The 175,258-nt window shown below is 71.6% G+C and carries 158 protein-coding genes, 2 pseudogenes and 1 riboswitch (1 of these 161 running past the window's edge); of the genes and pseudogenes, 74 read left to right on the top strand and 86 right to left on the bottom strand.

What is annotated here, in order from left to right:
• Positions 1-153 precede the first annotated feature (153 nt).
• Both ABZ876_RS15265 and ABZ876_RS15260 read right to left on the bottom strand, forming a co-directional pair.
• A complete protein-coding gene (locus tag ABZ876_RS15265; protein ID WP_361779919.1) occupies positions 154-2,250 on the bottom strand; it encodes a tetratricopeptide repeat protein in 2,097 nt (698 codons plus the stop codon).
• Positions 2,247-3,467: a hypothetical protein gene (locus ABZ876_RS15260; protein ID WP_361779916.1), complete on the bottom strand. Its 1,221-nt coding sequence runs from the start codon at positions 3,465-3,467 to the stop codon at positions 2,247-2,249. Before ABZ876_RS15260 ends, ABZ876_RS15265 begins: the two co-directional genes overlap by 4 nt.
• A gap of 883 nt (positions 3,468-4,350) precedes the next feature.
• On the opposite strand from ABZ876_RS15260, the gene ABZ876_RS15255 reads away from it, so the two are divergent.
• Complete coding sequence (locus tag ABZ876_RS15255; protein ID WP_361779913.1) at positions 4,351-4,605, top strand: hypothetical protein; 255 nt, start codon at positions 4,351-4,353, stop codon at positions 4,603-4,605.
• Between the two features lie 118 nt (positions 4,606-4,723).
• Complete coding sequence (locus ABZ876_RS15250) at positions 4,724-5,575, top strand: NmrA/HSCARG family protein (protein WP_361779910.1); 852 nt, start codon at positions 4,724-4,726, stop codon at positions 5,573-5,575.
• A gap of 38 nt (positions 5,576-5,613) precedes the next feature.
• Here ABZ876_RS15250 and ABZ876_RS15245 read toward each other — a convergent pair whose 3' ends face one another.
• From ABZ876_RS15245 to ABZ876_RS15235, 3 genes are all read right to left on the bottom strand, one after another.
• Positions 5,614-6,609: a helix-turn-helix domain-containing protein gene (locus tag ABZ876_RS15245; protein WP_361779907.1), complete on the bottom strand. Its 996-nt coding sequence runs from the start codon at positions 6,607-6,609 to the stop codon at positions 5,614-5,616.
• Positions 6,610-6,913: 304 nt separating this feature from the next.
• On the bottom strand, positions 6,914-8,263 hold the full coding sequence (locus tag ABZ876_RS15240) for a hypothetical protein (RefSeq protein ID WP_361779905.1): 1,350 nt from the start codon (positions 8,261-8,263) through the stop codon (positions 6,914-6,916).
• Positions 8,260-9,510: a bifunctional glycosyltransferase family 2/GtrA family protein gene (locus ABZ876_RS15235; protein ID WP_361779902.1), complete on the bottom strand. Its 1,251-nt coding sequence runs from the start codon at positions 9,508-9,510 to the stop codon at positions 8,260-8,262. Before ABZ876_RS15235 ends, ABZ876_RS15240 begins: the two co-directional genes overlap by 4 nt.
• An 89-nt stretch (positions 9,511-9,599) precedes the next feature.
• Between ABZ876_RS15235 and ABZ876_RS15230 the strand changes: the two genes are divergently transcribed.
• A complete protein-coding gene (locus tag ABZ876_RS15230) occupies positions 9,600-10,184 on the top strand; it encodes a hypothetical protein (protein WP_361779899.1) in 585 nt (194 codons plus the stop codon).
• Here ABZ876_RS15230 and ABZ876_RS15225 read toward each other — a convergent pair.
• Positions 10,165-10,671: a SigE family RNA polymerase sigma factor gene (locus ABZ876_RS15225; RefSeq protein WP_361779896.1), complete on the bottom strand. Its 507-nt coding sequence runs from the start codon at positions 10,669-10,671 to the stop codon at positions 10,165-10,167. The two genes, ABZ876_RS15230 and ABZ876_RS15225, sit on opposite strands and share 20 nt — an antisense overlap.
• Positions 10,672-11,057: 386 nt before the next feature.
• Here ABZ876_RS15225 and ABZ876_RS15220 point away from each other — a divergent pair, with 386 nt between their 5' ends.
• Together ABZ876_RS15220 and helR are read left to right on the top strand one after the other, a co-directional pair.
• Positions 11,058-12,314: a glycosyltransferase gene (locus ABZ876_RS15220; RefSeq protein WP_361779893.1), complete on the top strand. Its 1,257-nt coding sequence runs from the start codon at positions 11,058-11,060 to the stop codon at positions 12,312-12,314.
• 4 nt (positions 12,315-12,318) lie between these two features.
• Positions 12,319-14,466, top strand: coding sequence for an RNA polymerase recycling motor ATPase HelR (helR, locus tag ABZ876_RS15215; protein ID WP_361779890.1), 2,148 nt, complete (start codon positions 12,319-12,321; stop codon positions 14,464-14,466).
• On the opposite strand, the gene ABZ876_RS15210 is transcribed toward helR, so the two are convergent.
• On the bottom strand, positions 14,453-14,743 hold the full coding sequence (locus ABZ876_RS15210; RefSeq protein WP_361779887.1) for a hypothetical protein: 291 nt from the start codon (positions 14,741-14,743) through the stop codon (positions 14,453-14,455). The two genes, helR and ABZ876_RS15210, sit on opposite strands and share 14 nt — an antisense overlap.
• 159 nt (positions 14,744-14,902) lie before the next feature.
• On the opposite strand from ABZ876_RS15210, the gene ABZ876_RS15205 reads away from it, so the two are divergent.
• Positions 14,903-15,355 (top strand): hypothetical protein, encoded by a 453-nt coding sequence (locus ABZ876_RS15205; protein ID WP_361779884.1) that lies wholly within the window; start codon positions 14,903-14,905, stop codon positions 15,353-15,355.
• Between the two features lie 52 nt (positions 15,356-15,407).
• On the opposite strand, the gene ABZ876_RS15200 is transcribed toward ABZ876_RS15205, so the two are convergent.
• Positions 15,408-15,662 carry a hypothetical protein gene (locus ABZ876_RS15200; RefSeq protein ID WP_361779882.1) on the bottom strand — a complete coding sequence of 85 codons (255 nt, stop codon included), beginning with the start codon at positions 15,660-15,662 and terminating at the stop codon, positions 15,408-15,410.
• 510 nt (positions 15,663-16,172) lie between these two features.
• On the opposite strand from ABZ876_RS15200, the gene ABZ876_RS15195 reads away from it, so the two are divergent.
• The 4 genes from ABZ876_RS15195 to ABZ876_RS15180 all read left to right on the top strand — a co-directional run bounded on the left by ABZ876_RS15195 (position 16,173) and on the right by ABZ876_RS15180 (position 18,644).
• Complete coding sequence (locus tag ABZ876_RS15195) at positions 16,173-16,544, top strand: phage holin family protein (protein WP_361779971.1); 372 nt, start codon at positions 16,173-16,175, stop codon at positions 16,542-16,544.
• On the top strand, positions 16,541-16,990 hold the full coding sequence (locus tag ABZ876_RS15190) for a DUF3618 domain-containing protein (protein ID WP_361779879.1): 450 nt from the start codon (positions 16,541-16,543) through the stop codon (positions 16,988-16,990). The genes ABZ876_RS15195 and ABZ876_RS15190 overlap by 4 nt, the downstream gene beginning before the upstream one ends.
• 113 nt (positions 16,991-17,103) lie before the next feature.
• Complete coding sequence (locus ABZ876_RS15185) at positions 17,104-18,003, top strand: aminoglycoside phosphotransferase family protein (protein ID WP_361779877.1); 900 nt, start codon at positions 17,104-17,106, stop codon at positions 18,001-18,003.
• A 272-nt stretch (positions 18,004-18,275) separates the two neighbouring features.
• Complete coding sequence (locus tag ABZ876_RS15180) at positions 18,276-18,644, top strand: hypothetical protein (RefSeq protein ID WP_361779874.1); 369 nt, start codon at positions 18,276-18,278, stop codon at positions 18,642-18,644.
• On the opposite strand, the gene ABZ876_RS15175 is transcribed toward ABZ876_RS15180, so the two are convergent.
• From ABZ876_RS15175 to ABZ876_RS15165, 3 genes are all read right to left on the bottom strand, one after another.
• Positions 18,633-19,316 (bottom strand): formylglycine-generating enzyme family protein, encoded by a 684-nt coding sequence (locus tag ABZ876_RS15175; protein WP_361779871.1) that lies wholly within the window; start codon positions 19,314-19,316, stop codon positions 18,633-18,635. The genes ABZ876_RS15180 and ABZ876_RS15175 overlap by 12 nt on opposite strands.
• A gap of 215 nt (positions 19,317-19,531) precedes the next feature.
• On the bottom strand, positions 19,532-20,770 hold the full coding sequence (locus ABZ876_RS15170) for a DUF6545 domain-containing protein (RefSeq protein ID WP_361779868.1): 1,239 nt from the start codon (positions 20,768-20,770) through the stop codon (positions 19,532-19,534).
• Positions 20,771-20,888: 118 nt separating this feature from the next.
• Positions 20,889-21,542: a hypothetical protein gene (locus ABZ876_RS15165; RefSeq protein ID WP_361779865.1), complete on the bottom strand. Its 654-nt coding sequence runs from the start codon at positions 21,540-21,542 to the stop codon at positions 20,889-20,891.
• A 437-nt stretch (positions 21,543-21,979) separates the two neighbouring features.
• Between ABZ876_RS15165 and ABZ876_RS15160 the strand changes: the two genes are divergently transcribed.
• Positions 21,980-22,405, top strand: coding sequence for a hypothetical protein (locus ABZ876_RS15160; RefSeq protein ID WP_361779862.1), 426 nt, complete (start codon positions 21,980-21,982; stop codon positions 22,403-22,405).
• A 70-nt stretch (positions 22,406-22,475) separates the two neighbouring features.
• On the opposite strand, the gene ABZ876_RS15155 is transcribed toward ABZ876_RS15160, so the two are convergent.
• The 3 genes from ABZ876_RS15155 to ABZ876_RS15145 form a co-directional block, all read right to left on the bottom strand.
• Positions 22,476-23,312, bottom strand: a complete 837-nt coding sequence (locus ABZ876_RS15155; protein WP_361779859.1) for a maleylpyruvate isomerase family mycothiol-dependent enzyme — start codon at positions 23,310-23,312, stop codon at positions 22,476-22,478.
• Between the two features lie 194 nt (positions 23,313-23,506).
• Positions 23,507-24,271 carry a DUF4328 domain-containing protein gene (locus ABZ876_RS15150; RefSeq protein WP_361779856.1) on the bottom strand — a complete coding sequence of 255 codons (765 nt, stop codon included), beginning with the start codon at positions 24,269-24,271 and terminating at the stop codon, positions 23,507-23,509.
• 176 nt (positions 24,272-24,447) lie between these two features.
• Entirely contained in the window at positions 24,448-24,615 is a 168-nt protein-coding gene (locus ABZ876_RS15145) for a zinc-binding dehydrogenase (RefSeq protein ID WP_361779853.1), read from the bottom strand.
• A gap of 201 nt (positions 24,616-24,816) precedes the next feature.
• Between ABZ876_RS15145 and ABZ876_RS15140 the strand changes: the two genes are divergently transcribed.
• Positions 24,817-25,653, top strand: coding sequence for an RNA polymerase sigma factor SigF (locus ABZ876_RS15140; RefSeq protein ID WP_361779852.1), 837 nt, complete (start codon positions 24,817-24,819; stop codon positions 25,651-25,653).
• Between the two features lie 75 nt (positions 25,654-25,728).
• Here ABZ876_RS15140 and ABZ876_RS15135 read toward each other — a convergent pair whose 3' ends face one another.
• From ABZ876_RS15135 to ABZ876_RS15115, 5 genes are all read right to left on the bottom strand, one after another.
• On the bottom strand, positions 25,729-27,645 hold the full coding sequence (locus ABZ876_RS15135) for a cellulase family glycosylhydrolase (protein ID WP_361779849.1): 1,917 nt from the start codon (positions 27,643-27,645) through the stop codon (positions 25,729-25,731).
• Positions 27,646-27,849: 204 nt separating this feature from the next.
• Entirely contained in the window at positions 27,850-29,535 is a 1,686-nt protein-coding gene (locus ABZ876_RS15130; RefSeq protein ID WP_361779846.1) for a SpoIIE family protein phosphatase, read from the bottom strand.
• Positions 29,536-29,783: 248 nt separating this feature from the next.
• Positions 29,784-29,984, bottom strand: coding sequence for a hypothetical protein (locus ABZ876_RS15125; RefSeq protein WP_361779843.1), 201 nt, complete (start codon positions 29,982-29,984; stop codon positions 29,784-29,786).
• A gap of 11 nt (positions 29,985-29,995) precedes the next feature.
• Entirely contained in the window at positions 29,996-30,358 is a 363-nt protein-coding gene (locus ABZ876_RS15120; protein WP_361779840.1) for a thioredoxin domain-containing protein, read from the bottom strand.
• A gap of 50 nt (positions 30,359-30,408) precedes the next feature.
• Positions 30,409-30,630, bottom strand: coding sequence for a hypothetical protein (locus ABZ876_RS15115; protein ID WP_361779837.1), 222 nt, complete (start codon positions 30,628-30,630; stop codon positions 30,409-30,411).
• Between the two features lie 153 nt (positions 30,631-30,783).
• Here ABZ876_RS15115 and ABZ876_RS15110 point away from each other — a divergent pair, with 153 nt between their 5' ends.
• The gene (locus tag ABZ876_RS15110; protein WP_361779834.1) at positions 30,784-31,113 is read left to right on the top strand and encodes an antibiotic biosynthesis monooxygenase; all 330 of its coding nucleotides are present in this window, start codon (positions 30,784-30,786) and stop codon (positions 31,111-31,113) included.
• Positions 31,114-31,194: 81 nt separating this feature from the next.
• Here ABZ876_RS15110 and ABZ876_RS15105 read toward each other — a convergent pair whose 3' ends face one another.
• Complete coding sequence (locus ABZ876_RS15105) at positions 31,195-32,835, bottom strand: APC family permease (RefSeq protein ID WP_361779831.1); 1,641 nt, start codon at positions 32,833-32,835, stop codon at positions 31,195-31,197.
• A gap of 270 nt (positions 32,836-33,105) precedes the next feature.
• On the opposite strand from ABZ876_RS15105, the gene ABZ876_RS15100 reads away from it, so the two are divergent.
• The gene (locus ABZ876_RS15100; RefSeq protein WP_361779829.1) at positions 33,106-33,987 is read left to right on the top strand and encodes a universal stress protein; all 882 of its coding nucleotides are present in this window, start codon (positions 33,106-33,108) and stop codon (positions 33,985-33,987) included.
• 77 nt (positions 33,988-34,064) lie between these two features.
• On the opposite strand, the gene ftsH is transcribed toward ABZ876_RS15100, so the two are convergent.
• The 4 genes from ftsH to hemC form a co-directional block, all read right to left on the bottom strand.
• Complete coding sequence (gene ftsH, locus ABZ876_RS15095; RefSeq protein WP_361779826.1) at positions 34,065-36,134, bottom strand: ATP-dependent zinc metalloprotease FtsH; 2,070 nt, start codon at positions 36,132-36,134, stop codon at positions 34,065-34,067.
• Positions 36,135-36,256: 122 nt separating this feature from the next.
• The gene (locus ABZ876_RS15090) at positions 36,257-36,949 is read right to left on the bottom strand and encodes a hypothetical protein (RefSeq protein WP_361779823.1); all 693 of its coding nucleotides are present in this window, start codon (positions 36,947-36,949) and stop codon (positions 36,257-36,259) included.
• Positions 36,950-36,956: 7 nt separating this feature from the next.
• Positions 36,957-41,063: a Pls/PosA family non-ribosomal peptide synthetase gene (locus ABZ876_RS15085; RefSeq protein ID WP_361779821.1), complete on the bottom strand. Its 4,107-nt coding sequence runs from the start codon at positions 41,061-41,063 to the stop codon at positions 36,957-36,959.
• A 349-nt stretch (positions 41,064-41,412) separates the two neighbouring features.
• A complete protein-coding gene (gene hemC / locus ABZ876_RS15080) occupies positions 41,413-42,345 on the bottom strand; it encodes a hydroxymethylbilane synthase (protein WP_361779819.1) in 933 nt (310 codons plus the stop codon).
• Positions 42,346-42,459: 114 nt separating this feature from the next.
• Between hemC and ABZ876_RS15075 the strand changes: the two genes are divergently transcribed.
• On the top strand, positions 42,460-43,269 hold the full coding sequence (locus ABZ876_RS15075) for an SDR family oxidoreductase (protein WP_361779818.1): 810 nt from the start codon (positions 42,460-42,462) through the stop codon (positions 43,267-43,269).
• Between the two features lie 288 nt (positions 43,270-43,557).
• Here the strand turns inward: ABZ876_RS15075 and ABZ876_RS15070 are convergent, their stop codons facing one another.
• Complete coding sequence (locus tag ABZ876_RS15070; RefSeq protein ID WP_361779815.1) at positions 43,558-44,526, bottom strand: pyridoxal-phosphate dependent enzyme; 969 nt, start codon at positions 44,524-44,526, stop codon at positions 43,558-43,560.
• A 165-nt stretch (positions 44,527-44,691) separates the two neighbouring features.
• Here ABZ876_RS15070 and ABZ876_RS15065 point away from each other — a divergent pair, with 165 nt between their 5' ends.
• Together ABZ876_RS15065 and ABZ876_RS15060 are read left to right on the top strand one after the other, a co-directional pair.
• Positions 44,692-45,450 (top strand): PAS domain-containing protein, encoded by a 759-nt coding sequence (locus tag ABZ876_RS15065; RefSeq protein ID WP_361779812.1) that lies wholly within the window; start codon positions 44,692-44,694, stop codon positions 45,448-45,450.
• A 141-nt stretch (positions 45,451-45,591) separates the two neighbouring features.
• A complete protein-coding gene (locus ABZ876_RS15060; RefSeq protein WP_361779809.1) occupies positions 45,592-46,020 on the top strand; it encodes an ATP-binding protein in 429 nt (142 codons plus the stop codon).
• Between the two features lie 33 nt (positions 46,021-46,053).
• Here ABZ876_RS15060 and ABZ876_RS15055 read toward each other — a convergent pair whose 3' ends face one another.
• Together ABZ876_RS15055 and ABZ876_RS15050 are read right to left on the bottom strand one after the other, a co-directional pair.
• Positions 46,054-46,986: a DJ-1/PfpI family protein gene (locus tag ABZ876_RS15055; RefSeq protein ID WP_361779806.1), complete on the bottom strand. Its 933-nt coding sequence runs from the start codon at positions 46,984-46,986 to the stop codon at positions 46,054-46,056.
• Positions 46,983-47,528, bottom strand: coding sequence for an isochorismatase family protein (locus tag ABZ876_RS15050; protein ID WP_361779803.1), 546 nt, complete (start codon positions 47,526-47,528; stop codon positions 46,983-46,985). Before ABZ876_RS15050 ends, ABZ876_RS15055 begins: the two co-directional genes overlap by 4 nt.
• Before the next feature lie 270 nt (positions 47,529-47,798).
• On the opposite strand from ABZ876_RS15050, the gene ABZ876_RS15045 reads away from it, so the two are divergent.
• Entirely contained in the window at positions 47,799-48,722 is a 924-nt protein-coding gene (locus tag ABZ876_RS15045) for a serine hydrolase (protein ID WP_361779800.1), read from the top strand.
• Positions 48,723-48,798: 76 nt separating this feature from the next.
• Here ABZ876_RS15045 and ABZ876_RS15040 read toward each other — a convergent pair whose 3' ends face one another.
• From ABZ876_RS15040 to ABZ876_RS15030, 3 genes are all read right to left on the bottom strand, one after another.
• A complete protein-coding gene (locus ABZ876_RS15040) occupies positions 48,799-48,969 on the bottom strand; it encodes a hydrophobic protein (RefSeq protein ID WP_361779797.1) in 171 nt (56 codons plus the stop codon).
• A gap of 133 nt (positions 48,970-49,102) precedes the next feature.
• Positions 49,103-49,303: a hypothetical protein gene (locus tag ABZ876_RS15035; RefSeq protein WP_361779794.1), complete on the bottom strand. Its 201-nt coding sequence runs from the start codon at positions 49,301-49,303 to the stop codon at positions 49,103-49,105.
• 202 nt (positions 49,304-49,505) lie between these two features.
• Positions 49,506-52,220: a hypothetical protein gene (locus tag ABZ876_RS15030; RefSeq protein WP_361779791.1), complete on the bottom strand. Its 2,715-nt coding sequence runs from the start codon at positions 52,218-52,220 to the stop codon at positions 49,506-49,508.
• Between the two features lie 219 nt (positions 52,221-52,439).
• Here ABZ876_RS15030 and ABZ876_RS15025 point away from each other — a divergent pair, with 219 nt between their 5' ends.
• Positions 52,440-53,576, top strand: coding sequence for an aromatic acid exporter family protein (locus tag ABZ876_RS15025; protein WP_361779788.1), 1,137 nt, complete (start codon positions 52,440-52,442; stop codon positions 53,574-53,576).
• A 193-nt stretch (positions 53,577-53,769) separates the two neighbouring features.
• Here the strand turns inward: ABZ876_RS15025 and ABZ876_RS15020 are convergent, their stop codons facing one another.
• Positions 53,770-54,618 (bottom strand): alpha/beta hydrolase, encoded by an 849-nt coding sequence (locus ABZ876_RS15020; protein WP_361779785.1) that lies wholly within the window; start codon positions 54,616-54,618, stop codon positions 53,770-53,772.
• Positions 54,619-54,794: 176 nt separating this feature from the next.
• Positions 54,795-55,997 (bottom strand): MFS transporter, encoded by a 1,203-nt coding sequence (locus ABZ876_RS15015; protein ID WP_361779968.1) that lies wholly within the window; start codon positions 55,995-55,997, stop codon positions 54,795-54,797.
• A 297-nt stretch (positions 55,998-56,294) separates the two neighbouring features.
• Here ABZ876_RS15015 and ABZ876_RS15010 point away from each other — a divergent pair, with 297 nt between their 5' ends.
• The 3 genes from ABZ876_RS15010 to ABZ876_RS15000 all read left to right on the top strand — a co-directional run bounded on the left by ABZ876_RS15010 (position 56,295) and on the right by ABZ876_RS15000 (position 58,677).
• On the top strand, positions 56,295-57,104 hold the full coding sequence (locus tag ABZ876_RS15010) for an SGNH/GDSL hydrolase family protein (protein WP_361779782.1): 810 nt from the start codon (positions 56,295-56,297) through the stop codon (positions 57,102-57,104).
• Positions 57,105-57,300: 196 nt separating this feature from the next.
• Positions 57,301-57,825 (top strand): hypothetical protein, encoded by a 525-nt coding sequence (locus ABZ876_RS15005; protein ID WP_361779779.1) that lies wholly within the window; start codon positions 57,301-57,303, stop codon positions 57,823-57,825.
• A gap of 357 nt (positions 57,826-58,182) precedes the next feature.
• The gene (locus tag ABZ876_RS15000) at positions 58,183-58,677 is read left to right on the top strand and encodes a lamin tail domain-containing protein (RefSeq protein ID WP_361779777.1); all 495 of its coding nucleotides are present in this window, start codon (positions 58,183-58,185) and stop codon (positions 58,675-58,677) included.
• A 93-nt stretch (positions 58,678-58,770) separates the two neighbouring features.
• On the opposite strand, the gene ABZ876_RS14995 is transcribed toward ABZ876_RS15000, so the two are convergent.
• On the bottom strand, positions 58,771-59,838 hold the full coding sequence (locus ABZ876_RS14995; protein ID WP_361779774.1) for an NAD(+)/NADH kinase: 1,068 nt from the start codon (positions 59,836-59,838) through the stop codon (positions 58,771-58,773).
• Positions 59,839-60,017: 179 nt separating this feature from the next.
• On the opposite strand from ABZ876_RS14995, the gene ABZ876_RS14990 reads away from it, so the two are divergent.
• The 4 genes from ABZ876_RS14990 to ABZ876_RS14975 all read left to right on the top strand — a co-directional run bounded on the left by ABZ876_RS14990 (position 60,018) and on the right by ABZ876_RS14975 (position 62,028).
• Positions 60,018-60,365: a hypothetical protein gene (locus tag ABZ876_RS14990; protein WP_361779771.1), complete on the top strand. Its 348-nt coding sequence runs from the start codon at positions 60,018-60,020 to the stop codon at positions 60,363-60,365.
• A gap of 167 nt (positions 60,366-60,532) precedes the next feature.
• Positions 60,533-60,889 carry a PRC-barrel domain-containing protein gene (locus tag ABZ876_RS14985; RefSeq protein WP_361779768.1) on the top strand — a complete coding sequence of 119 codons (357 nt, stop codon included), beginning with the start codon at positions 60,533-60,535 and terminating at the stop codon, positions 60,887-60,889.
• A 126-nt stretch (positions 60,890-61,015) separates the two neighbouring features.
• Positions 61,016-61,186, top strand: coding sequence for a hypothetical protein (locus tag ABZ876_RS14980; protein ID WP_361779765.1), 171 nt, complete (start codon positions 61,016-61,018; stop codon positions 61,184-61,186).
• 89 nt (positions 61,187-61,275) lie between these two features.
• Entirely contained in the window at positions 61,276-62,028 is a 753-nt protein-coding gene (locus ABZ876_RS14975; protein ID WP_361779762.1) for an SDR family NAD(P)-dependent oxidoreductase, read from the top strand.
• A gap of 212 nt (positions 62,029-62,240) precedes the next feature.
• On the opposite strand, the gene rpmG is transcribed toward ABZ876_RS14975, so the two are convergent.
• The gene (gene rpmG / locus ABZ876_RS14970) at positions 62,241-62,405 is read right to left on the bottom strand and encodes a 50S ribosomal protein L33 (protein ID WP_361779759.1); all 165 of its coding nucleotides are present in this window, start codon (positions 62,403-62,405) and stop codon (positions 62,241-62,243) included.
• A 175-nt stretch (positions 62,406-62,580) separates the two neighbouring features.
• On the opposite strand from rpmG, the gene ABZ876_RS14965 reads away from it, so the two are divergent.
• Positions 62,581-63,417: a DUF1206 domain-containing protein gene (locus tag ABZ876_RS14965; protein ID WP_361779756.1), complete on the top strand. Its 837-nt coding sequence runs from the start codon at positions 62,581-62,583 to the stop codon at positions 63,415-63,417.
• An 84-nt stretch (positions 63,418-63,501) separates the two neighbouring features.
• A complete protein-coding gene (locus tag ABZ876_RS14960; RefSeq protein ID WP_361779754.1) occupies positions 63,502-64,215 on the top strand; it encodes a DUF1275 family protein in 714 nt (237 codons plus the stop codon).
• Between the two features lie 96 nt (positions 64,216-64,311).
• On the opposite strand, the gene ABZ876_RS14955 is transcribed toward ABZ876_RS14960, so the two are convergent.
• The 9 genes from ABZ876_RS14955 to ABZ876_RS14915 all read right to left on the bottom strand — a co-directional run bounded on the left by ABZ876_RS14955 (position 64,312) and on the right by ABZ876_RS14915 (position 76,186).
• Positions 64,312-65,136 carry a family 1 encapsulin nanocompartment shell protein gene (locus tag ABZ876_RS14955; RefSeq protein WP_361779751.1) on the bottom strand — a complete coding sequence of 275 codons (825 nt, stop codon included), beginning with the start codon at positions 65,134-65,136 and terminating at the stop codon, positions 64,312-64,314.
• On the bottom strand, positions 65,117-66,205 hold the full coding sequence (locus tag ABZ876_RS14950; protein ID WP_361779748.1) for a Dyp-type peroxidase: 1,089 nt from the start codon (positions 66,203-66,205) through the stop codon (positions 65,117-65,119). The genes ABZ876_RS14955 and ABZ876_RS14950 overlap by 20 nt, the downstream gene beginning before the upstream one ends.
• 150 nt (positions 66,206-66,355) lie before the next feature.
• Positions 66,356-69,280, bottom strand: a complete 2,925-nt coding sequence (locus ABZ876_RS14945) for an AAA family ATPase (protein WP_361779745.1) — start codon at positions 69,278-69,280, stop codon at positions 66,356-66,358.
• 238 nt (positions 69,281-69,518) lie between these two features.
• On the bottom strand, positions 69,519-70,532 hold the full coding sequence (locus tag ABZ876_RS14940; RefSeq protein WP_361779742.1) for a (-)-alpha-amorphene synthase: 1,014 nt from the start codon (positions 70,530-70,532) through the stop codon (positions 69,519-69,521).
• Positions 70,533-70,639: 107 nt separating this feature from the next.
• Positions 70,640-72,022 (bottom strand): cytochrome P450, encoded by a 1,383-nt coding sequence (locus ABZ876_RS14935; protein WP_361779739.1) that lies wholly within the window; start codon positions 72,020-72,022, stop codon positions 70,640-70,642.
• A gap of 281 nt (positions 72,023-72,303) precedes the next feature.
• Positions 72,304-72,801 carry a hypothetical protein gene (locus ABZ876_RS14930; protein WP_361779735.1) on the bottom strand — a complete coding sequence of 166 codons (498 nt, stop codon included), beginning with the start codon at positions 72,799-72,801 and terminating at the stop codon, positions 72,304-72,306.
• Positions 72,802-72,985: 184 nt separating this feature from the next.
• Positions 72,986-74,137 (bottom strand): glutathione-independent formaldehyde dehydrogenase, encoded by a 1,152-nt coding sequence (locus ABZ876_RS14925; protein WP_361779733.1) that lies wholly within the window; start codon positions 74,135-74,137, stop codon positions 72,986-72,988.
• A gap of 260 nt (positions 74,138-74,397) precedes the next feature.
• Positions 74,398-75,327, bottom strand: a complete 930-nt coding sequence (locus ABZ876_RS14920; RefSeq protein WP_361779730.1) for a DMT family transporter — start codon at positions 75,325-75,327, stop codon at positions 74,398-74,400.
• Positions 75,328-75,334: 7 nt separating this feature from the next.
• Positions 75,335-76,186 (bottom strand): SDR family NAD(P)-dependent oxidoreductase, encoded by an 852-nt coding sequence (locus tag ABZ876_RS14915; protein ID WP_361779728.1) that lies wholly within the window; start codon positions 76,184-76,186, stop codon positions 75,335-75,337.
• 247 nt (positions 76,187-76,433) lie between these two features.
• On the opposite strand from ABZ876_RS14915, the gene ABZ876_RS14910 reads away from it, so the two are divergent.
• Complete coding sequence (locus ABZ876_RS14910) at positions 76,434-77,537, top strand: galactosyldiacylglycerol synthase (protein WP_361779725.1); 1,104 nt, start codon at positions 76,434-76,436, stop codon at positions 77,535-77,537.
• Positions 77,538-77,680: 143 nt separating this feature from the next.
• Here the strand turns inward: ABZ876_RS14910 and ABZ876_RS14905 are convergent, their stop codons facing one another.
• Positions 77,681-78,127 (bottom strand): SPW repeat protein, encoded by a 447-nt coding sequence (locus ABZ876_RS14905; protein WP_361779723.1) that lies wholly within the window; start codon positions 78,125-78,127, stop codon positions 77,681-77,683.
• A gap of 239 nt (positions 78,128-78,366) precedes the next feature.
• Positions 78,367-78,945, bottom strand: coding sequence for a hypothetical protein (locus ABZ876_RS14900; protein WP_361779720.1), 579 nt, complete (start codon positions 78,943-78,945; stop codon positions 78,367-78,369).
• Between the two features lie 425 nt (positions 78,946-79,370).
• Between ABZ876_RS14900 and ABZ876_RS14895 the strand changes: the two genes are divergently transcribed.
• The 4 genes from ABZ876_RS14895 (at position 79,371) to ABZ876_RS14880 (ending at position 83,132) form a co-directional block, all read left to right on the top strand.
• On the top strand, positions 79,371-80,048 hold the full coding sequence (locus tag ABZ876_RS14895) for a hypothetical protein (RefSeq protein ID WP_361779717.1): 678 nt from the start codon (positions 79,371-79,373) through the stop codon (positions 80,046-80,048).
• A 172-nt stretch (positions 80,049-80,220) separates the two neighbouring features.
• Positions 80,221-80,466, top strand: coding sequence for a ferredoxin (locus tag ABZ876_RS14890; RefSeq protein WP_361779714.1), 246 nt, complete (start codon positions 80,221-80,223; stop codon positions 80,464-80,466).
• Positions 80,456-81,850, top strand: a complete 1,395-nt coding sequence (locus tag ABZ876_RS14885) for an FAD/NAD(P)-binding oxidoreductase (RefSeq protein ID WP_361779711.1) — start codon at positions 80,456-80,458, stop codon at positions 81,848-81,850. The genes ABZ876_RS14890 and ABZ876_RS14885 overlap by 11 nt, the downstream gene beginning before the upstream one ends.
• A 46-nt stretch (positions 81,851-81,896) precedes the next feature.
• The gene (locus ABZ876_RS14880; protein ID WP_361779709.1) at positions 81,897-83,132 is read left to right on the top strand and encodes a cytochrome P450; all 1,236 of its coding nucleotides are present in this window, start codon (positions 81,897-81,899) and stop codon (positions 83,130-83,132) included.
• 120 nt (positions 83,133-83,252) lie between these two features.
• On the opposite strand, the gene ABZ876_RS14875 is transcribed toward ABZ876_RS14880, so the two are convergent.
• A complete protein-coding gene (locus ABZ876_RS14875) occupies positions 83,253-83,729 on the bottom strand; it encodes an SRPBCC family protein (protein ID WP_361779706.1) in 477 nt (158 codons plus the stop codon).
• A gap of 181 nt (positions 83,730-83,910) precedes the next feature.
• Between ABZ876_RS14875 and ABZ876_RS14870 the strand changes: the two genes are divergently transcribed.
• Positions 83,911-85,101 carry a PP2C family protein-serine/threonine phosphatase gene (locus ABZ876_RS14870; protein ID WP_361779703.1) on the top strand — a complete coding sequence of 397 codons (1,191 nt, stop codon included), beginning with the start codon at positions 83,911-83,913 and terminating at the stop codon, positions 85,099-85,101.
• A 67-nt stretch (positions 85,102-85,168) separates the two neighbouring features.
• Here the strand turns inward: ABZ876_RS14870 and ABZ876_RS14865 are convergent, their stop codons facing one another.
• Positions 85,169-85,696 carry a hypothetical protein gene (locus tag ABZ876_RS14865; protein WP_361779701.1) on the bottom strand — a complete coding sequence of 176 codons (528 nt, stop codon included), beginning with the start codon at positions 85,694-85,696 and terminating at the stop codon, positions 85,169-85,171.
• Positions 85,697-85,976: 280 nt separating this feature from the next.
• Positions 85,977-86,150: riboswitch (cyclic di-AMP (ydaO/yuaA leader) on the top strand.
• 7 nt (positions 86,151-86,157) lie between these two features.
• Here ABZ876_RS14865 and ABZ876_RS14860 point away from each other — a divergent pair.
• The 3 genes from ABZ876_RS14860 (at position 86,158) to ABZ876_RS14850 (ending at position 90,282) form a co-directional block, all read left to right on the top strand.
• Positions 86,158-87,525 carry an NlpC/P60 family protein gene (locus ABZ876_RS14860; protein WP_361779699.1) on the top strand — a complete coding sequence of 456 codons (1,368 nt, stop codon included), beginning with the start codon at positions 86,158-86,160 and terminating at the stop codon, positions 87,523-87,525.
• 130 nt (positions 87,526-87,655) lie between these two features.
• Positions 87,656-88,768: a PP2C family protein-serine/threonine phosphatase gene (locus ABZ876_RS14855; protein ID WP_361779697.1), complete on the top strand. Its 1,113-nt coding sequence runs from the start codon at positions 87,656-87,658 to the stop codon at positions 88,766-88,768.
• A 149-nt stretch (positions 88,769-88,917) separates the two neighbouring features.
• Positions 88,918-90,282 carry an FAD-dependent oxidoreductase gene (locus ABZ876_RS14850; RefSeq protein ID WP_361779694.1) on the top strand — a complete coding sequence of 455 codons (1,365 nt, stop codon included), beginning with the start codon at positions 88,918-88,920 and terminating at the stop codon, positions 90,280-90,282.
• Positions 90,283-90,378: 96 nt separating this feature from the next.
• Here ABZ876_RS14850 and ABZ876_RS14845 read toward each other — a convergent pair whose 3' ends face one another.
• Positions 90,379-92,511: an RICIN domain-containing protein gene (locus ABZ876_RS14845; protein ID WP_361779965.1), complete on the bottom strand. Its 2,133-nt coding sequence runs from the start codon at positions 92,509-92,511 to the stop codon at positions 90,379-90,381.
• 251 nt (positions 92,512-92,762) lie between these two features.
• Positions 92,763-93,536 carry an NPP1 family protein gene (locus ABZ876_RS14840; RefSeq protein WP_361779692.1) on the bottom strand — a complete coding sequence of 258 codons (774 nt, stop codon included), beginning with the start codon at positions 93,534-93,536 and terminating at the stop codon, positions 92,763-92,765.
• 274 nt (positions 93,537-93,810) lie between these two features.
• On the opposite strand from ABZ876_RS14840, the gene ABZ876_RS14835 reads away from it, so the two are divergent.
• From ABZ876_RS14835 to ABZ876_RS14815, 5 genes are all read left to right on the top strand, one after another.
• A complete protein-coding gene (locus tag ABZ876_RS14835; RefSeq protein ID WP_361779690.1) occupies positions 93,811-94,830 on the top strand; it encodes an LLM class flavin-dependent oxidoreductase in 1,020 nt (339 codons plus the stop codon).
• A 159-nt stretch (positions 94,831-94,989) separates the two neighbouring features.
• A complete protein-coding gene (locus ABZ876_RS14830; RefSeq protein ID WP_361779687.1) occupies positions 94,990-95,940 on the top strand; it encodes a TauD/TfdA family dioxygenase in 951 nt (316 codons plus the stop codon).
• A 207-nt stretch (positions 95,941-96,147) separates the two neighbouring features.
• A complete protein-coding gene (locus ABZ876_RS14825) occupies positions 96,148-98,022 on the top strand; it encodes an AMP-dependent synthetase/ligase (RefSeq protein WP_361779685.1) in 1,875 nt (624 codons plus the stop codon).
• A 350-nt stretch (positions 98,023-98,372) separates the two neighbouring features.
• On the top strand, positions 98,373-100,901 hold the full coding sequence (locus tag ABZ876_RS14820) for a SpoIIE family protein phosphatase (RefSeq protein WP_361779682.1): 2,529 nt from the start codon (positions 98,373-98,375) through the stop codon (positions 100,899-100,901).
• A gap of 184 nt (positions 100,902-101,085) precedes the next feature.
• Positions 101,086-101,841, top strand: coding sequence for a dienelactone hydrolase family protein (locus ABZ876_RS14815; RefSeq protein WP_361779680.1), 756 nt, complete (start codon positions 101,086-101,088; stop codon positions 101,839-101,841).
• 31 nt (positions 101,842-101,872) lie between these two features.
• On the opposite strand, the gene ABZ876_RS14810 is transcribed toward ABZ876_RS14815, so the two are convergent.
• Positions 101,873-102,745 carry a universal stress protein gene (locus ABZ876_RS14810; protein WP_361779677.1) on the bottom strand — a complete coding sequence of 291 codons (873 nt, stop codon included), beginning with the start codon at positions 102,743-102,745 and terminating at the stop codon, positions 101,873-101,875.
• 129 nt (positions 102,746-102,874) lie between these two features.
• Between ABZ876_RS14810 and ABZ876_RS14805 the strand changes: the two genes are divergently transcribed.
• From ABZ876_RS14805 to ABZ876_RS14790, 4 genes are all read left to right on the top strand, one after another.
• The gene (locus tag ABZ876_RS14805; protein WP_361779675.1) at positions 102,875-104,554 is read left to right on the top strand and encodes an FAD-dependent oxidoreductase; all 1,680 of its coding nucleotides are present in this window, start codon (positions 102,875-102,877) and stop codon (positions 104,552-104,554) included.
• A 22-nt stretch (positions 104,555-104,576) separates the two neighbouring features.
• Complete coding sequence (locus ABZ876_RS14800; RefSeq protein WP_361779672.1) at positions 104,577-106,076, top strand: ATP-binding protein; 1,500 nt, start codon at positions 104,577-104,579, stop codon at positions 106,074-106,076.
• The gene (locus ABZ876_RS14795) at positions 106,073-106,423 is read left to right on the top strand and encodes a UBP-type zinc finger domain-containing protein (protein ID WP_361779669.1); all 351 of its coding nucleotides are present in this window, start codon (positions 106,073-106,075) and stop codon (positions 106,421-106,423) included. The genes ABZ876_RS14800 and ABZ876_RS14795 overlap by 4 nt, the downstream gene beginning before the upstream one ends.
• Positions 106,424-106,508: 85 nt before the next feature.
• A complete protein-coding gene (locus tag ABZ876_RS14790; protein ID WP_361779666.1) occupies positions 106,509-107,309 on the top strand; it encodes a protein phosphatase 2C domain-containing protein in 801 nt (266 codons plus the stop codon).
• Positions 107,310-107,348: 39 nt separating this feature from the next.
• Here ABZ876_RS14790 and ABZ876_RS14785 read toward each other — a convergent pair whose 3' ends face one another.
• Positions 107,349-108,812 (bottom strand): serine hydrolase domain-containing protein, encoded by a 1,464-nt coding sequence (locus ABZ876_RS14785; RefSeq protein ID WP_361779663.1) that lies wholly within the window; start codon positions 108,810-108,812, stop codon positions 107,349-107,351.
• A 177-nt stretch (positions 108,813-108,989) separates the two neighbouring features.
• Here ABZ876_RS14785 and ABZ876_RS14780 point away from each other — a divergent pair, with 177 nt between their 5' ends.
• The 3 genes from ABZ876_RS14780 to ABZ876_RS14770 all read left to right on the top strand — a co-directional run bounded on the left by ABZ876_RS14780 (position 108,990) and on the right by ABZ876_RS14770 (position 113,029).
• The gene (locus ABZ876_RS14780; RefSeq protein ID WP_361779660.1) at positions 108,990-109,961 is read left to right on the top strand and encodes an LLM class F420-dependent oxidoreductase; all 972 of its coding nucleotides are present in this window, start codon (positions 108,990-108,992) and stop codon (positions 109,959-109,961) included.
• Between the two features lie 57 nt (positions 109,962-110,018).
• Positions 110,019-111,251: a 4-hydroxybenzoate 3-monooxygenase gene (locus tag ABZ876_RS14775; protein ID WP_361779657.1), complete on the top strand. Its 1,233-nt coding sequence runs from the start codon at positions 110,019-110,021 to the stop codon at positions 111,249-111,251.
• A gap of 176 nt (positions 111,252-111,427) precedes the next feature.
• On the top strand, positions 111,428-113,029 hold the full coding sequence (locus ABZ876_RS14770; protein ID WP_361779654.1) for a protein kinase: 1,602 nt from the start codon (positions 111,428-111,430) through the stop codon (positions 113,027-113,029).
• A 53-nt stretch (positions 113,030-113,082) separates the two neighbouring features.
• Here ABZ876_RS14770 and tgmB read toward each other — a convergent pair whose 3' ends face one another.
• Together tgmB and tgmA are read right to left on the bottom strand one after the other, a co-directional pair.
• On the bottom strand, positions 113,083-114,039 hold the full coding sequence (gene tgmB / locus ABZ876_RS14765; RefSeq protein WP_361779651.1) for an ATP-grasp ribosomal peptide maturase: 957 nt from the start codon (positions 114,037-114,039) through the stop codon (positions 113,083-113,085).
• Positions 114,040-114,054: 15 nt separating this feature from the next.
• Positions 114,055-114,246, bottom strand: a complete 192-nt coding sequence (gene tgmA, locus ABZ876_RS14760) for a putative ATP-grasp-modified RiPP (RefSeq protein ID WP_361779648.1) — start codon at positions 114,244-114,246, stop codon at positions 114,055-114,057.
• A gap of 248 nt (positions 114,247-114,494) precedes the next feature.
• On the opposite strand from tgmA, the gene ABZ876_RS14755 reads away from it, so the two are divergent.
• Positions 114,495-114,782: a hypothetical protein gene (locus ABZ876_RS14755; protein ID WP_361779645.1), complete on the top strand. Its 288-nt coding sequence runs from the start codon at positions 114,495-114,497 to the stop codon at positions 114,780-114,782.
• 86 nt (positions 114,783-114,868) lie between these two features.
• Here the strand turns inward: ABZ876_RS14755 and ABZ876_RS14750 are convergent, their stop codons facing one another.
• Entirely contained in the window at positions 114,869-115,852 is a 984-nt protein-coding gene (locus ABZ876_RS14750) for an aldo/keto reductase (RefSeq protein WP_361779642.1), read from the bottom strand.
• Positions 115,853-115,947: 95 nt separating this feature from the next.
• Here ABZ876_RS14750 and ABZ876_RS14745 point away from each other — a divergent pair, with 95 nt between their 5' ends.
• A complete protein-coding gene (locus ABZ876_RS14745) occupies positions 115,948-116,808 on the top strand; it encodes a hypothetical protein (RefSeq protein WP_361779639.1) in 861 nt (286 codons plus the stop codon).
• A gap of 20 nt (positions 116,809-116,828) precedes the next feature.
• Here ABZ876_RS14745 and ABZ876_RS14740 read toward each other — a convergent pair whose 3' ends face one another.
• Complete coding sequence (locus tag ABZ876_RS14740; protein WP_361779636.1) at positions 116,829-117,842, bottom strand: alpha/beta hydrolase; 1,014 nt, start codon at positions 117,840-117,842, stop codon at positions 116,829-116,831.
• Between the two features lie 97 nt (positions 117,843-117,939).
• On the bottom strand, positions 117,940-118,329 hold the full coding sequence (locus ABZ876_RS14735; RefSeq protein ID WP_361779633.1) for a hypothetical protein: 390 nt from the start codon (positions 118,327-118,329) through the stop codon (positions 117,940-117,942).
• 202 nt (positions 118,330-118,531) lie between these two features.
• Between ABZ876_RS14735 and ABZ876_RS14730 the strand changes: the two genes are divergently transcribed.
• The 5 genes from ABZ876_RS14730 (at position 118,532) to ABZ876_RS14710 (ending at position 123,437) form a co-directional block, all read left to right on the top strand.
• Positions 118,532-119,452: a MurR/RpiR family transcriptional regulator gene (locus ABZ876_RS14730; protein ID WP_361779630.1), complete on the top strand. Its 921-nt coding sequence runs from the start codon at positions 118,532-118,534 to the stop codon at positions 119,450-119,452.
• A gap of 348 nt (positions 119,453-119,800) precedes the next feature.
• Positions 119,801-120,184, top strand: coding sequence for a hypothetical protein (locus tag ABZ876_RS14725; RefSeq protein ID WP_361779627.1), 384 nt, complete (start codon positions 119,801-119,803; stop codon positions 120,182-120,184).
• 125 nt (positions 120,185-120,309) lie between these two features.
• A complete protein-coding gene (locus ABZ876_RS14720) occupies positions 120,310-120,615 on the top strand; it encodes a YkvA family protein (RefSeq protein WP_361779624.1) in 306 nt (101 codons plus the stop codon).
• Between the two features lie 129 nt (positions 120,616-120,744).
• Positions 120,745-122,040, top strand: a complete 1,296-nt coding sequence (locus ABZ876_RS14715; protein WP_361779622.1) for a CAP domain-containing protein — start codon at positions 120,745-120,747, stop codon at positions 122,038-122,040.
• Between the two features lie 152 nt (positions 122,041-122,192).
• Positions 122,193-123,437, top strand: coding sequence for a serine hydrolase domain-containing protein (locus tag ABZ876_RS14710; RefSeq protein ID WP_361779619.1), 1,245 nt, complete (start codon positions 122,193-122,195; stop codon positions 123,435-123,437).
• A gap of 109 nt (positions 123,438-123,546) precedes the next feature.
• On the opposite strand, the gene ABZ876_RS14705 is transcribed toward ABZ876_RS14710, so the two are convergent.
• Both ABZ876_RS14705 and ABZ876_RS14700 read right to left on the bottom strand, forming a co-directional pair.
• Positions 123,547-125,904, bottom strand: a complete 2,358-nt coding sequence (locus ABZ876_RS14705) for a glycosyl hydrolase family 65 protein (RefSeq protein ID WP_361779616.1) — start codon at positions 125,902-125,904, stop codon at positions 123,547-123,549.
• Entirely contained in the window at positions 125,901-126,641 is a 741-nt protein-coding gene (locus tag ABZ876_RS14700) for a beta-phosphoglucomutase family hydrolase (RefSeq protein WP_361779613.1), read from the bottom strand. Before ABZ876_RS14700 ends, ABZ876_RS14705 begins: the two co-directional genes overlap by 4 nt.
• A 246-nt stretch (positions 126,642-126,887) precedes the next feature.
• On the opposite strand from ABZ876_RS14700, the gene ABZ876_RS14695 reads away from it, so the two are divergent.
• Positions 126,888-127,586, top strand: a complete 699-nt coding sequence (locus ABZ876_RS14695; RefSeq protein WP_361779611.1) for a nucleoside/nucleotide kinase family protein — start codon at positions 126,888-126,890, stop codon at positions 127,584-127,586.
• A gap of 115 nt (positions 127,587-127,701) precedes the next feature.
• Here ABZ876_RS14695 and ABZ876_RS14690 read toward each other — a convergent pair whose 3' ends face one another.
• Complete coding sequence (locus tag ABZ876_RS14690) at positions 127,702-128,415, bottom strand: peptidoglycan-binding domain-containing protein (RefSeq protein ID WP_361779608.1); 714 nt, start codon at positions 128,413-128,415, stop codon at positions 127,702-127,704.
• A gap of 205 nt (positions 128,416-128,620) precedes the next feature.
• On the opposite strand from ABZ876_RS14690, the gene ABZ876_RS14685 reads away from it, so the two are divergent.
• Together ABZ876_RS14685 and ABZ876_RS14680 are read left to right on the top strand one after the other, a co-directional pair.
• Positions 128,621-129,802 (top strand): permease, encoded by a 1,182-nt coding sequence (locus ABZ876_RS14685; RefSeq protein WP_361779605.1) that lies wholly within the window; start codon positions 128,621-128,623, stop codon positions 129,800-129,802.
• Between the two features lie 143 nt (positions 129,803-129,945).
• On the top strand, positions 129,946-130,287 hold the full coding sequence (locus ABZ876_RS14680) for a DUF4231 domain-containing protein (protein WP_361779962.1): 342 nt from the start codon (positions 129,946-129,948) through the stop codon (positions 130,285-130,287).
• 72 nt (positions 130,288-130,359) lie between these two features.
• Here the strand turns inward: ABZ876_RS14680 and ABZ876_RS14675 are convergent, their stop codons facing one another.
• Both ABZ876_RS14675 and ABZ876_RS14670 read right to left on the bottom strand, forming a co-directional pair.
• Complete coding sequence (locus tag ABZ876_RS14675; protein WP_361779602.1) at positions 130,360-130,773, bottom strand: PPOX class F420-dependent oxidoreductase; 414 nt, start codon at positions 130,771-130,773, stop codon at positions 130,360-130,362.
• Positions 130,774-130,854: 81 nt separating this feature from the next.
• A complete protein-coding gene (locus ABZ876_RS14670; RefSeq protein ID WP_361779599.1) occupies positions 130,855-131,496 on the bottom strand; it encodes an HAD family acid phosphatase in 642 nt (213 codons plus the stop codon).
• 249 nt (positions 131,497-131,745) lie between these two features.
• On the opposite strand from ABZ876_RS14670, the gene ABZ876_RS14665 reads away from it, so the two are divergent.
• The 3 genes from ABZ876_RS14665 (at position 131,746) to ABZ876_RS14655 (ending at position 135,302) form a co-directional block, all read left to right on the top strand.
• Complete coding sequence (locus ABZ876_RS14665; protein ID WP_361779597.1) at positions 131,746-132,702, top strand: XRE family transcriptional regulator; 957 nt, start codon at positions 131,746-131,748, stop codon at positions 132,700-132,702.
• Positions 132,703-132,791: 89 nt separating this feature from the next.
• Positions 132,792-133,784 carry a hypothetical protein gene (locus ABZ876_RS14660; RefSeq protein ID WP_361779594.1) on the top strand — a complete coding sequence of 331 codons (993 nt, stop codon included), beginning with the start codon at positions 132,792-132,794 and terminating at the stop codon, positions 133,782-133,784.
• 117 nt (positions 133,785-133,901) lie between these two features.
• Positions 133,902-135,302 carry a S1 family peptidase gene (locus ABZ876_RS14655; protein ID WP_361779591.1) on the top strand — a complete coding sequence of 467 codons (1,401 nt, stop codon included), beginning with the start codon at positions 133,902-133,904 and terminating at the stop codon, positions 135,300-135,302.
• A gap of 24 nt (positions 135,303-135,326) precedes the next feature.
• Here the strand turns inward: ABZ876_RS14655 and ABZ876_RS14650 are convergent, their stop codons facing one another.
• The 4 genes from ABZ876_RS14650 to ABZ876_RS14635 all read right to left on the bottom strand — a co-directional run bounded on the left by ABZ876_RS14650 (position 135,327) and on the right by ABZ876_RS14635 (position 138,532).
• On the bottom strand, positions 135,327-135,515 hold the full coding sequence (locus tag ABZ876_RS14650) for a hypothetical protein (RefSeq protein ID WP_361779589.1): 189 nt from the start codon (positions 135,513-135,515) through the stop codon (positions 135,327-135,329).
• Positions 135,516-135,589: 74 nt separating this feature from the next.
• Positions 135,590-136,285, bottom strand: coding sequence for a L,D-transpeptidase (locus ABZ876_RS14645; protein WP_361779586.1), 696 nt, complete (start codon positions 136,283-136,285; stop codon positions 135,590-135,592).
• Between the two features lie 188 nt (positions 136,286-136,473).
• Positions 136,474-137,850, bottom strand: coding sequence for an ATP-binding protein (locus ABZ876_RS14640; RefSeq protein WP_361779583.1), 1,377 nt, complete (start codon positions 137,848-137,850; stop codon positions 136,474-136,476).
• A 4-nt stretch (positions 137,851-137,854) separates the two neighbouring features.
• Positions 137,855-138,532: a response regulator transcription factor gene (locus ABZ876_RS14635; RefSeq protein ID WP_361779580.1), complete on the bottom strand. Its 678-nt coding sequence runs from the start codon at positions 138,530-138,532 to the stop codon at positions 137,855-137,857.
• A gap of 205 nt (positions 138,533-138,737) precedes the next feature.
• Between ABZ876_RS14635 and ABZ876_RS14630 the strand changes: the two genes are divergently transcribed.
• Positions 138,738-138,950, top strand: coding sequence for a hypothetical protein (locus ABZ876_RS14630; protein WP_361779577.1), 213 nt, complete (start codon positions 138,738-138,740; stop codon positions 138,948-138,950).
• 114 nt (positions 138,951-139,064) lie between these two features.
• Here the strand turns inward: ABZ876_RS14630 and ABZ876_RS14625 are convergent, their stop codons facing one another.
• The 6 genes from ABZ876_RS14625 to ABZ876_RS14600 form a co-directional block, all read right to left on the bottom strand.
• Positions 139,065-140,429, bottom strand: coding sequence for a GH1 family beta-glucosidase (locus ABZ876_RS14625; protein ID WP_361779574.1), 1,365 nt, complete (start codon positions 140,427-140,429; stop codon positions 139,065-139,067).
• A 28-nt stretch (positions 140,430-140,457) separates the two neighbouring features.
• Positions 140,458-141,297, bottom strand: a complete 840-nt coding sequence (locus ABZ876_RS14620; protein ID WP_361779960.1) for a carbohydrate ABC transporter permease — start codon at positions 141,295-141,297, stop codon at positions 140,458-140,460.
• A gap of 7 nt (positions 141,298-141,304) precedes the next feature.
• Positions 141,305-142,300, bottom strand: coding sequence for a sugar ABC transporter permease (locus ABZ876_RS14615; protein WP_361779571.1), 996 nt, complete (start codon positions 142,298-142,300; stop codon positions 141,305-141,307).
• Between the two features lie 14 nt (positions 142,301-142,314).
• The gene (locus ABZ876_RS14610; RefSeq protein WP_361779569.1) at positions 142,315-143,631 is read right to left on the bottom strand and encodes a sugar ABC transporter substrate-binding protein; all 1,317 of its coding nucleotides are present in this window, start codon (positions 143,629-143,631) and stop codon (positions 142,315-142,317) included.
• A gap of 192 nt (positions 143,632-143,823) precedes the next feature.
• Entirely contained in the window at positions 143,824-144,957 is a 1,134-nt protein-coding gene (locus ABZ876_RS14605; RefSeq protein WP_361779566.1) for a glycosyltransferase family 4 protein, read from the bottom strand.
• Complete coding sequence (locus ABZ876_RS14600) at positions 144,954-147,839, bottom strand: bifunctional glycosyltransferase family 2 protein/CDP-glycerol:glycerophosphate glycerophosphotransferase (RefSeq protein ID WP_361779563.1); 2,886 nt, start codon at positions 147,837-147,839, stop codon at positions 144,954-144,956. Before ABZ876_RS14600 ends, ABZ876_RS14605 begins: the two co-directional genes overlap by 4 nt.
• A gap of 350 nt (positions 147,840-148,189) precedes the next feature.
• Here ABZ876_RS14600 and ABZ876_RS14595 point away from each other — a divergent pair, with 350 nt between their 5' ends.
• A complete protein-coding gene (locus ABZ876_RS14595; RefSeq protein ID WP_361779957.1) occupies positions 148,190-148,861 on the top strand; it encodes a 1,4-alpha-glucan branching protein in 672 nt (223 codons plus the stop codon).
• Positions 148,862-149,002: 141 nt separating this feature from the next.
• On the opposite strand, the gene ABZ876_RS14590 is transcribed toward ABZ876_RS14595, so the two are convergent.
• From ABZ876_RS14590 to ABZ876_RS14580, 3 genes are all read right to left on the bottom strand, one after another.
• A complete protein-coding gene (locus ABZ876_RS14590) occupies positions 149,003-150,247 on the bottom strand; it encodes a hypothetical protein (protein ID WP_361779560.1) in 1,245 nt (414 codons plus the stop codon).
• A gap of 189 nt (positions 150,248-150,436) precedes the next feature.
• Entirely contained in the window at positions 150,437-151,165 is a 729-nt protein-coding gene (locus ABZ876_RS14585) for a DUF4232 domain-containing protein (RefSeq protein WP_361779558.1), read from the bottom strand.
• Positions 151,166-151,315: 150 nt separating this feature from the next.
• The gene (locus ABZ876_RS14580) at positions 151,316-152,716 is read right to left on the bottom strand and encodes a serine/threonine-protein kinase (protein WP_361779555.1); all 1,401 of its coding nucleotides are present in this window, start codon (positions 152,714-152,716) and stop codon (positions 151,316-151,318) included.
• A gap of 46 nt (positions 152,717-152,762) precedes the next feature.
• On the opposite strand from ABZ876_RS14580, the gene ABZ876_RS14575 reads away from it, so the two are divergent.
• Positions 152,763-153,314, top strand: a complete 552-nt coding sequence (locus ABZ876_RS14575) for an RNA polymerase sigma factor (RefSeq protein WP_361779552.1) — start codon at positions 152,763-152,765, stop codon at positions 153,312-153,314.
• 56 nt (positions 153,315-153,370) lie between these two features.
• Here ABZ876_RS14575 and ABZ876_RS14570 read toward each other — a convergent pair whose 3' ends face one another.
• The 3 genes from ABZ876_RS14570 to ABZ876_RS14560 form a co-directional block, all read right to left on the bottom strand.
• Entirely contained in the window at positions 153,371-154,339 is a 969-nt protein-coding gene (locus ABZ876_RS14570; protein ID WP_361779549.1) for an aldo/keto reductase, read from the bottom strand.
• Positions 154,340-154,508: 169 nt separating this feature from the next.
• Positions 154,509-155,138: an MBL fold metallo-hydrolase gene (locus ABZ876_RS14565; RefSeq protein WP_361779546.1), complete on the bottom strand. Its 630-nt coding sequence runs from the start codon at positions 155,136-155,138 to the stop codon at positions 154,509-154,511.
• Entirely contained in the window at positions 155,138-156,226 is a 1,089-nt protein-coding gene (locus ABZ876_RS14560) for an S-(hydroxymethyl)mycothiol dehydrogenase (protein WP_361779543.1), read from the bottom strand. Before ABZ876_RS14560 ends, ABZ876_RS14565 begins: the two co-directional genes overlap by 1 nt.
• A gap of 216 nt (positions 156,227-156,442) precedes the next feature.
• Here ABZ876_RS14560 and ABZ876_RS14555 point away from each other — a divergent pair, with 216 nt between their 5' ends.
• Positions 156,443-158,155, top strand: coding sequence for an ABC transporter ATP-binding protein (locus tag ABZ876_RS14555; RefSeq protein ID WP_361779955.1), 1,713 nt, complete (start codon positions 156,443-156,445; stop codon positions 158,153-158,155).
• A gap of 78 nt (positions 158,156-158,233) precedes the next feature.
• Here ABZ876_RS14555 and ABZ876_RS14550 read toward each other — a convergent pair whose 3' ends face one another.
• From ABZ876_RS14550 to ABZ876_RS14540, 3 genes and pseudogenes are all read right to left on the bottom strand, one after another.
• Complete coding sequence (locus ABZ876_RS14550; RefSeq protein ID WP_361779538.1) at positions 158,234-158,977, bottom strand: polysaccharide deacetylase family protein; 744 nt, start codon at positions 158,975-158,977, stop codon at positions 158,234-158,236.
• 305 nt (positions 158,978-159,282) lie between these two features.
• Positions 159,283-160,269: a CU044_5270 family protein gene (locus ABZ876_RS14545; protein WP_361779952.1), complete on the bottom strand. Its 987-nt coding sequence runs from the start codon at positions 160,267-160,269 to the stop codon at positions 159,283-159,285.
• 292 nt (positions 160,270-160,561) lie between these two features.
• A pseudogene (locus ABZ876_RS14540) lies at positions 160,562-161,056 on the bottom strand (sigma-70 family RNA polymerase sigma factor); the annotation flags it as partial.
• 105 nt (positions 161,057-161,161) lie between these two features.
• On the opposite strand from ABZ876_RS14540, the gene ctaD reads away from it, so the two are divergent.
• On the top strand, positions 161,162-162,811 hold the full coding sequence (ctaD, locus tag ABZ876_RS14535; RefSeq protein ID WP_361779535.1) for a cytochrome c oxidase subunit I: 1,650 nt from the start codon (positions 161,162-161,164) through the stop codon (positions 162,809-162,811).
• Positions 162,808-163,149 carry a hypothetical protein gene (locus tag ABZ876_RS14530; protein WP_361779532.1) on the top strand — a complete coding sequence of 114 codons (342 nt, stop codon included), beginning with the start codon at positions 162,808-162,810 and terminating at the stop codon, positions 163,147-163,149. Before ctaD ends, ABZ876_RS14530 begins: the two co-directional genes overlap by 4 nt.
• 197 nt (positions 163,150-163,346) lie before the next feature.
• Here the strand turns inward: ABZ876_RS14530 and ABZ876_RS14525 are convergent, their stop codons facing one another.
• Complete coding sequence (locus tag ABZ876_RS14525) at positions 163,347-164,027, bottom strand: TetR/AcrR family transcriptional regulator (protein ID WP_361779530.1); 681 nt, start codon at positions 164,025-164,027, stop codon at positions 163,347-163,349.
• Between the two features lie 151 nt (positions 164,028-164,178).
• On the opposite strand from ABZ876_RS14525, the gene ABZ876_RS14520 reads away from it, so the two are divergent.
• Positions 164,179-165,432: a YncE family protein gene (locus ABZ876_RS14520; RefSeq protein ID WP_361779527.1), complete on the top strand. Its 1,254-nt coding sequence runs from the start codon at positions 164,179-164,181 to the stop codon at positions 165,430-165,432.
• On the opposite strand, the gene ABZ876_RS14515 is transcribed toward ABZ876_RS14520, so the two are convergent.
• Complete coding sequence (locus tag ABZ876_RS14515; RefSeq protein WP_361779524.1) at positions 165,425-167,293, bottom strand: cellulase family glycosylhydrolase; 1,869 nt, start codon at positions 167,291-167,293, stop codon at positions 165,425-165,427. The two genes, ABZ876_RS14520 and ABZ876_RS14515, sit on opposite strands and share 8 nt — an antisense overlap.
• Before the next feature lie 127 nt (positions 167,294-167,420).
• Here ABZ876_RS14515 and ABZ876_RS14510 point away from each other — a divergent pair, with 127 nt between their 5' ends.
• The gene (locus ABZ876_RS14510) at positions 167,421-167,732 is read left to right on the top strand and encodes a hypothetical protein (RefSeq protein WP_361779521.1); all 312 of its coding nucleotides are present in this window, start codon (positions 167,421-167,423) and stop codon (positions 167,730-167,732) included.
• Between the two features lie 80 nt (positions 167,733-167,812).
• Positions 167,813-168,154: pseudogene (locus ABZ876_RS14505) on the top strand (thioesterase domain-containing protein); the annotation flags it as partial.
• Between the two features lie 27 nt (positions 168,155-168,181).
• On the opposite strand, the gene ABZ876_RS14500 reads toward ABZ876_RS14505, so the two are convergent.
• From ABZ876_RS14500 to ABZ876_RS14485, 4 genes are all read right to left on the bottom strand, one after another.
• On the bottom strand, positions 168,182-168,394 hold the full coding sequence (locus ABZ876_RS14500) for a hypothetical protein (RefSeq protein ID WP_361779974.1): 213 nt from the start codon (positions 168,392-168,394) through the stop codon (positions 168,182-168,184).
• A 139-nt stretch (positions 168,395-168,533) separates the two neighbouring features.
• The gene (locus ABZ876_RS14495; RefSeq protein WP_361779518.1) at positions 168,534-169,055 is read right to left on the bottom strand and encodes a metallophosphoesterase; all 522 of its coding nucleotides are present in this window, start codon (positions 169,053-169,055) and stop codon (positions 168,534-168,536) included.
• A gap of 65 nt (positions 169,056-169,120) precedes the next feature.
• Positions 169,121-171,574 carry a SpoIIE family protein phosphatase gene (locus tag ABZ876_RS14490; RefSeq protein ID WP_361779515.1) on the bottom strand — a complete coding sequence of 818 codons (2,454 nt, stop codon included), beginning with the start codon at positions 171,572-171,574 and terminating at the stop codon, positions 169,121-169,123.
• Between the two features lie 281 nt (positions 171,575-171,855).
• Positions 171,856-173,280: a S1 family peptidase gene (locus ABZ876_RS14485; RefSeq protein WP_361779512.1), complete on the bottom strand. Its 1,425-nt coding sequence runs from the start codon at positions 173,278-173,280 to the stop codon at positions 171,856-171,858.
• 192 nt (positions 173,281-173,472) lie between these two features.
• Here ABZ876_RS14485 and ABZ876_RS14480 point away from each other — a divergent pair, with 192 nt between their 5' ends.
• From ABZ876_RS14480 to ABZ876_RS14470, 3 genes are all read left to right on the top strand, one after another.
• On the top strand, positions 173,473-173,913 hold the full coding sequence (locus ABZ876_RS14480; protein WP_361779509.1) for a PaaI family thioesterase: 441 nt from the start codon (positions 173,473-173,475) through the stop codon (positions 173,911-173,913).
• A gap of 493 nt (positions 173,914-174,406) precedes the next feature.
• Positions 174,407-174,622 (top strand): type A2 lantipeptide, encoded by a 216-nt coding sequence (locus ABZ876_RS14475; protein ID WP_361779506.1) that lies wholly within the window; start codon positions 174,407-174,409, stop codon positions 174,620-174,622.
• 93 nt (positions 174,623-174,715) lie between these two features.
• A protein-coding gene (locus tag ABZ876_RS14470) for an HlyD family efflux transporter periplasmic adaptor subunit (protein ID WP_361779503.1) crosses the window boundary here: on the top strand, positions 174,716-175,258 show its 5' portion. It continues 264 nt past the right edge of the window; 543 of the gene's 807 nt are visible here — the first part of the coding sequence; its start codon is at positions 174,716-174,718; its stop codon lies beyond the right edge, outside the window.

Genomic DNA, 175,258 nt, shown 5'->3' with positions numbered 1-175,258 from the left:
GCCCCAACGCCTCCGGTGTCGTGGGAGCCTGACCGGCTCTCCCCCACCGGCTGACGCACGGCCGCGGCCGCTGCCGCCGACAACGAGCGACAGCGGCCGCGGCCGTCGTGCCGGCCGCCTTGCGCGGGCGGCTACCGGGCCTTGCTCACGGTGTCATGACCCAACGCGTGAGGACGCTCCGGCCGCATCGCACAGCTCCCGGTGGCGGTGGAGTTCGTCGACGTCCGCATCGGGGAGCGTGAGTGCATGGTCGAAGTCCGCCCGTGCCAGATCCGCTCGGCCGTCGGCGAGGTGGGCGATGCCTCGGTTGAGAAGGACGTCCGGGTCGTTGCCGACGACCTCGAGTGCGGCGGTCAGGTCCGCGACGGCCCTGCCGTGCCGGGACTGGCGATAGTGCACTACGGCCCGGTTGACCAGCGCGGCGGGGTAGCGCGGGTCTCGCTCCAGGGCGGCGTCGAAAGCCCCAAGGGCCTCCTCGAAGTCCTCGCGCTGCAAGAGCACGATGCCCTTGAGGCACAGCAGTTGCACCTCCCCCGGGTGGAGGGTCAGCCCGGTGTCCGCGTCCGCCTCGGCGCCGTCGAGGTCACCCGTCTCCAGCAGCAGCTCCGCCCTGGCGACACGGGTGTCCAGGTCCGAGGGCTCCATCTCCAGCACATGGCAGAAGTCGTCCAGCGCGCCACGGAGATCGCCGGTCTGAGCCCGGGCGGTGCCCCGGTTGTAGAACAACTCGGGGAACGGGGGCGCCAGTTGCACGGCGCGGTCGTAGTCGGCCAGGGCCGCGTCGAAGTCACCGCGGTCGCGGGAGATCCGGGCGCGCTCCGAAAGATAGTCGGTGTAGTAGGGATCGAGGTCGACGAGCCGGGTGTAGTCGGCGTGCGCCTCTTCCGCCCGGCCCAGCGCGACCAGCAGGCGGGCCCGGTTGTACAGCAACTGGGAGCGGTGCAGGACCCACTGCCCGTCGTCCATCGCCTCGTCGAGCCGGGCGATGCACGATTCCACGATCTCGAGGGCGCGGGTGCGGTTGCCGCGGTGCATCTCGACGAGGGCCAGGCCGTTGTCGTGGAAGACACTGAAGGTCAGGCGTTCGGCCGGGTCGGGAAGGAGGCCCGCGATGGCGACCGCGTTGTGCTGCCACTGCAAGGCGAGTTCGTGGTCGCGTGGTCGCAGGAAGCGGGTGTGCAGCATGGCGATCGCATAGCTGGTCATCATGTGGATCTTGGGATTGGTGAAGCGGCGCAGCAGGTCCCGGTACAGCTCCATGGACTCGTCCAGCCGCCCGATCGGGATGCACGCCGCGGCCGCCTCCCGGGTGAACTCCCAGTAGTCGTGCTCGTGGACGCCAGGGTCGCTCACGCCCCGGCCGCGCAGGCCCAGGTCCACCACGGCGGCGGAGAAGCCGGTGGCGACCGCATGGCGCTGGGCCGCGAGCAGAGCGGTCCGTCCCGCTCCCGTCGGGTCGCTGCCGCGTTCGCGGTGGTAGGCGATCGCTCCCATCCGCACGCCCCAACTCGCCGTGTCCTCCAGGCTGTCGGCACGCCGATCGTGCAGTCGGGCGACCGTCTCCCGATCGGCCTCCTGGTACCCGCGCACCGCCTGGGGGTCGTCGTCGGTGCAGTCACTGTCCACGTACGCGGACGCCCACTCGAGCGGACTGCGGTGCCCGTCCGGCTCGCGGTCGGCCGAGGGCGCACGCAGGGTGGTGGTCGTGGCGGCGAGCGCGGCCTTCAGTTCGCCGGACAGTGCGTCGGCGGTCGTGGAGACCACCACCCGCAGCAGGCGGGGATCCGCCCGGCGCATCAGCAGGGCCAGCAGTTCCCGGGTGGTGGCTTCCGCGGCGTGGACCTCCTCGAAGGCCAGCTCGAGGGGGGAGTCGGTGTCGGCATGGGTCCGGCGCGCATAGTCGAGGAGGAAGGTGACGATGCCCTGACTCATACAGCGGATCATTCCGGAGCCGAAGAAGCGGGTGCGCTCCTTGAACGGGGCCTCGTCGGCCAGCGTACGCGGGGGCGGGCCGATGAGCTGCGCCAACTCCGGCATGCCGTAGAGCAGTTCCACCCGGTGGGCTTCGACGAGTTCGGGCCAGCGCCGGTGGGCCTCGGGAAGCACGGCCCGCAGCACGGTGTCGATGCCGGTGTAGGGGCCGCGCAGACGCTGGTGACAGCGGACCACCAGTGCCCTTCCGGTACGGGTTCGGATGAGGCGGAGGCGGTCTGCCCGCCTGTCGCCCACGATCCGGAGATGGCCCATCATGCGAGTTCAACCTCCGTCGAAGGGGACGTGTGGGATGGGGAGAGCCTTTTCTCCCGGCGCTTTCGCCTCGACAGCACGACGAGGGCAACCACCTGGGCGATGTTCATGCACAGGGACAGCACGGCGTCCCAGAAAGCCGCATTGACGTGACCGGAGCCGACGGCCTGACGGGCAATAGTAAAATATTGAATCGTCACCGGAATGCTGACGAAAGCGGTGATGCCGGCCAGCGTTCCGTATCCGAGCACGATGAAAGGGCCGTAGAATTTTCCTACGCGCCGGTCCCGCGGCGTCCACTTCTCCTCGTCCACCACACGGTCGGAGCGCCCCAGCAGGCGCCACATACGGTTCTTCAGGAGCGTCATGCCGGCGTCGTGGAGGTCATAGCAGTTCCATGCGGTGGCCGCCACATAGTAGAGGTCGGTGCGCAAATAGAGCTGGAACTGCCAGAGAACGCGGACCCCTACGGTGAACGCCAGGGCAAGGCAGACCCGCGCGGTGAGGGAGAAGGATCCGTCCGCGTTCCGTGTCGCGTCGGCCACGAGTCCGAGCGCGCCCAGGACCACACCGTCGCACACGACTCCCGCGAGAAACGGAAGGTAGCGTTTCGCGCGGGGCACACTCAGCAGACCGTTGATCTGCGTCTCGGCCACGATGTAGGTCAGGCGGTTGCTCAGCCGCAGCCGGGTCGGCAGACCCAGACGGCGTCCGGCGAGGATGTGGAAGCCCTCGTGGAGCAGCAGCAGGGGCACCTGACCGAAGGTGATCACCAACTGGACCACGAGGAGCGAGTGCACGAAGAAGATCTGGGACGGGTGCGGGGCCAGGTCCGTATGTCCGGCCACGGCCCAGGCCCAGCCGCCGGCCACGGCCAGGTAGCACCCCCACGCGGGCAGGGAGAAGACGGCGCGCCCCAGCCGGCGCAGGCGCACGGGCGCAGGCGGAGCGTCGTCCGGCGGCGGCTCCCCGTCCTCGCGGACGAAGCCGAGCTCCTCCAGCGTGGCCACGAAGTCGTCCAGATCGACCGGCTCGTCGAAGACCGACTCGTACCAGTCGGCCGCGGCCCTCAGGGGCATGCCCTGCGCAAGCCGCTTCAGCAACTCCGCCCCGTCGGACGGGAACACCGCGTAGGAACCGGTGTCGAGCCGACCGACCACCACGTCGTCGCCTTCGGGAACGAAACTCAACTCGTGCAAGAACAGGCCGCCATCGGCCACAGCCCCTCCCCTACGGCCGGCGCAGGCAACCCGGGTGCGCCGACAGCCGGCGCACCCGAGCGCAATTCAGGAGCGTGTGTGCTGTTACGCGTTGGCGCTGTACGGGCACTGACAGGCGGCCGACGTCAGCCGCACGTCGCCGGCACGACGCACGGCAATCTTCTTGACACCGGACTTCTTGCGCATTGCGAGAGTCGACTTCATCACGGATCCCCTCTCATCGGATGTTCGCCGACCGTTGGCCGACGGCAATCAAAAGTGTGGCCACCGGCCCGCAAACACAAGGTCGGGTTCGAGCCATTCGGTACGTGCGCCACGTTCCACGCGGAAGACAACGATGCCGGGAAACGATTCAACGGGCGCATGGGGAAAGGAATCCGCTGCCGGCAACGGATTCCGTCGCCATCTGGCCGCAGACATCGTTGCCAGAACACGGCGACAACGCTCTTCCCACATCAGAGGACCACTCGGCCGGCACGGAACCAGGGAATCCGCTCGCTGCTCCGCCATGGAACGCGTCGTCGCCGGATTCCGTTTTCCGGCGGATACGGCTCACGAAACGGCCGGCAAAGCGGTCGGCGGTTCGGAGCGTCCGAAGCGCGCGGCGGTGCAAAGGTATTCGGCGACAGCGATGAGAATGCGGCGTCCGAGTTTCGGACGCCGTTACTTCTCGTTCGCGTGAACCTGCGCCGAAGCTGTGCGGACCTTGTGCATGCGGGCGGGGGGGCGGAGGTCTTCTCAGAGGGAAACAGCGTCGTCGGGGCCGGTGTGCAGAGCGACGGCGACTGGTGGCACCGTCGCTCGGCGCCCGGGAACGCTACGCGCCGTTCACCTTGTATCCGCGACCTGCCATGCGAGGTCCCTCGGGGGGTACCGGCTGCGCATGACTTCCGAAACGGCTTCTCCCGCATCGCGCGGCGCGTATGCGGAGCAACTGCGCCGGCTGCACGACGTCTACGCGGTGGGTACGGCGACCTGGACGCTCTGTCTGTTCATGGCTCTGGTGGGCCACGACGCCGACGTTCGGCAACTCGTCCTGCTGCTCGGCCTGCAGGCGGCCTTCGCGCTGTCGTGGCTGTGGTGCACCTGGCGGCTGTGGAGCGGCGGGGAGGCCGCCGAGCCGCCCGATGAGGGCTGAGGGCCTCCGTGGCCGCAACCCGTGCGTTGCGGTCGCCGTCGGCCGGTCACGGTCGGGGTAGCGTTGCGGTCGCTGACGACCCGTCACCACGCCTCCCCGGTGAAGAGAGGAGTTCCCGGTGGCCAAGGAGCCGATGCTGGTGCTTGCGGCAACCGGCGGGCAGGGCAGCGCCGTGACCGACGCCCTGGTGGGGCGCGGGGTCCCCGTCCGGGCGCTGGTACGGGATCCCGGGCAGCCGGCCGCGCGTGCACTGGCCGACCGGGGCGTCGAGGTCGTGGCGGGGTCCCTGACCGATCCCGAATCGCTGGCCTCGGCGATGACCGGGGTGGCGGGAGTGTTCGCGTTCACCACCCCCTTCGAGTCCGGCGTGGAGGCCGAGGTGGCCCAGGGCCGGGCGATCCTGAGCGCCGCGTACGAACAGCGCGTACCGCACCTCGTGTTCAGCTCGGTGGCGGGTGCCGACCAGGACAGCGGGGTACCGCATTTCGACAGCAAGGCACGGGTTGAGGCCGAGCTGATCTCGGGCGATGTGCCGTACACGATTCTGGGGCCGACGTACTTCTTCGACAACGCCCTGGGCGGAGCGGAGCGCATCCTCGGCGGGGTGCTCGAGCTGCCGCTGCCGCCTGACCGGCCCTTGCAGCAACTTGCCCGCCCCGATCTCGGCGCCTTCGCGGCCGAGGTGCTGCTGCACCCCGGCGCGTACACCGGGCAGCGTATCGAGCTGGCCGGTGACGCGCCCACGCCCGCCCGGATGGCTGCGACGTTGAGCGAGGTCCTGGGCCGTGAAGTCCGCCATCACCAGGTACCGCTGACGGCGATCGGCAGTCCGGACATGCATGCGATGTGGACGTTTCTGAACGGCCCCGGCTACCGCGTCGACATCCCCGCTCTGCGCGAGGCCCATCCGGAGATCCACTGGACGAGCTTCACCGACTGGGCGCGGCGTGCGTTCGCGGGTGCCCGCTGACGCGGCCGGGACGGCGGCCACCGAGTCGGAAGGGGACCTCAGCCGGGCCGCCCGGCGGCGTTCCGCTGGTGCGGCTCGCCATGGCTTCGCCGGTATTCGCCCGGGGGCGTTCCGTAGTGTGCCTTGAAGACCCGGCTGAAGGTGGCGGCATCGGAGAATCCGGCGCGGATCGCGATCGCGGCGACGCTGCGGCCGGCCATCCGGGGATCGGTGAGGTCGGCCCGGCAGCGCTCCAGGCGTTGCTCGCGGATGAATTGCCCGACCGTCCTGCCGTCCTCGCGGAACAGGTACTGCAAGGCGCGCAGCGAGATGTGGTGGGCGGCGGCGACATCCGTGGGAGTGAGCCCCGGCTCACCGAGCCGGGCCCGGATGAAGGACTTGATCTGATGCAGTTGTGCCGCCTTCCGCGCCGCACCGGTCTCCGGTCCGTCGGCCCCGGACAGGCTCGTCAGAAACGCGGTGGCCAGGTCGACCACAGCGGAGGCCAGCCGGGGCGTCTGACCGGCCTCGAGGTTCGGCCCCTGCTCGACGAGCCCGCTGAGCAGCCCGCTCAGCAGAGCACCGACACCGGACCGGGAGGGCAGTGCGGTGGCCACCAGCCGGCGCAGTGCCTGCTCCGGAACGGGCAGCGTGTGCCGAGGCAGATGCAGCACGATGGACTGGGCCACGTCGTCGGTGGCGATCGATGCCCAGTACGGCTGCGAGGTGTCGTAGAGCACCAGGTCACCCGGGCACGGGTCGACATGGTTACCGCCCTGCTCCCGCTGCATGCGCCCTTTGACGACCAGGGCCAGCACCCACAGTTCGGGGTCGGAACGCCCGATGAGGCGCCGTGTGCGTATCGACTGCATGGTGGGGAACTCGACACTGGAGACACCGATGCGGTCCCCCAGCGACAACAGCGTCGCCGAGGCGGGAAAGTCCGAGACGTGCTCGGTGATGAGGTCGTGCGGTGCCATGTCGCGGGCCACCAGCTCGCAGAACCAGCCGAACCGCTCCGCTGCCGGCAGCTCCCGGCTGGAGAGAGTGATCACCTTTCGGGCCCTTCCCGTCTCGGCAGCCGCCGCGGCGCCGCTTCACCCGTCCGTGCATCGTCGGGCACCGTGAACCGCCCGGGGAAGTGGTTTACGCGTCAAGGACAGCCGGTGCGCGGAACGTCAACCGTCCTTGCGCTGTACGTCAATGACCCGCAGAGACAGGGGCGGCAAGGATGACCCCCAGTGGCCATACCAGGCGGGCCGCGGGGGCGACCGCGGCCCGCCTGCGCCTGCCAGGCGCGGCCCGAGGAGTCCGGGGGGGAGATCCGCGGGCTGCGCCTGGCTCCGACGCCCCCGGGTCTCACGGGACGCCGAGTTCGAAGAGGACGTATCCCGCGTAGGAGCCTGAGGCCACAGCGGCGAGGGCTAGCACCGTGAACCGCGAACGCGCTCCGAGGCCGCGCATGGCGAGGGCCGGCGGGATGAAGAGCGGGAAGGCGGGGAGCAGATAGCGGGAGACGTTGGCGAATATCTGCTGGCTGCCCAGGACCAGGGCGAGGGTGAGCACGGTGTGGACGACCAGTACGGCCGGGGGGCGCAGCCGGATCAGCGTCGGGATCAGCAGCAGCGCCAGCACGACGGTGCCCACGCTCACGATGTCGGCGTACGGGAACGCGAAGAGGTACGAGAAGTGGCCCACGGGCACTGACTCGAACACCTTGAGTGTGTAGGCACCGTAGTCGAACTTGTGGGCCCAGGCGCCCTCCTGCAGCTTGAAGTAGCCGCCGAGATCGCCCATTCGGTTGCCGACCCAGAGCAGATAGCCGAGCAGGCCGAGCGGGGCGATCGCGATGGCCGCCGACGGGCGCAGCACGGCGTTCCATTGCCGGGGCCGTGCCCGCAGCGGGAATTCGGCTCGCTGCCGTAGAAGGGTGAGCAGCGCGGCGACGGTGAGAGCCGCGATGAGCGCCGCGGCGGTGGGGCGGGTGAGGCCCGCCGCGCAGGTGAGGAGCCCGGCGGTGAGCCATCGGCGGCTCATGACGGCATGGCAGGCCCAGGCGGCGAGGGCGACGTAGAGGGATTCCGAGTAGACGGACCACTCCATGCCGGAACCCGGCCATACGGCCCACAGTCCGGCCGCGGCCAGCCCGGCCCGCCTTCCGCCGAGCCGGGCGGTGACGGCGTAGATCCCGAGGGCGGCCACGAACGAGGCGACGACGGAGACCAGGAGGCCGGCGCCGTACAGGCCGAGGCCGGTGCACTCGGAGACCAGCCGCATCAGGGCCGGATAGAGGGGGAAGAACGCTGCCGAGTTGCCTTCGATGGTGATGAGGCCGGTGGCTCCGGGAACCGGGACGAGCGCCGGGTGGTATCCGTGCGCGGCGACCTGCTGGTACCACCAGCCGTCCCACGTGGCGAGCACGTCCCAGGGGTGGGCGCCGCCGCCGAAGCGAGGATGCTTCCGCCGATAGTCACCGGCGGAGTGCAGCAGAAGCAGGAAGACGGCGAAGCCGATCGACTTGAGCGTGCCGTACAGCACAAGCACGGGGACGTGGTGCCGCGCCGCTCGGCGCAGCCGTCGCCACCGGTCGCGGACGGCCACCGGCGCGAAGGAGGCCGGGAAGGCCCGGGCGTCAGGTTCCGTGGGGACGAGTGCGGGGAATCCCGCGGGAGCGGTGCCGTGGCTGTCCGCGGGTGCCTGGTTGGTCATGAGGTCGTGTCTCCCGCCTGGTCGGCACGGGAGCGGGCGGGGAACACCCAGGACCGGAAGAGGAGGAAACGCAGCAGCGTCGCGGCCAGATTGGCGGCGACGAGCACCATGAGCTCGAAGGGGCGCGCGACATGGGGCGCCGCGTGGCGCAGCACGGCGAGTGAGCCGCTGGTGAGTGCCAGACCGACGGCGAAGACCGCCAGGCCCTTGGCGTGATGGCGTATCGCGCCCCGGCCGCGCATCCCGAAGGTGAGCCGCCGGTTCGCGGCCGTGTTGGCGAAGGCGCAGATCAGCAGCGCCAGGGCGTTGGCGGCCTGGGGGTCCGCCGCCGGACGCAGGGCCGTGTAGAGCAGCAGATACCCCACGGTGCTCAGCGCTCCCACGGCGGCGAACCGCGCCATCTGGGCGGCCAGTCCGCCAGGTGGCGCGCCGGCTCCGCTCCGGCGCAGCCCGGCCATCGGAAGCGTGCCGCGGGCCAGTGCCCGGCCGACCCTGGCGATGCCGCGCAGGTCGGCCAGGACCGTGGACAGGATGTCGACCCTGCTGTCGGGGTCGTCCACCCAGTCGACGGGCACCTCGTGGATGCGTAGCCCGGCCCGTTCGGCGATCACCAGCAGCTCGGTGTCGAAGAACCATCCCGTGTCCTTCACCAACGGCAGCAGCCGCTCGGCGACATCCCGCCGCACCGCTTTGAAACCGCACTGCGCGTCGGAGAAGCCCACGGCCAGGGTGGAGCGCAGGAGAACGTTGTAGCAGCGGGAGATGATCTCCCGCTTGGGACCGCGCACGACGGTGGAGCCTCGGGCCAGCCGCGTCCCGATGGCGATGTCCGAGTGCCCGGAGATCAGCGGGGCGACCAGGGGGAGCAGCGCGGTCAGTTCGGTGGACAGGTCGACGTCCACATACGCGAGCACCGGGGCCGAAGAGGACGACCACGCGGCGCGGAGCGCCCGGCCGCGCCCCTTCTCCGCCAGCCGTATCCACTCCGTCTCCGGCAGTTCGGCGGCCAGCCGGGCGGCGATGCGCGGGGTGTCGTCGGTACTCGCGTTGTCGGCGACCGTGATGCGGAACGGATAGGGGAACGTCGCCCGCAGATGCGCGTGGAGGCGCCGCACGCTCGGCTCCAGATCGGTCTCCTCGTTGAACACGGGGACGACTACGTCCAGGACGGGCTCCGGGTGGTGAGCGGGCAGTGGTGTCCGCAGCGGCAACCGATCGGTCCGGGCGGCAGGTATGGCATGTGTCATTGTCTGTCCGGTTATGCGTTCTGGCGCAGGGCATGCCGAAGGTATTCATGGCAGCCGTGCGATCACGGGTCGCTGATGAAGGGGTGGGGGTGAGGCCGGGGCCGGGGCCGGCGAAACGCGCCGGCCCCGGCTATCCGGAGCTGTGCGAGCCCACCGGTGGTGAGGACACCGAGGACCCCGCCGTCCGTGTGCTCTGGGTGACGGTGGAGGTCGCCGGTGCGCTGACCGTGGTCTCGGGCGGATTCGGGGGGAGGGACGTCGGATTCCCCGAGCCGGAGGGGAACATGGACGGGGGCGAGGAGCCGCCGGTGGTACCGGAGCCGGTCGGGGTGGCCGGTACATCGGACTGGGTCGAGGACACCGTCGGTGACGAGGTGACACTCGGCGCGGGTGAGGACGACGAGCCCGTTCCGGGCCGTGTCAGGGGACCCTGGGGCTGGTCCACGGCAGGCCCCTTCGGCAGCAGGAACAAGCCGACCGTCAGCCCGGCGACCAGGAGAACGGAGCCGCCGGCCGCCGTCGCCGCCCGAAGCCGCCGACGGGCCCGTACGCCCTCCCGGAGGCGCTCCCGCTGCTCCGATGCGAAGGGGATGTACTCCTGGGAGTCGCGCATCATCCGCGCCAACTCCTGTTCGAAGTGGTCCATGGATTCCCTCATCCCACCGGATCGATGACATCGGCCAGGATCTGACGCAGCCGCGCCACGCCCCGTGAGGCGTGGGAACGAGCGGTGCCCACCGGGACGCCCAGCACAGCGGCGACCTGCTTCTCGGACAGGTCCTGGTAGTACCGCAGCACCACCGCGGCGCGCTGACGTGGCGTCAACTGGGCCAGTGCGGCCTCCAATCGCGAGCGTTCCGCCACGGCGGCCGACATGTCCCCCGCCTGAGCCGGCTCGGGCAGCCGGTCCACAGGGCGCTCACCCCACCACCGCCGCCGGGCGGAGCGCGCGGCCGCCCGCCCCAGGATCTTCCGTACGTAGGCCTCCGGCGCCTCGTCGGCCACCTTCGGCCAGGCGAACCAGAGTTTGACCAGGGCCTCCTGCAACAGATCCTCGGCCCGATGCCGATCACCTCCGCAGAGCAGGCGCGAAAGATGGAACAACGCCGGCCAACGGGCCGTCACGAACCCGTCGAACCCGTCGGCCCCCGTCTGCACCATCCGCACCGTCCCGCCCTCACCAGTTCCTTGCACTCATAGGGAAGGCATTGGGACGCGCCTCGCTATGCACCCATTGCGCGTGATCCACGTCACGCCGATGCCGCTCCTGCCGCAGACCCGCTTGGAATCCGGTCGAGTCGTCGAGGGAGCCGGGCCCTGGGAGCGCGCGGCGGAGAACGTACGGCCACGGCCGTACGCGGCGCGCCGCCGCTTCGCGAGGGGCCGTCCGTCCGCAGCGGACGGCAAAAAGAAAAGGAAAGGAGGTCCCGCTCCTTTCCACTCTCAACGTATAGCGCACCGGGGGGCTTGCGGCAAGGCCCCCGTCCTGCCGCAGAATCGTCGGCCGAAGCCAGGACCTGCGGAAATGGGGAAGTCACGAAGTGCGTGTGCTGTTGTCTACCTATGGGTCGCGCGGGGACGTCGAACCGCTGGTGGGGCTCGCGGTGCGGCTGCGGGCACTCGGCGCGGAGGTGCGCGTGTGCGCACCTTTGGACGAGGACTTCGCGCGGCGGTTGGCCGGCGTCGGCGTGCCGCTGGTGCCGGTCGGCCCGTCGGCGCGCGAACTGACGACCGCGCCGGCGCCGCCGTCATCCCTGCCCCAGCGCGCGGCCGTGTTGACTGCCGGCCAGTTCGACGGGGTCACCGAGGCGGCCGAGGGATGCGACGCGCTGGTGGCGACCGGTGTGATGCCGGCTGCGGCCGCCGCGCGGTCGGTGGCCGAGAAACTGGGCATCCGCTCCGTGTCCGTGACCTTCCAGCAGCTCACCCTGCCGTCACCGCACCGCCCGCCGCTTGCGTATCCGGGCCGGCCGTTCCCGCCGGAGGTGACCGACAACCGGGCGCTGTGGGACCTGGACGCCCGGAGCGTCAACGCGCTGTTCGGCGAGGCGCTCAACTCGAACCGGGTGGCGCACGGCCTGCCACCCGTGGACGACGTCCGCGCCTATGTCATCGGCGACCAGCCGTGGCTGGCGACGGACCCGGTCCTGGACCCGTGGCAGGAGACGCCGGGCCTCGACGTCGTCCAGACCGGCGCATGGATCCTGCCCGACGTTCACCCGCTCCCGGCCGCGTTGATGGCGTTCCTGGACGCAGGCACACCACCGGTGTACGTGGGCTTCGGCAGCATGCCCATGCTCGCTTCGACGGACGTCGCCCAGGTGGCCATCGAGGCGGTCCGAGCGCAGGGCCGCAGGGTGGTCGTCGCCCGCGGCTGGGCCGACCTGGCCCTGATCGACGACCGGGACGACTGCTTCATCGTTGGCGAGGTCAACCAGCAGGCGCTGTTCGCCCGGGTAGCCGCCGTCGTGCACCACGGCGGCGCGGGCACCACGACGACGGCCACCCGGGCCGGCGCGTCCCAGGTGGTCGTACCTCAGGCGGCGGACCAGCCGTACTGGGCCGGCCGGGTGGCCGACCTGGGCATCGGCGCGGCACATGACGGTCCGACTCCGACCTTCGAGTCCCTGTCGGCCGCGCTCAGCACGGCCCTGGCCCCCGAGACCCGCGCACGGGCGACCGCCGTGGCCGGCATGGTCCACACCGATGGAGCGGCGGTGGCCGCGAGGCTGCTGCTCGACACGATCAGCCGGGAAAGGCCGCGAGTGCCCGCGCGGTCGCGAGCGGCCGCAGAGCGGAGCTGATGCCGTGAGCCCCCTGACCACCAGCGCTTTCGACCTTCACGACCGCCTCTCCCCCAAGGCCGACCCGAGGTTGATCGCCGACGACGAGCAGCACTTCGCGGCCATCGCCCGGTGCCTCGAACAATCGGTCGCCGATCTGTCCGACCGCCTCGCCGCCGAGCGCAGGGCGCCCGGCGGCGTGGGCCGGCAGGCGATGGACCGCGACCTTGAGATCCACCGGCTGACCGCCCGCCTGCGCGCACTGCGTCGCTTCGGTCTGGACCTGTGCCTCGGACGCATGGTCGGCACGGACGATCCCGAGCCCGTGTACGTCGGACGACTGGGCCTCAAGGACAGCTCCGGTCGCCGGCTGCTGCTCGACTGGCGCTCCCCCGCTGCCGAGCCCTTCTTCGGAGCCACCCACGCCAGCCCGATGGGTCTGGCCAGCCGCCGCAGGTATCGCTGGAGCGGCGGCCGGGTCAGCGACTACTGGGACGAGGTGTTCACCTCGGACGGCTTTGCGGGGCACGCCGCACTCGACGACCAGTCCGCCTTCATCGCCAGCCTGGGCAGCAACCGGTCGCCACGGATGCGAGACGTGCTCGGCACCATCCAGGCCGACCAGGACGCCATCATCCGCGCCGGATCCCGCGGTGCCCTGGTCGTCGACGGCGGTCCGGGTACGGGGAAGACCGTCGTCGCCCTGCACCGCGCCGCCTACCTCCTCTACTCCGACCCTCGCCTCGGTCACCGCCGCGGCGGCGTGCTGTTCGTCGGTCCTCACCAGCCGTATCTGAGCTACGTCTCCGACGTCCTCCCCAGCCTCGGAGAGGAGGGCGTGCAGACCTGCACCCTGCGGGACCTCGTCGCCGAGGGAGCGGCGGCAGGGGTCGAGGCGGACCCGGAGGTGGCCCGCCTGAAGGCGTCCGCCAACCTGGTGAAGGCCGTCGAGACGGCCGTCAGGTTCTACGAGGAGCCGCCCACCGAGGGGATGTCGGTCACCACCCACTGGTCCGACATCCGGCTGAGCGCCGAAGACTGGGCCGTTGCGTTCGAAGCGGCAGAGCCCGGTACTCCGCACAACGAAGCGCGCGACCAGATCTGGGAGGAGCTCCTCACGATCCTGGTGGACAAACACGACGGCGATGCCCCGGCCGACCTGCTCCGCACGTCGCTGACGAAGAACAGGGAGCTGCTCACGGCCTTCAACCGCGCGTGGCCGCTGCTCGAAGCGGCTGACCTCGTCGGCGACCTCTGGTCGGTACCCGCCTACCTGCGGATGTGTGCTCCCTGGCTCACCCCCGACGACGTCCGAAGGCTTCAGCGCGCGGACGCCCACGCCTGGACGGTGTCCGACCTGCCGCTCCTGGACGCGGCACGGCAGCGGCTCGGCGACCCGGAGGCGTCGCGACGCAAGCGCCGTCAGGAGGCCTCCGCAGCCGCCGAACGCGAGCGCATGGCCGTCGTCATCGACGACGTGCTGGCGGCCGACGACGACGGTGAAGGCGCGGTGACGATGCTGCGCGGACGGGACCTTCGGGAAAGCCTCGTCGACGAGACCGCACTGCCCGGCACCGAACCGGATCTGCTCGCCGGCCCCTTCGCGCACATCATCGTGGACGAGGCTCAGGAACTGACCGACGCGCAGTGGCAGATGCTGCTGCTCCGGTGCCCGTCCCGGAGCTTCACCATCGTCGGGGATCGTGCCCAGGCCAGGCACGGGTTCACCGAGTCATGGCAGGAACGGCTCGAGCGGATCGGGCTGGATCGGATCAGCCTGGCCTCCCTGAGCATCAACTACCGGACGCCGGCGGAAATCATGGCGGAAGCAGAGCCCGTCATCCGGGCCGTACTGCCGGACGCCAACGTGCCGACCTCCATCCGCAGCAACGGCGTCCCCGTCGCCCAAGGATCCGTATCGGACCTGGACTCGGTCCTCGACGCCTGGCTCGCCGCACATGCCGACTCGGTCGCCTGTGTCATCGGCGACCCCACGTTCCGGGCGACGCCCCGTGTCCTGTCGCTGACCCCGGAGTTGTCGAAGGGCCTGGAGTTCGACCTGGTCGTCCTGGTCGACCCGGAGGAGTTCGGCGACGGCATCGAAGGAGCCGTCGACCGCTATGTCGCGATGACCCGGGCGACCCGGCAACTCGTCGTCCTCACGAGCTCCTAGAGGACGTCGCGCGAAAGTCGGGCTCCCTGGGGGCCCGGCGGCGCCGAGGCGGGCGGTCACTGCTGCACGCCTCGGTGTCCTCGTCCGCGGCGGTCGGCAGCTCGTTGTGCCCCTCGCTCCAGTGGTTGACCCACCCGCACACTCCGCGGGCGTAGCGGCCGTTCACCCCGGAGACCTCGCTGCCGCACTTGCGGCACTGTGTCTGGGTGATCTCCTGAGAGGCCAGGAACTCCACCGCCGGCACCGGCGTCCCGGGCACGGTCTGCTTCCTTCTCATGAGGCGGACCCTTCCCGCGCGACGGCACACGTCACGGCGAGCGCCGGCACCCGGACGGCCATGGCCGTCCGGGTGGAAGTGCGGGCGCCGCTACGCCCATCGGGCAGGAGCCGAACCGCGGCGGGTACGGACCGCACCGCACGGGGGACAGGCAAGATCATGGATGCCCATCACGACGGCCCGGATCCGGCTCATCAGCGCCCGCCGGGCGTCAGCGACGAAACCGTGGAGGCCCTCGGCTCGCTCTCGAAGGCGCTGGAGACCACCGAGCGGGCCAGAGGTCACCTCTACAGCTTCCATCAGCTGACCGGCGGCGCGGACCTGGAGCTGGACCGGGCGGTGGAACTGCTGCGCAGAGCGGGGCACGCGGCTTGGGCCGAGAAGGTGCGGACGGAGATCCTGGGCCGCAACGTCATCCCGGGGCACTGGACCTTCCAGATCGTCGAGGCCTACGACCACACGTACTACCAGCCGTTCAAGGACCTCGAGCGACGCGCCGTGGAGGAGCTGGCGGCGGGGCGGGATCATCTCTACGAGGCGGAGATGAAGGAAGCCCGCCGGACGCACGGCCACCCGGACCACACCGCGCGGCCGCCCTGGCCTTCCGGTTGACGCACGGCGCACAGGGTCGTGGCCACCGGCCGCCCGGTCGCCCTCTTCCCCGTCAGGCCACGTCGGCGGGCCGCTCGCACCGTTCGGCGGCACGACGGCCGACGGCGGAGCGCCCCGTAGCGGGACGACCGGTGCCGGAGCTCTCGCCGGGCCGCCGCTCGACCGAGGTTCCACCGATCAGGCGCAGGTGTCGGCCACGGGCGTGGCGGGCGCCCGACGGCCTGCCGAACAGCCTGTCCTCGAGGCGGTCCATGGCGAACAACACAAGCCCCAGCACGGGCAGCAGCAGAACGGCGACCGCGATCACAAGGCACTCACCTCCCGGGCGACGACGCTTCGCCGGGTGCCCGCCGCCGCCTCGGTCATCGGCCGGAGGGTGTGAAGGTCCGGTGAGGGCGGCCGGCGGGAGCTCACCGGGACGGCGGCATCCGAGTCGCCGTGGCCCGGTGCCCCCTGCATGCTGGAAGCAGGTGGAGCGCCCCGCCCCGTCACGGTGAGCAGGGACCCACACGGCGGCCGACTCACCGCGTCCCTGGAGCCGGCCGCCGTGTGTCATGCCGGCATGGCCTCATCCGGCGCCGACGGCTCCACCACCCGCTCGCCTCGGCATCACCTCCTGCCGCGTCTCCCTCACCCGGCATCAGGTCGCTGCCTGCCCTGAACCGGGCTCTTCGGGGTACCCGCGCGTTCACGAGCGCCGACGGCATGCACGGTCGGCCGGTACGAACGAGACAGACGGGAGGTGATCGTCGTGTCGAGCCCACAGCCGCACTACGCCGGGTCCGGCCGGGATACGCACGGCTCCGGGGCCGAGCCGGTGGGCAGGCTGGTGCAGCAGGCGTCGCAGCAGCTGACGGAGCTGGTGCGCGGCGAACTGAGGCTGGCGCAGGCGGAGATGACGGAGAAGGGCAAGCGCTACGGCAAGGGGGGCGGGCTGTTCGGCGGCGCCGGGGTCGCCGGCTTCCTCGCCCTCGAAGCCCTGGTCGCCACCACCATCGCCGCTCTGGCGGTGCCGCTGCCGGTATGGGCGGCGGCGCTGATCGTCACCGCGGTGCTGGGCGTGATCGCCGCGGTGCTGGCCATGAACGGAAAGAGGCAGGTCGGCCGGGCCGCACCACCGGCGCCCAAGCAGACGATCGAGAACGTCAAGGCCGATGTGGCCGAGATCAAGGAGAGTGCACACCGATGACGCAGCCGCCCCACGACGTACCGACGGCCTCCAGCCCGCAGGAACTGCGCGAGCAGGTCGAGCAGACGCGTCACGAACTCGGGCAGACGGTCCAGGCCCTGGCGGCCAAGACCGCCGTGAAGGCCCGGGCCCAGGAGAAGGCGGCCGAGGTGAAGGAGCAGGCGGTGGCCAACGCCGTGAAGGCGAGGGCCAAGGTCGCCGCTGTCGTGCACCAGGTGCAGAACAGGCTGCCCGAGCCGGTCAAGGACGGTGCCGCCCAAGCTGCCGGACAGGCACGGGCGACGGCCGCGGAGGCCGGCCGGCTGTGGCAGGAGAAGGCGCCCGAGCCGGTACGGCAGAAGGCCGCAGAGGGAGTGCGGGCGGCGCGTGGCAACCGGGCTGTCCTGCTGCTCGCGGCCGCGGGCGGCGTCGCCCTGTGGCTGGGGAGCCGCCGCAGGAAGGGCTGAGCCGCACGGCGGGGGTGCCGGGGACACGGGCACGGGTGGCTCAGGCTGCCGGGGGCGTCGGGCTCCGAAAAGCGGTTGACGCCCACCCCCGTCCGGCGATCGGATGGCGCCCCATGAGCACAGGGCAGTGGCATCCGGGCCGGCTCCCCGTCGACGGCGACCTCGTACGGCGGCTGGTCGCCGGGCAGTTCCCGCAGTGGGCCGGGCTTCCGGTGGAGCGGTTTCCGTCGGGCGGCACCGTCAACGCCATGTACCGCCTGGGCGACGCCATGGCCGTACGGCTGCCGCTGATCGAGGGCGGCGCCGAGGACGTGACGACGGAGCAGCAATGGCTGCCCCGTCTCGCGCCCCTGCTGCCCACCGCCGTCCCCGAGGTGCTGGGCGCCGGGGAGCCCGCAGAAGGGTATCCGTGGCCGTGGTCGGTGCACCGGTGGCTGGCAGGGGGAAACCCCGAGCCGGAGGAGCTGAGCGAGCCCGTGCTGCTCGCCAAGGATCTGGCCGAATTCGTCGCGGCGATGCGGAGCATCACCCTGCGCGGGGCACCGGACGCCTACCGTGGTGGACCGGTCGCCTCGCTCGACGTGGCGACCCGGGCGGCGATCGAGGAGCTGCGCGGGATCCCCGAGGAGGGCGTCGACTGCGACGCCGCGGCCGCCGTCTGGGAGGAGGCGCTGCGGGCGCCGGGCTGGAACGGGCCGCCGGTGTGGCTGCACGGCGATCTGATGCCGGGCAATCTGCTGGTGGACGGCGGCAGGCTGACCTCGGTCATCGACTTCGGGTGCATGGGGGTGGGCGATCCGGCCTGTGATCTGTTCCCGGCATGGAATCTGCTGCCTGCCGATGCGAGGGAGGTCTTCCGCGAGGCGCTCGACGTGGACGACGCGGCCTGGGTCCGCGGCCGGGGGCGGACTCTCTCGCAGGCGCTGATCGCGCTGCCGCACTACCGCACGACGAACCCGGCGATGACGCGCAACGCCCGGCATGTGATCCGGGCGGTACTCAGCGAGAGCTGAGGGGTTCCGGTACCTCGGCTCGGGGGGCGAACTCCTGTGTCGTTCGCATGGCCGGCGGTACGGTGAGCTCACCTGGCCCCGCGATCGGGGGCGAGGCGGTCCTCGACCGTCCCGGCACCGGACCGCGCCGGACACAACGCCCGGCCGGGCCGCGGCCCTTGTCCCCATGGAGGGCGGGCGATGGCCGGCCGGTCCGAGCGGAACGCGCGGCGGCGAGCCGACCGGGGACCCCGTGGACTTCCTCCGCTTCGCCCTGGGCCTGCGTCATCCTGGTGAGTCGGCTCATCTCCGACACCGAGCCGCTGTCCGGCGTGGCGCCCAGACTCCGCGGACCGGTCCAGCCGCGCCGGGCCTGGTGGTTCCCCGGCGTGCTCGCCGACAGGCCCACGCTCGCCAACCGTGTTCTCACTACCTACGTCCGGCGCATGACAAGGATGGCCGCCGACTCCTACCGGGCGTCCCCCGCCATGTGGGACGTCACCAGGTTGCAGAAGGACGGGAGCGGTCTGCTGCGTCCCTCGCTGTTGCCCGCCACTCTGAGCGGTCCCGTCCTGCCTCCGCTGGCCGGACCGCCCCCGACACCGGCCGAGCGCGCGATCCTGCACGGCCTCGACCGCGTCGGGTCTCCGTCACGGCGCTGAAGGCGGTGTGGAGCGCGCGATGCGGAAGCCCACGTCGTCGATGCGGAGAGCCGGGTGGCTTCGGCGCCGTACCGAGGCCCGACAGCTCCAGTGCTCATCGGACCAGCCTCCGCCACGGAGCACCCGGTAGGTGCCGTACACCTCGGCGTCGTAGACGTCCCAGCACCAGTCCCACACATTGCCCAGCATGTCGTACAGACCCCACGCGTTGGGCTGCCTGCCACCCACGTCGTGGATCCTGTCCTCCGAGTTCCCCCGGTACCAGGCGATCTCGTCGAGCCGGCCGTAGCGCGGTCCCGTCGTCCCCGCACGGCAGGCGTGCTCCCACTCGGCCTCCGTCGGCAGCCGGTATCCGTCGGCGGATGGGTCCCATTCGGCCGCCTCGTCGTCCACGCGCAGGTGATAGGCGGGCGTCAGCCCCTCGCGCAGGGACAGGGCGTTGCAGAACCGGACGGCGTCCCACCACGACACGCCCTCGACGGGCAGCCGCTCTCCTCGGGCGGTACCGGGCCGCCGGCCGGCAACCCGTTCGTATTGCGCCTGAGTCACCGGGAACGCCGACAGCTGGAACGGCGCGAGCTCGACCGGCCAGCTGCGTTGTGTCCGCCGATCCGACAGCGTCACCCTCCCCGGCGGGACGGAGACCATCTCGTAGGGCAAGACCGCGTCCATGAAAGGCCACCCTACCGGCGTCCTGCGGCCCCTTCCACGATGCCCGGTGCCGGGCGATCCGCACCATGGACCGAGACGGGGAGCCGGACGCCGGTTCGCCGTGGCCGCAGCGCTGGTACCCGCGGCATCCACCGGTGCCAACGGCCGCCTCCGCCACCCATGGGAAGTCCGAGCCCCGTCCGCGGGTCAGATCGGACGTGCGGCCTGACGTCCGGTCATATGGGGGGCTGGTGGCGGAGTGTCGGCGCGCCGTGGAGGGTGCGCCGGCGCTCGTTCCGGGTGCGTATGCGGGCCTCCTTGACGATACGGGAGCGCAGAGCCCGGGCGATGTCGACCAGGTCACTGCTGGCGACCGTACGGTCGTCTCCGTTCGCCGCGCGCCGGGCGGTCAGGCCCTGGCCGTCGCCGGCGGAGTGGCACTCGACGGCCACGACGATCAGCGCGGCCTCGGCTATGGCCTCGGCTTCGTCCCCGGTGGCGTTGTCGGCCAGTGCCAGCCGGTGCGCCTCGTCCCGGATCCGCGGGTCGAAGTGGTCGCGGCAGGCCAGGATCCGGTCGGAGATATACGTCTGCCGCCGGGTCAGGCGCAGATGGACACTGGGCTTCCACCAGGGCAGGGGCGGGGGCTCGGGCCCCGGTGCGCCCTGCACGGGGCGCACCGTGCGGGCCAGCGGTGCCAGTTGCCAGTAGCGGACGGCGGTGCTCCGGCCGATCAGGGGAAGGACGAAGCCGGTCGCTCCCAGGATCGCACTCGGCGCGATCACCGTGCGCGCGATCGTGATGAGGACGTCCCATGTGTGGCCCGTCCAGCGGCCGACGACCGCTGCGGCCGTCATGGCGTCGTAGCCGACGAAGTGCATCAGGTAGGCGGCTGCCAGCACGCGCAGGCCGGTGCGCAGTGTGCCGTGCACCTCGCGTGACCACCGTCGGCACAGATGGCCGACGCTCAGGGAGGCGACGGCGTGCGCGGTGAGATAGAGAAGGATCATCTCCCTGATGAACGGTGTGGTGGCGTAGTAGAGATCGAACCGCGTCCGTTGCTCGACCGGCGCGTCGCCCAGCGCGAAGAGGACCGCGATCAGGACGACCACCGTGCCGTAGGCGGCGATGGTGATGCGGGAGAGGTGCCGGGCCTGGGCCGTGCCGGTGCCGCCGCGCCAGTTGAGGACGAGCACGATCGAGGCACCCGAGAAGGCGACCAGCAGCATGTAGTCGAGGGGAGCCGCGATATTGGGCACGCCGGTGCCACGGTTGACGAGCACGATCGTGCTCTGGGCGGTGGTGAACTGGACCCCCGCGCCGAGAAAGAGCAGGGAACAGATGGAGGAGAGCAGCCAGTCCCGCCCTCGGGCGCGGATGAGAACGGGCAACTTCAGCAGACAGGCCAGAAGCACCAGTCCGCCGGAGACGTAGAAGGGCAGGTCGCCGTCCACAAAGGACAAGTCGCCGTTCATGGGATGGGCACGGCCTCCGGGGTACTTGCTGAGCGCAGTCGCTGCGGCAGGCTATCGCGGCCCGTCGCGCGGATGCGCTCGTGACGCAAGGCCTCCACAACTGGACGAGACGGCGGTGTCAGCTTCCCTGTTCGCGTTCTTCGCGGACCTGACGCACCAGGGTGTTGATGAAACGCTCGACCAGTTCCCACTCGTCGTCCGGCAAGGTCGCGGCCGTGCGCAGCGCCATGGCGCGGTTGCCGCTGTAGGAGTCCGGCCCGCCCGCCGTGCGCAGCCCGGCGAGTACGGGCCGGAGCGCCTCGTTGAGTGCGGACTCCGGCTCGGCACTGAGCCACCCGTTGGGCTCCCCGAAGAAGAAACGCTCGACGCCTGCCTGGGTGGAGGCCAGCGGGCCACCCGAGCGGCTCTGGCGCTGGCCCGCCTCCCGGGCCGGCTGGGTGCTGCCCCGCGCTCTCCCGCGGCCGTTGACGAGGTTGGACAGGGATGCCCGGGTGGCTCCGAACGAGGAGGCGATCTCGTCGTAGGAGTGCCGTGAACCGTCGGGCCTCCGTCGTGTCTCCCGCAGGTGGGTGATGCGGCGGATGATCCGGTCGGTGATGTCCTCGTCGGGGGCCTGCCGGCCGTTCAGAAGTATCTCCACGACGTCTTGCGGGACACCGCTGGTGATGGACAACTGCCGTGCGTCGAGGACGTCGCCGCGGCTCTGTCCGTCGCCCAGGAGGGAGTCGATGTGACGGAGGGTCTCGGCGAGCGATTGGCGCGGATCTCTCACCGACGGATCTCCTCACGTCCGGTGGGGCTCGGACTACGCATTGATGACGAGACGATAACCGCTCCCCCGCCAAGCGACCAGGTCAAGCGATACTCCAGTAGCCGGGGATGGATACAACAGTTGACATCACATGCTTGGGGATTGCAGCATCACCAAGTGACCTGACTTCTAGTCAACAGCCTACGGATACGACCACGTTCGTTCCGTGGACGCGGACTCCGGTCGCGCCTGCATTCAGGTCGGCGTGTGCAGGTGCCTCGGATCCCCTGCACTGTCCCAGCCGGACATACAAGAAGCGCCGACGGCACAAGACCCCGCCTCTTGCCGGAGGATCACGTGACGGCCGTCCCTACCCTCCCTCCCCGGTGCGCGACCCGCGCGGCCCACCGCCGCGCGCCCCTGAGCAGCGCTGAGCCGTGTCGCGTTCCGAGGCTGTCGTGACCGCTTTCCAGCCCGGACCCGTGTTTCCGTACGACGCTCAACCGGGCGCCGCGTCCGGGGCCGTGGACGACCGATGGGCCCATGCGCGGGACCAGCGGTTCGCCCGGTTCTTCGGGCGGCGGCTCGCCGACGCGGAACTGTGCGGCAGCACGGCCGAGCGCAGGACGGCGGCCGATGTCACGGCCCTGTTCGAGGAGTGGCTTGCCCTGCGCGAGGCGGCGGGGGGCGGAGGCGAAGCCGACGGCGGGGGCGGACTCGGCGACCGCGAGCAGAACGCCACCACGAACGCACTGGGCTGGTTATTACGCTGGGTCGCCTTCATGGAGTGGGCCGGCCACCCCCAATGGGAGCTGGGCTTCCATCCTGCCGCGCACCGGGCGCCACTCGACCACTTCTTCGACGCAGCCGACACGGGTTGCTGATATCGGTTGCCGACACCGGATGCCGATACGGGTGCGGACGCGCTCCCGAGCACGGGACGGCACCGGGAGGTCAGGGCGCCGTGAAGAGAGTCGGAAAGCGGGGCGCAAGCCATGGCTTGCGCCCCCAGGCGAGCACCCGGCCCCGGGCGATGGCGCGCCACGGGTCGCAGCGGCCCAGCGCGATGAGCAGGAAGGTGACCGGCTCGGTGAGGATGGCGCAGTCCGGCCGGTCCGGCGGGCCCGACGTCACGCTCACGGCGCCGTCGGTGAAGGTGACGCCGAACGCCGGCCCGCCCCGCAGGCGAAGCGCGTAGCGGGCCGTGAATCCGTCACTGGCGGCGGCGTCGACGACACGCTCCATGGCCACCAGCAGGAAGGGCAGACACAGCCCGACCCGAGCACGGTCGATCATGTGCGGCCTGTCGAGCGCGCGAGCGAGGTCGTAGCCGTGGCCCAGCATGTGGGTGAGCAGGTACGAGGCGAGAGTGGACCGGTCCATGGGACCCAGCGGCGTGACGAGCGTCCGGTCCGCGGCTTGGTCCGCGGAGGCCCGGGCGATCGCGTCGAGGAAGCCGTCCGCCTGTGCCACGATCATCGCCGCCAGCGGCTCTGCCTCGCGCTCCCCGAACGCGGCCAGCGAGCGCTCGTTGGCTCCGGCCAGGCTCTGGGGTGTGCCGTCCCCGTACGGGCGTTCGCGGCCCGCCGCAAGATCGGCCATCAACTCGTTGGCCAGCGCCAGATGCGCCGCCGCCTCGCCCACGGTCCATTCCGAGTCCGGTACGGGAACCGTCGTATCGGCCACCGTGCGCAACAGCGCCGCGATGTCCGCGGCGGTCTCGCGTATCGCCTGCCCGAGTCCGTCGGGCAGGATCATCCCCGCGTCCAGCGGCCGCGTCCCTGCTTCCATGTCACCCACTCCCTCGCCGGGCCTGCCACGCCCGTCATGTACTGGCGGGACACCCAACCAGGCGGGAGCGGCCGATGACAACGGTTCGGACGCGGCCCGTTCCGGCACCGCGGCTTCCCGACCCGACCCGACCCGACCCGCTCGCCTCGCCTCGTCTCGGCTCGCCTCGTCTCGTCTCGTCTCGGCTCGGGAGGTCAGACCGCGACCAGCCCGGCCCCGTCGAGCGCCTTCTCGTGCTGCATGCGGGTAAGCCGCGGTACGACGAGGATCGCGAGCGCCGCGGCCGCGGTGTCGATGGCGTCGGAGATGAGCACCTGCCGGACCGCGTTGTGAGCCTCCGGGGCGGTGTCGGTCCTGCGGTGGGCCGGGAAGCCGGCCCGGTCGTCGAGGAACGAGATGATCCACAGCGTCCACCAGGCGTTGACGAGGCCGTGCGGCCGGGGTGCGCCCCAGGGGCTGCCGGCGTCCCAGATGTCGAGTGTGATCCGGCGCGGGAACCACAGGTTCACGATCGGCGTGAACCAGCCTCCGATCGCCCAGCCCCGCCCCTTGGTGTGCCCGGACGGGCTCATCACCTCGGCGTTGACCCGGACTCGGTAGAACCAGCACAGGAACACCACGATGCAGGCGACCAGCGCGACGGTCTGGACGGCGCCGGCTGCGGCGTAGAGCGCGTCCGCGCGGTCGGCCCGGCGGCTTACGGCGTCCCCGATGGCGCCGTCGGCCAGGTCGCCGGACACGTTGTACATGACGAAGTCCGCCCCGATCGCGGACAGGTCCGTGGCGGCGACCAGGCCGAGCAGTACGGCGGTCGCCCGGCCGAGCCCGACGGGTGAGCGCAGCAGGGCCGCGGGCGCCGCCGCGAACGGCTGGGCGGTCGTATCCGGAGCGGTGGCGCACCGGGTGCACAAGGTGCCGCCGGGTGCCGCGGCGAAATGACGGCAGCGCGAACAGATCATGGTGGAGCTTCCCCCGAGGTGTGATCGAAACGCCGGACGCCGTTCCTTCCGGACCCTCACGCGCGGCGTGCGATACATACGAGTTCATCGGAGCCGCAGTCCACTCGGGGGTGGCGCGGGCCCGGCTTTCCCGGCCCGGAGGGTGTCCGGGCCGGAGCGTGCCGGCCGGGGAAGCGTCAGTTGCCGCCTCCGGGCCCGGGCACGGCCTTGCCGCGGGTCCGCCCGCTCTTGCTGAGGCGGAACGCCTGGGCGGCCTCGGCCGGCGGCAGGGCGTGACCGATGGGGACGGTGAGCCGGCCCGTGTCGCTCGTCGACCCCCGCCGGTTCCAGGGTCTCCGGACCACTGCAGCGATTCACAGTAATTATGTATATGCCGGGTATTTCAGGCCCCGGATCGAGCTCACACCGCGACCGCTTGCCGCCTCCGCCCATCTCGTCGTAAGCCGGTGTGCATAGCCGCCGGGCATCGGGGCAGTCGGTGTTGCGTCAGCCCGTAACGGGCGAACACGCAGGTAGTCGATCTGGGAGGGAACATGACGGCGGCGATGACAGAAGCCGTTGCGGACGCGGGCACGGCTGCACTGCCTGAGGTCGCCGACCCGTCGCGGGTTGCTCCGAAGGACGCCCGCGCATTGTCGAAGCTCTTCTTCGACCAACTGGCGTCGCTGGAGGAGGGCACGCCCGAGTACCAGTACGCGCGCAACACGCTGATCGAGATGAACATGTCCCTGGTCCGTTTCGCGGCGGCCCGGTTCCGCAGTCGCGGGCCGGAGGAGATGGAGGACATCGTCCAGGTCGGCATGATCGGGTTGATCAAGGCCATCGACCGGTTCGAGCTCGCGCGCGAGGTGGAGTTCACCTCGTTCGCCGTGCCGTACATCGTCGGCGAGATCAAGCGGTTCTTCCGCGACACCTCCTGGGCGGTACATGTGCCGCGCCGGCTCCAGGAGGCGCGGGTGCAGCTGGCGAAGGCGACGGAGGAGCTGCGCAGCCGGCTGGGCCGCACCCCGACCACGAAGGAGCTGGCGGAGCTGATGTGCCTCTCGGAGGAAGAGGTCGTCGAGGCGAGGCTGGCCTCCAACGGCTACAACTCCTCCTCCCTGGATGCCGCGATCAGCACCAACGAGGAGGGCGAGACCGCGCTGGCCGACTTCATCGGCGCCGAGGACGGGGCGCTGGAGCTGGTGGAGGACTTCCACGCGCTGGCCCCGATGATCGCCGAGCTGGACGAGCGTGACCGGCAGATCATCCATATGCGGTTCGTCGAGGAACTGACCCAGGCCCAGATCGGCGAACACCTCGGCGTATCCCAGATGCATGTCTCGCGGCTGCTGTCGCGGATGCTGGCCCGGCTGCGCGAAGGCCTGCTCACCACACACTGAGCCGGGTCCTGACGGCGACAGAGCGCCCCGGGCACGGCACTTGAGGCCGGGCCCGGGGCGGCACGGTGCGCAAGGTCAGGACAGAGTGCGGCACAGCAGGGCGGCAGGACCCGCGGTGCTGCCCAGACGTGTGGTGAAGGCGATCCCGGCCGCGTACTCGTCGTCGGCGCACTGGCCTTTGTAGTCGCCGTAGGCGAAGTCGCCACCGCCGGCGTCGGCGGGGCGGTTGTCGGACCGGTCGAACCACACGGTCCGCCCGGTGACGCCCAGGCGGCCCCGGGCGGGGACGCAGAGGGCCGCCGACACACGGCCGCCGCGGTGACTGTAGCCGATGAGGAAGCCGTCGGCGGGACACTGGAGTTTGGTGTAGCCCGAGGCCCAGTCGCCGCCTTGCGGGACATGGCGTTCGTCGGTGACGACGGTCTGGGCGCTGCCTGCGGCGCGCAGATCACCCGCTCCGACGTCGGTGCACAGTCCTCGGTCGCCCCTGTGACCCAGGCCGGTCAGCCGCAGGCCGTCGGGGCACACGGCCTTGGAGGCGCCCGGGTCCCAGTCGCCGGCGGCCCGCGCCCGCAGCGACTGGACCTGGTCCCCGTGGTCGGTGGCGAGCATGTGCCAGGAAGGAACCTCCGCCACCGGCCCGGTGCGTGTCGGCGCGGTCATGAGGTGGTGCCATGCGGTACTGCGCCAGTCGGACCCGTCGAGGATGCCGTATCGGTGACCCGCGGAGTCGTAGCGCAGCAGCGACCAGTCGTCGTGCCCTTCCCAGCCGACCAGCGGCCAGTAGGCGAAGTCGCTGTCGTGGTCGGCGAAGTAGTCGGTGATGTTCCCGAACCAGGTACGGCCCGCGGTGCCCGTCTCACCGGCTCCGATGCCGAACTCGCTGATCCACACCGGTGCGGTGAAGTGCCGGCCGCCCTCCTCGGCCACGAAGAAGGCCTCGTCGGTCAGGGCTTGGTACAGCTGGTCGCGGGTCAGGTCCTGATAGCGGGGGTCGTGCGTCTCCCCCATGCCGGTGGCACCGCTGTGGTGGGGGCCGGTGTACCCGTAGAAGTGGGCGGAGTAGACCAGCTGGTGGGTGGCCACGAGGGTGTGCGAGAGCGTACGCGCGGGGGTGAGGGCGGGACGGCCGTGCGGCAGCCCGTCGACGGGCACGCCGGTCCAGTTGATGCCCTCGATGACGATGAGGAGATGGGGGTCGGCCTCGGTGAGGATGCGATCCGCGGCGAGTTGGGCGGCGGCGTACCAGTCGTGGTCGTCGCCCAGGCCCCAGTTGGGGTCGTCCATGACGTCACGGCGCACCTCGTTGTAGAGGTCGGCTCCCACCACACGGGGGTCGGAGGCGTAGCGGCGCGCCATGAAGACCCAGTCGTCAGCCCATTGCCGGGTGGACTGCCGGGTGTTCCACCGCTCGTTGCCGTCGATGCCGCAGCACCAACGGGTGGTGTTGGTGTGGTTGTTGAGGATGACCGCGAAGCCGTCACCGGTGAGCGCGGCCACCACGGCGTCGTAGACCTGGAGCGGCGTCTTGCCGCGCAGCTGCGGGTTGGCGGTGACGGCGGTGTCCGGCACGGGAGCCGTCGCATGGATCATCTCGTTGGAGAACGGCAGCCGGATGCTGTTGATGCCGAGTTCGTGGAAGTCGGCGAGCAGCTTGGGCAGCGCGACTCGGTCCAGGCCGAGGGGAATGCCGTGGGAGTCCTGGCCGGCATGGTGGCCGGCGGGATCGGTGCTGCTGCCGCTGCCGGTCCAGGACCCTTGTGCGCCGTCCCAGTTGGCCGACCTCAGCCGGAAGCGTCTGCCCGCGGCATCGACGATGTACCGGCCGCGGGTGGACAACGGCGGCTGCCAGGTGTCGGCCACCGGTGCGGTGGCGGCGGTGGTCCGGGGCGAGGGCTGCGGGGCGGCGGTGACCGCGGCGGGCGCCGAGGTCAGCAGGAGGAAGGCCGCGGCCACTCCTGTCAGGTGCTGGACAAGTCTGATGGTCGGCATACGGCTCTCTGGTGAGTGAGCGGTGGTGCGCGGACGGGGGGTGGCGCGGCCGACAGGCGCCTCGGTGCGTGGTGCCCGTCGGCGGGATCCCCGCGCGGCGGCCGGACTCGGCCGTCGGCGGGCAACGGCCGCCAGTGTACGGAGGAACCACCGCTGCCGGCTCCGCGCACGCAGGAACAGCCGCCGAGTCCTGGTCCCGAGGCATCAAGAGGGGCTCGGCACCCGCACCGCCAGCAGGGCCACGTCGTCGTCGTTGTCCGGCGGGCGCGCCCGTGCCAGCAACTGGTCCGTGAAGGACTCCAGGGGGCGGTGGGCCAATGACGCCGCATGCCGACGCAGGCGGTTCAGGCCCTCGTCCAGGGTGTGGCCCGGGGACTCGATCAGGCCGTCGGTGTACAGAAGCAGGGTCGCCCCGGGCGGCAGCTCCACCGTCGCGTCGGGACGGGCCTGGTCGGGCGTGACGCCGAGCAGGATCCCGTGGCCGTCGGTCAGATAGCGGGCCACGCCCTCGCGGGTGATCAGCAGCGGAGGTGGATGGCCCGCATTGGTCCAGCACAACTCGAACCCCCCGGCGTCGGTCGTCGTCATCCGGGCGAAGACCAGCGTGGCCATGGAGACTTCCGCGATGTGCTGGGTCGCTTGGTCGAGGCTTTCCACGATCGCGCTCGGCGGCGCCTGCTGGGACAAGGCGTAGGCACGGAGCATATTGCGCAGCTGGGCCATGCCGGCCGCCGCGTCCAGGTCGTGGCCGACGACGTCACCGATGGCCAGAGCGGTGGCGCCGTCCGTCAGCGTGAACGCGTCGTACCAGTCCCCGCCGACATGTGAGGCGTCCGGGGCGGGCAGGTAACGGACGGTCATACCGCGGCCGGGCATGTGCGGCAGCTGCGGCAGCAGATGGCGCTGCATGGTCTCGGCGACCTTGCGCTGCCGTTGGTAGAGGCGGGCGTTCTCCAAGGCGAGGCTGGCGCGCCGGGCGATGTCCTCCAGCAGGACGATGTCGGTCGCGGTGAACCGCTCGGGCTGGTCGGCGCGGCCGAGGGTGAGGGCGCCCAGTACTTCGTGCAGGCTGCGGATGGGGACCACGACGGCCGAGTGCATGCCGGTCGCCTCGAACAGGCGCCGCTGCTCGACCGCGATACCGGAGTCGGGCGACCCCTGATAGGTCTCGGGGCCGACGAGGGTGGAGGCGACGCCGCGCAGGGCTCGGGACAGAGGCATCGGCGACTCCTGCGGCACCGGCGGCATGGGCCCCTGGAGGTCCTCCCGGAACACCACGGTGCCGCCTTCGGCATGGGCGACCGCGAAGCGCCGCACCTCGTCCCCTTCGCCGATCAGGTCGATGACGGCCCAGTCGGCGAGGCGAGGCACCACGAGGGCGATCAGGCGGCGCAACGCCACGCCGATGTCCAGGGTGGAGGTGAGCAGGGTGGTCGTCTCGGCGAGCAGTGCGAGCCGTTCCAGGTCGGAGAGCCGTCCGCTGGCAGGTGGCCGCTGGGCGGGCCGCCCGGCCCGGCTTGCGGAGTGAAAGAGGACGAGCGTGGTCGCCGGCCGGACGCCGATGTCGCAGGGAGTGGCCAGCCATGCCACCGGCAGCAGCGTGCCGTCGCCGCGCTCGAGCCACACGTCGCCGCCCTGATCCGTGCGCCCGGCGAGGAAGCACTCCCGGAGCCGGCACTGAGCCCGCGGCACGGTTTCCCCGGCGCTGTTGCGGTGCAGCAGATCGTGGGCGTCCTGGCCGATCAGACCGGACGCGGGACGGGCCAGGAGTTGTTCGCCGCGCGTGTTGACGCCGACGATGCAGCCCTGCTCGTCCGCCAGGTACGCACCCGTGCCGAGGGCGTCGAGGGCCCTGACAACCGCGTCCTTCGAACCACACGGGCCGGTCATGGCCTGCCTCCCCTCACCGGAGAAACGCCTCGGCCACTCCCTTTCATTGTCCCCCGAGGGGCACGGGCGATGCTCCCGGCGCGAGGGCGCGATACAACGCCGCGCCCAAGCGGGGCGGATGCGGCGTTTCCGGGCCGACGCCGTAGCGCACCTGCCGTTCGACGCCCCGGCGATCCCCCGGCAGCTCCCCGGACGGCCCGCACTGCCGTAGCAGTCGACGGCGGTTCGCCGCGCGGCGTTTCGTCCGGTCAGACGGGATGACGCAGTGCGGCGCTCACGGCGTTCATGATCGGTCCCGGGTACGGCGGCACCAGGGCGCCCTCGACCAGCACCGTGGGTGTGCCCCGCACGCCGCGCTCGTCCGCCCGCGCGGTGACGTACGGCGGCCAGTCGAGGTGGACGCCGTCGCGCACGCACGCCGAGAAGGAGTGACTGAGGCCCACCCTCATACCCAGGGCGATCAGTTCCTCCTGGGGGAGCCCTGGGCCGCCCTCGGGGGCTGGCCGGCGAACAGCGCAGCGTGGTACGCCGCGAACCCGCCGCCGTCGGCGGCGCATCCGGAGGCCGCGGCGGCCCGGGCGGAGTAGTCATCGGTGGACATCTGGTCGAGCATCGCCACGGGATGGCCGATGACACGGATCCGGCCGTCGGCCACCAGGCCGTCCAGCACCGGACCCGAGGACTCGGCGAACATCCGGCAGTACGGGCACTGGAAGTCGATGTACGCGTCGAGTGCCACGGGTCCGTCACCGACGACGCCGTCACCGTCCTCATTGGTGTACCCCGGCAGTCGGACCGGCCGGAGGGGTGCTCGCGCATTCATGCGGTTCCTCCTCACGCAGAGCCGCCCCCGACAGGATCGGCCCGGCCGGGTCAGCCGCCGCTCCTCGGCCAGACCTCCGGACCGCCACCGTGCCACTCGATCAGCGGGGACTCGGCCACGTCAACCTCGTCCCAGCCCTCCAGACCGGCCCGCTGGAGCAGGACGGCCAGATCGTGCAAGCTGTACGCCATCCCGAGGATCTCGCCGTCGGACCGGACTCGTCGGCCGCCGGTCTCGGAGGGCGCGGACACGATCACGCGCTGCTCGCTCATACCTTCACCCTCGCCCGCGGATCGCTCCCGCGCATGTCGAGCCATGGGCGTCGTTCCGTGCCCCGCCGCGGGGCCCGACTCGGGGCGCCCGCACGGCCGCGCGCAGGACGAGCCGCTCGCCCCGGGCCGGCCGCCGTGCGGCAGGATGGGGCCATGAGCGTAGTCAAGATCAACGTATTGACCGTCCCTGCCGAGCAGCGCGAGACGCTGGAGAAGCGCTTCGCCTCCCGGGCCCATGCCGTGGAGAGCTCCGACGGGTTCGAGTGGTTCGAACTCCTCAGGCCGGTCGAGGGGACCGACACCTACCTCGTCTACACGCGCTGGCGTGACGAGCAGTCCTTCCAGGCATGGATGGAGGGTCCCATGAAGGCGGCCCACCAGGGCGGTGGCGCGGAGGGCGGCGAGCGGCCCAAGCCGGCCGCGAGCGGGTCCACTCTGTGGTCCTTCGAGGTCGTGCAGCAGGCAGCGCCGAAGACCGCGTGAGCAAGGCCGAAGCAGGACGGTGTCCCGTCCGCCGCGGCCGGGCGGCCGTGGCGGACGGGACACCTTGGGGTCCGGTCGGGGTCAGTGCGCGGGTGCGTCCGTGACCACGACCTCCTCGATGCTCCGCTCGATCTGCTGGGGACGCGACGCGGTCGCCTTCGCCCAGTAGTAGATGCCCAGGGAGAAGGCCGCGACGACCGCCATGTCCCACCACAGACCGATGTGGTCCTGGCCGCCGAAGCCGCCCTGCCAGGAGATCAGGCCCAGGCCCACCAGGTAGGCGGGCAGCCACTGGGCGGACTTCCAGTCCAGACGGGGAGCATCCGGCAGGCCCTTGCTCGTGGCGTACCAGGCGTAGCCGCCGAGGAGCACATAGCCGAGGACGATCGCGACGCCCAGGCGCCACAGCGTGTCCCAGCCGGCCCAGTAGATGATGAGGTTGGCGACCACGAAGGACAGCGGCGAGATCACCTTGCCGGCCGGCAGGCGGTAGGGGCGCTCGAGGTGCGGGAGCCGGTCCGCGAAGACGCCGTAGGCCAGCGGCGCGCCGGCGTACATCAGGACGCTCGCGGAGGTGATGAACCCGACCAGCTCCTGCCAGCTCGGGAAGGGCAGGAAGCAGATCACGCCGGTGAAGAACGAGATCGCGAGACCGAACCACGGCACCCCGCGGGCGTCGGTCTTCTCGAAGAGCTTGGGCGCGTAGCCGTTCTTGGCCAGGCCGTAGGACACGCGCGAGGTCGCGGTGGTGTAGATCAGGCCGGTGCCACCGGGGGAGATCACGGCGTCGATGTACAGCACCACGCTCAGCCAGCCGAGGCCCACCAGCGTCGCGAGGCCCGCCCAGGGACCGCTGATCCCGGGGAAGTCGAGCTTGGCCCAGCCGTGGGCGAAGGAGCTGAGCGGCAGCGCGCCGATGAAGACGATCTGGAGGAGCACATAGATCGCGGCGCCGATGGCCACCGAGCCGAGCGTGGCGCGCGGCAGGTCACGCTTGGGGTTACGGCTCTCGCCCGCCAGCTGGATCGCCTGCTCGAAGCCGAGCAGGGCGAAGATGATGCCGCTGGAGCTGATGGCGCCCAGCACGCCCTTGGCTCCGTACGGGGCGAACCCCTGGGCGGTGAAGTTGTGCGGGTGGAAGTTGCCCACCGCGATGATGAAGATGGCGCCCAGCGGAACGGCGATCTTCCACCAGGTGGCGGCGCTGTTGGTGTGGGCCAGGATGCGCACACCCAGGAAGTTCACCGCGACGAAGACGGCCATCAGGACCACGGCGACGGTGAAGCCGCTGGGCGTCAGCGTGCCGTCGGCGTGCTGGAAGCCCTTGGCGAAGTCCCAGTGAGCGGCGTAGCCGATCATGGCCTCGACCTCGATCGGGGCCACGGTGGCGGCCTGGAGCCATGCGAACCAGCCGAAGGACATGCCGGCCAGGCCGCCGAAGGCGTAGTGCGGATAGCGGGCCGTGCCGCCCGCCACCGGGAACATGCCGCCGAGCTCGGCGTGCACGAGGGCCAGCAGGACGATCGCCACCGTGCCGACCAGCCAGGAGATGACAGCCGCGGGACCGGCCATCACGACGGCCTTCTGCGCGCCGTAGAGCCAGCCGGACCCGATGATGGAACCGACCGAGGCCCACATCAGTCCGATCAGGCCGACGTCCCGTCGCAGACCGCCGGTCTGGTCACGTGTGACGTCGGGGGCTGCATGGTCGAGTTTCACCATGTCAAGGGGCCTCTCATTATGTGAACACCGAATTAACGCAATGGCGGCTCACAGTAGGAATCGAGGCGCCCTGAGCAGAAGGGTGTAGCTCAAGATTTGACCGTTTAAGAGGAGCATCCTTTGCATGCTCTTTGCACAGGTCATACGGGGTGACGGAATGTCTCTATTCAGTTGCGAAATGTGAGAAGAGAGTGAGACAAGCTAGCTTGGGCGAGAAATAGGCGCCTCAAGCAACGGAATCCGGACCGCGAAAGACCGCTGGAGATGACGATGTCCCGACCGGATGCCCGCCGGCCGATCGTGGTCGGCGTCGACCCCGATCCGACGCAGCGGAGGGCTTTGGCCTGGGCGGCCGACGAGGCCGCGCTACGGGGAGTGCCGCTGCGTCTGGTCCATGCCGAGAGCGTGCCGACCGCCGAGTTCCGTCGATGGGAGATGCCGGCCTCGTGGCAGGAGCGGGACCGCACCCTGCACGCGGCCGGGGAACGGGCGCTCAAGGAGGCGGCGGGCTTCGTGGCGGCCCGGCGACCGCAGGTCGAGGTGTGCGCCCTCCCGGTGGAGGGGCACCCCGCGCGGGTCCTGGAGGAGGAGAGTCACGGTGCCACGGCCGTGGTCCTCGGATCTCGGCATCTGAACCGGATGAAGGGGTGGCTCAGCTCAGAGTCGGTCGCCCTGCCCGTCCTCGCGCATACCCGCTGCCCCGTGGTGGTGGTGTCCCAGCCGGAAGGCGTCACCGAACAGCCCGGGTACTTCGTCCTCGGCGTGGACGGCAGCGAGCGCGGCGCCTGCGCTGTCGACTTCGCCTTCGAGGAGGCGTTCCTGCACGGGGCGGCGCTGCGGGCGCTGTACGTCTGGCGGCCGGGACTGCTCGGGGTACTGGACGAGCACACGGCGCGACAGGAGTGCCGGCGTCTGCTCTACGAGACCGTCGCCGGCCGCAGTGCCGACTACCCCGACGTCGAGCTGCACCACGAACTCGTCAGCGGACATCCGGCGGTGGCGCTGACCGAGGCATCCGCCCACGCACTCGGCCTGGTGGTGGGAACCCGGGGGCACGACGGCCTCACCGGCACCATGCTGGGCTCGGTGAGCCAGGGTGTACTGCGCCACGCCCGCTGCCCCGTGATCGCCGTACCGCAAGCCCCTGGGTGAGGCCGCCGGGACCGAGGGGAGGCGGCAGGTGACGGCCGGTGGGGACCGCAGGCCCGCGCTCCCCACCGCTCACCCCGTCATGCCGAACCGTTCGGTGACCCGTCGGCGCCGGGCGCCTCGCCACCCCCCGCCGGTCCGGCCGAGCGGTCCCCCTCACCCGGGACCCGGGCTCGTGGCGGCACGGGGCGCAGGTCGCCGGGTGCACGGTCCGAGGGACCGCCGTTCGCTTCGCGCCGGTCCCGCTCCTCCTGCCGCAGCACATCGAGCACGGCAGAGCCGTCGACGGTCTCCCGTACGACGAGCAGGTCGCTGAGCCGGTCCAGGGCCCGTCGGTGGTCCCGGAGCAGCCCCGTCGCCCGCTCCTCGGCCTCGCGGAGCAGACGCGCGGCCTCCTCGTCGATGATCCGCTGGGTCTGCTGCGAGTACGGCTGGAAGGCGGGCTCCTCGGCGGTCTCGCCCAGCTGGTTCGGATGGGCGGTCGCGTAGCCGACGGGGCCGAGGGCCGGCGACAGACCGAAGTCACGGACCATCCGCGTGGCGATCTGGGTGGCGCCCGCCAGGTCGTTGGCGGCGCCACTGGACCCTTCCCCGAAGACGACGAGTTCGGCGGCCCGGCCGCCGAGCCTGACCGCGAGCAGGTCGGTCAGATAGTCCTCGCTGTACAGATGGCGTTCGGCCTCGGGCAGTTGCTCGGTCACCCCCAGCGTCATGCCCGACGGCAGGACGGTGACCTTGGCGACGGGGTCGGCGTGCTCGCACAGCGCGGCGACCAGGGCGTGGCCCGATTCGTGCACGGCGACGGCGTGGCGTTCCTCGGGCAGCAGGGCGTTGGACGCCTCGCGGCGGCCGAGCAGGACGCGGTCGCGGGCGGCGTCGAGGTCGTTCGGCTCGATCAGCACGCGGTCGGCCCGGACGGCGTTGATGGCGCCCTCGTTGACCAGGTTGGCGAGGTCCGCGCCGGAGAATCCCGGCGTGGCCCGGGCGACGATGTCGAGATCGACGTCGGGGGCCAGGGTCTTGCCGCGTGCGTGCACCCGGAGGATGGCGGCACGTTCGGCCTGGTTGGGCAGCGGGACGGTGACCTGCCGGTCGAAGCGCCCAGGGCGCAGCAGCGCGGGATCGAGGGCTTCGGGCCGGTTGGTGGCGGCGAGGACGACGATGCCCGTCGACTGGTCGAAGCCGTCCATCTCGGCCAGCATCTGGTTGAGGGTCTGCTCGCGTTCGTCGTTGCCCCCGATCCGCCCGCTGCCCGCGCGCCGGGCACCGACGGCGTCGATCTCGTCGATGAAGATGATGGACGGTGCACGTTTGCGGGCCTCGTCGAACAGGTCACGCACACGGGACGCGCCGACCCCGACGAACATCTCGACGAAGGCCGAGCCGGTCACCGACAGGAACGGCACATCGGCCTCCCCCGCGACGGCCCGGGCGAACAGTGTCTTACCCGTGCCCGGCGGCCCCACCATGATCACTCCGCGGGGCCCCTTGGCACCGGCGGCCGCGTAGCGGGACGGGTTGCGCAGGAAGTCGACCACCTCGCTGATCTCCTGCTTGACACCGTCGTATCCCGCCACGTCGTCGAACCTGGTGGTCGGGCGTTCCGCCTCGATGATCTTGGCTCGGGAGCGGCCGATGGCGCTCAGTCCGCCCGTCATGGAACGCGCGGCGCGACGGCCGATCCACCAGAAGACGCCGATGAGGAGCAGCACCGGCAGGAGGGCTGACAGCACCGATGTGAACGGGTTGCCGCCGCTCTTGCTCTGGGACGCGGTGATCTGCACGTGCTGGGACTGGAGTTGCTGCTGGAGCGGTCCGGTGCCCAGCGCCGTCGGGAGCTGGGTGGTGAACTTGGTGCCGTTCTTCAGGGTGCCGCTGACCGCACCCTTGTCGTTGATGTCGACGGTCTTCACCTGGCCCACGCCGACCTTGGCGACGAAGTCGCTGTAGGTGAGGTGGGTGGGTGAGGGGCCCGAGGGGGCGCGGACGAGCATGAGGACGACCAGGAAGACCACCCAGACCAACGGCATGATCCACCACTGCCAGCCCGCCCGGGGCTGCTGGGTGGGCGGCCTCGGCGGTTCCCGTGGCGGTCCGGACTTGGCCGGCGGCGTGAGATGCCGGTGCGGCATCCGCACTCGCGTGATCACCGTGCACCGCCTCCTTCGAGAGGCGGGCGGGACGGCGCCGTCGGCGGACCATGGCACACGTGCCACCGGCCTCCACTTCCCATGGTCCCTCCGACGCGTCCGTCCGACGCGTCGTGCCCCGGTCAGTCCTTCAGGGTCGACTCCACGAGGTCCCGCGCCAGGTCGAGGTTGTGCTGAAGCGGCAGGCCGTAGTCGCTGAACCAGTCGTCCGTGGCCTCCGGGTGCGGTCCGGTGACGCCGACGCGGCCCGCGCCGAACCGGGACACCACCGCGGCGGGCATGCCGTTGTCGTAGGTGGCCAGGACCGTCGTGTCCGCGTCCGCGCGCTCGTCGAGCACGAAATAGGGCCCGTCCTGGAAGAACACGGTGCGGGGCCGGCCACGCCACTGCACCCCGACCAGGGTGTTTCTCTCGTCGTCGACCGAGGACCCCGCTGAGGAGATGTACTGATCGGTGTCGCCGGGCAGCAGGCCGAACCCGGGGGTGGCTCCGGCCAGATAGCCGCCCAGGCAGAAGCCCAGGTAGCGGCCGCCTCCCTGGACGAAGTCACGGATCGCTCCACGCTGCCGCCGCAGCCTCCAGTAGGCCCGGCGGAGCGTGCCGCCGCCCGGCTGGGCGTACACCTGGGCCCGGGCGAGCGACTCGGCCGACAGCGGCAGCTCCTCGCGGGGGCCGGTGAAGCGTACGTCCAGGTCCCAGGGTCCGTCGGCGAGAAGTCCGGCGACCGCCTCGGGGCAGCCGGGCAGCGAGGCCGGGCCGCGGTAGACGAGCGCCAGGGGGCGGTGCCCGCTCCCGGAACGGTTCATCTGCGTCATGTCCTGTTCACCACCCCTGGTTCACACTCCTTGTTTCCGCGCGCCCGGTGCGGACGGGCGGCTGTTCCCGCGGCCCGGAGGCGGAGCGCTCGACCAGTCCCTCGGCGGGGAGACCGAGCCAGCTCGTCCCCGGCGTCAGCCGTTCGCCCTTCATGACCAGAGACAGCGCCCCGAGCCGAACACCGTCGCCCACCACCGCGTCGTAGAGCACGATCGATCGGGTTCCGATGCCGGCACCGGAGCGGACGGTCACCTTGGACATCTTCATGACGCGGTCTTCGAACAGATGCGTTTGCAAGGAGACATTCGGACCGATCGTGGCGTCGTCACCCACCTCCACCAAGTCGAATTCCGTGAGGAAAGTGGTGCCGATCCAGGTACGCCGGCCGATGCGGGCGCCGAGGAGACGGAGCACCGGCGGCAGGAACGGTGTGCCCACCAGCGTACCCACTCCCGCCGGGACCGCGGCGGCCTCGTAGAGGCCCGTGACGAACTCCGTGCGCCGGACGAACAGGCTCCACAAAGGCTCGACGCGCGGCCGGTATCTGCCCACGACCAGGCGCTTGACCACCACGCAGAACACGATGACGGCCAGTGACCCGCCCATGGCCAGGAAGGGCGACAGCGGCACCGCCGCCGGCCCCACGGCGCGGGCGAGGACCGACAGTACCGCCAGATACAGGTAGGCCCCGCCGACCAGCACCGCGGGCGGCACGGTGGCGCGGAAGAACTCGATGCCCAGGCGGCCGAGTACCGCTGTGCGGGTCGGCCGGTATGTGAGTTCCTCGGGGTACGAGCCGCTGCTCTGGCGCACCGGCAGCCGCAGCGCGGGCGAACCCAGCCAGTTGGTTCCGGCCGGTACCCGGTCCGGCGGCGGGACGGTCGCCACACCGACCAGCGAGTTCGCCCCCAGTTCCGTTCCCGCCGGTACGAGCGCCGCGTTGCCGACGAAGGCGCGGCTGCCCACCTCGGTGGGCCCGAACGCCATCCGGTCGGCCGCGAAGGCGGCGGATCCGACGCTCGCCATGTCCGCCACGAAGCTGCACTCCCCCAGGGTGAGCAGATCCGGGTCGAGGTATGCGGTCGTGGAGACCTCGGCGCCCCGGCCGACGCGCGCCCCGAGCAGTCGCAGCCACGGCACGGTGTAGAGGGTCGCGTAGAGCGAATTGGTGAAGGCGAGGCTGTATGCCAGCAGCCTGTCCGCGACCCACTTGCGGACACCGAGCGAGGAGCGGGCCGGGTGGATGCCGAGGGGCACCGCGGGCAGGACCACTCGTTTCCCGACGGCGACCGAGCAGCACACCGTGCCCACCCAGAGCGGGCCGACCAGCGCGGTGGCGGCCACGGCCGCCCCTGTGCCCCAGCGCACCCACGCCGAATAGAGCAGTGCCAGGCACGGCAGGCCCATGGCGGGCACGGCCAGTTCCAGGAAGACGAGGCCGAGCAGCGCGGCGACCAGCTGACGGGGCCGCCACCGGTCCGTGCCGCCGCACCTGCCCAGCATGGTCTCCACGGCCGGGGCGAGCGCCTCGACCGGGCGGGAGGGGGATCCGGCACGGCGTGCCCTGGCAGGGACCACCTCGTCAGGACCCAGCACGGACTGTTCACCGAGCCCGGAGCGGGGACCCATGCGGGACCCGGGTTCGAGCACCGCGTTGGCGCCGACGAACGCCCCCTCGCCGATGGTGATCGGAGCGACCGTCACCCATCCGTCCGCGACCTGCCAGGTGCGCAGCGTGGCACCGTAGCCGATCGCGGCGTCGCTGCGGATGGTCAGCAGGGTCGGCAGGGCGATCATGCCGGTGGCGATGGTGGTGCGGGCTCCGACGCGCGCACCGAGCAGCCGCAGACAGGGGGCCATCATCGGGGAGCCGCTCAGCGTCCCCAGCGGGCTGAGGCCCAGGAGCAGGCCCAGGCTCCACAGACGCAGATAGGTCGCTCCCCAGAGCGGGTAGCGGCCCGGGCGGATACCCGCCGCCAGCGGGCGCGCCAGGACGAAGGGCACGATCCAGCGCACGACGGTGTAACCGGCCAGCACCACGCCGGCCAGTTCGACGATCGGCCAGTCCGAGATCCCCCCGTGCTGTGCGGCGTACAGGGCGACCGGCAAGGTGAACAGGAGCAGCGTCATGTACAGCACTCCCGCCTGGACCAGCCCGGCGCGCGCGATCCGGCCGCTTCGGTGGCGGAGCGGCGCTGGGCGGGGCGGGGCCACCGAGGACGCGGCGGCGGCCGGGGTGCGCAGTCGGGCCGCGAACGTCCGGACGGTCGGGTTCCCGTAGAGGTCACGCAGCGTGGGGCCGGTTTCGCCGTCCTGGCGCAGCAGCGACACGGCCCGGGCGGCGAGCAGGGAGTGGCCCCCGAGGTCGGTGAAGAAGTCCGCCTCCGCAGAGAGCTGGTCCGGGGCGATGCCGAGCACCTGGGCCCAGACGTCCCGCACCCGCGTCTCCCACTGGCCGCGGGCGGGCACCACCGGGCCGTTCGCCCTGAGCAGGCGGCCGGTCGGGGCCGGCAGCCGTCTGCGGTCGACCTTGCCGCTGGGCATGGCCGGCAGCCGGTCGAGGATGTCCACGTACGACGGCACCATGTAGTCGGGCAGGGTGCGGCGCAGGCGCTCGTGCAGCCGGGCGGCGAGGACGTCGTCACCCGAGCCGTCCGGGTCCGGGTCCTGTGGGGTGCGTACGACGTAGGCGGCCAGGGCCTTGCCGTACTCGCCGTCGTCGTGCCCGTTCCCGTCCGTGCCCGGCGTGGGGACGAGCGCCGTGACGGCCTCGGCCACGTCCGGATCCTCGAGCAGTACGTTGTCGATCTCGTCGAGCGCGACCCGGTAGCCGCGGATCTTGACCTCGGCGTCGGCCCGGCCCAGATATTCGATCTCCCCGTCGTCGGTTATCCGCCCGAGGTCCCCGGTGCGGTAGAGCCGGCCGCCGGAGGGAGTCGTGGGGTTCTCGATGAATCGGTCGGCGGTCAGGTCCGGCCGGCCCACGTAGCCACGGGCGAGACCCGGTCCGCCGAGGCAGATCTCACCGACCGAGCCGGGCGGCACGGGCCGGCGCCGTTCGTCGAGCAGGACCACCGAGTACGTCGGCAGAGGCCGTCCGATGGTCACGGGCCGTCCGGGAAGCAGTTCCTTCCAGGTGGCGGTCACGGTGGCCTCGGTCGGCCCGTATGTGTTGAGGATGCGGCGTCCCGGCCTGCTCCACCGCTCGACGAGCTGACCCGGGCATGCCTCGCCGCCCACGGCGATCGTCCGGATCTTCGGCAGTTCCCGTGGAATCGTCGCCAGCAGCGTCGGAACGCAGTACAGCACCGTGACGCCGTGCTCCTCCAGAAAGTCGGCGAGGTCGGCGCCGAGCCGCCCGGGACCCGCCGGTCCGGCGACGAGTGTGGCGCCCGCCGTCCACGTCGGCCAGATCTCCTCGATGGAGAAGTCGAACGAGATGGTCATGCCCTGGTACACCCGGTCGTGGGCTCGTACGTCGTAGACGGGAGTGACGACACGGAGGAAGTTGCAGATGCTCGACTGGGCGATCTCGACGCCCTTGGGCCTGCCGCTGGAGCCGGAGGTGTACATGATGTACGCGAGCGGGTCGTCGCCGCCCGCGTCCGCCCGGTCCGGGCGGGTGGTGGGCAGGGAGCCGAGTGCACCGGCGCACGCGTCGAGGTCGATCACCCTGCACCTCGCCGGCACCCGTTCCTGCGACGCCCCGGGGGCGAGTGCGGATACGGTCAGCAGTGCGGCCGCGCCGGCGTCACCCAGGACGAAGGCGACCCGGTCGGGTGGGGACGCGGGATCGATCGGGATGAACGCCGCGCCGGCCTTGCCGACCGCCAGCAGGGACGCGTACATGTCCTCCGAGCGCGGCAGCAGCAGCGCCACGCGCGCGCCCGGGCCGATGCCCGCGCGGCGCAGGTAGTGGGCTATCCGGTTGGCACGGGCGTCGAGGTCGGCGTAGGTCAGCCGCCGCCCGTCGCACTCGAGCGCCACGGACGACGGCGCCTTGTCGCAGGCCGATTCGTAGAAGCCGTGCAGTCTGCGGGCCGAGCCCGTCTTCCTCGGTCCGGCGTGACCTCCAGCCGGGAAGACGGGCGGGGCGGAGGTGCTGGAGGCCATGGGGCTCACTCTTTCCCGAGCGCAGGGCGTTCGCTCGCCTGTCGGTAACCCGTCCAGCCTGTCCGATGGCCGCTGAGAGAGCGCTGAGAGAGACGGGAAGGCAGAAAACGCGGCGCTCGGTGCGCCGATGGCCCCGGCCTTTTTCCTCGTACGTCCGTCCGCGTGCTTCCGGGTACGTCCTCCTGGTGCCTCGGAAGGCGGGGCCGTTCCCGGGAGGCGGACGCGCGGGGAAGCCGAGCAGCGGGCGCCGGCCGCCCGCCGTGGCCGCACCGACGGGAACGTCGAACGCCCGCCGCTCACAGGGGGGTTGAGCGAAGATCTCCCGAGGAGGCGTGCGGGACCCTCCCGTTCAGTGCGCGATGCCGTCGATCAGGTCGCGTGCGCCCTGCCGGAGGAGGGCGACGGCGACGGAGGTGCCGAGGGTGGCCGGGTCGAGGCGGCCGGCCCACTCGTGAGCGTTGAGCACGGTCTTGCCGTCCGGGGTGAACACGCAGGCCCGCAGCGAGAGTTCCCCGCCGCGCCCGGCACGGGCGAACCCGGCGATCGGGCTGTTGCAGTGGCCTTGCAGGACGTGCAGGAACATGCGCTCGGCGAGGGTTTCGCGGTGTGTGTCGGGGTCACCGAGGCCGCTTACGGTCTCGATGGTGTCGGTGTCGTCCTCACGGCACTGGAGGGCGAGAACACCCGCGCCGATCGGCGGCATCATCGTCTCCACCGGCAGGATCTCGCTGACCACGTCGGTGCGGCCGATCCGCTGCAGACCGGAGACGGCGAGGAGCAGGGCGTCGGCTTCCCCTGCGGCGAGCTTGTCCAGGCGGCGGTTCGCGTTGCCGCGCATCGGGACGCACTGGAGGTACGGGTGGGACGCGGCGAGCTGCGCGGTGCGGCGCACCGAGGAGGTGCCGATGCGTGTTCCGGCGGGCAGTTCGTCGAGAGTGCGGCCCGCGGGGTCGACGAGCGCGTCCCGGATGTCGTCGCGCTTGAGGAAGGCGGCGAACATCGTGCCGGCCGGCAGGGGACGGTCGGCGGGAATGTCCTTGACGCAGTGGACCGCCAGATCGGCCTCACCCGCCAGCAGTGCGGCGTCGACTTCCTTGGTGAAGGCGCCCTTTCCCTCCACGCGGGAGAGGTCGCCCATCCACTTGTCACCGGTCGTCTTCACCGGGATCACCTCGGTGCGCACCGTCGGGTGGAGCGCGGCCAGTTCGGCCCGGACTCTCTCCACCTGGGCGAGCGCCATCGGAGAGTCGCGGGAGACGATGCGGATGAGGTCGACGGGCATGAGGGCACGATAGTCCCTCGGCAGGGGCCGGGCGTACGATCTCCGGTTTGCCGCGTACGTCCCCGGGTACTGCGAGGCGTCGTCCGAGCGCATTCACCGACCGGGAGGTGCCTTATGTCCGCCCCCACCCCTTGCGCGTCCAAGGTGGCCCTGATCACCGGTTCCGACTCCGGCATCGGCCGCGCCACCGCCGTCCGGCTGGCCGAGGCGGGGATGGACATCGGCATCACCTGGCACAGCGACCACAAGGGCGCCGAGGAGACCGCCGAGGAGGTGCGCGGCAAGGGACGCCGGGCCGCCGTGGCACATCTGGACCTCACCCGGCTGCCCGCCGCCGCGGACACGATCGACGAGCTGGCTGAGGAACTCGGGCGTATCGACGTCCTGGTCAACAATGCCGGAACGGGGACGGCCACCCCCTTCCTGGATCTGGAGCCGGACGAGGTGCGCCGGGTTCTGGACGTCGACTTGCTCGGCCCGTTCCTGTGCGGACAGCGGGCGGCACGACGGATGATCCGGCAGGGCGACGGCGGCCGGATCGTCAATGTGACCTCCGTGCACGAACATCAGCCACGGGTGGGTGCCGCCCCGTACTGCGCGGCCAAGGGCGGCCTCGGTCTGCTCACCCAGGTCATGGCCCTGGAGCTGGCCGAGCACGGCATCACCGTCAACTCGGTGGCACCGGGCGAGATCGCCACGCCCATGACGGGCCAGGAGGACACGGACGTGCACAGCCGGCGCCGCACGGGCATTCCGCTCGGGCGCCCGGGCGACGCCCGCGAAGTCGCGGCCGTGATCGCCTTCCTCGCCGGTCCCGACGCCTCGTACGTCACCGGGGCGTCCTGGAGCGTGGACGGTGGCATGCTGCGGATGGGCCCGATGGCCGGATCGCATCTGACCGGCGACGACTGGCGGCGTCCTTGAGCGCGGGTCCCCGGCGGGCGCGGGCAGAGGACGCGTGGACGCCGTAGGCACAACGCCCCGCGGACAGCACACGAGCCCCCTCCGCATGCCGGGGAGGGGGCTCGTCACGGAGCGCCGGGCAGGCCTTGCACCTGCATCTCCCCACAGGAAGCGGGGCGTCTTTCCTTGGACCACCAACGCATAAGCAGCCACCGGGAGTTCCGGCGAGCGGCTCGTGATCGAGTTTACCGCATACGACGCCGGGCCCGTCGACCCGGTGCGAGGCACCCGCCGAGCGGTCGGGGGTGCTCAGCCGCCGGTGATCTCGTTGAACCGCTCGGCGCTGATGTTGCCGCCGGAGACGATGACGCCGATTCTGCGCGGCACGGGGGTGATCCGGTGGTCGAGCAGTGCGGCCAGGGCGCTGGCGCCGCTGGGTTCGATGACGAGCTTCATGCGTTCGAAGGCGAACCGCATGGCGTCCCGTATCCCCTCGTCGCCGACGAGGGCGATCTCGTCCACCAGCCGCCGGTTGATGGAGAAGGTCAGCTCACCCGGGATGTCCGCGGCCTGACCGTCGGCGATGGTGCGCGGCACCGGGATGGACACGCGCCGCCCGGCCTCCAGGGAGCGCTTGGTGTCGTCGCCGGCCTCCGGCTCGACGCCGATCACCCGCACGGCGGGCAGAAGCCCCTTGGCGGCCGTCGCGGTTCCGGCGATCAGCCCACCGCCGCCGACCGGCACCACGACGGCGTCCAACTCCCCGACCTCCTCCACGAGTTCGAGGGCCGCCGTGCCCTGTCCCGCGATGACGTGCGGATGTTCGTACGGGGGGATGAGGGCGAGTCCGCGTTCGGCCGCGAGCGCTTCCCCGATCGCGACGCGGTCCCCGGTGTAGCGGTCGTAGGTGACGATCTCCGCCCCGTATCCGGCGGTCGCCTCCCGCTTGGAGACCGGGGTGTCCTCCGGCATGACGATCACGGCACTGCTGCCCAACTCCCGGGCGGCCAGGGCGACGGCTTGCGCGTGGTTGCCGGAGGAGTACGCGGCGATGCCCTTCGCGAGTTGCCCGGAGGACAGCCGTGACGCGGCGTTGTACGCACCGCGGAACTTGAAGGCGCCGACACGCTGGAAGTTCTCGCACTTGACGAAGACCTCGGCGCCGACCAGCCGGTCCAGGGTGCGCGAGCGCAGCACCGGGGTGCGGTGGGCCACGCCCTTGATCCGCGCGGCGGCGTCCTGCACGTCCGCCAGGGTGACGTGCTGGGTGTCGGTCATGTTCCTGCTCCGTTCCGGGCCACCGGGTGAGCCCCCTGCGGTCGTCGACGCCATCACTCTGCTACGGGCTGGAATTTCTGTCCAGACCATGTACTCGTCGTCCAACCCCTGGGAACATCGCTCCTATACAGGAGAGACGGGCGGACTGCACATGGACGGACAGGCATGAGCGACGCGGACGGCGGGGGACCCGGCGGGCCCGGTACCGGCTCCGGGGGCGCGGCGAGCCGCGCGCGGTCCGGGACGGCGGCCGCCGAGCAGGACGCCGTCATCGCCGCGCTCACCCCCGTGATCGACGGGATCGCCGCCACCCTGGGGTCCTTCTGCGAAGTGGTGATCCATGACTTCCGGCGCCCGGAGCACTCCATCGTCGCCCTCGCCGGGTCGGTCACCGGCCGTGGTCTGGGCGGATCGATGAGCGAGATCGGCATGCACCTCCTGGCGCGCGGCGACCAGGCGCGCGACGAACTGAACTACCTCACCCGCACCCGGGACGGGAAGATGGTCAAGTCGTCGACCATGGTGCTCCGCGACTCGAGCGGCACGGTCTTCGGTGCCCTGTGCGTCAACCTCGACATCACCACCCTCAACCAGGTCCATGCGCTGGTCGGCGAGATCGCCGGTGTCGCCGCTTCCCCCGCGGCCGTACCGACCACGACGTTCGGCGACGACATCGGCGCGGTGCTGGACGCCATCGTCGACGAACACCAGCTCCGCCAGAACAAGCCGTGGGCCCAACTCGGCCGCGGGGAACGGCTTCAGCTGTTCCGCGACCTCGACCGGCGCGGCGTGTTCGCCGTACGCGGCGCGGTGCAGCAGGTCGCGGCCCGGCTCGGCGTCTCCCGGGCCTCCGCCTACAACTACCTCTCGGCGGCCCGCACCGAGGCCGGGGACGACACCGGACTGCCGGACGGCACACCGTGAGAGCCCCTGCGCCGTGAGCCCTCCGCCCCGGCTGCCAGGGGCACCGCAGCGGTATCGCGTCGGCGCTGGTGCCGACCGTGCGGCGTCGACACGCGCGGGGCGGGTACACGCACGGTACAGGGTCTCAGCAGGGAGGACACGGTGAGCGGATCAGCGGTGAGAGCGGTGGGGTGGGCGCGTTGCCTGCCGGTGAACAGCGGGGTGAAGGAGGCCCGGGACTGGGCTCGCGAGCACCTGAGGTCACTGGGCTGGACCGAGCGTGCGCCGCAGACGGTGGACGCGGTCCTGCTGACCATCTCGGAACTCGTCACCAATGCGCATGTGCACGCGCACAGCTCCGCGCAACTGGTGCTGACCTGGGACACGCGGTGTCTGCACGTGGCCGTCCACGACACCTCCAGCCACCTGCCCACGCCGCGTCCGCCGAGCGACGAAGGGCTCGGCGGACGCGGCATGCTGCTCGTCGACGCGCTGGCCGACGAGTGGCAGGCGCGGCCCTGCCCCGACGGCAAGATCGTCCACGCGTGCTTCAGACCACCCGCCCCGGGCACCGGCACCGACGGTTCGTGACCGGCGTACCGGCGGCGGATCGGTGGCCTCGCCTCAGGACACCGTCTCCCCCGCCGGGCCGGGGCGCCGGCGCAGGCGGCGCAGCATCCGGGCGCCTTCGAGGCCGACCTCCCGGGCGGCGGCCTCCATGGTGGCGCCGTGGCCCAGGAGGTGTTCGGCGCGCTCCAGGCGCAGGGTCTGCTGGTAGCGCAGGGGGCTCAGACCGTGGGTGGCCCGGCCGAAGCGGCGGGTGAGGGTGCGGGCGCTGACACCCGCGTACGAGGCCAGGGTGTCCAGCGGAAGCGGTTCGGTGAAGCGCTCGTCGATCAGGTCCTGGACGCGGTGCACGGCGTCGTCCAGATGGGCCCGGTGCCGCAGCATGGCGCTCGCCTGGGGCTCGTGGCCGTTGCGGCGGGTGTGTACGACCATGTCCCGGGCGACGCGGGCGGCGAGCGCGGGCCCGTGCCGCACGGCGACCAGGTGCAGGGCGAGGTCGATGCCGCTGGCGATACCCGCCGAGGTGACCACACGGTCGTCCGTGGTGAACAGGACGTCCCGGACCACGATCGCCCGCGGGTGACGGGCCGCCAGTTCGTCCTGCACATCGTGGTGCGTGGTACAGCGGCGCCCGTCCAGCAGTCCCGCCCGGCCGAGCGCCTCGGCCCCTGCGCACACACTGGCGACCGTGCCGCCGGCCGCGTGGTGGGCGCGCAGCCGCCGCAGGACGTCGTCGCCGATGCCCGGCCCGTCCCGCAGGGCGGGCGCGCGCCAGCCCGGCACCACGAGGAGGTCCTCGGTGGACAGGGCGGGCCACTCGGTGGTCGCGAGCAGCGGCAGTCCCTGAGCACTGACGACCTGCGACTGCTCGGCCGCATACGCCAGTTCGTACGGCCGCCCGAGGTCCGCCGCCGTGCTGAAGACCTGGGCGGGACCGGCCAGATCCAGCAGATGGACACCGGGCAGCAGAACGAAGACCACGCGGGTCACGCGCCGGACGCCTCCGCCTCGAGTTCGGCCACGGTGGCGATGCGGGCGAACCGGTCGCGCAGGACCGCCTCGGTGCGCTCGATGATCGCGGCGGGGCTCAGTTCGCCGATGGGGTGGGTGGCGGTGGCGTCGGTGACGAACACCATGCGGTAGCCGAGGTCGCTGCCGACGCGGGTGGTGGTCTCCACGCACTGCTCGGTGCGGATGCCGCACACCCGCAGCTCACGGATGCCGGCCTCGGTGAGCAGCTGCTGAAGGTTGGTCGTGGTGAAGGCGTTGTGGGACGTCTTGTGCAGCACCGGCTCACCCGGCCGCGGGCCGTCCAGCTCCGCCAGGGGCCGGATGTGCCCCGACTCCGGATCGAAGGCGCCCCCGGAACCCGGCTCGGTGTGCAGCACCCAGACGACGAGGTCGCCGGCGGCGCGGGCCAGCGCGACCAGCCGGTCCACCGGCTCGGCGATCTTCGGGTCGGAAATCCGTTCCCACAGCGGGTGGGCGCGGAACGATTCCTGGACATCGACAACGATCAGTGCGCGATTCATGACACCCATTGTGAGCGGGCACGATGCCTTGATCGAAGACCTGATCAGGGCTCGTGGCGGAACGATCCGGTCACACGGGGACGCTGCGGTCGGCGGATGACCCCACGAAGGCGACACATGTGACCTGACCCACACGTCAGCCTGTGGTTCTCCCCACACTTCGGGACAAAGGCGGCCCATAGTGACGGCCCTCACCTCACGGATCGGGCGTTTTGTCTACGTTCGACGTTCAGTGCCCCTTCCATACGACCTGCTGAGGCCTGCTTGACCATGCTCTTCCGACCGTTCTCCCCGCGACGCCCGGGGACCGCAGGCGGGCGCCGAGGCAAGCGCGCCACCGTCTGCGCCGGTGTACTCCTGGCCTCGGTGACGGGCCTGTTCTCGGCCGGCGCCCTCCACTCGGCGCCGGCGGACGCGGCCACGTCTCCGGCGAAAACCACCCCGTCCCAGGCCGTCCCCCACACCCCCGCCGAGTCGCCCATGCCGGTGCACCCCCAGGCCAGGACACGGGTGACCGCCGCGGTGCTCGACCTGGACGGCACGGGCCGGGAGCCCACGGTCCACGGGGCCGACACCCGGTACGACACCGCGAGCATCGTCAAGGTCGACATCCTCGCCGCGGTGATGCTCCAGGCACAGGACGCGCGACGGCCGCTGACCGCGCAGGAGCACGCTCACGCGGAGGCGATGATCCGGCACAGCGACAATGCGTCGGCGACTGCGCTGTGGCGGCAGATCGGCGGAGCCCACGGGCTCGAGGCGGCCAACAGGCGATTGGGGCTGACCGCCACCAAGGGCGGCCCCGGCCTGCTGTGGGGGCTGACACAGACGACGGCCCGGGACCAGATACGGCTGCTGCGGGCGGTGTTCGACACCGGCCCGGCGGCGCACCCGGCCTCACCGGCACTGCGCGCGGACTCGCGGGAATACATCCGGACGCTGATGACCCGTATCGAAAAGGACCAGGCGTGGGGGGTCTCGGCGGCCGCGGGCTCGGGGTGGGCCTTGAAGAACGGATGGCTGCAACGCACCACGACCGGGCTGTGGGACGTCAACAGCATCGGGCAGATCACCGTGAAGGGACACCGCTATCTGGTCGCGGTCCTCTCGGACGGCAGCACCTCGATGAAGGGCGGTGTCGCCCTGGTGGAGGGTTCGGCGCGGGACGCCGTGCGCTCGGCTTCCGGCCGCTGACGACCCGTCGGGGGACCCGGACATGGGTGTGGGGCCGGCGCGTGCGCCGGCCCCACACCCATGGGATGCGCCGGTGTCACCAGCGGTACCAGCGGCCCTTGCGTCCACCGGGGCCGGCCGGCCGGACGATGAAGCCCAGCAGCCAGAGCACCAGCACGACGACCGCGATCCACCACAGGGCCTTCAGCGCGAATCCGGCACCGAAGAGAATCAGTGCGAGCAGCAGAACCAGAAGCAGGGGAACCATAGTTATCAACCTCCGCCGCTCCGTCTGCCCCTGATCTCCTGGGTACACGCGCTCGAAAACCATGGTTTCTTCACTGCTGGTGCGGGCACTCGCCGTCTTTTGACGGTCCGCCGGGGCGGGGCCCGTCGCGACCTCAGTGCCTGGTCTCCCACCACAGCAGCACCAGGGTCACGGCACAGCTCCCCAGCTTGTACGCCGCGCCCTGAAGGAACCGGTCGGGGACGTAGCGCCCATGGCGGCGCAGCCACATGTACAGGCGACAGACGTCACGTCTGAGCCACGCGCCCCTGTCCGACGGATGCTTCCGCTGCCGATTCGCATGACGCTCCTTCATCACGGATCCCCTCTCGTCTGTAGGCGTGGCCATATGCCCGCGACTGCCCGAGAACGCTCCGTGTAGAAGCCGCACGACTCCGAACGCAGGATGACGATCACCCTTTCGTCGGGTCTTCCCCCGCTTCCGTCGGCGCGTCGGCGCGCAAAGCACGGGACCGCGGCCCTCACCGGCCGCGGTCCCGTCTCTCATGCGGTACCGGCTAGGAGGCGTCCAGCACCGTGCCGGTGACCACCGGCCCGGTCTGCGGTCCGTCGGTGCCGTCGGTCAGTTGCAGGTGAACCGACTCCGCGGATTCGGCCACCGCGTCCCGGATCGTGGGCACGGCTACTTCGGTGCTGAGCTGCCCGGGCGGCACCTGTGTCCACACAGACAACTGCTCGATCCGGGACAGCGGCCGCTCCGGGTCCGGCGCCTGACCGGAGTTGTCGAGAAGCCACCGCGGATCGACGTCCTTGGTGGACAGTTCGGGACTGCCGGAGACCGGCAGTACGCCGAACACCGCGGGTATGTGCGTGTCGGCCGGCGCGGACAGCGTGACCCGCCACTTCAGGCTCTGTCCCTCTGTGACCTTGTCGGCAAGGGGCGTCAAGGTGATCCTCGGCATCGGGTCGTCGTTCTCCACGGTCACTCCGCCGCGGTGCGAACCGACCACGGAACCCCTGACCGCCTTCACGAAGACGTCGTGCTCCACGCCGTAGCCGAAGCGGGTGTTGCCCGTCACCTTCACCGGTACGTCGATGCCGCCGGCTCCGGGCCGCACGGTCACCAGCCGGGTCGTGGCCCTGCCGGTGACGGGGTCGGCGACGTACAAGCGCACCTGGCCGCTGCCGTGACCGGAGACCCGGACCGGCACGTGGTAAGTGCGGGTTCCGGAGTTCCCCTCCTTGACGGTCAGCCGGCCGAGGTCGACGCGGGCCAGCGCGGCCGGCCGTGCCTCGGGAGTGCCGGGCCGCCAGCCCCATGCGTCCATCAGCCATGCCCGTCCACTGCGGCTCCGCGGTGTCAGGTCAAGGGTGCCGATCCGGCGCAGGTCCACTCCGGCCCGGGCCGCGGCCGTGAGCGGCACACGCACCTCCCGGGCCCAGTACGAGGCGGTCCGGTCCGTTCCGGGCAGACCGTCGACGCGGACACGGCCCAGCGTCGCCCGGTGCCCCGAGGCATCGGCGACCGCGACGTCCAGCTGAGTCCCGGTGCTGCCGGGCGGCACGATCACACGCAGGGAGAGTGCCTTGGCACCCTCGAGTGAGACGGGCCGCGCATTCCGTACCCGCACCGCGGCACCCGCCGCGGACCAGGTCAGCGCCACCGCCCGGCGCCCCGCCTCCTTGTCGGTCTCCCACCGCACGAAGTGCGGCGAGGCCCCGGGGGTGGAGGAGTCCAGGCAGGCGGTCGCCGGTGCCGGGTCCACCGCGGCGCACAGCCGGCCGCCGTGCACGGTGACGGAAGTGTCCGGAAGGAACGTTCCGGTGCGGCGTGCGCCCACCGCGTGCGTCAGCACGCGCGCGGGGTCCGCCGACGGCGCTCGCAGGTTCGAGCCGTCCAGCAGGGGACGCGCCCGGTCGTCGCCCGCGACGAACAGCCGGGCCGCCGCCGCGATGTACGTGGCACCCGCCTGCTGCTGCTGCGCCGCGGTCAGCCGGGTCGCGCTGCCTGGTGAGCACACCCGGTCCCGCTGGTCGCCGGTGAAGAAGTCGTCCTCGGCCGGCGCCTGGGCCTGCCCGGGAGTCCACTCGCTGTTGAAGAAGTTGTGGTCGGCGCCCACCACGTACAGGGCGCTGTGCAGGGCGGTACCGCGGCTGACCCCACGGGTGCCGTCCACGTACACCTCACCCTGCAGATCGGACACGTCGCCGTCGCAGCCCGGCAGGATCGTCGCCGACGGCACGTCCGCGACCGGGTTCTGCCCGAAGATCGTGGGACCGATGAGGACGGTGCCCCGGATGCGCCAGCGCACCGGGCCCCGGTAGCCGTCCTGCCCGGCGGGCGGCGCGTCCAGGCTGTCCATGGCGGCGCGGTTCACGCCCTCGCCGCCCCGTGAGTGCCCCACGAGCAGGACACGGGACAGATCGGCGCGTGGCGCCCGGCGTACCACCGCCGGCGCCGTGCCGGGGCGGGCCGCCCAGTCCGCCCAGCGGGCGAGGTGAAGGCGTACCAGCGAGGAACGGGCCTGTGCTCCACCGTCCTCCGCCGCGAAGTCCTGCCCGTTGATTCCGTTGGCGGAGACGGACACGGTCACATACCCCTGGGAGGCCAGGAGTTTCTGGTCCCGCAGATAGCCCCGGTAGCTCGGCACGGGGCGGGCGCCGGCCGGGCACGGCCATGCGCCGGTCGCCTCGTTCCCGGCGTAGCAGGTGGAGTGACGACCGTGGAGGAACAGCGCGAGGGGGCGGTGGCCGCTGGCTCCGGTCGGCGCCACGACCACGGCCTTCATCTCCACGGGGGCCCGGAAGCCCGGCAGCCGTACGGAGGGGAGGGTGTACTCGCCCGTGACGGTGCGGTACCGGCCCGGGGTGCCGGGGTCGACGGGGTTCGCCGGCAGCGCGGCCGGTGCCCGGCCCGCCGAATCGTCCGCCGGTATTCGGGAGATGCGGCCCCGCGTGTCGAGCCGGCGGCCCCCTGCCCGCACTTCGAGGTGTGTGAGGGAGTCGGGACGCGCATGGCCGAGCGCGAGCCGGAAGGTATGCCCGTCCTGGGCGGCTCTCGGCGCGCCGAGCAGACGGTCTCCGGCGTAGAACTCGACGCGGGCGTTCCCCATCGGCACCCGTGCGTCGGACCGCCACACCAGCTGACGGCGGGTGCCCTCGCCGGTGATCCGCCAGCGGGGAGGCAGCGTGTCGTCGGTATCGGCCGAGGCGGCTAACGGTCTTTGCCCGTGGGTCTGTTGGGCCTGCGCCGCCCCTGTCGGCGCTCCCATTATCGCGAGTATCGCGGCTGCGGTCGCCCATGTGCGCCGGGCACGGATCACAGTGCTTTCCTCCTCCGGATCGCCGGGGGTCTCCCCGGGAAGCCACGTCGCAACGGAGGACGACGAGGGGGGGCCTGTGCGTTGCCTGTGAAGGACCGGCATTCATGAGTTGTGCAACAGCGGTGCATTTCTCGGGCCAAGGGTGGCACCCAGGCTGTCATGGGACGGATGGCACGACGCATGGCGGCCATGCGGGGCGATGTGCAGGCCGCGGCGCATGCGGTACGACGGGCGGCCGCGGCACCCGGCCGGGAGCGGGACCTGGCCGTGCAGGCGGTGAAGGCGGCGCTGGCCGCATGGGTGGCGTGGGCGGTGGCGGGCTGGTGGCTGAAGGCTCCGGTGGCGTTCGTGGCGCCGTGGGTGGCGGTCGTCCTGGTGGAGTCCACGGTGTACCGGTCGATCGCCCACGGCCTGCAACAGCTGGCGGCGATCGCCACCGGCACCGTCATCGCCACCGCGGTCGCCATGGCCCTGGACGACACCATGGTGGCGATGGCGCTGGTCCTGCCCACCGCCGTGCTGCTGGGCAACTGGCAGCGTCTGGGAAGCCAGGGGATCTACGCGGCGACGGGCGCGCTGTTCGTCCTCACCCGTTCCCCGGTCACGATCGCCGCCTCGGCGGCCCGGATCGCCGAGGCGCTCTTCGGCGCCGCGGTCGGGATCGCGGTCAACGCGCTGATCCGGCCCCCGGTGTATCTGCGCGACAGCCGCGCCGCGCTCCGGGACGCCGCGGAGGAGACGCACCGGATCCTGAAGGATGTGGCTCTGGGCCTGGCCGAGAGCCGGTGGGACACCGAGGAGGCCGCGGCCTGGCACGAAAGGGCCCTGCGCCTGCAACGCCTGGTCGACCAGGCCCGCGCGGCGCTCGGGTGGAGCCGGGAGAGCCTGCGGATAAACCCGCGCCGGCGGGCCCGTGTCACCGCGCCGGGCAAGGAGTACGACGACGCCATCGTGGTGCTGGACCACGCTGCCGTGCACACCGCCGAGGTGACGCGGACCGTCCTGAAAGCCGCGGGGGAAGAACGCCGGGAGACCCGACCGCATCCGCGTCTCGCCGAGCCGTACGCGGACTTTCTGCGGCGGACCGCCGAGGCGGTCCGGCTCTACGGTCTGATGCGGTTCGGCCACCGCCGCGAGCAGGAGTTCCGCGATGCGGTGCGGGAGTTGCGGGAAACACTCGACGAACTCCGCCGCCGGCTGCACGGCTCGCCGCCGGAGGATCCCGACCGCCTGGCGACCTACGGCACCTTGCTGGCCCAGGCCCACCGCCTGTCCGACCAGCTGGCCGGCGCCGCGGCCCGGTGATCCGGAGCCGCCGGATGCCCGGACCGCGGCCGGCCGAACGTCCGCAGGGGGCCGGCGATGGACAGGCGAGGCGGCGGGCAGGGAATCAGGTGCCGTGCGAAGACCGTGCACCGGCGGCGATCGTATGACGTACCGTCAATTGACTCTGCGCGAAGCCTTGTTCGTCAGTACGGCGCTCAGACAGCCCGGAAGGTCACGGCGGCGCGGAGCCGGCCGGCTTGGCGGCCTGCAGGACGAGGTCGGTGACCGCGCCGGGGTGGGAGAGCATGGCCACGTGGGAGGAGTCGATCTGCACCGTGTGCGAACCCGCGCGCCTCGCCTCGAAACGCTCCTGAGCCGGATTGATGGCCCGGTCCTGCTTCGCGACAAGGAACCAGGACGGAAGGGTGCGCCAGGCCGCCGCTTCCGCCTTCTCGGAGAGGGCGGCCATGCTCACGGGCCGCTGCGTGGCCGCCAGCAGTCTCGCCGTGCGTTCCGGCAGGTCGGCGGCGAAGACCCGGTGGACCTTGTCCGGCTGAAGGTAGAGGTCGGTCCCGGTCACTCCCCCACCGGCCCGGAACGGAACGGACCGAGTGGCGCCGGCGAGCTCGCTCGGGAACCGGCCGGACAGCGACATCCCGCTCTCACCCTTGTCCGGCACCAGGGCCGCCACGAACACAAGCGACTTCACCCGGCTGTTCCCGGCCGCGGCGGTGCTGATCACCGCACCGCCGTACGAGTGACCCACCAGCACGATCGGCCCTTTGATGCCGTCCAGCACCGAGGCGATGTAGGTGGCGTCGTTGTGCAGCCCGCGCAGCGGATTGGCCGGGGCGACGACGGGGTAACCCTGGCGTTCCAGCCGTTCGACGACTCCGTTCCAGCTGGAGGCGTCCGCGAACGCCCCGTGCACCAGGACGATCGTGGGTTCGGCAGCGGAGGTGTCGTCGGCCGCGCCGGCGGGGGCCGCCCAGACGGCGCACACGGCCAGGGCACATCCGGCCGCGGTGACGTGCACGCCGCGTATGCGGCGCCGTATGCCATGGATCGCAGATGCTGTCATGCCCGTCTCTCTTTGCCCGGGGTCTTTGTGATCCGAGTGTTCACCCGTCCGGGACGGCCGGCCCGGCCGCATGGGCCGAACGGGTCAGAGGGGGGCCGGCACGGTGGCGGAGCCGCCACGGCGCCACGGCGCCCCGCCCCCGGCATGCCGGCGTGACAGGAGAGGGCCGGGTCCGGTCAGGACGGCGCGGGCGGCCGTCGCCGCAGGGCCATGCCCACCGCGGCGACGAGGAGGGTGGCGCAGCCCGTGAAGACCAGGCCGCCGTCGCGCACTCCGAGGGACACGGCCAGAGCGCCGACGCCGACGACGGGCAGCGAGATGCCGACGTACGCGACGACGAAGAAGGCGGAGATGGTGGCACCCCGGTGAGCGTCGGGCGCCGCGGAGCTCACCGCGGTCAGGCCTGCCCGGAACGCCAGGCCCTGTCCCACACCGCCGGTCACGGCCCCCGCGAGGAGCACTGGCAACGACGCCAGCAGCAGCGACGCTGCGACGAGGAGAAGACCGGCGACGAGCACCAGACAGCCCAACGGCAGCGCCGTGCGCGTCCCGATGCACCCCAGGAGCAGTTGCCCGCAGGTCGAGGCGCAGAACACGGAGAAGACCACGGCTCCGACCACCGCCAGATTGCGCTCGGCCAGCGTCTGACCGAGGAAGGCCGGGGCGACCGCGGTGAACAGGCCGAGCAGCGAGAATCCGGCGAAGGCCGCGAGGGAGCAGGGCGCGAACACGCCGCGCACTTCCGGCGGGACCTTCATGCCCTGCGGTCGCAGTGGGGGCCGGGGGCCGGCGCGGCGCACGGTCTCGGGCAGCAGAAGGACGACCACGGCGGCGGCCAGCAGGAGCAGCAGATGGAGGAGAAAGGGCAGCTTGAGCGGCCAGGGTGCGTACTCGGCGAGAGCACCGGAGACCAGGGGACCGAGTCCGAGACCGCCCATGTTGGCCGCGGTCGCCGCGAAACCGGCGCGTGCGCTTCGCTCGGGCGGCGCCAGTTCCAGGACGGCCGCGGTCCCGGTGCCGCTCAGCAGGCCCGCCGAGAACCCCGACAGGACCCGGCCCACGTACAGCAGCGGCAGTCCGCCCTCGAAGAGGAAGCACACGGCGCTGAGCGCGGCCAGTCCCAGCGCGCACAGCAGCACCGGGCGCCGCCCCAGCACGTCGGAGAAGTCGCCGGCCACCAGCAGGGCGGTGATGACGCCCACCGCGTAGACGGCGAAGACCACGGTGACGATCAGTTCCGAGAACCCGATCTGCTGGCGGTACAACCCGTACAGCGGAGTCGGCAGGGTGGTGCCCAGCATGCCGACGGCGAAGACGCCCGCCGCGGCCACGTACCCCGGCCGACGGGCCGGTCGACGGCGTTCGGTGTCGCGACTGATCACATTTCACCATAAGCACCCTGCCCGGCGGGGCGCGGCCCGGAACCCCGGGCTCGGACGGTGGCCGCGCGCCCTCCGGCCGGTCGGGCCGCCCGGTGGGGAGGGGCCGGACGGGTGACGCCTCTTCGGGTGACACCCGTACCGGGCCGGGTACGGCGTCGTTCCGGCCGGCCCGGTGCAAACCCCCTGTCGTGCAAGGCACTCGGGCAGCGTCATGGCCCCGGGCGCTGTCCGGCGGCTGCGAACAGCACGGCGTCGAGCACGTCCGGGGCGGCCCGGATGTGCTAAGCGAGGGCTATGAGACAGTCCCGAATCGCGGCATGTGTGTCCTCGCTCCTTCTCTGCGCCGCCTGCGCTCTCACGGGTACCGGCGCGGCGCAGGCGGCCCCGCAGACAGCGGCCACGGGCTACGTGGCCCTCGGGGACTCCTACTCCTCGGGGGTCGGAGCCGGCAACTACTTCGCAACCAGCCGCGAGTGCCTGCGCAGCCCCCGGGCGTATCCCGCCCTGTGGGCCGCATCCCATCCACGGTCGTCGTTCGACTTCACCGCGTGCAACGGCGCCCGCACGAGCGATGTCATGGACCACCAGCTCGGCCCGCTGAGCTCGCGCACCGGCCTGGTCAGCCTCACCGTCGGGGGCAGCGACTCGGGCTTCGGCCACGTCATGACGACCTGTGTGCTGCGGGGCACCAACGCCTGCGTGTCCGCCGTGGCCGAGGCGCGCACCTACATGGACGGCACCCTCCCGCACGATCTGGACCGTCTCTACTCGGTCATCAGAAGGAAGGCCCCGGCCGCCCACGTGGTGGTTCTCGGCTATCCCCACCTGTACAAGGTCCACGGCACCTGTGCGGGCGGCATCTCCGACACCTCACGGTCCGCCCTGAACAGCGCCGTCGACCACCTCAACACCGTGACCGCGAAGCGCGCCGCCGACCATGGATACACATTCGCCGACGTACGGGCCGCCTTCAGGGAACACGAGATCTGCTCGCCCAGCCCCTGGGTGCGCAGCGTCAGCCTGCTGGCGCCCGTCGAGTCGTACCATCCCACCTCGCTCGGGCAGTCCCGCGGCTACCTTCCCGTCTTCACGCGCACAGCCTGACAAAGGCCGCCGGCGGGCGCGGTCGGGACGGAGAATCCACGACGTCACCACGGGAGACGGACGTCGCGTCGGACCGTCCCGGCCCTTCCCGGCCCGCCCTCTGGCAAACGCGCGTAGAGCTCGGGCACCATCTCCGTGCACCACCTGCACAGCCGACCCCACAGGATGCACGGCCCGACCGCAGGAAGGTCTCAGCATGAAGATGCGCTCCGCCCTCACGGCTCTCGCACTCACCGTCGCACCCGGGCTCGCCGTACTCGGTGGCTCCGGCGACGCGTTCGCCGCCCAGGACGGCGCCCAGGCCGTCGCCGTCACCAAGATCTCGCATGCCACGGCCACCTCGATGTTCCGACAGGTCGGCATCACCTGGTCGTCCTCCGGCAACTGCTCCGACCGCAACAACCCGACCTGTACGTCCTTCGAGCAGCTCAACCTCGCCACGGCCCAGGGCGCGCAGACCCTCAAGCGGGCCTCCGGCTGCGCGCTGAACATCACCGGAGGCACCGAGACCGGCCACGCCGCCGGCACGTACTCGCACTGGAACGGCTACAAGCTCGACTACGGCAAGAACACCTGCATCACCAACTACGTCAAGGGCTCTTTCACCTACATCGGCCTGCGGGGCGACGGCGCACCCCAGTACCGGTCGGGTTCCGGCAACATCTACGCCGATGAGGGCAGCCACTGGGACGTCCTCTACTACAACTGCGGAGGCTGCTGAGGTCCGCCGGCGGCAGGGAAGACAGAGAACCCCGCTCCCGGTACCGGGAGCGGGGTTTTGCCGAGCGCCGGGCAGGCCTTGCACCTGCATCTCCCCGCAGGAAGCGGGGCGTCTTTCCTTGGACCACCAACGCAGTGCAAACCACCGGTCGCCGGCGGCCTGCTCAAGATCGAGCCTATCCCATAGGCGTCCGGCCGCGCACATCGAGGCCGGACGGCAGGCCCGGCCCCCGGACAGGCGACCGCCCCCAACTGCCTTCACATCTCCCCCACTTCTTCAACACCCCCCACTTACCTCACGCTTACCCATTGGGTAAGCTCCTCGCGCTCCATTGGCACCATTGAGGGGGGATTCCTCATGCGCATACGCTCTGCGCTGGCGGCTGCCGCCGGCGTCGGGACGCTCGTCGCCGTCGCCGCCGTTCCGGCACACGCCACCGAGTACTCGTCGGCCCTGAAACTCAAAGGCGTTCAGTACGACGCGCCCGGGCGGGACTCCAACAGCTGTTCCCGGGGCAACACGAGGGACGAGTACCTGACGATCAAGAACTACTCCCGCGGCACGACGGTCAACCTCAGGGGCTACGTGGTCAAGGACGCCACGGGCAACCGTTTCACCTTCCCCGCCAACCACTACCTCGAGCCGGGCGACTACGTGAAGCTGCGCGGGGGCCACGGCACGGACTCCGACTCGAAGAACGTCGTCTACCGCCAGAACTGCAACTTCATCTGGAACAACGACAAGGACACCATCTACCTGTACAAGCCCTCCGGCAGCCGTGCCGACGTCCACTCCTACACCAAGTCCGGCTCGGACCGCGACGGCAACGGCTACATCAGCTTCCATGGCTGACGCTCCGTCATAGGCGTCCCGTCGTCCGGCACTTTCGCGTCCCCGTGCCGACGACTGCGCGCAGCGGGGCCCTCCGGGGTCCCGCTCCGCGGGTCACGGAGCCGGGGGCAGGCGCAGGTTACGCAGGTCGTCCGGCAGCGGGCCCGCGGGCCTGAACACGGATGCCACTTCCCCGTCGGCAGCCGTCGCGGGCGCGTCGGTGAGCCGCATCCGCTCCCTGAGCCGCCCGAAGAAGTTCGCGGGGGCCAGCCTGACCAGGCGCAGGGGCCGCGGCGCCGGGGCCACCCCGATCCAGTCGCCGGGCTCGAGGATGCCGCGCGACTGCCCGTCCACGCTCACCGCCGCCCGCCCTGAGTGGGGCAGCACCCGCAGGGCGATCGGCTCGTCCACAGCCGCGATCACCGTCCGGTTGAAGGCCATGTGCGGGGCGACGGGGGTGAAGACCAGGGCCCGCATCCGCGGGGAGAGTACCGGTCCCCCCGCGGCGAAACTGTAGGCGGTCGAACCGGTCGGGGTGGCGAGGATGACGCCGTCGGCCGAGTACGAGGCCAGGAGCCGCCCCGAGAAGTACACCCCCACAGCGACCTGCCGGTCCCGCGCCAGCTTCTCGACCACGACGTCGTTCAGGGCGTTGACGTCCAGCGGAATGCCCCAGGAGCCGTCCTCCCCCGCGTCCGCCCGCGGCTGCGGCTGCGGCTGGGGAGGCGGGAGCGCCGGACCCCGTCCGTAGCACAGGGTCTGCTCCATCCCGACGGGCATCTCCAGCAGCCGGGAGGACCGCAGCATCAGCATCATGCGTTCCTCGCACTCGGATCTACCGGCATGGACCGCGTCCAGCGCCTGCGTCACCTCGGTGACCGGGGTCTCGGTCAGGAAACCGACCCTGCCCACGTCGACGCCCAGCACCATGGCGTCGTTCTGGGCGGCGATGCGCGCACCCCGCAGGAAGGTGCCGTCCCCGCCCAGCGTCACGATGAGGTCCGGACCACCCGCAGCCTGCATTTCCTCACGGGCGTGACGGCGGCCTCCCCCGTCCTGCCAGACGTCGATGTCGACGCACCCGATGGCGTGCCGAGCGCACCATTCCCGTACGGTTCGCGCCCCGGCCACCGCCTGTGGACGGCCCCCGTGCACGACAAGTCCCAACCGGCTGATGGTCATGACACCACCTCCCGGCCACTGCACCCGCGACAGGCCGGAGGCGATGGTCATGGCTTCCGGCGAAGCCTGCCGGGGGAGGCGGCCCGCCCCACCATCGTCCCGCAGCGCAAGCCACACCTCCTCCCGCGCGGCGGGGCGGGCGCTCCTGCCGGACGCGCCGAGGGCGGCCGTCCAGCGACATGCCCACCCAGGTGGCCGATCGCCCGGCCGACCGCACCGGCGCCGGACTGGGCGAAGGGAAGGCCAAGTCCAACCGTGAGCATGCCGCCGGCGCCGTGCTCGGATACGTCACCGGTCTGGGGGTCGGGTGCGTGTACGGGGTGTGGCGGCGCCTGGGCGGCTCGCCCTCGCCCTGGACGGCCGGGCCGCTGCTCGGCGCGGCCGCCATGGCGGGCAGCGACCTGCCGGCGTTCGCCGTGGAGGTGACCGATCCGGCTTCCTGGGACCTGACGTCCTGGGCGTCGGACGTGGTGCCGCATCTGGTCCACGGCTTCACCACCGCCTCGGTGTACGAAGCACTGCGCTGACGGCCGCCCGTCCGGGGCATACGGCCTTCCGGCGCCCCGCCGCCGTGTGGCCGTAGCTGCTGGTTGAGGCTCTGCGGACGTACAGTGAAGACAGTGCCGGCTTTCACACAGCCGCTCCCCTCGGGTTGGGGTGCCTGTGGGAGGCCGCGGGCCGCAAGGAGCGAGGCATGATCCATTCCGCCGACATCCGTGAATGGCGCAACCGCGACGTGGTGGACCCCAAAGGGCGCAGGATCGGGGCGCTTGAAGCGGTCTACGTGGACACCACCACCGACACACCGTCCATGGCCACCGTCCGTACCGGGCTGCCGACGCGGCAGCGGCTCGTCTTCGTCCCCCTCGACGAGGCGACCCTCGGGCCGGGCTACGTCAAGGTGGCGCATTCGAGGGGGCTGGTGAAGAAGGCGCCGTCCATCGGCATGGACGACGTCCTGCCGGCCGAGCGTGAAGCCGAGATCTTCCAGCACTACGACAAGGCCTACCAGCCCGGGGCGGAGCACGGACGCCGCCTGGCCCGTGGCTGACTGCCGTATCGCCGGCGCGCTCCGGCGCCGGCGCGCCCCTGCGCGGAGCCGCCCGAGGGCCGACCGGCTCGCTGCCCGCCGCGGCGACCCGACAACCGCACCACCGGCCGGAGGATGTGTTCATCCATGGCGTTCTTCCTGTTCCTGATTCTCGTGGCGATCGTCCTCGGGCTCATCGGCGCGGTGGTCAAGGGGCTCTTCTACCTCCTGATCATCGGAGTCGTGATCTTCGTATTGAACCTGCTGCTGTGGGGCGTGCGCTGGTCCCGCCGCTCGCACCGGCGCCCCGTCCGCTAGGCCGTCGCGTGCGCGGTACGGCTCAGTCACGTTCACGCTGGTAGGCGGCCACCCGGCGCATTCCACGCTGTGACACGAAGGACGACCTCATGGGCTCTTTTGATCTGTCCGGGCGCGTAGCCCTGGTGACCGGTGCGACCAGCGGCATCGGTGCCGCCACCGCCGCACTGCTCGCCGAGCGGGGTGCACACGTGCTCGTCGCGGGCCGGGACCCGGCCCGTGGTGAGTCCGTGGTGGCCGGCATCCGCGACCGGGGCGGCAAAGCCGACTTCGTCGCGGCCGATCTGGGTCAGCCGGACTCGGTACGGCAACTGGCCGGGGAGGCCGTAGGCCTGGGCGGCGGATCGGTGGACATCCTGGTCAACAACGCGGGCATCTTTCCCTTCAGCCAGACGGAGCAGACACCGCCGAGCGATATCGACGCCGTCTACGGCGTGAACGTGAAGGCCCCGTACGAGCTGGTGGCCGCCTTGGCCCCGGCGATGGCCGAACGCGGGCGTGGAGCGATCGTGAACGTCAGCACCGTGGCCGCCGAGCGGGGCGTCGCGGGAATGGCGCTGTACGGGTCGAGCAAGGCGGCGCTGGACCTGCTGACCAAGGCGTGGGCCGCCGAGTTCGGCCCCCGCGGGGTCCGGGTCAATGGGGTGGCGCCCGGCCCGACGCGTACGGAGGGCACCGCCGTCATGGGCGACTACATCGACGAACTCGCCGCCGGTACGCCCGTCGGGCGGCCGGGCGAACCCGGGGAGATCGCCGAGGCGATCGCCTACCTGGCCAGCGACGCCGCGAGTTACGTCCACGGTGCGGTACTCCCCGTGGACGGCGGCCTCACGGCCGTCTGAGGTACCGGCTCGGCCGTCGGCGCGCCCCGCGCGTGCCGCCGCTGGAGCAGGGCGGGCAGGGAACGGTGAGACAGGACCGGCCCCTGTTCCGCGCGAGGCGAAGAGGGGCCGGGTGCCTTGCCGGCGAGGCGGACGGGCGTCGGCGACGCGCGAGGGCCCGGTGCGGAACCGGTGGCTCGCGACGGCCGTCCGTGCGCCCGCTGGGACTCGGTTCAGCGCTCCTCACGGAAGAGGACGTGCCGGTCGGCCACCGGGTCGTACTTGCGCAGCACCAGCCGGTCGGGGTGGTGCTGACGGTTCTTGCGCGTCACATAGGTGACGCCGGTGCCGGCCGTCGACTTCAGCCTGACGACCGGGCGCGCGGTGCTGCGTGCCATCGGTTCTCCTTTCGCCCACATCCGCGATCTTGATTCGCACATGTCAGCCACACACTCGGCAACAGCGGGTTCCGCCCTCGCATTCCCTGCACACGCGCCGGCGCCACGACGGTGACGGGGAGCACCGTGTATGTCCGACCACCGCCGGGGCATCCGGTTCCGGGGAGGTCGAGAGATGGACACGAGTGCGATGACGCAGGTCGGCCGGGTACGGGCCCGGCGCCTGGCGAAGGGCTCGGTGACGCGGGGTGCCGCCCGGGCGGGGCTGGCCGCACGCGGAGTGATCTACCTGCTGGTCGGCATCCTGGCCCTGCGGATCGCCTTCGGCGACGGCCGGCAGCAGGCCGACCGCAGCGGTGCCGTCGCCGAGATCGCGGCCGAGCCGTTCGGTGCCGTACTCCTGTGGGGCCTGGGCACCGGGCTCGCCGGTATGGCGCTGTGGCGGCTGTCCGAGGCGCTGTTCGGGTCGGTCGGGCCGGACGGCCGCAAGGCGACGAAACGCCTGCAGGCCGTCACCCGGTCCGTGTTCTACGCGTTCGTCGCCTACTCGGTGCTGTCGTTCGCCGCGGGCTCCGGCGGTGGTGGCCGTTCCAGCGACGAGCAGTCCCGGGATGTCACGGCCGAGGCGCTCGGGATGCCGGCCGGACAGTGGATCGTCGGCGCCGCCGCGGCCGGCATCGTCGTGGCGGGCCTGTGGATCGGCGTCCGGGCCGTTCGCCGCGACTTCCGCGACCAGTTCGAGCCGGGCGGGATGTCTCCCCGGGTCCGCCGGCTGGTCGACGTCACCGGCGTCGCCGGAGGCGCGGCGCGGGGGGTGGTCTTCGCCGCGGCGGGGGGCTTCGCGGCGCGCGCGGCGGTCGACTACCGGCCCGACCGGGCCAAGGGACTGGACGACACGCTGCGCTCCTTCGCCGACACGCCGTTCGGGCCGTGGCTGCTGGTGCTGGTCGCCGCCGGGCTCGCCCTGTTCGGCCTGTTCTCCTTCGCCCTGGCCCGCTGGCGCATGGTCTGAGCGCCCGCCCTGACCTGGGCCCGGGTCCACGAGACCGGGCGCCCCAGCGGTTACCCTCGGTGACTACCGTCGGGAGGAGCCGCGATGGAGGACCACGGGGAGCCGGACGGCAGCCCAGGGCGGGCGATCCGGATCGCGGTGGTGGCGCTGGTGGCCGCGTCAGGTGCGGTGGAGACCATCTCCTTCACCGCGCTCGGCCATGTCTTCGCCGGTGTCATGACGAGCAACCTCGCCCTGCTGGGGATGGCGATCGGTCGCGCCGGGGGCACGGGCACCGTCTCCGCGCTGCTGGCCCTGGCGGGCTTCGGCGCGGGCGCCGGGCTGGTCGCCTGGGTGACCCACGGCCGCACCGGCTTCGCCACGCACTGGCCTCCACGGGTGATGTACTGCCTGATCGGGGAGGCCGCGCTGCTCGCCGTGGGAGCGGGTTTCTGGGCGGCCTCGGGCGGCGCGCCCGACGGTGTGGCCCGGCACGCCCTTCAGGCCGGGGCCGCGGTGGCCATGGGCGGTCAGGCCGCGGCGATGGTGGCCGCGGGGCGGGCCGCCGCTCCCACCACCTATCTGACCGGGACGCTGGCCACGTACATCGTGCACGGCGTCGGCAGGGGGCGACCGGACCGATGGGTGCCCGCCCGGCTCGGAGCCCTCATCGCCGGCGCGGCCGCTGCCATGGCGTTGCGCCGGGCAGCGCCCTCGTGGGCCGGCGCGCTCCCCTTCGTGCTCGTCGCGGCCGCCGTTCTCACCGCGATCCGGCCCCTGCGCGTGGGACGGTCGGCAACGGGCGGACAGGGGGCGTAGACGACGCCGGTCGGCAACGGACGGACAGGGGCGTAGACGACGCCGGTCGGCGCCGGGGCGTCACGGACGGCCGGCACCGGCCATGGGCACCGTCTGTCACAGGGCCGTGGGGCCGTGCGCTGTCGGGTCCTCCAGAGCCACCACGGCCTCGCTCGTGTACACCAGGAAGGTCAGCGTCTCCTGGAAGTACAGCCGGACGCTGTTCTCGTCGTGGGACAGGTAACCGATCGACAGGTCCTGGCCGATGCGCAGCTCGAAGTCGCCGCCCCGGGTGGACAGCAGAAAGGCTCCGTCGATGGCGGGCGCCCACACGATGTCGCCGTCCAGGAGCCGCGCCATGTGGTCGATGACCGGGTAACCGTAGTCGGAGGTCTCGCTGACGGCGGTGTACGCCTCGGCGCTCAGTGCCAGGGTGTAGGCGCCGCCCACACCCGCGAGCCGGAGCGCGGAGACGGCCTGGCTGACGGCGTTCGGGTACTCGGGCACCCCCTCGGGCAGGACCAGGGGCGGGTTCGAGGAGCTCTCGCGCAGGCCGACGATGCCCGCGGCCGCGTAGCCCTCGAACACCGCCCGGTCCTCGGCGTACGCCATCCGGCGCGCGGCGTCCTTGACCGGTTTCCAGTCGGCGTCCCTGGCTCCGCGTGCCACGTCGTCGATCTGCTGCCGGTCGACGGTGAACGGCACCCGTAGTTCCACGAGGGGCTGGTACAGGCGGGTGCGGGCGACGATCCCCTCGGCGGGCCCGTCGACGTCCCTCAGGTGCCCGGTTCCCACGCCTGACAGGTCCGGGCCACCGGACTCGGGGACGTCGACGATTCGGCGCGCCGCCACATGACGCCGGAACGTACGGCGCGCCTCCTCCTCCAGATCGGCCCACGCCGCGGCGGAGACGGGCGCCAGCTCACGATGAAGGTTGTCCATCGGCCCTACTGCCCTTCAAGTCGCCGATCCCGAGGGAACCGTCCGGTACCCGCGTCGGTGCGACGGGCACGTCGTCGGTCTGGTCCCGGGTCGTGTCCGCGTGGGAGCGGTCGCTCGCGCCGGGCGGATCGGGGAGGTCTTCGAGGAAGTCGCTGGTGGGTACGTGGAACAGCGATCCGGTCACCGCGGCGGAGAAGTCCAGGATCCGGTCGTGGGGCGCGGACTGCGCGCCCAGGAACATGCGCTCCAGCATTCTCTCCGTCACCGCCGGGGTGCGGGCGTACCCGATGAAGTACGTGCCGAACTCGCCCCTGCCGACCGTGCCGAAGGGCATGTTGTCGCGCAGGATCTCGTGCTTCGTGCCGTCGGGGCCGACGATCGTGGTCAGCGCGACATGCGAGTCGGCCGGTTTGACCTCGTCGTCCAGTTCCACATCGGACAGTTTCCGCCGGCCGATGACCATCTCCTGCGCTTCCACCGGGAGGGCGTTCCACGCCCCCAGATCGTGGAGGTACTTCTGGACGATGACATAACTCCCGCCCGCGAAGGCGGGATCCTCGTCGCCGATCAGCACGGCCGTGCTCGCCGCCGGACCCGTGGGGTTCTCCGTTCCGTCGACGAAGCCGAGCAGATCGCGTACGTCGAAGTACTTGAAGCCATGCACCTCGTCGCGCACCGTGACGGCATCCCGCAGCCGTTCCATGATCTCGGCGGCCAGTGCGAAGCACAGGTCGAGGCGCGCGGCGCGGATATGGAAGAGCAGGTCACCGGGCGTCGACACGGCACGGTGCACGGGCCCGGACAGTTCCCGGAAGGGGTGCAGTTCCGCCGGGCGCGGTCCGGCGAACAGGCGGTCCCACGCCTCCGAGCCGATGCCCACCACACAGCTCAGCTTTCCGTCCGGCGAGGCCCGGAAACCGACGGCCCGTTGCAGCCCGTTCAGGTCGGCCAGCACATCCCGGGTGACCGCCTCGCCCCCTGTGCCGATCGTCGTGACCAGGAAGATCGCCGCAGCCGTCAACGGGGACAGCACCGGCTGGGGAACGGGCTCGTGGGGGCGTCGGGCCATGGGCCACACCTCTTTCCCGCCGCCTGGCCGACCGGCCTGTGGGACATGACGGAAAACGTTCTTTCACTCTAGGGCGGCCACCACGACCGCTGCCACCGCGGCACCTCGGCCCGGCTTGCGGTCTGCGAGGGGCTTCGGTGTGCACGACCCTCACTCAGGGGCGCCGGAAAGCCGGGGGCGGGGAAAGTTCTCCAGGGCCCCCGCGAGTCCGGTGGCATCGGTGCCGATCTTCCGATAGGCGGAGGAGAGCAACTGCCGCACGCCTTGTTCGGTGAGCCGGAGTTCCTTGGCGACCACCGCCACCGAGTGGCTCCGGGCCGTCATTTCGGCGGCCCTTCGTTCCTGGGCGGTGAGTGTGTCCGTCTGCGCGTACCGCAGGGGCAGCGGTCGCAGCCCGGCCGCGGAGAGTTCCTCCCTGGCCCGGGCCGCCAGGCCCTCGGCGCCACAGTGGACGGCGGCTTCCAGCCCCCGGTAGAGCCGGTCCGCGGCCTCGTGGCGCTGTCCGTTCCGGAACAGTGCGGCGCCCTGGCCGACCAGTGCACGGGCCAGCTCGTAGGACGCGGGTGAGCGCTCCAGGTGGGCGACGGCCTGGGCGTACGGCTCGAGCGCGGCCGCTCCGACCGCCACCTCGGCCTGGATGCGCAGGGCTTGGCCGACGACGGACGGCGCGCCGAAGTCCCGTGCCCGTTCGACCGCGTCGCGGGCCAGGCCGGCGGCCCGCTCGGGGGCGGTGGGGGCGAGCGCGGAGGCCAGGTCCAGCAGCCACGGGCACCATGCCGGATTGCGCCAGGATCGTGACTCCAGCCACTCCCCCACGGCATGCAGCAGATGCGCCGCCTCGCCGTGCCGTCCCTCCGCCAACAGCAGTTCGGCGTACACCGTTCGCGGATCGGGATAGATGACGGCGTTCGGCACCACCTCGCCGTAGCGGTGCGCGTCGGCGAGCCGGCGCGCCTCGGCGGTCCGCCCGCGTGCCAGCAGGATCTGGAGGAGGATGCCGACCGCGAACCACTGGGCGGGCACCCCCTCGTCCACCCGGCCGGCGATGCGCAGGCCCTCCCGGACCAGTTCCTCCGCCTCGGCCAGACAGCCGCGACGCAGACGGATGTAACCGAACAGGGTCTGGCCGAGGGCGAGATGGGAGCCGCGCCAGCCCTTCGCCTCGCACTCGGCGATGCCCTGCGTGAACAGCTCTTCGGCCCGTCGCGGCTGGTCGCAGTACATGAATGTCAGTGCGACGGAGACCGGCACCTCGAAGCCCCGGTTCTCGTCGGTCCAGCTCAGTCCGCCGCGCAGGGCCTCCTCGGCATACCTGAGCACGGTCTCCCTCGGCTCGCCGCGCTGGAGAGCGTCCCAGGACCGCAGGCCCAGGATGTAGCGCTCCTCCAGACCGCGGCCGGTCAGACGCCCGGCCAGCCGTGCGAGGCGGCGCGAGCGGGCCGAGGAGTCGGGCTCGTCGGCACGGCACGCACTCCACTGGAAGTGGTCGGCGAGCATCCGCAGTCGGGTCCGGGGATGGGGAGCCAGTCGCGCCTCCCTCTCGGCCACGGACGCGGCCTCCGCCACCCGGTCGGTGTGGGCCAGCGCCTGGGTCAGCCGGTAGACGAGGGAGGCGCGCAGCTCGTCGGGGATCACGGGTTCCGTGAGCGCCTGGCGCAGATAGGCGACCGTGGAGGTGGGTTCGATCAGGAAGGTGGAGCAGGCGAGTTCGTAGAGCAGGGCGGCGCGCTCCTCGGGGGCGGGCGGCTCCCGCAGGGCCCGGGTCAGCACGCGCCGGGCGGCCTCCGGAGCGCCCGCCCGCAGATATTCACGGGCGGCCTCACGCAGGCACTCGACCGCCTCGGCGTTGCCTTCGCACGGAACCTCCAGCAGATGCCGGGCCGCGGCCGTGGCCCCGAGGCCCGCCGTGCGGATCGCCTCGGCGGCCGCGTTGTGCAGTCCGACCCGCAGGCCCGGGGGAATGGCCCGGTGGACGGCCGTGGCGATCAGCGGGTGGACGAACTCGAGGTCCCCGTCAGGCCCCTGACCGTCCGCCAGGATCCGGGCGGCGCGTAGTTTCTCGGTCGCCTCGGCGGCCTGCTCGCTGCCGACCGCCGCGATGGCGGCGGCGAGTTCCTGGGAGATGGAGGTGCCCAGTACGGCGGCGGCCCAGGCGAAGCGGACGGTGGGGGTGCCCAGGCGCTGGAGGCGTTCGACCAGTCCGGATCCCTTGACCGCCGCGGCGAGTTCCCGCAGAACGGGCACGTCCCGCTTCGTACCCCTCACCCGTCGCTCGCCGAGGCGGATGGCCAGCTCCACCGTCTCGAACGGGCTTCCACCGGTCATGGCCCAGCACTCACCGCAGAACGCGTCCTCGGCCTCCTCGCCCAGTTCCCGCCGGACGATGCGCGCGACACCGTCGGCGGTCAGCGGCGCCAGCGAGTAGGGACGCTTCCCGTGCCGATCGGCGAGCGAGCGGAAGCCGGCCGCTGCGGGCGGCAGTTCGTCGGGCCGGTAGGCGACGACGATCAGCAGGGGGAGGTCGTCCGCCCGTGGCGCGAAGGAGGCGAGCCAGTTCAGGGACTCCTCGTCGGCCCAGTGCATGTCGTCCAGGAGCAGAACGAGGGGCGCCCGGCGCACCGCCAGGCGGGTCATGACCCAGTCGAGACCGTCACGCACTCCGGTCGGGTCCGGCACATGGGCGGCGTCCTGCGCCTCGATACCGAGCGCGGCGGCGACGATGTCGTACCAGCCGCCCAGCAGTTCGCGGCGCTCTCGCTCGTCCATCGCCGCAAGGACGGGTTGCAGGAGCCGGCGGACCACGCGGAACGCCATGCCCTTCTCGTTCTCGCCGCCCTGGCCCGAGAGCACCGTGCATCCCCCTGCCACGGCTCGGGCGCGCGCTTCCGCGAGCAGGGTCGTCTTGCCCAGTCCGGCCGATCCGGTGAAGGCGAGCAGTCCGCCGGGTCGGTCCCGGGACGCTCCGTCGGCGGCGTCGCGGAGGTCCGAGAACGCGGACTCGAGGCCGTGGAGTTCCCGATGGCGCTCGAGCAGGGTCCGGCCTTCGATGACCGGATACGAGGTTGCGTCCACCATGTGCGCTGCTGCTTCCTGCCGTCAGCTTGGGAAGTCAGCGACGAGCGTACGCCCAGGTGGACACGTAGTAGAGGCTTTGGGGATTCCTCATCTCTGGAAAGAGTGAATCGCCCGGTGTGGTGTTTTGTCCTTCCGTATTCCGGGTATGGCGAGTGAACCCGCGGCCGCTTCATGGAGCTTGTCGGACGGTCACTTCGGTTTACGCAGGGGGAAGAGCCCCTTATAGGGGATGAGCCGCTTATATCTGTGGACCGGCGGGCACAGCCGACGTGTCCGCATAGCGTGGCACGCTGCGCGACCAGTAGTAGCAACCGCGAATCCAGTCGGCCATGCCAGCCACATAGCCGATGCCCAAGGGACTCAACTCCGGCTCGGTCTCTCTGGAGAGGCGCTCGAACTCGGTGATCGTGCCGTTGATGCGCCGCACGGCCAGCATGACGCCCTCCTGCACGGAGCAGCGGTACTCCCGGCGGTAGGCCAGGGCCAGGTTGATCACTCCGCCCGCGCGTTGCTCCTTCACCGCGGAGAACAGGTCCGGTATCCATACGGCCGCGTCGGCCGACAGCCGGCGCAGACGCCGTACGGCGGGGTGGTCGAGTTCCTCGGGCGCCAGCTCGCCGGGCAGCGCGGCCTCGCACAGGGGATGGAACGGTTCGACGCCCGCGGTGAGCGAGCGGATCGACGCGCACAGCCCGGTGCCCAGCCGTACGGGGTCGGACTGGGCCACCGCCTCGTACAGCAGGCCGTGGACATACTCCCGGCCCGCCCATGCCCATCGAGCGGCCTGGTCGGGGGTGCAGCGCTCCATGACCTGGCGCTGGAGATCGGCGAGGGCGGCCCCGAGCGGAGTGCTGGGCGGCCCTCCGTCGCGCAGGATGCCTATGCTCTCGCAGAGCATAGGCATCAGCCGGCTCGGCCGCCGCCGGCCGACCTCTTCCGCCCGGTCGTCGAAGACGAACTGGTAGGCGATCTGATTGGCCATGATCTGAAGGAGTTCCGGGTCCATCGAGGGGCCGTTGTAGGAGGCGAGTTCGGCGGGTCGGGTATGGGCGACCATCGCCGCCACCGACGGGTCGTCGGTCAGCCCGTATGCGCGTAACCAGTTCTCGACGCCGGCCGCCGCCTCGCGTTCGTGCGGATTGCTGAGAAAGGGGAAGGGCATGTAGAGCTCGGCCTCGATCAGGTCCTTCAGACTTGCGGGCGGTATCCGGGGGTGCGATGCGGCCGCGCCGCCCTCGTGCGTCGTGGTCACCGTTGTCACCTTCTTCCGAAGTGCGTGGGTGGCGGGTCGCCGTTGCCCGGGTTGTGGGGGGCATGTTTGCTCCGGTCCGTGGAGAGCTGCGAGACGCGGGCGCCGGCTCAGGGCGTGAGAGTCGAGCGCGCGGCGTGCGCGGGGCATGCGTCCTGGGCGTGGGTGTCCGGCGCCGGCGGTTCCAGGAGCGGTGCCTGGGGGCGCGGTTCGCAGATCATCTTCAGTGCCCTGGGTCCGAGGGTGGCGGCCGGGCGCGGTTGTTCGGGGTGCCCGGTCAGCGGCCGCAGACGCCAGCGGCCGGCGATCACCGCGACGGCCAGCGTGGCCTCCGCCAGGGCGAACGTGTCACCGATGCATTTGCGGCTGCCCGCCGCGAAGGGCAGCATCGCGCCGTGCCGGGCTGCCGCGGCCGGCCCCGGCAGCCAGCGGTCCGGGAGAAACCGGTCCGGTTCGGCGAAGGACTCGGGATCGTGGTGCAGGAGGTAGGGGCTGTACAGGACGGTGGTGCCCTTGGGGATCCGCACCCCGGCGAGTTCCGTGTCCCTGGTGGCGACCCGGGTGAACAGCCAGCCGGGCGGATACGTCCGGAGGGTCTCGGCGACGACGCAGCGGGTGTACGGCAGACGCGGAAGGTCCTCGGCCCCGGGCCGCCGTCCTCCGGCGAGCACCGCGTCGACCTCGGAGTGCAGTCGCCGCTCGGCCTCCGGATGCCCGGACAGCAGCGCGAAGAGGGAGCCCAGGCACATCGCCGTGCTCTCGACTCCGGTGAGCAGAAGGGTGATCAGCTGGTCGTGGATCTCCTGTGCGGTGACCGCCGACGCCGAACCGTGGTCCTCCTCGGCCTTCAGCAGGGTTCCCAGCAGGTCGTCACGAGGACGGCTCCGCCGGCGCTCGTCGACGACCGAGTCGATGATCGCGTGCAGCCGGTCGAACGCCCGCCGATAGCGGCGGTTCGCGGGCGTCGGAATGCGGAACAAGGGGGCGACGGGCACGACGGTACGGATGAACAGGCCCCTGACCAGGGCGGCGAGGCAGTCCCGCACCTCGGCGACGGTCGCGGCGTCCAGCGAGTCCGAGAAGAGGACGCGGCTGGTCACCCGGGTGGTCAGGGCCAGCATGGCCGCGCTGACATCGGCCCGCTCCCCCGGTCGCCACGCTCGGGACACCGCTTCCGCTTCCTCTGCCATGACCTTGGTGTAGTCCGCGATACGGGACGGATGGAAGGTGGGCTGGATCAGCCTGCGCTGCCGTCGGTGTTCGTCGTGGGACGAGGTGACGAGGCTGTTGCCCATCAACGGCCGGAGCCGCTCGTACTGCGGGCCGCCCTTGTCGAAGGTGCGCGCGTCCATGAGGACGCGGTGGGCGAGTTCCGGGTGGCACACCAGCCAGGCGCGCTGGGGGCCGAGACGTATCTCGACCAGATCCCCGTGTTCGGGCAGGGAATTGAGAAAGGCCAGCGGTCGGCGGAACAGGGGGATGGCGTGGCCCACGAAGGGGAATATGCCTGGCGCAATGCCACTCTTCCAGGCTCGCTCTTGGGTGGGTATGGAACCGCTCATGGAAAACCACCTGCCTCAGTCAGCACATGGAAGCCGGAGAAACGTTCCACCGACGTGGCACTTGCGTCGTTTCCTCCCCAGTGCAACCTCTCTCGGCGCCCGGATTCCTCTTTCCAAGGGGGCGCACGGGAGCACAAAGAGGCATGCGGCATGGCGGAGTTATGGCATCGCCGTTTCCGAACGCCCCTGATTGCCGCCGACACCGTGGATTCCTACGCACCGCGCAGACGCGTGGCGGCCGGGCCGATGACGCCGGGGCCGAACCTGTCGCGTATACGGTCCATGACCTCTTCCGCGAGCAGGCGGGACGCACGCGCCGGGTCGAGGCTCAGCTGCTCGGCGACCCGCTCGGCGTCGACGAGGTCGTCACCCCGGAGCACCAGCCCGGTCAGGCGCCCGCGCTGGAGCCCCGCGGCGTCGATCAGCCGGTACGCCGTCACCCGCAGGTCGTCGTCGTGCGCGGACGCCTCCGGCAGCCGCCGGGTCTTGTCCCGGCGGGAGCCGCCGGCGAACCGAAGGGTCAGCGTCAGAGCGCGGGCCGCCTGCCCTCTGCGGCGCAGCAGATGCCCCAGCTGAACGACCAGGTCGAGCAGGGCGGCCCGGACCTTGGCTCCGTCGAGGGCGTGGCCGGGGAAGGCGCGGCTGACGGAGGCGGAGGCGGGAAGGGCCCGGGGGGCCCCGGGGCGCGGGTCGCGCTCTGATCTCCGCATGCCGCACAAGGAGTTCCGTCGCCGCGGCCGCGGCACGGGACGCCCCAGTCTCGCCCTGGCGACGGCCGAGCATGCGGCCACCGACCGATCGGCGCCCGACCGGCCGCTCCTATCCGACCGGCCGCTCCTATCCGACCGGCCGATCCGCGTCCGCGTCCGCGGTGATGGCCGGCCGGAACTCGGCCTATGCCGCGAGGGCGTGACCGGGGTGCAGCACCACCTTGGTGTAGCCCTCGACCCGCTTGTCGAACTTCTCGTACGCCTGCGGCGCCTGGTCGAGCGGCAGTTCATGGGAGACCACGAAACCGGGCTTGGCGCGTCCGGCGATGATCATGTCGCGCAGCTGGCGGTTGTACTGCTTGACGTTGCACTGACCGGTGCCCATCTGCTGACCCTTTTCGAACATCTTGCCGATGGAGACCAGCAGCCGGCCGTGCTTGGCGTGTTCGTCGGGTCCGCCCGGGTCGGAAGGCACATACAGGCCCGGCACACCGAGCAGGCCGGTCGGCCGTACGGTTTCCACGAGCGCGTTGAGCACGACGGCGGGTTCCTCGTGACTGGCGTCGTGCGCCTGGGCCTGGTAGCCGACGGCGTCGACGCCCTTGTCGGTTCCCTCGCCGTTCGTCTGCTCCTTGATCTGCTCGGCCGGGTCGCCCTCGGTGAAGTCGATGGGGATGGCCCCGATCTCACGGGCCTTCGCGAGCCTCTCGGGCACCCGGTCCACGGAGAACACCTTCGACGCACCGCGCAGCAGAGCGGAGTAGGCGGCCATCAGCCCCACGGGGCCGGCACCGAAGACGGCGACGCTGTCGCCGGTGGACACCTGGGCGAGTTCGCATCCGTGGTAACCGGTCGGGAAGATGTCGGCGAGCAGGATGAAATCGGTCTCGAACTCCCGCCCGGGGGGCAGCGTCAGACAGTTGAAGTCGGCGAAGGGCACGCGCAGCCGCTCCGCCTGACCGCCCTTGTACGGGCCCATCGCCACGTATCCGTAGGCCCCGCCCGCGAAGCCGGGATTGACCGTCAGACAGAAACCGGTCTTGCCGGCAAGGCAGTTCTTGCAGAATCCGCAGGCGACGTTGAAGGGCATCACGACACGGTCGCCCTGTGACAGGGAGACCACGCCGCTGCCGAACTCCTCCACTATGCCGAGGTTCTCGTGGCCGAAGACGATGCCCGACTCGGCAGTCGTGCGGCCCTCGTACATATGCAGATCCGAGCCGCAGATCGCGGTCGACGTGACACGGACGACCACATCGTTCGGGTGCTCGATCTGCGGATCGTCGACCTCCCGCACCGTCACACTGAAAGGCTTCTCGTAAACGACGGCTTTCACCTGGTCACCTCCGCGTCGCACGCCGGAAGGCGGCGGCGGCAGTCGGGTCGCTCCCGGGGCACACCGGGAAAGCGCGGGCCGCCGGTCTGTGCCGTGGCCCCTCGGCGCTCTGTTCTCACCGCGGGCTACTTCCAGGTAACGCCCGTGCGACACCGGCCGCAACCCACACCGCAGGCGCCCCGGCCCGGTCCAGGTACCCCGGGATCCGGTACGGCCCGAGGTCTCGGCCCGGCGCCCGTTCACTCCTTCCCGGGCGTGGTTCACGGCCTCTGCGGCGTCGGCTCCGAAGCGCCGGGGCCGCCCGATCCGTTCCGCCGTCCCGGTGCGGCGTCCCAGGTTCCGCCGGTGCCCAGGGCACCCGCCAGCCCGACACTGCCCGCCCCGATGAGCGCCACGCCGACCGCTTCCGGCAGCACCCGGATGCCAAGGGCGATGCGTTCCTCGAAGAGCACCCAGCCCAGGGCCACACTGGCCAGTGCGTCCCCAAGGGTGAGGGCCGGCTGGGAGGCCGTCAGAGAGCCGGCCCGGAACGCGCTCTGCAACAGCAGAAAGCCGACCGTTCCGGCGGCGATCCCGGCGTAGAGCGGCCAGTGCGTCAGCACCGCGCCGACTCCATGCCCGAGCTGTCCCATCACCTCCTTCATGAGCGCGGCTGTGGCGGCGAACGACACGGCCGACGCCAGCCCGAGCAGGACGGCCCGCGGCGCGCCGGTCACCAGAAGGGCCGCCGACAGGAGCACCGTCACGATGCACAACACGGCCCCTCCCGTCTCCGGCCATCGGCCCGGCACGACCGTGGTCCGCCCGGCGGTGGGCGCGGCCGCTCCCAGGAAGAGCGCGAGGCCGGCGGCCAGTGCCGCGAAGGCCAGCCAGGTACGGCGGTCGGGACGCCGGTGGAAGACCACACTGCCGACCGCGAGGGTGAACAACAGTTCGCTGGCCAGCAGGGGCTGGACGACGGAGAGGCTGCCGACGGCCAGCGCGGAGGCCTGAAGCACGGTCGACAGCGCGAGCAGGGCGGTTCCCGCCAGCCAGGATGGCCGGCGCAGCACATGGGCGAGCCAGCGGACGGCCTGTCGCATCCCACGGCCGCCGTCGGCCTCGTCCGTCGCCGCCCTCCGCTGGAGGACGGAGGCCGAGGCATTGGACAGGGCGGTGAGCAGAGCCAGTACGACGGTGAGGACGCCCACCCGGCACTCACCCGAACCTGGCGGCGAGCCGCCGGTACAGGCCCGGCGCGGCTCCTCGTACCCGGGCGGGCAGCCGCAGCCAGCCGGGGACGTAGATCTCGTCCCGGCCGCGGACCACGGTACGCCAGACGGCGTCCGCGACCCGCTCGGCCGGCACCGGCCTCGGCCTGGACCGCCGGTACGGCACGCCCCGGCGGTCGAAGAACGGGGTGTCCACCACTCCCGGGATGACCAGGCTGACGCCCACGCCGGTTCCCCGCACCTCGTACCGCAGGGCGTCGGCGAAGGTGGCGAGCGCCCCCTTGGCGGCGGAGTAGACGGCTTCGCCGCGGACACCGACGGTGCCGGCGAAGGAGCCGATGATCACCACGCGTCCGGAGCCGGCTTCGACCATGTGCGGGAGCAGATGCCGTACCAGGCGCACCGTGGCGAGCACATCGACGTCGATCACCTCGGCGATGGCGGACGGGGGCATGGTCGTGAAATCACCCGCCCAGCCGATGCCCGCCCCGGCCACCAGCAGGTCCACTCGGCCGACACGTTCCAGGGCGAACTCGGCCAGCCGCCGGTCGGCGCCGGGCCGGGTGAGGTCCGCGGGAAAGACGGCGGCCGGCGCCTCGGCGGCGACCCGCGTGAGGCGTGACACGTCACGGCCGTTCAGGACCAGACTCCAGCCGCCCTCGGCGGCCAGCCGACGGACCACGGCGGCACCGATACCGGAGGACGCACCGGTCACGAGCGCCGTCCCCCGGTGGGCCGGTCGGCCATCGGGTTCCCGACGTCCCGGGCGAGCGGTCGGGCCCGGCTCGGCCACGGGCAGGTCGGGGGGTGATCCAGCGCGGGAGGGAGCATGGAACATGGCGGCTGACCTCGGCTGCGACGGCGAAACCGGATGGGCGGACGGGACGCTGCTGCCCCCGGGTCGGGGCGGAAGGGGGGACGGAGACCCGCCTGCCCCGCTCCGGATTTCGGGAGGCGTGGACATGTAGGGAAGAGCACGGAAAGGGACAATCGGTACCGATGTCTGTATTTTTCCCTGCTCGGCGACGGCAGGCGACGCGAACGACCGCCGCCGCTCCCCCGGCGGCCGGTGAGCGGCGCGGTCCATGAGCGCGTCCAAGCGGGTACTGATCCTCAGCGCCAGCATGGGATCGGGGCACGACACGGTGGCGGCGGAACTCGTGCGCCGCGCCCGGGAGTACGGCCATCACGCCCAGGTGGTGGACGTCCTGGGCCTGCTGCCGTACGGCCTGGGTACAGGGCTGCGGAGCTTCTACCGGTCCTCGGTACGGCATTTTCCCTGGGCGTACGCCGCCTTGTACCGCGCGTTCCTGCGGCGCGGGACCGGTCGCCGGCCCAGCGGCGTGCCGCTGGCCCGGCTCGCCGGGGAGCACCTGCGGGACGTCACGGAGCGCACCGGGGCTGATGTGGTGGTCCCCGTCTTCCATCTCGCCGCGCAGCTCACCGGCCACCTCAGGTCCCGGGGGCTGCTCACGGTGCCGAGCGCCGTCCTGGTGATCGACTTCGCCGTTCACCGGCAATGGCTCCATCCGGGGAACGACACCTACTTCTGTCTGACGGACGACGCGGCGCGGGAGGTGCGCCAGGACATCGGCGTACCCGCCGAAGCACCCGGCGCGGTCGTGGCACCCGAGTTCCTCTACCCGGCGCCGGGAGCGGCCCGGTGGTCCGCGCTGTTCGCCCGGCATGCCCCGGGCCGCCCGCCCGTTCTGGTCTCCGCGGGCGCCTGGGGAGTGGGCTCACACCTTGCCGCGACCGCCGAGCTGCTGGTCGCGGGTGGCTTCCTGCCCGTGGTGCTGTGCGGCCGGAACGAACGGCTCCGCGGCGAGCTGGCCGACGTGCCGGGCACGGTCGCGTCGGGCTGGGTGTCCGACATGCCGGGTCTCTTGCGTGCGGCCGGTGCCCTGGTGGACAACGCCGCCGGTCAGACCGCAATCCAGGCCCTGGCCTCGGGACTGCCGGTGGTGGGATACCGCCCTCTGCCGGGACACGGCGCGGACGGCGTACGGCGGATGGCCGCCCTCGGCCTCTCGGAGCTCGCGGCGGACGCGGCCGGGCTGCTCGGTTCACTCGAGCGGCTCACACCGGCCGGACCCGACCGGGAACACAGAACCGCACGGGGACAGACACTGTTCCGCGACGACGTCCTCGTCCGGGTGCTCGGACTCTGCGGCACGCCCGCCGCTTGAGCGCCGGGCCGGGTACCGGGAGCCGCCGGACTGAGCCGCCAGACTGAGCGCCGGTCCCCTGCGGGGAGCCGATGGAGGTTCCGCGGCAGGGATGGCGCGCCGCGATCAGGTGACCGGCGCGCGGCCGCGCCGTTGCGTCCGGCTCATCGACGAGCCCGGTTCGCGAGGCCGACGGTCAGACCCATTGCGGCCAGCCCCAGCAGCAGCGTCACCGCACCGACCACGCAGTTGTTCCAGAGGACGCCCGCCCGTGCGCCGTGTGCGGCGGTGACCACCCAGGGCGAGATCAGCAGCCAGATTCCGAGTGGCGCGACGAGCCATGCCATACGGAGCATCCGTTCCGGAACCATGGCCAGACCGACCCCTATCAGGCCGACGGTAAGGCCGACGATCAGGTTGTTGACAGTGAGATTGGGCTCGGCACCCGCAAAGTGCACGACCCAGGGCGATATCGCGGCGTAGACGCCCGCCAGCAGGATCAGACCCTCGATGACGATCGCCTTGCCGGAAGCCGCTCGCTCGAGCCGCTCCCGCATCTCGGCTATCTCGGGGTGCGTTCCCATCTCACTGGAGTGCTGCGGATACGACATCGCTGCCGTCTCCTCTCCACGAGTACTCTCATGCTCTCTACCCTTGTACGAGATTCCCCCATTTGGTGGGTTTACGCGACTTTCGAAGTCTTTGCCGAGATGAGAGCGATACATCCACGTCCCAAGGCCGTCCGACGCTCTAGGGTGTAACGCGCCGGTCAGCGGCCACGCAGACCGGAACCCCGGCCCGATTCCGGCGGGCCGGGGTTCTCGTTCTGCGGTACAAGGCGAGTGGCGTGTCACTTGCCCTTGTTGTTGTTGTAGTCGTAGTCGTTGTCGTTGTCGTTGTCGTGGTCGTTGTCCTTGTTGTCGTGGTCGAAGCGGTGCACCACACGGAAGCTGGCCACGACGCCGTTCCGGACCTTCACGCCGCCACGGACGCGACGGGGAACCAGGCCGTTGCTGGAGCTCTTGGGGCCGACCGTAGCGATGGGAGCGCCGTTGTCGCAGGTCGCACCGTTGAAGACCTCGACGGTCTCCTTGCTGTCGTTGCGGACGTTGAGGCTGTTCGCCCCCAGGCCGCTGACGACCACGATGCAGCCCTGGTCGTGGGCGTTGTACTCCCGCTCGTTGACGTAGATCTTCTTCTCGTAGTGCTTCTTGTTCTCGTTGTTGTTCTCGTGGTCGTGGTCGTAACCCTCGTTGCCCTTGCCGTTGTCGTTGTTGTTGTTGTTGTTTCCGTTGTTGCCCTGGAGGGCGGACGAGACGGCGGCAGCCTGGGCCGGCTCAGAAGCGGCGGAAGCGTACGTGATGCCGGTGGCCACGAGGGCCGCGCCGGCCGCGACGGCCGCGGTAACAGCGATGGAACGCGTTGCCATGTCACTTCTCCTGTTCTCAGACACGTCGGCTGTGAACCGATGCGTGATCGAAAGTACAGACCCGACCGACTCGTGTCATACGAGACATACCGACAATATGAGGAAGAATCCGATTGGAGTAGTGGCGTCGTTGACGCCCCGTCATTCAGGGTTCGGGCGGCACCGCCCGCGTGTCGCTCCGCCCGGCAGAGCGCGACACACCCGCGCCAGAAGTGCTGACGCGATATCAACTCGACTCAACTCCCTCATGAAGGAGGAGAGTTGAGTTCGGACGGACCGTCAGACGGGGTCCGTGCCGACGGGTTTCCGAGTCACGCCTTCCCGCGAACCGGTCGCGGTCTGCCGTTCGGCCGTCTTCCGGTGGCGGCGCCCCCTGGCCGACGGCTTGCTGGTGCCAGGGTCCGCCGCAGAGGGAGTGAGCGCGCATGCAGACAAGGCCGGTACAGCAGGGACTGCAGACCCCCCGGGCCGCCGGGCTGGCGGGGGTCGTCTTCGCGTTCCTGCTTGCGGCGGTCATCGTGCTGATCCGGCTGGGCGTTCCCGAGGGCTCCCACGCTCCCGCCCCCGAGACCTCGGCCGATTCCGTACGGCACGGCGCGGTACGGGCGGCGCTCGCGCTCGTGCCCTTCGCCGGGATCTTCTTCCTGTGGTTCGTCGGCGTAGTGCGGACCCATGTCGGAGCGGCGGAGGACAAATTCCTCGCCACCGTGTTCCTCGGCAGCGGGCTGATCTTCGTGGCCACGCTGTTCGAGGCCGCCGCGACGGCCACGGCCGTGCTGGACACCACTTCCCCGTCCCGTGGTGCTCCCGGAGGGCCCACCTGGGACTTCGGCCGCCACTTCGCGCACACGCTGCTGATCGAGTATGCGATGCGGATGGCGGCGGTCTGCACGTCCTCCCTGTCGGCGATCGCCTATCGCGTCGGGGTGCTGCCTCGATGGCTGGCCCTGCTGGGCTTCCTGACCGCCCTGACGCTGCTCTTCGTCTCGACCGCCGTTCCCTGGTCCGAGTTGATCTTCCCGGCGTGGTCACTGCTCGTCAGCGTCCACATCTTCATGGCGAGCGGCCGCACCCGGCCCGGCGTCGCGGCGGCGGCACCTTGAGAGGGGCGAGCGGCATCACGCCGCCATCGCCGGTCACTCCTTCGGCGCGCCCCCGCGCGCGCGGGTCCCGCCCCCTCTCCGATGCTGGCGTAGGGAGAGGACCGCCGTCCGGGGGTGCCCGCGGAGCATGAGGCGCCCGGCGGACCAGGCCGCCGGAAGGGGCGCAGTGGTGATGAGGCTCGTCGTCGATCTCAACAGATGCCAGGGATACGCGCAGTGCGCGTTCCTCGCGCCGTACGTCTTCACCCTGCACGGCGAGGAGTCGCTGGTCTACAACCCATCCCCCGACGAGGAGCAGCGGGAGCAGGTGACGCGTGCCGTGGCGGCCTGTCCCGTGCAGGCGATCACGGCCGAGGGACTGGACGCCGCGGCCGATCCGCCGGCCTGGGCGGTCCAGGAGGCGTCCCATGACTGCTGAAGATCATCTGGCATGGCTCCGGCGCGAGGGGCGGATCGTGATCGTGGGTGCCTCGCTGGCGGGTCTGCGGGCGGCCGAGACGCTGCGTGCCGAGGGCTTCACCGGCTCGCTGACCATGATCGGCGACGAGCCGTACGAGCCGTACGACCGGCCGCCGCTGTCGAAGGCGGTCCTGCTGGGCAAGGCGTCCGCCCGCCACACCGCGCTGCCCCGGCGCCGGGACGTCGACGCCAAGTGGCGCCTCGGCGTCGCGGCGACCGGCCTCGACCTGTCGGCCCAGCGGGTGCGGCTGGCGGACGGGGACGAGGTGGAGTACGACCGGCTGCTGATCGCCACCGGCGTACGCGCCCGGCCCTGGCCCAAGGAGGCGGAGGCCCAGCTGGACGGCGTGTTCCTGCTGCGGACCCGGGACGACGCGGCGGGGCTGGAGCAGCGGCTGAGGGCCTCGCCGCGCCGTGTGCTCGTCATCGGCGCCGGCTTCACCGGTTCGGAGATCGCCTCCGCCTGCCGGGAGCAGGGCATCGCGGTCACGGTGGCGGAGCGCGGAGGCGCCCCCCTGGTGGGCGCCCTCGGCGGTGTGATCGGCGCGGTGGCGGCGGAACTGCACCGCGAGAACGGCGTGGACCTGCGCACCGGCGTCACGGTCACCGCCCTGGAGGGCGACCCGGCGGGCCGGGTGCGGTGCGCCCATCTCTCCGACGGCGGCGTCATCGATACGGACGTGGTGGTGGTCGCGCTCGGCGCGACCCGCAACACCGAGTGGCTGACCGGGTCGGGGCTCGGCGCGGGTCCCCGGGGCATCGCCTGCGACGCGGGCTGCCGCGCCTTCGACTTCCGGGGCATCGTCACGGACGACGTCTTCGTCGCCGGGGATGTCGCACGGTCGCCGCATCCGCTGTTCGGCTACCAGTTCCTGTCCCTCGAGCACTGGGGCAACGCCGTCAGCCAGGCCGAGATCGCCGCGCACAACATGATCAGCGCCAGCGCCGACCGGCGCCCGCACATGTGGGTGCCCGCCTTCTGGTCGTCACAGTTCGGCGTGAACATCAAGTCGGTCGGCGTGCCCCCCATGGGCGACGAAATCATGATCACGCAAGGGTCGCTCGCCGAGCGCCGCTTCATCGGGGCCTACGGCTACCAGGGACGGGTCATCGCCGCCGTGAGCTTCGACAACACACGGTGGCTGGATTTCTACCAGCGGCAGATCGAGACGGCCGCTCCCTTCCCGGTGGAGTCCCCGACGGTGGACCGCCGTCCCGAGGGCCGGCGGCCGGTCCCGTCCGACTTCCCCGACCCGTCCCTGCCGAGCCACGGCCCGACCGTGACCCTCAGCGGCTACTCACCGGCCGACCGGCGGCTGGTCTTCAGCCCGGCCCGCCGCTGACACCGGCGGATCTCACGCCCTGGACTTCACGAGCCGAGGACCCCTCATGACGCACCATTCGCTCCTGCGCCAGATCACCGACTACGCCAATCGCGCCGACCCGTACCCGCTGTACAAGGAGCTCCGCAAGAACCCGGTGCTGCACGAGGGGGACGGCGGCCCCTACCTCGTCAGTTCCTACTGGGACATCCTCAGTCTGCTCCACGACCCGAGGATCAGCTCCGACGCCGCCAATCTCGCGGCCGCGGGCGCCGACGAGATGGGCGGGGTGGCCGAGACGGGCCTGCCACCGAGCTTCATCCGGCAGGACCCGCCGGAGCACGACCGGCTCCGGCGGATCGCCAACCGCCCCTTCGGCCCCCCGCACAGCCCCCACAAGATCGACTCGATGCGCGGTGAGCTCGCCGGGATCGTCTCCGGTCTGATCGAGGGCATCGGTCAGGAACGGCAGATCGATGTGGTCGACCAGTTCGCGTACCCCTTCCCGGTGACCGTGATCTGCCGGCTGCTCGGCGTGCCGCGCGAGGACGAGCCGCGCTTCCACACCTGGGTCGAACCCATCGTCGCCAGCCTCGACCCGGACACGGGGAAGGACGACGCCGAGCGCCGACGGGGGGCGCAGGAGGCGCGGATGCAGCTGGGCATGTACCTGGCCCAGCTGGTCGAGCAGCGCAGCAAGGAACCCACCGGGGACATGCTGTCCGAGCTGGTGACCAGTCACGGCCCGGACGGCCCCATGACGACGATGGAGGTGCTCAGCACCGCGGTTCTGCTGCTGATCGCGGGCCACGAGACGACCGTCAATCTGATCACCAACGGAATGCTCACCCTGCTGCGCCACCGGGAGTACCTCGAGAGGCTGCGCAGCGACCCCGGGCTGGCGGTCAACATCGTGGAGGAGCTGCTGCGCTACGAGCCGCCGGTGCAGCTCGTTCCGCAACGGACGTGCATCGCGGACATCGAGGTACGCGGCACCACCATTCCCAAGGGCTCGAAGATCTGGCTGGTGCTGGCGGCGGGCAATCGGGACCCCGAGCGCTTCAGGGACCCCGACCGGTTCGACCCCGACCGTGGAGACATCCAGCACCTGGGCTTCGGCAGCGGCATCCACAGCTGTTTCGGCGCACCGCTGGCGCGGCTGGAGGCCCAGATCGCCCTGTCGGAACTGGCTCGCCGCCTCGACAACCCCCGCCTGATGGAGGACCCGCCGCCCTACCGGCAGAACGCGGTGCTGCGCGGCCCACGCCATCTGCTCGTCGGTTTCGGCGGTCTGCGCCCCTGAGCGGACGGCGTCCAGGGCGCGAACCGCCACACGGCGTCGTCCCCTACTCCGGCCGCCCGCAGACACCGCGGCGCCCAGGCCGCGCACAGACGCCTGGGCGCCGCGGATCCACGGTCCTTCTCAGCCTGTGGCGCCGGGGTCACCGGGGCGGATGCGTCCACGCCAGGCTCCGGATTCGCGCCCTTGCTGTTCGATGAACTCCTTGAAGCGTCGCAGGTCGCCCTTGATCCGCCGGTCGATGATCCCCAGGGTGTCCGCGGTCTTCTCCGCGGCGCCGCCGGGCTCGACGTCCATCGCGAGTTCCACCCGGGTGTGCATGTCGTCCACGCGCTGGAAGCGGACCGTGCCCTTCTGCTTCGTGTCACCGCTGATGGTGCGCCAGGTGATGCGCTCGTCGGGGAGCTGGTCGACGATCTCGGTGTCGAACTCCCGGCGCACGCCGCCGATCTTGGTGGTCCAGTGGTTGTGGCGGTCGTCGAGCTGCCTGACCTCCTCGACGCCCTCCATGAAGTTCGGGAACTCCTCGAACTGCGTCCACTGGTTGTAGGCGGTGCGGACGGGGACCTCCACCTCGACCGTTTCCTTGACCGTGCTCATCTGCGCCTCCTTCTCGGCTGATCGAATCGGGGCGGGCCGTCGGCCCGCCGCCCGGATCCGGCACATAGCGCCGAGTACCCAGCGAGGACGGGTTTACGGCCGACGGCCCGAGCCGGGCCGGGACCAGCCGTGCACGCGCACCCGGTGGCCGGGCGACCGATGGCGAGGCAGGGTGGTAGCCATGGGTTTCCGGCAAGAGGTCGTCGCCGGGCTACGGCAGTCGTGGCAGTCGAGCCATGCGCTCCTGCTGTTTCCCATCGCGCTCATCGTGGCGATCACGCTGGTGGACATCCACTCCCCCGAGAGCATCCACCTCGGACCCGCGCTGGTGATCGCGCCCGCGCTCACTCCTTCGTTCGCCGGCCCCCGGCTGACCGGCCTGGTCGGGGCGCTGGCGGTGGCCGCGCAAGTCGTCATCGCCGTACTGCACGGCGGGCTGTACACGACCAACCACATCGTGCAGATCCTCACCCTGTTCCTGCTGTCGTTGATCACCGTGGTCTACTGCGCCTTCCGGGACCGGCGCCGTGCGCAGCTGGCCCAGGTCCGGTCGGTGGCCGAGGCCGCACAGCACGTCCTGCTGTGGCCCCTGCCGGAACGCATCGGCCCGCTGACGGTGGCCTGCCTCTACCTGGCGGCCGAGGACGAGGCGCAGATCGGCGGCGACCTCTACGCCGCCACCCGGGCCGGCAGCAGGGTGCGCGTCATGATCGGCGATGTCCGCGGCAAGGGTCTCTCCGCCATCGGTGAGGCCGCCCTGCTGCTCGGCGCCTTCCGGGAGGCGGGCCACCGGCAGACGTCCCTGCTGGAGCTGGCCGCGACCCTGGAGCAGAGCGTGACCCGCTATCTGGCCGACTTCGAGCCGCCCGAGGAACTGGGCGAACGCTTCGCCACCGCCCTGCTGATGGAGATCCCCGACGGGGACCCCGTCACCCGCATGACCAGCTGCGGGCACCCTCCGCCGCTGCTGCTCAGCCCTGGTCACGTGGTCACCGTCCCGAGCGTGCACCCCGCCCCGCCGATGGGGATCGGCTCGGCACACGCGGCGGACTACCACCTGGACGTGTTCTCCTTCGAGCCCGGCGACACCCTGCTGCTGTACACGGACGGCGTCATCGAGGCCAGGGACACCAGCGGCCGCTTCTATCCGCTCGTGGACCGTGCGGCCCTGTGGACCGAGGAGAGCCCGGAGTCGCTGCTGCACCGGCTACGGCGTGACCTCCTCGCCCACACGGGCGGGCACCTCGACGACGACGCCGCGCTCATCGCGCTCCATCGCACCCCGAGCGTCCACCACGCCCATCCGCACCCGCGGATCATTCATGCCGACGGGTTCCGTCACCGGCCCGGAAGCCGGCCGCAGGACACGTGAACCCGGCTGACCGAACCCGCCGCTCCCGCGGTCCTCATGTCTCCTAAGGCGGGTCGGCCCCGCGCGGTCAGTCCTTCAGGGCGAGCTTGCACGCGATGACCAGCAGGCCGATCACGAGGTTGACCGCCGCGGCGACGACCACGAGGCGCCAGGAGGCACCGGCGTGGCGCGCGGCGGCCGCCGACCAGCCCACCTGCCCGGCCACGGCGACGGCGAGCGACAGCCAGACCGCGCCCCGCACGTCCAGACCCAGCAGCGGGCTGACGGCGACTGCGGCGGCCGGCGGGACGGCTGCCTTGACGATCGGCCACTCGTCACGGCACACAAGCAGGGCGACCCGGCGGTCCAGACTCGGCTGCGCCAGATGCGCGCCGAACAACTGGGCGTGCACATGCGCGGCCCAGAACACCACGCCGGTGCTCATCAGCAGGGCCACCAACTCCGCGCGCGGCAACGGGCCGTTGGTGCCGGCGCCGACCACCACCGAGGCGGCGAGCAGGGAGCCGTAGACACCGCCGGTGTAGTCGGCACGGGCCCGGCGCTCGGCGAGGCGCGCACGGGATTCGGAGTCGTCCGCCTTGGACGTGCGTCGCATGGGGGATGACCTTCCTGATCGTTCCGCCTCATCATGCCGGGACCGGGCGCCGCCCACCGTCATCGGCGCGGTGCCCGGATGGCCCGCGCTCGCTTCCGGCCGGAGAAACGGCGTCGGGTCGAGGGGCGGACCGGGAAAACGGCAAGCTCCGCTGGAACGTCAGAACGAAATTCACACATAGGTATCGGACATTTCGCGCTTCAATCTTCACGCGAGGCACACAAGTTGGCTAGGTTGACGCATGGGCCACGTAACTCCCTCCGGCGAACCGCGCCGGGTTGCGCGGCCTCCGCCGAATCCGGTGCACCCCGAGTGCAGCCGGAACCGGGGACCCAACCGACCATGGGGTGAATCGGCCCAACTGCCCTGCGGGGCAAGGGCCGTAGGGCGCGCCTTCCGGATCCGTCCGCCCGAACCCGACAGCTAACCCGGTAGGCGGAGCACGGAAGGAGTACGACCCCATGGCGCCGGAGCGAACCCCGGGCCCCGGAGGCTTCGGCCTTCCCGGCATGCGCAGGTTCACCGAGGACGACGGGCCGAGCCGCGCCGAGGTCCAGCAGCGGATCCACAACCTGTACGACCGCGCGGAGACCGACAGCGGAACCTTCAACGCGACGCGCGCGGCGGCGACGGGTATGGCGAGAGGCGCCAACCGGGTGTTCGGCGAGGAGCGGCGCCGCGCCGATCCCGTACTCGACGACGTGGCCAAGCAGTGGTTCGAGGCGGCACGCCTGAGGCTGGGTCCGACCGTTCCGGCCGCGCTGCCCGCCGACAGAATGCCGGACGGCACGGGGGCTGCCGGGTCCTCGGCCTCGGCGAAGCGTCCGGGCAGCGAGCTCGTACTCCGTGAGCTGGGGACGGCGGACCGGCCCGTGCGCGAACTGACCGCCGGACGGGCCGCGGGCCCGGTGGCGGAACTGACGGCCGGCCCCGCGGCGGAACGGACCGGGGCTCCCGTGGCGGAACTGACCGCCGGCCCCGTGGCCGCGCTGCCCGCGGTCCCCGAGAATCGGCCGGAGGCGCCCAGGGCCCTGCCCGCACCCGTGGCCGAGACCGGACCGTCCGCGCCGGGGACCGCCAAGGAGCGCAATCAGCGGAAGCTCGCCGCGGCCCGTGACCTGCTGGCGCAGCACACCGCACGGCACGCCACGCGGCTCCCGGCGATTGAGTCCCGGCCCGCCGAGGACACCTGGCGCACGGCCGAGGGGCAGCCGGGCCGTGTGGTCGAGGAGGCATGGCAACAGCTCCCCGCCACCGGACCGCTGCTCACCCCGCTCCCCTCGCTCCCCACCCCCGAGCCGCTCTTCACCGCCGAACCGCTCCTCACCGCGCCCTTGCCGCTCCCCACCGCCGAACCGCTCCTGACCACACCCCTGCCGCTCCCCACCACCGAACTGCTGTTCGACACCGAGGCCGTGTTCGGTACCGGGAGCCTCCTCGGGACCGGCGGGACGCAGGAGCCGGGGCATGAGACCAAGGCCGCGAAGGCGGTCGCCTTCGCCCGTGCGCAGATCGGCCGGCCGAGTCTCTGGGGCGCGGCCGGACCGGACTCGTACGACGCCGCCGGTCTGATCCAGGCCGCCTGGAAGGCCGCCGGGGTGACCCTCCCTCGTACGGCCCGCGATCAGGCGGGCGCCGGCACGGCGATCCCCCTCACCGACATCCGGGCAGGTGACCTCGTCTTCTTCAACCAGGACGCCGGTCACGTCGGCCTGTGCACCGGCGACGGCACGATGATCCACGCGCCGGGTCCGGGCGCCTTCATCCGCGAGGAGTCGGTCTTCTACGCCGGGGATGCGGCGATCCACAGCGCGACACGGCCCGCGTGACCCGGCGGCGGCAGCCCCGTTCCGGCAGTCGCCGTACCGGTCACCCGGGGCGCCTCACCAGGGCGTTCGGGCGAATCCGCCGCCTCGGTCCGCATTGCGGCAGGCGGCTTCGCGTAGGAGCGTAGGGGATGTGAAGAGCCTGGGCGCCGAGCGGTCACCCCGCAAACGGGAGCGGCGGGGCTGGCTGAGCGGCGCACCGCCCCCTCGGGGGGTGAAGGTGCTGCCCGTGGTCCTGCTGGTGGTCGTCGGCATCGTCAGCCTGGTCGCACCCTCGCCGTTGGACATCGGTTTCCTCCTGGGAGCCATCCCGCCGCTGGCCGTCCTCTCCTACGGCCCCGCGGCCACCGCCCTCCTCGGCGCCCTGGTCGTCGGACTCCAGCACACCCGCGCCTTCCACCTGGACCGGCCGGGCAACGCGGACCTGCTCACCATCACCTTCGTATCCGTGCTGAGCGTCTTCGTGTCGTATGTGCGCAGCCATCGCGACGCCCAGCTGGACATGGAACGCACGGTGGCCGAAGCGGCCCAGAACGCACTGGTTCCCCCGCTGCCCGAGCGGGTCGGCCCGATCCGCTGCACCGGCCTGTACCGGGCGGCCCAGCGCGGGACGCTCGTCGGCGGCGACTTCTTCGATGTGCGCGAAGGTCGCACCGGGATACGGGCGGTGATGGGCGACGTGCAGGGGCATGGGCTGTCGGCGGTCGCGACCGTCTCCTCCCTGCTCGGGGCCTTCCGGGAGGCGGTGCTCGACCAGCCCGACCTGCCGTCGGTCGCGGGCCGCCTGGACCGCAGGCTGCTCGTGGACTCGGGGGGCTCCCGGCTCGCGGAACTGTTCGCGACAGCGGTGCTGCTGGAGTTCACCCCCGATGCCCGGTGGGTGCGGATCATCGCCTGCGGCAGTCCGTTGCCGCTGCTGCTCCACGACGGCAAGGCCACCGAGGTCCAGGTGTCGTCCGGTACTCCCCTCGGGATCGGGCTGTGCGAACAGACGACGTACGACGAGGTCACCTGGCCGCTCGAACCCGGCGACCGGCTGTTCCTGGCCTCGGACGGCATCTGGGAGGCACGGGACTCGGCCGGGACGTTCTACCCCCTGGTCGACCGGCTCCCCCAGTTCGCCGAAGACGACGACCCCGCCGGGACGACCCAGCGGGTGTGGGACGACCTCGTGCGCTTCTGCGGCACCGTCCGCGACGACGCCACGATGCTCCTGCTCACCCCGGAGCCTGCGGGCGCCCGGTGAGCCGTTGCACCCGGGCCGACCCGCCGAGTCCCGCTCTGGGCATAACCTGGGTTTATGGGGTCATAGGGCGGACCCGCGTACCAGGTTAGGTTTGCCTTAGTTTAGGGTTTCCGACGAGCTGTCCGTCACCGCTCGAAGGGAACCTGATCATGCCGCGCCCCCTGCGGGTAGCCATCGTCGGAGCCGGCCCCGCCGGGATCTACGCCGCCGACGCCCTGCTGAAGTCCGAGGTCGCCGCCGAGCCCGGTGTGTCCATCGACATCTTCGAGCGAATGCCGGCCCCGTTCGGCCTCATACGCTACGGCGTCGCCCCCGACCACCCGCGGATCAAGGGCATCGTCACGGCTCTGCACCAGGTGCTCGACAAGCCGCAGATCCGTCTGTTCGGCAACGTCGACTACCCGTCCGACATCACCCTGGACGATCTGCGCACGTTCTACGACGCCGTGATCTTCTCCACGGGCGCGACGGCCGACCGGGCCCTGGACATACCCGGCATCGGCCTCGACGGCTCCTACGGCGCGGCCGACTTCGTCTCCTGGTACGACGGGCATCCGGACGTGCCGCGGGCCTGGCCGCTCTCGGCGGAGAAGGTCGCCGTCCTCGGCGTCGGCAACGTCGCGCTCGATGTGGCCCGCATCCTGGCCAAGACCGCGGACGAACTGCTGCCCACCGAGATCCCGCCGAACGTCTACGACGGTCTCAAGGCCAACAAGGCCCTGGAGATCCATGTCTTCGGCCGCCGTGGCCCGGCGCAGGCGAAGTTCAGCCCGATGGAGCTGCGGGAACTGGATCACTCCCCCAGCATCGAGGTCATCGTCGACCCGGAGGACATCGACTACGACGAGGGCTCGATCGCCACACGGCGGGGCAACAAGCAGGCCGACATGGTCGCCAAGACGCTGGAGAACTGGGCCATCCGCGACGTCGGCGAGCGCCCGCACAAGTTGTTCCTGCACTTCTTCGAGTCGCCCACCGAGATCCTCGGCGAGGACGGCAAGGTCGTCGGCCTGCGCACCGAGCGCACGGCCCTCGACGGCACCGGCAATGTCCGGGGCACCGGGACCTTCCGGGACTGGGACGTGACCGCGGTCTACCGTGCCGTGGGATATCTGTCCGACCCGCTGCCCAAGCTGCCCTGGGACCTCGAGTCGGGCACGGTGCCGGACCGGGGCGGGCGGGTCGTCGAGGAGAGCGGCGAGCATCTGCGGTCCACGTATGTCACCGGCTGGATCCGGCGCGGTCCCGTGGGCCTGATCGGCCACACCAAGGGTGACGCCAACGAGACGGTGGCCAATCTGCTGGACGACCATGCGAACGGGCGGCTGCACACGCCCGCCTCGCCCGCGCCCGAGTCGGTGGACGCGTTCCTGACCGAGCGCAACGTCCGCTTCACCACCTGGGAGGGCTGGTACCGCCTCGACGCCGCGGAGAAGGCGCTCGGCGCGCCTCAGGGCCGTGAGCGCGTGAAGATCGTCGAGCGCGAGGACATGCTCCGGGAGAGCGGGGCCTGAGCGGAAAGCGCCGCCCCGCCGTGGCGGTGTGCGCCGGGGCGGGGCGGCGGACCCGCCTGCCGGGACGTCCCGGCAGGCGGCCTGGGTACGGGCGGGTCAGGGGTAGGCGGCCAGGTTCGCCACGTTCGTCGACGCGTTGGACGGTCCGCCACGGTCGTTGATGACGTGCCGGATCGTTCCGGTGCCGCCGAGCGAGACGGTCACCATGTCGTGGAACCGGACCCCTGGGGTGCCCGGCACCTCGAAGGCGTGCTCCGCCGTGACGCCCGGGTTGGCGTTGAAGTAGCAGTAGCTGCCGAGCCCGTACGCCTCGTGGCTGGTGACCGAGTTCGCCACCTTGTAGGCCGCGTAGCCCTGGACGGAGCCGTTCATCCAGGCCGCCTGGTTCGGCGGGTCGTACGGCATCTCGTTCTGGTAGAAGTAGGTGCGGCCGCCGTTGCCGTTCCAGACCGTCTGGTACTTCTGGAAGTGCTCCACGAACAGGCCGTACATCGTCACGTCGTCCCCGTTGACGACTAGACCGGTGTCGGCGGTGTTGCTGGTCCAGCCGACGCCGCTGCCGTGGTCGGCGCGCCAGATCCACATGTGGTCGCCGATGACATTGCGGCTGTTGACCACGAGGCTTGCGGTGGCCTTGCCGACTCCCGCGCCGCCGACGCGGAAGTAGACGTCGTGCAGGGACGTCGGGTCGGTGGCGTGGGAGGCCGAGGCACCGGAGGGCCCGACCTGCATCAGCGTCGGCGAGTTGGTGGTTCCGGCGTCGAACAGCAGGCCCGCGATGCTGACGCCGTCCACGTCCGCGACGGTCATGCCGGTGATGCCGTTGTCGGGGACGAAGGTGGCGAGGCCCAGACCGAGCACCACGGTGTCGGGGCGGGTGACCTTGAGCGTCTGGTCCAGGTGGTAGACGCCGGGAGTGACCAGGAGGTTCTTTCCCGCGGCCAGGGCGGCGTTCATCTGCGCGGCCGTGGCGCCGGGTTTGACCACGTAGAACCGGTCGAGGGGCAGCGAGGCGCCCGCGGGACTGCCGGACGCCCAGCTCGTCCCCGTCGAGTTGGTGCGCAACGAGGGGACGAACACCTGGTAGGCGCCCGCGTTGTCGACGTAGAGGAACGGCTTTTCGCGCGTGACCGGGCTCTGCGCGATGGTGGTGTACGGCGGGTTGGGGAAGGTCGTCGCCGGGACCCCCTGGCTGCCGACGAAGACCATGTTCCAGTTGGACCCGGTCCAGCTGCCCAACTGGGAGTTCCGGGTCAGCCACTGCTGCTGGCTGCCGGACCGCACCTGCCCGTCGATCTTGCTGTCGGCCAGATAGCCGCCGCTCGACCAGCCGCCGTCGTCCAGGGCCAGGTTGCCACGCAGATGCATCCGGCGGTACGGGGCGGCCTGGGAGACCGCCCAGCGGTCGGTGCCGCCGGTCGGGTTGACCGAGAGGTTCTCGGCGCCGCGCCAGAAGTTCTGGGTGGCGTTGCCCTGGAACCAGTCGGCCTCCGCGTGCACCGCGCCGTTGACGGTGACGGCGTCGGGTGACAGGCCGAGTCCGAGGACCTGGGTGTAGAAGCCGACGTTGACGTCGTTGCTGTAGGTGCCGGGCCTGAACAGGACGGCGTAGCGCTGGGAGCCGAACTGGTTGGTCTCCTGCTGCCGGAAGATGGAGTCGAGTCTGCTCTGGATCGTGGACGAGGGCATGGACGGGTCGAAGACGACCACGTTCGGGCCGAGGTCCACATCGCCGGGAGAGGCGGACACGGGTGTCACCTGGAAGCGCTGCGCGGCGGTGCCGTTGCAGGTGTACTGGGCCAGTTGCACGCTGTCCGCGGTCGAGGCGCCCGGGACGTCGAGGCACTTGCCGCTGTGCCGGTTGACGAAGTGGTAGACACCGCCCCCTTCGTCGACCGGGAGCCACTGCTGGTTGTCGCCGCCACCGTAGGTCCAGAGCTGGACGGGTGCGCTGTCGGCGGTGGACCCATCGGTCACGTCCACGACCTGCGCGGGGTCGTTGCGGTTGTCGATCCGGACGTAGCCGTCGCTGGTGGCGGCGAAACGCCACTGCTGGGCCGTGGTGTTGTTGCAGGCGTACTGCTGCACGACGGTGCCGTTCACGGTGCCCGCGGCGCGGGCGTCGAGACACTTGCCGCTGCCGCTGTTCACGACCGTCGCATATCCGCCGGGCAGCGCCGCCGAGGGGGCGGCGGACGCGGGGGCGGCACTCTCGGAGGCGAGGGTCAGCGCCGAGGCGGCCGTGAGCAGCGCCACGACGGCGGCCGTACGAGCGCGGGCGCGTCGGCGGCGGCCCGCTGGGGGGCGGGTGGATGGGAGCACGGGTCTCCCTTTCTTCACGTGGGGGGTGAGAAAGCAGTTACTTCGGAGCGTGATTTAAGAAGTGAACTAAGGAAGTGTCAAGACCTTGGTACAGACCACCAGTTGGTTCCGGCAAACGCCGCCCGGCGCCCGCCGCTCACGGACGCCGGCCGGATCCGTCAGGCGTCCGGGTCGAACGCGATCCCGGACGGCACGGCCTTCGCCAGATGGGTGGCGAAGCTGTCGTCCCTCAAGCCGAAGTGGGCGCTGCCGAAGTCGGCCCGGCCCAGCTTGTCACGCACCCCCGCGGGATAGCCGTTCCAGCCCACGAGCGAGGGGAACTGCCAGGTGTGGCGGTGGTTCTCCGGCGGCTCGTCGTTGCTGTTCGCGGGGCGGAAACAGTGGGTGCCGATGCCGTCCTTGTGGTACACGATCTTGGGATGCGTCCCGTCCCAGCGGATCCGGTCCCGGCCGTAGACGTCGAAGTCGCCGTGGGCCGATGTGGAGACGTATTGCGCCTGGTTGTTCCGGACCCACACCACCACGTGCTCCCAGTCGTGGCGGTGGCCCCCGAGGCTGATGCCGGGCACCGCCTGGTCCTTCTCGAAGTAGAGGGCGTACATGATGGCGCACCAGCCGTGGTTGCACTTGTAACGGCTGTAGCCGTTGGTGTTGTCGAGGTCCGAGGCGTCGTGACAGCTGCCGTTGAGCGCCCCGGTGGGCTTCAGACCGCCGTTCAGGGTGCCGTCGGGGCCGATGGCGGGCGTCGGGTAGCAGCCGTCCGTGTCGTAGTCGTAGGCCGGCTGGAAGGTCCGCTCCAGATCGTCCGCGTTGGCGGGCAGGGCCCTGGGCGGGGCGGCGAGCGCGATGCCGGGGAAGGCGACGACCAGCGCGACGGCGCTGCCGACGACGAACGGCACACTGCGGAATCTGGAGCCCTTCTTGGTTTTCACTGCGTCCTCCTCTGGACTGCGGCAGTGGGGTTGAGGCCAGGACTGACATGCCCAGAACAACATCGGGTACAACACCGCGGAGTCCTCGCCGGGCGGCGGACAGTGTTCGACCGCACCCGGCGGGACCGGTCGACGAGGGGAGGACGGACGAGGCGGTCGCGGGGCCACCGCGCGGCGGGAACACACTTCCGTCACGCCCGCGCAACGATCACCTGCGAGAATCGAACGTGTTCCCGCCTGCACCGGGAACACCCAGGACCTCGGAGGAGCCCCTGTGCCGCCGACCTCGACACCACTGGGGAAGCTGGGCTTCCTGACCATCGGCCTGTTCGACGAGGCCGATCCCCGCCGCGGGCACGAGTCGACGCTGGAGATCATCGAGTTGGGCGAGCGGCTCGGCTTCGACAGTGCCTGGGTGCGCCACCGTCATCTGCAGTACGGGATCTCCTCACCCGTCGCGGTGCTCGCGGCCGCCTCCCAGCGCACCAGCCGGATCGAACTGGGCACGGCGGTCATCCCGCTGGGGTGGGAGAATCCGCTGCGGCTCGCCGAGGATCTGGCGACCGTCGACGTGCTCTCCGGGGGCCGGCTCAACCCGGGGATCAGCGTGGGGCCGCCGATGCACTACGCCCATGTGAAGCAGGCGCTCCACCCGCACACCGCCGACCTCGAGGACTTCGGTTACGAGCGCGTGCGGCGACTGCTGGACTTCGTCCGCGGCAAGCCCGTCACCGACTTCAGCGGTGTGGAGGGCTTCGAGGTGTTCTCCGACCGGGTGCAGCCCTACTCCCCCGGTCTCGGCAGGCGCATGTGGTACGGCGGCGGGAGCCTGCGCTCCGCCCGGTGGGCGGGCGAGCACGGGATGAACCTGCTGACCAGCAGCGTCGTCAAGGCTGAGGAGTCGGAGGACTTCGCGGAGGTGCAGCTCTCGCACATCCGCGCGTTCCGTGCCCAGCACCCCGACGGCGACAGCGCCCGCGTCTCGCAGGGGCTCGTCGTCGTCCCCACCGACAGCGCCTCGCCCGGGCAACGCGCCAAGTACGAGGCGTACGCGGCCCGGCGGCTGCCGCGCACGACGGCGCCGCAGGGTCCGGCACGGCTGCTGTTCGCGCCGGACCTCGTCGGGCCGTCCGAGCGAATCGCCGAACAGCTGTACGCGCATGCCGCGTTCCGGGAGGTGGACGAGGTGGCGTTCGCGCTGCCGTTCACCTTCGAGCACGAGGACTATGTGCAGATCCTGACCGACATCGCGACCCGGCTGGGGCCGGCCCTCGGCCGGCAGCCGACCGGCTGAGCGCACGTCCCTGCGCCGCCGCGGGCTGGTGGACCTCCGCGGGGCCGTGGGTCGGTGTGGTCCTCCGCGGGGCCGCGGGGAGCCCTGTGATCTTCCGCGCGGGCGCCGGACGGGTGATGCTTGGCCCGTGAGGTCCGCTCCCACGCCGACGGAGGCCGTATGACGACGGACAGCGGTACCGGGGTCTCGGTGAGGCCCGTCGCCGGGCACATCGGCGCCGAGATCACCGGGGTCGATCTGGCCGGCGACCTGGACGACGCGGTGGTGACCGCGATCCGGTCCGCCCTGCTGCGCTGGAAGGTCGTGTTCTTCCGGGACCAGGATCTGGACCACGCCGCGCACATCGCGCTCGCACGGCGGTTCGGCGACCCCGTCGTCCTGGGCAAGCGCGGCAGCGCCTCACCCGCGGACTTCCCCGAGGTCGAGACGACGGCGGACCGGCTGGAGCTGGGCGGCCGCTACGGCATGGACCACGACGAGTGGCTGCGGCGCCGACGCCACTCCCTGCTGCGGGGCTGGCACTGCGACCACGGTGCCCGCGTCGATCCGCCCGCGGCGACGATCCTGCGGGCCGAGACCGTACCGCCGTACGGCGGGGACACCCAGTGGTCGAATCTGGCGGCCGCGTACGCGGGCCTTTCCGAGCCCCTCCGGCACTTCGTCGACGGTCTGCGCGCCGAGCACCGGCTGGGCGTCGGCTACCAGGCGCGGCCCGGGGACGACGCGTATCTGCGTCATCTGCTGGACCACCAGGTGGCCACCGAGCACCCCCTCGTCCGCGTGCACCCCGAGACCGGCGAGCGGCTGCTGTTCGTCAACGGCTACTACGTCGAGCAGATCCGCGGGCTCTCGCGCGCCGAGAGCGGGCATGTGCTCCAGATGCTGCTGGAACAGGCCACCCGCCCCGAGTACACGGTCCGGTTCCGCTGGGAGTCCGGCAGTGTCGCCTTCTGGGACAACCGGGCCACCATCCATCTCGCCCCCGGCGATCTCGTCGCCCCCGAGCACCCCAGGATCATGCACCGGGTGATGCTCACGGGTGATGTCCCGGTGGGCCCGGACGGCCGGCCCTCGGAGCCGGTCACCGGCACGGAGCCCGGCCGCTGGTGAACCGGCGCTGCCCCGGCGGGGGCGCGCCGCGCGGTTCGTGCTCGGTTCGTTGTCGGTTCCCCTAACGTCGCGCGGCAACCTGGGCTAGATTCGAGCCCCGCCGACCCCGCACCCGTCGGCGGCGTCGCAGGAAGGGCTCGGAAACGGCGCATGCGCGACTTCGGGAACGCCCGGGCGGCCGCCCCGGCGACGGCGTCAGGACCGGTCATGTCGGGAGGGCTGGTCGACAGTGTCTTCGACCGGGCGAACCGGGACCCCGGCCTGCCGGTGATCGCCCGCCGTGACAGCTCTGCGGGCACGACCTGGACCGAGGTGACGGCGAGCGAACTCCATGGCGAAGTGGTCGCTCTGGCCAAGGGACTCGTCGCCTCGGGCATCCGCCCCGGCAACCGCGTGGCCGTCATGGCGCGCACCCGATACGAGTGGACCCTGTTCAGCTGTGCGCTGTGGGCGCTCGGGGCCGAGGTCGTGCCGATCTACCCGACGTCCTCGCACGAACAGGTCGAGTGGATCCTCCGGGACGCGGGCTGTGTCGCGGTGGTCGTCGAGGACGAGCCGGGCATCATGACCGTCGGGTCGGTCTGCGCCTCCCTGCCCCGGCTGCGGCACGTCTGGCAGCTGGACGCCGGGGCGCTGGAGGACCTGGTGCGGCGGGGCCGTCCGGTGCCGGCCACGACCATCGACTCGCTCCGCCGGATCGTGCTGCCGGACTCCACCGCGGTCGTCGCCTACACCTCCGGCACAACCGGCCGTCCCCGCGGCTGCGCCCTCAGCCACCGCAATCTGGCGAGCCCCTGCGACACGCTGCTGGGCGGCTGGGGACACACCGCCGCACCGCCCGGCGAGCAGCCCGCCATCCTCGCCTTCCTGCCGTTCTCCCATGTGTACGGGCTGATGATCCAGGGGCTGTGTCTGCGCGGCGGACTGCTCATGGGCCATGAGCCCGAGCTCAGCGCGGACGCCCTGGCGTCGGCGTTCCGGACCTTCCGCCCCACGTATCTGTACGCGGTCCCGTTCGTCTTCGAGAAGCTGTACAAGAATTTCCTGCGCACGGCCCAGCAGGCGGGCCGCGGCGCGCTGTTCGAGCGGGCCGTGCGCACGGCGCAGGACTACGCCCTGGCTCTCGAGCGGCAGCGGATGGGGGCCGGGCACGGCCCCGGCCTCGATCTGAGGCTCCAGCACGCGCTGTACGACAAGGCGGTGTACCGGAAGCTGCGTGCCGCACTGGGCGGCCGGGTGTGCGGAGCCGTCTCCGGCGGATCACCGCTGAGCCGTGAACTCGCCCTGTTCTACGCAGGCATCGGGATCCTCGTCCACGACGGGTACGGGCTCACCGAGACGGGCGGAGGCATCACCGCACAACCCCTCGGGCGGGAGAAGTCCGGCACCGTGGGGCGCCCGCTGCCGGGCGTCGAGGTACGGGTGGCCGACGACGGGGAGATCCTGGTGCGCGGGCCGTCGGTGTTCCAGGGCTATGTCAACGACGATCTCGGCACCCGTACGACGCTGCGCGACGGCTGGCTGGCCACGGGCGATCTCGGGCACCTGGACTCCGAGGGGTATCTGTCCATCACGGGCCGCAAGAAGGAGATCATCGTCACCAGCGGCGGCAAGAGCGTGGCTCCGGCGGCCCTGGAGGAGCGGCTGCGGGCGCATCCGCTCGTTCACCAGGCGGTGGTCGTGGGCGACAACCGGCCCTGTGTGGGCGCCCTGATCACCCTGGACCCCGAGTTCGTGGCGCACTGGCGCGGTGGCCTGTCCGCGCAGGGCGAGGCGCCGGGCCGGGAGGCACGGGAGGAGAACGCGCTGCGGCAGGAGATCGCGCGGGCGGTGGCCGCGGCCAACACCACGGTGTCCCGGTCGGAGTCGATCCGGGTCTTCCGCGTCCTGCCCGAGCCCTTCGACGTCGCGAACGGACTGCTGACCCCGTCGATGAAGCTGCGCAGGGACGAGGTCACCCGCCGGTACGCGGTGGAGATCGACGCCATGTACCAGTCCTCGTCGCGCCTTCCCCGGGAACGGAGGACGGAGGAGCTGCCGACCTGGGACGACTCCGACGATGTGTTCCGCCGGATGAGGTGAGCGGGCGTCACGTTCCCCGAGTCCACGGCGCGTGTCCCCGGCGGCCGCGTCCGGGGCGCGACCGGGACCGGGACCGGGACCGGATTCGTCGGCCGGGTCTCCGGCCGGAACGGGCCCGGACGTCGCCGCGTGTTCCCCGGGCCGAGCCGGCCGAGGCCTCCGCGTAACGGCCCGGGGTTCTCGGCACCCGTAGCCGCGTACGGGCCCCGGCATCGTGGCCGGAACCGGGCCGGACACGGCGGTACGGTGTCGCGCCCCCGAACAGGGCGGCCGTCGGGATGCGCATGCGGGGCGATGCGGCGCATTCTTGCTGTGTTACCGACCCGACGGCCCGGGACGAGGGCAGACCGATGCAAGGGAGCGCCGAGGGCGCGGACAGCGCACCCGGGACGGCCGCCGCAGTGCTCACCGGCGCCGTGGCGGACGCGATCCACGCCGCCGGCGGCCTGGTGGGCGGCGTGTACCTGCGCTCGAGCACGCCAGGGGTACTACGCCTGGCCGTGCTCGCCGGGCTGCCCGCGCCCCTGTTCCGGCCCTGGTCACGGCTGCACATGGACCGGCCGTTCCCCGTCGCGGACGCCTTCCGGCTCGGTGTCCCGGTGGTCCTCAACGACGCCACCGAGACGATGCGGCGGTACCCCCAGCTGTCGGCGGGGCTGCCGTTCCGCTTCGGTTCGGTGTACGTGCCCGTGGTGCGCGGCAAGACGACGTACGGCGTCCTGATGGTGCTGCGCCCCACGGAGCAGGAAGCCATCGAGGGCCTGCCCGATATGGACCGGATGACGGGGACCGCGGAGCGCCTCGCCGAGGCCCTCGCTGCCCTCGAGAAGGCCGGGGATCCGGTGCTCTGGGACGGTCCCCCGCTGTGCGTGCGCCCCCCGGGCGTCGCCCGGCTGCGGGGCCGCATCGGGCACTTCGTCTGGGACCCGGCCAAGGCGACGGTGACCGGGGACGACACCTTCCAGGAGCTGACGGGGGGCGCAGTGGAGGGCCTCGCCGGGTCGCCCGAGGCGCTCGCCGAGGCGGTGTCCCCGGACGACTCGTATCTGGTGCTGACGGCGCTGCGCGGGACCGCGGCGGGCTGCCCGCCGGCTCGCCCGCTGCGGGCGCGGGCCAAGGACGGCGGACAACGGCTGCTGGAGTTCTGGGCCGAGGGCTCGGGACCGGAGCCGCATCGGGTCGGCGGGCTCGTGGTCGATCCGGGACCGGGTCCGGCGGCTCAGGGAGCCACGGACCTGCTGCCCGACGGTGTGTTCGCCTTCGACCGGATGGGCCTGATCACCTATGCCAACCCGCGGGCCGCCGACCTGCTCGGCCGCCCGCCGCAGGAGCTGGTCGGCCGGCACCTCTGGCATGCCCTGCCGTGGCTGGACCGGCCCGTCTACGAGGACCACCTGCGGGCGGCGCTGCTGGCCCCGGAGCCCGTGCACTTCCAGGTCCGCCGCCCCACGGAGGGCACGGACGAGGAGGACAACGGCGACTGGCTCACCCTTTCGGTGTATCCGGGCGCGGACGTCCTGACGTGTCGGGTGGTGCCGCTCGGTCACACCGCGGAGGCGCCCTCGCTGGCCGAGGCGTCCGTCCGGACGGCGGATGCGCTGAGCACCTGGGAAGCGCCGGCACCCGTCTACCGCCCCATCATCCTCGCGATCGCCCTGTCCGAGGCCGTGACCGCGCGCCAGGTGTCCGAAGTGGTGATGCGGGAGCTGCTGCCCGCGTTCGGCGGGCGTCGGCTGGCCATCTACCTGCTTCAGGAACGGCATCTGTACCTCGCCTGGGAGACGGGCTTCCCGCCCAGGTTCCTGTCGCAGTTCGATGGCGTGGGGCTGGACGCCAGACTGCCGGGGGTGGAGACGCTCACCACGGGCCGCCCCCTGTTCTTCGAGTCGATGCAGCAGTTGGCCACGGCCTATCCCGGCATCCCGCTCGACACCACCGAGGGCTCCCGGGCCTTCCTGCCGTTGATCGCCTCCGGGCGGCCGGTCGGCTCCTGCATCCTCGGCTTCGAGCGGCCCCGCGCCTTCAGCGCCGAGGAGCGCACGGTGCTCACCGCCCTGGCCGGGCTGATCGCCCAGGCCCTGGAGCGGGCACAGCGCTACGATTCCGAGGCCGCCCTCGCGCGCGGCCTCCAGGAGGCCCTGCTGCCGCACCGGCTGTCCACCCACCCCCAGGTGGAGACGGCGGGCTGCTATCTGCCCGGAACGCAGGGCATGGACGTGGGCGGCGACTGGTACGACGTCATCGAGGCGGGCGACGGGCTGGCCCTGGTCATCGGTGACGTCCAGGGGCACGGGGTGCAGGCCGCGGCCACCATGGGACAACTGCGCAGCGCCGTCCGGGCCTTCGCGTTCGGCGACCACGCCCCGCACCAGGTGATGAGCGGCACCAACCGGTTGCTGATCGACCTCGACCCGGGCCAGTTCGCCAGCTGCTGCTACGTCCGGCTGGACCCGGTCACGGGGCACGCCCGGGCCGCGCGTGCCGGGCATCCGCAGCCCCTGTTGCGCCACCCCGACGGCCGTACCGACGTCCTCGACCTGCCCGGCGGACTGGTGCTCGGGGTGGACCCCCAGGCCCGCTACCCGGTGACCCATCTGCGGCTGGAACCCGGTGCCGTGCTCGCCCTGTACACCGACGGCCTGGTGGAGCAGCCGGGTGCCGACATCGACGACGGGGTCGAAGCGCTGCGCGCCGCGCTCTCCCGCGTGAAGTACGGCACGGGCCGCCCTGGCTGCCTTTCCCTGGCGGGCATCGCGGACCGGCTCATCGAACCGGCCCGGCGCACGCCGGACCGCCCGGACGACATCGCGGTCCTGCTCGCGACACGCCTCCACGGCACGGAGGGGATCGACAACGCCTACGGCCCCGATGCCCTCTAGCGCGACCGCTGCCCGGCGCGTGAGGCACACGCCGCCGTGCTCCTGCTGCGGCCGCACATTCCGGCAGGGAAGGTCCGCCACAAGGTGATCCCCGGCGGAGCCGGCCGACGGGCATTGCGATGATGTCGTCCGAAGGCCCGGCCGGTCCGCCCTCGGCCGGCCGTCGAGTGGCAGGAGGAGCCCCATGACCGCCACACGTGGAACGTCCGTGGACATCCCCACCCAGGACGGCACGGCCGACGCCTACCTGGCCCATCCGGACGACCAGAACCCCCACCCCGCGGTCCTGCTCTACATGGACGCCTTCGGACTGCGCCCCCAGCTGAAGGCGATGGCGGACCGCCTGGCCCGGAACGGCTACACCGTGCTCGTCCCCAATGTCTTCTACCGGCACGGGCGTGCGCCCCTGGTGGAGCTGCCCGAGCTCATCGACACATCCGAGCGGCCGGACCTCTTCCGGCAGATCATGCCGTTCATGCAGGCGCTGACGCCCGAGGCCGCCGAACGCGATGCCGAGGCCTGTCTGCGCTGGCTCGCCGACTGCCCGCAGGCCGCGGAGGGTCCGGTCGGTGTCACCGGCTACTGCATGGGTGCCCGGCTGGCGCTGCGCACCGCCGGCACCCATCCGGAGCGGGTCGCCGCCGTGGCCGGCTTCCACGGCGGGCGGCTGGCCACCGACTCTCCCGACAGCCCGCATCTGGTGGCCGGACGCGTCACCGCGGAGGCCTACTTCGGCCACGCGGACCAGGACCCCTCGCTGCCGCCGGAGCAGATCGAGCGGCTCGAGAAGGCGCTGACGGAGGCCGGGGTGCGCCACCGGTGCGAGGTCTATCCGGGCGCCCACCACGGCTTCGCCCAGGCCGACACCTCCGACTACGACGCCGAGGCGACGGAACGCCACTGGACGGAACTGCTGGCCCTCCTGGACCGCGCCCTTTAGCGGCCGGGGGGACGACCGACCCGGCGAGGGGTCAGGCGGCGGGCGGGACGACCGCCACCGGGCAGGGCGCGTGGTGCAGCAACGCGTGGGCCACCGAGCCGACGCCCGGTCCCATAGGCCGGCCGGCGTGCCGTCCCACCACCACGAGCTGGGCGCCGGCGGCCGCGGACAGCAGGACCTCACCCGCGCTGCCCATCTCCACATGCTCGGTCACCGGCACGCTCGGGAACCGTTCCCGCCAGGGCCGCAGCGCCTCCTGGAGCGCCTCCCGCTCGTACGGTTCCAGACCGCCGGCCTCGTCGAGCAGCTTCAACGAGCCGGGGCTGTAGGCGAACACGGGCGGCAGGCTCCAGGCCCGTACGACGCGCACGGCTGCTCCCCGGGCCGCCGCGGTCGCGAAGGCGAACCCGAGCGCGTCCGCGCCGTCCTCCGGATCCCCGTGCTGGCCGACGACGATCTCCCGGCCCGCCGCCTCGGGCGCCGCCCGGTCGTCCGCGCGCACGAGCACCACCGGCCCGGCGGACCCGGCGATCACCTGCCGGCCCACCGAGCCCAGCAGGAAGCCCATCAGGGCACCGTGGCCGCGCGAGCCCAGCACCAGCAGCTCCGCCGCGTCCGCCTCGGCGACCAGGGTGTCCGCGGGGGCGCCCTCCCGGGCCTCGGCGCCCACCGTCAGCCGAGGGTGCCGCTCGGCGATCGTGCGCCGGGCCTCCAGGACCATCTGCCGCGCCCACTCGGCCTGCGCCTCCCGGTCGGCGGTGGGGGCGAGGTCGTAGGAGTGCCACTGCCAGGCGTGCACGATCCGCAGCGGCAGGTCGCGGCGTACGGCCTCGCGGCCCGCCCAGGCCGCCGCGGCGACGCTCTGAGGTGATCCGTCCACTCCGACGGTGACGGGGCGGGTCATACGGCTGCCTCCTCGTGCGCGCTCCGGCGATCACACGCTACCGGCTCCGATGCGCCCGGGTTCCGGAGCGAAACCCGCCGATCGAACATACGATGGGCGGGAGGCCGAGGTTTCGGGGTGGGAGACTCTATGGCACAGGCTCCCAGCGCAGCTGCACGGACCGTCATCCTCACCGTGGACGACGACCCCGGAGTGTCGCGTGCCGTGGCCCGTGATCTGCGCCGCCGGTACGGCGAGTCGTACCGCATCGTGCGGGCCGAGTCCGGTGAGAGTGCGCTGGAGGCGCTGCGGGAGCTGAAGCTGCGCGGCGACCTGGTGGCCGTGATCATGGCCGACTACCGGATGCCGGAGATGAACGGCATCGAGTTCCTGGAACAGGCCCTGGACGTCTACCCGGGTGCCCGGCGGGTGCTGCTGACCGCGTACGCGGACACCGGTGCGGCCATCGACGCGATCAACATCATCGACCTGGACCACTACCTCCTCAAGCCGTGGGACCCACCGGAGGAGAAGCTCTACCCGGTCCTGGACGATCTGCTGGAGGCATGGCGGACCTCGGCCTACCGGCCGGTGCCCACCACCAAGGTGGTGGGACACCGGTGGTCGGCGCGGTCCTCGCGGGTGCGGGAGTTCCTGGCCCGCAACCAGGTGCCCTACCGCTGGTACTCGGTCGACACCCCGGAGGGCGGGAGACTGCTGGCGGCGGCGGGAGAGGACGGGGAGCGGCTGCCGCTCGTCGTCACCCCGGACGGCACCCCGCTGGTGGCACCGGAGGACCCGGAGCTCGCCGCACACGTGGGGCTGGCGACGACGCCGACCGCGGAGTTCTACGACCTCGTGGTGATCGGCGGCGGGCCCGCCGGGCTCGGGGCCGCGGTGTACGGGGCGTCGGAGGGGCTGCGGACGCTGCTGGTGGAGCGCTCCGCGACCGGCGGCCAGGCCGGGCAGAGTTCCCGTATCGAGAACTATCTCGGCTTCCCCGACGGCGTGTCGGGCGCACAGCTGACCGACCGGGCGCGGCGGCAGGCCAAGAAGTTCGGCGCGGAGATCCTCACCGCGCGGGAGGTGTCCGCCCTGCAGGTCAACGGGGCCGCGCGGATCGTGCGGTTCTCGGACGGGCCCGCGATCGCCGCGCACAGCGTGATCCTGGCGACCGGTGTGTCGTACCGGCAGCTCGCGGCCCCGGGTCTGCTGAAACTGACGGGGTGCGGGGTCTTCTACGGCTCCGCGCTGACGGAGGCTCCGGCCTGTTCCGGCATGGACGTGTTCATCGTCGGCGGCGCCAACTCCGCGGGCCAGGCCGCGATGTACCTGTCGCGGAACGCCAAGTCGGTCACCCTGCTGGTGCGCGGCGCGTCCCTGTCGGCGTCGATGTCCCACTATCTGGTCCAGCAGATCGCCGAGGCACCCAACATCGTCGTGCGCACCCGCACGGTGATGGACGAGGCGCACGGCTCCGACCATCTGGAGCAGCTGACGCTGCGCGACATGGCGACCGGAGAGACCGAACTCGTCGACGCCCAGTGGCTGTTCGTGTTCATAGGGGCGGCTCCGCTCACGGACTGGCTGGAGGGGACCGTGCTGCGCGACGAACACGGATTCATCCTCACCGGCCCCGACATGACCTGCGACGGGCAGCCGCCGCCTGGCTGGGAACTGGACCGCCCCCCGTACCACCTGGAGACCAACGTCCCGGGCGTGTTCGTGGCGGGTGACGCGCGCGCCGAGTCCGCCAAGCGGGTCGCCTCCGCGGTGGGCGAAGGGGCGATGGCGGTGATGCTCGTCCACCGGTATCTGGAGCAGTCATGAAGCCACAGCGCGGGGAGCGGTCGTGAGCGGGAAGCCGATGACCTGCGACCAGGCGGAGCTGAGGACGCTCTTCCTGTTCGAGAAGCTGGACTCCGAGCAGTTGACGCGGCTGTGCCGGGAAGGCCGGGTGGAGCTGTTCGAGCCGGGGCCGGTGTACACCGAGGGCGAGCCCGCCACCTGCTTCTTCGTTCTGCTGAACGGCACAGTGGTGCTCTCGCGCCGTGTCGGCACCGACGACGTGGAGATCAGCCGGACCTCGCAGCGCGGTGTGTACGCCGGTGCCTTCCAGGCGTACCTCGGCGACCGGGCCCGGGCGGCCCGGTACAACGGGTCGATGCGGGTCACCGAGCCTTCGCGGTTCTTCGTTCTGCCTGCCGAGACGTTCGCCGCGGTCATGCGGGACTGGTTCCCTATGGCGGTGCATCTGCTGGAGGGACTGTTCTTCGGCAGCAAGAACACCCAGCAGATCATCAACCAGCGGGAGCGGCTGCTGGCTCTCGGTTCCCTGTCGGCGGGTCTGACGCACGAGCTGAACAACCCGGCGGCCGCGGCCGTACGCGCCACGGCCGCGCTGCGCGAGCGGGTGGCCGGGATGCGGCACAAGCTCGGGGCGATCGCGGCCGGGCGGTACGAGCCGGACGCGTTGCAGACGCTGGTGGACATCCAGGAGCGGACGGCGGAACGGGTGGCGAAGGCCGCCCAGCTCAGTCCCCTGGAGGCGTCCGACCGCGAGGACGCGGTCGGCGACTGGCTGGACGACCACGGCATCCGGGGCGCCTGGCAGCTCGCGCCGACCTTCGTGCAGGCCGGCCTCGACACCGACTGGCTGGACCGGGTCGCGGTGGCCGTGGACGAGAGGACCCTGGAAGGCGCGATCCGCTGGCTCAACTACACGGTCGAGACCGAGCTGCTCATGAACGAGATCGAGGACTCCACGACCCGGGTCTCCACCCTCGTGAACGCGGCGCAGCAGTACTCGCAGCTCGACCGGGCGCCGTACCAGGTGGCCGATGTGCACGAACTCCTCGACAGCACCCTGCTGATGCTCTCCGGCAAGATCGGCAACCGGATCACCGTGGTCAAGGACTACGACCGCACCCTGCCGAGCGTGCCCGCCTACCCCGGCGAGCTGAACCAGGTGTGGACGAACCTCATCGACAACGCGGTGTCGGCGATGAACGACGGGGGCGGGGAGGGCACGCTGACCGTGCGGACGGCGCTCGACCGGGACCGGTTGCTGGTCGAGTTCCGGGACACGGGTCCCGGTGTGCCGCCGGAGATCCGGAGCCGCATCTTCGACCCGTTCTTCACCACCAAGCCGGTGGGCCAGGGCACCGGGCTCGGCCTGGACATCTCCTGGCGCATCGTCGTCAACAAGCATCACGGCAGTCTGGAGGTCCACACCGAGCCGGGGGACACACGGTTCCAGGTGTGGCTGCCCCTCACGGCCGGGGACTCCGACGCCCCGGCGCAGGACTCCGGAGCACAGCCCGGTTCCGAGACACCAGTGGAGGCATCATGACCACAGCGAGAGGAATCGACCCCAGCGTCCCGCCGAGCGGCTCGGGCTGCGTGGAGTGCGACGACGCGGGCGGGTGGTGGTTCCATCTGCGGCGCTGCACGCAGTGCGGGCACATCGGCTGTTGCGACGACTCCCCCGCCAAGCACGCGACCGCCCACCACCGTGCCACCGGGCATCCGATGATCCGCAGTTTCGAGCCGGGTGAGGAGTGGTTCTGGGATTACACCACCTCCGAGTTGTACGAATCCGGACCCGACCTGGCTCCGCCGGTCTCCCACCCCGTCGACCAGCCGGTGCCGGGGCCGGCGGGGCGGGTTCCGCGGAACTGGGCGGACGCGCTCAGCTAGGCGCGGACCGTCTGACGGCCCGTCGCCGGCTTCCCTTCCGGGGCTACGGCGGTATCGGGCCTGACGGGTTTCCCGGCTGATGACCATGAACACGGAATGTGTCCGGTGCGGCGGCGAGGTGGCGCCCGACGGTGTCTGCCGGCACTGCGGCGCGCCACAGCAGGCGTTCCGCGCGCATGTGGAGATCACGGTGGGCGCCGACGCGGCGGGAGTCAGCGACCGGGGCCACCGGCGGGAGGTCAACGCGGACTCCCTGACGCTGGCCGCCACCGGGGTGTGGACGGTCGGCGTGGTGTGTGACGGGGTGTCCCTGGCACCGCGCCCGGAGCGTGCGGCCCGGGTCGCCGCGGAGGCCGGGGCGGCGGCCCTGATCGCAGGGTTGCGGGAGGGGGAGGTGCCGGAGGTGGCGCTCACCGAGGCCGCCGGGCGCGCGGACCGGGCGGTGAGCGCACTGGCCGCCGCGCGGGACGATGCACCCGCCTGTACGTTCGTCGCGGGGGTCGCCGGCCCGGAGGGGATCTGGAGCGCCTGGGTGGGCGACAGCCGGGCCTACTGGCTGCCCGGCGAGGGACCGGGCCTGCTGATGTCCGAGGACGACACAAGCGAACGCGACGCCCTCACCGCCTGGCTCGGCGCCGACGCGGGGCCGGTGACCGCGCAGGTGCGGGGGCACAGACCCCGGGTGCGCGGCCGTCTGCTGCTGTGCACGGACGGCCTGTGGCGGCATCTCCCGGACGCCGCCGGGCTGCTGACGGTACTCGGGCGGCAGAAGCCGGATGTACTGGCCGATGCGCGCACCCTGGTGAGCCGGGCCCTGGACGCGGGTGGCGAGGACAACGTCACCGCGGCGGTCATCCGTGTGCCGCCTGCATCCCTCGGCAGCTGACAGCCCCTGTCCCGGAGGCGGCCGGGCAAGGCCGGCGGTTCAGCGGCGGATGCCGCGGGGCGCCCGGTTGCGGCGCAGCGGACCGCCGTGCAGGGGTGTCGTGTGCCAGCGGGCGGTGAAGGTGCCGGCGTCGGGGCCGTCCGCGTCGAGGGTGGCGGTCACGGTCAGGCGGTGCGGTGTCTCCAGGAACAGGACGTCGAGGCGCAGCGTGTCCGGGCTGGTCCAGCCGCCGCTCGCGGCCGTGGGGACCGGTCCGTCGTCGACGGTCCAGCCGGAGCGGGGAAGACGGAGGACGAGGCGGTCGTCGCCCTCCACGAGGGTCACCGTCCAGCCGTCGTCCGGGCCGGAGACCTCGACTACGTTCATGCTCGGCTGGGCGGCACAGCGCCCGTCCCCGGGTGTGAAGCGGGCCCCTGACCAGCGTCCGGAGTCCGCCGGGGGCGCGGGGTCGGCGGCGACCGGGGGCAGGGCGAGCCGGTCGAGCCGGTGCTGAAGGGCCTTGTCCTCGTCGTCACGGCCCGTCAGCGGGTCGGGTCCGAAAGCGGGCAGCAGATGGCTCCACATCGCGTCGAGCAGCGTCTGCATCTGCTCGGTCGCCGCGGTGGTGGCGATCACGGCGTCGTGCCGCGGCAGGACGACGCAGAACTGGCCGTACGCCCCGTCGCCGCGGTATCCGTGCCGCGACGTCCAGAACTGGAAGCCGTAGCCCTGCTGCCAGTCGGACCGGGCGCCCTCGGGTGTGCCGTCGGCGGTGGAGATGTGCGGGCGCGTGGCCTCGGCGACCCAGGAGGAGGACAGCAGGCGCCTGCCCTCCCAGACGCCGTCCTGGAGGTACAGCAGGCCCAGGCGGGCGACGGCGTCCGTGGTGGCGTGCAGTCCGCTGAAGCCGAGGTCGCGGCCGCGGGGATGCTGGAGCCAGGCGACGTCTCCGATGCCGAGCGGATCGAGGATCCTCGGGCGCAGATACTCGGTGAGCGACTGGCCCGAGCAGCGCTGGACGATCGCGGCGAGCGTGTAGGTCGCGGGCTGGTTGTAGGCGAAGACGGTGCCGGGGTCCCGGTCCGGCGGGATCAGCAGGAAGCCGCGCACGGGTTCGGCCCGGTCGGTTCCGAAGGCCGTGTCGTTGGTCTCGGCGAGGTGCCCGCTCGCCATGGAGGCGACATGCCGGACCAGCATGGCCCGGCTGCGGGGGTCGGTGATGTCCGCCGCGAAGTCCGGGAAGTACGAGATCACGGGCGCGTCGAGGTCGATGAGCCCCTCGGCGAGGGCCACTCCGGCGGCCGTCGAGGTGAAGCTCTTGCTGAGCGAGTACAGCAGGTGGAGGCGGTCGGCGGCGTACGGCGCCCACCAGCCGGAGGCCACCAGGCGGCCGTGACGGAGGATCATGAGGCTGTGCGGCTCTATGTCGGGTGCCGCTTCGACCGCGTCGAGGAACGCGTGGATCCCGCGGGCGTCGACCCCTTGCTCGGCGGGTGTGCTGGCGGGCAACGGACGGGCACTCATCCGGCGGGCCTCCTGGCGATCGCGGGTGGTGGGCACGGCTGGGGTTCGCGGTTCGCTGTATCCGCCATCCTTCCGGTCCGGGTCCGGGCATGTCCATGATCCCGCCGGAAAGGGACTCCCGGCGAGGCGGTCGTGCTGTCCGGTTTTCGTGTGCGCCGACCGGGAACTCGGGCACTTATGGTGCACATCGGATACACGATGATGACGGAGCAGGCGGGCCCGCGTGAGCTGGTCGACCATGTGGTACGGGCCGAGGAGGCCGGCTTCGACTTCTCCGTGACCTCGGACCACTACTTCCCGTGGCTGCGGGAGCAGGGGCACTCGCCGTACGCATGGAGTGTGCTGGGCGCCGCCGCGCAGGCCACCTCGAGGATTCCGCTGATGACCTACGTCACCTGCCCCAGCGTGCGCTACCACCCGGCGGTGGTGGCCCAGAAGGCCGCCACCATGCAACTGCTGTCGCAGGGCAGGTTCCGGCTGGGGCTCGGCTCCGGTGAGAATCTCAACGAGCATGTGGTGGGCCGGGGTTGGCCGTCGGTCGAGGTGCGCCACGAGATGCTGGAAGAGGCGGTCGGCATCATCCGCGACCTGTTCGGCGGCGGCCATGTCAGCTACCGGGGCAGGCACTTCGGCGTGGACTCGGCCCGGCTGTGGGACCTGCCGGACGAGCCGCCGCCGATCGGCATCGCCGTGTCCGGCGAGCGGTCCTGCGCCCTGGCGGGCCGGCTCGCCGACCTCGTCATCGCCACCGAGCCGAAGCGGGATCTGCTCGCCTCCTTCGACCGGCACGGCGGCGAGGGCAAGCCCCGGGTGGGGCAGCTGCCGGTCTGCTACGACCGGGACCGGGACACCGCCGTACGGCGAGCCCACGAGCAGTTCCGCTGGTTCGGCGGCGGCTGGAAGGTCAACTCGGAGCTGCCGCACCCGGATTCGTTCGCATCGGCCACTCAGTACGTCAGGCCCGAGGACGTGGCCTCCTCGATCCCGTGCGGCGACGATCCGGCGGACTTCGTCGACGCCGTACGGCCCTATGCCGAGGCCGGGTTCACGGAGATCGCGCTGGTGCAGGTCGGGGGCGACAGCCAGAGCGAGTTCATCGAGTGGTCGGCCAAGGAACTGCTGCCCGCGCTCCGGGAGGCCCTGCGCTGATCCCTGCGACAGGGGCACACCGGGGCCGAGTTGACGGTACGCCGCCATAATGAGCGGATGATCGACTTCTCCCCCACCCCCGTGCCCTCGTCCGAGCGGCGCGTGCCCGTCGTCATCGTCGGCGCGGGGCCGGCCGGGCTGACCCTTGCGAACGTCCTGCGGGATGCCTCCGTCGACTGCGTCGTCCTGGAGGCCGAGAGCCGGGAGTTCATCGAGCGGCGGCCCAGGGCCGGCTTTCTGGAGGAGTGGGCGGTGCGTGCGCTGGAGCGGCACGGGCTCGCCGGGGGCCTGCTGGAGCGGGCGACGACGCACAGCACCTGCGAGTTCCGTGTCGAGGGCGAACGGCACCGGTTCCCCTACACGGAGATCTCCGGTCACCACCACTTCGTGTATCCCCAGCCGCTGCTCGTCACCGACCTGGTGCGGGAGTACGCGGACGTCAGGGGCGGTGACATCCGCTTCGAGGTGCGCGACGTGGAGCTGCACGACATCGACACCGAGCGGCCGTCGGTGTCGTACACCGATCCGGACTCGGGCGTACGCCGCCGGATCGCCTGCGATGTCGTCGCAGGCTGCGACGGCGGCCGCGGGGTGAGCCGGGCCGCGCTGCCACCGGAGCGTGCCCACCTCGCGCGGCTCGACTACGGGGTCGCCTGGCTGGCGCTGCTCGCCGAGGCGCCGCCGTCGTCCGACTGCGTGGTCTTCGGGGTCCATCCGCGGGGGTTCGCCGCGCACATGGCCCGCGGCCCGCAGGTCACCCGCTACTACCTCCAGTGCCCGCCCGGCGACGACCCGGACAACTGGCCGGACGAACGCGTCTGGTCCGAGCTGCACATGCGGTTGTCCGCGGCGGGGGCGGCGCCGCTGACCGAGGGCCGGCTGATCGAGAAGCGGGTCCTCGACATGCACAACTACGTGGTGCAGCCGATGGCGTACGGGAGGCTGTTCCTCGCGGGCGACGCCGCCCATCTCGTCGCCCCGATCGCGGCGAAGGGCATGAACCTCGCCCTGCACGACGCGCTGCTGCTCGCCGACGCGTTGATCGCGTACCACAGCACGGGCCGGACCGGCGGACTGCGCGGCTACTCGGCGGCCTGTCTTCGGCGGGTGTGGGAGTACCAGGAGTTCTCGGAGTGGTTCTCCGAGCTGCTGCACGGTCCCTCGTCCGGCGATCCGTTCCGCGCGGGCAACGCGACGGCCCGGTTGCGGCGGCTGTTCCACTCGCCCGCCGCGGCAGCCGCGTTCGCGGAGTCGTACATCGGCTCGACCGCCATTGGTAACCCTCGGTAACTTACCGGCCGGTAGTCGACAGGACGCTATTCTCGCACGTGTGAGCGCATGTGCGAGCTCCGTACTCACGCCGGACGAATTCCTGTGCGGAGAAATCGCCTTCCTTTGAACACCCACCGTCACGCCCGCCGTACATCCGGGAAACGGGAGAGTCCCGTGCGCAGCGAGGGATGACGATGGACCACGGGCAGGTCTCCACCAGGGAGTTGATCGCCGGACGGTACCGGACGCTCGGGGTCGTCCACCAGGAGGAGGGACGGACCGTCGCTCTGGCCGAGGACCTGGAGTTCGGGCGGCCGGTCACGCTCGTCGGGTCGCGGCTCGCTCCGCTGCGTCCCGAGGCCGGCGCACGCCGCACGGTGACCCGGATCCTGCGCGAATCGGAGGCGATGCAACTGCTGTGCCCGGCCGGGGTCGCCACCGTCCTGGACGCGGTCGAGGACAACGGTGTCCTGTGGACCGTGACGGAACGGATCGAGGGCACACCGCTGGGCGAGATCCTGGCCCGCGGCCCCCTCAACTACGTGCGCGCCGCCCGGATCGGCCTCGGCATCCTGGACGTGCTGGAGGCCGCCCACCGCAGGGGCATCACCCACGGCGACCTGAGCCCCGGCCAGGTGTTCGTGGGCAAGGACGGCAGCGTCGTGGTGACCGGGTTCGGGCTGATCGGCGCGTCCGTCACCCAGCGGGTCAGCGCACCGTCGTACGCCGCCCCCGAACAGGCCCGCGGGTCGAGCGCCGGGCCGGAGGCCGACCAGTGGGCGCTGGGTGCGCTCCTGTACGCGATGGCGGAGGGCCGTCCGCCGTTCAAGGACCGGGGGCCCGCCGAGGCGACGCTGCGCGCGGTGGAGCGGTTGCCGCTGCGCTCCCCGGTGAACGCCGGCCCGCTCGCCCCGGCCGTCACGGGGCTGCTGCGCCGGGACGCCCTGGAGCGGGTGCCGGAGCCGGTGGTGCGTGCCTCCCTGACGCGCATCCTGAACGACGACGTGGAGAGCTCCGCGCCTGAGGCGCTGACACCGCGCTTCGGCGCTGCGTGGCTGGTGGCGCACCGGGCGGGACGCGCCTGGAGCAGTCCTGCCGTGCGCCGGTCGGCGCTGGCGGGGGCGGCTCTGGTGGTCGCGGCCTCGTCGGTCGCCGTCCTCGTCACGGCGGGCGGGCCCGGCGGCACCCCTTCGGCCGGTGCGCAGCCGTCACGTTCCGGCGCGCCGTCTACGTCGGCGACCCCGTCCGGCGACAGCGCCGACCGCAAGACGTCCCCTCCCGGAACCGGTGGAACGGCGGCCCCGTCCCCGTCGGGCCCTTCCGGCGATCCGGACGGCGGCTTCAACCGCTATGTCGCGCCCGAGGGCTTCTCCGTCGACCTGCCGCGGGGATGGAAGCGCCTGCGCACGTACCAGGCGGCCGAGGACACCTACAGAGTGACCTTCGGTGCGAGCGGGGATCCGCGCACGCTGACGGTCACCGAAGGCGTGCGCCTCGGCCAGGACCCGGTCGCGGTCTGGCGGGACCTGGAGCCGTCCCTTCGGAGCGCCTACGGCGACTACGCCCGCGTGGGCACCATCCGCTCCGTGACGTACCAGGGTTACCAGGGCGCCGACATGGTGTGGCTGTCCACGGTGGACGGCGTCCGGGTGCGCACCTTCGGCCGCGGCTTCCTCACCGGAGGCGGCCGCGGCTTCTCCCTGCGCTGGACGACTCCGGCCGCCGACGCGGACGGCGCCGCCGACCGGCAGGCGCTGAACGTCATCCTGGGATCCTTCCGCCCGACGGAGCGGTGACGGCGGGGCCCCGTCGTCACGGGGCCCCGGTGCGTCCGCCCCGGCGGCGCGGGTCACCGGCGGCTCTCCGGGTGACGGCGGTCCGGCGTCCGCTGGGCCAGCCACAGGGCGACCGCCTCGGCGATCGGCTGCCCGGTCTCCAGTTCGATGAAGCCGAACTGCCCGCCCTGGTTGCACTCCAGGAACCACCACAGCCCCTCCTCGTCCTCGGCGAAGTCGAAGGCCGCGTAGGCGAGTCCGGACAGCGTGAGGTACTCGTGCACCGACTTCACGACGCGCTCCGGCACCACCGTCGTCTCCCAGAGGTGCTCGGTGTCGCCGTACCGGCCGTCGATCTGTCCCGGCGCGGCCCTCTTGCGCGCGCCGAACAGCCGGGTGCCGACGCAGGTCAGCCGGATGTCGGCGCGCTTGGGGATATAGCGCTGGAGCAGGGCGGGACCCGCCGCCACGGCGGAGAAGTCGGTGTCGGGTCCGATGAGCGTGGTGGGTAGCGCCAGCCCGGGATCGTCCGGCGGTGGCCCCGAGGCCGACTTCACGACCACGTCCCGGTACTCCTCGGCGAACTGCTGGGCGACGCGCGGGGCGGTGGTGATGACGGTGGGCGGCACGGCGAAGCCGCTGAGATGGGCGATCCGCAACTGCCACGGCTTGTACCGGGCCTGGTCGGCGTTGCGGGGGTGGTTCATCCAACGGGTCGTGGCCGAGTAGAGCATTCCGTACAGGGCCTGGCGGGTCTCGGCGGTCAGCCACGCGGAGGCCTCCGCGGCGTGCGCCGCGGGCTCACCCGGCCTGCGCACCCACACCGAGCGCAGGCCACCCATGCTCAGGACGTGCCCGTTGACGGAGAGATGGCCGTCGAAGTCGCCGTGGGCGTAGTCGGCGGACAGTACCGCCTTGCCGGGGAGATCGGCGGGATCCAGGCGCATCACGGGAACGCCCCGCTCCTGTAGCTGGGCCACCGCCATGTCGGCGGTCACGTCCTGCTCGGACGTGAGGATGAGGACCGTCATCCGGGTGCGCCGCCGTCAGTCGTCGAAGTGCGTCTGGGAGCCGGCGGTGGACGTCGTCGTACCGGCCGCGTGCAGCAGCGCACGGTCGCTCACGGCGAGACGGCCGTCGGGCAGCACGTTCAGCTGCCGGGATGCGTCGAAGTGATACGGCGTCACCACGGCCGGAAGCCGTTGGGGCACGGCGTAGTTGAGGGTGAACGGTCGCACGGAAAACCTCCACGGTCGAAAGTTGCCTCTTCGCAACCTTTTACGTCTCTACCCCGTAAGGAATTCATCACTTTCCGCCACATCAGGGTGAAGGTCATCACATTGTCGGGACCGGCACGTTGACTTCAGGGGCAGTCCTCGGCACGCCGGATGCGCGCTGTCAGTGCACTCGGCGACAATGCGGGTAAAGATCATCGCGACCGGGGCGGGAGGACCGCCCGCCCGTGCCCCCGAAAGGCTGACCCACCATGACGCGCCCTCGGCTCAGTGCCCGTGCTGCCGAAGTGCTGCGCCTGATCATGGACCAGCGCCTGCCGGTCTTCCTCACCGTGCATGCCGACGGGCGCCGCCGGTACGGCTGTTGGCAGTCCGGCGGCCGTCATACGGCACTGCCCACCGACGAGTGCGACGCACTGCTCGTGGCGGGGCGCATCGTGCTCGGCGATCCCGTGGTGGACCGGGCCAAGACCACCTACCGGGTACGGGCCGCGGCGCGGGGCACGATCCGCGCCGGCCGCTCCGCCCTGACTGCCTGACGACCGCTCGGCGAGGACGGCCGGCGGCGGCTCCGCTTCGACGGACCGACGGCTCGTCGGCTGACGACCGGTACGCCGGGCGGCACCTACCAGCGGCCCTCGACCTGATCCTTGATCCGCCGGTCGTACAGCTCCCCGATCGCGTCGAGAGTCTCCCGGGACAGCGGAGGCAGCTTGGCGACCGCCGCGTTGGCGCGGGCCTGATCCACCGAACGGGCGCCGGGGATCACCGAGGTCACGCCGGGCTGCTGAATGATCCAGGCGAGCGCCGTCTGGGCCGGGGTGAAGCCCTCGGGGGCGAGGGCGGCGAACTCCGCCGCCGCCTCCACGCCCGTCTCGTAGTCCACGCCGGAGAAGGTCTCGCCCTGGTCGAAGGCCTCTCCGTGGCGGTTGAAGGAACGGTGGTCGTTCGCGGCGAAGACCGTGTCCTTGGTGTACTTCCCCGACAGCAGGCCGGAGGCGAGCGGCACTCGGGCGATGATGCCCACACCCGCCTCCCGCGCCGCCGGGAGCACCTCGCGCAACGGCTTCATCCGGAACGGGTTGAGGATGATCTGCACGCTCGCCACGTTCGGGCGGGCGATCGCGGTGAGCGCCTCGGCGCAGGTCTCGACGCTCACGCCGTACGCGGCGACCCGGCCCTCCTCGACCAGCGTGTCGAGGGCGTCGTACACCTCGTCGGAGGAGTAGACGGGCGTCGGCGGGCAGTGAAGCTGCACCAGGTCGAGACAGTCGACGCCGAGATTGCGCCGGGAGCGGTCGTTCCAGACGCGGAAGTTGTCCAGGACGTAGTTCTGCGGGATCTGGTCGACGCGGCGCCCCATCTTGGTCGCCACCAGCACATGCAGGTCGGGCCTGCCCAGCAGGCAGGCGGCGATGGCCTGCTCGCTGCGCCCGTCGCCGTACACGTCGGCGGTGTCGAAGAACGTCACGCCCGACTCGGCGGCCGCCTCCAGCACGTCGTGAGCGTCCTTGTCGTCGACGTCGCCCCAGTCCGCTCCGAGTTGCCAGGTGCCGAGGCCGATGACCGACGCGTGCTGCCCCGACCTGCGGAATTCTCGCTCTTCCATGCGGCCAGTGTGTCACCCGGGCCCCCCGGAGCACGGAACGCCCGTCCTGCGCGCCGCACACACTAGATTGTGCAGCGACGACCGAGGAGACGCCCATGCCCGCCCGCCCCCGCCTGCTGTACGTGACCGACCTGGCCTACCCGGCGCGCGGGCGGCGCTACTGCGACGAGGACATCGACCTGTCCTCCCGGTTGCGTGCGGACTTCGACATCGCCCTGTGCCATCCGCTGGACGCGGCCGCGCTCATGGACGGCTTCGACGCCGTCGTCGTGCGCAACAGCGGACCGGTGCTGCACTACCAGGAGGCCTACGACGCCTTCCGCGCCCGGGCCGCCGCGCACGGCACCCGGGTGTACAACCCGCTGACCGGGCGGGCCGACATGGCCGGCAAGCGGTATCTGCTGGACCTGACCGCAGCCGGATTCCCGGTGATCCCCACCGTGGACCGCCCCGAGGACCTCGGCCGGCTGCCCGAGGCGGCCCAGTACGCCGTGAAGCCGAAGGCCGGGGCGGACTCCATAGGCCTTGACTTCCTGCCCCTCCCCCGGCTGGCGGAGGTCACCTGGGGCGGCATCCTGGTCCAGCCCCGCATCGACTTCCGCTACGAGGTGTCGTTCTACTACGTCGACGACGCCTTCCAGTACGCGCTGCACGCCCCGGACCCCGAGCGGCGCTGGGTCCTCGAACCCTACGAGCCCACGGACGCCGATCTGGCCTTCGCCCGGCGCTTCATCGACTGGAACACCCTCGACCACGGCATCCAGCGCGTGGACGCCTGCCGCACCCGGGAGGGTGAGCTGCTGCTGGTCGAGCTGGAGGACCTCAACCCCTATCTGTCCCTCGACCTGGTACCCGGCCGGACCCGTGACGCCTTCGTCGCCGCGCTGAAGGCCTCCCTCCACCGGTTCCTGCAGGGCGCGGGAGCGGTTCGTCCCGGCGGGGCTTCCTTGCGGTGAGCGCGGGTCGCGGTCCCGGCTCAGGAGCCCAGCAGCCGGCGTAGCCAGCGCTCCCGGGCCGCCCGGGCCTCCCGGGAGAGCGCGGCCTGCGGGGCGAGCCCGTCGAACCCGTGGAACCCACCCGGCCAGACATGCAGTTCGGCGCGGCCGCCCGACTGCCAGATGCGGGTGGCGTAGGCGACGGCCTCGTCCCGGAAGGTCTCCGCGGAACCGACGTCGATGAAGGCGGGCGGGAGCCCGGACAGTTCGGTGGCCCGGGCCGGTGCGGCATACGGCGGCACGTCCGGGCCGCCGCGCGCGTCGCCGAGCAGCGCGCCCCAGCCGGTCTCGTTCGCGGTACGGTCCCACATGCCGCGTCCGGCCATCTGGCGGGCGGAGACCGAGTCGTTGCGGTCGTCAAGCATCGGGCACAGCAGCATCTGCCCGAAGAGGGCCGGACCGCCGCGGTCCCTGGCGAGCAGGGCAAGTGCCGCGGTCAGGCCGCCGCCGGCGCTGCTGCCTGCGATGACGATCCGCCGCGGGTCGATACCGAGTTCCTCGGCGTTCCCGGCGATCCACCCAAGGCCCGCGTAGCAGTCCTCGACCGGGGCCGGGTGCGGATGTTCGGGAGCCAGCCGGTAGTCCACCGAGACCACCGCGAGCCCCAGTTCACCGGCCCAGTCGAGCGCTTCGTCCACGCCCGCCCGGTTGTTGCCGAGGATCATCCCGCCGCCGTGGATGCAGTAGAGGGCCGGCAGCGGGCGGCTCGCCCCCGTCGGCCGGCAGACGAGCAGGGAGACGTCCGGGGCTCCGGCCGGCCCCGGCACCGCTCGCTCCTCGACCTCGAAGGTGCCCTCACGGCCCAGGTCCTCGTCCGAGGGCGGTTCGACGAGGGCGCCCGCCCGCACCTCGGGGATCGCCTCGGGAGGGAACCCCGGCGACAGCCGGCAGGCGAGCGGTTCCAGAGCGGCCGCCAGCTCGGGATCGAAGGGCGGCGGCGGAGGGACCGTCCCATCGTCCTCGGCAGCCCGGGAGGTCGTGGGCTCGGCACTCATGGCTGCTCCTCGGTCACAGGTACGAGAGGGCGCGCACGGCCGCGCCCTCTCCCTACTGTCGGTGCGACGGTTCCGTGTCGCCGGTCGGACGGTGGACTCAGGCCGGCCTACGGCTCTCCAGCTGGAGCTCGACCTCGACCTCCTGGTCCCCGGCCACCACGCCCAGCTGCTGCACGACGAACGTTTCGTCCAGGGCGCGGCGCACGCGTTCCACCGCCCGGGGCTCGCCCTGGATTTCGGCCTTCACGGGGCCGGACAAGGACGGTGGCGACGGCGTCGCCGAGGACTCCCCAGGGGACGCCGAGGTGTCGAACCGGCCGGTCCACATCGTCGGCCGGGACCCTGCGGTCTCGCGCGGTACGTCCTCGGCGCAACGGTCCGAGCCGAAGTGCCGGCACAGTTCGGCGAACAGGCTCCCGGCGTCCGTCGCCGAGCAGTCGCTGACCACCACCTCGACCTCGGGTGCGTGCGCTTGGGGCGAGTTCACGGCCGCTCCTCTCCTTCGTGGGCCGACGCTTCCGTCCTGGGCGGACGCGGGTACCCCTCCCCCCGGCCTCCATGCACGACGGTACGGCCGAAGCGACGCGTGCGCCTGTCGGGAGCCGGCAGTGATTGTCGGCCGTAAGGGCCCTGGTCAGCGCTGTCGGTGAGCTATGTTGAAGGCCTACGGACATGAAGGAGGCGGTCCGGTGCCATCGCCGCAGCAGGCACGCGCGCAGACCTCTGCGATCACTGCGGGCAAGACGGCCCCGGAAATGGGAGCCAGCCCGACGTCCCAGCTCAGAGAGCTGTTCGACGGTCCGCGACTGTCCCCCGGACATCGCCGTATCGCCCAGTACCTGATCGAGCACATCACCGAGGCCGCGTTCCTGTCGATCACGGACCTGGCCGAGCGGGTGGGCGTCAGCCAGCCCTCGGTGACGCGTTTCGCCGCGGCCGTCGGTTTCAGCGGTTATCCGGCGCTGCGGGAGAAGCTCCAGGCCATCGCGCTGAGCAGCCTCGGCAGTCCGGGCACCCCGGCGGAGCAGCGCAGCAACGAGCTCCAGGCGGCCGTGGACGCGGAGATCGAGAACCTGGAGAACCTGCGCCGGGACCTCGCGGACCCGGACCAGGTGATCCGCGTGGGGCAGGCGCTGTCGCAGTCGACACCGCTGACCGTGATGGGCCTGCGCATCTCCGGTTCGCTCGCCGAGTACTTCGCGTACGGGGCGCGCCGAGTCCATCCCGATGTACGGCTGGTGACCCGTGGCGGCACCGTCGCCTATGACGCGCTGCTCCAGTCACGGGAGGCCGGCGGTACCTGGGTGCTGGCGTTCGGGATGCCCCGGCACGCCCAGGAGAGCCTGACCGCGGTGCGGGTGGCGCGCAGCGCGGGGCTCAAGGTCGCCCTGATCACCGATCTGGCCTTTGGACCGCTGGCCGACGAGGCCGATGTCGTGTTCGCCACCGGCACCGGCTCGCGCCTGGTCTTCGACTCGTACGCCGCCCCCGGTCTGATGGCCGCCGCCCTTCTGCAGGCCATGACCGACGCCGATCCGGAGCGGACGCAGGCCCGCCTCGAGGAGTACGAGCAGATCGCGGACCAGCATCAGTTCTTCCTCAAGGAGTGACGGGACGGCGCCGCCCGTCCTCGGTCCGTTGCAGCCGGCCGTACGGAGACCGTCCCTTCACCCACACAAGATGGGACTTTCCGCACCAACCCGCTGGTGAATTTTTCCATGTCCTTGCGTACCTGCCGGTATATATAAATACTGCTCGCGGATCGTGATCCGGGCTTCCCCTCCCGGCGCACGCCGTACGGACAACCAGGGCCGTCCGCTCCTACCCACGGGCGCCGGATGTCCGGCCGGGACCCGCTTGCGCGGGCGTCCATGGCGGCGGCTCCGGCCCTCCCCTAGACCGGAGCCGCCCCCAAGTTGCCGCACACCCTGAGCCGACGTGACCCGGAAGCGAAGACCATGGCCTTGACGACGTACTCGCCGATCAGCTCGGACTGGCCGTGCCAGGTCAAAACACCCGGTAGCTACGACTGGGAGCGATCGGCCGCCAAATGGCTGCGCGAACTCGTCCCTGCCCGCTACGCCAGCTACCCGGCCCTGATCCGCCACCCCGTCCTGCTCGCCCGGCATGCGCAGATCCAGGTGCAGCAGGAGGTGCGGGTCGCCCGGACCGCGCTCCAGACCGCGCGGTACGAGCTGCCACAGCTGGGCCTGCCGGAGTCGGTCATCGAGCACACGATCAGGCTGTACGCCGCCGAGGTGATGCAGCTCCAGCACATCGCACGCAGCGTGCGCGCGGTCACCCAGGCCCTGGTGGAGAGCAGCGGCTCGCGCGGCCACTGACCGCGGCGCGTACGCCCCCGCCCGCCGCCACCGTCCGGGTCATGCGGCCCGGCACAGGCACTGTCCACCGCGAAGCCGGGCATCCGTAGGAGAGGACGACTCCTACGGATGCCCTGGAGCTGTGCATGGACTCCACGAGCTGGACCGTGATCGCCGTCGTCGCGGTTCTCGCGGCGGCCCTGCTCGGCGTGGCGCTCGCGCTGCTGCTGAGGCTGGTCCGCACGCGCCGCGACCTGCGCCGTGCAGGACTGCCGACGGGACCCCGATGGGTGTTCTGGGGCGCGGTCCTGTACCTCGTGCTGCCGACCGATCTGCTGCCCGACCCCGTCTATCTGGACGACATCGCCGTCCTGCTGCTGGCCCTGAAGTCGATGCGGGCCGCCGTACCGGTACGGGAACCCGGGCGCGGTGACAGCGCGTTGTCCGACTGACGGGCGGCGGTCCGCTCCACCGCCCGCGCCGCGGCAGCGGCAACGGCAGCGGCAGCGGCAGCGGCAGCGGCAGCGGCAGCGGCAACGGCAACGGCAACGGCAACGGCAACGGCACGGACGGGCGGCGGGATGAGCGAGCTGATTCCCGGGGGCAATCTGCCCCTGCCGGACGGCACCCTGACGCTCCGGGTGCCGGGACCCTTCGACCTGTGTGCGCTCGTCACGGACGCCGGTGGCAGGGTGCGGGACGACGCGGACTTCGTGGACTACAACCAGCGCTCCGCGCCCGGGGTGCGGCTGTTCGACGGGGGCATTCGTCCGGCCGGGTTGAGGGCCGGAGCGGACGGCGTGACGGTGGTCCTGAGCCCGGCCGCCACTTCCGGTGCCCTGGGGGCCCTGCCCGCCCCGACGCTGCACGTCACGGACGCCGGCGGCCGTCCCGTCGCCCGGTTCGCCCCGCCGCCCGCGCAGCGGGAGACCGTCCTGCTGCTCGCCGAGCTGTACCGGCGGGGGCCGGCCTGGAAGCTGCGGGCGCTCGGCCAGGGATACGCGGACGGACTCGCGGGTCTGGCCCGGGACTTCGGGGTGGAGGTGACCGAGGAAGCCCCCTCGACGCCTCGACCGGGGCCGGGGCCGGTGCACGCGCCTGGCTCCGACGGTTTCCTCGCCCTCGTCAACGCCGCCCGTGCCGAGGCCGGTTCCCCGGCCGTGACGCTCGACCCACGGCTCGCCGCGGCGGCGCGGGCCCACTCCTCCGGTATGGCGGCCCGGGGGGCGCCGGCCTCCGAGGGCGCGGACGGCACCTCCGTCCACCAGCGGATCACGGCGTGCGGATACGCGTATCTGACGGTCGGCGAGCATCTCGTCTCCGGTCCGCGCACTGCGGCCGAGTTCGTGCAGTACTGCCTGTCCGAGGAGCGGTCGCGCCGGACCCTGTGCGAACCGGCGTTCACCGAGGCCGGATGGGCGTGCGTCCCGGACCGGCGCTCGGGCGACCTGTACTGGACGGCACTGTGGGCCCGGCCCTTCACCCCGGCCGGGCCGGCGCGGACGGTGACGGAGGTGCTCGCCCTGACCAACGCCGAGCGGGCCGCGGTCGGCCTGCCCCCGCTCGCCGCCGACCCGCTGCTCGCGGCGGTGGCCCAGGCGCACAGCGCCGACATGGTGGCGCACGCCTTCTACGCGCACACCTCGCCCGACGGTCGTGAGCCCTGGGACCGCGCGGCAGCCGCGGGGTCCCGTCACCGCAGGGTGGGCGAGAACATCGCCTGCGGACAGCGCTCCCCCGCCGAAGTCGTCCACGGCTGGATGGACAGCCCGGGCCACCGGGCCAACATCCTCGGGCCCGCCTTCTCCCACCTGGGGGTCGGTTTCACGGGCGGCGGCCGGGACGGCACGTACTGGACGCAGTTGTTCGGCGGCTGACGCCCCGAGTTCCTCACACTCCCCGGCGACTTTCCCGCGTGGGTGCAACCCAACCACCCCTAAGGCGCGTAGAGATGATGCCGGCGCCCCTTCCGGGCGCGGTCCGTGCCGGAAACCGGCACCGGGAGAAGGAAACTGGGAGAGAAGAGCTGATGGTCTCAGCAACGGTGGGCAGGGGCACGGCGCTCGGCGCGGTCCTGCTGTCCCTCCTGGCGGTCCCCGCGCAGGCCGCCACCACGACGGCCACCCCCGGCCCCACCACCAGGGCGGCCACGGCCGGGAAACTGCCGGCGCCCGACATGTCCCGTCTGGACGGCGTGTTGCGCACGGCGCTGACACAGGGCGCCCCTGGCGCGATGGCGCGCGTCGACGACAACGGCACGGTGCACACGGCGGCCGAGGGTGTCGCCGACCGGTCCACCGGGCGGGGCATCAGCGCCACCGACCGATTCCGGATCGGCAGCGTCACCAAGAGCTTCTCCACGGTCGTCCTGCTGCAACTCGTCGACCAGGGCAAGCTGAACCTCGACGCCTCGGTGAACTCGTACCTGCCGGGGCTGCTGCCCGACGACCGGATCACGGTGCGTCATGTGCTCAGCCACCGCAGCGGCCTGTACGACTACACCAACGACATGTTCGAGAAGACGGTGCCGGGCTTCGAGGCGGTGCGCAACAAGGTCTTCTCCTACCAGGACCTGGTGAAGCTGTCGCTGGCGAAGCCGCTCACCAATGCGCCGGGGGCGGCGTACTCGTACTCGAACACCAACTTCGTCGTCGCCGGCATGCTCATCGAGAAGCTGACGGGGCACTCCGTGCGGACGGAGTACCTCGGACGGATCATCAACCCGCTGGGGCTGCGCGACACGTTCTACGTCCACCCGGACACCGCGATCCCGGGGCGGCACGCGAACGGCTACCTCACGCCCGACCAGGCCGGTGCGGCTCTCGTGGACTCCACCGAGCAGACCGTGTCATGGGCACAGAGCGCGGGTGCGATGATCTCCAGCACCCGCGATCTGAACACCTTCTTCTCGGCGCTGATGCGGGGGAAGCTGCTCTCCGCCGCGCGGTTGGCGCAGATGAGGCAGTGGCAGCCGGTCAACAGCACCCAGGGCTACGGTCTCGGGTTGCGCCGCCGGGACCTGTCGTGCGGCATCTCGGTGGTGGGTCACACAGGCACCGTCCAGGGGTACTACACCTACGCGTTCACCTCACAGGACGGCAGGCGCAGCGTCACGGCGCTCGCGAACACCTCGAACAACGCCTCGGTCCTCGGCACCATGGCCCGCACGCTCGAAGCCGCCTTCTGCGGCGCGCAGTCAACCACATCCGTCACCCGTGGGGCGGCTCCGGCCGAGCGGCACGAGGACATCGCCCCGTCCGTCACCCGCGACTGAAGCACTCCCGTGCGGCCGGGGTCCGTCCCCGGCCGCGCCGGTGCGCGGCCGGGCGGCGGGCCCGGACGTGCGCCGGCGTCAGGCGTCGCACCCGGTGACGGGGCCGCCGTCACCCCTCCCCTCCGGGTTGGTGGTTCGGCCGCCGGTGCAAGGGCTGGTCCGGGGCCGGGCGGGGCTTGACGGGCGGGATGTCGCGGGTCTGCGGCTTCTCCGCGTCCAGGGTGAGCGGCTCACCGTGGTGATGGATCGTCAGCGGGCCGCGCCCCAGCAGGGTGTACGTGGCCGCCGTGCGGCCGATCTCCACCCGCAGTCGGCAGCCGCGCAGTTCGAGGGTGAAGGCCAGCCGGCCGAACTGCTCCGGCAGGCGTGGCGCGAACGCGACCCGCTCCCCGTGGTGGCGCATGCCGCCGAAGCCCGCGACCAGCGCCATCCAGGTTCCGGCCAGGGACGCGATGTGCAGGCCGTCGCGGGTGTTGTGCTCCAGGTCCTGAAGATCCATCAGCGCGGCCTCGTGCAGATAGTCATAGGCGAGGCGCAGATGGCCCGTCTCGGCCGCCATGACCGCCTGGCAGCACGCGGACAGGGACGAGTCACGCACGGTGAGCGGCTCGTAGTAGGCGAAATTGCGGGCCTTGTGCTCCGCGTCGAAGTGGGGGCTGCACGTGTACATCGCCAGGACCAGGTCCGCCTGCTTGACCACCTGCTTGCGGTACAGGTCGAAGTACGGGAAGTGCAGCAGCAGCGGATACTGGTCGGGGCGCGTCGAGGCGAAGTCCCAGCGCTGGTAGCGGGTGAAACCGGCGTGCTGCTCGTGCACTCCCAGTTCGTCGTTGTACGGGAGGTGCATCGCCTCCGCGGCGTCCCGCCAGGCCGCGCTCTCCTCCTCGTCGACGCCCAGCTCCGCGGCCCGGCGCGGATGACGCTCGACGACGTCGACCGCGGCCAGCAGGTTCGCCCGGGCCATCAGGTTGGTGTACGTGTTGTCGTCGGCGACCGCGCTGTACTCGTCCGGGCCGGTCACCCCGTCGAGGTGGAACGTGCCGCGGTGGTCGTGATGACCGAGCGACCTCCACAACCGGGCCGTCTCCACCAGCAGTTCCACCCCGGTGTCGCGTTCGAACTGCTCGTCCCCGGTGGCGGAGGTGTACCGGACGACGGCGTCGGCGATGTCGGCGTTCACATGGAACGCGGCGGTGCCCGCCGGCCAGTACGCCGACCCCTCCGACCCCTCGATGGTCCGCCAGGGAAACGCGGCTCCGCGCAGGCCGAGTTGCACGGCCCGCTCCCGGGCCGCGGGCAGGGTGCTCTGCCGCCACCGGAGCGCTTCGGCGACCGCGCCGGGCGAGGTGTAGGTGAGCAGGGGCAGAACGAACATCTCGGTGTCCCAGAAGGCGTGACCGTCGTAGCCGGACCCGGTCAGCCCCTTGGCGGGGATCGCCCGCTGTTCGGCCCGGGCCCCGGCCTGGAGCACATGGAACAGCGCGAAGCGTACGGCCTGCTGGATCTGCTCGTCGCCGTCGATCTCGACGTCGGAACGCGCCCAGAATTCGTCCAGATAGGCACGCTGTTCGGCGAGGAGGCCGGACCAGCCCACGCCGGCGGCGGCGGCCAGCGCCGCGTCCACCTGGTCGCTGATGGCGGGCAGCGAGCGGGTGCCCGACCAGCCGTACGAGACCAACTTCTCCACCCGCAGCCGTTCCCCCGGGTCCAGCGCGGAGGCGATGGTGAGACGGGCGAGATGATCGGTCGCCTCGCTCTCGGTGGTGGTGGGGTCCGGGCCGCTGACGAGGTGGTCGGCGGCGGCGCCTACCCTGAGGCCGCTCCTGCGGGTGCGGTGCACCAGCCGCAGCCGGCCGTCCTTCGCGAACTGCTCCTCGGCCTCCAGCGGGGACTCCAGGACCACGGCGGCCCGCGGATCGCCGTTGTGGCCCGGCAGTTGCTCGTTGGCGACCAGCTCCGACTGCACCACGACCCGGGCCGGTCCGTCGACGGCCTCCACCTCGTAGGCGACCGCGGCGATCGCCCGCTGGGTGAAGGAGACGAGGCGTGTGGAGCGCACCCGGACCGTGGTGCCGGCGGGCGAGGTCCACTCGCAGGTCCGGGTGAGCGTGCCGGCCCGGAGGTCGAGCACGCGTTCGTGGGAGCGCAGCCGGCCGTAGCGCAGGTCGAAGGGCTCGTCGTCCACGAGCAGACGGATGATCTTCCCGTTGGTGACATTGATGACGGTCTGCCCCGACTCGGGGTAGCCGTACCCCGCCTCCGCGTAGGGCAGCGGGTGCAGTTCGTGGACGCCGTTGAGGTAGGAGCCCGGGAGTCCGTGCGGCTCCCCCTCGTCCAGGTTGCCCCGCCAGCCGACGTGCCCGTTGGACAGCGCGAACACCGATTCGCTCTGCGGCAGGACGTCGGGATGGAGCCCCCGCTCGCGCAGCACCCAGGGTTCGACGGTGTACGACGTCTGCGTGATCACGAGCGCTCCCCCAGTTCCGCGAGATCCCGTACGACGACATCGGCGCCGTGGGCCCGCAGCGCGTCCGCCTGGCCGACACGGTCCACTCCGACGACGTACCCGAAGTGCCCCGAGCGCCCGGCGTCCATGCCCGCCAGCGCGTCCTCGAAGACGGCGGCGGCCTTCGCCTCGACGTCGAGGTCCCGGGCGGCGGCGAGGAAGGTGTCGGGGTGCGGTTTGCCCGGCAGATGCCGCTCGGCGGCCACGATCCCGTCGACGCGCACGTCGAAGAGGTCCTCGGCGCCGATCGAGCGCAGCACATCGCGGCAGTTGGCGCTGGAGGAGACGACGGCCGTGCGCAGCCCGGCGGCGCGCGCGGCCTCGATGTAGCGGATGGTGCCGTCGTACGCCTCGACACCACGGGTGCGGATCAGTTCCAGCAGCAGTTCGTTCTTGCGGTTGCCGAGGCCGTGGACGGTATCGCGGTCGGCCGGGTCGTCGGGGGCGCCCTCGGGCAGCCGGATGCCGCGGGAGGCCAGGAAGGTGCGGACGCCGTCGGCGCGGGGGCGCCCGTCGACGTACTCGTCGTAGTCGGCGACCTCGTCGAACGGGCGGAAGGACTCCCCGTCCCGTCGGCGCAGGAAGTCGTCGAACGTCTGTTTCCATGCGGCCGCGTGGACGACGGCGGTCTTGGTGATGACCCCGTCGAGGTCGAAGAGGCAGGCCTGGATGCCGTCCGGAAGACCGAGCTCTGTCATAGGAGCCACCTTCCCCCATGAGCGCCGTACAAGGGGTGGCGAAAGCCACATTCCGTCGGCACACACCCGCGGTGGGCGCACCCGAGGAGCCGGCGCGGGCCACGAACGGGCAGCTTTTCCGGCGTGGAGGGACCGCCGGCCTCCCCATCTCGCGTTGCCGGGTGCACCGGTGGTCCAATGGCGTGACCCGGCCCGCCGCCCGAGCGGGCTCCCCACCAGCCGGCAGCGAGCGCGGACACCAGACCTATGACTTTCGACGACCTCCTGAAGCGGGCCGCGTCCCTCGGGCGCCCCGGTCGCCGTGCGATCCTCGGCATCACCGGAAGCCCCGGGGCGGGCAAGACGACGCTCGCCGAGCGTCTGGTCCGGGAACTGAACGGCGACAAACCGCCGTGGGTGGCGCACGTCCCGATGGACGGCTTCCACCTGGCGGACGTCGAGCTGGACCGCCTGGGCCGCCGCGACCGCAAGGGCGCCCCGGACACGTTCGACCCGGCCGGCTACGCCGCGCTGCTGCGGCGGCTGCGCGAGGACGTGGACGGCGGGATCGTGTATGCGCCGGGCTTCGAACGGGTCCTGGAGCAGCCGGTCGCGGGAGCGGTCCCGGTGCCGCCGTCGGCGCGCCTCGTGGTGACGGAGGGCAACTACCTGCTGCTGGAGACGGGGGCCTGGGCGCGGGTCCGGCCGCTGCTGGACGAGGTGTGGTTCTGCGAGATCGCCGAGCGGGAACGCGTGCGGCGGCTGGTGGCGCGCCACGAGGAGTTCGGCAGGGACCACGCGAGCGCGGTGGCGTGGGTCGGCGGCACGGACCAGCGCAACGCGGAGCTGGTGGCGACGACCAGGGACCGAGCGGACCTGGTGGTGCCGGCGGCCGCGCTGCCGGCACCGTACGCGCCGGGCGCCGGGGGGGTCGCCGGCGGGGCGCGCAGCGGGCCGCGCCGGTGACGGGCGTGTCGTGCGAGGGGGGCACGACACGCCCGTACCGCTGGAGCGGACACGGGAGCGTACGGCTCAGGGTGAGCGGCCGCCGTACGCCTGCCCGTGCCCGCCGCCGCACCCGCTAGAGCGTGGTGCGGGACTCGAGGCTGCGGCGGGTGTCGTTGCCGTAGACGCCCGTCTCGTCGCCGCTGATGCCGTACCAGAGCTGGAAGCGGGCGACCGCCGCGGCGAGCGTGGCGTCGTAACGGCCGTCGGTGGTTCCGTTCCTGTAGACGTCGGGGACGCGCAGCAGGCGTTCCTGCAACTGGGTCACCTCGGGCCCGTGGTCGCCCTCGCGCAGGGTTCCGGGACCGTCGGGGTCGGTGTTCTGCTGCTGGGCGGGGGCACTGGCGGCCGGGGTTGTGTGAGTGTCGGTGGCGGGCGGCCGGGCCTGCGGGGCGGCCGGACCTCCCGGGGCGCTGTCGTCTCCCGGCCCGGGCAGGAGGAGCGCGGCGCCGAAGCCGATGAGGGCGGCCGCGGTCACCCCGACCGTGAGGGCCGCACGGCGCAGGGTGAGTCCGTCGTCGACGGGCCGTTCGCGACGGTCCCGGGTTGCGCGGGGAGGCCGGCCGGGGGCGGTCGGCACCGGGGGCAGTTCCTCCGTGGCGTCCTCGGCGGGCGTCGGCTCCACATGGACGACGATGGGCTCGTAGGCGGGCTCCGCTGGGCGGGCGTCCTCGTCGCGGAGCTGTCTGACGAGTTCGGCCAGCGCCTCGGTGCGGCGGCGGCGCGTCACATACGTGGGTTCCGGCACCGGGCGCCACACCGGCTGGACCTGCTCGGGCGGTGTCGACACACTGCTCTCCTTCCGTCACCGCGGCGTTGGCCCATCCCCGGTGAGAGATACGTGGAGGCATGCGGACCGGTTCACCGTTACACCACATTCCCGAGCGCCGGACACGACCCGGAACCCCGCCCGGTGGCGGGCGCGCCCTCTCGCCCGCCATACCCCCCAGGGGTATAGTTCCCGCATTCCGTCACCTCCGGCGAGAGGGCGCCACATGTGGGATGCGATCCGACACGCGCTGTCCATCACCGGGTCGATGACCTGGGAGATCACCTGGGCACTGATCCTCGGCTTCACTCTGTCCGCGGTGGTGCAGGCGGTGGTGCGCCGTTCGACGGTCGTACGGCTGCTGGGTGACGACCGGCCCCGTACGCTCACCCTCGCCGCGGGGCTGGGCGCGGCCTCGTCCTCGTGCTCGTACGCGGCGGTCGCCCTGGCGCGGTCCCTGTTTCGCAAGGGCGCCGACTTCACGGCGGCGATGGTCTTCGAGATCGCCTCCACCAATCTGGTGGTCGAACTGGGTGTCGTCCTGGCTCTGTTGATGGGCTGGCAGTTCACGGTCGCGGAGTTCGTCGGCGGACCGGTGATGATCGTCGTCCTCGCGGTGCTCTTCCGTATCCTGCTGCGCGACCGGCTGTTGCGCCGGGCCCGTGAGCAGGCCGAGCGGGGTCTGGCGGGGTCGATGGAAGGGCATGCGGCGATGGACATGTCGGTGGGCGGCGAGGGCGGTTTTCTGCGCCGGCTGCTCTCCCGCGAGGGCTTCACCTCCGTGTCGCACATCTTCGTGATGGAGTGGGCCGCGATCCTGCGGGACCTGGTGGTCGGTCTGCTGATCGCGGGCGCGATCGCCGCCTGGGTGCCGGAAGACTTCTGGCGGTCGTTCTTCCTGACGGACCATCCGCTCACGGCCACGCTGATCGGACCGCTCGTCGGGCCCCTCGTGGCGATCGCGAGCTTCGTGTGCTCGATCGGCAACGTGCCGCTCGCGGTGGTGCTGTGGAAGGGCGGCATCAGCTTCGGCGGAGTGATCGCCTTCATCTACGCGGACCTGCTGATCCTGCCCATCCTGAACATCTACCGGAAGTACTACGGGGCACGCATGGCCGCGTTCCTTCTCGCCACCTTCTACGGGGCGATGGTGGTCGCCGGGTACGTGGTGGAGTTCGTCTTCGGCGGGCTCGGACTGGTTCCCGACCAGTCGGGCGCCAGGATCCCCGAGGAGGGCGTCACCTGGAACTACACCACCTGGCTCAACATCGCGTTCCTGCTGCTGACCGCCGCACTGCTCGTACGCTTTCTGCGCACCGGCGGCCTCGCGATGCTGCGCATGATGGGCGGCGCGCCCCACCACGACGGGCATACCGAGCACGCCGGGGCGCAGGAAGGCCACCATTGAACAGGGAGGGTGATGGGGCGATGGGACGACAGGCGTCCACCGAAGAGGACGGGACCTCGCAGGCGGATCCCGTTCTGGCCCCGGCACAGAAGGACTTGGTGTTCTAAGGGCGGCAGCGGGACCGGGCCAGGCGGGAGCACTGCATCACGGAGATCGGCGCCCTGGTCGCCACGTCCTCCACGGTCGCGGCAGCGGGACTGCACACGCCGGCCTGGCTGACCGCGCTGATCGCGGGCAGCGCCGTCTTCTTCACCGGGGTGCGCCAGTTGTTCAACCCCGCCCCGCGCTGGGTGCTCGCGTCCCAGTCGCGGGAGAGCCTGCGCCGGTCCGTCGACCGCTATCTGCTGCTGCCGCCGTCCGAACGCGACACCGCCGCCCGGTCGGCACTGCACGCGGCGATCCAGGAGGTCGGCGCGAACGAACTCCGCGAGTGGTCGGGGGCACAGCACCAGCGCCCGGCACCCGTGACGGGAGCGGAGGGCTGACGAGCCGTCGTCCCACGCAGTACGGTCTCGAGCTCACCGACGTGACCGCGACCGGCGACAAGACGGCGCCGGTCACTCCCGGCCTGAGCCCTCACTGACGCCGGACGGCGGCGTCATCCGGATGCCGACCGTCCCCTCCTCGCCGCGGCGCAGCCGGCTGCCGAGGAGGGTGAGGCGGCCCAGGATGCCGTACTTGCGGGCGATGAGCCGCCGGTAGCGGGCGGTGGTGTCCCGGTCGCAGATCTCGGCGGTGGCGGGGACCTGGTCGCCGGTCGGGTTGCCGCGCAGATCGCAGGGGCCGACCAGGACGTCGGAGCGGGCCCGGATCCGCCTCACCTTCCAGGAGTCCGCGGCCGTCCAGACGCCGAGGCCGTCGCCGTCCGGCACCACCCACACCGGAGTGGCGACGGCGGTGCCGTTCTTGCGGTAGCTGGTGACCAACAGGTACTTACCCGCGCCGAGCCGGTCCAGTGAGATCGCGTCCATGGGCGCAGTCTAGGCATGGACGCACCGGGCGCCGGTACGGACGTACGCCCGTACCGGCGCCCGGGTGTGCGGGGGCGAGCGTCAGGACAACTGGCCGTTGTAGTCGGGCAGCTTGAAGGTGCGCTCGGCGTGGCCGCCGACCAGGTCGGAGGTGTTGTTGCCGACGTTCGCGATGATCGTGTAGCCCTGGGCCTCGATCGCCGCGCGCTTGCCCGTCTTGTAGGCGCTGACCTCGTCGAAGAGGTCCGGAAGATCCCGCACGTACAGACCGTCGACCGGGTATCCCACGGTCTTGAGGTTCCACTTGCTCTCGGCCTGGATGATGCCGGGGCGCGCGGTGACGAAGAAGACGCACACCCCACGGGACTTCGCGTACTTCGCCAGCTGGAGCGAGGGCTGGACCGCCGGGGTGGGCAGCTCGTACCAGTGGTGGAAGTCGGTCTCCAGCGTGGTGTTGTCGATGTCGAAGACGATCGCGAGCTTCTGCCCGGCCGTGTTCGCGGTGCGCTGTGCGACGTAGGGCAGCGCCTGGTCGATGACCGCCTTCACATCCGCCTGCCAGGTGGCGTAGTCGACGCCCGAAGCCTGTGCGGCGGCCACGCTCGCGGTGGTCTCGGCCGGAGCCGCGGCCGCGGTCTGCGCTGCGGTGAGCGTGCCTCCGATGCCCAGCGCCACGACCGCCGAGACCGCGCCGATCCGGCGCCCCACACCCCGTCTTGTCATGCCCGTCCCTTCCCTTGTCCACTCACATCGGTGCGGCGACGGTGTGCCTCGACCGTCGCCGCATTGGACATGCTCACGTCCAAGCATGGACGAGAGGCGGCCGAAAAGTTACCTGCCGGTATACAGTTACTCGCGAGTAGCCCCATCTGGCAAAGAGGAACGATCACGTCCGGCTCTCGTACGGCGCCGGGCGGCATGGCGCAATCGCTCCGTTGCGTGGTACGCCGCAGCCGCCCCACCATGACGTTCATGGGGGACGTGGGGGATGTGTCGCCGTACGAGGCCCAAGACGCCGCCGGCTTCGTGGAGTCGTTGCAGCGGCTCAAGGAGCGTTCAGGGCTCACGTATCGCGAACTGGAGGAACGGGCGGCCCGCAACGGCGAGATGCTGGCGCGCAGCACGTTGGCCGGCATCCTGCGACGGACGAGCCTGCCGCGACCCGACCTGCTGGCCGCATTCGTCCGGGCGTGCGGGGACGGGGAGCGCGTCGACGCCTGGCTGGACGCGAGGGACCGTATCGCTGCGGGCGTCGCCGTCGTGCCCGTGCCGGATCCGCGCCCGGGGTCCGCGACGGCGCCGGCTCCACCGCGAGCGGAGGGATCCACGACCCCGCGTCCGCACCGGACCGGGCGCCGCGGGAAGGGGCTCGCGGCCCTGCTCGTGGTCCCGCCGCTCGCGCTCGCGGCCTGGGGGCTGTTCCCTGGCGGCTCCGACGATTCCGGCGCACCGGCTGCTTCGGCGACCGCCTCCCGGCCGGTGACGGACGGCTGGGTCACCATCCGGCCCGCCCGAACGCCCGCGCTCTGTCTGACCGACGGTCGTGACCGCGGCGGCGCCTACCCCAACGCCGTCGCCGTGCAACTCCCGTGCGCCCGGGCCACGGTGCCGCGCACCTATCTGGAACCGGTCGGAGGGGGCCTGTATCGCATCCAGTGGCATCACCCCCAGGAGGGCAGGGGATGTCTGACGGTGATGAGCGCGGGACCGGTGAAGGGCATGCTCGAGCCCCGCGACGACTGCGCCCGGGCAACCCTGTTCCGTCTCGAGCCGGCCGCCGCGGACGGCAGTGCGGGCTACCGGCTTCGCGTGACCCCCGGCGGCCGCTGCGTCGGCATCGTCGACGACGACACGACCGAGGGCGCCGAGGCGGCCGAGGAACCGTGCACCGGCGGGAGCGACCAGCGGTTTGTCGTCCGGACGGACTGATAGTCCCGGCCTGCCCACAAGCGGAAGCGGTTGGCCGGGCCCCGTGTGCGGGATGATCCTCCTGGCGGTACGAGGCAGGGGGCGAGACAGTGACCCGGGATCGTGGCAGTGGTGTCCGTACCGAGGCGGCCGGGGCGCTGCGGGAAGTGGCCTGCGACGAGTCCGGCTCGGACGGCGAGAACCTCACGAGCGGCAACACCGATGTCTTCGCGCACGCCAGCGTGCATCTGCCCCTTGCCGCGGCAGCCGGTCACGTCCAGGAGATCCGCGACCGGATCCGTTCCCCCGCGGAGGAGTACAAGGCGACCCATCTGCTCCGGGAGAAGCACCGGTCGGTGCTCGAGTGGCTGCTCGGCACCTCCGGGCCGCTGTACGGGCACGCCCATGTGCTGCTCGTGGAGAAGTCGTTCTTCGTCGTGGAACGGGTGGTGGACCTCCTGCTCGGCGACCCGGCGCCCGCGCTCCCCCTCTTCCGCGCCGGTGGTGACCGGTTCGGTGAGGAACAGTGGCGGCGCTTCCTGGGTGCGTCCAACGACCTGGTGCGCGTGAGGAGCAACGGGCAGCCCGACGCGCCCGTCGAGGCGTTCTTCCGCACGGTCGACGCGATGCGCCGGGCGCTCCCCCACGACAACGTGGGCGAGCTCCTGGCGCTGCTGGGACGCTCCCGTGAGCGGGCGCTGGCCCACCGGGCCAGGATCGCCCGGAGCCCCGCGGTCGTGCCCGTACTCAACCCCCTGGTACCGGCGATCGTGCGGACCGCGGCGTACTGGGGCGGCGGCGGGCACCTCGTCTCGCTCGTGCACGACGAGCAGAACGTGCTCACCGCCCCGCGCGTCGCCTGGCTCACGGAGACGACCAGGATCGTCGGGTTCCGGCTGGTCGACTCGCGGCGCGACGCGCGCGTGCAGCTCGCCGACTTCCTCGCCGGGATCGCACGGAAGATCGCCTCGGACGAGCTGAACGGACGGGGCGACCCGGTGCTCACGGGGCTGCTGCGACCCTATGTGGGCGGGGACTCCCTGTGGGGCGACGAACGCAGTGGCGTGCTGCTGCGAAGGCCCTCGACCGTACCAAGGGCGTGATCACCGGCTTCCGTCGGTGAACACGGCGGGGCGGGCGCACGTATGGAGATGAGGGTGCTCGCCGACCGGAGTGCCCGGCGGTGGTGACGCCGTGCCGTTCGGGGTTCGGAGCCAGGGATGAGGCATGCACGACGACGGATCGTCCGGCGTGGGGCGCGCGCAGCGGCCCTCGGCGGGGTGCTCCTGGGAGGCCTGATGGTCACCCAGGCCCTGGCGAGCGAACCGTCCGGCGCCCAGGCCCCCGACGGAACGACCATGCGGACCGCCTCCCCGACGGGTCCCGCTCTCGTGTCACGGCTCGGCACCGGGCGCACGGCCGGCAGCTGGGTCGCCGACGACGGCACATCCGTCGTCGCCGTGACCGACAGTGCCGCGGCCGCCGAGGTGAAGGCGGCCGGGGCACGGCCCAAGATGGTGCGTCACAGCATGGACCAGCTCAAGTCGGCCACGCGCAGCCTGCGTTCCGCCCCGAAGGTGACCGGCACCGCATGGATCGTGGACTACCGCACCAACGAGGTGGTGGTGCAGGCGGACAGCACCGTCTCCGCGTCCGACTGGTCGCGGATGACGAAACTCGCCGCCGGCATCGGCGACTTCGTGCGGATGGAGCGCACCCAGGGGAAGTTCACCACCCGGGTGAACGGCGCCCAGCCCGTCTTCTCGACCGGTGGCCGCTGTTCGGCGGGCTACAACGTGACGAACGGGCAGAGCGAGTTCATCCTCACCGCCGGTCACTGCGGGCCGGGCGGCACGCTCTGGTTCTCGGACAACACGGGCCGGACACAGCTGGGCCGGACGGTGACGTCGGAGTTCCCCGGAAACGGCGACTTCTCGCTCATCCGGTACGAGAACGGCCAGCAGACCCCCGGCGACAACGTCGTGGCGATCGGCGGCGGGCGCGGGGTGCGCATCACGGCGGCCGGGGATCCGGTCGTCGGCGAGAAGGTCTTCCGCAGCGGAAGCACGAGCGGGCTGCACGACGGCGAGGTCACCGCGCTGGGCGCGACGGTGAACTACCCGGAGGGCACGGTCACCGGCCTCATCCAGACCACGGTCTGCGCGGAACCGGGTGACAGCGGCGGCCCGTTGTTCTCCGAGGGCATCGCGCTCGGGGTGACGTCGGGAGGCAGCGGGGACTGCCGGTCGGGCGGTACGACGTTCTTTCAGCCGCTGACGAAGGCGATGGCCACGCTCGGGGTCCAGCTGACCGGGCAGTCGGCGGGGGCGGCCGGTGCCACCTCGGGCACCTCCGCCGCCCCGTCCGCCTCGGCCTCCCCGGGTGCGGCGATCGCGCCCGGGTCGGCGGCGCCGGGGTCCGCGGCACCCGGCGCGGTCCAGCAGATGGGAGGAGCGGACGCCGCCGACGGCTTCCTCTCCCGGCTGACGGACCCGCGGAACATCGGGCCCGGCCTGCTGGTCATCGCGGGCAGCCTGGTGGCCCTGGTGGCCACGCGCTACATCCGCACGGAACAGGAGCGCAACGCCTATCGCCGGGCCTACTCCGGAACCTGGGGCTGACGGCGCCGGGGGCCCGCCGGGCGGTCACGCCGCCGTCGTGGAGGACGCGGAGGAAGCCGCCGCCCATTCCAGGACGAGCCGCTGGTACTCCCGCCGTTGCTCCAGGCTCAGCGTCCCGCCGCTCCGGAACCACAGCGCCCGGATCTCCTCGTTGACCTCGTCGGCGGAGCGATCCGCTGAGGGTTCGAGAGTGGTGGACATGCCGTGAAGCATACGAGGCCGGACGTGAAGGTGCCGTGAGTAATCCGGCGCCTTCGGGCATTCCGGACCGTGAAGCTGCTCACTTCTCAGGTGCCCGGCTTGCGGCCGTACACGAACACGTCGTCGCCGGTCCTCAGCAGCGACCAGTACTTCTTGGCGTTGACCGTGGTCATGTTGACGCAACCGTGCGATCCCGGCGGGTTCCACATGCTCAGGCCCACCGAGTGGAAGGCCTGGCCGCCGTCGAAGAACTGGCTGTAGGGCATGGGCACGTGGTAGACGCTCGAGACGTGGTCGATGTCACGCCAGTAGATCTTCTTCAGGCCGGTGCGGGTCTCGTAACCGTCACGGCCCGTACGGACCGGAACCGGGCCGTAGACGAGGCGGCCGCCGTCCTGGATCCAGCTGAGCTGGAGCGTGAGGTTGACGCAGGCGATGCGGCCCTTGTTGACGGGGCACTTCCCGTCCTTGTTGGGCTTGTTGCCGACGGCCTTCTGCTTGTTCATGAGGTCCATCACGCCCCATGTGACGGGGCCCGCGTAGCCGATGGCGGGGGTGATGCCGTGCTTGTTCTGGAAGGCCTGGGTCGCCTTGCAGTCGGCGCCCGACTGCCTGCCGTCGACGGGCCGGCCGAGGAACTTCTCGACCTGCTTCTGGTACGGCCCCGTCTGTGTGGTACAGCTCGCGGCCTGCGCGGGCGCGGTGCCGAGCGCCAGTGTGAGAGGCGCCACAAGCCCGGTGATACCCAGCGCCACGGCTCCCCGTCTGCCTATCTCCCTCATGACCGGCCTCCCCTGTTCGCGTGTCGTACGGCCTCTGTCAACTAGACCGGCGCACGGTCGTGTCGGTTGTAGGGATGGCCAATCTGTGACGAAACGGTGAACTTGCCCAGTCGGCCCGATGCCGTTGCTGCCGCACTCCGGCCCTTCATGCTGGAGGGACGGCACCGGTGGAGAGCCTGTCGATCGGGTCATAGGTCGGTGGCCGGCACGTGCACCACGACGCGGGCCCCGGGGGCGTTGTCCTCGATGTCGACGCGGCCGTGGTGGGCGGCGACGATGTCGCGCACGATCGCCAGGCCCAGGCCGCTTCCCCCGGTGTCCCGGGCGCGGGCCCCGTCCAGGCGGGTGAAGCGGTCGAAGACACGGCGGCGGTCGGCGGCCGGGATACCCGGCCCATCGTCCGCGACGACCAGGCAGGCGGTGCCGTCACGGACGCGCAGGCTGACGTCGATCCGGACGACGGCGTACCGGATGGAGTTGTCCAGGAGATTGCGCACGACGCGGGCGAGGGCGTCCCCGTCGCCGTACACGCGGGCCGCACCGACGGCGTGCCGGTCGATGAGGAGGGGGGTGTGCAGCCGGGCGTGGCAGACCTCGTGGAAGACGATCTCGTCCAGGTCGACAGGGCGTTTGCGCAGCTGGGGCCGGGCATCGAGGCGGGCCAGCCGCAGCAGGTCGTCGACGAGCCGGGACAGCCTCTCGCTCTCCTCGATCAGGGCGGGGCCGCGGGTGTCCCAGCCCGCCGAGCCCGGGTGCCGCACCGCCACTTCCAGCTGGGTGTGCAGGCTGCTCAGGGGGCTGCGCAGCTCGTGCGCGGCGTCCGCGACGAACTGCCGCTGCTGCCGGGTGGCGACGTCGAGCCGGGCCAGCAGGTCGTTGAGGGTGCGGGCCAGCCTGCCGAGGGCGTCCTCGGCAGGCGGCACGTCCAGGCGGCGGCCGAGGTCAAAGGTGGTGATCTCGGCGGTCTGGCCACGCAGTGCGTCGACGGGTCGCAGCGCCCGGCCGGTCAGCAGCCAGACGACGCCGGTGAGCAGGGCGACGGCCGGCGGCACGGCGATGGCCAGGCCCGCGGTGAGCGCGGCCAGGTTGCGGTCCACGGGGGCGGTCGGGACGGCGACGTACACGGTCCGCGGCTCGCCGTCGGTCCGGGCGGGCATGGCCACCGCACGCCAGGTTTCGGCGCCGTCCAGGGGCACGTCGTGCACGGTGTGGACGTGCGGGGTGGCGGAGGTGTCCGGGGCGAAGGTGAACAACCGGGAGTCGTCCGCCACATTCGCCGAGCTGGACCGCACCGCACCCACGTCGTCGACGACCTGGACCGCGGTGTGGCCGTCGCCGGACAGCGGCAGGATGCGGGGCAGGTCGCCGTCCTCCTGGTTCGCGGCGATGACCTGGGCCTGCTGGATGGCGGTCTGGTCGAGTCCGCTGATGAGGCTGGCGCGCAGCCAGACGACCAGCAGCGACGCCGCGCCGACGAGAGCGGCCGCGATCATCAGGGCCGCCGCGGCGGTCAGCTTGAGACGCAGCGAGCGGCGGGCCCACCACTCCGGGACGGGGACGCGCACGGGCTCATCTCCCGGTGCCGTGGAGCCGGTACCCGGCTCCACGGACCGTCTCGATCGTCCGGCGGCCGAACGGCGCGTCGATCTTGCGGCGCAGATAGCCGACGTAGACCTCGACGACGTTGGTGTCACCGTCGAAGTTCTCCTCCCACACGTGGTCGAGGATGTCGGTCTTGCTGACCACCTCGTCGGGGTGCCGGAGCAGGAATTCCAGCAGGGTGAACTCACGTGCCGTCAGCGCGATCTCCCGGCCCGCGCGGTGGCAGCGCCGCCGTGCGGGGTCCAGGGCGAGGTCCCCGGCCGCGAGCACCGCGGGCCGGGCGGGGGCACCGCGACGCAGCAGCGCCCGCAGATGGGCGACCAGCACCACATAGGAGAAAGGTTTGCTCAGGTAGTCGTCCGCGCCGAGGTCGAGGGCGTCCGCCTCGTCGTACTCGCCGTCCTTCGCGGTGAGGACGAGCACGGGCGCCCATACTCGGGCCGCGCGCAGCCGCTTGAGAACCTCGTACCCGGAAAGACCGGGCAGCATGAGATCCAGGACGATCGCGTCGTGCGGCTCGTGCACGGCCCGCCACAGGCCGTCCACACCGTCGTACGAGGCATCGGTGACGAAGCCCTCCTCGGCGAGCCCCTGAGCAATCGCCTCGGCGAGTCCTCTTTCGTCCTCGATCACCAGTACTCGCATCGTCGACCTCGTCTCCACCCTACGAAGGCATCGCCGTACCTGCGCGTCGAGCGGACCCGGTGCGGGTGCGAGGCGCCTTTTGGCCGCCGTTCTCTCAGCTCCTCTCAGCGGCCTCGTCACAGGCTGAGGCGGTTGGGATGAAATGGGCCTCCGCGCCCCTCAGACGAAGGAGAAGACGACGACGATCGTCCGACGCAGGATCACAATGGTCGCCGGAACGATGCTGCTGGCCGGTGTGGCGGGCAGCGGAGTCGCGATGGCGAGCAGCCCCGCTGCGGCGCCCCCCTCCGTCCAAACCCCCACCCACCAGAGCGGCTGGGTCCACGACGATGACGACGACTGGGGTATGTACTACGCCTACAACAGTGGTCTCGTCAGCGGCGACGATGACGACTGGGGCGACTACTACGAGGGGTAGTGAAGTAGCCACCACGGGTGGTGACCTGGCCGGTCAGACCGCCTGGTGCCGGTCCGTGCCCCCGGGGCCGGGCCGGCTCTGCGTGCCGGCCCGGCCCCGGTCCGAAGACGTGGCTCAGGCGGCCCTGCGCGCCCGCCTCCGATGGGCACGCACGATCTCCGCGTACCGGTGTCCGCTGCCTTTGACGGTGCGGACCTGGGTGCGGTAGTCCACGTGGACGAGGCCGAAGCGCTTGGCGTAGCCGTAGGCCCACTCGAAGTTGTCGAGCAGCGACCAGGCGAAGTAGCCGGCGACCGGGGCACCCTTGCGCGCCGCCGAGGCGCAGGCGGCGAGGTGCCGCACCAGGTACTCCTGGCGCTCGAGGTCGTCGACGGTGCCGTCGGGGCGCACCACGTCGGGGAAGGCGGAGCCGTTCTCGGTGACGTACAGCCGGCGAGCGCCGTAGTCGTCGGTGAGGCGCAGCAGCAGCGTCTCGATGCCGCTCGGGTCGATCTCCCAGTCCATGCCGGTGCGCGGGACGCCCAGGCGCCGTACCGAACGGGCGCGCGGGGCCGGGCCGGCCGGGTCGTCGGCGACGGTGGCCGGGAAGTAGTAGTTAAGGCCGAGCCAGTCCAGCGGCGCGGCGATCGTCTTCATGTCTCCGGGCTGCTCGGGGAGTTCGACGCCGTAGGCCTCGCGCATGTCGGCGGGGAAGCCCCGGCCGTGGACCGGGTCCAGCCACCAGCGGTTGACGTGGCCGTCGTGGCGGCGGGCCGCCGCCACGTCCTCGGGACGGTCGGTCGCGGCGAATACGGTGGAGAGGTTGTTGACGATGCCGATCCTGGCGTTCGGCGCCGCGGCGCGGATCGCCCGGGTGGCAAGGCCATGACCGAGCAGAAGGTGGTAGGAGGCGCGGACGGCGGCGGTCAGGTCGGTGGCTCCGGGCGCCATCTTCCCCTCGAGGTGGCCGATCCAGGCCGAGCACGAAGGCTCGTTGAGGGTGGCCCAGTGGGTGACGCGGTCACCCAGGCGTTCGGCGACGTCCCACGCGTACGCGGCGAAGTGCTCGGCCGTGTCCCGCTCAGGCCAGCCGCCCCGGTCCTGGAGCACCTGCGGCAGATCCCAGTGGTAGAGGGTGACCGACGGGGTGATGCCTGCCTCCAGCAGACCGTCGACCAACGCGTCGTAGAACGCCAGGCCCTTGGGGTTCACCGGGCCGTCGCCGCTGGGGACCACCCGGGGCCAGGCGATGGACAGCCGATAGGCGTTGGTGCCCAGCTGCTTCATCAGCCCGATGTCCTCGCGCCAGCGGTGGTAGTGGTCGCAGGCGACATCGCCGTGGTCGTCGTTGTCGATCTTTCCGGGGGTGTGCGAGAAGGTGTCCCAGATCGACGGCGAGCGGCCGTCCTCGTCGACGGCTCCCTCGATCTGGTACGCCGATGTGGCCGTACCCCACAGGAAGTCGTGCGGGAGCGCGGCGAGGTCGATGCGTTCGGACACGGAAGCCCTTTCAGGGATAGGGGGTTGGTCACTTCACGGCTCCGGCGGTGAGCCCGGTGACGAGATAGCGCTGCAGCAGGAGGAAGCCCGCGACCACCGGAACACTGACGACCAGCGAGGCGGCCATGATCTGGTTCCAGTACACGTCGTTGAGCGTGGAGTAGCCCTGGAGCCCGACGGCGAGGGTGCGGGTGGTGTCGTTGGTCATCACGGAGGCGAAGAGCACCTCGCCCCACGCGGTCATGAAGGCGTAGACGGCGACCGCGACGATGCCGGGCACGGCCGCGGGCACCACGATCCTCAGCAGCGCACCGAGCGGTCCGCAGCCGTCCACCAGCGCCGCCTCGTCCAGATCCCGCGGCACCGAGTCGAAGTACCCGATCAGCATCCAGATCGAGAACGGCAGCGAGAAGGTGAGATAGGTCAGGATCAGCCCGCCGCGGGACCCGAACAGGGCGATGCCGGTGGCGTTGCCGATGTTGACGTAGAGGAGGAACAGCGGCAGCAGGAAGAGGATGCCGGGGAACATCTGGGTGGACAGGACGGTGACGGTGAACGCACGCTTGCCGCGGAAGTCGTGGCGGCTCACCGCGTAGGCCGCGAAGATCGCGATGAGCACCGAGCAGACCGTCGCCGCGCCCGCCACGATGAGCGAGTTCACGAAGTACCGCGCGAGCGGGACCGTCGACCAGATGTCGATGTAGGGGCGGATCGTCAGTTGGCTGGGCAGCCAGCGGAACTTGCCCGTGACGTCCGCGAGCGGCTTCAGGGAGCTGGAGACCATGACGTAGACCGGCACGAGTACGAAGCCGGTGAGCAGGGTCAGGAAGACGCGCCGGGACCACAGGAAGGAACGCGGCGGGGCCATCGGGGAGCTAGGCATCGGCGGCCCTCCGTCCACGCGAGGTGACGGCGAGGTACGCGCCCGTCACGACCACCAGGAAGAGCAGCAGCAGTACGGACATGGCAGACCCGGTGCCGAAGTTCCAGGTGACGAACGACGCCTGGTAGATGTGGACCGAGATGAGGTCCGCGGCCTGCGGGGCCGCCTTGCCGAAGAGCACGTACGGCGTGTTGAAGTCGTTGAACGTCCACAGGAACAGCACCAGGATCAGCACCTGGTTGACGGGCCGCAGCGACGGCAGGGTGATGCGGCGGATCCGCTGCCACATGCCGGCGCCGTCGAGCGCGGCCGCCTCGTACAGCTCGCGGGGGATGTTCTGGAGTCCGGCCATGACGATGAGGAAGGCGAACGGCCAGCCCTTCCAGACCGACACGGTGAGCAGGGCGACGAAGCTGTTGTCACCGATGAGCCAGAAAGAGGGCTCGTCGGTGAGGTGCAGCTGGTCGTGCAGGACGTGGTTCACCAGGCCGTCGTCGTGCTGGAACATGAACACCCAGGTGATGACGGCCGCGTAGACGGGCAGCGCGTACGGCACCAGGAACAGCGCGCGTAGCAGGCCCCGGCCGCGGAAGGTGTCCTGCATGTAGACGGCGGCGGCGGTGCCGATGAGCCAGCACAGCGCGACCGACAGCAGGGTGAGGCCGACGGTGACGAGGAAGGAGTGGAGCAGTGCGTCGCCGACGGGGGCGTCGAAGTCCACGGAGACGCGGTAGTTGCCGAGACCGGACCAGGGGGCGGTGCCCCAGTCGCGGATGTAGAACTGGGTGAGCTCCTTGAAGCTCATCACTATGCCGATCACCATCGGCACCAGATGGACCAGGAGTTCGAGAAGCAGGGCGGGCAGAAGCAGCAGATACGGCAGTGCGATGCGCCGGATCCGCCCGGTGCGGCGCGGGCCGCGCGCCGCACCGGGGGAGCTCCTGGGCACGGCCCGTCCGTCGGCCGCCGCCGTGACAGTGGTCGTCATGACGGTGTCCGTGCTCACTTCGCCGGCATCTGCTGCTGGGCCTTCTGCAGCTTCGCCTTCACCGACTCGGTGGTGACCGCGCGGCCCGCGGCGGCGTCGGCGAACAGCTCCTTCACGGCCGTGCCGACCGTGGTCTCGAACTGGGACTCGTCCGCGACCTGCGGCAGCGCGGCGGCGCTCTTGGCGAGGGTGCCCTTCAGAACGGCGTTCGCGGGGGTGTTGAAGGCGGGGTCCGCCTGGGCGGAGCCGACCGGCGGGATGACGGTGTACGCCTTGTTGAGGATCTTCTGCTCCTCGTCGCCGGTCATGAACTTCACGAACTTCGTGGCGCCGTCGAGGTTGTGGGTGTTCTTGAAGACGGCCAGGTTGATGCCGGCGACCATGGAGTCGACCTGGGTGCCGGCTCCGGGGGTACCGGACTGCACGGGCACCGGCGCGATGCCGTACTGGTCCTCGCTCATGCCCTGCGACTTCAGGTTGGCGGACGCGGACTGCCACAGCAGCATCGCCGTCTTGCCCTTGGCGAAGTCGCTCACGGACTGGTTCTGGGCGTACTCGGCGTTGCCGGCCGGGATGGCCTTGTCCTTGGCCATCAGGTCGACGTACTGCTTTACCGCGGCGACCACACCGTCGTTCGTGAAGTCGGGCTTGCCGTCGGCGGTGAAGAAGTCGGCGCCGTGCTGCTTGCCGAAGACGAAGACGTGGTGGATGTTCTCCGAGACGTTGGAGCCCTCCGCGCCGAGGACCTGCTTGCCCTTCTGCTGGATCTTCTTGCCGTCGGCGACCAGCTCGTCCCAGGTGGCGGGCGGCCGGGAGATACCGGCGTCGGCGAAGATGCTCTTGTTGTAGTAGAGCGCGTAGGCCATCGAGTAGAGCGGCACGGCGGCCGGGTCCTTGCCCTGGACACCGGTCGAGCCGAGCGCGGAGTCGACGAACCGGTCCTTGCCGCCGATCTTGTCGAAGTTCTTGGCGTCCCAGGGCAGCAGAGCACCGGTGGCCTGAAGGGAGGCGCTCCAGGTGTTGCCGATGTTCAGCACGTCGGGGCCCTGGCCGGAGGTGGTTGCGGTGAGGATCCGGTTCAGCAGGTCCGACCAGGGCACGACCTCCAGCTTCACCTTGATACCGGTCTGCTTCCCGAACTTGTCGAGTTCGGGCTGGAGGACCTGCTTGTCGACCTCGATGCTGGCGCCCTGGTTGGAAGCCCAGTACGTGAGCGTCTTCGGGGAGTCGCCGGCCCCTGCGCCCGTCTGCGAACCGCCGCCGCAGGCCGAGGCGGCAAGGGCGAGTGACATGGTGACGGCGCCTATGGCCGCGGCTCGGATGCTGCGCATGGTTCCTGATGCCCCTTTCAGGAAGTGGAGAGCGCCCGGGACGGCTCCGGCAGCGAAACCGCGTTCGGCTCCCGAAGATCCTCATGGCTTAATTTAGGACGTGAGTTAAACCTCAAGAGCGGGTTGCGTCAAGGGGTTTGACGACGGCCCGCCCAACGGCCCGCACCCCGGCGCCCGCCGGGGCACCGCCTCTCAGCGCTCCAGGAGGTCGAAGAGTTCCTCCCAGCGGCGGGTGACCACCTCCGGGGCGAAGCGCCGCACGTTCCGCCGTGCCCGCTCTCCTATCGTGTCGCGCAGATTCTCGTCGGCCATCAGCCGCACCAGGTGACGGGCGAGTTCGGAGGTGTTGCCGTGCCGGGCCAGCAGGCCGTCCTCGCCGTCCCGGATGATCTCGCGCACCCCCGGGGAGCAGTCGAACGCGGCACACGGCACGCCGCAGGCCATCGCCTCCAGGAGCGCCAGCGGGAAGCCCTCGCCCCGGGAGGACTGGACGAACACCGACGACCGTGCGAGCGCCCCGGTCACGTCGTCGGTCTGCCCCGCCCACTCCACCGATTCGTCCAGCGCGAGTTCCGCGCACTGCCGCCGCAGCGCGGACTCCTGGTCGCCCGCACCGTAGATGCGCAGGATCCAGCCGGGTTGCCTTGGCACGGCCTCGGCCCATGCGTCGAGCAGCAGGTCGACGCCCTTCTCATGGCTGAGCCGGCCGATGCAGGCCACCGCCTTCTCGGTGCGCGGCGAGGGGGCGGCCGGCATCACCGGCAGCGGGTTCGGCAGGAAGCCGACGTTGTTGAGGCCCTCCCCCACCCAGAGGTCGGCGTCCTCCTGGGTGAGGACCAGCAGCCGGTCCACGTCCCTGTAGTACCTGCGCACGCGCTCGAAGCGCGAGGAGCGCCGGGACGCCTGGAAGGACTCGTGGCTCATACCGATGACCGGATGTCCCGCGGTGTCCGCGAGCGCCACCCACTCCATCGCCCACACCTGGGTCACGATGATCACGGCTCCCGGCCGTGCGGCTCGGAACACGCGCGACAGGCGTTGGGCGGCGGCCCGTCTGTCCGCTTCACCGCGTCGGGCGGCCGGGGCGGCACCTCCGAGCGGAAGGCGCGGCTCCCGGCGGACCTGCGGTCGGCGGTCGTACAGGGTCAGCGTCTCGAACGGCGGATGCGTGCCGAGGTCCATCGGCGCCTCGGGCGGGGCGATCCCGATGATCCGGACCCGGTGGCCACGCTCCGCGAACAACCGGGCCATGTGGGTCTGCCAGCGGCCCACGCCGCCCAGCTCGTTGACCTCGTTGGCGACGAAGAGGATCTCACGCTGCGTCATCGGGCCTCTCCCGTGGGTCCGAAGAAACGGTCCACGATGCGAGCCGCCGCGTCCCCGCGGTCGTACTCGCCGTACTTGTCCACGAACTCCTTGAGCTGCGCCTCGTACTGGGCGCTCACGGCCGGCAGGTCGGACAGCGCGGCGAGGAGTTCGTCCTCCGTGCGGGCGACCGGGCCCGGGGCCTCCTGGAGGAGGTCGACATAGGTGCCGCGTGTGTCCCGGGAGTACTCCTCCCAGTCGTGGACGTAGAAGACGATGGGCCGGCCCAGCAGGGCATAGTCGAACATCACGGACGAGTAGTCGGTGACGAGGGCGTCGGCGAGCAGCAGGAGCGGGGTGATGTCCGCCTCGCCCGTCACGTCGATCACACGGCCCGCCACCGACGGGGGCAGGGTGACCCGGTTCAGGTAGTGGGAACGGACCAGGAGCGTGTACCGGTCCCCGTAGCGGTCGGCGAACCGCTCCACGTCGAAGGGGAGACTGAAGTTCCGTACGCCGCCGGGACCTGCCCGGAACGTGGGCGCGTACAGCACCACGCGGCGGTCCGGGCCGATGCCCAGGCGCTCGGCGAGCCGGCGCGCGGCGGGGGCGGGCAGCCGCGGGTCGCGGGCCGCCCGTACCAGGGCGTCGTTGCGCGGATAGCCGGTGCGCAGCAGCTTCGCCTCGGGGATGCGGTAGGCCCGGGCGAGGGTGCGCACATCGTGCTCACTGCGGACCACGAAGTGGTCGAAGCGGTCCAGCGCCTCCTGATAGGCGCGCTGTTCCTGCTCGGACATCACCCGGTAGCCGGGCTCGTCGAAACCCATCTTCTTCAGGGCCGAGCCGTGCCAGGTCTGGATGTAGGTGGTCTCCGGGCGTTTGGCGAGCCGGAGTGGGTAGCCCTGGTTGTCGATCCAGAACTCGGCCTGGGCCAGCGCCCTGAGGTAGCGCCAGGACCAGCGGCGGACGAGCTCGGCGTCCTCCGGGAATCCTTCGGGGCGCTCCCCCGCGTAGGACCAGATGGCGGTGACGGGGAGCCGGCGGCGGCGCAGCTCCTCGTAGAGAGCCCTCGGGCTGTCGCTGTACTGCTTGCCGAGGTGGCTCTCGAAGACGACGGTCCCCTTGCGGACCGGGAGCAGTCGCAGCATGCGGTGGTAGCCCTGGACCTTGCGCGTCCCGGAGGCCAGCTCCCGCTTGACGGCCCGGAGCGTGCGGTAGACGCCCTTGACGGTCCTGGCGGTGGAGCCGTGCAGATGGCGGTCCACCAGGGCGCGGCCGCGCCGGGCCGCCGCGCCGTGCTGGGCCAGGCGGAAGGCCAGGTGCCCCTTGGCGGAGACCTCTGGTGCGAGGCGGTCGGCCATGAGCCGGCTCAGCCGGGGGCGCACGGGGACGGCGGCGGCGCTCTCCAGGTCGACGTTCCCGGCCGTGATCCGGCTGGTGGTGCGTCTGCCGTCCGCCCTCAGATGCAGCCGGACGTCCCACACCTCGTCGACCACGCCCAGCGGCCGGAAGCGGCCGGACAGCGGGACGGACGCCTGCCAGATGAGGGTGTCTCCCTCGTGCCGGACCGTCCGCACCGGGAAGCGGAAAGTCTGGAGGCTGCGGCGGCGGGCGCGGAACTCCAGTTCGGCGGTGAGCCGGGCGTCCGCGGGGACGGTGTGCAGCGGGTTGACCACCGCGCCCTCGAGGAGCACCAGGTCGCCGCGTACGGCGTATCCGGTCAGCAGATTGCGCAGGAACATCGTCTCCAGCGGCCGGCCGTGGTGGCCGAGAGCGGTGACGTCCGTGACCTCGCGGGCCCCGGGGTCGTCGAAGTACCGGTCGCACCAGTAGATACGGCCGTCGCGCGCGGCGAGCGGCGCGGAGATCTTGTTGTGGTTGATCAGGGTGTCGACGGCCGGCATCAGGTTGTCCCAGTCCTCCCGCATCAGCAGATAGGCGCAGATGGCCTGCATCCGGTCCAGCCGGGCGTACGCGGCCTGTGGGAAGTCCTGGAGGTAGCCGCGGGCCAGCTCCGCGAAGCGGTGCCGGTAGGTGTCGTCGAGGAACGGCAGCTCGCGCAGGTAGAGGACGAGGTCGTGCTTGAGGAACTTGATGTCCTTGTGCAGTTTCAACTCGTCCAGGCCGAGCCGGTTCAGCACGGCGTCGATACGGCGGTGGATCTCCAGCCGGTCGGTGAAGTTGTTGATCTCGTGGCGCCGGTTGCTGATCGACTTGGTCGTGGACTTCTGTGCCACGTGCCAGTGGTACACCGTGTGGGGGATCAGGGTGATCCGCCCGGCCGCGAGGTAGGCCTGCGCCGAGAACAGCAGGTCCTCGTAGTGGATCCCACGCGGAAAGGCGAGCCCGTTCTCCACGAGGAAGTCGCGCCGGTAGCACTTGTTGGTCGACAGGGTGTCGAAGACGAAGAGGTCGGGCAGTTCGGCGATGGACTCGACGGTGCGCGTGGCCCGGTAGAGCCAGGGGTACCAGGGCACCCGCTTGTCGTGCCTGCTGTCGGTGTACACCCGGACGCAGCGTCCCGAGACCAGGTCGGCGCCGGTGCGCTCGGCCGCCTCCAGCAGGTTGCGGCAGGCGTTGGGCTCGAGAGTGTCGTCGCTGTCCAGGAACATGACATAGCGTCCGCCGGCCGCGGCCAGGCCCTGGTTGCGGGGCTCTCCGCAGCCGCCGCTGTTCTCGGGCAGCCGCAGTGCCCGTACCCGGCCGGGGTGGGCGGCGGCCAGTGACCGCGCCACCTCGTACGACCTGTCGGTGGAGCAGTCGTCGGCGATGACGACCTCGACATTGCGCAGCGTCTGGTCGAGTACGGAGCGTACGGCGGTCGTCAGGCGCGGGGCGTCGTTGTAGACGATGACGACGACGCTGATGTCCGGGTCCGCCCCACCCGGCTCGGGTCTGTCCATCGACACGGCCACCTCTCGTCTCGGCTTGCGGCTCTCCGGACGGCCGACCCGTCACCGCCGCGGCTCGGCGGCGCCCGCGGTATCGTCCCGCGGGCAGGGTGGGCCCGGGGCCGGCACTGGGTCCGCGACCCTACGAGCTGTGGGGTCGCGGCGCGCGACTGATGGCGACGGGGGCCGGTGCCCCTGCGCTCTTCCCACGCTACGTGACGGCCCACCGTGAGAGCGGCGACCGCCGTCCGCCGGGCGTGTGGCGGACGGCTGCCGCGCACGGTGCGGCCCTGCGGCGCGGCTCCCCGGCCGGCGGAGGCGTGAACGGGAACACCTGGTCGGGCCCTGCGCGTTCACCGGGCATGGCGATCATCCACCACACCACCATGGTGCCCACCAAGCTGGAGCTCCTCACCTCCTGGCTGCCCGCTCAGCCCTGGTATCTCGGCGTGGGCCGTGAGCCGGTGCTGTCCAGGGCCGGAGGGTTCCGGCTGGACGACCCGCGGGGCGAGGTCGGGATCGAGTTCATGGTGGTCACCGACCGGTCCGGCGACCGGCCCGTCGCGTACCACGTGCCGCTCAGTTACCGGGGCGCTCCCCTGAAGGGAGCGGACCAGGCCCTCATCGGGACGTCCGAGCACGGAGTGCTGGGGCCCCGTTGGATCTACGACGGCACTCACGACCCGGTGCTGGCCGCCCAGTTGCTGGCGCTTCTCCAGGGGCACGCCGAACCACAGGCGCAGAGCCCGAGCGACACGCCCGACCCGTCCGTCACCGTCCGCTTCGACGGCACCGCCGTCACCACCGCAGTCACCTCGACGACCGTGAGCAGCGGCCCCCGCGACACCCGCCTGACCATGGACACCACCGGGTCCGGATCCGCCCGGCAACTGGCCATCCAGGTCATGCGCGTCCTGGAGCCGGACGCCGCCTCCCCGGCGGAGGCGACGGGACATGTCAGCGCGGGCTGGCGTTCCCCCGAGGGCGGTGAGCACCGCGCCGTGTTCGCCGCGCTGCGGGAAATCTCCGGTTAGGACCCTGCCGAGGGAGCTCCTGCCGACGTCCTGTGCGCTGTGGGCGACGGAGCGCGCGCACGCCTCCCTCTTCGTGGTCGTCGGTCCGGTCCCCGCACTGTGGGGGACCGGACCCATCGGCGGTGCCGACGGCGTGGCCGGTCAGCTCCCCGTCGTCGCCGAGGACACGGGTGCGCCGAGGAACTCCCCCCAGCCGCCGAGCGGCGACTGACCCGGTGCCAGGGTGCGCAGTTTCCTGAGAACCGCCGGATCCTGGGCCTCGAGCCACTCCACCAGTTGCCGGAAGGACACCATGCGCACCTCGTCGTACGCGGCCATCCGCTCGATCGCCTCCTCCACGGCGTCCATGTAGACACCGCCGTTCCAGCGCTCGAAGTGGTTGCCGATGAAGAGGGGGGCACGGTTGGTCTCGTAGGCGCGCCGGAAGCCCGCCAGGTAGGTGTCCCGTGCCTGGGCGCGCCAGGCGCCGTACCGTGAGCGGTCGCCCAGCGGGTTGCCGCCGGACTGATTGAACATCATGTTGTAGTCCATCGAGAGCACCTGGAAGTTGTGCCCGGAGAACGGGATGGACTGGAGAGGGAAGTCCCAGATCCGTCCGCCCTGCACCTTTGCGGGCCAGATCTGCAGTCCCCCGGGCGAGCTGGCGTCGTACTTCCAGCCGAGTGCGGCCGCGGTGGGCAGCAGGTTGGCCTGGCCCTCCAGGCAGGGGGTGCGGCCGCCGATCAGTTCTTTGCGGTAGTCGAAGGGCAGCGGGTCGAGGTCGGTGAAGCCGGTGTTGGTCTTCCACTCGGTGACGAAGCGGACGGCCTGTTCGATCTCGCTCCTCCACTCGGCGGACGACCAGCGGCGCACCCCGTCGGCGCCGCAGAAGTGGCCGTTGAAGTGGGTGCCTATCTCATGACCCTCCAGCCACGCGGCGCGCACCTGCTGGAGCGTGGCGTGGATGTGCCGGTCGGCCAGGTAGCCGATCGCGGAGGCCCCGACCGGGTGCTGCGGCGGACGGTAGAGGTGCTTCTTGGACTCGGGCAGCGTGTAGATGCCGCTGAGGAAGAAGGTCATCGACGCGCCGTGGTCGGCCGCGATCTTCCGGAAGCGGGAGAACAGCTTGTTGCTGATTTCGCCCGCGCCGTCCCAGGAGAAGACCACGAACTGCGGCGGCCGGCTGCCGGTCTTCAGCCGCTCGGCCTTGGGCTGGTGCGGCTGGGCCCCGGTGTCGGCGGTGGAGCCGTCGCCTATGGGCTTCAGGGGCCGGGCCTGTGCCGTGCCCGAGCCGTGCGCGGGGGCCTCGCCGCCCGTGCCCCAGCCGCCCGAGCAGCCGGACAGTGCGCCCAGGGCGCCCGCCGCCGCCCCTGCGGTCAGCACACTCCTGCGTGAGATGCCGTTCATGTTCGTCCCCGGTTTCCTCGTCGCGGCTCCCTGAGGAGCCTTTGTGCGGTGTCGGTCGAACGGGTTCGATGGAGGGGAACGGCGGAAAGATCGGGGCACCCGTCACGTGTTGCCGCTCTGTGACAAACGCGACGGTGCCATGACGAACCCCGCTGCCCGGCGGGTGGGCAGCGGGGCCGAGTACGGGGCTCAGGCGCCGGTGCCGGCCTGGAAGACCGTCAGGAACGAGGAGGAGGAGTTGCCGGACACGGGCACCGGGCCGCCCGACCATGTCACCTTCAGGGAGCCCCGCTCGTCCGGCGGGGTGATGAGGATCGCCGCGGGGGTGGCCGACTTGGCGCCGCTGACCTCGGGGTTGGAGAACGACAGACCCGCCCAGGCGCTCCGGCCGGGCGCGAGCGTGATCCTGGCGGGGTGGCCGGAGCTGCGCTTGGGGTCGGGTCCCAGCTGCTTGCCCGAGGCGTCGACGAAGGCGGCGCCCGGGTAGCCGTCGATCGTGCAGGTCCGCCCCGAGCGGTTGGTGAGGACCAGCGGGAAGTTCTCCTGCCCGGCGCCGGGGTTGTTGCGGCCGACCGACGCGCGCAGTTCGGAGGTGTGGCAGCGGCCGCCGCTCGTCGTGCCGCCTCCGGTGGAGGCCGCGGAGGTGGTGGAGCCGGACCCGCTCGATCCGGTGGCGGCGGCGGGGGTGCTGTCCGTCCCCGTCGGCTCCGCGCCCTCGCCGGTGTGGTCGCCGGAGGCCGGCTGGGCCGTCCCGGGCAGTTTCTGCGGACTGACGGAGGTGCCGTGGTCGTTGCCGCAGGCGGTGAGCAGACTCAGCGCGGCGACCGCGCCCAGCGCCGACACCACGCGTCGCGCCGTCAGGAAGGGGGCCGTGCTGTCGTGGTCCGGGCCCGTCGTGCCGCGCCGGAAGGTCACCATGTCGATGCTCCTCGAAACTCACCGCCCGGGCCGGGCGGGTGTGGACGGAGCCGTGTGCCCCGTCATCTCTGTGCGATGCGCGCTCGCGGGGAAAGGTTCGCGCCGTTTTCGTGTGCTGTGCGGTGGCTGACGGCCGTGTCGTGACGGCGGTCAGCCGGTGAGCCGCACCGAGTCCAGGATCCGGTCGGTCCGGTCGCTTCCACCGGTCTGGCGCAGCTGTACGTACACCCGGGTGGTGCCGGTGCCGTCGGCCGGGGTGAGGGCCGCCTCCGTGACGGAGCCCCTGCCGCCGTCACAGTCCTTCCAGGTGCGTATGCGTCCCTGCCAGGCCGTGCCGTGGTAGTCACGACTCCCCTCGTAGCGGCATCCGGTGTGGGCGAGGGCGCGCACCCGGGCGGCGAGGTCGCCGTGCTCGCTCAGGCCGATGAACGCGCCGTTCACATCGGTGCCGAGGTCCTGCCAGTGCGAGAGGTCGTCGGCGACGGCCAGGGCGGGCTCCTGACCGGTCGGCAGACCCAGCGCCTTCGGGTCCCAGCCGGCGTCGCGCAGCTGGCGGGCCCAGGCCGCGGGCACGGCGGCCTCGATCCGTCCGGTGGTGTCCTCGACCGTCACATCCGCCGCGGCGTTGCGGCCGAGCAGCTGGGTGACGGTGACCGCGGCGCCGCCGGCGACGGCCACGGCGGCCAGCGCGAGGAGCAGCGTGCCACGTCGGCGGGTCCGTACGGGGGCCCGGGCCGGGGATGGGCCGATGGACCGCCCGGGGCCGTCGGCGAGCCGGTCGAGGGCGTCGGCGAAGGCGTCCGCGGTCGGCCAGCGCCGCTCCCGGTCGGGCTCCATGGCCCGCAGCAGCGCCCGCCGGACCTCGGACGGCAGATCGGGGCGGAGCCGGTCCGGGGGCTGCACCTTGCCGGGCGGTGCGGGAACCGTGCCGGTGAGGAGGTGGTAGCCGAGGGCGCCGAGGCTGTAGACGTCCGCGCGGGCGTCGATGCCCGTTCCGGGTTCGGTCTGCTCGGGCGGAGCGTACCCGGCGGAGCCCGCGGCCATGGTCAGTCCGGAGGCCTGTGCCAGGCTCTTGGCCAGGCCGAGGTCCGCGAGCAGCAGCCGGGGGGAGCCGTCGGGCGCGGTCCCCAGCAGGACGTTGGAGGGCTTGATGTCCCGGTGCACGATGCCGGCGTCGTGCAGGGCGGCCGCGGCGCGGGCGGCGGACGCGGTCAGGCGCAGGGCCTCGGCGACCGGGAGCGGACCGTCGGTGAGCCGGTCGGCGAGGGTGCCCCCGTCGGCGTACTCCATGACGAAGTAGGGTCTGCCGTCGGGGAGTTCGCCGATGTCGTAGACCTGGACGACCCGGCTGGAACCGGCCCGGCGCAGCAGACGTGCCTCCGACAGGAAGCGCTCCCGGACATCGAGCCGATGGGCCCAGTTCTCGGCGAGCACCTTCACCGCGACGGGCGCCTCGAGGACGTCGTCGTGGGCGAGCCAGACGGTGCCGAAGGCGCCGCCGCCCAGGCGGCGTTCGAGGCGGTAGCGGTCGATCCGCTCCAGGGAGTGCATGCGACTATCATGCCTGGCCGGACATCGACATCGAGGGGAGCTCCCTGTGGGGCATGCCGCGGACACCGAGGAGCTCGCCCGGCTCGCGGCGGCGGGTGACGGGGCCGCGCTGGACACGCTGCTCCTGCACCTGAGGCCGGAGGTCGTGCGGCGCTGCGGACGGTTCCTGCCGTGTCGGGAGGACGCCGAGGAGACGGCGCAGGACGTGCTGTTGCAGGTGGCTCGGAAGATCTCCACGTTCGAGGGCCGCAGCCGCTTCAGCACATGGCTGTACACGGTGGTCGCCAACTGCGCCCGGCAGAAGTACCGGGAGCTGAAGCGCCGGGCCGTCGAGCAGCCCGGGGCCATCGACGCGGCGGAGCATGTGGATCCGCGGACGACCAGTGTGATCGCCGGGTCCCGCGTCGACCTGCTGGAGGCCCTGGAGCGGCTGGAGCGCGAGCATCCGCATCTGGTGGCGCCGCTGGTCTACCGGGACATCTGCCAGCTGGAGTACGCGGAGGTCGCCGAACGCGTCGGGGTCCCGCTGGGCACGTTGAAGTCCCGTCTGCACGAGGCGCGCAGGCAGGTCAGGCCCTGGCTGGCCGGCAGCCTGTAAGAGCCCGGGGGCGGTAGGGAAGACCCGTGCCGCCCCCTCCCTGTCATGAAGTCCTGTCAGTGGCCGCTGACGGAGTGCGGCCGGTACGGCTCCTGGAGCGCCTCGATCTCCTTGTCGGTGAGGTGGACGTCGAGCGCGGCCACCGCGTCGTCGATGTGGTGCGGTTTGGTCACGCCGACGATGGGCGCGGCGACGGTGCTCTGATGCAGCAGCCAGGCGAGGGCGACACGGGCGCGCGGAGTACCCCGCTCGGCCGCGACCGCGGCCACCGCCTCGACGACGGCCCGGTCGCCCTCCTGGTAGAGCCGCTTGCCGAACTCGTCGGTGCGGCTGCGCTCGCTGCTCTCGTCCCAGTCGCGGGTCAGGCGCCCGCGGGCCAGCGGGCTCCACGGCAGGACCCCGACGCCCTGGTCCGCGCACAGGGGCAGCATCTCGCGTTCCTCCTCGCGATAGAGGAGGTTGTAGTGGTTCTGCATCGACGCGAACCGTGTCCAGCCGCCGAGCCGGGCCGTGTACTGGGCCTTGGAGAACTGCCAGGCGTACATCGAACTGGCCCCGATGTACCGGGCCTTGCCGGCCTTGACCACGTCGTGCAGGGCCTCCATCGTCTCCTCGACGGGAGTGGCGGGGTCCCAGCGGTGGATCTGGTAGAGGTCGACGTAGTCGGTGCCGAGACGGCGCAGGCTGTGGTCGATCTCCGTCATGATCGCCTTGCGGGACAGTCCGCCGCCGTTGGGCCCGGACCTCATCCGGCCATGCACCTTCGTCGCCAGCACGATCTCGTCGCGGCGGGCGTACTCGGCGAGCGCACGGCCGACGATCTCCTCGCTGGTGCCGTCCGAGTAGACGTTCGCGGTGTCGAAGAAGTTGATGCCGGCGTCGAGCGCCCGGCGGATCAGGGGGCGGGACGCCTCCTCGTCGAGGCTCCATGTGTGGGTGCCACGGTCGGGGAGGCCGAAACTCATACAGCCCAGGCAGATCCGGGACACGTCAAGACCGGTCGAACCGAGCTTCACGTACTCCATGCCACTCCTGCTTTCCCTCGGGGGCGGGGCCGGGCCCAGCGGACCGCCGGACGCGAGCGCTCGCGACCGTCCGGCGGCGCCGCCGACCCCGACGACGTGATCCCTGCCCACCCTAAGTGCCGTGGCGCGCCCGCGGGGTGGGGTTCCCGGTCGGCGGTACCGCGTCGCGTCAGTGGCCGCGCGCGATCCACTCGTCCAGGTGGGGCGCCTCGGCGCCGATGGTCGTCGTCTCGCCGTGTCCCGTGCGGACCACCGTTTCGGGCGGGAGGGTCAGCAGCCGGTCGCGGATCGATTCGATGATCGTCGGGAAGTGGGAGAACGAGCGTCCGGTGGCCCCCGGCCCGCCCCGGAAGAGGGTGTCGCCGGTGAAGACCGTGCCGAGACCCGCGTCGTAGAGGCAGACCGCGCCGGGCGCGTGGCCCGGGGTGTGCAGCACGGTGAGATCGGTGCCGGCCGTCTCGATCACCAGGCCGTCGTCCAGCCAGCGGTCGGGCAGGCGGTCCGGGTGGGTCGTCTTCCACAGCGGCAGGTCGTCCGGGTGGAGCCAGATCACGGCGCCGGTCCGCTCGGCGAGGGCGGGGGCGGCGTCGATGTGGTCGTTGTGGGCGTGCGTGCACACGATCGCGCGCAGCTGCCGGTCGCCCACGGCCTCGGCGATCGCGTCGGCGTCGTGGGCGGCGTCGATGACGATGGCCTCGTGGTCGTCGCCGACGATCCACACGTTGTTGTCGACCTCCCATGTTCCGCCGTCGAGGGAGAAGGTGCCGGAGGTGACGAGGTGGTCGATGCGGGCGGTCATCACAGCACCACCACCGAGCGCAGCACGTCGCCGTGGTGCATCCGCTCGAAGGCCTTCTCGACCTCGTCGAGGGCGATGGTCTCGGTCACGAACTTCTCGAGGGGGAGGCGTCCCTGGAGGTGCAGGTCGATCAGCATGGGGAAGTCGCGGGAGGGCAGACAGTCCCCGTACCAGGACGACTTGAGCGCCCCACCGCGCCCGAAGACGTCGAGGAGCGGCAGTTGGAGCTTCATCTCAGGGGTGGGGACCCCGACTAGAACGACGGTGCCGGCGAGGTCACGGCCGTAGAAGGCCTGCTCGTACGTCTCCGGGCGGCCGACCGCCTCGATGACGACGTCGGTGCCGAAGCCGCCGGTCAGCTCGCGAATGGCCGCGACGGGGTCGCTCTGGCGGGAGTTGACGGTGTGGGTGGCACCCAGTTCCTTGGCGGTGGTGAGCTTGCGGTCGTCGATGTCCACCGCGATGATCTTCGACGCGCCCGCGAGATACGATCCGGCGATGGCCGCGCCGCCGACGCCGCCGCAGCCGATGACGGCCACGGAGTCGCCGCGGCCGACGTTCCCGGTGTTGAGGGCGGCGCCGATGCCGGCCATCACCCCACAGCCCAGCAGGCCCGCCACGGCCGGGGAGACGGACGGGTCGACCTTGGTGCACTGTCCGGACGCGACCAGCGTCTTCTCGGCGAAGGCGCCGATGCCGAGGGCCGGGGAGAGCTCCTGGCCGGTGGCGGCGAGGGTCATCTTCTGCTCGGCGTTGTGCGTGGCGAAGCAGTACCAGGGTCGGCCGCGCCGACAGGAACGGCACTTCCCGCACACAGCCCGCCAGTTGAGGACGACGAAGTCACCGGGGGCGACGTCCGTGACGCCCTCGCCGACCGACTCGACGACACCGGCCGCCTCGTGGCCGAGCAGGAACGGGAAGTCGTCGCTGATGCCGCCCTGCTTGTAGTGCAGATCGGTGTGGCAGACCCCGCACGCCTGGACGCGTACGACCGCCTCCCCGGGCCCCGGATCCGGTACCACGATCGTCTCGACCCGCACCGGCTCGTTCTTGCCGGGGGCGATCACGCCGCGTACTTCCTGCGCCATGGTGCTGCTGCCTTCCGTCGGTGGTGCGGGCGCTGTGCGCCCGGTGTGGGCCACGGCGGCCCACACCTGTGATCCTTGCGTAGGCTGAACGCCCGCACTGCGCAAGGGACGCCGTGACACTCCGCAAGGAGCGCTGTGAGCATCACCGATTCGGACCATACGGAACGTTCGGAAGGTACGGCACCACGCCGGGACTCCGTACCGCCCGCGTGGCGGCTGCTCCTCGGATACGTACGACCGCACCGGTGGGCGTTGTGCGCGGGTGCGCTGCTGGCGCTCGTCACCGGGGCCACCGGGTTGCTGTTGCCGCTCGTGGCGCGCGGGCTGATCGGCGACCTGGCGCACGACCGGCCCGTCACCGGGGCGCTGCTCGGCATGTCGGGGCTCGTGCTCGCCAACGCGGTCGTGGGCGGGCTGGGTTCGTACGTGCTGCGGCGCACCGCCGAGTCGGTGGTGCTCGGTGCGCGGCGCGAGCTGTCGTCGTATCTGCTGCGCCTGCGGATATCCGCCGTGGACCGCACCGAGCCCGGCGATCTGATGGCCCGTATCACCTCCGACACCACGCTGCTGCGGGAGGTGACCACCGACTCCCTGGTCGGTCTCGGCACCGGTGGGCTGACGCTGATCGCGACGGTGGTGATGATGGGCCTGGTCGATGCGGTGCTGCTGGGCGTCACGCTCGCCGTGGTCCTGGGCGCGGGCACCGTGCTCGGGGTCATCGTGCCGCGCATCAACCGGGCGAGCAGGCAGGCCCAGGACGCGGTGGGCGCGATGGGCGCGTCGCTGGAGCGGATCCTCGGCGCGCTGCGCACGGTCAAGGCGTCGGGCGCGGAGCACCGCGAGGAGGAGTCCGTCCACGCGGCGGCCGAGGAGTCGTGGCGGCAGAGTGTGCGGGCCGCCAAGTGGACGGCGGCCGCGGGGAACACGGCGGGCCTGGCGATGCAGATCGCCTTCATCACCGTGCTGGCGGTGGGCGGGGCGCGGGTGGCGACCGGGTCGATCGACGTGGGCACGCTGGTCGCGTTCCTGCTGTACGTCTTCTATCTGATGTCTCCGATCCAGGAGGTCGTCGGCGCGGTCACCCGGTACCAGGCGGGCTCCGCCGCGCTCGCCCGGATCCAGGAGGCGCTGCGGCTGCCCGCCGAACCGCCCGCGCGGCCCGCGCCGTTGCCGTCGCCCGGAGCACGACCGGCCGCGATCGCCTTCGAGGAGGTGCGCTTCCGGTACGCAGACGACCTGCCGTATGTGCATCACGGCGTGACCTTCGCGATGCCGGGCCGGGGCATGACCGCCTTCGTCGGCCCGTCGGGGGCGGGCAAGACGACCGTGTTCTCGCTGATCGAGCGGTTCTACGACCCGGAGTCCGACACCATTACGCTCGACGGCCGTGACGTGGCCGAGTGGGAGCTGTCCGAGCTGCGGTCCGCCATCGGCTATGTGGAGCAGGACGCGCCGGTGCTGTCCGGGTCGCTGCGGGACAACCTGCGGCTCGGCAATCCGGAGGCGGAGGACGCCGAGGTGGCGCATGTGCTGAAGACGACGCGGCTGGACGCTCTGGTGGAGCGGCTCCCCCGGGGGCTCGACACGCTGGTCGGGCACCGCGGGACCAAGTTGTCCGGCGGGGAGCGCCAGCGTGTCGCGATCGCCCGCGCGTTGCTGCGTCGCCCGCGTCTGCTGCTGCTGGACGAGGCGACGTCACAGCTCGACGCGGTCAACGAGGCGGCGCTGCGGGACACGGTCGCGGATGTGGCGCGGTCGACGACGGTGCTGGTGGTCGCTCACCGGCTGTCCACCGTGACGACGGCCGACCGGATCGTCGTCATGGACGCGGGCCGGGTGCGGGCGATCGGTACTCATCGTGACCTGGTGGCCGGAGACCCCCTGTATGCCGAACTGGCCGCGACCCAGTTCCTCGCGGCGGCCGACTGAGGGCGCCGGGTAAGGCTCCGCGCCATGCGGCGGCGGCACAGTCCGGCCGACACGCCATCGGACGGGCGTGGCGTCGCCTCACGCCGCCGCCGGGCAGGGCCAGCCGTGGTCGGCCAGCCTTCCCACCTCGTATCCCCGTTGCTCACAGGTGTCGAGGACCAGCGGTACCGCACCCAGCGCCGCCCGCCAGGCGCCCGGGGCGGAGGTGCAGTCGGAGTCGTGCAGCAGGATCGTTCCGCCACCGTCGAGGTCGGCTGTGACCGTGCGGTGGACGGACTCGGGCGTGGCGCGGGCGGTCCAGTCCTCGCCCCAGCAGGTCCACAGCACCGTGGTGAGTCCGAGACGGCGGGCGGCCAGGTGGGCGGCGGCCGACATGATGCCGTACGGAGGCCGGAACAGCCGCGGCTGCCGCCCCGTGATACCGGCGACGGTGTCCCGGGCGCGGGCGAAGTCGTCGTAGGTGGCGCGTGGGCCGCGCAGGAGGAGGGGACGATGCAGCCAGCCGTGGACGCCGATCTCGTGGCCCGCCGCGGCGATCTCCCGGACCAGGCCGGGAGAGCGGTCGGACTGGCTGCCGAGCAGGAAGAAGGTGGCGTGCACGCCGCGGTCGGCGAGCAGCCGCAGGAACAGCGGGGTGGACAGGGGGTCGGGGCCGTCGTCGAAGGTGAGGGCGACATGGCCGGCCCGTCCGCGCCCCGACAGCCGGGGCATGACGCGGTTGCGGAGCGGTCCGAAGGTGGAGACGACGGGCGCGACCTGGGCGGCGGCGAGGGCGGGCAGCGCGGCGCGGGCGACCGTGCGGATCAGGCGTGCGGCGGTCATGAGGGGCGTTCCTGCGGACGGTGCCTTGCGGTGGTCACAAGTGGTGTCCCTCCGGTCGGGGGCCGCGGCCCGGGTGCGAGGTCGTCCAGGTCCGGCCCTGCCCGGTGCCCCACGCGGCACACACCACGGCAGTGGCCCGGTGACGGCAGCGAACCGGCGGACCGGTGTCCAGGATGGCAGCCCCGGGCCGTGGATCCGCGCAGTCTCGGCCGTGCGGCCGCCATCCGGGTCTGCGGCTTTCTCGCGCGGAGGCCGTGCGCGGATGTGCCGGCCCCCGGGAACCTTCGACCGGCCGGGGGCTGTGGTCACCGCATCCAGGCGCTGTACGACAGCACGTCACCGGTCTTGAGACCGTACTGGGGGTCGGCCTTCGTGGCGGTGGTCTCCAGGCCGAGTACCGCGCCGGTGGCGGGATCCAGGATCAGCATGCCCTGGCCGGCGTGCGCGATGTCGTCGTACACGTACGCCTGTCCCTGACGGCCCAGCCGGTCGGTGAGCGCGCCGACCGGGCGCAGGCCCTTCGCGTCGGCCAGGACCCGCACCAGGGCAGCGTTCTCCCGTGATCCCAGCGTCCAGTTGTCGAGCAACCGGGAGACCGCGTCGACCAGTTCGGGCGTGTTCGTCGTGGTGGTGGTGTCGATCTCCTCCAGATAGGCGCGCAGGGCCGCGGCCGTGTGCGGGGGCCGAGCCTGGGGCGGGGCGTCGCTCCAGCTCGGCCAGTACATCTTCCGGCTGAGGACATGGCCGTCCTCGACGGTGCGCGGGGTGCCGTCGGCGTCGGTGATGACGGGCGTGCCCGGGTGCCGCGGGTCGGTGGCCACGACGAGTTCGGTGTGGCTGCCGTCGGCCTGCCAGCGGACGACCCGCTCCTCGGGCAGTGTGATCGGCGGACGGGATCCGGGACCGGTGCTCAGGCCCAGGCTCCAGGTCTGCGCATGGGTGCCCTGGCGCAGTGTCAGCGAGCCGTGGGCCGCGACGGCCCGGTCGGCGAGTTCCCTCAGGGGGACGGGAGCGGAGCCGGCCCGCACGGTCAGGGGACGGGGCGCGGCCACGGCGGGCGCGGTGGTGGGACCGGACAGCAGCAGTGTGGCGGCGACGGCGGCGACGGCGGTGGCCGCGGCGAGGGACCAGGCCCAGCGTCGTACGTGCCGGGCAGGGCGCGCGGGTGTGCCGCTGTGCAGCAGGCGGCGCAGGCGGCGCTCGGCCTCGTGGCCGAGGGGACCGTCCTGGTAGCGGGGGTCCGAAGCGGGCACGGGGTTGGCGCGGCGCAGCAGCGCGAGGTCGTCGGGCACGGCAGGCTCCGTCCGTGTGTCGTGTCCGTCAGCCATGGTCGTGCTCCTTCGGAGTGTCGCGCCGGGGCGCCACGGCGCGGGCCGGTGGGGTGGGGATTCCGCGCCGGGGCGCCGGGGCACCGGGCGGTGCGGTCGGGGTACCGCGAGGAGGCGCTACGGCGCCGGGCGGTGCGGTCGGGGAATCGGGGCGGGACACATCGGCGTCCGACGCTGCCGTCCAGGTGCCGCTAGCGGTTCGGGCGGCGTCCGGGACCCCCTCGGTGGGGGCGCCGCCGGGCATCCCGGTGACCGGCATCCGGTCGATCTCCGCTCTCAGGCGTCTGCGCGCACGGTGCAGGCGCATCGACGCCGCGCGGCTGCCGCAGCCGAGCGCGACGGCGACCTCGTCGATCGCGAGTTCCTCCCAGGCCGTCAGCCGCAGGACCTCCCGGTCGGCCGGGGACAGCCGGGCCAGTGCCTCGTGCACCCAGCCGCCGGGGGTGTCCGAGTCGGGGCTCGCCACGGTCTGCCGGCCGTGCGCGGTCTCGTCGTTGCCGAGCCGGTCGAGGAGCCGCCGACGGCGGCCGTGGCCGCGTACCGTGTTGGCCAGGCAGTTGCGCGCCACCCCGTACAGCCAGGGCAGCGGGGCGGCGGGCAGGTCGGACCGGCGCCGCCAGGCCACGGTGAACACCTCGGCCACCACTTCCTCGACGTCGCCGGTGCCGCTGTCAAGCCGTCGCGCGACATAGCGGCTGACCGCCCAGTAGTGCTCGCGATAGGCAGCGGCGAAGATCTCGTCGTCGCTCATGTTCCGTTGGTGTCCGGCAGGTTCGGGAACGTCACACCCTCCCGTGTGACGCTCGTCGCGTTCCCCGGGTGTGAGCGGCCGGGGGGAGGCGGACACAGGCGGGGCATGGAGAGCAACACTGTCACGCCGCGTCCGGCGCCCCCCGCCGCGGCCGCACGCCGTCCCGGGACCGCCGCGGTGAGGTGGCTGACCACCACGGACCACAAGAGGATCGGCACGCTGTATCTGGTCACGGCGTTCGTGTTCTTCTGCGTCGGCGGGGTGATGGCCCTGCTGATGCGGGCGGAACTCGCCCGGCCCGGCTTGCAGATCATGTCGAACGAGCAGTTCAACCAGGCGTTCACGATGCACGGCACGATCATGCTGCTGATGTTCGCGACGCCGCTGTTCGCCGGTTTCGCAAACTGGATCATGCCGCTCCAGATCGGCGCGCCCGACGTGGCGTTCCCGCGGCTGAACATGTTCGCCTACTGGCTCTACCTGCTGGGTTCACTGATCGCCGTCGGTGGGTTCCTCACCCCGCAAGGGGCCGCCGACTTCGGGTGGTTCGCATATGCGCCGCTGTCGGACGCGGTCCGGTCGCCGGGCGCCGGCGCCGACATGTGGATCACGGGTCTGGCCCTCTCGGGCTTCGGGACGATCCTCGGCTCGGTCAACTTCATCACCACGATCGTCTGTATGCGCGCGCCCGGCATGACCATGTTCCGTATGCCGATCTTCGTGTGGAACGTGCTGCTGACCGGTGTGCTCGTCCTGCTGGCCTTCCCGGTCCTCGCGGCCGCGCTGTTCGCCCTGGAGGCGGACCGGCGGTTCGGCGCCCACGTCTTCGACGCTGCGAACGGCGGTGCCCTGCTGTGGCAGCACCTCTTCTGGTTCTTCGGCCACCCGGAGGTGTACATCATCGCGCTGCCGTTCTTCGGCATCATCAGCGAGGTCATTCCGGTCTTCAGCCGTAAGCCGATGTTCGGTTACATGGGCCTGGTCGGCGCGACCATCTCCATCGCCGGCCTGTCCGTGACGGTGTGGGCGCACCACATGTACGTCACCGGTGGCGTGCTGCTCCCGTTCTTCTCCTTCATGACGTTCCTCATCGCCGTCCCGACCGGCGTGAAGTTCTTCAACTGGATCGGAACGATGTGGCTGGGCTCGCTGTCCTTCGAGACACCCATGCTGTGGGCCACGGGTTTTCTGGTCACCTTCACCTTCGGCGGTCTGACCGGTGTCATCCTGGCGTCCCCACCGATGGACTTCGCGGTGTCCGACTCGTACTTCGTGGTCGCACACTTCCACTACGTCATCTTCGGCACCGTGGTGTTCGCGATGTTCTCCGGCTTCCACTTCTGGTGGCCGAAGTTCACCGGCAGGATGCTCGACGAGCGGCTCGGAAAGATTACTTTCTGGACGCTGTTCACCGGTTTCCACGGCACGTTCCTGGTGCAGCACTGGCTGGGCGCGAACGGAATGCAGCGCCGCATCCCGGACTATCTCGCGGTGGAGGGCTTCACCACGCTCAACACGGTCTCCACGATCTTCTCGTTCGTGCTCGGTCTGTCGTTCCTGCCGTTCCTCTACAACGTGTGGAAGACCGCCAAGTACGGCAAGCCGGTGCGTGCCGACGATCCCTGGGGCTACGGCCGCTCGCTGGAGTGGGCGACGCCCTGCCCGCCACCACGGCACAACTTCGTGTCCCTGCCGCGGATCCGCTCCGAGTCACCGGCGTTCGACCTGCACCACCCCGAGGGGAATCCCCGGTGACGGACCGTCCGGTGGACGTGAGCGTGCTGATCAGCGAGGTCGAGGGGCATCTGCTCCTCCAGGCCGCGGTCTCGGAGGGCCGCGCCGCCGCGGAGCGTCTCACCGGCCCCCTGGTCTGGCTCACCGGCACCCAGCGGGAGGAACTCGAGGAGCGTTTCACCCATGAGTATCTGGCTCTCGCCCGCCGCTCCTGGCAGCACACCGCGCGGCGCGGCACGGAACTGCGCGCCGAGTACGAGGACAGATACCGTGCCCTGCGCCGCAGGCTCTGCGCGGGCTGGCTGCTCGGCGCGGCGCTGTGCGTCGTGGCCGCTCTGCTGACACGGGTCAGCGGTTAGGGCAGTCCCCGCGGGCCAGTGCGCCTGCCGGATCGTGATGTGCCGTCAGCCAACAGTGTCTGCCGGGGCGGCGGGTGATCACCTGACGGCGGATCAAGGGAGCGGCGTTCCGGGGAGCGGGGTACGGCAGCCGAGGAGCCGGGTGAGGCAGCCGAGGAGCCGGCCGCGTGAGCATGCGCTCCCGGGCCGGCTCCGCCTCATGGTCCCGGCAGCGGCACGGAGCCGTCCGGCGGCCACCCCGTCGGCCTCAGGATCGCGAGCAGTTGCCGGACCAGTTCGTCCACGATCTCCTCGAGGGTCGCGTCGACCCAGCCCGCCCGCCAGTCGTGCAGCAGGCCGTTGACGCTGCCGATGAACGCCGTGGCCGCGATCCGGTAGTCGCGCGGCGCCGCCTCGCCGCGCTCGACGGCCAGAGCGGCCTCGGCGCAGATGAACTCGACCCACCGGGACCGGCGTTCCAGCCGCTGTTCCTCCAGCCGCGGGCTGACACCGATGATCTCCACAAAGGTGATCCGGATGCGGCGCGGATCGGAGGTGACGTTCGCGGCGTACGCCCCGAAGACCGCGGCGGCGCGCTCGGCGAGCGGCAGGTCGCGGGCGCCGGTGAGGGCGACGGCCGCGGCCTGCTCCGCCCAGTCGTTGACCTCCAGATGCAGGGCGGCCAGGACGTCCTCGAGGGTGTGGAACTCCTCGTAGAACTGGCGCGTCGACAGCCCCGCCGCCTCGCTCAGCGCCGCGACCGTGGTGCCCCGGAAGCCGGGGCCGGCGCCGAAGAGCTGGAGCGCGGCGTCCAGGAACCGCCGACGCCGCTCGGCCTGCCGCTCCTCGGCCGACTTGCCGCCGTAGCGACCCGTGGGCTGTCTGAGTCTGCCCGCCACGCACTCCCCCGCGTCATTCGATGGTCCGTTCGCCTCTCGTCAATCTTGTCGCGCGCGGAGTCTTGTGAAGAGGGCCACCCCCTTCTTACTTTCCAGTAAGTCACTGTGAACGTAGGCGTATTCAGATTCCATCGACGACAGGGACCCCACCATGCCTGCCTTCAGACCCCGGTACCTGCTCGCCCTCGCCGCCGTCCTCGCCCTGACCGCCGGCCAGACGGCGACGGCGGCCTCCGCGCAGGACTCCTCCGCCGCCGCGCTGCGCGAGGTGATGTTCGTGGGCAACAACTGGGACGGCACCGCCGACGTCATCGGGTCGAGCGGCGACTTCGCGAGGATCGGCCGCGTCAACGTGATCCCCGACAAGGCCGAGCGGCTGGCGGAGATCAACGCCGACCCCATCAAGTGGATCTACTTCATGGCCATCCGCAACAGCGTCGGCGAGGGGCACGACCAGTTCGTCGACGACATGTACTCCACTCCGGACGGCAGGTGGATGGTGGTCTCCCGGCCGAGCTTCGCCGACGTGGTGTCCATCGACCTGGCCACCGGCACGATCAACTGGCGTTTCCCGGTGGCCGGTTACCGCGCCGACCACATGGCGGTCTCCCCCGACGGCGCCAGGGTCGCGGTCTCCGCCTCCACCGCCGGCAAGGTGCAGGTCCTCGACATCGGCACCGGGAAGGAGCTGGGCTCCTTCGCCACCGGCGACAAGCCCCACGAGAACATCTTCACCAAGGACGGCAAGTACATCTGGAACATGGCCATCGGCGACGTCACCACCTCGCTCGACGACCCGGCGTGGGACTGGACGAAGGGCGACCGCCACATCACGGTCGTGGACGCCGCCACCTTCAAACAGGTCAAGGTCATCGACATGCGGAGCCGGCTGGACGCCGTCGGCCTCAAGGACTTCTCCGACGCGGTACGCCCCGCCGTCTTCGCCCCCGACGAGTCCAAGCTCTACTTCCAGGTGTCGTTCTTCAACGGCTTCCTGGAGTACGACGTGGCCGCCGACAGGATCACCCGGGTGAAGACCCTGCCGAAGAACCCGGCGACCGGCGAGGACCGCACCACATGGGTCAACGACTCACGCCACCACGGTATTTCGATGAACCCGTCCGGAACCAGGCTGTGCGTCGCCGGGACGATGGACGACTACGCGACCGTCGTCGACCGCGCCACCCTCCGGCAGGGCCCGCTCGTCGCCGCCTCCAAGCCCTACTGGGCGACAGTGAGCGGGGACGGCAGGGACTGCGTCATCTCGGAGAGCGGCGCCGACCAGGTCACCGCGGTCGACTTCGCGACGGGCGAGAAGACGGTCTCGGTCCGGGTCGGCGACCACCCGCAGCGGGTGCGCCTGGCGCATGTCCCGGCGGACTGGAGGGGCCCGTCCGCTAGCTGATCTCCCTCGCCGCCCACGCCGACAGCTCCGCCCGCGCCGCGCTCAGCAGGGACGCGGACGGAGCCGTCGCCCCGTTCGTGACCAGCGCGTAGTGCACGGCCGCGGTGTCGGACGCGGTCAGCAGGAGCCGCTTGCCGCCCAGGCCACCGGGTTCGTCCGCCACGGCGATCGGGGCCGGCCCGGCGGAGGCGGGCAGTCCCGCCGCGGTGCCGAGGTCGCAGACCACGGTGGTGGACGCGGGCGGGAAGGAGGCGGGCAGATGCAGCTCCGTGGGCGCGGCGGAGCCGTTCGAGCGCCAGACCAGAACGCCGTACTGACCCGAGCCCACCAGACGCGCCACGTGGGGCAGCGAGTCCGGGACCGGGTTCCAGGTCAGGGTGGTCGCGCCGTCGCGGGATCGGTCCTCGTAGGTGAAGGCGAGCGCCGTCCCGGCGGTGGCACCCGGGTAGAGCCGGTCCAGCAGCCGGGCGTCCTGGCGCAGGACCGGGGAGCCCGAGTCGTCGAGGGCGACCGCCGAGAGGTCCTCGCCGTTCCAGGCGTCGCCGACGGTGAGCACCTTGCCGGGGTTGCCGTTCATCAGCTCGCGGTGCCGGCCGCTGTAGAGGTCCCACTGCCACTGCGTGCCGGACAGCACGGCCCCGGAGTTCATCGGTTCCGTCCACCAACGCGCGCCCGGCAGGCGGGAGTCGAGGGCCTGGTACATCGCCTTCAACACGGTGGGCGCCTTGTCGGAGACCGAGCCGGACAGCGGATGGCCGAACTCGCTGACGACGGCGGCCGTGCCCAGGGCGGCGGCCCGGTCGCGCACGGTGCCGAAGTCGCCCGCGTACTGCCCGTCCCCCGCCTTGCCCCACATGAGGATGCCGGAGATGGCCTTCTGGTCGTAGAAGTGGGTGTTGAGGACGTACCGCGGTCCGATCGTGCCCGCGTCGAGGAGTCCTCCCTCCTGCCGCCGAAAGGAGATGTTGGCGTTCCAGAAGAGGTTCGGCTCGACGAAGGCCGGCTTGTCCTGCCAGCCCGCCGCGTCCATGCGCGCCCGGAACCGGGCGTAGAACGGCCAGAGCACGTTCCGCTCCCAGGTGCGGCCGGTCTCCCCGGCGTCGTACCTGCCCGCGTACGGCTCGTTGTAGGGGTCGAAGCCCACGACCTGTGCGAACTCGTCTTCCGTCAGGTACCGCGTGAGGTAGGCCATGGTCTTCTCGGCGGTGGCGAGGAAGGCGTCCTGTACGCCGTACGCGTTGTGCCAGAAGTCGTACGACGCCCTCGTCACCGCCTGGTTCTGGGTGATGTTCTGGCCCCAGAAGAAGCAGACACCGCAGGACTCCGCGGGGTAACTCCCGGCGTCCACCACCCACTTGGGCGCGCCGTCGCCGGTGTACCAGCTGCCTTGGCCGAAGAGGTGACGGGAGTGGAGGTCCTGGTGGAAGTCGGGCAGGACACGGATGCCGGCGTCGAGGAACGCCCGCATCTGGTCGGTGACCGCGGCGAGGTAGGCCGTGTCGGCCTGGCCGCGGACGGGCTCGGCATGGGCCCAGGAGAGGAGGAAGCGGACCGCGTTGCCGCCGCCCAGGGCGCGCACGGCGGCGGCGGACTTCCTGGCGTCGGCGACCGAGGCGAAGGGCAGTCCGCCGTTCTCCTCCAGCTTGGTCTCGCCGGAGACGTTGTAGCCGCGCAGCACGACCTCGCGGCCGAGGCCGTCGACGAGGCGGCCGTCCCGCACGGTGAGAGAGGCGGACGCCGGGGCGTCGAACCAGAGGGAGCCGGGAAGAGAGGCGGCCGCGACGGGCCGGCCGCCCGTCGCCGCGAGCAGACCGGTGAGCGACACGAGAACGCCGAGCAGACGTACGCGCAGCTTTGCCATGTACAGCACAATCAGCCGAGGGATGCATCACGTCAACACCCGGCGCCGGACGGGCGCGGCGGGCGAGGAACACGCTTTCTGCTGACATACCGTTATCAAGCGCATGTCCGTGATCGAAGGGGCGGGGATGACGGATTTTCAGGGCGGGCTGCTCCGTGCGCTGCCGGGCACGCTACGGGAGCACGCGGCCCGGCGGGGGCGCAAGACCGCGTACCGGGACGCGCTGCGGTTTGTGACCTACGGGGAGTTGGAAGAGTATCCGGGCCGCCTCACCCTCGTGGACGTGGACGACCGGCCCGAGTCGCTCCGGCCGCTGCCCGCGGCCGTGGCCACCGGTGAACCTCAACTCGCCGTCCACGGGGGCGTGGTGAGCGTTCCGCGGCTGATGCCCAGCCCCCCGTCGCCCACGGTGGCTCGCTCGGCACGGGCACCGTCCTGATCAACGGCGGTACCGGGTCCCTGGGCGGGCTGCTGTCCCGGCACCTGGTCACCGCCTCCCTGGGGGCACCCTCGTTCGGCATGGACGAGGGCGCCCGGCACGCACTTCGCCCGCTGCGCCCGGCCGTGGGTCCGGGTGACCCGGCGCTCGTGTGCGTTCCCGGCTTCGCCCCCCACCTGGGCCGGACCTGGCACGCGGGGATCGCCGCCCACTTCGACGGCGAGCGGGACGTGTTCGAGGTGCGGCACCCGGGCATCGACGACGGGGACGCCGTCGCACGGGACCTGGCGACGCTCACCGCACTGCACGCCACGACCGTGCGGCAGGATCTGGGCGGCCGCCCGTTCGTGGTCGCGGGCCACTCCATGGGCGCCTCGGCCGCGCACGCGGTGACCACACGTCCGGCGGACCGGGGCACTCCCCCGGCGGGGCTCCGTCCTGCTGGACCCCTACCACATCACTGCGGACCGGGAGGCCGAGCCCTGGCTGCTGGCCCTGCCCGCCCGGCTCGCGGTGGAGGCGGGCGAGCGGTTCGACACCGCGGTGGACGAGCTGACCCTGCTGTCGCTGGGCGCGTACACCCGGGTGTTCCGCGGCTGGCAGCCGACGCCGACGGACGTGCCCACGCTGCTGGTACGCGCCACGCGGCCGCTGCCGGGCATGCCGGACCGGTGGCGGTCTGACTGGCCCGGTGCCCACGACACGGTGGACCTCCCGGGCACCCGTCTGAGCTGCTGGAGGAGCACGCGGCCACGATGGCGCGGGCGATCCGCGGCTGGGTCGGATCGCTCTGCCGGTGAGTCAGTCCGCTGCCTGTCCGGGGCTACGCGGGGGCAGGCGGTGCAGTCGTACGTCCGTGAGCGCGCCCTCGGTCACCGTCGCGGTCATGTACGTGCAGTGGGGCTGGCGGCGGCGGTCGGTCGCGGAACCGGGGTTCAGCAGCCGCAGGCCGGTGTCTGTGGTGCTGTCCCACGGGATGTGGCTGTGCCCGAAGACCAGCACGTCGAGGTCGGGGAAGCGCAGGGCGCAGCGGCGTTCGCGGCCCTGGGCGGCACCCGTCTCGTGGACGACGCCGAGGCGCAGACCATCGAGGTCGGCGCGGGCCACCTCGGGCAGCCGGGCCCGCAGAGCGGGGCCGTCGTTGTTGCCGTGGACGCCGATCAGCCTCGCGGACCGGCTCTCCAGCAGGTCGAGCGTGGCCGCGTCCACCCAGTCGCCGGCGTGGACCACCACGTCGGCACGCGGGAGTTCGGCGAGGAGCTGCGGGGGAAGTTCCCTGGCGCGCCGGGGGACGTGGGTGTCGGACATGAGCAGCAAGCGCACAACGGCAGGGTGTCATGACGCAGCGGCCGGGGCACGCCACCGGGCGCAGGCGCCGCGGGTGGTCGTCAGGTGCGTACCGTCGTCGGCGGGTGTTCCAGGTGGAGGTCCGCCCACACCTGCTTGCCGCCGCTGACCGGCAGCGTCCCCCACGCCGCCGCCATGGCCTCCACGAGCAGGATGCCGCGGCCGCCCGTGGCCTCCCAGCCGATGTTCGTCGGCTTGATCGGCGTACGCGGTGAGGCGTCCGCGACCGAGACCCGCAGCCGGTGGTTCAGGAGGGTGAGGTCGAGGCGGACTTGGCCGTCGGTGTGCACGAGGGCGTTGGTGACGAGTTCGGAGACGACGAGCAGCACCGTGTCGATCTCCTTCTGCTCCACGCCCCAGGTGCGCAGGGAGCGCCGGGTGAACCGGCGGGCGTGCCGGACCGCCTGGGGCACGCGCCACACCGTCCAGGTCTCGCGCAGCGGGCGCACCGCCATCCCGTCGTAGCGGACCAGCAGGAGGGCGACGTCGTCGCTGCGGTTGGCGTCGGCGAGCAGCACGTCCGCGACGAGTCCGAGGTGGCCGGGATCGGCGGCGGACAGTTCCCCGGCCAGCCGCGCGAGGCCGTCGTCGAGGGGGGTCTCGGCGGTCTCCACCAGCCCGTCCGTGGTGAGGGCGATGACCGCGCCGGGCTGCAACCGCAGCGGGGTCATCGGGAAGTCGGCCTGGCCGACGACGCCGAGGGGCGGTCCCCCCTCCGCCTCGATGATCTCCGTTCTGCCGTCCGGATGGCGCAGCGCCGGCGGGATGTGTCCGGCGCGGACGCACCAGGCGGTGCCCTCCTCCATGTCGACGTCGACATAGCAGCAGGTGGCGAAGAGGTCGGACTCCATGTCCACGAGAAGCCGGTTGGCGTGCGCGACGACGACGTCCGGGGGGTGGCCCTCGGCGGCGTACGCGCGCAGGGCCGTGCGCATCTGTCCCATCAGGGTGGCGGCACCGGCGTTGTGGCCCTGGACGTCGCCGATGACGAGGGCGGCGTGGTTGTCGGGCAGCGGGATCACGTCGTACCAGTCGCCGCCGAGTTCCAGGCCCGCGGTCGTGGGCAGATAGCGGGCCACGGCTACGGCGCCGGGCAGTTGGGGCAGGCGGCGTGGGAGGAGGGCGCGCTGGAGCATGCCGATGAGTTCGTGCTCGGCGTCGAAGGCGTGGGCGCGCACGAGCGCCTGTCCGGCGAGGCCCGCGACGGCGGTGAGCAGGGCGCGTTCGTCGGGGGTGAAGTCGTGCGGGCGGTCCCAGCCGACGAGGCAGGCGCCGGCCGTTCCGCCGCCCGCCGGCAGCGGCAGCACGGCGAGGCCACCGGGCCCGACCTCGGCGAGCGCGGGCTCCAGGGCCGTGCCGGCGGGCCAGACGGCCGGGCGGCCCGCCCGGAGCGCCGCGGCGAGGGTCGGCATGGCCCGTACGGGAGCGTCGGGCCACTCGGTGCGCCACTCGGTGCGCCACACCTCGGGCCAGGCCTCGGGTTCGGGCGGGTCGAGGACGGTGACGACGAGCCGGTCGGACTCCAGCTCGGCCAGGGCGATCCGGTCAGCGCCCAGCGGGGCGCGCAGGGCGGCGACCACGGCCGTGCTGACGTCGCGGACGGTGCCCGCGGTGGCGAGGGCCGCGGCGAGCCGTTGGATGCGGGTGACGTCGCTGACGGCGGGGCGCAGCTTCGAGGCCTCGGCGACCGTACCGACGAGCCGGGCGGGGCAGCCCTCCGTCGCGGGCACCAGCCGTCCGCGCAGCCGCAGCCATTTCGGCTCGCCGGAGGGCTGGAGGATGCGGAACTCCAGCTCCCGGTCGCCGACGGACGTACGGTCGGGTTCGACCACGGACATCAGGGCCGGCAGGTCTTCCGGAACGGTCCTGGCGAGCAGGGTTTCGACCCTGCCGTCGAACGCGTCCCGATCGATGCCGCACAGATCCAGTACCTCGTCGTCGACCTCGACCCGGCCGCTGTCCACGGCCAGGCTGAAGGAGCTGCCGGCGAGTGTGCCCTGGACGGCCGAGGCCGGCGTGGGGCCGGCGAGGGCCTCGGCGACGAGCTGGAGGCACTCGCGGTCCTCGGCGTCGAAGCCGCCCGGCTGGTCGGTGACGGCGGCCAGGCAGCCACCGTCCCGCAGGGGCAGCACCCCCAGCGAGAAGTCCGGTTCCGGGGGCAGCCGGCCCGCGTCGGCACAGCGGCCGAGGTCCTCGGGGGCGAGCCACAGGGGCTGTCCTGCGGGGTGGACCGCGGGGGCGTTTGCGGTCAGGGGGTGGACGTCGCGCAGTCCGTACAGCGCCCTCGGCACGCCGACCGTCTCGATCAGGCGCAGCCCGTCACCGTTCTCGTGCGGGGCGTAGACGGCGGCGAGTGTCGCCCCCGTGTAGGAAAGCGCCTGTTCGAGGATGCGCCGCAGACGCTCGCGGGGTTCGAGATCCGTGGTGAGCGTCTTGAGGGCAAGTTCCGCACGCTGCGTTCTCGTTCTGCGTCCCGCAGCGCCCTCACTGCCCACTCTGCAATTACAGCGCTTCCGCGACGTCGGCGCAGCCCCTCTGCGCGTGTCGGTGCAGCTCTTTGTGCATGTCGCCTCTGTGCATGTCGCCTCTGTGCATGTCGCCTCTGTGCATGTCGCCTCCGTGCATGTCGCCTCCGTGCATGTTGTGTCCGTGCGCGTCGTCCCTGGGATGCCCTGGCCGGAACGACTTAGCGGCAGCGAACGCTCGGGGCGTCCACGGCCGACGTACAGCGGTCCGGCCCTCCCGCCGGAGGGCCGGACCGTTCTGGCTCACGGGCTCAGTGGCCCGACAGGGAGGAGCCGTCGGCCGCTCCGCCGCCCTGCGCCTGCCCGGACTGGTCGCTGCCGGACGGGTCGGCCGCACCGCCCGCCCCGGCGCCGCTCTGGTCGCCGGTCCCGCTCTGGTCACCCGGGGTCGCGCCCTGGTCGCCGGCACCGCTCTGATCGCCAGGGCTCGCGCTCTGATCGCCAGGGCTCGCGCTCTGATCGCCAGGGCTCGCGCTCTGGTCACCAGGGCTCGCGCTCTGGTCACCAGCGCCGCCCCCACCGCCGGCGCCTCCGAGGCCGAGCGTCGCGCCGGTCGCCTTGAGCGCCGTGGTCACCGGCTGGAAGAAGGTCTCGCCGCCGGCGGTGCAGTCGCCGCTGCCGCCCGAGGTGAGGCCGATCGCGCTGCCGTCCTGGGTGAACAGGGAGCCGCCGCTGTCTCCGGCCTCGGCGCAGACGTTGGTCTGGATCAGGCCGGTGACGGTGTCGACGCCGCCCGGGTTGGTCTCGCTCTGGAAGTTGACGGTGGCGTCGAGACCGGTGACGCTTCCGTCGTGCAGACCGGTGGTGCTGCCCATCCGGAAGACCTGCTGGCCCACCACCGCGTCCGCGGCCTGGGTGATCTGGACCGTCTGCCCGTTGCCGGCATTGACCTCGCTCGGGGCCTGGGTGTTGGGGTCGTCGTACTTGACCAGCGAGAAGTCTCCGTTGCCGGGGAAGGTGGCCTGGTCGACGGTGGCGATCGGCTGGCCGTTCTGGGAGTCGGACCACTGCTTGGCCGCGACTCCGCAGTGGCCGGCCGTCAGGAAGGCCGGGCTGCCGTCGCTCGCCGTGACGTTGAAGCCGAGGGAGCAGCGCACGCCGCCGCCGTTGGCCTGGGCGAAGATGGCGTCACCGCCGGACACGAACGTCTTGAACGTGCCCGCGGACTTCTTGAGGGTCGCCACGCCCGAGCCGAGGCTGTTGACCGTCGACTGCACCTTGTCCCACTTGGCGCCGGTGACGCTGCTGTCGGCGGTGACCCTGATCTCGTTGGTCTTGGGGTCCACGGACCACGCGGTGCCGGGGACCGTGGCCTTCGCCTTGAGCGTCCTGGCGGCGGCCTGGAGGTCGGCGGTGCTGTTGCGGACCTGGTTGGGGACCGCGCCCGCCTTTCTGATGGTGTTGACGACGTTGCTGTCGTCACCGACCACATTGACGACGATCTGCTGCTTGTCGGCGTTGTAGTAGGAGCCCGCGAAGGCGTCGCCCAGCTGCGAGGCCAGCTGCGCGGCGAGGTCCGAGACGTCGGCCGCCTTGAACGTCTTCGGGGTGCCGCCCTGCGACGGGTCCGTCTGGGACGCGTTGGCGTTGGGCAGAAGAAGGGCCGCCGCTCCGAGCGCCGCCACGCTTCCCGCCGCGATCGCGGCCTTGCGCTTGGGTATGCGTTTGTGACTCAACTCTTGACCTCCTGGGGACGGGGTGGGTTGCCGCCGTCCGGCAGCTGACTGGGCGCCTGGATGCCTGTTGATACGCAGGTGTCACATGGGGTGTTCAACGGCTCGTGCAACTGGCCGAGTTGGCGTATGCGAAAGCGTGAGATAGGTGGCAAACGCGTCTGCCGGGGCTTGGCGAGGGGTAAAGAACCACGCATGACGCCAGCGGAAGCCGACAAGATCCTCTCCGACAGCTTCGCCCCCTGGGTGCAGGAACTGGGCCTGACGGTGGTGGAACTGGACGACCGGCGGGCCGTGCTAAGGCTGCCCTGGTCCACCCGGCTCGCCCGGGAGGGTGGCGCGCTGTCGGGTCAGGCACTGATGGCCGCGGCCGACACGGCGACGGTGATCGCGGTGTCGGCGGCATGCGGCGGTTTTGTGCCCATGACGACCGTCCAGCAGTCCACCACCTTCCAGCGCGCGATCGTGGACGCGGACGTGCTGGTCGAGGCGGTGCTCACCAAGCTGGGCCGGCGCCTGGCGTTCGCCGACATCACGATGACCGTGGGTGACACGGCGCAGATCGCGGCCCGGGCGAGCACGGTGTACGCACTGCTCGGCCAGGACCCCCGGACCGGCAGCGGCGGGCTTCCGTAACGGCGCGGATCCGCGCACGGTCTGCGGGCGACCCGCACACGGTCGGCGACCGATCGGTCACGATCGGTTCCGGACGCGGAACGGAATTTCGGCTTCAGGGAATCTGCACAGCCATTGCGCAAGCGGGTCACCGTGCGCGACGGATCTGCACACTCGCGCACCGGGGGCCGCACTATTGGGCCAGGAGTGTCCCTTTCGGGTTCCGTGCTGCAAGGGGCCGTCGGAGTGGATGCCGCGCAGCATGTGAAGAAGTCGCCGACACGTCGTGCCCGCACCTGCACGGGTCCCCGCTTCGGAGCGTCAATTTCCCTGGTGAGAGCGCTGGTTGATTGGAAGAGCCACGCGCCGGCGTGCTTTGATCCGTTGCACCGCGGGGCCGCCCCCACGGGCCCCGGCGCCGGGTGCCCGGCGCTCGCGGACGCGGCCGACCGTCTGTCCCCAGAGGGGGGCCGCTCTCCCCCTTGTGAATATCCATATGAAGGGAAGTTCCATCATGAACTCCACCCCCCAGGTTGAGACCGCCGAGATCTCGGACACCGAGCTGGACGCCGTTTCCGGTGGCCTTCAGCTGAACGCCGTGGGCTCCGCCACCGGCCTGGTGGACGGCGTCGCCCCGGTTTCCGGCCTGGTCGGCACGGCTGTCGGCACCGTCGAGGGTGTCACCGGCCTGAACACCGCCCCGGTCACCCAGCTGGTCGCCGGCCTCTGATCGCGCCCTTGTGCCGTTGAGTCCCGGAACCGGCTCCCGGTTCCGGGACTCTCGGATGCCGTCATTCTCTCCGGACAGGTGAGGGAAAGTTCCGTGCAGTTCCGCCAACAGGCCCTCGCCAAACTCCAGTCGCCCGAAGAGCTGGACCTCCCGGTGCGCTTCGCGCGTCCCCAGGGCTGGCTCGTACTCACCGTGACGGTGGCCGCCATGGCCGCCGCGTCCGCGTGGGCCGTCACCGGCTCGGTGGCCTCCACGGTCAGCGCGCCCGCCATCCTCACGCACGGGGAGGGCAGTTACATCCTCCAGAGCCCCGTCGCCGGACAGGTCACCGCGGTCCTCGCCAAGGAGGGCGAACGGCTGCCCGCGGACGCGCCTGTGGTGAAGGTGCGAACGAGCGGGGGCGACGCGGTGGTCCGCACGGTCGCCGCGGGCCGTATCACCGCGCTCGCCGCCACCATCGGCCAGATCATCCGGACCGGGGCGAACGTCGCCTCGGTGGAGAAGGTCGCGCACGCCTCCGACCCGCTGTATGCGACGGTGTACGTGCCCGCCCAGAACGCCGCCTCCATCCCCGCGAACGCCTCCGTGGACCTCACCGTGCAGTCGGTGCCGTCCCAGCGGTACGGCGTGCTGCGC

This window comes from Streptomyces sp. NPDC046931 (assembly GCF_040644655.1).
Lineage (GTDB): Bacteria > Actinomycetota > Actinomycetes > Streptomycetales > Streptomycetaceae > Streptomyces.
Note: the sequence above shows the minus strand (reverse complement) of the source record. Positions and strands in the feature narration are given on the sequence as shown.

Coding starts and splice junctions, on each gene's coding strand:
- ABZ876_RS15265 (WP_361779919.1), bottom strand. CDS start 2,250: ATGATGGGCCATCTCCGGATCGTGGGCGACAGGCGGGCAGACCGCCTC.
- ABZ876_RS15255 (WP_361779913.1), top strand. CDS start 4,351: ATGACTTCCGAAACGGCTTCTCCCGCATCGCGCGGCGCGTATGCGGAG.
- ABZ876_RS15240 (WP_361779905.1), bottom strand. CDS start 8,263: ATGACCAACCAGGCACCCGCGGACAGCCACGGCACCGCTCCCGCGGGA.
- ABZ876_RS15235 (WP_361779902.1), bottom strand. CDS start 9,510: ATGACACATGCCATACCTGCCGCCCGGACCGATCGGTTGCCGCTGCGG.
- ABZ876_RS15225 (WP_361779896.1), bottom strand. CDS start 10,671: ATGGTGCAGACGGGGGCCGACGGGTTCGACGGGTTCGTGACGGCCCGT.
- ABZ876_RS15210 (WP_361779887.1), bottom strand. CDS start 14,743: ATGAGAAGGAAGCAGACCGTGCCCGGGACGCCGGTGCCGGCGGTGGAG.
- ABZ876_RS15205 (WP_361779884.1), top strand. CDS start 14,903: ATGGATGCCCATCACGACGGCCCGGATCCGGCTCATCAGCGCCCGCCG.
- ABZ876_RS15190 (WP_361779879.1), top strand. CDS start 16,541: ATGACGCAGCCGCCCCACGACGTACCGACGGCCTCCAGCCCGCAGGAA.
- ABZ876_RS15185 (WP_361779877.1), top strand. CDS start 17,104: ATGAGCACAGGGCAGTGGCATCCGGGCCGGCTCCCCGTCGACGGCGAC.
- ABZ876_RS15175 (WP_361779871.1), bottom strand. CDS start 19,316: ATGGACGCGGTCTTGCCCTACGAGATGGTCTCCGTCCCGCCGGGGAGG.
- ABZ876_RS15170 (WP_361779868.1), bottom strand. CDS start 20,770: ATGAACGGCGACTTGTCCTTTGTGGACGGCGACCTGCCCTTCTACGTC.
- ABZ876_RS15155 (WP_361779859.1), bottom strand. CDS start 23,312: ATGGAAGCAGGGACGCGGCCGCTGGACGCGGGGATGATCCTGCCCGAC.
- ABZ876_RS15150 (WP_361779856.1), bottom strand. CDS start 24,271: ATGATCTGTTCGCGCTGCCGTCATTTCGCCGCGGCACCCGGCGGCACC.
- ABZ876_RS15140 (WP_361779852.1), top strand. CDS start 24,817: ATGACAGAAGCCGTTGCGGACGCGGGCACGGCTGCACTGCCTGAGGTC.
- ABZ876_RS15135 (WP_361779849.1), bottom strand. CDS start 27,645: ATGCCGACCATCAGACTTGTCCAGCACCTGACAGGAGTGGCCGCGGCC.
- ABZ876_RS15130 (WP_361779846.1), bottom strand. CDS start 29,535: ATGACCGGCCCGTGTGGTTCGAAGGACGCGGTTGTCAGGGCCCTCGAC.
- ABZ876_RS15125 (WP_361779843.1), bottom strand. CDS start 29,984: ATGAGGGTGGGCCTCAGTCACTCCTTCTCGGCGTGCGTGCGCGACGGC.
- ABZ876_RS15120 (WP_361779840.1), bottom strand. CDS start 30,358: ATGAATGCGCGAGCACCCCTCCGGCCGGTCCGACTGCCGGGGTACACC.
- ABZ876_RS15115 (WP_361779837.1), bottom strand. CDS start 30,630: ATGAGCGAGCAGCGCGTGATCGTGTCCGCGCCCTCCGAGACCGGCGGC.
- ABZ876_RS15110 (WP_361779834.1), top strand. CDS start 30,784: ATGAGCGTAGTCAAGATCAACGTATTGACCGTCCCTGCCGAGCAGCGC.
- ABZ876_RS15105 (WP_361779831.1), bottom strand. CDS start 32,835: ATGGTGAAACTCGACCATGCAGCCCCCGACGTCACACGTGACCAGACC.
- ABZ876_RS15100 (WP_361779829.1), top strand. CDS start 33,106: ATGTCCCGACCGGATGCCCGCCGGCCGATCGTGGTCGGCGTCGACCCC.
- ABZ876_RS15090 (WP_361779823.1), bottom strand. CDS start 36,949: ATGACGCAGATGAACCGTTCCGGGAGCGGGCACCGCCCCCTGGCGCTC.
- ABZ876_RS15085 (WP_361779821.1), bottom strand. CDS start 41,063: ATGGCCTCCAGCACCTCCGCCCCGCCCGTCTTCCCGGCTGGAGGTCAC.
- hemC (WP_361779819.1), bottom strand. CDS start 42,345: ATGCCCGTCGACCTCATCCGCATCGTCTCCCGCGACTCTCCGATGGCG.
- ABZ876_RS15075 (WP_361779818.1), top strand. CDS start 42,460: ATGTCCGCCCCCACCCCTTGCGCGTCCAAGGTGGCCCTGATCACCGGT.
- ABZ876_RS15070 (WP_361779815.1), bottom strand. CDS start 44,526: ATGACCGACACCCAGCACGTCACCCTGGCGGACGTGCAGGACGCCGCC.
- ABZ876_RS15065 (WP_361779812.1), top strand. CDS start 44,692: ATGAGCGACGCGGACGGCGGGGGACCCGGCGGGCCCGGTACCGGCTCC.
- ABZ876_RS15050 (WP_361779803.1), bottom strand. CDS start 47,528: ATGAATCGCGCACTGATCGTTGTCGATGTCCAGGAATCGTTCCGCGCC.
- ABZ876_RS15045 (WP_361779800.1), top strand. CDS start 47,799: ATGCTCTTCCGACCGTTCTCCCCGCGACGCCCGGGGACCGCAGGCGGG.
- ABZ876_RS15040 (WP_361779797.1), bottom strand. CDS start 48,969: ATGGTTCCCCTGCTTCTGGTTCTGCTGCTCGCACTGATTCTCTTCGGT.
- ABZ876_RS15035 (WP_361779794.1), bottom strand. CDS start 49,303: ATGAAGGAGCGTCATGCGAATCGGCAGCGGAAGCATCCGTCGGACAGG.
- ABZ876_RS15030 (WP_361779791.1), bottom strand. CDS start 52,220: ATGGGAGCGCCGACAGGGGCGGCGCAGGCCCAACAGACCCACGGGCAA.
- ABZ876_RS15025 (WP_361779788.1), top strand. CDS start 52,440: ATGGCACGACGCATGGCGGCCATGCGGGGCGATGTGCAGGCCGCGGCG.
- ABZ876_RS15020 (WP_361779785.1), bottom strand. CDS start 54,618: ATGACAGCATCTGCGATCCATGGCATACGGCGCCGCATACGCGGCGTG.
- ABZ876_RS15010 (WP_361779782.1), top strand. CDS start 56,295: ATGAGACAGTCCCGAATCGCGGCATGTGTGTCCTCGCTCCTTCTCTGC.
- ABZ876_RS15005 (WP_361779779.1), top strand. CDS start 57,301: ATGAAGATGCGCTCCGCCCTCACGGCTCTCGCACTCACCGTCGCACCC.
- ABZ876_RS15000 (WP_361779777.1), top strand. CDS start 58,183: ATGCGCATACGCTCTGCGCTGGCGGCTGCCGCCGGCGTCGGGACGCTC.
- ABZ876_RS14995 (WP_361779774.1), bottom strand. CDS start 59,838: ATGACCATCAGCCGGTTGGGACTTGTCGTGCACGGGGGCCGTCCACAG.
- ABZ876_RS14990 (WP_361779771.1), top strand. CDS start 60,018: ATGCCCACCCAGGTGGCCGATCGCCCGGCCGACCGCACCGGCGCCGGA.
- ABZ876_RS14985 (WP_361779768.1), top strand. CDS start 60,533: ATGATCCATTCCGCCGACATCCGTGAATGGCGCAACCGCGACGTGGTG.
- ABZ876_RS14980 (WP_361779765.1), top strand. CDS start 61,016: ATGGCGTTCTTCCTGTTCCTGATTCTCGTGGCGATCGTCCTCGGGCTC.
- ABZ876_RS14975 (WP_361779762.1), top strand. CDS start 61,276: ATGGGCTCTTTTGATCTGTCCGGGCGCGTAGCCCTGGTGACCGGTGCG.
- rpmG (WP_361779759.1), bottom strand. CDS start 62,405: ATGGCACGCAGCACCGCGCGCCCGGTCGTCAGGCTGAAGTCGACGGCC.
- ABZ876_RS14965 (WP_361779756.1), top strand. CDS start 62,581: ATGGACACGAGTGCGATGACGCAGGTCGGCCGGGTACGGGCCCGGCGC.
- ABZ876_RS14960 (WP_361779754.1), top strand. CDS start 63,502: ATGGAGGACCACGGGGAGCCGGACGGCAGCCCAGGGCGGGCGATCCGG.
- ABZ876_RS14955 (WP_361779751.1), bottom strand. CDS start 65,136: ATGGACAACCTTCATCGTGAGCTGGCGCCCGTCTCCGCCGCGGCGTGG.
- ABZ876_RS14950 (WP_361779748.1), bottom strand. CDS start 66,205: ATGGCCCGACGCCCCCACGAGCCCGTTCCCCAGCCGGTGCTGTCCCCG.
- ABZ876_RS14945 (WP_361779745.1), bottom strand. CDS start 69,280: ATGGTGGACGCAACCTCGTATCCGGTCATCGAAGGCCGGACCCTGCTC.
- ABZ876_RS14930 (WP_361779735.1), bottom strand. CDS start 72,801: ATGCGGAGATCAGAGCGCGACCCGCGCCCCGGGGCCCCCCGGGCCCTT.
- ABZ876_RS14915 (WP_361779728.1), bottom strand. CDS start 76,186: ATGTTCCATGCTCCCTCCCGCGCTGGATCACCCCCCGACCTGCCCGTG.
- ABZ876_RS14910 (WP_361779725.1), top strand. CDS start 76,434: ATGAGCGCGTCCAAGCGGGTACTGATCCTCAGCGCCAGCATGGGATCG.
- ABZ876_RS14905 (WP_361779723.1), bottom strand. CDS start 78,127: ATGTCGTATCCGCAGCACTCCAGTGAGATGGGAACGCACCCCGAGATA.
- ABZ876_RS14900 (WP_361779720.1), bottom strand. CDS start 78,945: ATGGCAACGCGTTCCATCGCTGTTACCGCGGCCGTCGCGGCCGGCGCG.
- ABZ876_RS14895 (WP_361779717.1), top strand. CDS start 79,371: ATGCAGACAAGGCCGGTACAGCAGGGACTGCAGACCCCCCGGGCCGCC.
- ABZ876_RS14890 (WP_361779714.1), top strand. CDS start 80,221: ATGAGGCTCGTCGTCGATCTCAACAGATGCCAGGGATACGCGCAGTGC.
- ABZ876_RS14885 (WP_361779711.1), top strand. CDS start 80,456: ATGACTGCTGAAGATCATCTGGCATGGCTCCGGCGCGAGGGGCGGATC.
- ABZ876_RS14880 (WP_361779709.1), top strand. CDS start 81,897: ATGACGCACCATTCGCTCCTGCGCCAGATCACCGACTACGCCAATCGC.
- ABZ876_RS14875 (WP_361779706.1), bottom strand. CDS start 83,729: ATGAGCACGGTCAAGGAAACGGTCGAGGTGGAGGTCCCCGTCCGCACC.
- ABZ876_RS14870 (WP_361779703.1), top strand. CDS start 83,911: ATGGGTTTCCGGCAAGAGGTCGTCGCCGGGCTACGGCAGTCGTGGCAG.
- ABZ876_RS14865 (WP_361779701.1), bottom strand. CDS start 85,696: ATGCGACGCACGTCCAAGGCGGACGACTCCGAATCCCGTGCGCGCCTC.
- ABZ876_RS14860 (WP_361779699.1), top strand. CDS start 86,158: ATGGCGCCGGAGCGAACCCCGGGCCCCGGAGGCTTCGGCCTTCCCGGC.
- ABZ876_RS14850 (WP_361779694.1), top strand. CDS start 88,918: ATGCCGCGCCCCCTGCGGGTAGCCATCGTCGGAGCCGGCCCCGCCGGG.
- ABZ876_RS14830 (WP_361779687.1), top strand. CDS start 94,990: ATGACGACGGACAGCGGTACCGGGGTCTCGGTGAGGCCCGTCGCCGGG.
- ABZ876_RS14825 (WP_361779685.1), top strand. CDS start 96,148: ATGTCGGGAGGGCTGGTCGACAGTGTCTTCGACCGGGCGAACCGGGAC.
- ABZ876_RS14820 (WP_361779682.1), top strand. CDS start 98,373: ATGCAAGGGAGCGCCGAGGGCGCGGACAGCGCACCCGGGACGGCCGCC.
- ABZ876_RS14815 (WP_361779680.1), top strand. CDS start 101,086: ATGACCGCCACACGTGGAACGTCCGTGGACATCCCCACCCAGGACGGC.
- ABZ876_RS14810 (WP_361779677.1), bottom strand. CDS start 102,745: ATGACCCGCCCCGTCACCGTCGGAGTGGACGGATCACCTCAGAGCGTC.
- ABZ876_RS14805 (WP_361779675.1), top strand. CDS start 102,875: ATGGCACAGGCTCCCAGCGCAGCTGCACGGACCGTCATCCTCACCGTG.
- ABZ876_RS14795 (WP_361779669.1), top strand. CDS start 106,073: ATGACCACAGCGAGAGGAATCGACCCCAGCGTCCCGCCGAGCGGCTCG.
- ABZ876_RS14790 (WP_361779666.1), top strand. CDS start 106,509: ATGAACACGGAATGTGTCCGGTGCGGCGGCGAGGTGGCGCCCGACGGT.
- ABZ876_RS14785 (WP_361779663.1), bottom strand. CDS start 108,812: ATGAGTGCCCGTCCGTTGCCCGCCAGCACACCCGCCGAGCAAGGGGTC.
- ABZ876_RS14780 (WP_361779660.1), top strand. CDS start 108,990: ATGGTGCACATCGGATACACGATGATGACGGAGCAGGCGGGCCCGCGT.
- ABZ876_RS14775 (WP_361779657.1), top strand. CDS start 110,019: ATGATCGACTTCTCCCCCACCCCCGTGCCCTCGTCCGAGCGGCGCGTG.
- ABZ876_RS14770 (WP_361779654.1), top strand. CDS start 111,428: ATGGACCACGGGCAGGTCTCCACCAGGGAGTTGATCGCCGGACGGTAC.
- tgmB (WP_361779651.1), bottom strand. CDS start 114,039: ATGACGGTCCTCATCCTCACGTCCGAGCAGGACGTGACCGCCGACATG.
- ABZ876_RS14755 (WP_361779645.1), top strand. CDS start 114,495: ATGACGCGCCCTCGGCTCAGTGCCCGTGCTGCCGAAGTGCTGCGCCTG.
- ABZ876_RS14750 (WP_361779642.1), bottom strand. CDS start 115,852: ATGGAAGAGCGAGAATTCCGCAGGTCGGGGCAGCACGCGTCGGTCATC.
- ABZ876_RS14745 (WP_361779639.1), top strand. CDS start 115,948: ATGCCCGCCCGCCCCCGCCTGCTGTACGTGACCGACCTGGCCTACCCG.
- ABZ876_RS14740 (WP_361779636.1), bottom strand. CDS start 117,842: ATGAGTGCCGAGCCCACGACCTCCCGGGCTGCCGAGGACGATGGGACG.
- ABZ876_RS14725 (WP_361779627.1), top strand. CDS start 119,801: ATGGCCTTGACGACGTACTCGCCGATCAGCTCGGACTGGCCGTGCCAG.
- ABZ876_RS14720 (WP_361779624.1), top strand. CDS start 120,310: ATGGACTCCACGAGCTGGACCGTGATCGCCGTCGTCGCGGTTCTCGCG.
- ABZ876_RS14715 (WP_361779622.1), top strand. CDS start 120,745: ATGAGCGAGCTGATTCCCGGGGGCAATCTGCCCCTGCCGGACGGCACC.
- ABZ876_RS14710 (WP_361779619.1), top strand. CDS start 122,193: ATGGTCTCAGCAACGGTGGGCAGGGGCACGGCGCTCGGCGCGGTCCTG.
- ABZ876_RS14700 (WP_361779613.1), bottom strand. CDS start 126,641: ATGACAGAGCTCGGTCTTCCGGACGGCATCCAGGCCTGCCTCTTCGAC.
- ABZ876_RS14695 (WP_361779611.1), top strand. CDS start 126,888: ATGACTTTCGACGACCTCCTGAAGCGGGCCGCGTCCCTCGGGCGCCCC.
- ABZ876_RS14685 (WP_361779605.1), top strand. CDS start 128,621: ATGTGGGATGCGATCCGACACGCGCTGTCCATCACCGGGTCGATGACC.
- ABZ876_RS14675 (WP_361779602.1), bottom strand. CDS start 130,773: ATGGACGCGATCTCACTGGACCGGCTCGGCGCGGGTAAGTACCTGTTG.
- ABZ876_RS14670 (WP_361779599.1), bottom strand. CDS start 131,496: ATGACAAGACGGGGTGTGGGGCGCCGGATCGGCGCGGTCTCGGCGGTC.
- ABZ876_RS14665 (WP_361779597.1), top strand. CDS start 131,746: ATGGGGGACGTGGGGGATGTGTCGCCGTACGAGGCCCAAGACGCCGCC.
- ABZ876_RS14655 (WP_361779591.1), top strand. CDS start 133,902: ATGAGGCATGCACGACGACGGATCGTCCGGCGTGGGGCGCGCGCAGCG.
- ABZ876_RS14650 (WP_361779589.1), bottom strand. CDS start 135,515: ATGCTTCACGGCATGTCCACCACTCTCGAACCCTCAGCGGATCGCTCC.
- ABZ876_RS14645 (WP_361779586.1), bottom strand. CDS start 136,285: ATGAGGGAGATAGGCAGACGGGGAGCCGTGGCGCTGGGTATCACCGGG.
- ABZ876_RS14635 (WP_361779580.1), bottom strand. CDS start 138,532: ATGCGAGTACTGGTGATCGAGGACGAAAGAGGACTCGCCGAGGCGATT.
- ABZ876_RS14630 (WP_361779577.1), top strand. CDS start 138,738: ATGGTCGCCGGAACGATGCTGCTGGCCGGTGTGGCGGGCAGCGGAGTC.
- ABZ876_RS14620 (WP_361779960.1), bottom strand. CDS start 141,297: ATGGCCCCGCCGCGTTCCTTCCTGTGGTCCCGGCGCGTCTTCCTGACC.
- ABZ876_RS14615 (WP_361779571.1), bottom strand. CDS start 142,300: ATGACGACCACTGTCACGGCGGCGGCCGACGGACGGGCCGTGCCCAGG.
- ABZ876_RS14610 (WP_361779569.1), bottom strand. CDS start 143,631: ATGCGCAGCATCCGAGCCGCGGCCATAGGCGCCGTCACCATGTCACTC.
- ABZ876_RS14605 (WP_361779566.1), bottom strand. CDS start 144,957: ATGACGCAGCGTGAGATCCTCTTCGTCGCCAACGAGGTCAACGAGCTG.
- ABZ876_RS14600 (WP_361779563.1), bottom strand. CDS start 147,839: ATGGACAGACCCGAGCCGGGTGGGGCGGACCCGGACATCAGCGTCGTC.
- ABZ876_RS14595 (WP_361779957.1), top strand. CDS start 148,190: ATGGCGATCATCCACCACACCACCATGGTGCCCACCAAGCTGGAGCTC.
- ABZ876_RS14590 (WP_361779560.1), bottom strand. CDS start 150,247: ATGAACGGCATCTCACGCAGGAGTGTGCTGACCGCAGGGGCGGCGGCG.
- ABZ876_RS14585 (WP_361779558.1), bottom strand. CDS start 151,165: ATGGTGACCTTCCGGCGCGGCACGACGGGCCCGGACCACGACAGCACG.
- ABZ876_RS14580 (WP_361779555.1), bottom strand. CDS start 152,716: ATGCACTCCCTGGAGCGGATCGACCGCTACCGCCTCGAACGCCGCCTG.
- ABZ876_RS14570 (WP_361779549.1), bottom strand. CDS start 154,339: ATGGAGTACGTGAAGCTCGGTTCGACCGGTCTTGACGTGTCCCGGATC.
- ABZ876_RS14565 (WP_361779546.1), bottom strand. CDS start 155,138: ATGACCGCCCGCATCGACCACCTCGTCACCTCCGGCACCTTCTCCCTC.
- ABZ876_RS14560 (WP_361779543.1), bottom strand. CDS start 156,226: ATGGCGCAGGAAGTACGCGGCGTGATCGCCCCCGGCAAGAACGAGCCG.
- ABZ876_RS14550 (WP_361779538.1), bottom strand. CDS start 158,977: ATGACCGCCGCACGCCTGATCCGCACGGTCGCCCGCGCCGCGCTGCCC.
- ctaD (WP_361779535.1), top strand. CDS start 161,162: ATGGAGAGCAACACTGTCACGCCGCGTCCGGCGCCCCCCGCCGCGGCC.
- ABZ876_RS14520 (WP_361779527.1), top strand. CDS start 164,179: ATGCCTGCCTTCAGACCCCGGTACCTGCTCGCCCTCGCCGCCGTCCTC.
- ABZ876_RS14515 (WP_361779524.1), bottom strand. CDS start 167,293: ATGGCAAAGCTGCGCGTACGTCTGCTCGGCGTTCTCGTGTCGCTCACC.
- ABZ876_RS14510 (WP_361779521.1), top strand. CDS start 167,421: ATGACGGATTTTCAGGGCGGGCTGCTCCGTGCGCTGCCGGGCACGCTA.
- ABZ876_RS14500 (WP_361779974.1), bottom strand. CDS start 168,394: ATGCCCGGCAGCGGCCGCGTGGCGCGTACCAGCAGCGTGGGCACGTCC.
- ABZ876_RS14480 (WP_361779509.1), top strand. CDS start 173,473: ATGACGCCAGCGGAAGCCGACAAGATCCTCTCCGACAGCTTCGCCCCC.
- ABZ876_RS14475 (WP_361779506.1), top strand. CDS start 174,407: ATGAACTCCACCCCCCAGGTTGAGACCGCCGAGATCTCGGACACCGAG.